Here is a 213,914-nt window from a genome sequence, read left to right on the forward strand (position 1 = left end):
GCCCAGCGCCGGGCCGAGCCGCCCGCACCGCAGCACCGCGAGCCCCCGCAGCGCCGTGAGGAGCCGCCGCGCGAGCCGGCCCGGCGCGAGCCCGCGCCCGCCCGCGAGCCGCGCCGGCGCAGCCGCAACCGGATGTACATCCCGGGCCTCGGCTGCCTCAAGGGCTGCCTGATGGTGCTGCTGGTGCTGGCGGTGGCCGCCGTGGCGCTGTGGAACTTCACGCCGCTGCCGCAGTACTGGGACAACGTCCAGGACTGGTTCGCCAGCGTGAGCGACTGGGTGAGCAGCATCGTCGGCAGCTCGAAGAACTGAGCCGGCGGCCGGTGCGCCGCACCGGCCGCCTCCGGGGCCACCACGCGGCGCCGGCGGCAACATTGACGCTTTGTCGACAATCCATAATATTTCTCGCCCGCCAGAGCCCGCCGAGCGCCCTCAGGCGGCCCGCGAAGGGTGTCCGGGCGCGTAGGTTGGTCGCTGTTGTCCCGCCCCACCGAGCGCACCGGACCCCCAGTGCGCTCCCGCCGCCCACGGAGCAGCATTGGCACGCAAGATCGGCAGCCGGTACACCGTCCACCAGGTCATCGGCCGGGGTTCGGCCGGGACGGTCTGGCTCGGCGAGGGCCCGGACGGCCCGGTCGCGGTCAAGCTGCTGCGCGAGGACCTGGCCTCCGACCAGGTACTGGTCGGCCGCTTCGTCCAGGAACGCGCCGCGCTGACCAGCCTCGACCACCCCCGGGTGGTCGGCGTCCGCGACATGGTCGTGGACGGCAGCGACCTCGCCCTGGTGATGGAGCTGGTCCAGGGCACCGACCTGCGCTCCCGGCTGGAGCGCGACGGCGCGCTCGCCCCGCAGGCCGCCGTCTCGCTGATCGCCGACGTCGCCGACGGCCTGGCCGCCGCGCACGCCGCCGGGATCGTGCACCGCGACGTCAAGCCCGAGAACGTCCTGCTCGACCTGGCCGCCGCCCCCGGCCCCGGCGGCGCGCCGCGCGCCAAGCTCACCGACTTCGGCGTGGCCCGCCTGGTCGACGCCCCGCGCCGTACCCGCGCCACCCGGATCATCGGCACCCCCGACTACCTCGCCCCCGAGATCATCGAGGGCCTGGAGCCGCGCGCCGCCGTCGACATCTACGCGCTGGCCACCGTGCTCTACGAGGTGCTGGCCGGTGCCACCCCGTTCGGCGGCGGACACACCGGCGCCGTGCTGCGCCGCCACGTCACCGAGCAGGTCCCGCCGGTGCCGGGCCTGCCGGACGGCCTGTGGCGGATCATCGCCGAGTGCCTGGCCAAGGCCCCCGCCTCCCGGCTGCGCGCCGCCGAGCTGGCCGAGCGGTTGCGCGAGCAGCTGCCCGCGCTGGCCGGGCTGCCCGTGCTGGCCGTCCCCGCCCAGGGCCGCGCCCCGGCCGAGGAGCTGCTGACCCCCGGCGAGGCCGTCTACGCCGAGGTGGACGCCGGGCCCGGCGTCCACAAGCGCCGCCGCGGTCCGGCCGTCCCGCTGGTGCCCGGCACCGCGCCCGACTCCACCCGGGACACCCACACCAGCCTGCGCCGCCCCTCCGCCCAGGAGCTCGCCTCCTACGCGGCCGAGTCCCGGGCCCAGCGCACCGGCACCGGCCAGAGCGGCCACCGCCGCAACCGCCAGGCCCTGCTGCGCCGCCGCCGGGTGCTGGCCGTCCTGCTGGCCACCGTCCTGCTGCTGGCCGGCGCGGCCGCCGCCTGGACGGCCTTCGCGGCCGTCACCGACCACGGCGACCGGGCGCCCCGCCCGACCGTCCACAGCACCGCCCCGCGCGCGCCGTAGCGGCCCCGGCCGGGGGCGTGAGCACTCGGTGTCGCCAGGTGCCCCCCCGGGGGCATTACCCTGGGTGCGTGGCAGCCGTCGATCCTTCCGAAGAGCTCAAGAACCTCGAAACGACCATGGGGTCGATCGAGGCCGTCCTCGACCTGGACAAGATCCGGGCCGACATCGCGCGTCTGGAGGAGGAGGCAGCCGCCCCCGACCTGTGGGACGACCTCGCGAACGCGCAGAAGGTGACCAGCCGGCTCTCCTTCCTCCAGGGCGAACTGCGCCGCGTCGAGACCCTGCGCAGCCGTATCGGCGACGTCGGCGTCCTGTTCGAGCTCGCCGAGGCCGAGGACGACGCGGACACCCGCGTCGAGGCCGAGGGCGAGCTGGGGTCGGTCAAGAAGGCGGTCGAGGAGCTGGAGGTCCGCACCCTCCTGTCCGGCGAGTACGACGCCCGCGAGGCGCTGATCAACATCCGCGCCGAGGCCGGCGGCGTCGACGCCGCGGACTTCGCCGAGCAGCTGATGCGCATGTACCTGCGCTGGGCCGAGCGGCACGGGTACCCGACCGAGGTGTACGACACCTCGTACGCGGAGGAGGCCGGCATCAAGTCCGCGACCTTCAGCGTCAAGGCGCCCTACGCCTACGGCACCCTCTCGGTCGAGCAGGGCACCCACCGCCTGGTCCGCATCTCGCCGTTCGACAACCAGGGCCGCCGGCAGACCTCCTTCGCCGGTGTCGAGGTGCTCCCGGTCGTCGAGCAGTCCGACCACGTCGACATCGACGAGTCCGAGCTGCGCATCGACGTGTACCGCGCCTCCGGCCCCGGCGGCCAGGGCGTCAACACCACCGACTCGGCGGTGCGCATCACGCACCTCCCGACCGGTGTCGTGGTCTCCTGCCAGAACGAGCGCTCGCAGATCCAGAACAAGGCCTCCGCGATGAACGTCCTCCAGGCCAAGCTGCTGGAGCGGCGCCGCCAGGAGGAGCGGGCGGCGATGGACGCCCTCAAGGACAGCGGCAGCTCCTGGGGCAACCAGATGCGCTCCTACGTGCTGCACCCGTACCAGATGGTGAAGGACGTCCGCACCGAGTACGAGGTCGGCAACCCGCAGGGCGTGCTGGACGGCGACATCGACGGCTTCATCGAGGCCGGTATCCGCTGGCGCAAGCAGCGCGAGACCGCCGCGCAGTAGGCACCGACGCGAGGAGGGCCCCGACGGATCACCGTCGGGGCCCTCCTCGTACGTCGGAACGGAATCAGGCCAGCGCCTGCCGGGCGATCAGCGCCACCGCGAAGAGTCCGGCCAGCAGGGCCAGCAGCATCGCGGGGGAGAGCGCGGCGAACGGACCCTGCTGCTCCTGCAGCCGGGCCCGGTTGGCGCGGCACACCGGGCAGCGGCCCTCGCTCACGCGGCCGTTGCAGTTGGCGCACACCAGATGGTCGCAGGTCATGCGATCTCCTCCTCGCTGCTACAGCCAACGCACCGGACGGGGCTTTGGTTCCTCTTCTTGCCCTGTGCGGGGGAGCGGCCGACCCCGACCGCCCCCTCCACTCTGCCAGGTTCTGACCGTTCCGGCCCCCGGGCTGTGAGATGCCTCGCAATATTCAGGGCATAACCGGACATTGTCCCCCAGCTTTCGACCGTTGTCACGGGCCGACCCTGCGGGCCGGGCGCGGACTCGCGTATGGTCCCAAGCCGGGAGCGGCCCTTTCCGCTCCCTCCGCCCGCTCCCGGGCCGGGCGCCCGGGGTGGATCGACCGAGGACTGGCGCCGCCTAGGATGGCCTCCGTGATGCAGCCGTGATCAGATTCGACAACGTCTCCAAGACCTATCCCAAGCAGAACCGTCCCGCCCTGGACAACGTCTCGCTGGAGATCGAGAAGGGTGAGTTCGTCTTCCTGGTCGGCTCGTCCGGCTCGGGCAAGTCCACCTTCCTCCGCCTGTGCCTGCGCGAGGAGCGCCCCAGCGTCGGCGAGGTGCACGTGCTGGGCAAGGACCTGGGCAAGCTGTCCAACTGGAAGGTGCCGCACATGCGCCGCCAGCTGGGCACGGTCTTCCAGGACTTCCGCCTGCTGCCGAACAAGACGGTCGCGCAGAACGTCGCCTTCGCGCTGGAGGTGATCGGCAAGCCCAAGAGCGCCATCAACAAGGTGGTGCCCGAGGTGCTGGACCTGGTCGGTCTCGGGGGCAAGGAGGACCGCATGCCCGGCGAGCTCTCCGGTGGTGAGCAGCAGCGCGTGGCGATCGCCCGCGCCTTCGTGAACCGCCCGATGCTGCTGATCGCGGACGAGCCCACCGGCAACCTCGACCCGCAGAACTCGGTCGGCATCATGAAGCTGCTCGACCGGATCAACCGCACCGGGACCACGGTGCTGATGGCCACGCACGACCAGGCCATCGTCGACCAGATGCGCAAGCGCGTCATCGAGCTCGACAAGGGGCTGCTGGTCCGAGACCAGGCCCGCGGCGTCTACGGATACCAGCACTGATCCACCAGCACTGATGCCGTAGGCCGCCGGCCCACTGTTGCCGGACCGGTCCCGACCCTGGAGTTGTTACACGCATGCGCGCCCAGTTCGTCCTGTCGGAGATCGGTGTGGGTCTCCGCCGCAACCTGACGATGACCATCGCGGTCGTCGTCAGCGTCGCGCTCTCCCTCGCCCTCGCCGGTGCCTCGCTCCTGGTCCGTGACCAGGTCAACTCGATGAAGGGGTACTGGTACGACAAGGTCGAGGTGAGCATCTACTTCTGCACCAAGTCGGATGCCCGCAACTCGCCGCAGTGCCAGGCCGGTGCGGCCACCGACCCGCAGATCGAGGAGATCAAGTCCCAGCTGGACAAGATGGACTCGGTGGTCCAGTCGGCGACCTTCGAGAACTCCGCCGAGGCGTACAAGCACTGGAAGGAGATGAACCCGGACAACCCGCTCATCTCCGTCCTCGGCCCGGAGGCCATCCCGCAGTCCTGGCGGGTGAAGCTCAAGGACCCGACCAAGTACGACGTCATCCAGAGCGCCTTCGCGGGCAAGCCGGGCGTCAAGTCGGTGGAGGACCAGCGCAAGATCCTGGAGAACCTCTTCGGCCTGCTGAACGGCCTGCAGACCGCGGCATTCGTGATCATGGTGCTGATGCTGTTCGTCGCCCTGCTGCTGATCGTCAACACCGTCCGGGTGTCGGCGTTCAGCCGACGGCGTGAGACCGGCATCATGCGCCTGGTCGGTGCTTCGAACTTCTACGTCCAGATGCCGTTCATCGCCGAGGCCGCCTTCGCCGCGCTGCTCGGTGCGGTGATGGCGTCCGGACTGCTGCTCGGCGGGCACTTCTTCGTCCACAGCTGGCTGGCCGATCGGGTGCAGTTCATCCACTTCATCGGGCTCGGCTCGGTGCTGGCGGTGATACCGCTGCTGGTGGTGGTCGGTATGGGCATGGCCGGTATCGCGGCGTTCTTCACGCTGCGCAAGTACCTGAAGGTCTAGCACCACCCCTTCTCACGGCCCCGGCGGCCCCGGACGGCACTGCGCCGTCCGGGGCCGCCGCCGCTCCGGCGTCGCCCGTTCCGGCCCGGCGTGCTCCGTGCTGTGTCTAGACTCCGTTTCCATGCCAGAGACTCCGCGCAGGGCACGTCAGGCGGTCACCCTCGGCCTGGTGTTCGGCGCCGTGCTGCTGGCCGGTGCCGCCACCGGCGCGTGGGGCGACCCGGGCACCCCGGCGCGCCACTCCTCCGCCGACGCGGCCCCGGCGGCGGCCGCCGCCACCGCCGCTCCCGTCGCGGCCGGGCAGGACCCGGCCGGCGCCGCGCTCTCCCAGCAGCAGGCCGAGCACCTGCTCGGTGCCAACGGCGACCGCTGGGGGGCCTACTACAGCGCCCAGGAGTACGCCGAGTTCAGCCAGGGCCTGGACGGCCGCTACCTCGGGGTGGGCCTCTCGGTGGGCCGCGGCGAGGACGGCGTCACCGCCGTCTCCCGGGTGCAGCCCGCGGGCCCGGCCGCCGAGGCCGGCATCGCCCCCGGCGACCGGCTGCTGCGGATCGGCGCCGACCAGGCCGACCACCTGCCGGTCACCGAGGTGGTCGCCCGGCTGCGCGGGCGGGAGGGCGAGCGCCGGGTCGGCTCCGAGGTGACCCTCGACGTGCAGCGCGGCGACGGCGAGGTCCGCGAGGTCCGGCTGCACCGGACCCTGCTGGACAGCCAGCAGGTCGCGGTGGAGCACCTGGACAAGGGGGTCGTCCGGATCACCGTGCGGGCCTTCACCAGCGGTGTGGCCGAACAGGTGCGCGCCGCCGTGCGCGGCGCCCGCGCCGGCGTGGTGCTCGACCTGCGCGGGAACTCCGGCGGGCTCGTCGAGGAGGCCGCCGACACCGCCGCGGTCTTCCTGGACGGCGGCCCGGTCGGCTCCTACCAGGAGCGCGGCGGGACCCGCGAGCTGACCGCCCCGCCCGGCGGCGACCAGCACGTCCCGCTGGTGGTGCTGGTGGACGGCGGCACGATGAGCGCCGCCGAACTGCTCACCGGCGCCCTCCAGGACCGCAGCCGGGCCGTGGTGGTGGGCGGCCGCACCTTCGGCAAGGGCACCGTGCAGCAGCCCAGCCGACTCGCCGACGGCGCGGTGCTGGAACTCACGGTCGGCCGCTACTTCACCCCCGCCGGGCGGTCCCCGGAAGGCACCGGCCTGGCCCCCGACGTACCGGCGGCCGGGGACGAGGACGCCGACGCGCTCGCCCTGCGGGTGCTCGCCGGTCTGGGGACCCGCGCGTAAAGGGGCTGACCGGCACCGGGCCGGGATGCGAGAATGATCGGCGCTATGGCAAAGGAAACCGGACAGAAGCTGATCGCGCAGAACAAGAAGGCGCGACACGAGTACACCATCCTCGACACCTACGAGTGCGGCCTCGTGCTCACCGGCACCGAGGTCAAGTCACTGCGCGAGGGTCGGGCCAACCTGGTCGACGGCTACGCCTACATCCAGAACCACGAGGCGTGGATCGACAACGTCTTCATCCCGGAGTACACCCAGGGGACGTGGACCAACCACGCCGCGCGGCGCAAGCGCAAGCTGCTGCTGCACCGGATGGAGATCCACAAGATCGAGGCCAAGGTCCGCGACGCCGGGCACACCCTCATCCCGCTCTCGCTGTACTTCAAGGACGGCCGGGTGAAGCTCGAACTCGCACTCGCCGTCGGCAAGAAGTTGTACGACAAGCGGCAGACGCTGCGCGAGAAGCAGGACACCCGCGAGACGGCACGCGCCGTGGCGGCGGCGCGGCGGCGCCAGGGTTAATCCGCTGGACCCTCACCCGTCGCCTCGCGTACTATGGCGCAAGCAACACGGTCGGGTCGGTTCGCCGCCCACCGAGCTGTTTCTCAACAAAACATGGGGATGATCGGTTTCGACAGGGGAAGTCGAAACAGGAGAAGCGAGCCGAGGAACGCGGCAATGATCTCGTTAACCATCTGTCGCAAAAAAATAATCGCCAATTCTAAGCGCGATTCCCAGCAGTTCGCTCTCGCTGCCTAATAAGCACCGATAGCGCTTGGGTGTCAGACCGGGGAGTTCCCGACCCGGACCCTGGCATAATCTAGGGAACTCAACCGTCCGCCCGGGCTGCGGGGGCGGAGGGGAAATCAAACAGCAGCTGGGCCTGTTGGCGGCTTGTCCGCGTGACTGCCAGGGCCGAGAAACTCACAGCGGACTGCGCTCGGAGAAGTCCTGAATCCACTCCACTGGACCCGGGTTCGATTCCCGGCATCTCCACAACCCCATGTTTCGACAGTCGAAGGCCGCCCACCGCTCAGCGGGGGGCGGCCTTCGTCGTCCCTCCCGGCGGGCCGGCCGGACCGCCACCACCGCCCAGGGGGCGGGCGGTGCGGCGCGGACCGGGGTCGGGGGCGTAGGATTTTCCGTCCGCTCATTTCCCCGAGCCGGACCCACCCACCGCAAGATGTACGTCAGGGGGCTTCTTGGGCGCGCACGGCTCAACCCAGTACACCGCCGCTACCACCGAGGCCATGCAGAGCAACACGGACACCGCCATCACCGCCGCCGCCGACTCCGCCGCGGACGGGGACACCATCCGCGCGCGCGAGGTCGCCGAGGAGCAGCACCACCTCGACACCGTCTACCACCGCCTGGAGGAGAAGCTCGCCGAGGCCGAGTACATCCTGGAGGACGCCGTCAAGCGGGTCCAGGTCGGCACCCCCGGCGCGCTCGCCGAGCGCGACGCCCAGGTCTACCGGGCCGGCGCGCACCTCCAGCGGCTCAACAACGAGTTCGAGGACTTCCTCTTCGGCCGGATCGACCTCCAGCAGGCCGATGCCCCGGAGGAGCACGGAATCCCCTCGAACACCCCGCTCGACCCGGCCGACCCGGCCGTCGCCGAGACCCTCCACATCGGCCGCCTGGGCGTCCTGGACGCCGAGTACGGCCCGCTGGTGATCGACTGGCGGGCGCCGGCCGCCGCGCCGTTCTACCGGTCCACCCCGCTGGAGCCCGGCCGGGTCATCCGCCGCCGGGTGATCCGCTCCAAGGGCCGCAAGGTGGTCGGCGTCGAGGACGACCTGCTGCGTCCCGACCTCGCCCCGACCCTGGACGGCCGCGAGCTGGCGGTGGTCGGCGACGGCGCCCTGATGGCCTCGCTCGGCCGGGCCCGCAGCCACTCGATGCGCGACATCGTGTCGTCCATCCAGAAGGAGCAGGACGAGGTCATCCGCGCCGCCGCGGCCGGGGCCACCCTGGTCACCGGCGGCCCGGGCACCGGCAAGACCGCCGTCGCCCTGCACCGCGCGGCCTTCCTGCTCTACCAGGACCGCCGCCGCTACGCCGGGGGCATCCTGGTGGTCTCCCCGACCCCGCTGCTGGTCTCCTACACCGAGGGCGTGCTGCCCTCGCTCGGCGAGGAGGGCCAGGTCGCCATCCGTGCGGTCGGCTCGCTGGTGGACGGCATCGAGGCGGGCACCTACGACACCCCGGAGGCGGCCCGGATCAAGGGCTCGGCCCGGATGACGCAGCTGCTGCGCCGGGCCGCCAGGGGCGCGCTGGAGACGGGCGCCCCGCAGGAGCTCAAGGTGGTTGCCCGCGGCGAGGTGCTGCGGCTGGACGCCGGGCGCCTGAAGGCCGTGCGCGGCAATGTCATCGGCTCCGGCGGCACCCCGCTGAACCTGCTGCGCCCGCGGGCCCGCAGGCTGCTGCTGGACGCCCTCTGGCAGGAGGTCGTCCGGCACCTGCCCAGGCCGACCGACCACTACGGCCGCGAGCAGCGCCAGGAGGAGAAGGAGTCCTTCGACGACTACGTCTCGGACGAGGCGGCGTTCCTGGACTTCCTGGACGCCTGGTGGCCCGCGCTGACCCCGCGCCGGGTGCTCGGCATGCTCAAGCACACCCGGCACACCAACCGGGTGGCCCGACGCGCCGTCACCCCGGAGGAGGCGCGGGTCCTGGCGGCCTCCTGGCGGCACCTGTCGGAGCGCGGCGAGGGCGCGCTGTCCGCGCACGACGTGGCGCTGGTCGACGAGCTCCAGGTGCTGCTCGGCGAGGCGGCCCGCCCGAAGGTCCGCGAGGTGGACGCGGTGGACCTGCTGACCGGTCTGGAGGAGGTCACCACCTTCGCCGACCGCAGCTCCAGACAGCGCGAGCGCCTGCCGGTCGAGCGCACCGAGTACGCGCACATCATCGTGGACGAGGCGCAGGACCTCACCCCGATGCAGTGGCGGATGATCGGCCGCCGGGCCCGGATGGCCACCTGGACGATCGTCGGGGACCCGGCGCAGTCCTCCTGGCCGTTCCCCGAGGAGGCCCGGGCGGCGATGGACGAGGTGCTGTCCGGCAAGCCGCGCCGCCGCCACACGCTGACCGTGAACTACCGCAACCCGGCCGAGATCGCCGAGGTGGCCGCCAAGGTGCTGGCACTGGCCGCGCCCGGGACGCCCTCGCCGAGCGCCGTGCGCCACGTCGGGGTGGAGCCGCGCTTCGCGGCCGTCACCGACCCGGCGCCGGAGGCGTTCGCGGCGGCGGCCCGGTCCGAGCTCGAGCGGCTGCTGGGGGAGGTGGACGGCACCGTGGCGGTCGTCGTGCCGATGGAGCGCCGGGCCGAGGCGGCCGGCTGGATCGCGGGTCTGGGCCAACGGGCGGTGGCGCTCGGCAGCCTGGAGGCCAAGGGCCTGGAGTACGACGCGACGGTGGTGGCCGACCCGACCGGGATCGCCGGCGAGTCCGAGGCCGGCCTGCGGGTGCTGTACGTGGCGCTGACCCGGGCGACCCAGCGGCTGACCGTGCTCTCGGGCCCGGACGACCTGCCGGACGCGGCGGGGGTGCCCGCGCTGCTGCACGGCTGACGGGTGGGGCGGCCGCCGTGCGCGGCCGCCCCGCGGCCCGGCTGACGCCCGGTCAACGACGAGGGCCCCCACCGCCTGGTGGGGGCCCTCGCTGTGACGATTGGTGACACCGACCCGCCATGCTCGCCTCGCGGCAAGTGGTCGCTCGAAGCGACTAAGGTTGGGCCCGGGGGCTTGGATCGAGCCGGTGTCCCGTCCAATGTAACGCATCGGCCCGTGGGGGCAAGCAGGGTCGCGCGCTCTTGTCGGATCCGCACACTCAATGAACATTATTTCTGGCTTCCCCCTGGTAGGTGCGACGATCGAGGTCTAGCATGCGCTGGGCGCTGCATTCAACAAACTGTTGAATCCCTGCCCGGCCCGCAGAGACCCTCAGTGGACGGAAGAAGGACGTCGATGGCGACGGTGCCCAGTGTCTCCAACTCGATCACGGTGCGGCTGGAGGTCCCGGCCCGGGGGAACGCCGTCAGTGCGATCACCACGGCCGTGGAGTCCTCGGGGGGATCGGTCACCGGTCTCGACGTCACCGCCTCCGGCCTGGAGGCGCTGCGGATCGACGTGACCGTCGCGGCCTCCTCGGTCGCGCACGGCGAGGAGATCGTCGAGAAGCTGCGGGCGATCGACGGCGTGGCGATCGGCAAGGTCTCCGACCGCACCTTCCTGATGCACCTCGGCGGCAAGATCGAGATGTCGTCCAAGCTGCCGATCCGCAACCGTGACGACCTGAGCATGATCTACACCCCGGGTGTCGCCCGGGTCTGCCTGGCGATCGCGGAGAACCCCGAGGACGCCCGCCGCCTGACCATCAAGCGCAACAGCGTCGCGGTGGTCACCGACGGCTCCGCGGTGCTCGGCCTGGGCAACATCGGCCCGGCGGCCGCGCTGCCGGTGATGGAGGGCAAGGCGGCCCTGTTCAAGCGCTTCGCCGGCATCGACGCCTGGCCGATCTGCCTGGACACCCAGGACACCGACGAGATCGTCGCCATCGTCAAGGCGATCGCCCCCGGCTTCGCGGGCATCAACCTGGAGGACATCTCCGCGCCGCGCTGCTTCGAGATCGAGGCCCGGCTGCGCGAGGCCCTGGACATCCCGGTCTTCCACGACGACCAGCACGGCACCGCGATCGTGGTGCTGGCCGCGCTCACCAACGCGCTCAAGGTGGTCGGCAAGGAGATCGGCGACATCCGGGTGGTGATGTCGGGCGCCGGCGCCGCCGGGACCGCGATCCTCAAGCTGCTGCTGGCGGCGGGCGTCGAGCACGCCACCGTGGCGGACGTGCGCGGTGTGGTCCACAGCGGCCGGGAGGACCTCAACGACTCGCTGCGCTGGATCGCCGAGCACACCAACCGCTCGGGCCGCACCGGCACCCTCAAGGAGGCCGTGGCGGACGCCGACGTCTTCATCGGCGTCTCGGCCCCGAACGTCCTGGACGGCGACGACCTGGCCACCATGGCGCAGGACGCGATCGTCTTCGCGCTGGCCAACCCGGACCCGGAGGTCGACCCGGCGATCGCCCGCCAGACCGCCGCCGTGGTGGCCACCGGCCGCAGCGACTTCCCGAACCAGATCAACAACGTGCTGGTGTTCCCGGGCGTCTTCCGCGGCCTGCTGGACGCCCAGAGCCGCACGGTCAACACCGAGATGATGATCGCCGCCGCCCGGGCGCTGGCCACCACCGTCGCGGACGACGAGCTGAACGCGAACTACATCATCCCGAGCGTCTTCCACAAGGACGTCGCCAAGACGGTGGCCGCCGCCGTGCGCGACGCGGCCCTGGCCGGCGCCTCGGACGAGCCGGCCCCGGCCCGCCCGACCCCGGGCATCGTCGGCACCCTCGACACCGCCTCGTTCCCCGTCGTCAAGCTCTGACCCGGGCCGTCCGGGACGTGTCGCGGATCGGTCAAATGACCGAATGTCGCCCTTACCCACCCAAGCCCGCCCCGAACCCTTGCGACACAAGGGCGAGGGGCGTGTTTGGGCTTGTCGTGCCTAGGGCGTACGGTAGCCCTGCACGGGGCAGGCGTGTCCGACAAGTACGGAACGTCCCCCTCATCCTCCGGCGAGTCGTCCCGACCGCCGCCCGCGCCCGGTCCGCCGGAGCCGACGGAGCGTCACACCTCCGGCGGGCGGGCGTTGTTCGGGTGGCGCCGCCGGGGCCCGATTGGCTTTCTCGGGGCCGGACGGGGCAGGATTCGTATCCAGGCAGGCAGGCGGGCCTTCGAAGGCACGGCGGCACGGGGTACGAACCCGGCCCGCGACCACGCATTGCCTGAATGAGCACAGTGTGCGGACCTGCGGCCTATCCGGGTGCCCCCCGGAGGGAGCACCGATGGGCCCCCGCACACCGCAAGCGAACAGACCACAGGAGTACACATGAACCGCAGTGAGCTGGTGGCCGCGCTGTCCGAGCGCGCCGAGGTGACCCGCAAGGACGCCGACGCCGTTCTGGCCGCCTTCGCCGAGATCGTCGGCGAGGTCGTCGCCAAGGGCGACGAGAAGGTCACCATCCCCGGTTTCCTGACCTTCGAGCGCACCCACCGCGCTGCCCGCACCGCCCGCAACCCGCAGACCGGCGAGCCGATCCAGATCGCGGCCGGCTACAGCGCCAAGGTGAGCGCCGGCTCCAAGCTGAAGGAAGCCGCCAAGGGCGCCTGAAGCACCCCTTGAACGCCCGGAGGCCGGGCTCCCCGTGAGGGGGGCCCGGCCTCCGTCGTACCCGGTGGACCGGCCCCCCTCACAGGGAGCGCCGGTCAGGCGTGGACGAGCCGCTCGCTGGGCAGCTCGACGTGGGCGCCGAGGTCGCGCAGCTTCTCCATGAAGTTCTCGTAGCCGCGGTTGATCAGGTCGATGCCGTGCACGGTCGAGGTGCCCTCGGCCGCCAGCGCCGCGATCAGGTACGAGAAGCCGCCGCGCAGGTCCGGGATGACCAGCTCGGCGCCGATCAGCTTGGACGGGCCCGAGACGACCGCGGAGTGCAGGAAGTTGCGGGCGCCGAAGCGGCAGGGGGTGCCGCCCAGGCACTCGCGGTAGAGCTGGATGTGGGCGCCCATCTGGTTCAGCGCCCCGGTGAAGCCGAGCCGCGACTCGTACACCGTCTCGTGGACGATGGACAGGCCGGTGGCCTGGGTCAGCGCGACCACCAGCGGCTGCTGCCAGTCGGTCTGGAAGCCCGGGTGCACGTCGGTCTCCAGGGCGATCGCCTTGAGCTCGCCGCCCGGGTGCCAGAAGCGGATGCCCTCGTCGTCCACCTCGAAGGCGCCCCCGACCTTCCGGAAGGTGTTGAGGAAGGTCATCATCTCCAGCTGGCGGGCGCCGCGGACGTAGATGTCGCCCTTGGTGGCCAGCGCCGCGCAGGCCCAGGAGGCGGACTCCAGGCGGTCCGGCAGCGCGCGGTGGTTGTAGCCGGTCAGCTCGTCCACGCCGGTGATCAGGATGGTGCGGTCGGTGCCCATGGTGATGATCGCGCCCATCTTCTGCAGGATGCAGATCAGGTCGACGATCTCGGGCTCGACGGCGGCGTTGCGCAGCTCGGTGACGCCCTCGCAGAGGACGGCCGTGAGCAGCACCTGCTCGGTCGCGCCGACCGAGGGGTAGGGCAGCTCGATCCGGGTGCCGCGCAGGCGCTGCGGGGCGACCAGGTAGGTGCCCTGCGGGTGCTTCTCGATGGTGGCGCCGAACTGGCGGAGCACCTCGAAGTGGAAGTCGACCGGGCGGCCGCCGATGTCGCAGCCGCCGAGGCCGGGGATGAAGGCGTGGCCGAGGCGGTGCAGCAGCGGGCCGCAGAACAGGATCGGGATGCGCGAGGAGCCGGCGTGCGCGTCGATGTCCGCGACGTTGGCGCTCTCCACGTGCGAGGGGTCGAGGATCAGCTCGCCCTCCTCGTCGCCGGTGCGCACGGTCACGCCGTGCAGCTGGAGCAGACCGCGTACCACCTTGACGTCGCGGATGTCCGGGACGTTGCGCAGTCTGCTGGGGCCCTGGCCGAGCAGGGCGGCGACCATGGCCTTGGGGACCAGGTTCTTCGCACCGCGGACGCGGATCTCGCCTTCGAGCGGGTTTCCGCCGTGGACCAGCAGGACGTCGTCGGTCATCGTTCTCGCAATCCGGGGTGCCAGAGGAGTGGGTGGGGCTCCGGTAGAGAGCCGGCGGTGGACCGGTCGTACGGGCGCGTTCGGGCCCCCGGTGTGACCGAGTCGGCACCGTATAAGGGCGTCCACCATCAGTAGATGGTAGTAGGCGTGCGAGTGGTTCCCGTGAGCCTCTCCCGTGATGGTGCTCTCTTGGGGTGGACTTCCGCCCGCCGGGGCGTCCGTACGGGTGTTCGTCCGGCGCGGCGCGGTTCGGACCGGACGGCCCTGGTGTTGCGCTGTCCGCCGCCGGGCGTTCTGCGGGATCATGTCTGGCATGACAGGGGCCCACTCGCACGGAGGCCGGTCCCACACCGGCCGCTTGCTCGTCGCGACACCCGTGCTCACCGACCCGAACTTCGCGCGGGCGGTGGTGCTCCTCCTCGACCACGACGCCGAGGGGGCGCTCGGCGTCGTCCTCAACCGGCCGACGCCGGTGGAGGTGGGCAGCGTGCTGGACGGCTGGGGCGGCCTGGTCGGGCAGCCCGCCGTGGTGTTCCAGGGCGGCCCGGTGGCGCTCGACTCGGCGCTCGGCCTGGCGGTGGCGCCGGGGGACCCGGGCACCGGCGAGCCGCTCGGCTGGCGGCGGGTGCACGGCGCGATCGGCCTGGTGGACCTGGAAGCGCCGCCCGAGGTGCTGGCCGGGGAGCTGGGGGCGCTGCGGATCTTCGCCGGGTACGCGGGCTGGTCCCCGGGGCAGCTGGAGACCGAGATCGGCAGCGGCGCGTGGTACCTGGTGGACTGCGAGCCGGGTGACATCTCCAGCCCCGAGCCGGACCGGCTCTGGCGCGCGGTGCTGCGCCGCCAGCGCGGCCCGCTCGCCCTGCTGGCGACCTACCCGGACGACCCCACCCTGAACTGACCCGGACGGCCCCGGGCCCCGGCACTGGCCCGCTTTCCCGGGGCGCCCATAGACTTGGCACCCATGAGCACTCTTGAGCCCGAGCGCGGCCTCGGCACCGGCACCCTGGTCGAGCCCGTCCCGCAGGTGTCCCACGGGGACGGCGACCACGAGCGCTTCGCGCACTACGTCCAGAAGGACAAGATCATGGAGAGCGCCCTCTCCGGATCCCCCGTGGTGGCGCTCTGCGGCAAGGTGTGGGTGCCCGGGCGCGACCCGAAGAAGTACCCGGTCTGCCCGATGTGCAAGGAGATCTACGACGGCATCGGCAAGCCGCAGGGCGGGGACGACAACAACAAGTAGTCCGCCCGGTCCGGACTGTTTTGCATAGCGACCATTTCCCCAGGTGGTCTATGCCAATCGGGCAGGTCGTGGGCAGGATGGCGGGATGGATCTCATTCCCGCCCCCTTGAGTTCCGTCCGCCTCCCGGACGAGGACTTCCCCCTCGACCACGCGACCACCCTCACCGCGGCGCCCGCCCTGGCGGACGCCGAGCGGTGGCTGCGCACCTCGCTGACCGCCGCGACCGGGCTGCCCCTGGGCCCCGGGCGGTCCGGCGAGGGCATCGAACTGGTCCACGACGAGTCGCTGGCCGGTGAGGCGTACCGGATCTCGGTGCGCCCCGGCCGCGCCGTGGTCACCGCCGCAGGCCCGGCCGGCGCCCTGTGGGGCGCGCAGACCCTGCGCCAGCTCCTCGGCCCGGACGCCTTCCGCCGCGCGCCGCTGCGCCGCACCGGCTGGGTGCTGCCCGGCACCGACATCGAGGACGCCCCCCGCTTCGGCTGGCGCGGCGTGCTGCTGGACGTCTCCCGGCACTTCCTGCCCAAGGCGGACGTGCTGCGCTTCCTCGACCTGCTGGCCGCGCACAAGCTGAACGTGCTGCACCTGCACCTGACCGACGACCAGGGCTGGCGGGTGGAGATCAAGCGCTACCCGAAGCTCACCGAGCGGGGCGCCTGGCGCGAGCGCTCGATGGTCGGCTACCGGCTGGGCAACCGCCGCGACGACCGCCCGCACGGCGGCTTCTACACCCAGGACGACCTGCGCGAGATCGTCGCGTACGCCGCCGATCGGCAGATCACCGTCGTCCCCGAGATCGACCTGCCCGGCCACACCCAGGCCGCCATCGCCGCCTACCCCGAGCTGGGCAACGCCGACGTCGTGGACACCTCGGCGCTGGGCGTCTGGACGGACTGGGGGGTCAGCCCCCACGTGCTGAACGCCTCCGAGGGCACCCTGCGGTTCTTCGAGGGCGTGCTGGAGGAGGTCCTGGAGATCTTCCCGTCCGAGTTCGTCCACCTCGGCGGCGACGAGTGCCCCAAGGAGCAGTGGAAGGAGAGCGCGGCCGCGCAGCAGCGGATCACCGAGCTCGGGCTGGGCAACGAGGACGAGCTGCAGAGCTGGGTGATCCGGCACTTCGACGGCTGGCTGGCCGCCCGCGGACGCCGGCTGATCGGCTGGGACGAGATCCTGGAGGGCGGCCTGGCGCCCGGCGCGGCCGTCTCCTCCTGGCGCGGCTTCGCCGGCGGGATCGCCGCCGCGCAGGCCGGGCACGACGTGGTGATGTGCCCCGAGCAGCACGTCTACCTGGACCACCGGCAGGGCCCGGCGGACGAGGAGCCCATCCCGGTGGGCTTCCTGCGGACCCTGGAGGACGTCTACCGGTTCGAGCCCGTCCCCCGGCAGCTGGACGAGGAGGCGGCCCGGCGGGTGATCGGCACCCAGGCCAACCTCTGGAGCGAGTTCATGGACTCCGCCCGGGACATCGACTACCGGGCCTTCCCCCGGTTGGCCGCCTTCGCCGAGGTCGCCTGGTCCGCGCTGCCGACCGAGCCGGCCGCGCGCGACTTCGAGGGGTTCGACCGCCGGATGGCCGCCCACCTGGCCCGGCTGGACGCGCTCGGCGTCGAGTACCGCCCGGCCGGCGGGCCGCACCCCTGGCAGCGCCGGCCCGGAGTGGTCGGCCGGCCGATCGAGGGCGCGCCGCCGGTGAAGTGAGCACCCCCGGGCGCCGCACCGCGTGGCGGCGCCCGGGAACTTCTGAGCGGTCATCGGACGTCAAGAACAGATGAACATCCGCTCCGGTTCGCATCGAACCGGAGCAGATACCGCCCGGTATCCGTCCCAATCGGGCAGTCCCGTTCGCCCGCCCCGAAATGATCATCGAGCATTGTGTGCCAGAGTTGCCCAACCCGGCCCGATCGCCCGTACCCTACGGGCCAGGCCGGGCTGCCGACGCGGACATCTCGGCCGAAGGCCGCGGGCGGCAGGCGATCGATGAGCAAGTGGAGCACGGTGGGACCCAGGTGAACCGGACGATCATGCTGCCGGCCTCCCTCGACGAGGCCGTCGACGCGCTGGCCGCCACCCCGGCCGCGGTACCGGTGGCCGGCGCCACCGACCTGATGGAGGCCGTCAACGCCGGACGGCTGCGCCCCGCCGCCCTGATCGGCCTCGGCCGGATCACCGAGCTGCGCGGCTGGCGCTACGAGGACGGCGGCACCGCCGTGCTCGGCGCCGGACTCACCCACGCCCGGATGGACCGCCCCGACTTCGCCGCCCTGATCCCGGCCCTGGCCGACGCGGCGCGCACCGCGGGCCCGCCGCAGGTGCGCAACGTCGGCACCCTCGGCGGCAACATCGCCACCGCCGCCCCGGCCGGCGACACCCTGCCGGTGCTCGCCGCGCTGGAGGCCAGCGTCACCCTCGCCCGGGCCGGCGCCACCCGCGAGGTACCGGTCAGCCACCTGCTCACCGGCCTCGACCCGGTGCGCCCCGGTGAACTGCTCACCTGGGTGCGCGTCCCGCTGCTGCACGCCCCGCAGGTCTTCCTCAAGGCCACCGGCCGCAGCGGCCCGGCCCGCGCCACCGCCTCCGTCGCCCTCGTCCTCGACCCCGCCCGGCGGGCCGTGCGCTGCGCCGTCGGCGCCGTCGCCCCCGTGCCGCTGCGCCCGCTGGAGGCCGAGGCCTGGGTGGCCGGCTGCATCGACTGGGACGGCTCCCGGGAGATCGACCCCGCCGCGACGGCCGCCTTCGGCGAGTACGTGGCCGCCGCCTGCGTACCCGACAGCTACGGCGCCGAGGGCGCCTGGGAGGCCGTGACCGAGGGGCCGAGCGCGGCGGCCGTTCGGCTGCGGCGTACCGTATCGGTGCTGGCCCGCCGGGCACTGGGAAGGGCGCTGAAGTGACCACAGACCCCATCGAAACCCTCGACCCGGGCCCGCTCGACCACGCCCCGCAGGTCAGCCGCGAGCTGCGCCCCTGCGCCTCGTACACGCTGCGGGTCAACGGTTTCGAACGGCCCGTCACCGACGCCTGGATCGGCGAGAGCCTGCTCTACGTGCTGCGCGAGCGGCTCGGGCTGGCCGGCGCCAAGGACGGCTGCGAGCAGGGCGAGTGCGGCGCCTGCTCGGTGCAGGTGGACGGCCAGCTGGTGGCCGGCTGCCTGGTGCCCGCCGCACTCGCCGCCGACAGCGAGATCAACACCGTCGAGGGCCTGTCGGCCGCCGGCGCCGCCAGCGACGTCCAGCAGGCGCTGGCCGAGTCCGGCGCGGTGCAGTGCGGCTACTGCACGCCCGGCATGGCGATGGCCGTGCACGACCTGCTCCAGCGCAACCACCGGCCCACCGAGGTCGAGGCCCGCCAGGCGCTCTGCGGCAACCTCTGCCGCTGCACCGGCTACCGGGGCGTGCTGGCCGCCGTGCAGAGCGTCGCCGACGCGCGCGCCGCGCAGACCGAGGAGGCCGAGGAGGCCCCCGCCGAGGCCGCCGCCGCGCCCGCCGCGGAGCCCGCCGCCGAGGCCGGGCCCGCCGCCGGGCGCTCCGTCGGCGACCTGCCGGTCTACACCGACGCCGACGCCTGGATCGAGCACGTCCCCCAGCCGCCCGCCGAGGAGACCCCGACCACCGCCGGCACGGGCGTCGGCGTCGGCATGCAGTACGGCACGCCGGACGGGCACGGCGGCTACGACACCGGCGTGTACGACACCACCGTCCTGCGGCCCGTCCAGGACCTGCCGGTCCAGGGAGCCCCCGTCCACGGCATCCCCGGGCAGCCCGCCGAGTCCGGCTACTACCCGCAGCCGGGCTACCCCGGGACGGCGTACCAGGGCACCCCGGCGCACGGCACCTACGTCCCCGGCCACCAGGACGGCGGCTACCAGCAGCAGCCCGGCTACGACGGCGCCGCGTCCTACGACGGCCCGGTCTACGAGACCACCCCCGCGCACGGCATCGCCTTCGACGCCGCCGCCTTCGACGGGACGCCCGGCCACGGCGCGCCGTACGTCCCCGCGCCCCCGCACGGCGTCCCGGCCGAGGGCACCGCCCCCGCCGGCGTCCCGTACGGCGCCACCCCCGCCCACGGCATCCGGCTCCCCGAGGACGACCACGCATCATGACCTCGCCGACCGACATCACGGCCGCCGGCCAGCAGCAGGACGGCGGCGAAGGCGGCGCGCCGGAGCCGTTCGGGCTCGGCAGCTCCCCGCTGCGCAGCGACGCGCTCCCCAAGGCCCTCGGCATCTACCCGTACGCCGCGGACCTCTGGGCCGAGGGGCTGCTCTGGGGCGCGGTACTGCGCTCGCCCCACCCGCACGCCCGGATCAAGGGCATCGACACCTCGGCCGCGCTCGCCCTGCCCGGCGTGCACGCCGTGGTCACCGCCGCCGACCTGCCGGCCGGCCCGGACGGGAGCCCCGACGGCGCGCCGGCCGGGCCGATCGTCGCCGACCGGCCGGTGCTGGCCGCCGGCGTGGTCCGCCACCACGGCGAGCCGGTCGCCGCCGTGGCCGCCGACCACCCGGACACCGCCCGCCTCGCGGTCGGCCTGATCACCGTCGAGTACGAGCCGCTGGAGGCCGTCACCGACCCCGAGCAGGCCTTCACCGCCCCCGCGCTGCACCCCGACGGCAACCTGTTCCGGCACCTGCCGCTGCGCACCGGCGACCCGGACGCGGCCGGCGAGGTCATCGTCGAGGGCCTGTACCAGGTCGGCCGGCAGGACCCGGCGCCGCTCGGCGCCGAGGCCGGCCTCGCCGTGCCGCGCCCGGACGGCGGCGTGGAGCTGCACCTGTCCTCCACCGACCCGCACGGCGACCGCGACCGCACCGCCGCCTGCCTCGGCCTGGAGCCCGACCGGGTCCGGCTGGTGGTCACCGGCGTGCCCGGCGCCACCTCGGACCGCGAGGACCTCTCCTTCCAGGTCACCCTGGCCCTGCTGGCGCTGCGCACCGGCCGCCCGGTGAAGATGACCCTCACCCGCGAGGAGTCCTTCCAGACACACACCTCCCGCCACCCGGCCCTGCTGCGCTACCGCCACCACGCGGACGCCGAGGGCCGGCTGGTCAAGGTCGAGGCGCAGATCCTGCTGGACGGCGGGGCCTACGCGGACGTCTCCGCCGAGGCACTGGCCGCCGCGACCGCCTTCTCGGTCGGCCCGTACGTCTGCCCGAACGTCTTCGTCGACGCCTGGGCGGTGCGCACCAACAACCCGCCGGCCGGCCGGATGCGCGGCGAGGGCGCCCTGCAGGCCTGCTTCGCCTACGAGTCGCAGCTGGACCAGCTGGCCGCCCGGGTGGGCGTGGACCCGCTGGAAATCCGCCGCCGCAACGCGCTGGCGACCGGGGACCCGATGCCCACCGGACAGGCCGTCACCTGCCCCGCGCCGGTGGCCGCACTGCTGGACGCGCTGGCCGAGGAGCCGCTGCCCGCGCTGCCGGTGGACGACCCGGACGCCGAGTGGCTGCTGCCGGGCGGGCCCGGCGGCGCCGGGGACCCGGCGGCGGTGCGGCGCGGCATCGGCTACGCGGTGGGCATGGTGCACATGCTGGGCGCCGAGGGCGAGGACGAGGTCTCCACCGCGACGGTGCGGGTCAGCGGCGACCACGCCACGGTGATCTGCGCGGCCGTCGACTCCGGGCAGGGCTTCGCCACGCTGGCCCGGCAGATCGTGCAGTCCGTGCTGGGCGTCAGCGAGGTCTACATCGCGCCGGCCGACAGCGACCAGTCGATCGCCGGGCCCTCGGCCCGGGGCCGGCACACCTGGGTCTCCGGCGGCGCCGTCGAGCGGGCCGCGCTGATGGTCCGCCACCAGCTGCTGCAGCCGATCGCCGCCAACTTCGGGATGTCGGTGGAGCTGCTGCAGATCGCCGACGGCAAGATCACCTCCTACGACGGGGTGCTCGGCATGCCGGTCGCCGAGGCGCTGGAGGGCAAGGAGCTCTGGGCCACCGCGCAGTGCCGTCCGCACCCGACGGAGCCGCTGGACGAGGCCGGGCAGGGCGACGCCTTCGTCTCCATCGCGTTCTGCGCGATGCGGGCGGTGGTGGACGTGGACATCGAGCTCGGCGCCGTCCGGGTGGTCGAGGTGACCGTCGCCCAGGACGTCGGCCGGGCGCTGAACCCGCGCCAGATCGAGGACCGGATCGAGGCGGGCGTGGCGCAGGGCGTGGGCCTGGCGCTGCTGGAGGACCTGCGCACCGAGGGCGGCCTGCTGGTCAACCCCTCGCTGACCGGCTACCGGCTGCCGACCGCGCTGGACACCCCCGAGGTGCGGATCGCGGCGCTGCTGGAGGAGCGGGACGTGGTCGCCACCTTCGGCGCCAAGGCGGTCAGCGCCGCGCCCGCCGTGGTCGCCCCGTCGGCCGTCGCCGCCGCCGTCCGGGCCGCCACCGGGCTGCCGGTCGGCCGGCTGCCGATCCGTGCCGAGGACGCCGTCACGGCGTGAGCCGCGGGGGAGCGGAGGGGGGCCGGCCCCCCTCCGCTCCCCTTTTTCCATTCCGGGTGAATTCCCGGGAAACGGGAACGACGAATTGCCGGTCGGCAGAAAAGATGCCGACCGGCAATTCGTCGCGTGGAGGCCATGACGGGAATCGAACCCGTGTAAACCGCTTTGCAGGCGGTTCCCTAAACCACTCGGGCACACGGCCGTGGGGTGGGGCTGTACTGCGGGGCTGTACTGCGGGGCGCGCTCAGGCGCGGCGGCAGCAGCGACAGGCGCGACAACACCGGGGAGCGGTGGCACAGGTGCGGTGCGCCGCGCGGGCCGCCGTCTTCCTGTCCATGTCCGACTCCTGTCGTCGTTCGCCGTTGGTGAATTCATAGTGGCGGAATGGGCGGCGGCCCGTCAATATCCCTTTGTAAATTCTGCATGGCGGGGTGTGCTACCTTCGAAGACAGGTGGCCGGAGTTGCGGCCGCCCCGGACGAGCGCGTCGTACCCGGTGAGACAAGACGGCGCAGTACAGCGGCAATCCGGCCGCTGCTGACTGCGGAGGTCCATCGTCATGGCCTGGCTCGTTCTGATCATCTCGGGTGTCCTGGAGACCGTCTGGGCCGTCGCCCTGGAGTCCTCCAAGGGCTTCTCCCGACCCGTCGCCAGCCTCGTCTTCGGCGTGGCCCTGCTGCTGAGCATGGGCGGCCTGGCGTACGCGATGCGCACCATCCCGATCGGCACCGGCTACGCGGTCTGGGTCGGCATCGGCGCGGTCGGGACGGCGCTCTACGGCATGGCCGTCCTCGGCGACGCGGTCACCATGGCCCGGATCGGCTGCCTGCTGCTGATCGTCTCCGGCGTGGTGGGCCTCAAGGTCCTGCACTGAGCCGGCGGCGCCCCGCCTCCGGGACCGGACGGACCTAGGTCGTGCGACGGATCCGGTCACCGACCCGAGTCAGGGGTCATGCGGGTCGACGGGTCTTACGATGTTACGTATGACCACAGCCTCCCCCACCTCGGTCGACCCTGCCCCGACAGTCCTCCCGGCCGACCCCGGCGGCGGGGTCCTCAGCGGCCGCTACCGGGCGCTGACCCTGGGGATCGTCTCCGTGGTCCTGCTGCTCGCCTTCGAGGCCACCGCCGTCAACACCGCGATGCCGCAGGCGGCCCGGCAGCTGCACGGTCTCGGGCTCTACGCCTTCGCCTTCTCCGGCTACTTCACCACCACGCTGTTCGCCCTGGTCGTCTCCGGCCAGTGGTGCGACCGGCGGGGCCCGCTGCAACCGCTGTTCACCGGCATCGTGGTGTTCGGCGCGGGCCTGGTGGTGGCCGGATCCGCGCCCGGGATGTGGGTCTTCGTGGCCGGCCGGGCGATCCAGGGCCTGGGCGGCGGGCTGGTGATCGTCGCGCTCTACGTGGTGGTCGGCCGGGCCTACCCGGAGCGGCTGCGGCCGGCCGTGTTCGCGGCCTTCTCCTCGGCCTGGGTGCTGCCCTCGATCATCGGCCCGGTGGTCTCCGGGGCCGTCACCCAGCACCTGGGCTGGCGCTGGGTGTTCCTCGCCGTCCCGGCGCTGATCCTGCTGCCGCTGGCGGTGATGGGCCCGGCGCTGCGCCGCTCCGAACGGAGCCAGCCGGCTCCCAAGGGCGGCGAGCTCGACCGCCGGCGCACCGTGCTGGCCGCGATGGCCGCGCTCGGCGCCGGCCTGCTGCAGTACGCCGGCGAGCGCCGGGACCTGGTCGGGCTGCTCCCGGCGGCCGCGGGGGCGGCCCTGCTGCTGCCCGCGGTGCTGGGGCTGCTGCCGACCGGGACCCTGCGCGCCGCGCGCGGGCTGCCGACGGTGATCCTGCTGCGCGGGGTGGCGGCGGGGGCGTTCTTCGCGGCCGAGGCGTTCATCCCGCTGATGATGGTGACCCAGCGCGGCCTCTCCCCGACGCTGGCCGGGCTGACCCTGACCAGCGGCGGCCTGTCCTGGGCGCTGGGCTCCTGGCTGCAGGGCCGGCCGGGCGCGGAGCGCTACCGAGAGGCGATGATCCGCGTCGGCTTCGTGCTGACCGCGGTGGCGATCGCGGGCGCGGCGCTGGTGCTCGTCCCGGCGGTGCCGACCTGGGCGGCCGCGGTGGCCTGGGGCGTCGGCGGGATCGGGATGGGGATGGCCGTGGCGAGTGTCAGCGTGCTGATGCTGAAGCTGTCCTCGCCCGAGGACGCCGGGGCCAACTCGGCCTCGCTGCAGATGAGCGACGCGCTCGGCAACGTGCTGCTGATAGGCCTGTCCGGGGTGCTGTTCTCGGCGCTGGGCGGCGGCTCGCTGGCCGCCGCCCACGAGGGCGCGGAGGGCGGCGGCGCCTCGACGGGCGCCTTCGCGGCGATCTTCCTGACCATGACCGGGGTGGCGCTGCTGGGCGCGCTGGTCTCCGGGCGGGTGCGCAGGGCCTGACGGTCACTTGCCGCCGGCGACGGGGGAGGCCGCGGCGCCGGCCGGGGCGGGGGAGCCGAGGAAGGTCTCCCAGCCCCCGGTCGGCGCCTGCCCGGCGGGCAGGGTCTGCAGCTTGCGCAGCACCGCCGGGTCCTGCGCGTCCAGCCAGTTCACCAGCTGGCGGAAGGAGACCAGCCGCACCTCGGGCTTCCCCGCGACGGCCTTGAGCACGTCCTCGACGGCGTTCATGTAGATGCCGCCGTTCCACTGCTCGAAGTGGTTGCCGATGATGTACGGCGCCCGGTTGGTGGTGTACGCCCGCTCGAAGCCCATCAGGTAGGAGTCCCGGGCCTGGGTCTGGTAGGCGGGGTGCAGCGCCGGGTCGGCCTTGGTGTTGCTGCCGGACTGGTTGAACATGATGTTGTAGTCCATCGACAGCACCTGGAAGGTGTGCCCGGGGAAGGGGATGGACTGCAGCGGCAGGTCCCACAGCGCGCCGCCCTGGATCTTCTGCGGCCACACCTGGGTCCCGTTGCCGCTGCTGTCGTAGCGCCAGCCGCGCTTGGCGGCGGTCGGCAGCAGGGCGCGCTGGCCCTCCAGGCAGGGGGTGCGGCTGCCGATCAGCTCCTTGCGGTAGTCGAAGGGCAGGGCCGGCAGGTCGGTGTAGCCGGTGTTGCTCCGCCAGTTCATGACGAAGTCCATCGCCTGCTGGATCTCGCTGTCCCACTCCTCCGGGGACCACCGGCCGACGCCCTCGGCGCCGCAGAAGTGCCCGTTGAAGTGGGTGCCGATCTCGTGGCCCTCCAGCCAGGCGGCGTGCAGGTTCTCCAGGGTGTCGCGGATGTGCTGGTCGCTCAGGTAGCCGATGTCGGAGGCGCCGACCTTGTGCTGCGGCGGGCGGTAGAGGTCCTTCTTGGACTCGGGCAGCAGGTAGAGGCCGCTGAGGAAGAAGGTCATCGAGGCGTTGTGCTCCCGCGCGAGCCGGCGGAACCGGCCGAACAGGCCGTTGTCCAGCTCTCCGGCGCCGTCCCAGGAGAACACCACGAACTGCGGCGGGCGCTCGCCGAGCTTCAGCGGCTCGGGCTCGGGCTGGTTGGGCTGCGGTCCGGTGTCCGAGGTGGAGCCGTCGCCGATCAGGGTGGCGGGCGGCTTCGGGGCCGGGCTCGGGGGGCCTGCCTGGTCCGCCGCGGGGTCGGCCGGGACCGGGACGGGGGCGGCCTGTCCGGCGGCCGAGCCGTCGTTTCCGCCGCAGCCGGCCGCGAGGGTGGCGGCGGTGGCGGCACCGGCGGCCAGCAGGGTGCGACGGGAGAGAGCGTCCATGGTCACTCCGTTCATCGGTCGTGCGGCGGCCGGACGGCGCGCGGCAGTCCGGTCGGACAAGTGCGGTGATAGACCTTGAGCGGGGTCAGCATGGCATGTGGACGCGTACGGTCCGTGATCCACCACGTTCGGTCGCAACTGATCGCCCGATTGGTGCAACCGGACTGACGTCCGAGAGAGTCGATATCTCTCGGTCGTCCTGTCGGGCGATCCGGAGGTGGCCGCCACGGCGGTCGGCGCTCTCTCTCGGTGACCGTTCACCCACCCGGAGCAGGACTCGGGCCCACAGCCCTGCCGATCGGGGGGTCTGAATACGACCATCGTATTGATGTGCCTTAAAGTCCGATCCGGTTGGATTGTTCCCAGGAATCTCCCAGGAACGATCAGTCATCAGCAGAGGGGAGGCGCCGGGTGGGCGCCCAGCAGAACAGGAGTCCGTGGCCGGGCACCCTGGCGGTCGGCGCCGCGCTCGTCCTCGGCGCCTGGATGCTGCACGACGGGGGCCAGGGCGGGCTCCCCCCGCTCCCCGGCGGCGGCCAGGCCCTCTCCGGCTTCGCCCCGGTCTCGGTCGTCCCTCCGCTCGGGGCCTCCGCCCCGACCCGGATCCGCATCCCGGCCGTCAAGCTGGACGCGCCCGTCACCGGCCTCGGCCTGGACGGCGACGGCCACCTCCAGGCACCGCCGGAGGCCGACCGCAACCTGGCCGGCTGGTACCGCGGCGGAGCCACCCCCGGCCAGCGCGGAACCGCGATCATCGCCGGGCACGTCGACAACCACAACGGTCCCGCGGTCTTCTACCACCTGGGCGCGCTGCACCGCGGCGACCGGATCGAGATCGCCCGTGAGGACGGTGCCACCGCCGTGTACCAGCTGTACGCCATCGAGGTCCACGACCGGAAGGACTTCCCCGACGACCGGGTCTACCGGCAGGCTGCCGACGCGCAGCTGCGGGTCATCACCTGCGGCGGCGGGTACAGCGAGGACCGCGGCTACGAGGGCAACGTCGTCGCGTACGGCTTCCTGGCCGACACCACCCGGCCGGGGAAGGGCGCATGAACACCGTCTCGCTTGCTGTCACCTGGAACCCGATCGACTGGTCGCTGATCCACGGCCCGATCCCGCGCGCCGTCCTGCTGGCCGGCTGGGGCTCGCTGCTGGCGCTCGCCGTCTCCCGCGGCCGGCCCTGGTGGAACCGGCGGCTGCCGGCCGCGCTCGTGCTCGCCGCCGTCCTGACCAAGCTCGTCGACATGGCCGTCGACGACTGGTGGCACCCCTTCCCCGAGGGGCTGCCCCGGTACGTCATCTGGTGGATAGCCTGGGCGGTCACCGGGTTCTGCCTGCTCGGCTTCCGGGTGCCGCGACTGGCCCGCCGGGGCCGGGTGCTGGCCGCCGTCGGCGCCGCGCTGGTGCTGCTCATGGGCGCCTCGCAGGTCAACCGGGGCTTCGAGCAGTACCCGAGCGGCCGGGTCATGCTGGCGCCGTGGCTCTCCCACACCCAGGAGCTCACCACCAGCAAGGAGGCCCGAACGGTGTCCGCGCCGCCGGGGAAGGTCCTCTCCGAGGTCTGGCACGCGCCGCCCGGGCTCCCCGACAAGGGAACCGTCTCCAAGACGCCCATCCCCGGGGTCAAGTCCGGCTTCAAGGCCCGGGACGCCTACGTCTACCTGCCGCCCGCCTACCAGGCCAGCCCCCGGCCGCTGCTGCCCGTCATCGTGATGCTCGGCGGCCAGCCCGGCGTCCCCGAGGACTGGGTGCACACCGCCCAGCTGAACGAGACGCTGGACGCCTTCGCCGCCGAGCACGACGGCCTGGCCCCGATCGTGGTGATGCCCGACCAGCTCGGCTCGACCTGGGCCAACCCGCTCTGCCTCGACTCGAAGATCGGCAAGACGCAGACCTACCTGGCCGAGGACGTCCCCAACTGGGTCCGGCACAACCTCCAGGCCTCCGAGGACCGGCGCTCCTGGGTGATCGGCGGCGCCTCGATGGGCGGCACCTGCGCCCTCCAGCTGGCCGTCAACGCCCCCCAGGTCTACGGGGTCTTCCTCGACATGGCCGGGCAGGAGGAGCCCACCCTCGGCAGCCGCGCCGAGACCGTGAAGGCCGCCTTCGACGGGGACGAGGACGCCTTCACGGCGGTCAACCCACTGGACGTGATGTCGCGCAAGCGCTTCCCCGACACCGTCGGCGCGATCGTGGTCGGCGAGAAGGACGACGACTTCGTCGTGATGCAGCGCAGGGTCTACGAAGCCGCGCTGGCCGCCGGGATGACGGCCAAGTTCGACCTGATGCCGGGCGGGCACGGCTGGGTCGTGTTCCGGCCGAGCATGGTCGCCCAGGTGCCCTGGCTCGCCCAGCAGACCGGGCTCACCCGGTGATCCGGCTCGGTCCGGACCCCCGGCCGGTACTCGACCAGGCCCCGGTCGCCCGGGGGCCGGAACCCCGCCCCCAGCGGGCCCGGCGGGCCGCCCGCGCGCTCGCCGCCCGGCTGCGCGCGGCGCCGCTCACGCTCACCCTGCTGGCCGGCCTGTGGGCGGTCGGCGCCGCCACCGGAAGCCTGGTCGGCGGCCCGTCCGACCGGCTGCTGGCCCAGGTCGGCGTCGGCGTGCCCACCCTGACGGCGGGGCACTGGTGGGCTCCGTTCACCTCGCTGTTCTGGTGCTCCGGCACCGGTTCGTACGTCTTCACCAGCCTGCTGCTGCTCCTGGTCGGCCCGGCCGCCGAGCGCCGGATCGGCCGGGTCAGGACCGTCGGCGTGCTGGTCGGCGGCCAGCTGCTCGGGACCCTGCTGGGCACCGCGCTGGTCGAGGCCGGCTCCCGGGTCGGCGAGCAGTGGACCGACTCGGTCGCCGACCAGACCTCGACCGGCCCCGGCGTCGGCCTGTTCGCCCTGGCCGGGGTGCTGGGCTACCGGCTCACCGTGCTCTGGCGCCGCCGGCTGCACCTGCTGGTGGTGCTCGTGCCGCTGGTGATGACGCTGTACGTCGGGCACCTGCAGAGCGTCCAGCGGTTCACCGGCGCGGTGATCGGGCTCGGCGCGGGCGCGCTGTTCCTGCGCGTGCGGCCGTACTCCCGCCAGCGCCGGACCTCGCACACCGAGGTCCGGGTGCTGGTCGCCCTCTGCCTGGTCGCCGCCGCGCTCGGGCCGCTGCTCGCCTCGCTGTACGACAACGCCAGCGGGCCGTTCAACACCTTCTCCGAGATCTACCTCTCGCACCGGCTCACCCCCGACGAGGTCGCGGACTTCTGCGCGGGCTCGCCCCACGACTGCGCCCGGGCGCACGCCGTCGAGCGGATCTTCGACACCCCCGCCCGGCTGATGGCCGCGCTCTTCCCGGCGCTGCTGCTGGTCCTCGCCGAGGGCCTGCGCCGCGGCCTGCGCTCGGCCTGGCGGATCACCGTCGCCACCGAGCTGCTCTGGACCGCGCTGCTGGCCTGGCTGTTCGTCGGGACCCGCGCCGGCACGGGCGACACCGTCCAGTACTTCGTCGAGGCGCTGCTGCTGCCGCTGCTCACCCTCGGCCTGCTGGTCACCACCCGGCACCGGTTCGGCCTGCGGCTGCAGGGCGTGGTGGTCGGCCGGCTCGCCGCCGTCCTCGGCGGCGCCCTGCTGGTGGCCGGCGCCGCGTACGCCGGCCTCGGCATCCTGGTGGCCGAGCAGTTCGAGCCGGGTGCCACCTTCCGCGGGATGGTCTCCGGGCTGCCGGCCGAGTTCCTGCCGCCGGCCTACAACGACCTGATGCCGGACTACCCGATCGCGGTCGGCCCGGTGGCCCGTTTCCTGGAGACGTACTGCGGGCTGGCCTTCTGGGCGGTCGCGCTGTTCGCGCTGCTGCTGGCCTTCCGCCGGCCGGTGCTGCACGCCGACGCCGAGGACGCCGCCCGCGCCCGGGCGCTGCTCGCCGAGCACGGCGGCGGCACGCTGTCCTTCATCACCACCTGGGACGGCAACCACTACTGGTTCGACGAGGACGGCCGGGCCGCCGTGGCCTACCGGGTGCTGTCCACCGTGGCGCTGACCACCGGCGACCCGTTCGGCGAGCCGGAGGCCCGCCGGCGCGCGGTCGCCGGGTTCGCCCGGTTCTGCGACGCCCGCGGCTGGACGCCGTGCTTCTACAGCGTCACCCCGGCCACCCGGGACGCCGCCGAGCAGCTCGGCTGGCGCTCGCTGCAGGTCGCCGAGGACACCGTGGTGGCGCTGCCGGAGCTGGCCTTCACCGGCCGCAAGTGGCAGGACATCCGGACCGCGCTGAACAAGGCCGGCAAGCAGGGCATCAGCGCCGAGTGGTGGTCGTACCACGAGGCACCGATCGCCCTGAAGGACCAGATCCGCTCGATCTCCGAGGAGTGGGTCTCCGAGAAGGGCCTGCCCGAGATGGGCTTCACCCTCGGCGGCCTCGAGGAGCTGGACGATCCGGCGGTGCGGGTGCTGATAGCCGTCGACCAGGACCGCAGGGTGCACGGGGTGACCAGCTGGATGCCGGTGTACGAGGCGGGGGAGCCGGTCGGCTGGACCCTGGACTTCATGCGCCGGCGCTCGGACGGCTTCCGCGGGGTGACGGAGTTCCTGATCGCCTCGGCCGCGCTCGGCTTCAAGGAGGAGGGCGCGCGCTTCCTCTCGCTGTCCGGCGCGCCGCTGGCCCGCTCCGGGCAGGGCGGGGACCCGGGCGGGCTGCAGCGGATGCTGGACTGGATGGGCCGGGTGCTGGAGCCGGTGTACGGGTTCCGCTCGCTGCTGGCGTTCAAGGCCAAGTTCCAGCCCGAGTACCGGCCGATGTACATGTCCTACCCGGACCCGGCGGCGCTCGCCAGCATCACCCGGGCGATCGGCAAGGCCTACCTGCCGCACCTCACCGCCGCGCAGGGGGTCCGGCTGATGCGTCGGCTGTCGCTCTGAGCCGACGGGGCCGGCGGCCGGGAGCCGCGGGGGCGCTCCCGGACGACGGACCCCAGGACGGTTCGGCACGCGCCAGGTCCTGTCCGGTCGATCTTGGCGGATCAGCGCGCGGCGTTGGGCGCCCGGTTGGGCGTGCGCCCGGATCGCCCTCGTACTGGACGTACTTGGGTGATTCGGGCGTGCGTTCAGGCGGGATGCCCGGCGTCGCGCGCCCGGCAAGATCGGCCGGACAGGACCTAGCCGAGCAGCTCGGCGAGCGCGCGGTCGGCGTCCAGGTGCAGGTGCTCCTCGCCCTCGGGGACGAGCAGGCGGCTGCGCCACAGGAACCGCCGCAGGTCGGTGGTGTCGAACTGGAGCAGCGCGGTGCCCTCGGGCGCGCGCAGCTCGACCATGGTGCGTCGGCCCAGGGCGGGCCGGATGTGGACGTCGCCGACACCGGCGGGCAGCTCCAGGCCGGCCGTCAGCAGCTGGCGGGCGAAGACCCACTCGATGTCCTGGCCGCCGCCCTCGCCGTCCCCGCCGCACGCGGGGGCGGGGCCGGCGGCCGGCTCGTCCAGCGAGAACTCGGCCGGAAAGGCCATCCGCACGGCGAGCGGGTCCTCCGGGCGGTACCGCAGGGTCACCCGCAGCCGGATGGAGCGGTGGGTGGTGATGATCAGACTGGCGTGGACGGTCTGCTCGACGGCGGCGGTGTGCACGGCGGTTCCCTTCGGCGCGGTGAGGCCGGGTGGCGGCTGTGGAGGGTGGGGCGGCCTCACTCGGGTGAGAGTGGGCAGGGCGCGTGGGATTACCCGGTTTTCCCAACCCGTGGTGGTGACCTGCGTCACATCGGTTTCCGGCCGCGCGGGCCGTCCGAGGGCCGAGCCTGGCGGCCCCAAACGCGCCCAACCGGTACGCTGGACCGGTTGTCCGATTGCCGCCCGACCGCGGGGCTGGGCCGCTATTACTGCCCTGACCTGCGACGATCCCCCCTCGGAGACCGTGAGTACTGCCGCCGCCTCCTCGATGCCGCTCTTCTCCGACGCAGCCGAACCGCACGCGCCCGTCCGGGCCGCCGGCCATGGCGCGTCGGCCGCTTCGCACCACCTGTCGCCCGCCTTCCCCGGCCGCGCGCCCTGGGGTACCGCCGGCAAGCTCCGCGCCTGGCAGCAGGGGGCGCTGGACACGTACCTGGAGAAGCAGCCGCGCGACTTCCTCGCGGTCGCGACCCCGGGCGCCGGTAAGACCACCTTCGCGCTCACCCTGGCCTCGTACCTGCTGCACAACCACCTGGTGCAGCAGATCACCGTGGTCGCGCCGACCGAGCACCTGAAGAAGCAGTGGGCCGAGGCCGCCGCCCGGATAGGCATCCGGCTGGACCCGGCGTACTCCTCGGGGCCGCTCTCCCGCGACTACCACGGCATCGTGGTCACCTACGCGGGCGTCGGCGTGAACCCGATGCTGCACCGCAACCGCACCGAGGCCCGCAAGACGCTCGTCATCATGGACGAGATCCACCACGCCGGTGACTCCAAGTCCTGGGGCGAGGCCTGCTTCGAGGCCTTCGAGCCGGCCACCCGCCGACTGGCGCTGACCGGTACGCCGTTCCGCTCGGACACCAACCCGATCCCCTTCGTCCAGTACGAGGCGGGCGGCGACGGCATCCGCAAGTCGGTCGCCGACTACACCTACGGCTACGGGCACGCGCTCGCCGACCACGTCGTCCGCCCGGTGATCTTCCTGTCCTACAGCGGCAACATGCGCTGGCGCACCAAGTCCGGCGACGAGCTGGAGGCCCGGCTCGGCGAGCCGATGACCAAGGACCTGATCGCCCAGGCCTGGCGCACCGCGCTGGCCCCGCAGGGCGAGTGGATCCCCAGCGTGCTGCAGGCCGCCGACCGCCGGCTGAGCGAGGTCCGCAAGGCCATCCCGGACGCCGGCGGCCTGGTGATCGCCACCGACCAGAACACCGCCCGCGCCTACGCCAAGATCCTCCGCGAGATCAGCGGCGAGAAGGCCACCGTGGTGCTCTCCGACGAGGTCGAGGCGTCCAAGCGGATCTCCGACTACGCCGCGGGCGACTCCCGCTGGATGGTCGCGGTCCGGATGGTGTCCGAGGGCGTCGACGTGCCGCGCCTGGCCGTCGGGGTCTACGCCACCTCGATCTCCACCCCGCTGTTCTTCGCGCAGGCCGTCGGGCGCTTCGTGCGCGCCCGCAAGCGCGGCGAGACGGCCTCCGTCTTCCTGCCGACCATCCCGACGCTGCTGGGCTTCGCCAACGAGATGGAGCTCCAGCGCGACCACGTGCTGGACCGGCCGAAGAAGGAGGGCGAGGGCCTCTTCGACGAGGAGGACCGGCTGCTCGCCGAGGCCGAGCGGGCCAACGACGGCCCGGACGGGGCCGGCGGCGACGAGTTCTCCTACGAGGCGATCGGCTCCGACGCGGTCTTCGACCGGGTGCTGTACAACGCCATGGAGTTCGGCATGCAGGCGCACCCGGGCAGCGAGGAGGAGGAGGACTACCTCGGCATCCCGGGCCTGCTGGAGCCGGACCAGGTCCAGATGCTGCTGCAGAAACGCCAGCACCGGCAGATCCAGCGCAGCAAGGCCAAGCCCGCCGAGGAGGCCGACCTGCTGGAGCTGCCCGCCGAGCAGCGGCCAGTCGTGACCCACCAGGAACTGCGCGAGCTCCGCAAGGAGTTGAACGCACTGGTGGCGGCGTGGCACCACCGCACCAGCCAGCCGCACGGCACCATCCACAACGAGCTGCGCCGCCAGTGCGGCGGCCCGCTCACCGCCCAGGCCACCGCCAACCAGCTCACGGCGCGGATCGCCCGAATCCGGGAATGGGCGAAGTAATCGGACGTCAGACGGTTATCGGGTACCTGAGCCAAGGTCATATGACATTCAGGTATACGTGAAGGAATTGAAGAGACATCCGGTGTGATGATCGGCTAGTGTTCCGCGTGCCGCGCCGCTTCCGGGCCGTCGCAGCTGCGCGTCCCCCGTATCGGGCGGACGCCGCAGCCCCCGGGGAGCCGGGCCGGCGACCTCACCGACCCGAGGGGGCGACAACCATGTCGCCGCCCCCGGACATGCCATCACAAGGAGCACACCGAACGTGTCGTACCCCCCCTACGCCCAGCAGCAGCCCGAGCTCTCCGACAAGTCGAAGGTCGTCGCGGGGATCCTGCAGATCCTGCTCGGCAGCCTGGGCGTCGGCCGCTTCTACACCGGCCACATCGGCATGGGCATCGCCCAGCTGCTGACCTGCGGCGGCCTCGGCGTCTGGGCCCTGATCGACGGCATCCTGTTCCTCACCAGCAACGACCGCACCGACGCCCAGGGCCGTCTGCTGCGCAGCAACTGACCTTGCGCCCGACGCGTGCGGCACGCCGCCCCGGCCACGACGGCCGGGGCGGTTCTGTCGTACCCGCCCGGCTGCGCACGGCCGGTCCGCCGCTGGCGGTGCTCGCCGGGGGCCTGGCCGGGGCCGGGTACCTGTGGTCGCGCGATCCGCACCTGCCCGGACAGGTCCTGCCGTTCTGCGTGTTCCGCAAGGTCACCGGCCTGCAGTGCCCCGGCTGCGGCGGCACCCGGATGACCTACGACCTGCTGCACGGCGACCTCGCGGCGGCCTGGCAGGACAACGCGGCGCTGCTGCTGGCCCTGCCGCTGGTCGCCCTGCTCTACCTGACCTGGCTGCGGCACGGCCTGGCCGGGCGCAGCTGGCGCCCGCCGCTCGGGCGGCGCGGCACGGCCGTACTGCTCGGCACCGCCGCGGGCTGGGCGGTCCTGCGCAATCTGCTCTGACGATCTCGGCTCTCTGTCACCGGGTGATCACCCCCCTCCACCCGAGGTGTCCGAACTTCGGACTGTGCTCGAACTTACGCGCTGCCGAGCCCAGGGAAATAGTGCTATTTGCCCGGATTTGCCATGCCCGATGAAATCGATCATGACCGAATTTTGGACAAGCACTTCCGCCGCGACAATTCCTTCACTACCTTTCCCACACGCTCTCCCGCCGGGTAACCCCCCGCGAGACGGGCGCCGCAGGACCGCCAGGGCGTCAAGGACGACACACCGCGGCCCGAGCGCGGCCACCCGCCTGCGCGCGACACCCTGAGTCCCGGACCGGCGCCGCCGTTCCGCGACAGCCGCGGAAAGGAAATGCGCGTCGTGACTGCAGAGACCTCCCAGACCCTGGACCGTGGAGTCCGGGTCCTCAAACTCCTCGCCGACTCCGAGCGCGGGCTCACCGTCACCGAGCTGGCGGCCCGGCTGGCCGTCAACCGGACGGTCGTCTACCGGCTGCTCGCCACCCTGGAACAGCACGGCCTGGTCCGCCGGGACATCGGCGGCCGGGCCCGGGTGGGCCTCGGCGTGCTGCGCCTGGCGCACCGGGTGCACCCGCTGCTGCGCGAGGCGGCGCTGCCCGCCCTGCGCAGCCTGGCCGAGGACCTCGGCGCCACCGCCCACCTGACCCTGGTGGACGGCAGTGAGGCGCTGGCCGTCGCGGTGGTCGAGCCCAGCTGGACGGACTTCCACGTCGCGTACCGGACCGGCCTGCGCCATCCGCTGAGCGAGAGCGCCGCCGGACGGGCGATCCTGGAGGCGCGGGGCTTCCCCGGGCAGCGCCGGCCGGAGCAGGGCTTCGTCATCACCCGCGCGGAGGAGCAGTCCGGGGCGTGCGGCGCGGCCGCCGCGCTGCTGGGCCTGAGCGGTATCGAGGGCAGCGTCGGCGTGGTGATGCTGAACGGGCTCGTCCCCGAGCGGGTCGGCCCCCGGGTGGTGGAGGCCGCGACCGAGGTCGCCGACGCCCTGCGGTGATGCCCGCCGCGGGGGCCGGGTGTGTTTGGATGCCTCTGTGTCCGACCTCAAGCTGCCCAAGGCCCTGACCGCTCCCCGCACCCGCGCGCTGGCGCTGTGCGGTGCACTGGTCGCCGCGCTGTTCGGTGTGGCGGCCTTCGTCCCGCTGCCCTACACGCTCACCTGGCCGGGTGTGACGGCGGACACCCTCGGCAGCTACCAGGGCCGTCCGGTGCTCACGGTGACCGGAGCGCCGGTCCGCGCCACCGACGGCGAGCTGCGGATGGTGACGATCTCGGCGACCAATCCGGGGGAGCGCACCACCTTCTGGCGCTCCGTGCAGGCCTGGCTCGACCAGGACGAGGCGATCCGGCCGACCGACTCCGTCTATCCCCAGGAGGACCCGGCCAAGGCCGAGGAGGTGACGGCCCAGCAGATGGCCCAGTCGCAGGACAGCGCCACCGCGGCCGCGCTCTCCTACCTCCACCTCTCACCGGACCAGGTGAAGGTGAAGGTCGACCTCGGTGACATCGGCGGCCCGAGCGCCGGCCAGATGCTGGCGCTGGGCATCGTCGACAAGCTCGCCGGGGACGGCAAGGGCGGCGACCTCACCGGCGGGCTGAAGATCGCGGGCACCGGCACCATCGACGACGAGGGCAACGTCGGCGCGGTCGGCGGCGTGCCGCTGAAGACGCAGGCGGCCGCCCGGGACGGCGTCACGGTGTTCCTGCTGCCCAAGGACGAGTGCACGGACGCCAAGGTCAACACGCCCGAGGGCCTGCGGCTGGTGCCGGTCGGCACGCTGAGCGAGGCGGTCTCCGCGCTGGAGGCGCTGAAGAGCGGCGGCAGCGTCCCCGGCTGCTGAGGCGGTCGGGGACGTCGGGCGCCCTCGCGGGCCGCTGGCACATGCCTGAACTGGCGGTGAGTCGCCCCGCGAGTCGCCCCGCGGGGCCCGCCCCGGGCCCGGCCCGCAGGCCCCGCGGTCCGCGGGCCGCCGCTACTCGGCCGCGGCCTGGTCCACCAGCGGCAGGATCCGGTACGGCACCGGGTTCTCCAGCGCGATCGCCGTCGAGGACCGGACGATCCCGTCGAAGCCGACCACCCGGTCGATCACCCGCTGCAGGTCGGCGTTGGAGCGTGCCACGATCCGGACCATCATGTCGCCGCGACCGGTGATGGTGTGCAGCTCCAGCACCTCCGGGACGGCCGCCAGGTGGGCCCGCACGTCCTGGCCCTGGCCCTGGGAGATCTCCAGCGTGGCGAAGGCCGTCACCGGATAGCCGAGCGCCGCCGGGTCCACCTCCGGGCCGAAGCCGCCGATCACCCCCTTGGCCTGGAGCCGGTCCAGCCTCGCCTGGACGGTGCCGCGGGCCACCTGGAGGCGGCGCGAGCACTCCAGCACCCCGATCCGGGGCTCCTCGGCGAGCAGCCGGATCAGCCGGCCGTCCAGGGGGTCGATCGCATCGTTGCCGCTGCCCGCCGATGCGCCGGAAGATCCGTACACGGTAGGGGAGTTGGGCGAGTCGGGGGCGCTCGGGGCGTGGTCGGGGGGCATCGCGGGCTCCGTCCTCCGGTGGGCATTCTGTACAGCGGTGCGGCCGATTCTGCCGCCCCGGCACACAGCTTGACCAGGAGGAAACGGAACAGTTGCGCGGCGGTCGGCCCGGCGCCACCCTCCAGCCACAACCCCGTGCACCGGGCCCCACACCGGGCGCGAGGGCTCCGTGTGGTCCCGTACGCCTACCGGGAGGGCCGTCATGACCGACACCGCCGCCGAACCCGTCCTGCTCACCGCCGTCCGGGACGAGCCCGACCTCGTGCCGATGGGGCACGCCGACGCGGTGGTCTTCGCGGTCGGCGACGCCGAGCGGGCGGCCCGCCGCTACGCCGCCGCGCTCGGTCTGCGCTGTACCGCCTACGCCGGACCGGAGACCGGTGAGCCGGAGACCGTCTCCTACGTCCTGCGGGCGCCCGGGACGCGGATCGTGCTCACCTCGCTGGTCCAGGTCATCGGCCCGCGCGGCCGGGAGCTGGCCGCCCACCTGGCCCGGCACGGCGACGGGGTGGTGGACCTCGCACTCGCGGTGCCGGACGTCTACTACGCCTACGACTACGCCGTCGACCGGGGCGCCGGACCGCTCAGCGAGCCCTACGAGGTGCACGACCGCTACGGGACGGTGGTGCTCGCCGCGATCGGGGTGCCCGGCGGGACCAGGCACACCCTGGTCGACCGCTCCGGCTACACCGGGCCCTACCTGCCCGGATACCTGCCGGTCGAGCACTGGTGAGCCGGGCGGCGGCCGACGGGGAGGTGTCGAGCGGGGCGGTGGGCCGGCGGGCAGCGGGTCCACCTCCGGCAGACGGACGTCCGGCCGGTGGGCGTCCGGCAGGTCAGCGGATGGCGGTGGTGACGTCCGGCGGGTGGCCGTTCCAGGCGACGAACACCGAGTTGGCCTGGTCGCCCTTGGTGAAGTCGATCCGCATCCACTGGTCGCCCTTCCACGTCTCCATCTTCCAGCCCGGATCGGGCGTCGCGGAGACCAGCGAGGCGTTGTCCGGCCGGATGTCCAGCGCCACCTTGCCGCCCGGCACCAGATAGCTGCGGATCGAGGAGGTGGTGGTGGCGGTGGCCGGGACGGGTTTGCGCGTGGACGGCTGGGCGGCGGGCGGGGACGGGGTGCGCTGGCCGCCGGGCGCGGCCGAGGAGGGCGGCGCGGCGGCCGGTCCCGACGGGGGCGCGGCCTGCGCCTGGGCCGACGGCGCCGCCGGGGCCGGGGTGGTGGAGGCCGGCGGCGAGGGGCGCGTCCCGGTGGAGGCCGGGGACGGCAGCGGCAGCGCCGAGGGCTGCTCGAACGCGGCGCCGGTCAGCACCGTGTGCACGCCGAGCCAGGACAGCGCCACCGCTGCCCCGGTGGCCGCCGCCCAGGCGCCGAGCTGTACCAGTCCGTTCCGCATCGTGCGCACATCCTGCCGTACTCCGGGGTTCCGCAGGTGGGCACCCCCGGTATTGAGCAGGGAAGTTGCACAAATCCCCCGGGGCGGAGCGAGCCGGCCGCACCCCGCCCGGTGCTCCGTCCGCGACCCGGTCCGGGACCCACCCCGAGGTACAGACCACTCGGGCCCGATGGCGTACCGTGCAGCCCCATGGCAACAGTGCTCGTGGTCGAGGACGACCCCTTCGTACGATCCGCCCTCATCCGGCACCTGGCCGACACCGGTCACGCGGTCCGCAGTGTGGGCACGGCACTTGAGGCACTGCGCGAGGTCGCCCAGGTCGGCTGCGACCTGGTGATCCTCGACCTGGGCCTGCCCGACCTGGACGGCAGCGAGGCGCTCAAGATGATTCGCGGCCTGACCAATGTGCCGGTGATCATCTCCACCGCCCGCGACGACGAGGCCGAGATCGTCCGCTTGCTCAACGACGGCGCCGACGACTACCTGGTGAAACCTTTCTCCGGGGAACACCTCAGCGCCCGGATGGCCGCCGTGCTGCGCCGCCTCGGCGGCGGGGCGGCCCCGGTCGCCCAGGTGCTCAGAGTCGGCGGCCTGGCCATCGACCTCCAGCGCCGGGAGGCGGCCCTGGACGGACGACAGCTCGACCTCACCCGCCGCGAGTTCGACCTGCTGGCCTTCCTCGCCGCGCGCCCCGGCGTCGTGGTGCCGCGCAAGGAGATCCTGGCCGAGGTCTGGCGCCAGACCTACGGCGGCGACCAGACCATCGACGTCCACCTCTCCTGGCTGCGCCGCAAGCTCGGCGAGACCGCCTCCAACCCGCGCTACCTGCACACCGTGCGCGGTGTCGGGGTCCGGCTGGAGGCCCCCGGCCGCCCCGACGGGCCCGGACCGGCTCCCGCGGAGCACCGGACATGAGGAGGTTCGGACGCTCGCTGCGCTGGGCCCTGATCAAGGCCGCCGCGGCCGGTACCACCATGGTCGCGCTGGCCTTCCTCATCCCGCTCGGCCTGATGGTCCAGCAGACCGCCCGCGACCGCGCGTTCACGGCGGCGGAGCGGCAGGCCGCCGCGCTCGGCCCGGCGCTCGCCATCACCACCGAGCAGGACGCCATCGCCCGCGCGGTGGCCAGCACGGACGCGGGCGCGCAGGGCCGGATGGCCGTCCACCTGCCGACGCCGGCGCCGGACACCGGATCCGCCACCGGGGCGCCCGCCGCCACGGCCGCGCCCCCGACGGCCGCCGCGCCCGCCGCCCCTGCCGTGCCGGGCGGCGGGGTGACCATCGGCGACGCCCGGGCGCTCGGCGCCGACGTGGCCAGCGCGGGCGGCCAGGGCCGCTCCTTCACCGTCGAGGTGCCCGGCGGCTTCGCCCTGCTCCAGCCGGTCGCCGTCGACACCGGCCGGACGGCCGTGGTCGAGGTGTTCGTGGCCGACGAGGACCTCACCCGCGGCGTCTCCACCGCCTGGCTGGTGCTGTCCGCCGTGGCGCTCGCGCTGGTCGCCATCTCGGTGCTGGTCGCCGACCGGATGGGTGCCCGGATCGTCGCCTCCGCCCGGCGGCTGGCCGCCGCCGCCCGGTCCCTCGGCGCCGGCAACCTCGCCGTCCGGGTACCCGTCGAGGGCAAGCAGACCGTCGGCAGCCCCGAGGAACTGCGCGAGGCCGGCCACGCCTTCAACGCGATGGCCGACCGGGTCGTCCAACTGCTCGCCGCCGAACGGGAGCTGGCCGCCGACCTCTCGCACCGGCTGCGCACCCCGCTCACCGTGCTGCGGCTCAACGCCGCCTCGCTCGGCGAGGGCGACGCCGCCGACGCCACCCGGCACGCGGTGTCCCAACTGGAGCGCGAGGTCGACCAGATCATCCGCTCGGCCCGCCGCGCGCCCGAGGACGCGCCCGTCGTCACCGTCGGCTGCGACGCCGCCGAGGTGATCCGCGAGCGGGCCGGCTTCTGGTCCGCGCTCGCCGAGGACGAGGGCCGCCGCTGGCAGCTGGCCGGCGCCGACCGGACCACCCCGGTGCCCGTCCAGCGCGGCGACCTCGCCGCCGCCGTGGACGCCCTGCTGGGCAACGTGTTCCGGCACACCGCCGTCGGCACCGCCTTCTCGGTGGACGTGCTCGCGACCGAGAGCTCGGTCATCGTCCTGGTCGGCGACGCCGGACCGGGGTTCACCGACCCGGAGGCCGCCCTGAAGCGCGGTCAGGGGCACGGCGGCGACGGCTCCACCGGCCTCGGACTGGACATCGCCCGCAAGCTGGCCGAGGCCACCGGCGGGGACCTCGCGCTCGGCCGCTCGGCCGGGCTCGGCGGCGCCGAGATCCGGCTGCGGCTGCAGACCCGCACCGACGGCGCCCCGGCGCGGGCGAGCCGCCGGCGCAGCCGCACCTCGCTGTTCCAGAAGTGACCCACGGTCCGGAAGCGCCCTCCGGACGGGAAGTGACCCGGCACCAGGTGTGGCAGCAGGTGCGACGGCAGGCGTGACGGGCCCGTGCGGCGGTGTCCACGGCGGCGGGTGTGAGCCCCGGACGGACGGGCGGCCCGTTACCGGGCGACCTCTTCCTTAACCAGGTCCTAAGGGAGCTGTTCCCCTCGCTCAGCCGGCCGGATCCGGCCTCCGGGCGCCGCTAGCGTCGTGCGCGCCGGTCGCCCGAGCGGCGGCCGACACCCTCGACACCTGCCTCCCCGCCCCTTGGACGGGAGGGGCCCCCAACGGAGGTACGCCCATGACGACCCAGCCCAACCGCCGCTCAGGGCGCCGCCGGCGCAGCCGCAAGGGCGCCGTCATCGGGGCCTCGGCCGTCGCCGCCGCGCTCGTCGCGGGCGGTGTCGTCGTCCTCGCGTCCTCGGCCAGCGCCGCCTCCCTCGGCGCCGTCTACAGCCGCACCAGCAGCTGGGAGGCCGGCTACACCGGCCAGTACCTGGTCACCAACCCGGACGGCAGCGCGATCGAGGACTGGACGCTCTCCTTCGACCTGCCGGCCGGCGCGAAGATCGACTCGCTCTGGAACGCCACCTTCAGTGCCGCGGGCCAGCACGTCACCGTCAAGCCCGAGAGCTGGAACAAGCGGCTGGAGCCCGGCAAGAGCGTGGTGGTCGGCTTCGTCGCCCAGGGCTCCGGCGCCGCCCAGGGCGAGCCCGGCAACTGCCTGATCAACAACGCCTCCTGCAAGGCGGGCGACGGCACCGCGCCGACCCCCTCGGGCCGCCCGACCAGCACACCCACCGCCTCACCCACCGCCTCGCCGACCGCCACCGGCAAGCCCAGCGCCTCGCCGACCGCGACCGCCACGGCGACGGCCACCGCGACCGCCACGGCCACGGCCACGGCGAAGCCCACCACGGCCTCCCCGAGCCCCACCGCGACGGCCACCGCCAAGCCCACCACGCCCGCCCCGACCCCGACCGCCACCGCGACCGGCACCCCCGCCCCGGTCGGCGGCGCGGGCTTCGCCCCGTACGTGGACACCTCGCTCTACCCGCCCTACGACCTGGTCGCCACCGCCAAGGCCACCGGGGTCAGGAACTTCAACCTCGCCTTCGTCGTCTCCGGCGGCGGCTGCACCCCCAAGTGGGGCGGTGTCAGCGACCTGTCCGCCGACGCCGTGGCGGCGCAGATCGGCGCCCTGCGGGCGATCGGCGGCGACGTCCGGGTGTCGTTCGGCGGAGCCAACGGCAGCGAGCTGGCCCTCGCCTGCTCCTCGGCGGCCGAGCTGACCGCCGTCTACCAGCAGACCGTCGACACCTTCGGCCTGACCAAGGTCGACTTCGACGTCGAGGGCGGTGCGATCAGCAACACCGCCGCCAACACCCGCCGCGCCCAGGCCATCGCCCAGCTGCAGAAGAACGCCACCGCCAAGGGCAAGGCCCTGGACGTCTCCTTCACCCTGCCCGCGCTGCCCTCCGGCCTCACCCAGGAGGGCGTCAACCTGGTCGCCGACGCCAGGAACAACGGCGTGGCGATCGGTGCGGTCAACATCATGGCGATGGACTTCGGCGACGGCGTCGCCCCGAACCCGCAGGGCCAGATGGGCAAGTACGCCATCGCCGCCGCCACCGCCACCCAGGCCCAGGTGAAGAGCGTGCTCGGGCTGGACGACGCGGGCGCCTGGCGCAAGGTCGCCGTCACCCCGATGATCGGCGTCAACGACGTGGCCAGCGAGATCTTCACCGTCGCCGACGCCAAGCAGCTCGCCGACTTCGCCGCGACCAAGCACCTGGCCTGGCTGGCCATGTGGTCCGGCACCCGCGACAAGGCCTGCGAGGGCGGCGCCAAGGCCTACGCCGACGCCAGCTGCAGCAGCATCGTCCAGCAGCCGCTGGACTTCACCCGGACCCTGGGCGCCTACACCGGCTGACCCCTTCGAGCCCTCCCCGGGACCCCGGCCGTCCGTGCTCCGCCCGCAACGGAGTACGGCCGGCCGGGGTGTTCTCCGTCCACCTGATCACTCTCGGTGACCAACTCTGCCCAGGCCGGTGCAGCGGGCATCCGGTATCGTCGCAGTTTGGTCGAGCGGTGGACGGAGCGAACAGTGACAGCGGTGCACGACGAGCGCAGCGAGGTGCGAACAGCACCGGACAAGGCGCCCGCCCCCCTGTCGGACCGCCTGAAGGACGCCCTCGGCGCGCCCGTCCGGGCCCTGCGCGAGGCGCCGCGCGGCCCGCTGCTGGCCGTTTCCGCCGTGGCACTGCTGTCCCTGGTCGTGTACGCGGTCGTCCGGCACTTCGTCAACACCTCGATGGTCGACATGATCGTCTACCGGGCCGAGGGCGGCGCCGTCGCCGACGGCACCGACCTCTACGGGCTGCGGGTCACCGAGTGGAACCTGCCCGCCACCTACCCGCCCTTCGCGGCGATGCTGTTCGTGCCGACCACCTGGTTCCCGATCCCGTTCCTCCGGGTGGCGATCACGCTCGGCAACCTCGGGCTGCTCGCACTGCTGGCCCACCTGTCGTTCAAACTCGTCGGGTGGCCGCGCCGTGAACTGCGCCCGCTCGGCGTGATCCTGGTCACCGGCTGCGGGGTCTGGCTCGAACCCGTCTTCACCACGCTGCGCTACGGCCAGATCAACCTCGCGCTGGCCTGCCTGATCCTCTGGGACCTCACCCGCCCGGACGGCCGCCGCAGCAAGGGCCTGGCGATCGGCATCGCGGCCGGCATCAAGCTCACCCCCGGCCTGTTCGCCGTCTACCTGCTGATCACCGGCCGGATCCGGGCCGCCTTCGTGGCCGGCTTCACCTTCCTCGGTACCTTCCTGATCGGCGCGCTCGTCCTGCCGGACGCCACCTGGGGCTTCTGGACCAAGTACCTCTACGACTCCTCGCGGGTCGGCAAGACCGAGATCGTCGACAACCAGTCGGTGCGCGGCGCCTTCGCGCGGCTGCTGCACACCGCCGATCCCGGCACGCTCGCCACCCTCGGCTCGGCGACCGTCGCGGTGGCCGGCCTCGCCATCGCGGTCTGGGCCTCGGCCAGTGCCCGCTGGCTGCCCCGCGCGGAGGCGTGGGGGGTCTGCTGCGCGGCCGTCACCGCCGTGCTGATCTCGCCGATCAGCTGGACCCACCACTGGGTCTGGTGCGTCCCCGTGCTCACCCTGCTCGCCTGCGAGGCCGCGGTCGAGCAGGGCCGCCCGCAGGCCGTGCGCCGGGTGCGCTGGCGGGCCGCCTTCGGCGCCACCCTGGTCGGCTTCCTCTCCTTCGGGATGTGGGTCGTGCCGCACCACGGCGACCTCGACCTGCACCTCCCGGCGGTCAGCCAGGTCCCGGCCTCGGTGTACCCGCTGGTCGGGGTCTGCTTCCTGCTGGCCGCAGCGCTACGCATAAGGGCCAGGCGGCGGGCCGCCGGCGCCCCGCTCGTCCGGCTGCCCGGCCAGCGTGCCGGCGGACGCCCGGGCCCCGCGCACGACCGTCAGCAGGCCCCCGCGGCCCGCTGATCCGGTCGTCGGCCGGCCGGCCTGCGGGCCGCCCGGGACGGTGCGGTGCGGGCGGCCGGAGCTGGGACGTTCGGTGCTGGGACGTCCGGTGCGCGGGCGGTCGCGGCCCGGACCCGTCACGCCAGCAGCTCGGCGAGCGAGCCGTCCAGGTCCAGGGCGGCCAGCTCGCTGCCCGGCGGCACCAGCCGGTGCGCCCGCTCCAGCCACGCGGCCACGGCCGGCAGCGGCGCCTCCAGCAGCGCGTCCCCGGCCGGTGAGCTCAGCGCCATGCAGAGCACGCTGCGCCGGCCCGAGCGGGTCGGCCAGATCCGCACGTCGCCCTGCCCGCACGGCCGGAAGGTGCCCTCCACCAGCAGCTCGCGGGCGAACACCCAGGTGACCGGCGAGCCGGTGTCCAGGTGGAAGGTGATGTGCACGGCGAACGGGTCGTGGCTGCCGTACGACAGCCGGGCCGGGACGGGGACGCTGTGCTCGGGGGAGAGCACCAGGTTGAGCTCCAACTCGTGCTCGACCACGCTCGTCGGGCGCTCCATGATCGGCTTCCTCTCTGCCTTGGGTTCGTGCCCGGTTTCGGGCCCGGTGCCCTGTGAGAGCGCGGTGCGGGCGCGCCCTTACACACGTTTCCGAGATTTCTTCGCCGGGTTCCGCCGCCCCCGCCGGAGGAGTGCCGGACGCGGGGCCGCCGGCGTGCCCCCACCTCCGCGCCCCCACCCGCCGCACGCCGGGGGCGGGGACGAGCCGGGGAGCCGCTTCCTACCCCGGTTGGGCCCGCACTGTCCGGTGAATAGCCAACTTCCCGTTTTCGGGGCGCCGAGGTACTACCCTTTGTGACTGCCTGGCGACTGTCCGCCCATCGGCGGCGCCCCGCGCCCGCGCGCCATCGGCGAACCGGACGCACTGGGCTCACTGGGCTAGCCGCATCGGCCTGCCAGGAAAGAAGACCCCCATGACGGACCGGCCCTTCGCCGGCGGCGCGGACACGGCTGTCGGCCCCACACCGGGCTACTACCCCGACCCCTCGATCCCCGGCTTCGTCCGCTACTGGGGCGGCACCGCCTGGGTGCCCGGTACCAGCCGGCCCGCTCCGGCGGAGGGCGAGGTGCTGGAGCCGCCCCGGTTCGTGGCGCGCCGGGCGGCGGCGGGCGCCGGTCCGGGCCAGGGGGCGGGTGCGCGGTACGTGCCGCCGCCGGTGGTCGTGGAGGCCGCGCCCGAGGCGTCCGGCGAGACCGGGCCGGTGTACCTGGACCAGACGGCGGGCGGGGCCTCGTTCAGCCTGGCGCCGCAGGTCGGACTGGAACTGCGCGGACACGGCCGGGGTGAGCCGCTGCCTGCGGGCGGCCCGGTCTTCCGCGGCCCGGGGGGCGCCGGGGGTCCGGTGGCGTCGGAGTCCGGGACGGGGGCGGAGTCCGGGCCCGGGCCGGAGGCGGGCCGCGGCGGGGCGGAGCAGGCCGCCTGGCAGGTCGACCCGAAGGCGCAGCGCGGTCTGCTGGACACGGGCGATGCGCCGCGCTGGGTCTCCTGGGGCATGCTGCCCGGACAGTCCCCGGTCGGCGGATCTCCGTCCGGCGGCTCCCTGGCCGACGGTTCTCCGGCCGGCGGCTCCCCGGCCGGGGCGACCTCCTTCGGGGAGGCGCCGTCGGAGGGCGTTGCCGAGGTGCGGGTCGACGGGAGCGTCGAGGCGCATGTCGACAGGCGGGCCGAGGGCGGGCGGGCCGAGGCCGAGGCCGAGCCCGCCGGGCCGGTGCCGGCTGCGCCGGTCGCCGTGGTCGCGGCCGCTCCGGTGCCGGTCGTCGTTCCCGGTCCTGCTGTCGCTGCTGCCGCTGCCGCTGCTTCTGCTTCCGCTGCCGTTCCCGCTGCCGCCCGGCCCGTCGTCCCCGGACCGGCCAAGGCGCCCGCCCAGCGGCGCCCGTCCGCCCGGCGCCGCCCGGCCCCGCGCCCGCCCGCCGGACTCGGGCGCCGACTGGTCGCCCGGCTGGTGGACACCGCCGTCCTGGCCGTGGTCGCCACCGCGGCCGGCATCCCGCTCGGCAACTCGGTGGCGGCCCACCTCCAGCAGAAGCTCGACCAGGCCCGGATGGCCAGCGCCCTCACCCGGCGCCAGGTGCAGGTCTGGATGCTCGACGGCGTGGTGGTCGGCAAGCTCGCCGTCCTGCTCGGCATCCTGGCCTTCGTCGGCCTGCTCTACGAGGTGCTGCCGACCGCCCGCACCGGGCAGACCTTCGGCAAGCGCCTGGCCCGGATCCGGGTGGTGGACGCGTCCCCGACCGCCGCCCGGGGCCGACTCTCCCTCGGGCGTTCGCTGCGCCGATGGCTCGTCAGGCAGCTCTCGGCCGTGCTGCTGATCGGCCTGATCTGGCCGGTGCTCGACCGCCCCGCCCGGCGCGGCTGGCAGGACCGGGCGGCCCGCACCCGGGTCGTCCGGGACTGAGCCGTCGCACTCCGGCCGCCCGAGCCGGAGCAACCGGGGCAAAACAGACGGAATATCCCGAATTCATAGAATGTGTGATGTTCTACTCGGGGCATGAGTACCTACGACCCCTCAGGCCCCGAGCCGGAGGGGGGCGGCAAGCCCCCCTTCGACAAGCAGCCCCCGCAGTCGGGTGGCGGCGTGCCGGAAGGTACGCCGTCGGACCCGTACGGAAAGCCGCCGCCCGCGGGCGGTCCCCAGGACAGCCCCGGCGCGTACGGCGGCACCTACGGAGGAGCCCCCGGCGGCTCCCCGTACGGCGGGTCGCCGTACGACCAGCCGCCGCCCGGGTACGGCCCCACCGGGCACGGCACGCCCGGAGCCGGCCCCGTTCCCGGGATGCCGCCCATCGGCAGCTGGCCGAACCGGATCCTCGCCCGGCTGATCGACTACCTGCTGGTGCAGGTCGTGGCGATCCTCCTGATCCTGCCGTTCGCCAGCCTCAGCGACCGGGCCGGCTCGGCCGGCTCGTTCTGGCTCGCCTGCGCCCTGTACCTGGTCTACGACGCCCTGATGCTGAGCCACGACGGCCAGACCCTCGGCAAGAAGGCCATGAAGGTCCGGGTCGCCATGCTGATCGACGGCAACAAGCCGACGCAGTCCGCCGCCTGGACCAGGGCCGCCGTCTTCGTCGTCCCCGCGGTGCTCTGCTGCGCCGCCCTGTGGTGGCTGATCGACGGGATGTTCGGCGTCTTCGACAAGCCGTACCGCCAGTGCATCCACGACAAGGCCGCGAAGACCGTGGTGGTCACCACGGCCTGAGCGGTCCTCCCCGGCCGGTACCGCCCGGTGGCGCTTCAGCGCTGCCGGGCGTACTCGTGCCCGGCGGGTGCGGGTGCGGGTGCGGGTGCCGGTGTGGGCGCGGGCGTCCGGGTGGGCTCGGGGGTGGCGGCGGGGCGCCGGAGCTCGGCGGTGGAGATCGACAGCAGCGTCACCAGTGTGCCGAGCGCGAGCGCGAAGCCCACCAGCACGGCGACCTCCCGGACGCCGGTGGCGCCCGAGACGGCCAGCAGCGCCACGGTGGCGGCGACGACGGTGAAGGTGCCGAGGAGGGTCTGGGCGGGGGTCGGGCGCGGCATGGCGGGTCCTTCGCACGTCGGGGGGAACGGGCGGGGTTGGTGCCGGTGCTGGTCGGCACGGCCTCGGGCAGCGTGCTGCCGGTCGGCCCTGCCCGGTGCTACGAGTCCTACCCGGTACGGGAGTTCGGTAAGTACAGCCTAACCCTGCCACTCCGGGGCACGGGGGGCGCACGGGCTCACCCCGGGGTCGTCCGACCCGCTCGGTACGGTGATCACGACCGGACCGCCGACACCCACTGGGGGACCCCCGTGCCCATCCCCGCCGACTGGCCCGCCACCGAGGCCGAGGCGCTCGCCGAACAGGAACGGCTGCGTCCGCTCGTCCAGCCCCACGGCGACGCCCCCGACGACGGCCTGATCGCCGGCGTCGACGTCGCGTACGACGACGAAAGGGACCTGGTGGTGGCCGCCGCCGTCCTGCTGGACGGCGCCACCCTCGACGTCGTCGAGGAGGCCACGGCCGTCGGCCGGATCGCCTTCCCCTACGTCCCCGGTCTGCTCGCCTTCCGTGAACTCCCCGCCGTGCTGGACGCCCTGGCCGCGCTCGACCGGACCCCCGCCGCCGTGGTCTGCGACGGCTACGGCCTCGCCCACCCGCGCCGCCTCGGCCTGGCCAGCCACCTCGGCGTCCTCACCGGTCTGCGCACGCTCGGAGTCGCCAAGACCCCGTTCACCTTCGACCACAGCGAACCGGGCACCACCCGCGGCTCCTGGACCCCGCTGACCGACCCCGCCACCGGCGAGGAGGTCGGCCGCGCCGTCCGCACCAGTCCGGGCGTCAAGCCCGTCTTCGTCTCGGTCGGCCACCGCATCGGCCTGGCCGAGGCCGTGGACACCACCCTCGCCCTCGCCCGCCGGTACCGCCTGCCCGAGACCACCCGCCGCGCCGACTCGCTCTGCCGCCGCACCCTCGCCGCCCTGCAGGCGCAGACGTCCGCGAACTGACTGTGCGGCGGTTCGGTTGTGATGCCATCCTGGTTGCCGGGGCCATGTGTTAGACATGTCCCTCGGGGAGCGGACAGGACGTACGGGGGAGGCGCCGGCAGTGGGTACGGGGACTGGTTCGAGCGGTGGGGCCGGCAGCGGCTACCGCGTGGAGGTCGAACAGCTGAGGGCTTTCGCGGCCCAGGTGCGGGTCCTGCTGGCGGAGTTCCAGCAGCACGCGGACGGCACCAGGACGCATGGCCAGAGCGGCATCGGCAAGAGCGCCTTCGGCACCTTCGCCGAGGCGGCCGACCTGCACAGCCGGTACGGCGCCATGCGGGACGGCCTGCGGGACGTCCTCAACCTGCTCCAGGAAGCCGTGGACGACGCCCAGAAGAAGGCCGAACTCACCGCCACCAACTACGAGGAGCAGGAACAGCACACGGCGAAGAAGCTGAAGCTCGGCGACGACGGCTGGTCCGTGGCGGCCCCGTCCGCCACCAGCACCGCCGCGTACACGCACACGGTGGCCCCGCCCCGGAACCACGGCGGGAAGTCCGAGCAGTGAGCGGGCGGCCGACGACGAACACCACGCACGGGGGCGACCGCGGATGAGCTACACCGACTTCACCAAGTTCAGCCACGGCGAACTCCGGAGGATGGCCCAGGCCTTGAACTCCGGTGAGGTGATGGCCGCCAGCGACCCCTGGCGCCGCGCCGCAGACACCCTCAAGGCCATCCGGGCCACCCTCACCACGGCCAGCACCGAGGCGGCCGTCACCTGGGAGGGCACCACCAGCGACGCGTTCCACACCCGGATGCTCCACCTCGCCACCACCATCAACAACGCCGCCTCCTACGCCAACGACGCCGCCATCACGCTCAAGGCGATGTCCGAGGCCATCGACCAGGCGAAGCGCAACATGCCGGAGGAGCCGAGCAACTGGGAGCAGGTCAAGGACGGCGTCGGCGACACCGTCTCCTCCATCTTCGGCGGGGACGACGAGGACACCAAGACCCCGGTCGCGGACCAGAAGAAGGCCGAGGCCGCGGCGGTCATGCAGACCCTCGCGATGCGGTACCGCGTTGCGGCGCCGATGCTGAAGCCGCCGCTTCCGCCTGGTCCGCCGCCGCCGGTTCGCCGTGACAACACCACCGAGGTGACGTCGCCTGACGACCCATCGGGTTCGGCGGCGCTCAGCGCCGTGATGTCCAGTGCCGGCTACACCGGTACCCGATCGGCTCCGGTGTCCACCACCGGCCCGGCGCCGCGGTCACCGAAGACTGTCGACCAGCCTGCGTCGAAGCATTCGACGACGTCGACACCGACCGACCCCGGCACCAAGGGCGGTACCCCGCCGGCTGACTCGGGCATCAAGGGCGGTACCGCACAGGCGGCGCCGAAGCCGCCGTCCGCCACCCACTACGGTCCCGGCACCGGGATCGACGGCACGACGATCACTACTCCCACCACGCCCGTGACCAGCACACCGTCCGCCAACTCGGGGACCTCCGGTACCAACTTCGGGACGCCGGGCGGTCAACCAGGCGGCCAGCCGGGGGGTCTCCCGGCCACCTTGAAGAGTGGTGGACCCGGGAGCGGGCCCCGTGCCAACGGCGGCGGGCCGGTAGTGGGGCGGTCCGAGGGGCCGACCGCAGGCCAGGGCAAGTCCGGTGTGCAGGGCAAGGACGGGTCGAACCGCGCGGGCACTCCCGGCCAGGCCGCGGCCCGCGGCGGCAAGACGTTCGGTACGGGCGAGGCACACATGGGCGGCTTCGGCTCCGGCGGCCGGTCTGCTGCAGGAGCCCGCCCCGGAGGCGGTCTGCCCGGGCGGACCGGAGGCGTTGTCGGTGAGGGTGGACGAACGGGTGCCGGCGCCGGTGCCAAGCAGGCGTTCACCGAGGGCGGCTCCGGGCTCGGAGTCCGAGGCCGGGGCAAGGGAGAGCTGGGCACGAACGGCCCGAGCGGTACCGGGCCGGGTGTGCCGCTGGCGGACGGCCAGCGACGCAAGAAGGACAAGGAGAAGGACGGTAGGCGTCCTGACTACCTGGTCGAGGACGAGGAGACCTGGGCGTCGGACCAGCCGGTGAATCCGAACGTGGTGGAATGAGTCCTGCCCTCAGGAAGACGGGCCGATGACCAGTCGTCCCGCAGGTCGGTGATCTGCGGGACGCTTCGCTGAGTGGGGTGACCGGGCTTGACGAGCAGCAGACTGACGCGAGGCGGAGCCGTGCTGGCCGCCGGATTCGTACTCTGGGTCTCCAGTGCTTCGCCGGCGGTGGCGGACGAGATCCGCGACAAACAATGGCCCTTGAAGACGTACGCGGCTGAGACGAAGATCTGGCCGGTGAGTCAAGGGGAAGGCGTCGTGGTCGCCGTCGTGGACAGCGGCGTCAATCAGGACCACCAGGATCTGACTGGTCAGGTCTTGCCAGGTGCGGACTTCTCCGGGGCGAAGACGGACGGCCGTGTCGACAAGGACGGCCACGGTACCGGAATGGCGAGTCTGATCGCCGGGCACGGACACGGTTCGCAGGCAGGTGTCATGGGGCTGGCGCCGAGAGCGAAGATTCTCCCCGTCAAGATGAGGTCGGGTGGCGAATCACCGGACCTTCAGCAGAACGATCTCGCGCTGGCGATCCGGTACGCGGTGGATCACGGGGCGAAGGTCATCAACATGTCCGTGGGCGGTACCTCGAGACTCGACTCCGAGGTACGTGCCGCGGTCAACTACGCGGTGTCCAAGGATGCCGTGCTCGTCGCTTCCGCCGGGAACAGTGGGGGGCAGTCCGCACCTGTGGACTATCCGGCCGCGTTCCCGGGTGTGGTGGCCGTTGCTGCCATAGACGCTCAGGGGAGTGTGTGGCAGCAGTCGACCCCCGGTCCCGAGACCACGGTCGCCGCCCCGGGCGTAGGGATCTACCGCGCTACCGGCAAGTCGACGTCGGCCTATGGCGTCGGTGACGGCACCTCGGACTCGACGGCCTATGTCTCTGCCATCGCCGCCCTCATCCGCTCGAAGTACCCTGACCTCTCCGCCGGCCAGGTCATCAACCGGATGATCAAGAGCGCCACTGCCCCGTCCGACGGCTCGGCGGTCCCCAACGCCCACTACGGCTACGGGATCGTCTCTCCCGCGAAGGCCCTGGAACCCAACCCCGCGGTCGATGGCGGGCCTCGGGGGAACCCGCTGCTGGGCCGGGCGGAATCGCAGGGAACCCCGGCGGGAGCGACCACGGCGGTGCCGACGGACGACCCCTCGGACGACCCCGTGGCGCCCCCCGTGCCCTCGGCGGCTGCCGGGGGCGGGGGGAACCGGGGGATCACGTACACGCTGATCGGGGCCGGCGCCCTGGTGCTCGTCCTGGTGGGCGGGGTCGGCGGAGGGCTGGCGCTGCGGGCGCGGCGGCGGCGGGCCGCTGCTGCGGCGGCCGCGGCGGTGTACCCGTATCCGCCGGGGTACGGGTACCCGCCGCCGTCGCAGCCTCCGCAGCAGCCGCCGTACCACTGACGGGGTGTGGCCGGCGGCTCAGAGCTTCCGGTACATCACGTGCAGGCCGACGTAGCCCTTGTCGGGGTGGTGGAACGCCTCGGGGACGGTGGTGAGGACCTCGAAGCCGAAGGTCTGCCAGAGCGCCACGGCGCGGTGGTTGGTCTCCACGACGGCGTTGAACTGCATCGCGCGGTAGCCGTCGGCGCGGGCCTGGTCGAGGACGTGTGCGCACAGGGCGCGGGCGACGCCCCGGCCGGAGTGGCGGGGGTCGACCATGAAGCCCGCGTTGGCGACGTGCGAGCCGCCGCCGGACTGGTTGGGGTGGCTCTCGGCGGTGCCCAGGACGGTGCCGTCCGGGTCGACGGCGACGAAGACGCGGCCGGGGGCGGGCTTGAACCAGAGGGCGTGGGCCCGCTCCTCGGTGGTGTCACGGTCCCAGCTGTAGGTCTCGCCGGCGGCGACGATCTCGTGCAGGAAGGGCCAGATGGCGGGCCAGTCGTCGGCGGTGGCTTCGCGAATGAGCATGCGGGCCAGTATCTGCCGGAGTGCCGCGATTCGACCAGCGGTTTCTCTGCGACAGAAGGGACGGAAGGGGCAGGAGGGCGAGAGGGGTGGAAGCGGCAGGTGGGGCAGGGCGGGCCTAGGCGGCGACGGCGATCTGCTCCCGGTGGTGCGCGGGTGCGGTGATCTCGTCGAGGACGGCCACCGCGAGGTCGGCCTGGGCGATCCGCTCGCCGAGTACCTGCGGACCGCCGACCCGGTAGCGGCCGGTGCCGGGGGCGGTGTCGCCCGCCGTCGAGGTGTGACGGTAGACCGGGGGGTGCCGGTAACTTCAACGGTAGTGGACCTGGAAGATCATGCGCTGCCTGGAGGACGGACCGCGCCGCTTCTCCGAGTTGCGGGTGCCGCTGGCCGGCATCACGCCGAAGGTGCTCGCGGAGTCGCTGCGCGCGATGGAGCACGACGGCGCGGTCGTCCGGACCGAGTACGCCGAGAACCCGCCGAGGGTCGAGTACGGGCTGACGCCGATCGGCCGCTCGCTGTTGGGGCCGATGGACGCGGTCTGCGCGTGGAGCCGGGAGAACCTGCGCTCCCTGCTGGAGGCCAGGGAGGCGTACGAGCGGGAGCACTGAGCGTCGGGTACCGGGCACCGGGCACCGGCACCGAGAGCGGGGCGCGGGGCGTCGCAGGCGTCCCGGGGCCGGCCGCGCTGGCAGTATTTCGGCGGGCACTGGCGGTCACGGCGGTGGTGAGGGCGAAGCCCCGGCCGAGATCATGGAGGCATGACCTCACCTCGGAACGCTGCCGTCCCCGCCCCCGCCGAAGCCGTCGCCGCCCCGGACGCCATCGTCCCCGACACCAAGGACTGGACCTGGGTGCTGGAGCGCCCGTGTACGGACTGCGGACTGGACACTCCTGCGGTGGCCCGCGAGGACGTCGCCGGGATGGTCCGGGCGAATGCCGAGGCCTGGCAGGCCGTGCTGGCCGGGGACGAGGAGGGGCTGCGCCACCGCCCCGCCCCGGGGACCTGGTCGGACCTGGAGTACGCCTGCCACGTCCGGGACGTCTTCCGGCTGTTCCACGTCCGGCTGGGCCTGATGCTCGACCAGGAGGGCCCGCTCTTCCCGAACTGGAACCAGGACGCGACGGCCGTCGCCGAGCGCTACCAGGAGCAGCGGCCGAAGGACGTCGCCGTGGACCTGGCCGCCGCCGCGCAGGTCCTCGCGGACGCCTTCGAGCAGGTCGAGGGCGAGCAGTGGCAGCGCACCGGCCGCCGCAGCGACGGCGCGCGCTTCACGGTGGAGTCCTTCGCCCGCTACCTGATCCACGACCCGGTCCACCACCTGTACGACGTGACGGGGGCGGGGGCCTGACCGGCGAACGCGGCCGCGGGGGAGTCCGGTTCGGTGGCCGGTCCCCGGGGAAGGGCGCAAGGCCCCCGCTGGGATCACCAGCCGGAGGCCTCGCGCAGCATGGTCCGGCGGAGTCGGCCGGCCACGCTGGCGGTGTCGGTGCCGACGACGTCGGCGATCTCGGGGGCGGCGAGGCCGATGACGTAGTGCAGGATCGCCAGGTCGTCGTCGGCGGGGTGGTAGGGCCGGGCGTCCGGTTCGCACTGCCGGGTGTACTCGGTGACGGTGCCGCACAGGATCTGCCAGGCGTCCGCGGTCGGGTTGGATCCTCCCAGCAACTCGCGCCACTGGACGGCGATTTCGGCGAAGGCCTGCTGGACGGCGCCGGCCGCCTCGGCCTGGTCGGGCAGCCAGACCCGGGCGTAGCTGAGGTAGCGCGGCCGGTGCAGCTCGCAGAACGCCGCGAACTCCAGTGGCATGGAGGGCGGTTCGTCGAACCCCGGGGGAGGTTCGGCGGTGCTGTCATGACGGTTGGTCATCTCTGCTTCTCGGCAAGGGAGATGGGCTTCTGGCGGTCGATCATCTGTGCTCACTCTACGGTAGGCGCTCGGCGCACTGGGTGACCAATCGGATTGAATGCCCGGAACGTGCCGCCGCTCGGCCGGTTCCGGTGGAGGGGGTCGGCGCGAGGGTCGGCGGGAGAGCGGTGCGCGGTGGCATCGGCGGTGCGGTGGTGGATGCGTCGTCGCTGGTCAGGGAGGGTGGGCGGCGGTGGTCGCACGAAGCCTGATGTGCCACCGTAGGCCCTGCGCAGGCCCGCGTCCACGTCCACGGCGTGCGGCCGCGTCCGCGCAACCGTCCGCGCGACCATGACCACCGTCACGGTCGGGGTGGGCGCGCGCGCGGGGCCGACGCGCGCTGCGGGCGCGTCGGATCGGGCGCGTCGGGTCGGGTGGGCACGGCGAAGGGAGTGCGGTCGCGGTCCTGTGTGTGGTGGCGGCGCTCCGGGGGTCCCGCCGGCTGTCGGCCGCCACCCTGTGGGATCGACCCGGACGCGGCCGGTCGGAGCCGGTCGGGGTTGATTCTCGAACGGTGCGGGAAAGTGAGGCGGGGTCAGTGTCGGTGGCGGGCCTCCGCGGTGGAGATCCGGCCGTCCGCCGCGGTACTCCGCTCGATCTGTGCCGGGAAGGCCTCGACGGCCCGCCGCCGGGCCAGCTGGGCCGCGGCTGCTGCTGCCGCCGCGGCCGCAGCAGCCGCCGCAGTGGTGGACTCGGCGATGGCGGCCGGCCGGTCCGCGCCGGAAGCGGTGCAGTCGGCGTCACCGTCCCGCCGGTCCCGGACGGCGGCCCGGGCGGCATGCTCCTCGGCGGCCTGTCTCGCCGCCAGGTAGGCCTGGACGGCGGCCATCCCGTAGACGGGCTGGATCAGCTGATGGCCCTTGAAGAACGGTCTCGCCGGGGCGAATCCGGCGGCGACCACCAGGTCGCGGATCTCGGCTATCTCGGCCTCGCTCCGCGCGGTGAAGCGGACCTCCCAGCCCTTCTTGTACGTATGGCCCTGTTCGCCGCTGCGGCGGGCCGGGTCCGGCCGGCGGACGTATCCGGGCAGGCGGCCGAGGCGGAGCTGGGCCGCGCGGAGGCCGGCGGTCTCGTCACGTGACATGAACTAAGGGTAGGCAATCCGGAGCGTGGTGGTGACGCCCGATGGCGCTTCGGCGTATGCGATTGGTCACCCTCGGTCAGACGACCTGGTCGGCGATCGACATTGATCAATGATGACAACCATATGACTGTCTATTACGCCGAATGGGTGAGGGTATGGGGACTTTAGTGCAGGCTGGTCCCGGTTTCGCGACGGTTGGGTAACAGTGCGTCAGGCGGCCGATGGCCGGTCCGGGGTGTTGGGGATGGTGTCGGCATGAGCTACCAGATTCCGTCGCCGCCGCCGTCCCTGGAGGAGCTGGCGAAGCGTCAGCAGAACGTCATCACCGCCAGCCAGCTCCGGGCCCGGGGCGTGCCGGCCCGGGTGGTCAGCGAGCACTGCCGCCGGGGCGGGCCCTGGCAGCGGCTGCTGCCCCGGGTCTACCTGCTGCAGCTCGGCGAGCCGACCCCGGAGCAGCGGATGTGGGCCGCCCTGCTGTACGCGGCGCAGAACGGCCGGGAGGAGGGCCGCGGGGAGGGCGCGGTGATCACCGGCACGGCCGCGCTGGCACTGTACGGCTTCGCCGCCGTGCCCCGGCTGCCCGCGGTCACCGGGGTGGACGTCCTGGTGCCGCGCCAGCGCCGGCTGAAGGACGCCGGCGAGGTGCGGATCCGGCGCACCGAGCGGGAGTTGGTGGCCCGTTCGGTGCACGGACTGGCCTGTGCGCCGGTCGCCCGGGCGGTCGCCGACGCGCTGCGCGAGTGGACCGACCAGGGCGCCCTGCTGGCCGGCGGGCCCGGCGGCGCCGGCCCCCGGCTGGTCCGCGCGGTGCTGCGCGAGGCGGTGGCCCGGCCGGACGCCCGCTGCACGGTGCGGGAGCTGACCGCCGAGCTGACCGACTCCGGACTGGTCGCCGACCCGCGGGTGCGGGCCGCGCTGGACGAGCTGCTGGCCGCCGAGCGGGACGCGGTGCTGGAGCGGCTCGGCGAGCTGGTCGACGAGTGGCTGCTGCCCGTCCCGCTGACCGGCCCCGAGCTGCGGATGCGCGGCGGCACCTACATCGCCGTCCCCGACCTGTACTGGCCGCAGGCGGGCGTGGCGGTCGAGGTCGACTCGGAGCTGCGCTGCGTCAGCGAGGGCGAGGCCGCCTGGGTGCGCGGCGGCCAGCACCGGATGGAGTACCTGGGGGTGCGGGTTGTCTACGTCTCCGGTGCGCGGCTGGCCGCCGAGCCGGACGCGGTCGGCGCGGAGCTGCGCGAGGCCTTCCTGGCGGGCGGCACCGACGTGGTGGAGCTGCTGGTCACCGAGCGGTGACGGGCGCCCCGCGGGGTTACCGGCGCACCAGCGGCGTGCCGACCAGTTCGACCCCGGCCGCCCGCAGTTCGGCCAGCGCGCTGTCGGTGGTCGCCTGCGCCACGGCCGCGGTCAGGTCCAGCAGGATGCGGGTGGTGAAGCCGGCCCGGGCGGCGTCCAGGGCGGTCGCCTTGACGCAGTGGTCGGTGGCGAGACCGACCACGTCCACCTGGGTCACCTGCCGCTCGCGCAGCCAGTCGGCGGGCCCGCGGTTGTTCTCGTCCCGCCCCTCGAACCCGCTGTAGGCCGCCGCGTAGGCGCCCTTGTCGAAGACCGCCTCGACCGCGCCCGAGATGACCGAGGGCGCGAAGTTGGGGTGGAACCCCACGCCCTCGGTGCCCGCGACGCAGTGCACCGGCCAGCTGTCGACGTAGTTCGGCTCGGTGGAGAAGTGGTCCCCCGGGTCGACGTGGCAGTCCCGGGTCGCGACGATGTGGTGGTAGCCGGGGGAGGACTCGGCGATCAGGTCGGTGATCGCGGCGGCCACCTCGGCACCCCCGGTGACGGCCAGGCTGCCGCCCTCGCAGAAGTCGTTCTGCACATCGACGACGATCAGTGCCCGGTGCATGGCTCGCATCCTCGGTTGTGGGGGGTCTGTGCCCCGGCAGTGGCGTTCGTGGAACTCTACGGCTGACTCTAGGGAGTGACGCACGGGGGCGGAAGGCCCGCGGCCGCCGCCGGTTCCGTGCGACACCGGTCAGACGATCAGCTCGGTCGGCAGCACCGGCTCGCCCTTGGAGAGCTGAGTGGCCGACAGGGGGAGCATCGCACGCGCCCGGATGTGCCGCTCGCGGGCGGCGCTCAGCGGCTCCCGGCCGACCACCTCGCCCGCCCGGACCAGCGGCACCTGCACCAGGTACGGCTCCAGCTCCGCCGGGATCGGGCCGGTGCCGACCACCTCGGCCTCGGCCACGCCGTCCGCGTCGGGCCGGCGGGCCGCCCACTTGCGGCCGCCGACGCTGCTCTTGGCGCCCGCCGAACGCTTGGCGACCGGCAGCAGCGGTCCGCCGTCGGTCTGCGCGCGGGCGACCAGCTTGTAGACCATCGAGCAGGTCGGGTGGCCGCTGCCGGTGACCAGGCTGGTGCCGACGCCGTAGCCGTCCACCGGGGCGGCGGCGAGCGCGGCGATGGCGTACTCGTCCAGGTCCGAGGTGACGATGATCCTGGTCCGGTCGGCGCCCAGCTCGTCCAGCTGGCGGCGGACCCGGTGGGCCAGCAGGGTGAGGTCGCCGGAGTCGATGCGCACCGCACCGAGCTCGGGTCCGGCCACCTCGACGGCGGTGCGGACGGCCTCGCCCAGGTCGAAGGTGTCGACCAGCAGGGTGGTGCCCTTGCCCATCGAGGCGATCTGGGCCCGGAAGGCGTCCCGCTCGCTGTCGTGCACCAGGGTGAAGGCGTGCGCGGCGGTGCCGGTGGTCGGGATGCCGTAGGTGAAGCCGGCCTCCAGGTCGGAGGTGGCGCCGAAACCGGCCACGTACGCGGCGCGGGCGGCGCTCACCGCGGCCTGCTCGTGGGCGCGCCGGGCGCCCATCTCGATGCACGGGCGGCCGCCGGCGGCGGCGGTCATCCGGGAGGCGGCGGCGGCGATCGCCGAGTCGTGGTTGAGGATCGACAGGATGACCGTCTCCAGGATCACCGCCTCGGCGAAGGTGCCCTCCACGGTGAGCACCGGCGAGCCGGGGAAGTAGGCCTCGCCCTCCGGGTAGCCGTGGATGTCGCCGGTGAAGCGGTAGTCGGCCAGCCAGCGCAGCGTGTCGTCCTCGACCACGCCCTGGTCGGCCAGCCAGTCGAGCTGCGCGGCGGTGAAGCGGAAGTTCTCGACGGCGTCCAGCACCCGGCCGGTGCCGGCCAGCACGCCGTAGCGGCGGCCGTTCGGCAGCCGGCGGGTGAAGACCTCGAAGACGGAGCGGCGGTGCGCGGCTCCGCTGCGCAGGGCGGCCTGCAGCATGGTGAGCTCGTAGCGGTCGGTGAGCAGCGCGGTCGAGCCGGCTGCGCGCACGGAAGTGGCGTCCATGAGGATGATGCTACTACCACTTAGCGTCAGAGTGACGATTTCTCGCGGGAGGGGCGCCGCGCGCCGCCCCGGGGCGGAATCGCCCCCGGGTCCCCCGGATGGCAGCATGGGGCTGTCAGGGCATGTGGGAGCAGCGGAGAGCAAGGAGGACCCGGCGGTGAGTGTCGCGCCCGTGGAGATCGAGCGCCCGGAGGTCGAAGGCCTGCCGGTGGCGGAGCCGGACACCCCGTGGGTGACCATCGTCCACAACGACCCGGTCAACCTGATGAGCTACGTCCAGTACGTCTTCCAGGCCTACTTCGGATACCCGAAGGACAAGGCCAGGAAGCTGATGATGGACGTGCACAGCAAGGGCCGGGCGGTGGTCTCCAGCGGCTCCCGCGAGGAGATGGAGCGCGACGTGCAGGCGATGCACGGCTACGGCCTGTGGGCCACGCTGCAGCACGACTGACCGGCGCGGGCCGCGCACACCACCGATTCGACGAGACGGGCTGACCGATACAGATGGCTGGGTTGTTCGAGAGTGCCGGCGGCGGGAGCGCGGCGATCGCGCTGGACGAGGTGGAGGTCTCCATCCTGCGCTCCCTGGAGGTGCAGATGCTGGAGCTGATCGGCCCCGGCCCGGGCGGCGACGGCGGAGGCGACCCGCTGGCCGCGCTGTTCGCCGAGGGGCCCAGCGAGGCGCCCGCCGATCCGGCGCTGGCGCGGCTCTTCCCGGACGCCTACGGCGATCCGGAGCGGCCGGCGGACGCCGAGAGCGAGGCCATGGCGGGCGAGTTCCGCCGCTACACCGAGCTGGACCTGCGCGCCCGCAAGCGCGAGGACGCGCTGTACGTCGTGCGCGCCCTGGACGGCCTCGGCGGCGAGGGCGGGGTGCTGAAGACGGCCTCCGCCGACTGCCTGCGCTGGCTGGGGGCGCTCAACGACCTGCGCCTGACCCTGGGCGTGCGACTGGAGGTCACCGAGGAGGACGAGCAGGGTCTGTACGACCTGCCGGACGCCGACGAGCGCAAGCCGCTGGTGATGGCGTACCTGTGGCTCGGCGCCCTCCAGGAGTCGCTGCTGGAGGCGATCGCGGACTGATTCCGCAGCTCACGGGCCCCGCCCCGACCCCCTGTCCGCATGCTGGACAGGGGGCCGGGGCATTCTCGTTCAAATCGGGCGAAACCCTAGCGGGACATGCTCAAATGTCGCTCAGATGAACACCGGTATCCGGGCACTGCGTGGTACGACTGCTCCACCCCACGAGTCCATCCCCCCAGACCACCCCCAGGACGGTGCACCATGGCCGAACGGCTCTACGACGAAGTCGTCGACTCCAAGCCGGACGAGGAGGGCTACGAGCGGGGCCTGGGCAGCCGCCAGATCCAGATGATCGCCATCGGCGGCGCCATCGGCACCGGCCTCTTCCTCGGCGCCGGCACCGCGATCTCCAAGTCCGGCCCGAGCCTGATCCTGTCCTACGCCGTCGCCGGCGTGGTGATCTTCGTGATCATGCGGGCGCTGGGCGAGCTGCTCACCTACCGCCCGGTCGCCGGCAGCTTCGCCGAGTACGCGCGGGAGTTCCTCGGCCCCTTCGCCGGCTTCGTGACCGGGTGGACGTACTGGCTGTTCTGGGTGGTCACGGGCATGGCGGAGACCACCGCCGCCGCCGTCTACGTGAAGTTCTGGGAACCCGGCATCCCGCAGTGGCTCAGCGCGCTCACCTTCCTGGTGATCCTCTACGGGGCCAACCTGATCTCGGTGAAGCTGTTCGGCGAGATCGAGTTCTGGTTCTCCATGGTCAAGGTGACGGCCATCATCGGCATGATCCTGATCGGCATCGGGGTGCTCACCCTCGGCTTCAGCGACGCCGGTGACACCGCGTCGATCACCAACCTCTGGGACGACGGCGGCTTCTTCCCCAAGGGGATCGGCGCCACCGTGATGACGCTGCAGATCGTCATGTTCGCCTACCTCGGCGTCGAACTGGTCGGCGTCACCGCCGGCGAGAGCGAGAACCCGCAGAAGACCCTGCCGCGCGCCATCAACACCCTGCCCTGGCGCATCGCGCTGTTCTACATCGGCGCCCTGGTGGTCATCCTGTCGCTGGTGCCGTGGACCGAGTTCCAGCCGGGCGTCAGCCCGTTCGTGGCCGCCTTCGGCAAGATCGGCATCCCCGCCGCGGCCGGCATCATCAACTTCGTGGTGCTCACCGCCGCCCTCTCCTCCTGCAACTCGGGGATGTACTCCACCGGCCGGATGCTGCGCGACCTCGCCCTGCGCGGCCAGGCCCCCGGGCGGCTCACCAGGCTCAACTCCCACCGCAGCCCCGCCGTCGCGATCACCTTCTCCTGCCTGCTGATGGGCGCCGGCGTGGTGCTCAACTACCTCGTCCCCGCCAAGGCGTTCGAGTACATCACCTCGGTGGCGACCGTCTGCGGCCTCTGGACCTGGGCGATGATCCTGATCTGCCAGATCCGCTACCGCAAGGCCTGGCAGGGCGGCCACCTGCCGCCGCCCGGCTTCAAGGCCCCCACCGGCCTGTGGAGCAGCTGGGCCGCGCTGGCCTTCCTCGTCCTGGTCGTCGTGCTGATCGCCCTCGACCGCGACAACCGGATCTCGCTGTACGTCTTCCCGGCCTGGGCCCTGCTGCTGGTCGTCGGCTACCAGACGCTCAAGCGCGTCCGCCCGCAGGCCGTGCACGGCGTCGCCCACGACCACCTGCACGCCCGCGAGGGCAACTGACCGGCCCGGTCCGGGCCGTGGACGCCCCGGCGGACACCCGCCGGGGCGTGGCTATCCTGACCGCATGCTGACCATCACCCGAGAACTGCGCGACGCGATCGTCGCCCACGCCCGCGCCGACCACCCGGACGAGGCCTGCGGCGTGGTCGCCGGACCGGCCGGAACCGGGCGGCCCGAACGGTTCGTCCCGATGCTCAACGCCGCCCGCTCGCCCACCTTCTACGAGTTCGACTCGGGTGACCTGCTCAAGCTCTACCGCGAGATGGACGACCGGGACGAGGAGCCCGTGATCGTCTACCACTCGCACACCGCCACCGAGGCCTACCCCTCCCGCACCGATGTGACCTACGCCTCCGAGCCGTTCGCGCACTACGTGCTGGTCTCCACCGCCGAGGGCAACGGCGCGGACGACCCGTACGAGTTCCGCTCGTTCCGCATCGTGGACGGCGAGATCACAGAAGAAGACGTCCAGGTCGTCGAGGCCCACCAGCCCTGACCGGCACCCCCCTGGGCACGGCCCGCCGACCGCCCGCGAGCAGTCGGCGGGCCCCTCTCATCTCAGCAGCAGATACGGAAACATCCGGATTGCGAGACAGGCATGTCGGAGCCGGGCCGGGAATCTATACGATGAGCCCATGCGTTCCGTCGATGTGAGCAACCAGGCCCCGGGCACCCGCCTCGTGGCGCGCCTGCACATCGACCTGTGCCGGCTCGCCAGCGCGATCTGTCCCGGCACGCAGGCGCGCTCGCACTGAGCCGCCTGCCCAGGCCCGCCGCCGACCCGGCCCCGGGCCCGCCCAGCCCCGCCGCGTCCGTTGCGGCCCACCCACCTCACGACTCGCACAGGAGCGCAGCCATGGCCATCGAGGTCCGCATCCCGACCATCCTCCGCACCTACACCGACGGCGCCAAGGCCGTCGAGGGCACCGGCAGCAACCTCGGGGAGCTCTTCCACGACCTCGACGCCCGCCACCCGGGCATCGCCGCCCGCCTGCTGGAGGGCGGCGAGCTGCGCCGCTTCGTCAACGTCTACCTGAACGACGAGGACGTCCGCTTCCTGGAGGGCATCTCCACGGCCCTCGCCGACGGCGACAGCGTCACCATCCTGCCCGCCGTGGCCGGCGGCGCGCGCTGACCTCCCGCTCTCCCGCCCGCGTCCGCACGGGCGGGAGAGCCGCCGCTCCCGACCCCCACCCCCGTTGCCGGAGGCCCCCCTTGCGTTACGACAGCCCGCTCGACGCCGTCGGCAACACCCCGCTCGTCCGCCTGCCCCGGATCTCCTCCGCCGTCCCCGGCAACACCGACGGCCTGGTCACCCTCTGGGCCAAGCTGGAGGACCGCAACCCCACCGGCTCCATCAAGGACCGCCCGGCGCTGCACATGATCGAGCGCGCCGAGGCCGCCGGACTGCTCACCCCCGGCTGCACCATCCTGGAGCCCACCAGCGGCAACACCGGCATCTCGCTCGCCATGGCCGCCAAGCTCAAGGGCTACCGGATGGTCTGCGTGATGCCGGAGAACACCAGCGAGGAGCGCCGCGAGCTGCTGCGCATGTGGGGCGCGGAGATCATCCCGTCCCCGGCCGCCGGCGGCTCCAACACCGCCGTGCGGATCGCCAAGGAGATCGCCGCCGAGCACCCCGACTGGGTGATGCTCTACCAGTACGGCAACCCCGACAACGCCGGCGCCCACTACGCCACCACCGGCCCCGAGATCCTCGCCGACCTGCCCGCCGTCACCCACTTCGTGGCGGGCCTCGGCACCACCGGCACCCTGATGGGCGTCGGCCGCTTCCTGCGCGAGAAGGTCCCCGGCGTGCAGATCGTCGCCGCCGAGCCGCGCTACGACGACCTGGTCTACGGCCTGCGCAACCTCGACGAGGGCTTCGTCCCCGAGCTGTACGACGCCGAGGTGCTCACCACCCGCTTCTCGGTCGGCTCGGCCGACGCCGTCCGCCGCACCCGCGAACTCCTCCAGCAGGAGGGCGTCTTCGCGGGCGTCTCCACCGGCGCCATCCTGCACGCCGCCATCGGCGTCGGCCGCAAGGCCGCCGCGGCCGGGCAGCGCGCCGACATCGTCTTCGTCGTCGCCGACGGAGGCTGGAAGTACCTGTCCACCGGCATCTACACCGCCGAGACCACCGAACAGGCCGTCGAGGCGCTGCAGGGCCAGCTCTGGGCCTGACCCGGTCGTCCGGGCGCTGACGGGCCCGCTGCGAGAGGGCCCGACAGCCTCACTGTGAGAAGGCTCGACAGCCTCACTGCGAGGAGGCCGCGCGCCGGGCGCGGGCCCAGATCTGCTGGTCCACCGCGCCCGCGCGGCGGCGGAACGCCGACAGCGGCACCTCGCGCAGCTCGTCCGTCTCCAGCCAGCTGGTCCGGCCGGTCCGGTCGCCGACCGAGCCGGGCGGCAGCGGCAGGACACCGGGCCGGTCCGCGTGGTGCTTGCTGGTGATCTTGGCGACGGTCGCGGTGCGCGCGTTCACCCGCAGCACCAGGCACGGGCGGTCCTTCGACCCCGGGCCGTCCTCGAACGGCACCTCGGCCCACCAGATCTCCTGCGGCGCCGGGCCCCGGCCCCGCCGCGCCGGACGGGTCGGCGCCGGGGCGGGGGCGGTCGTCCGCCGCGCGCGCCGGACCAGCGCGGACACCACGGCGGCCAGGACCGCGACAGCCGCCAGCGCCAGGACCACCCAGATGCCAGTCATGGCCCGACCGTACCGGGACCGCACCCCGCGCCACCAGCACGGCCGCCGTGACAGTCGGGTATTTGTCCGTTCCCTGCTCCCGGTTCGTCACGGAATGACCACAGAGTCCGTTCTGCGGTAAAGACACCCTCAAGGTCCGGAAAGGCTGATCACGCACGTCCCCCCATGCAGCCGGAGGTGACCCCGTGAGCCGCAGCACCGACCTGTGGTCGTACGCCGAGATCGCCCGCCACATCAACGTCCAGCCGGAAACCGTCCGCAACTACCGCAGACACGGTCTGCTCCCCGACCCGGACGTCATCGACGGCAGCGGCCACCCCCGCTGGCACCCCGACACGATCAAGGCCTGGGCCCGCAAACGACCGGGCCGCCGCTGACCCGCCCCGCCGCCGCCCCCGCCCCCGGCGTTCTGGTGATTCCAGCCACAGCGCGGCACGGAGACGGGGGCAAAGTGCCCCTCCGCCCTTACTCTCGACACGCGAACGCAGTGCTACCGGCCGGTTCACCGGCCCGCGCTGCCATGGACCAGCAGCCAAGACGTGTCGGGGCGGAGGGGCTCGGATGAAACTGACCGTGGTGGGGTGTTCGGGGAGCTTCCCGTCCACCGACTCGCCCTGCTCCAGCTACCTCGTGGAGGCCGACGGCTACCGCGTCGTACTCGACCTCGGCAACGGCGCACTCGGCGCACTGCAGAAGTACGTCAGCCTCTACGAGGTCGACGCCGTCCTGCTCAGCCACCTGCACGCCGACCACTGCATCGACCTCTGCGCCTACTGGGTCGCCCGCAACTACCGCGCCGAGGGCTGTCCCGACCCGATGCCCGTCTACGGGCCCGCCGGGACGGCCGAACGGATGGCCCGGGCCTACGACATGCCGGAGAACCCCGGGATGAAGGAGGTCTTCGACTTCCGCACCCTCACCCCCGGCACCTTCGACCTGGGCCCGTTCAGGATCGGCGTCGCCCAGGTCAACCACCCCGTCGACGCCTTCGCGTTCCGCCTCGAACACGACGGCCGGACCTTCGTCTACTCCGGCGACACCGGCGAGAGCGCCGAACTCGTCGAGCTCGCCCGCGACAGCGACCTCTTCCTCTGCGAGGCCGCCTACATCGACGGCCGCGACACCTACCGGTCCGTCCACCTCAACGGCCGCGAGGCCGGCGAACACGCCACCGCCGCCCGCGCCCGCCGCCTGGTCCTCACCCACATCCCGCCGTGGACCGACGCCGAGCACAACCGCCGGGACGCCGCCGCCGCCTTCGCCGGGCCGGTGGAGATCGCCCGGGCCGGCGCCGTCTACGAGATCTGAGCAGTCCGGCGGGCACCCCGCGGACCAGCGTCCGGACAGGACCTGGCCGAAGGTTTTCCGAAACCACCTGCAACCTCCCGGGCCCCCGTGCGTCCTGGTTAGTGAGCGGCGCGGAAGCGGCGCGCAGCGGCCGGGCCCGTCGGGCCGGCCGAGACCACACTCGCCAGCACGTCGCTTCGTGCTGCCCGCGCGGCGTCACCGCCGTCCGGGCACGGGTTCCGGGGGGAACAGCATGCGCAAGAACCACCTCGACCTCGCCGTCCGCCGGGTCCGCGGCGCCGTCCCGGCCGCCGTCCTCACCGCCGGACTGGTCGCCGGGCTGGTCGCCGGCGGCGTGACGGCCGCCGCACCGGCGTCCGCCACCGCGGGGCCGCTCGGCCTCACCGTCCACGCCCCGGCCTCGGTCGGGTTCGCGGGCCAGCCGGTGGAGTTCACCGAGACCATCGGCAACAAGGGGGACGAGGGCTTCGGCGTCGCGCTGGAGCTGTCGCTGCGGACCGACGGCGGAGCGCCGGAGAAGGCCGTCAGCCTGGACTTCGTGAACAGCCTCGGCGACTGGGAGAGCATCCCGCTGACCTCCCGGACCGACGGGGACGGGATCGTCTTCTCGGGCGTCGCCGGCAAGATCATCGTGCCGCCGGGCGGCACCGACGTCCGGTTGCGCGTCGGCGTGCCGATGGGCACCGCGCACAACGGCATGAGCAACGGCGGCGTCGGCCCGGTCCTCACCCTGCGCACGGAGGTGAAGGGCTGGTGGCTGGACCACCCGGTCGAGCCGGCGCTCTCCGACAGCCACACGATCAAGGTGGCCGCGATCTCCGGCCGCATCACCGGCGTGCCGGGCACGGCCGTCGCGGGCGGTGCGCCGATCGAGTTCGACGCGGTGCTCGGCAACCCGAGCCCGTCGGCCTACACCAACCTCGGACAGGTGCTCTTCACCGACGAGCGCGCCAAGCTGGAGGTGCGCGGCGCCGACGGCCGCTGGACGGCGCTGCCCGCGGTGCCCCGGGGAGAGGACGAGCAGGGGACGGTGGGCTACTACCTCGACGGCCGGAACTCCTCGGCCGCACCCGGGAGCGCCACCACCAAGCGGGTGCGGGTCAGCTACCCCGCCGGCATGCCCGTCGGGGTCACCGCGCTGCAGCCCTGCGTCTTCGTCAACGAGGGCCTCGACCGGCCCTTCCACGGCACCACCAACTGCTCGGGCACCGTCAACGTCCAGGTCACCGAGGCCGGGCCGAAGACGCCCGCCGACCCGACCGGCGCTCCGGCCGCCACCCCTGGCACCGGCGGGGCCGGGCCGAAGCCGAAGACCACCGCGCCCGCCCCCGCACCGAAGCCCGCCGCCGAGATCACCACCCCGGCCCCGGCGGCCACCCCGACCGCGGCCGCCTCCGCTCCGGCCGCCCCGGCTGCCGCAGCTGGCCAGGCCGTCGCCGCCGCCCCCGCCGCGGCTGCCCCCGCACCGGCCGAGCGCCTGGCCACCACCGGCGCCGACGCCGACCACACCGGCCGGATCGCCGGCGCCGCCGCCCTGCTGCTCGGTGCCGGAGCCGCCGCGCTGGCCGGGCTCCGCCGCCGGCGCCGCTCGCTCTGAACCGCCACCCTCCGAACCGCCACCCTCCGAACCGCTCGCTCCGAGCGTTCGCGCTGAACCGTTCGCCCTGACCGGTGGCGACCCGCCGCCCCCGCCGCCCCGACCCGGGCAGCGGGGGCGGCGGCGTTCAGTCCACCGGCGTCAGCCAGTGCCGGTACCGCGGATCGGCACCCGACACCGCCGCCCCGTACGCCGCCCGCAGCCGGGCGGTGACCGGGCCCGGCGCGGCCGGCAGCTCCCGGTCGTCCAACGAGCGGACCGGAACGACCCCGGCCGCCGTCCCGCAGACGAACACCTCGTCCGCCGCGTACAGGTCGGAGCGCAGCAGCCCCTCCACCCGGACCGGCAGACCGAGTTCACGGGCCACCGTCAGCACGGTGTCCTGGGTGATCCCCTCCAGGGCGCCCGCACTGGTCGGCGGTGTGCGCAGCACCCCGTCGCGGACGGCGAACACGTTCTCGGCGGTGCACTCGCTCACCGAGCCGTCCGGGCCCAGCAGCAGGGCCTCGTCGTACCCCGCGTCGGTCGCCTCCCGGCGCGCCAGCACCGCGTTCAGATACGGCCCGGTCGCCTTCGCCGCCGGCGGCACCGCGTTCGGGTCGTTCCGCCGCCAACTGCTCGTCTTCACCCTGATCCCCGCCTCACCGGAAGGGAGTTGGGACTGCCACTCCCAACTCGCGATCGACGTCGTGGTGGGGGAGTCACGCATGTCCAGCCCCATCGAGCCGTAGCCCAGGAACGCGAAGTGCCGCAGGTAGCAGGAGCGGTGGCCGTTGGCGCGCACCAGGTCCACAGTCGCCTTCGCCAGCTCATCCACACCGTACGGCAGTTCCATCCGCAGCATCCGCGCACTGCGTTCCAGCCGCCGCAGGTGCTCCAACAGCCGGAACACCGCCGGACCGTCCGCCGTCGCGAACACCCGCGTCCCCTCCAACACCCCCGTCCCGTAGTGCAGACCGTGCGTCAGGACATGCGTCCGCGCATCCCGCCACGGCACCAGGGCGCCGTCCAACCAGATCATCGAAGCCTCGGGAAGAACCATGGGCCCATCCTCACCACCGCCGCGCCGCAGGTCAGCCGCCCGGAGCTGCCGGAACCGGCCATGGCCGAGAGCGGAAGCGACCCCGGCCATGGCCCGTCTCGCACTGCGGAAACCCCGGCCCGCCCCCGCCCGGTCTCACTACGCTGCGCCGATGGAGAGCCCCACCGGCAGCGATGCCACCCAGCTCTACGCCCGCCTGCTCGCCGACCCCGGCCCACCGGCCGCCCACCCCGGCTGGGACGAGACCCGCACCGCCGCCGCCACCGCCGAACTCCGTACCCTCGGCCTGCTCCAGCCCACCGCCACCGGTACCCCCGGCCACGGCGCCGTCTCCGTCGACACCGCCCTGCGCCAACTCCTGCTCGACACCGACACCAAGGTCACCGCCCTCGTCGACGCCCTCCACCACGCCCGCGACACCGTCGAACGCCTGCACACCGGCTACCTGCCGATCCAGCACCGCCACCACGCCGGCACCGCCCTCGAACTCGTCCGCGGCGCCGACCGCATCGCCGCCCTCCTGGAGGACGCCGCCCGCGGCGCCCGCACCGAGGCCCTTTCCCTGCGCCCCGGCCAGGACCTCTCCGGCCCGGCCCTGGCCGGCAAGCTCGCCCGCGAACGACTCGCCCTCGCCCACGGCGCCACCCTGCGCACCATCTACCCGGCCGCCGCGCTGCGCCGGCCCGCGGTGCTGGCGCACGTCCGCGAACTGACCGGCGCCGGCGCCCGGATCAGGGCCGCCCACAGCCTGCCGCTCTGGCTGATCGTGGTGGACGCCCGGCTGGCGATCCTGCCCGCTCCGGGGGCCGGCCCGGGCGGCGCCCCGGGGGCCGAGGCGGCGGTGGTGGTCCGCGAGCCGGCCCTGGTGGCGCTGGTGGCGGAACTGTTCGAGTACTTCTGGGCGGGCGCCTGGACCCCTCCCGAACTTCTCTCCGGCGCAGTCGAAATGACTGATCGTCACATCGAGGTGCTGCGACTGCTCGCCGCCGGGCTCACGGACACGGCGATCGCCCGCAAGCTGGAGGTGTCCGAGCGGACGGTCCGCCGACTGGTCGCCGAGCTGATCGCCGACCTGGGGGCGGAGAGCCGCTTCCAGGCCGGTGTGCACGCGGCCCGCCTCGGCCGGATCTGAGCAGATCTGAGCAGGGCCGAGGCGGGTGCGGACCGGGCGTCCGGGTGCTAGCGCCGCCCGGGGACGGGCAGTCCGAGGTGGTCGCGCAGCGTCGTCCCGGTGTAGTCGGTGCGGAACACCCCGCGCTCCTGGAGCAGCGGCACCACCCGGTCGACGAAGTCGTCCAGGCCGCCGGGGGTGAGGTGCGGGACGAGGATGAAGCCGTCCGCCGCGTCCTGCTGGACGTACCGGTCGACCTGCGCGGCGACCGTCTCCGGCGAGCCGATGAAGGACTGCCGGCCGGTCAGCTCGATCACCAGCTCGCGGCTGCTGAGCCGCTTCTCGGCCGCCACCGCCCGCCACTTGGCGGCGATCTCCAGCGGGTCGCCGATCCTGGTCCGGCCCTGGACGAGGGCGCTGTCCGGGTCGGGGTCGACGGTGGGCAGCGGCCCGTCCGGGTCGTGGTCGGACAGGTCGATGCCCCAGACCTGCTCCAGGAAGGCGATCGCGGTCCGCGGTCCGACCTGGGCCCGGCGGATCTCGGTGGCGCGCTCGGCGGCCTCGGCGTCGGTGTCGCCCAGGACGTAGGTCACCCCGGGCATGATCTTCAGCTCGTCCGGCTTGCGGCCGTACGCGGCCAGCCGCCGCTTCACGTCGGCGTGGAAGGCCTGGCCGTCGGCCAGGGTGGAGTGCCGGCTGAAGACGACGTCGGCCGCGGCGGCGGCGAACTCCCGGCCCTCGTCGGAGTCCCCGGCCTGGATGACCACCGGGTGGCCCTGCGGCGGGCGGGGCAGTGACAACCGTCCCTCGACCTCGAAGTGCGGCCCGACGTGGTGCACGGTCTCCTCGTCGCCGTCCCAGAACTTCCGGGCCAGCTCGACGAATTCGGCCGCCCGGGTGTAGCGGTCGGCGCGGTCGAGGTAGCCGCCCCGGCGGAAGTTCTCACCGGTGAAGGCGTCCGAGGAGGTGACGACGTTCCAGGCGGCGCGCCCGCCGGAGAGGTGGTCCAGCGAGGCGAACCGCCGGGCCAGTTCGTACGGTTCGTTGAAGGTGGCGTTGACGGTGGCGGCCAGCCCGAGGTGGGTGGTGACGGCGGCCAGCGCGTTCAGCACGGTGATCGACTCGGGTCGGCCCACCACGTCGAGGTCGTGGATGCGGCCCTTGACCTCGCGCAGCCGCAGGCCCTCGGCGAGGAAGAGGAAGTCGAACCTGCCGCGCTCGGCCGTCTCGGCGAGATGGCGGAAGGAGGAGAAGTCGATCTGGCTCCGGGACTGCGGGTCCGTCCACACCGTGGTGTTGTTGACGCCGGGGAAGTGCGCGGCGAGGTGGATCTGCTTGAGCGGTCGGTCCGTCATCGGGTCACCTCGGTGGGAGCGGCGGCGGCGAGCGCGTAGCGGCTGGCGGGGCGGGTCAGGCCGAGGCTGTCGCGCAGCGTGCGGCCGGGGTAGGCGGTGCGGAACAGTCCGCGCTCGCGCAGCGCGGGGACGACCCGGTCGGCGACGGCCGCCAGGTCGCGGGCCGGGTCGGCGGGCACCAGGTGGAAGCCGTCGACGCCGCCGCCGACCTCGGTGAGGTGCTCGACCAGCCGGGAGGCCGCGGCCGGATCGGGGAGGTCGGCGTCGATTCGGGCGAGGATCCGCAGGCGTTCGCCCGCGTGCAGCCGCAGCCGGGTGGCGGCGGTCAGCCGGGCGGCTCGGTCGGGGGCGTCGAGCAGGATGACGTCGGCGTGCCGGACGGCCGTCTCGACCCGGGCCCGGCCGCCGGCCGAGGCGTCCGGGGCGAGGTCAGCCGCGGCGACCGGTACCGCGACGACCGGGCGGCCCTGCGGCGGGCGCGGGGTGATGGAGGGGCCGCGTACGGAGAAGTGCGGGCCCTCGAAGTCGATGTGGTGCAGCCGGTCGCGGTCGATGAACCGGCCGGTCGCGACGTCGCGGATCTCCGCGTCGTCCTCCCAGCTGTCCCAGAGCCGGGCGGCGACCTCGGCGGCGTCGGCGGCCTCGGCCCAGAGCGCGTCGGCGGGCGCGACGGGCCGCCGCCCGAAGGCGCGGGCCTCCGCCTCGGTGTCCGAGACGCCGACCAGCCAGCCGGCCCGGCCCTCGCTCACCCAGTCCAGGGTGTTGACGGAGATCGAGGTGTGGAAGGGCTCGGTGTGGGTGGTGGTGACGGTCGGGACGAGGCCGAGTCCGCCGGTCAGCGGGGCAAGCCGGGAGAAGGTGGCGAGGGCGTCGAGCCGGCGCGGCTCGGGGGTGTACGAGTCGTCCAGGGTGACGAAGTCCAGGGTGGCCCGTTCGGCGAGGCGGGCGAGGGCGGTGAAGTGTCCGGCGTCGAACCGGCCGGGGCTGTCGAGGGCAGCGGAAAGGTGCAGCTGGCGGGGCATGGCGGGGCCTTGACTTTCCTCGTGCGACTGCGTGCGGCGTGCACGCGGGTGCGTGGCGGTGGCCCGCGTGGGGCGGGCGGACACGAGTGGCTGGAAGCGGGGCGGCGGCGCGGCGGGAGGTCAGCCGGGCGGCAGCGGGGGAACGGCGAGGATCAGGCGCAACACGCCGCGGACCACACGCGACCGAAGTCGATGTGGCTGCGGGTGACCAGGATGCGCGGGGCGTTCACCGCTTCAGTTGACCAGCGATCTTGCTGGTTCGTCAACCACCGTCTCGCCGTGCGGCCCGAGAGGTGGGACGGCTCCGAGAGGCAGGACGACCCCGGGAGGCAGGACGGCCCCGGGTACGGGACGACCCCGCCCCGCCACTCGGGGGAGCGAGTGGCGGGGCGGGGTCGTGAGCGGCGTGCGGGGGGTGACCGGCGTCAGGCCTTGGTCACGTCCTCGACCTCTTCGTCGTCCTCGCGACCGGGGGTCTTGAGGTCGAACTTCGCGATCGCGAAGCGGAAGAGGAAGTAGTACAGGGCGGCGAAGACCAGGCCGATCGGGATGATCAGCCACGGGTCGGTGGCCTTGTTCCAGGCCAGCGCGTAGTCGATCAGGCCGGCCGAGAAGGTGAAGCCGTCGTGCACGCCGAGCGCCCAGGTGACGGCCATCGAGATGGCGGTCAGCACCGCGTGGATGACGTACAGGGCCGGGGCGATGAAGACGAAGGCGAACTCGATCGGCTCGGTGACACCGGTGACGAAGGAGGTGAGCGCCAGCGACAGCATCATGCCGAGGACGGCCTTGCGGCGGTGCGGCTTGGCGGCGTGGGCGATGGCCAGCGCGGCGGCGGGCAGCGCGAACATCATGATCGGGTAGAAGCCCGACATGAACTGTCCGGCGGTCGGGTCGCCGGCGAAGAAGCGGGTCAGGTCGCCGTGCACGACGGTGCCGTCGGCCTTGGTGAAGTCACCGGTCTGGAACCAGGCGTAGGAGTTCACGAACTGGTGCATGCCGACCGGCAGCAGACCGCGGTTGACCAGGCCGAAGGCACCCGCGCCGAGCGCGCCGGCACTGATCAGGGAGTCGTTCAGGCTCTTGATGGCGTCGCCGATCGGGCCCCAGGCCAGGGCGAAGACGACACCGACGGCGGTGCCGACGAAGGCCATGATGATCGGGACGAGACGGCGGCCGTTGAAGAAGCCGAGCCAGTCGACCAGCTTGGTGCGGTGGTACTTCTGCCACAGCACGGCGCTGAGCAGACCGATCACGATGCCGCCGAGCACGCCGGGGTTCTGGTAGGTGGCGGCGGTGTACTTGCCGTCCGCGACCACCGCGTCGGTGATCGGGAACGCGGTCAGCACGTTCTTGTAGACCAGGAAGCCGACCAGCGCGGCGAGCGCGGTGGAGCCGTCGGCCTTCTTGGCGAAGCCGATCGCGATGCCCACCGCGAAGAGCAGCGGAAGGTTGGCGAAGACGGCGTCACCGGCGGTGGCGAACACCGCGGCGACCTTGTCCCAGCCCAGGCCGTCCTTGCCGAAGACGTCGTCCTGGCCGAGGCGCAGCAGCAGGCCGGCGGCCGGCAGAACGGCGATGGGCAGCTGGAGGCTGCGGCCGATCTTCTGCAGACCCTGGAGCAGGTTCTGGCCGAACTTCTTGGTGGGGCTTGGCGTGGCCGGAGCCGCGGCGGGCGCCGGTGCCTGCGCAGACTGACTCATGGGGGTGGGTTCCTAACGACAGGGGCGGTCGGTCGGGGGAGGTGCACAGGGGGCCGAACCGCGAACTGGTCTACACCACACGTGGTGTAGACCAGTTTTGTAGCACGGGTGGAGAAGGGGGGGAACCCCCGAAAGCGGTGCTGGTGAGAAGCGCTATGAAATCGAAACCTACTTGCGGATCGACGATCATGATTACCCGCCGTGATTGGGATTTTGGCTATTTGCGCAACAAAAGACGCGACCGCTCGGCGGGTGCCGCCCGGAGGGCTTCGGCGGGGCCGGGCAGTGGACGAATGGTCGGCCCGGCGGGGCCGTGTCCGGGGTGCCCGCGGGCCGGTGCGGCGGGGGCGGCCCGACGGGTCGGGGGCCGGTCGAGGGCGGCCGTGGCCGGGGTGCCCGGAAGGTCCGGACCGAGGTGCCCGGCAGGTCCGGGCCGGGGTGTCCGCCCGGGCCGGACCGCGGTGCGCGGTGGCCGCCCCGCCGCGGGCCGGCCGCGGCGGTCGATCCCGCGGCCGGTTCGGCGGCCGGTCCGGAGGTCGGAAGCACTCGCCGGGGCTGGTCCGAGCACTCCGGTATTCCCGGGCGCATTGCGACCGGCCCTGGCGGTCCGCCCGCCGCCCCGGCCTTCTCCGCCTTCTCGGCGAAACGGATGGCGACGCCCGCGGGGAACGGCGGTGGCGCATTGCCGAACGGTCGATCACCGGCGCCGGGGGCCCTTCCCCCACCCGGTCCCGTCCCGGCCGAGCCGCCCCCGCCCCCTCCGCAGGCCGGGCCCCGCCGGTCGGACGGCCCACCGCCCCGGGTGCCCGGCGGGTCGCGGAATTTCCCCGGGCGAATATTCGGACCCTGTGTGGGATCCAGTGCCATCGGCCCTTCGGGCCCGGTTCCTTGGTCCTTTCCCGATATGCCGAAGGCCCTCGGACGGAGTGTCCGAGGGCCTTCGTTGAAATGGGCGCGGTGACGCTGGGTTTATGCCTTGGTCACGTCCTCGACCTCGTCGTCGTCCTCGCGCCCCGGGGTTTTCATGTCGAATTTCACAATGATGAACCGGAACAGCGCGTAGTACACGACGGCGAAGGCGAGCCCGATCGGGATGATCATCCAAGGCTTGGTGGCGAGGCTCCAGTTGATGGCGTAGTCGATCAGACCCGCCGAGAAGCTGAAGCCGTCGTGCACCCCCAGCGCCCAGGTGATCGCCATCGACGCGCCGGTCAGCAGTGCGTGCACCGCGTACAGCGCGGGGGCGACATAGGCGAACGAGTACTCGATCGGCTCGGTGACGCCGGTCACGAAGGACGTCAGGCCGACCGAGAGCATCAGGCCGTAGATCTCCTTGCGGCGGTGGAGCTTGGCCGAGTGCGCCATCGCCAGTGCGGCGGCCGGCAGCGCGAACATCATGATCGGAAAGAATCCGGAGGTGAACTGGCCCGCGGTCGGGTCGCCGGCCAGGAAGCGCGGGATGTCGCCGTGGACGACGACGCCGTCCGCCTTGGTGTAGTCGCCGAACTGGAACCAGACGAAGGTGTTCAGCAGCTGGTGCATGCCGATCAGCAGCAGCGCGCGGTTGGCGACACCGAAGATGCCCGCGCCGCCCGCGCCCAGGTCGGCCAGGGCCTGGCTCATGTCGTTGAAGGCCCGGCCGATCGGCGGCCAGGCCCAGACCGCCAGGACCGCCAGCACCATGCCCACCAGGGCGGTGATCATCGGCACCAGGCGGCGGCCGTTGAAGAAGCCCAGCCAGTCGACCAGCCTGGTGCGGTGGAAGCGCACCCAGAGCCAGGCCGACAGCAGGCCGATCAGGATGCCGCCCAGTACGCCCGGGTTCTGGTAGGTCGCGGCGGCCGACTTGGCCGAGGTGAAGTCCACGCACTGGGAGCCGACCAGCACCGTCGGCAGTTTGCAGTCCTCGGGGAAGGCGTGCAGGACGGCGTAGAAGACCAGGAAGCCCACCACGGCCGCCAGCGCGGTGGAGCCGTCCGCCTTCTTCGCCATGCCGATCGCGACGCCGATGCAGAACAGCATCGGCAGGCCGAGTGAGGAGTCCAGCAGTGCGCCGCCGGCCGCGGCGAACACCTTGGCGACGTCGTCCCAGCCCAGGCCGTCCTTGCCGAACACGTCGGGCTGCCCGAGGCGGTTGAGGATGCCCGCGGCCGGCAGCACGGCCACCGGCAGCTGGAGGGAGCGGCCCATCTTCTGGAGTCCGCCGTAGAAGGTGTGCCACCACAGGGACTGCGGTGCCGTGGCGCCTGCCGAACTCATCATCGCCCTCCGAGAGCAGTTGCCGGCCGGTGGTCCGTGCGGGACCCTCGGACGGAGCTCAGGAACACCCGGGGCGCTTCCTGCGTTCATCGGAGTACACATATATTGGTGTAGACCACTTTGGGTGCAGGCCACGCGCCGGGGCCACAGGCCCCGCTGATCGACATCCTCGGACGAAGATCCAGAGCATGCGCGCCGGAATGGGCCAAAAGTGGACTAACGTGGCAGATCGGTCCCGCCCGGGTGATGCTGGTCGCGCTGCCGAGCAGCAGCACGGCAGCTGAGCCCGCATCAGCACCGGCAGCGACCCCTTCCCCAGCCTCCGGCCGGGGGCACCCCCAGCACAGCGCAGGACGGCACCCGGCAGAGCAGCCGGCGTGCCGAGACAGAGGGAGAGAAACAGATGGCCAGCAAGGCTGAGAAGATCGTCGCCGGTCTCGGCGGCATCGACAACATCGAAGAGGTCGAAGGCTGCATCACCCGCCTGCGCACCGAGGTCAAGGACGCCTCCCTCGTCGACGAGGCAGCCCTGAAGGCCGCCGGCGCCCACGGCGTCGTCAAGATGGGCACCGCGATCCAGGTCGTCATCGGCACCGACGCCGACCCGATCGCCGCCGACATCGAGGACATGATGTGAGCTGAGCCCCCGGCTCACACCCCGGCCCGCCGACCTCCGGGTCGGCGGGCCGAAACGTTCACCGCCCCGCACCGAGGCGCTCGACCGGCCACCCCCGCACAACGACTACGCTCGGTGCCTATGTCACGCATCGACGGCCGCACCCCCGACCAGCTCCGCCCCGTCACCATCGAACGGGGCTGGAGCAAGCACGCCGAAGGCTCCGTCCTCATCTCCTACGGCGACACCAAGGTGCTGTGCACCGCCAGCGTCACCGAAGGCGTCCCCCGCTGGCGCAAGGGCAGCGGCGAAGGCTGGGTCACCGCCGAGTACTCCATGCTCCCCCGCGCCACCAACACCCGCGGCGACCGCGAGGCCGTCAAGGGCCGCATCGGCGGACGCACCCACGAGATCAGCCGCCTCATCGGCCGCTCGCTGCGCGCCGTCATCGACCACCGCGCCCTCGCCGAGAACACCATCGTCCTCGACTGCGACGTCCTCCAGGCCGACGGCGGCACCCGCACCGCCGCCATCACCGGCGCCTACGTCGCACTCGTCGACGCCGTCTCCTGGGCCCGCGACAAGAAGATCCTCCGCGCCAAGGGCCAGCCCATCACCGGCGGCGTCAGCGCCGTCAGCGTCGGCATCATCGGCGGCGTCCCCATGCTCGACCTCCAGTACGAGGAGGACGTCCGCGCCGAGACCGACATGAACATCGTCTGCACCTCCGACGGCCGCTTCGTCGAGGTCCAGGGCACCGCCGAGGGCGCCCCCTTCGACCGCGCCCTGCTCGACCAGCTCCTCGACCTCGGCACCCTCGGCTGCGCCGAGCTGGACGAGATCCAGCGCAAGGCCCTGGAGGGCTGAGTCCCCACGGGCTCCCGAACGGGCTCCGGGGCGCGGCCTGTTGTCGACACCGGCGCTGTACAGGCCGGGCCCGCAGCCCTTACGGTTCCCGCAGCACCTCGTTGCGGGAACCGTGCACTCCTCGGCGCGCGTCCTTCCCCCTCGGAACCCGCGCACCCAGGAGGACCGGATGCCCCAGAGCATCGCTCGCCCCGCCACCCTCGCCGTGGCCGGCCTGATCGCCATCCTCCCGCTCAGCGCGGTCAGCTGCTCGGCCGCCCAGAAGGCGCTGGACTGCGGCAACACCGCGATCAAGATCACCAGTGACATCAGCGACGTCACCAGCGCGTTCAACAACGCCAACAACGACGCGGCGGCCGCCGGGCAGTCCCTGCAGAAGCTGAAGAACGACCTCGACCAGCTCGGCAAGAACTCCAAGAACACCGACGTCGCCAAGGCCATCACCGACCTCCAGACCCAGGTCGACAAGGTCCAGCACGCCGTCAACAACAAGCAGGTCCCGGACCTCAAGCCGCTCGGCGACGCCGCCGGCAACCTCACCCAGGTCTGCACCGGCTGACGTCCGGTTAGGGTGGATTCATGACCACCCGACTCATCCTCGCCACCCGTAACCAGCACAAGGTCGCCGAACTCCGCGCCATCCTCGGCAGCGCCGGCCTGGACGTCGAGCTGGTCGGCGCCGACGCCTACCCGGAGATCCCGGACGTCCCCGAGACCGGTGTCACCTTCGCCGAAAACGCCCTCCTCAAGGCCCACGCCCTCGCCCGGGCCACCGGCCTGCCCGCCGTCGCCGACGACTCGGGCCTGTGCGTGGACGTCCTGAGCGGCGCCCCCGGCATCTTCTCCGCCCGCTGGGCCGGCAAGCACGGCGACGACCGCGCCAACCTGGAGCTCCTGCTCGCCCAGCTCGGCGACATCGCCCCCGAGCACCGCGGCGCCCACTTCTTCTGCGCCGCCGCCCTCGCCCTGCCCGACGGCACCGAGCGCGTCGTCGAGGGCCGTCTCCTCGGCACCCTGCGCACCGCCCCGGCCGGCGACGGCGGCTTCGGCTACGACCCGATCCTCCAGCCCCTCGGCGAGACCCGGACCTGCGCCGAGCTCACGGCCGACGAGAAGAACGCCATCAGCCACCGCGGCCAGGCCTTCCGCGCCCTGGCCCCGGTGGTGAGGGACCTGCTGGGCTGACGGGCCGTAGGAATGACGATGGCCGCCTGACCTTCGAATTGAAGGTCAGGCGGCCATTCGGCTCAGTACGCCCGGTGGGACTCGAACCCACGACACTGCGATCCTAAGTCGCAACCCTCTAGCCAGCTGGGGTACGGGCGCGCGCCGGATCTAGCCTACCGGCTCTCCGTCCAGCAGGCCGCACGTTTTCCGGCTGGTGGGTGCCCTACGCGGCGACCGCCTCCGTGCGCGTGGCCCGGTTCATGTTCCGGCCGCAGTAGGTGGGCGTGATGGAGTGACAGTTGGGGCAGAGCAGGCGCAGGTTCTCCCGCCGGTTGTCGAGCCAGTCGCCGTTGATGTGGTCGACCTCCAGGGTCATGGGGTGTCCGAGCCAGGTCGGAGGGGTGCCGCACATCTCACAGGCATCGGGGTGCCCGATGTGCACGAGCATGGTGCGGAGCCGGTCGCCCGGGACCCGCTGGCTTCCCGGTGGGCGCCGCACGAGGAGCTCCTCGGCCTTGCGCCGCGGCCCGGTCTTCCGGCCCTTGTTGTGCGCCTGGCCGGTGAAGTGCGAGGTGTCGAGCCGGTGGAAGGCGATGCTCTCCCGCACCAGCGTTCGCGAGCCTCCGCCGTCGACCATCCCGAGGGCGAGGATCACGCCGCGGATGCTGCGGTGCGTTGCCACGGCCTCGGCCAGGGTGTCCTCGGGGACGGCCGCGGCCCTGCTGCGGCCGTCGCCCCTGAAGGTGAAGTGGGAGGTGTCGATGCCGAACTCGGCCAGGCGCTTCTTCAGGTGCGAGTAGAGGCTGTCGTAGGGCGTGACGCCCAGGTACCCCATCATCGCGTTGATGCTGTCGCTGTGGGCGGCCGCCTCGGTCAGTTGCTCGCGCGAGTAGCGGCGGCGGCCGTGGTCGGGTCGGCCCGCGTTGAAGTGCGAGGTGTCGATCCCGTAGTGCCGGAGGCGCCTGCTCAGGTAGCTGTGGGTGCCGCCCGCCATCGGCACACCGAGCTTTCGCATGATGTCGTTGACGCTGTTCGACTCCGCCGCGAGTGCGGTGAGCAGCTCACGGGTGTACTTGACCGGCATGGTCGTCCCCCTTCGGGCCTGGTGGTGCGCCCGTCCCCCGTGTGTGCGAACGATCGGTGCGGGGATCGGTTACGGGCTCACCACCAGTAGGTGGGGTACTGGCGGGCCGTCAGGCGGGATCCGACCAGGCCGGTGAGGACGAGGGCGGTGGCGGCCAGGGCGAGGAGGGGGAGGAAGCGGGTCGGGTCGGGGGCGGTGAGGGCGACGATGACGGCGGTGGCGGCCGCGGGGGAGTGGGGGGTGCGGGCGAGGGTCATGACGCCGAGGGCGAGGCCGCCGGCGACGGCGGCGGACCACGGGCCGGGGGCCGCGACGGCGAGCACCGCGTAGCCGGTGAGGGCGGAGAGGAGCTGGCCGCCGACGACGCTGCGGGGCTGGGCGAGCGGGAGGGCGGGGGCGCCGGCGATGAGGGCCATGGAGGCGGCGAGGGGTGGGATGAGGAGGGGTTGGCGGGTGAGGGTGCCGAGGGCGACGAGGAGCAGCAGGGCGGTGACGGCGGTGGCGGTGGAGGCGAGGACGGCGGTGGGGGCGGGTCGGGCCGGGGCGCGGCTGGGCATGACACTCCTAACGGCTGCAGCTGGAAGAAAACGTTAGCGACTCGATTCTGGCGGTTGTGGCTAACTGAAAGCAAGCCGCGTTACCGTTAGGGCATGGTGGAGCGCGGCGCAGTGGACGAGATGCCGGTCGGTGGCGAGCACCTGGCCCTGGACCTGGTGAACAGCACCTTCATTCGGGGCGGCCTGCGCGGTCACCTGGTGGACGTGCTGGTGGAGCCGTCCGACCTGGCGGTGTGGGTGGAGCGGCACGCCGTCGGGCTGGACCTTCCGAGCGTGCCGCCGGGGGAGTTGGGGGCGGCGGAGCTGGCGGCGTTCCTGGAGCTGCGGCGGGCGCTGCGCGCGGTGCTGACGGCGGTGGTGGCGGGCGGGTCGGCGGAGCCGGCCGAGGTGGCGGTGGTGAACGCGGCGGTGCGGGCGGTTCCCGGGTGGGTGGAGCTGCCGGAGGGGGCCGTGGGGGAGCCGGTGCGGCGGAGCCTGTCGGGGGAGCGCGGGCCGGTGTTGTTGGCGCGGGTGGCGCGGGCGGCCGTGGAGCTGCTGACGGGGGGTGGGCGGGAGCTGGTGCGGGCCTGTCCGGCGCCCGGTTGCATCCTGTTCTTCCTGCAGCAACACGCACGTCGGGCGTGGTGTTCGACCTCGTGCGGGACGCGGGTGCGGGTGGCTCGTCACAGTCGTCGCCAGACGGAGGTTTGACCGGCGGAGTTGGGGATTTGATTACCAATTGGTACAGACCTATTGACCTATGTGGTTCAGACCACATAGCTTCAGCGCCAACCTCCAATCCCCCACGTGCGTGCTCCCCACAGGTACGCGCCGACACTCTCTCCCGGAGGACCGAGTGTTGATCCGAAGCACGGTCGAGCAGCGTCCCACCGCTGCCCGCCACAAGAACCGGGCGAACAGCCCGGCGGCCCGGGCGGGCCTGGCCTCGATGGCCGTGGCCGGCCTCGCCGGCCTGTTGATGGCGACGCTTGGCGCGGCGCCGTCGCAGGCGTCCGCCAGCGCCACCGTCGACAACGCGGCCTGTCGCCCCGACGGCCTGTACCAGACGCCCGGCGTCGACGTCCCCTACTGCAGCGTCTACGACACCGCGGGCCGCGAGAAGATGGGCGCGGACCACCAGCGCCGCATCATCGGCTACTTCACCGGCTGGCGCACCGGCAAGGACGGCACGCCGCCCTACCTGGTGAGCGACATCCCCTGGGACAAGGTCACCCACCTCAACTACGCCTTCGGGCACATCGGCAGCGACAACAAGCTGTCGGTCGGCGAGGACAACGACAAGAACGAGGCCACCGGGATCTCCTTCCCGGGCGTGCCCGGCGCCGAGCTCGACCCGACGCTGCCCTACAAGGGCCACTTCAACCTGCTGACGAAGTACAAGAAGCAGTACCCGAACGTCAAGACCATGATCTCGGTGGGCGGTTGGACCGAGACCGGCGGCTACTTCGACTCGGCCGGCGACCGGGTCAACTCCGGCGGCTTCTACTCGGTGACCACCAACGCCGACGGCAGCGTCAACCAGGCGGGCATCGACACCTTCTCCGCCTCGGCGGTCGACTTCATCAAGAAGTACGGCTTCAACGGCGTCGACATCGACTACGAGTACGCGACCTCGATGAAGGACGCGGGCAACCCGCAGGACTGGACCCTCGCCAACGCCCGGCGCGGCTCGCTGGCCAAGGGCTACGCGGCGCTGATGAAGACGCTGCGCGAGAAGCTGGACCGGGCCGGCGCCGCCGACGGCAAGCACTACCTGCTCTCGGTCGCGGCCCCGTCCTCCGGGTACCTGCTGCGCGGCATGGAGACCTACCAGCCGGCGCAGTACCTCGACTACGTCAACATCATGTCGTACGACCTGCACGGCGCCTGGAACAAGTACGTCGGCCCGAACGCCTCGCTGTTCGACGACGGCAAGGACGGCGAGCTGGCGGCGGCCAACGTGTACGGCACCAGCCAGTACGGCGGCATCGGCTACCTGAACACCGACTGGTCGTACCACTACTTCCGCGGCGCGATGCCGGCCGGCCGGATCAACGTCGGCCTGCCGTACTACACCCGCGGCTTCAAGAACGTCACCGGTGGCACCAACGGCCTCTGGGGCACCGCGGCCGCGACCAGCTGCCCGGCCGGCTCCGGCCTGACCGCGTGCGGTGACGGCGCCGTCGGCATCGACAACATCTGGAACGACAAGGACACCGCGGGCAAGGAGTCCCCGGCCGGGTCGAACCCGATGTGGCACGCCAAGAACCTGGAGAAGGGCGTCGTGCCCGACTACCTCTCCAAGTACGGCCTGAGCGACACCGCGCTGCAGGGCACCTACGCCCGCAACTACAGCTCCAGCCTGGTGGCTCCGTGGCTGTGGAACGACACCAAGAAGGTCTTCCTCTCGACCGAGGACGAGCAGTCGGTGGGCGCGAAGGCGGACTACATCGTCAACCAGGGCGCCGGTGGCGCGATGATCTGGGAGCTCGCGGGCGACTACAAGTGGGACGCGGCCGCCAACGGCGGCAAGGGCCAGTACGTTCCCGGCTCGACGCTGACCTCGCTGATGTACGACAAGTTCAAGGCCTCCACGCCGTACGGTGCGACCCGTTCGACGATCGCGCTGCCGCAGCAGACCCTGCCGATCGACGTATCGTTCACCAACTTCGCGCTGGGTGACTCGAACTACCCGATCAACCCGAAGATCCACATCGTCAACAACTCGACGCTCACCCTGCCGGGCGGCACCGAGTTCCAGTTCGACTACAGCAACTCGGCCCCGGGCAACGCCAAGGACCAGTCCGGCTTCGGCCTCCAGGTGATCCGCCAGGACCACACCGGCAGCAACGCGGGCGGCCTCAAGGGCACCTACAACCGCGTCTCGGTGAAGCTGCCGGGCTGGCAGTCGCTGGCGCCGGGTGCGTCGATCGACATGGACTTCACCTACTACCTGCCGGTCTCGACCCCGTCGAACTGGACGGTCAACGTCGCCGGCACGCTGTACGGCCTGAAGGGCGACCTGACCCGCGGCGCGACCGGCGGCACCTCGTCGCCGAGCCCGACGCAGTCGCCCACCGCGACCGCCACGGCCTCGCCGACCGCGACCGCCACCGCCTCGCCGACCGCCACGGCCACGGCGACCTCGTCCCCGACGGCGACCGCCTCGCCGACCTCGGGTGCCTGCACGGGCGCGCCGAGCTGGGACACCGGCACCACCTACGCGGCCACCACCAAGGTGTCGTGGAAGGGCCACTACTACCAGAACAAGTGGTGGACCAAGGGCGACGACCCCAGCGCCAGCGGCGCCTGGGGGGTCTGGAGCGACCTCGGGACCTGCTGATGACAGCGGTCCGCTGAGGTGAGAAACGGCGGTGGCGGTGCACCCGGTCGGGGGGTGCGCCGCCACCGCTCCGTTCTGCGGCCGCCCGGCGGGGGCGGCCGCCGCGGCTCAGGCCGCGTCGACCTTGAGGTCGCGCAGCAGCTTGGCGACGTGCCCGGTGGCCTTGACGTTGTAGAGGGCGCGCTCGACCTTGCCCTGCTCGTCGACGATCACGGTGGAGCGGATCACGCCGACGTAGGTGCGGCCGTAGTTCTGCTTCTCGCCGTACGCGCCGTACGCCTCCAGGACGGCGTGGTCCGGGTCGGAGAGCAGGGTGACCTTGAGGTCCTCGGTCTCGCGGAACTTGCCGAGCTTCTCCGGCTTGTCCGGGGAGATGCCGAGCACGTCGTACCCGGCGCCGGAGAAGGCCTCCAGGTTGTCGGTGAAGTCGCAGGCCTGCTTGGTGCAGCCGGGGGTGAGCGCGGCCGGGTAGAAGTAGACGATCACCTTGCGGCCGAGGTGGTCGGCGAGCGACACCTGGTTGCCGTCGGCGTCGGACAGGCTGAAGGCAGGCGCGGTGTCACCGGTCTGGAGGCGCTCGCTCACGGTGGGACTCTCCTGGTGCGTGGACGGGTGGTCGTACCACGGCCAACTTACCTCCGATGGTGGGTGGGGCCGCGCGTGCCCGCGTGCCAGCTGACAAACTGGGTTGGTCGCACAGGACAACATCAGTGAATTGGGGTGGCCCGAGTGGGCGAGGCGAGTACGAAGGACCAGTCGGCGCGGACGACCGCCCAGATCGAGGCGGACATCGCGCGTACCCGCACCCAGCTGGCCGCGACCCTGGACGAGCTGGCCGTGCGGGTCCACCCGAGCACCATCACCGCCCAGGTCAAGGCGAAGGCCGTGGCCGCGGTGGAGGAGAAGGCCGGTCGGGCGTACGTGGCGGCCAGCGGGGCCGTGGAGAAGGCCAAGGCGCAGTTCGTGGACGAGAAGGGCCGGCCGCGCAAGGAGCGGATCGTGCCGGCCGCGCTGGTGGGCGTGGGCCTGGTGCTGCTGGTCGCCGCGTCCCGCAGGCGCCGCAAGGACTGAGCCGCCGGGTCGTACGGGGCCGGGCGCCGGTGTGCCCGGCCTCCGGCATGTCCGGCTCCGGATCCGGCGCTGTATCCGGTACTGCACCCGGTGCTGGGCCCGGCGCTGCGGCCGGTGCCGGGTCCGGTGCCGGGTCCGCTGCCGGGTCCGCTTCTGGATCCGGGGCGCCTGCCGGATGCCGGGCCAGCGTCACACCGGGCGCCGGGGAGCGGTACCTTCGGGGCGTGAGTACGAACGACGAACCGACCCGGCAGTCCGAGCGGTCCCAGCAGCCCGAGCAGGCCGAACCGCCGCGGCACGACCGGCTGGGCGAGAAGCTGCCGATCAAGATGCTGCACGACCGGGTCCTGGTGAAGACCGAGGGCGCCGAGGGCGAGCGCCGCTCGACCGGCGGCATCCTCATCCCCGCGACCGCCGAGCTCAGCAAGCGGTGCACCTGGGCGGAGGCCGTGGCGGTCGGCCAGAGCGTGCGGTCCGTCGAGCCGGGCGACCGGGTGCTCTACGACCCGGAGGACAAACTGGAGGTCGAGGTGCGCGGCGCCACCTACGTGCTGCTGCGCGAGCGCGACCTGCACGCGGTGGCCGCGATGCGCTTCGGCGACGCGGAGGGCTCGACCGGGCTCTACCTCTGAGACAGGACGATCCGAGCGGTCCAGGCGCCCAGGGCGACGACCGTCCAGGGCGCGCGGCGGGCCGCCACGGTGGGATGCGTGGCGGCCCGCCGCTGTCGGTGGCGGGCGCTATGGTCCCGGCATGAGCAGCCGAGTGCCCTCGATCAGCGATGAGCAGCGCCGCGCCAGGATCGGGCGGCGGCACCTCCTGGCGCCCGCCGCCCGGGCGGCCACCGTGGAGGAGGTGGCGGACGCGCTGGTCGGGCTGCACGCCACCGATGCCGCCACGGTCTACCTGTCGGCCTGCGCCCGGCTGGCCGAGCCCTCGGCGGCGGAGGTGGAGCGGGCGCTGTACGAGGACGTCACGCTGGTGAAGCTGCTGTCCATGCGGCGGACGATGTTCGCGGTGACGGAGGGCTTCGCGCCGTACGTGAGCTCCTCGACGGCGCGGGCGATCGCGGCGAAGGAACGGGCGACGCTGCTGAAGCACCTGGCGGAGTTCGCCGAGGGCTGGAGCGAGCAGCGGCTCGCCGAGACGGAGCGGGACGTCCTGGCCGCGCTGGGCCGGCGCGGTGAGGCGACGACGAGTGAACTCGCCGCGGACATCCCGGCGTTGCGCGAGACGATGCTGATGGCGGCGGGCAAGCCGTACGAGGCGAAGCAGAGTGTCGGCAGCCGGTTGCTGCGGCTGCTGGCCTCGGACGGGCACGTGCGCCGGTGCCGTCCGCGCGGTTCGTGGCTGAGCAGCAGCTACCCGTGGGCGCCGGTGGCGCAGTGGCCGGAGGTGCCGGTGCGGGCGGCGAAGGCCGAGGTGGTGCGGCGTTGGCTGGCCGGGTTCGGGCCGGCCACGGTGGAGGACGTGAAGTGGTGGACGGGCTGGACGCTCGGGGACACCCGTAAGGCGCTGGCCGATGTTGGTGCCGAGGAGGTGGCGCTGGCGGGCGGTGCGGCGGGGCTGGTGCTGCCGGGGGACGCCGGGGCGGCGCCGGAGCCGGGGCCCTGGGCGGCGCTGCTGCCGGGGCTGGATCCGAGCGTGATGGGCTGGCGCGGGCGGGAGTGGTACCTGCGGCCGGAGGACGTGCCGGCGCTGTTCGACCGGGCGGGCAACGCGGGGCCGACGGTGTGGTGGTGCGGCCGGGTGGTGGGCGGCTGGGCGCAGCGTCCCGACGGCGAGGTGGTGTGGCGGCTGTTGTCGGACGTGGGGGCCGAGGCGCGGGCGGCGATCGGGGCGGAGGCGGCGCGGTTGTCGGGGTGGCTGGGCGGGGTGCGGGTGACGCCGCGGTTCCGGACGCCGCTGGAGCGGGAGCTGGTGGCGTAGGTCCAAGCAGGCGGGAGTTCGAAGACGGGCCCTACGGGGTGGGGGGCGTCGCCGCGGTGGTGGCGGGGGCGGGCGGGCTCGGCGGGTTGGTGGGCCTGGTCGGGGTCGGCCGGGGCGTGGGGGAGGGGGCGGGCTCCCGGGTCGGGGTCGGGGTCGGCTTCGGGGGCTCGGCGGGTGCCGGGGTGAAGGTGAAGCCGGGGGCCGTCGGCGGCTCGGGGTCCGGGGTGTGCTCGGTGGGGGCGGCCGGGGGTTCGGTGGTGGGGGCGGGCGTGTTGGCGGGGGCGCTGGGCCGGGTGGCGGCGGTGGCGGTGGCGCTGGGCGACGGTGTGGGGGAGGGGCTCGGGCTCGCGCCGGCGGTCGGGGTGGCGCTCTGGCCGGTGCCCCGGCTCGGCTGGAGGTCGAACTGCCGGACTTCGGTGCCGTCGAGGGCGTCGGCCATGTAGGCGGTCCAGATCTCGGTGGGGAACGCGCCGCCGTTGATGCGGGTGAGTCCGGCGGTGCCGGTCAGCGGTTCCTTGGCGTGGGTCTTCGGGTGTTCGCGGAACATGCCGACGGTGGTGGCGAGTTCGGGGGTGAAGCCGGCGAACCAGGCGGACAGGTTGGAGTCGGTGGTGCCGGTCTTGCCGGCGGCCGGGCGGTCGAGGTCGAGGGCGGCGGCGCCGGTGCCGCGCGGGCTGATGACGTCGCGCAGGACGTCGGTGACGGCGTCGGCGGTGCCCCGGTCGAGCGCGGTGGTGGCGACGTGGGCGGGCATCTTGGGGACGTCGACGGAGCCGCCCGAGGTGGTGCGTTCGAGCGTGAGGACGGACCAGGGGGTGTACGCCTCGCCGTGGTTGGCGAAGGCGGCGTAGGCGCCGGCCAGGTTGAGGGCGCTGGGGGTGGCGGTGCCGAGGGTCATGGAGCTGTTGGCCGGGTCCATGCCGGGGACGTTGTCGGGGATGCCGAGCCGGATGGCGGTCTCGCGGACGTGGGCGAGCCCGGCGTCGACGCCCTCCTGCGCGTAGACGGAGTTGACGGACTTCACCATGGCGTGGCGCAGGGTGATGTCGCCGTAGTCGATGTCGTCCTCGTTGGGCGGCGCGTACGGGGTGGGGCCGCCGGTGACGGGTCGTTCGCTGGTGCCGTCGTAGCGGGTCTCGGTGGTGATCGGGCGGCCGTCGCCGCTGCTGCGGCCGGAGTTGAGGCCGGCGGCGAGGTCGATGGGCTTGAAGGTGGAGCCGATCTGGTTGTCCTGGCGCAGCGCGTCGTTGTAGGGCTGCTTGGCGTAGTCCGGTCCGCCGTAGACGGCGACGACGCGGCCGGTGGAGGGTTCGACGGAGGCGCCGGCGACGCGGACGTCGGTGTCGGTGGTGGGCCGGGCCTTCGGGTCGAGTTCGTCGGTGAGTTCCTGCTGGACGGCGTGCGCGAAGGCGTCCTGGCGGTCCTTGTCGAAGGTGGTGGTGATCCGCCAGCCGCCGGCCTTGAGGGTGGCGGTGTCGATGGTGCCGGAGGAGACGAGGTAGTCGTCGGCGACGCCCACGAGGTAGCCGGCCTGGCCGCCGAGGCCGGTGGCGGGCTGCGGGTCGATCGGGTCGGGGAAGGTCTGGGCGGCGCGGTCGGCCGGTTGCAGGAAGCCGAGTTGGACCATGCCGTCGAGGGTGTAGTTCCAGCGGGCGACGGCCTTCTCGCGGTTGGCGGGGGTGGCGGTCTTGACGTCGTAGGCGCTGGGGGCCTGGAGCAGGGCGGCGAGGTAGGCGCCCTGGGCGAGGGTGAGTTCGGAGGTGTCGACGCCGTAGTAGGCGTGGGCGGCGCTCTGGATGCCGTAGGCGTTGCGGCCGAAGTAGCTGCTGTTGAGGTAGCCGGCGAGGATCTGGTTCTTGTCGCGCTGCTGGTCGACCTTGAGGGCGATGAAGAGTTCGCGGCCCTTGCGTTCGATGGTCTGGCTCTGGGTGAGGTAGTAGTTCTTGACGTACTGCTGGGTGATGGTGGAGCCGCCCTGCATGCCCTTGCCGGTGAGGGTGTTCCAGCCGGCCCGGACCATGCCCTTCAGGTCGATGCCGCGGTTGCGGTAGAAGGTGCGGTCCTCGGCGGAGACGACGGCGTGCTGGGTGTCCAGGGGGATCTGGGCGATGGTGACGTCGGTGCGGTTGACGGCGCCGGTGCGGGCGATCTCGGTGGTGCCGTCGGAGTAGAGGTAGATGTTGTTCTGGGCGACGGCGTGGGCGTTGGCGTCGGGTACCGGGACGATCAGGTAGAGGACGGCGAAGGAGCCGACGGCGAGGAGCAGGACGGCGGTGAGGGCGCCGAGGGTGACCCGCCAGGTCGGCAGGAGCCGGCGCCACAGCGGCAGGGCGCGGCGGGCCTGGCGGCGGGCGGCCCGCTTGGCCCGGCGGCGGGTGCTGTGGTCTGCCCTCATGGTCATGCCGCGATTATGTGCTATTTGATCCGCGATCAGGCGTTGGGAAATACGGGTGCGTGGCGTGATCGTCGACGGTACGGTGAAAGGTGCAAACCATATAGCGCACCCGGTTTCGTGCGTCCGTCGTGTCCAGCTCCGCCCGCGTGGCCCGGTACCCCCGGGTCCGGCCGGTCGGGGCCGTTCCGGTGTGCGCCGAAGCCCGGGAGGGTGGGCGCCGGTGCCTGGGCGGCTGTGCCTGCTCGGGGCGCTTCCGCCTGCCCGTATTTGTCGACAAGGAGACAATATGCCGAATGCTGTGCCGGCTGCGACGCAGCTCAGGCCCCCTCCGGATACCGGCGGCACCGCCCGCCTCTACCTCGCCGTCGCGCACGGGGCCTTCCGCCGCTACTCCACCTACCGTGCCGCCACCCTCGCCGGCGCGTTCACCAACACCGTCTTCGGCTTCATCCTCGCCTACACCTTCGTGGCCCTCTGGCAGGTCCGCCCCGGTCTCGGCGGCTACGACCAGAGCGAGGCCGTCACCTACATCTGGGTCAGCCAGGCCCTGCTGGTCACCGTCGCGGTCTGGGGCGGCGGGTTCCAGGACGACGTCCAGGACCGCTTCCGCACCGGCGACATCGCCGTCGACCTCTACCGCCCGGTGGACTTCCAGGGCTGGTGGCTGGCCACCGACCTCGGCCGGGCCGCCTTCCACCTGCTCGGGCGCGGCGTGCTGCCGATGCTCGCGGGCGCGCTGGTCTTCTCGACCCGGATGCCCGAACGGCCGCTGACCTGGGCGGTGTTCCTGCTCTCCGTGCTGCTGGCGGTGGTCGTCAGCTTCGGGCTGCGCTTCCTGGTGTCGCTCACCGGCTTCTGGCTGCACGACTCCGAGGGGGTGCGCTCGGTGATGCTGGTGGTGTCGATGTTCTTCTCCGGGATGCTGCTGCCGCTCGCACTGTTCCCCGGCTGGCTCGGCTGGATCGCCCCCGTGCTGCCGTGGGCCGCGCTGGTGCAGGTGCCGACGGACGTCTTCCTGGAGCGGCGCGCGGGCGCGGAGCTGCTCGGCGAGCTCGGCTTCCAACTGGCCTGGGCGCTGGTGCTGCTGGCCGCGGGCCGCGCGGTGCAGCTGCTCGCCACCCGCAAGGTGGTGGTCCAGGGTGGCTGAGACGACCCTCGGCCGCACCCGGTGGGCGCTGCGCGCGTGGTGGCTCACGGCCGGGATGTGGACCCGCTCGATGATGTCCTACCGGGCGTCCTTCGTGCTGATGCTGGTCGCGAACGTCTGCGTGACCTTCCTGGACTTCGTCGTCGTGGTGCTGATGTTCCAGCACACCGACACGCTCGGCGGCTGGACCCTGCCCGAACTCGGCTTCCTCTACGGCACCTCCGGCTTCGCGCTCGGCATGGCCAACCTGTTCGTCGGCAGCGTCGACGGCCTCGGCCAGCGGATCAACGCCGGGACGCTGGACACCATGCTGATCCGCCCGGCCCCGGCGCTCGCCCAGGTCTGCGCCGAGCGCTTCTCGCTGCGCCGGCTCGGCCGGCCGCTGCAGGCGCTGGCGGTGCTGGCCTGGTCGCTGCCCGCGCTGGACGTGGCCTGGACCTGGGACCGGGTGCTCCTCGTGCCGGTGCTGCTGCTCTGCGGGACGGCCATCTTCGGGGCGGTCTTCGTGGGCTTCGCGACCCTCCAGTTCTGGTGGGGCGAGGCGAAGGAGATCCAGAACGCCTTCACCTACGGCGGCGCGACGCTACTGCACTACCCGCCGACCGTCTTCGCCAAGGAGCTGGTGGCGGGGGCGGTGTTCGGGGTGCCGCTGGCCTTCGTCAACTGGCTGCCCGCCCTGCACATCCTCGGCCGCCCCGACCCGCTCGGCCTGCCCGTCGCCTTCCGGTTCGCCTCGCCGCTGGCCGCCGTGGCCTGCTGCGCCGCGGCCGGCCTGGCCTGGCGGGCGGGCCTGCGCGCCTACCGCGGTACCGGAAACTAAGGAGTCCCCATGGCACTGATCGAACTCGAAGACGTCCGCCGGACCTTCACCGTCCGGGCCAGGACCGGTCGGCTGCGGCGCGAGAAGCGCGAGGTGCGGGCCGTGGACGGGCTGAGCTTCACCGTCGAGGCGGGGGAGTGCGTCGGCTACATCGGCCCCAACGGCGCGGGGAAGTCGACCACCATCAAGATGCTCACCGGCATCCTCGTGCCGTCGAGCGGGCGGCTGAGGGTGGCGGGCGTCGACCCGGCCCGCGAACGGGTGGACCTCGCCCGGCGGATCGGCGTCGTGTTCGGGCAGCGGACCACCCTCTGGTGGGACCTCCCGCTGCGCGACTCCTTCGAACTGGCCCGCCGGATCTACCGGATCCCCGACCCGCGCTACCGGGCCAACCTCGACCGCTGCGTCGAACTGCTCGACCTGGGAGCCCTGCTGGACACCCCGGTCCGCCAGCTCTCGCTCGGCCAGCGGATGCGCGGGGACCTGGCGGCGGCGCTGCTGCACGACCCGCGGGTGCTGTACCTGGACGAGCCGACGATCGGCCTGGACGTGGTCAGCAAGGGGCGGGTGCGGGAGTTCCTGCGCGAGGTGAACCGCGAGCAGGGCACCACGGTGCTGCTCACCACGCACGACCTGACGGACATCGAGCAGCTCTGCGACCGGGTGATGGTCATCGACCACGGCCGGGTGGTCTACGACGGCGGCCTGGAGGGGCTGCACGCGGCCGGTGAGAGCGAGCGGACGCTGGTGGTGGACCTCGCCGAGGCCCGCCCGGCGATCGAGGTCGCCGGGGCCAGGGTGGTGAAGGTCGAGGGGCCCCGCCAGTGGCTGGCCTTCCCCGCGCAGGCGAGCGCCGCGCCCATCGTCGCGGCGGTCGCCGACCGGTACCCGATGGTCGACCTGTCGGTCCGCGAGCCCGCCATCGAGGACGTCATCGCGCGGATGTACGCCGAGGTGGCGATCGGCTGAGGCCCTCAGGCCCTGACGCCGGAGGCCACGGGCCGCCCCGGGCCGGCTCGGCCGGAGCCGGCCCGGGGCGGCCGCGCCGCGCGCCTCAGCGCAGGGTGGCCGCCACGGCCTGTCGGGCGGCGGCGCCGAGCGCGTCGTCCGCCTTCTCCTCGCCGGCCCAGGCGAGGTGGCCGTCCGGGCGGACCAGGGCCGCGCGGACGGTGGACCACTCGGGCCGCGAGCCGGCCAGGGCGGCGGCGTGGCAGGGGATCCCGAGCGGCTCGCCCGGCTCCTCGCGCAGGTCGAGCAGGACGTGCCGGCCGTCGCGGAGCAGCTCGAAGAGGGTCCGGTCGCTTCCGGCGAAGGCCAGGTCGGGCACCCGGCGGCCGGTCAGCGGGTGGGCCTCGGGGTCGGCCGAGGGGTAGGCGACCGCGAGGGCGGAGAGCCGGCCGGCCAGGTTGTCCGAGAACTCCGGGACGTCGGCGATGAGTTCGCTGAGCAGGGTGCGCAGCGCCTGCCCCTCCGGGGTGTACGCGCTGACCAGCGCCGTCTGCGCGCGGGTGATCAGCAGGAGGTCGGCACCGACGGGGTGGCGCTCGGCGTGGTAGCTGTTGAGCAGGCCCTCGGGCGCGGTGCCGGCCACCTCGGCGGCGAGCTTCCAGCCGAGGTTGGTGGCGTCCTGGATGCCGACGTTCAACCCGGCGCCCCCGGCCGGGAAGTGCATGTGCGCGGCGTCGCCGGCCAGCAGGACGCGGCCCGAACGGTACCGGGCGGCCTGGTGGGTGGCGTTGCCGAACACCGAGATCCAGCGCGGGTCGCGCATCCCGAAGTCGGTGCCGGCGATCCGGGCGACCTTGGCGCGCAGGGCCTCGATGGTGAGGTCCTCGGGCCGCTCGGCGCGGACGTAGTCCGGGTCGCCGCCGAGCAGGCGGTGGACGCCGCCGGGCAGCGGGAGGACCATCACCCCGCCGTTCGGGCCGGAGACGTTGAGCGGCCGGGCGGGCGGCTCGTCCAGGACGGCGTCGCAGAGCCAGCCCCAGGTGGTGGTGCCGGTACCGGGGAAGTCGATCCCGGCGGCGGCGCGCACGGTGCTGCGGGTGCCGTCGCAGCCGACCACGTAGGCGGCCCGCAGCCGCTCCTCGCCGTCCGGGCCGGCCACCTGTACGTCTACCCCGTCGGCGTCCTGGGCGATCCCGGTGACGCGGTGGCCGCGCAGCACGCGGGCGCCGGCGGCGACGGCGTGCTCCTCCAGCAGCTCCTCGGTGCGGGCCTGGGCGAGCGCCAGGGTGAACGGGAACGGCGTGTCGAGGGAGCGGAAGTCCACCCGGTCGTCCAGCAGGGCGAAGTGGCCGTCGGGCAGGGGCCGGCCGTCGGCGACGAAGCGGTCCACTATGCCGCGGAAGGCCAGCACCTCCAGGGTGCGCGGGTGGACGGTGAGCGCCTTGGAGTGCGGGTCCCGTTCGGTGCGGGCCTCCAGTACCGTGACCGGGACGCCGCCCAGTCGTAGCTCCGCCGCGAGCCAGAGGCCCACCGGCCCGGCACCCACCACGATGACCTGCTCCATGTCTTTCCCTTCGTCGATGAGAGCGCGCGCCCCGCGACACCCCGCCGGCCCCGGTCGCCCTGGTCGGCTCCCCGGGCGCGGCCCCCCGCCGTCCCCTGTGGGGTGGCCCCCGGCGTGGATTCGACCGCCTGCCCGTGCGGCCGTACGGCAGTTCACCTTCCTCACCCGTGCGGGTGGCGGACGTGACCCCTTGGCACATGGCCGAGTTGACGTTGCACCGCTCGGCGAAATGTAGTTGAAGGGGCAGCGCCCGATGACCGTACCCGACGTGACCGTGGTGATCGCGGTCTACAACACCCTGCCGTACCTGACCGCCTGTCTGGACTCGCTGGTCGGGCAGACCATCGGGTCGCCGCGGATGGAGGTGGTCGCGGTCGACGACGGCTCGACGGACGGCAGCGGGGCCCTCCTGGACGACTACGCGGCCCGCCACCCGGGCCTGTTCACGGTGCTGCACCAGCCGAACTCCGGTGGCCCGGCCGCGCCGACCAACCGGGGTCTGGCGCTGGCCCGCGGCCGGTACGTGCTCTTCCTCGGCGCCGACGACTGGCTCGGCGCCGAGGCCCTGGAGCGGATGGTGGCGGCCGCCGACACCTGGGGGTCGGACGTGCTCATCCCCAAGCAGGTCGGCGTGAACGGGCGGTTGGTCCCGCAGGGCATCTTCGGCACCACGGCCGCCTCGGTCGGTTTCGAGGACTCCGCGCTGGCCTGGGCGCTCGCCGACACCAAGCTGTTCCGGCTGGAGCCGATCAGGCGCCACAACCTGGCCCGCAACGAGGACTTGAAGGTCTACTCGGACCAGCCGTTCACCCTGGCGGCCTGTCTGCGGGCCGGCCGGATCTCCGTCCTCGCCGACTACGACTACTACTTCCTGGTGCTGCGCGAGGACCGCGGCAACGTCACCCAGCGGGCCGGCTCCCTGGACCGGCTGCGCGGGGTCGCCGCCGTCCAGTGGGTGGCCGCCGAACACGCCGCCCCGGGTCCGCAGTTGGACGCCATCCGGGCCAGGCACTTCGGCTGGGAGGTGCCGCAGCTGCTCCAGGCCGACCTCCTGCTCCAGCCCGAGGAGCTCCAGCTCCGGATCTGCGACGAGGTCGCCGACCTGGTGCGGCAGTTCGGCGCCCGCGAGGTGTACGGCCGGCTCCCGGTGGCCGACCGGCTGCGGCTCGAACTCGCCGCCACCGGAAGGGTCGAGGCCCTGCGCGAGCTCATCCGGTACGAGGCCGAGCACGGCGACCCGCCGGTGGTGGTCGACGGGCGCCGCCACTACGCGGGCTACCCGGCCTTCCGGGACGCCGCCCTCGCCCTGCCCGACGAGCTGTTCCTGCTCGCCGAGGCGCCACCCGGCCCGCCGCCGCCCACCCTGGTCCAGCAGGTCTGGCGCGGCGCGGTGCCCGCCGTCCTGCGCCGCAGGCTGCGCGGCTACCCGGCCTGGCGGCGGCTGGCCGCGAGCGTGAACGGAGGCCGGCGGTGAGCCCGTTGGACATCTGCGTGGTCGGCCTCGGCAAGCTCGGACTGCCGCTCGCCGTCCAGTTCGCCGCCAAGGGGCACCGGGTGACCGGCGCGGACATCTCGCCCGAGGTGGTGGCCTGCGTCAACCTGGGCCTGCCGCCGTTCCCCCGGGAGGCGGGCCTGGACGAGGCGCTGAAGCAGGTGGTGGCCGAGGGGCGGCTGCGGGCCACCACCGACACCACGGCAGCGGTGGCGGGTGCGCAGGCCGTCGTGCTGGTCGTCCCGCTGGTCACCACCGCCGAGGGCGCCCCCGACTTCGCGCTGCTGGACTCGGCCACCGACGCGGTGGCGGCCGGGCTGCGCCGGGGCGCCCTGGTCAGCTACGAGACCACCCTGCCGGTCGGGGTGACCAGGAGCCGCTGGGCGCCGCGGCTGGCGGCGGGCTCCGGACTCGTCCCCGGCCGGGACTTCGCCCTGGTCTTCAGCCCCGAGCGGGTCCGCACCGGCCGGGTCTTCGCCGATCTGCGGCGCTACCCCAAGCTGGTCGGCGGCATCGACCCGGCGGCCACCCGGCGCGGCGCCGAGTTCTACCGCGAGGTGCTCGACTTCGACCCGCGCCCCGACCTGGAGCGGCCGAACGGCGTCTGGGAGCTGGAGTCGGCGGAGGCCGCCGAGTTCGCCAAGCTCGCCGAGACCACCTACCGGGACGTCAACATCGCCCTCGCCAACCAGTTCGCCCGCTACGCGGACCGGGTCGGGGTGGACTTCGCGGCCGTCGCCGACGCCTGCAACTCGCAGCCGTTCAGCCATCTGCACCGGCCGGGCATCGCCGTCGGCGGCCACTGCATCCCGGTCTACCCGCGGCTGTACCTGTGGAACGACCCCTCGGCGACGGTGGTGCGGGCGGCCCGCGAGGCGAACCTGGAGATGCCGGCCTACGCGGTCGGGGTGCTGGAGGGGGCGCTGGACGGCGGTGTGGAGGGGCAGGGCGTGCTGGTGCTCGGTGCCTCGTACCGGGGCGGGGTGAAGGAGACGGTGTACTCGGGGGTGTTCCCGCTCGTCGAGGCGTTGCGCGCGGCCGGCGCGCGCCCGTACGTCGCCGATCCGCTCTACCGCGCGGACGAGCTGGCGGCCCTCGGCCTGCCCGCGTACGGCGGTGAGCCGCTGGCGGCGGCGGTGCTCCAGGCCGACCACCCGGAGTACCGCGACCTGGCGCCCGCCGACCTGCCGGGCGTCCGGGTGCTGCTGGACGGCCGCCGCTGCACCGATCCGGCCCGCTGGGCGGAGCCGGGGGTGCGCCGGATCGTGCTGGGCGGCGCCTGACGGCGGGCCGGGCGGGCCGGGCCGGGGTGGTCCGGGTGGGGCCGCGTCCGGTGGGGTGGGGCCGGCCGGTCCGGTCCGGTCCGGTCCGGCCGGCCCGGGCGGGCGGCGCGGGAGGGGGCGTGTGAGCCGCCGTCACGGCGCGCGGGAGCGTCAAACGAGGTGAGGCCCTCCGCTCGCGCCGGGCAGCGGGCAGACTGGCGGGGTGAGTGACGAATCCTTCAGCGGGACCGGCCCCGGGGTCCGGTTCACCGCGGCCGACGAGGAGAAGCGACACGGCGTCCGCCGGATGAAGACCATCGCGACCGGCCTGCTGGCCTTCGCGACCCTGGTCTTCGTCCTGGCCACCTGGGCGAAGGCGGCCGGCGCCGGGTCCTGGGCGGGCTACCTGGCGGCGGCCGCCGAGGCCGGCATGGTCGGCGCGCTCGCCGACTGGTTCGCCGTGACCGCGCTGTTCCGCCGCCCGTTCGGCCTGCCGATCCCGCACACCGCGATCATCCCGACCAAGAAGGACGCCTTCGGCAAGTCGCTCGGCGACTTCGTCGGCGACAACTTCCTCGCCGGGCACGTGGTGCGCGGCCGCCTCGCCGCCCTGGGCATCGCCCGCCGGCTGGGGGAGTGGCTCGCCGCCCCCGGCAGCGCCGAGCGGGTCACCAAGGAGGCCTCGGCGGCGCTGCGCGGCGTGCTGGCCGTGCTGCGCGACGAGGACGTGCAGGCGGTCGTCGGCGAGGCGGTCACCCGGCGGGCCGCCGCCACCTCGGTGGCCGAGCCGATGGGCCGGATGCTCGGCAAGGTGGTCGCCGACGGCGGGCACCACGGCATGGTCGACCTGATCGCGGTCCGGGCGCACGACTGGCTGACCGAGAACCACGAGGAGGTCGTCCAGCGGGTCACCGAGAAGACCCCGGGCTGGACGCCGAAGTTCCTCGACCACCAGGTCGGCGAGCGGGTCTACAAGGAGCTGATGCGGTTCGTCACCGACATCCGGGACGATCCGGACCACGCCGCGCGCGGCGCGGTCGACAACTTCCTCGCCGACTTCGCGACCGAGCTGCAGACCGACCCGGAGACCATCGCCCGGGTCGAGCGGGCCAAGGCCGACCTGCTGGCCCGCTCCGAGGTGCAGGACCTGATCGCCTCCACCTGGGCCGCCGTCCGCACCCTGGTGCTGAACGCGGCCGAGGACGAGGACAGCGAACTGCGCCGGCGCATCCGCGAGGGCGTGCGCAGGTTCGGCGAGCGCCTGGCGACGGACGCGAAGCTCCAGGCCAAGGTGGACGGCTGGCTCCAGGACGCCGCCCAGTACCTGGTGGACACCTACCGGGCCGAGATCACCTCGCTGATCTCCGACACCGTGGCGGGCTGGGACGCCGACGACGCCTCCCGCAAGATCGAGGCCAACGTGGGCCGCGACCTGCAGTTCATCCGGATCAACGGCACCGTGGTCGGCGCCCTGGCCGGACTGCTGATCCACACCGTGGCGGTCGCGCTCGGCGGGTGAGCCCCCGGGTGTGCCTATCCTTGCGAACACCACCGATACGCGCGTAGAGGAAGAAGGGCACCACCGTGGTCCAGCCGGACGGAAGTCGGATCGGAAACCCCGTAGGGAACCGTGGCATCGAGGCGTTCATCGCCGGCATGCCCAAAGCAGAGCTGCACGTCCACCACGTCGGATCGGCCTCGCCCCGGGTGGTGGCCGAACTGGCCGCCCGCCACCGCGGCCAGTCCAAGGTGCCGGTCGACCCGGAGGCGCTCGCCGAGTACTTCACCTTCACCGACTTCGCCCACTTCATCGAGGTCTACCTCAGCGTCGTCGACCTGGTCCGCGACGCCGAGGACGTCCGGTCGCTGACCTACGGCGTCGCCGAGGACATGGCGCGCCAGAACATCCGGTACGCCGAGCTGACCATCACCCCGTACTCCTCGGTCCGCCGGGGCATCCCCGACGTCGCCTTCATGGAGGCGATCGAGGACGCCCGGATCCGCGCCGAGAAGGAGCTCGGCGTCGTGCTGCGCTGGTGCTTCGACATCCCCGGCGAGGCCGGCCTGGCCTCCGCCGAGGAGACCGCGCGCCTGGCGGTCGACCTCGCCCCCGAGGGCCTGGTCAGCTTCGGCCTCGGCGGGCCGGAGATCGGTGTGCCGCGCCCGCAGTTCAAGCCGTACTTCGACCGGGCCCGGGCCGCCGGCCTGCACAGCGTCCCGCACGCGGGCGAGACCACCGGCCCGGAGACGGTCTGGGACGCGCTGCGGCTGCTCGGCGCCGAGCGCATCGGCCACGGCACCCAGGCGGTCAAGGACCCGGCGCTGATGGACTACCTCGGCGAGCACCGGATCCCGCTGGAGGTCTGCCCGACCTCCAACATCGCCACCCGGGCGGTGGAGCGGATGGAGGAGCACCCGATCCGGCAGATGGTGGACGCCGGGCTGCTGGTCACCGTCAACAGCGACGACCCGCCGATGTTCGGCACCGACCTGAACACCGAGTACGCGGTGGCGGCGCGGCTGCTGGACCTGGACGAGTCGGGCGTCGCGGCGCTCGCCCGCAACGCCGTCGAGGCGTCCTTCCTGGACGCGGGCGGCAAGGCCCGGCTGGTCGGCGAGATCGACTCCTACCTGGCCGGGTGGGACCGGGGCTGAGGCCTCCGCCGGCGGCTCGTGAGTCGCTTGTCCGTGTTGTTCGTGAACCGCCCCGCCGGGCTCCCCGGCGGGGCGGTTCGGCGTTCCGGGCCGCCGGGCCGCCGGGCTGCGCCGGGCTCCGCCGCCGTGGCGCCACTCTTCCGAGTGATGGCGCCATAATGGCTTCCCATGGCGCCATGGGTGTGCCATGCTGGTCGGCATGGACCTCACGCCGTACGTCGACAACCTCCGGCACGAGCTCGCGGTGGCCGCGGGTGCGGGCGGAGACGAAGCCCGCGCCCTGGCCGAGCGGCTCACCAGCCCGCTGGAGTCGGCCGTCCGGCTCACCCTGCTCAACGCCCTGTCCGCCGCGATGGGGGAGGTCACTCGGGATCTCGCGCCCGGGTCGGTCGATGTGCGGCTGCGCGGGCTCGATCCCGAGTTCGTGGTGACGCCGCCGCCGGCCTCGGAGCTGTACGAGGAGTCGGCGGAGCGGTCGGTGTCGCCCATGGCGCCATCCTTCGCGCCATCGGTGGTGTCGCCGATGGCGCCATCGATGGCGGCGGCCGTGGCGGCCGAGGCCGATGACAGCAGTACCGCGCGGATCAACTTCCGCCTTCCCGCCCATCTGAAGACCAGGGTCGAGGAGGCCGCCGGACAGGAGGGCCTGTCGGTCAACGCCTGGCTGGTCCGGGCCGTCGCCACCGCCCTGGATCCCGGCGAGGCCGCCCGGGCCGGCGGTCGGTCCCGGCGCGGGCCCGGCCAGGGCTACACGGGCTGGGTCCGCTAGTGCCGCGTCAGGCAACTTTTGCCCGTCAAGGAGCGGCGTCCGGTGCGTGCTATCGGCGTGCCGGCCGGAAGCCCTCGTACTGGACGTACTTGGGCTTTCGGCCGGTGCGGCGAGAGTGCGTGCCGGGCGTCGCGACGGGGCGAAGGTTGCCTGACGCGGCACTAGGTCCGGGGGCGAGGCCCTCGGTCCGGGCCCGCCGGAGTACGTCACCTTCACCCCGCTGACCAGCGGGTACGCAGACCAAGCGCACACCGAACAGACGCCGAGCATCCACGCGCCGAGCCAGGAGGACGGGACAACCATGCCTACTTTCGACACCCCCGAGCCGATCACCGCGACCCTTGAGTTCGACATGGGGTCCGCCCGGATCATCGCGGGCAAGCGCCTCGACACCGTGGTGGAGGTGATCCCGACCGTCGGGACCGAGGAGGACGACGTGCGGACCGCGCAGCAGACCACGGTGACGTTCGCGGGCGGCCGGCTGCTGGTCAAGGGCCCCAGGAAGCGCTCGCTGTTCGGTCGGCCGGGGTCCATCGACGTCACCGTCGAGCTCCCGGTCGGCTCGGAGGTCCTGGGCACCTCGCAGCTGGCGGGCTTCATCTGCGAGGGCCCGCTCGGCGAGGTCCGGCTGAAGACCTCGCTCGGGGACATCCGGGTCGCCGAGGCGGCGTCCGCCAACCTCAGGACCGATCACGGGGACATCCAGCTGGACGCGGTGGCGGGTGACGCCGAGGTCGTCGGGTCGGGCCATGTCGAGGTCGCCCGGGTCGGCGGCGCGGCGATCGTCAAGAACACGAACGGCGAGACGGCGGTCGGTGAGGTCCGGGGCACGTTGAAGGCCACCGCCTCCAACGGCCGGATCACCGTCGGTGTCGCGCACACCGGGGTCGAGGCGAAGACGGCCCACGGCGCCATCCGGGTCGGCGAGGTGGTGCGCGGCAAGGTCACGCTCCAGACCTCCGCCGGGGACATCGAGGTCGGCATCCGGGAATCGACCGCCGCCTGGCTCGACGTGCACACCCGGGTCGGCAGTCTGCGCAACTCGCTCGGCCCCGGCGATGCTCCGGGGGCGGCGGAGGAATCGGTCGAGGTGCGGGCCCGGACCCAGGTCGGTGACATCACCATCCGGCGTTCCTGAGCGGCTGTTGCCGGGCGGTCAGGAAGCGGGAAGGGGGAGCGGTCGTGACCACATTCGGGGTGTTCGGTTCGATGCGGCCTGCCGCCGTGCTTGATGTTGAGGAGAGGCCGACGCAGGAAGGAGGCGCGCGATGAGCGGGGCGATAGCACGGTTGGCGCGCTTGGCTCGTGCATGGCGCTGATGTTGGCCCGCAGTAGGGCAACACACGAGGGCCCTCCGCCGAAGAGGCGGAGGGCCCTCGCGTGTTGCTGTGGTCAGATGTCGAACTCCCCGTTGCGCACACCTGAGAGGAGGTCACGCCACTCGTCCCGGGTCAGCTGGGCGACGGAGTTCGGCTGGAGGCTGCTGCGGAGGTAGACGGTATCGGCCGTGATGGCGACCTCGGGGCAGCTCGCCCCATCCGGGCAGGCCTCTGGTCGTTGCCAGTCGAGATCATCCATGAGGGTGCCTCCAGTCATGACTCTTCGTTGGTGTGATGGGCGGTTGGTACCCCAGTGTGACTTCGCGACTCGTCTCGCACCGCGAAACGCTGCTCGACACCTGTGACGTGGGGCGGCGCAGCCCAGCGGGCTTGCACCTCACGCGACGTCAGGGGGCATCGTTGGTGCATGGGCATTGATCAGACATGGAAGGTCGGAACGCTCGCCGAGACGAGTGGGCTGACTGTTCGCACCTTGCACCACTGGGACCAGATCGGGCTTCTCAGCCCGTCCAGGCGTACGGCCGCCGGACACCGCGAGTACACCGAGCAGGATGTGATCCGCCTGTATCAGGTGCTCGCGCTGCGTCGTCTCGGGCTGGGGCTGGGGAGTATCGCCACGTGCCTGGATGTCGGAGTCGACCCGGTCCGGCTGGTGGGTGAGCACCTGGCCGGCGTCGAATCCTCGATCGCGTCCCTGGAAGCCCTGAGGCAACGGCTTGCCCACATCCACGGCGAGTTGGCATCCGACCGGGCACCGGAGATCTCCGCGCTGATCGGCGCCCTCCAGACGATGGGCAGCGCGGGACCGGAGAGCAGGCACGCTCTGCGACGCCACCTCGACAGCGACCAGATGCAGACGCTGCACGACCGGGCGTCGGCGCTCGGCCCGGCCGCCTACTACCTGGTGGAGGTCGAGTGGCCGGAGCTGTACCGCAGGGCCGAGGCGTTGCGGACCGCCGGGGTGGAGCCGACGGCGCCCCAGGTGAGGAAGCTGGTGGAACGCATGGATGAGCTGAGCTCGCTGTTCACCGGGGGTGACAGCGGCGTCTCGGCCGGGGTGCGGTCCGCCTGGCACCACGAGCCGGCCGCGATGTCCGGCGACCCGACGGCTCCGGCCGATGCCTGGCATGACCTGGCCTCCTACCTCGACTGCGCCCGCTCCGCCGCATGACCGTTCATTCCAGTAGTCCTTGCCCCGTTCGGCCCGTTCCCAGAGGAGTGCTCGTGACCCGCCACCTTCGACTCGGTATCTCCGTGTCCGCCGCCCTGCCCACCCTCGTCACAGCTCTGGTCGTCCTCACGGCTCTGGCGATCGGCGGGGTGGTGTCGTGGACCGTTCTCCCCGCCGTCCTGCTGGCGCTGGCCGTCCAGGCGGGCGTCACGTTCATTCGGCTCGGACGCATCACGGATGGGGCGGTGCGGCAGGACGACGGGGCGAACACTGTCTGATGCGGCGGGGCTGCTCCAGGGCGACTTCGCGATCACGCGCGGGCCGCGGCATCGGTGTCACGAAGTCGCGCTGGAGTATCAGACGTCGAATTCGCTGTTGCGCACACCTGAGAGGAGGGAACGCCATTCGTCCCGGGTCAGCTGGGCGATGGCGTCCGGCTGGAGGCTGCTGCGGAGGTAGACGGTATCGGCCGTGATGGCCACCTCGGGGCAGTTGTTCGCGTTTGCGCACGCAGTCGGGCGTATCCAGGACAGCTGCTCCATGCGCCCTACATCTCCTTCTTGACCCTCGCGATCAGATCGCGTGAGCCCTCGACCGGTAGTGCCCGTTCAGTCATGCACTCCACGAGCCTGCGGTATTTCTCCAGGTGCTCCGCACTGTGGAGGAAGATCGGGCCGTCTACAGAGTCGTACTGGACCGTATCAAGGCGTGGCACTTGGCCGTTCATGTAGATGATGGCCTGGCCGGATCCCATGAAGCCGTCAGCCCCGAAGCTGACCACTCGCAGTTCCACATGTGCAAGTTGGGATAGCTCAAGCAGCCACTCCAGCTGGCGCCGTGCGGCTTGGCGACCACCGAAGCGCATGTGGAGGGCGGCTTCATGGATGATTGCCGTGTAAGGCTGAGCGCCGTCTGCCATCAGAGTTGCCGAACGCCGCATGCGGTGCTCGACTCGTGTCTCCACCACCCGTGGCGTGAGCGGCACCTGGGCGTCCTGGAAGATCGCCCGGCTGTATTCCTCGGTTTGCATGGGACCGGGAGGATGGCAGATCTGATACGACTGCATGCCTCGGGCGTGAAACTCTACCTCGCAGATGTCGAGGAATCCGACCGGGACTACGCCTCGGTACTCCTCCCACCACCCCTTGGTCTTGTCACCCGCCGTTGTCGCGAGAGCGCCGACGTACTCGGCGTCGTCCTCTCCGTACTTGCGCGCAAGGGCGATCACGCGCTCGGGTGTCACCGAATAGAGCGCTTGCTCGATGAGCGTGATCTTGTTTCTGTCCACGCCGAGGACGGTGGCGGCCTCCGCAGTGGTCGTGCCGGCGGCATCGCGCATCTTTCGTAGCTCGATGCCGACCCGCTGCCGTCGTGCGCTTGGAGTAGGTGGCATGTGCCCAAGCATCTACCGCCACGGTCTCGCGAGTCCAGCCACTCTTAAGCAGTACATGTACCCCGGAAGCTAGTACATGTACTGCCGCATGCCCTACAGTCTGTGATGCACCGCTCACCGGACGGATCGTCAGTAACGTCTGTGATTAAGGCAGTTGGTACCGGCTGCCCGGGCACCGAAGAGCACTCGTAGGCGGCACCTCCATCTCCGCTACGGGCTTGCTCACGGCGACAGACCCTCCAGGTGTGCCCCCTCTACACCGCAGGGAGATTCCCCGTGTGTAACTTCAACACCCCTTCCCTCGCCCTCGCCCGGCAGGCCCTGCGCGACGCCATGGCGCGCGCCGGGTGGAACCAGGACGCCATCTTCGGCGCCGAACTCGCCCTCGCCGAGCTGATCGTCAACGCCTGGCGGCACGGCCGGACCGCCTCCCCGGTCGTCCTCGTCGTCATCCTCGGCGGCACGCTCCGGGTCTCCGTCTCCGACGAGAGCTCCGAGCTCCCCGAGCGGCGGCCGCCCACCGACCTCGCCGAGTCCGGACGCGGCCTCCAGCTGGTCGAGGGCCTCACCCACCGCTGGGGCGCCGAACCCCGCAAGCGCGGCAAGGACATCTGGTTCGAGCTGGACTGCGCCGCGTGAGCGCCCTCCAGCCGTTCGAGCCGGCCGACCCCGGGATCCGGCTGCTCACCGAGCGCCAGGTGGCCGAAATGATCGAGGAACTGCGGACCGAAGGGCGGGAGTTCGGCATCCTGCTGCCCTCCGTCACCACCCACAGCGTCGTCGACGGCCGGGTGCTGGTCTCCTTCGGCAACGGACCGACCAGCACCGTCATCAACCTCCTCGCTCTCCTGCGGCACTACAAGCAGGCGAAGGGTTCCTCGTGAGCAACGTGATCCACCTGGTGACGGTCGCCGTTCACGCGGGCACCACCACCGTCCCCTACCTGAGTGTCGAGCCCTCCCCGGACTCGGCCGTCCAGGTCCGCCTCGCCGTGGACGAGCCGGTCGGCGCCGACCCGGACGAGCAGCTCGTCTTCCGCCTCACCCGCGAGCAGGGCGAGGACCTCATGCACGGACTCGCCTGGCAGCTCGGCTGGCGTTGCGGCAAGCCGCTCTTCACCCCGCCGAGGCCGCCGTGCTCGGACTGCTGATCCTCAACATCCTGGCCGCCCTCCTCGGCGCCTTCTGCCAGGACCGGACCGAGGCCCTCCGGCGCCGCGCTGCCACCGCCGCCACCGGCACCGCCACCATCGCCGACCCGGCCGGCATACCCACCTGATTACTCCAGGCCCCGGGCCGCGCCCTGACCGGGCGCGGCCCGCCGTGCTTCGCTCGCCGCTTGGAGGCTGCACAGGAAGTCGGCCAAGCCGACCTCCTACGCAGCCTCAGTGCTCCCGCACCGCCTGGGGCGAGCCACCCGATCGCTGGTCCACGAAACCGCGCCGGAGTGCGTTCCAGGCCGTGCCATTTTTGTGAGCAATCGTTCAACTACGGAGGTCGGGATGGGGCGCAGACAGCTCTAGGACCAGGACGAGGTGCTGGCCTCGGCCATGCGGCTCTTCCGCCACCGGGGGTACCTCGGCGCCTCGTTGCGGGACATCGAGGAGGCCACCGGGCTGCACCCGGGAAGCCTGTACCGGACCTTCCAGAGCAAGGACGGCCTGTTCCACGCCGCCCTGGGCGCCTACAACGAGCGGGTGGTGCAGGGCCGGGTCCAGGTCCACCTGCTGGAACCGGCGGACCCCCTGGCCAGCATCCGCTCCTTCTTCACCTCGGCGATCGAGACCGGTGCCGAGCCCGACCCGGGCTGCCTGCTCACCAACACCGCCGTCGAGTCCTTCACCCTCCCCCAGACCGCCGCCGACGTGCACCACGGCCTGGCGGCGATCGAAGGCGGCTTCGCCGACGCGCTGACCCGCGCCCGGCACTGCGGCGACGCACCGCCGGACCTCGACGTCGGGACCACGGCCACCCACCTGCTCGCGCTCTACCAGGGCCTGCTGGTGCTCGTCCGGGCCGGCCTGCCCCGCACCACACTGCACAGCGTCACCGACGGCGCGATGGCGTCGATCGGCTCCCTGAGGACCCCACGAAGGCAGGACGACCATGAGTGACACCCAGCAGCTCTGGAACGACTACGCCGCCTGCTGGCCGGCCGACCCCGCCGACCGGCTCGCCGCCCTCGGCGCGGTCGCGGTGGACGAGGTCGCCTACCGCGACCCCGAGACCGAGGCCGGCAGCCTGACCGAACTCGCCGCCTACATGGCCGGCTTCGCCGGAGCCCTCCCCGGCCACCGGTTCCGCATCGACGAGGTGCTGGAGCACCACGGCCGCTCCCTCGCCCGCTGGACCCACCTCGGCGAGCACGGCGAGACCGTGTCGACCGGCATCAGCGCCGCCCGCCACCACGAGGACGGGCGCCTCGCCGACATCACCGGCTTCTTCCTCCCGGCCTAGCGGGTGGACCCGGAGGCCGGGTTCCTCCCCAGCGCCGAGCTGCTCGCCCTGCACCTCTGGCCCGGGCGGCCGCGCGCGGCAGGTAGCGCGGGCCCGGATTGACCCATGAATCCTGCCCGGTAATGCACCATGGGCTGGGCCATACCCGCTCGTAGGGTCGTCAGCATGACAACGGTTCGCATCCCTGAGCGCATGAACTTCTCCGCCGTCGCCCCCAAGGTCTTCAAGGCCGTCCTGGCCCTGGACGCCGCCGCCCGCCAGGGCCTGGACCCGGTCCTCCTCGAACTCGTGCAGATCCGCGCCTCCCAGATCAACAAGTGCGCGTACTGCATCGATTACCACACCGGTGACGCCCGGAAGGCGGGCGAGAGCGAGGACCGGATCTACCAGCTCGGCGCCTGGGAGGAGTCCAGCCTCTTCACCGCCAAGGAGCGCGCCGCGCTCGCCCTGACCGAGTCCGTGACCCTGCTCCCGCAGGGCGTCCCGGACACCGTGTACGCCGAGGCGGCCGAGCACTTCGACGACGAGGAGCTCGCCCACCTCATCGCGCTGATCTTCACGGTCAACACCTGGAACCGGATGAACGTGACCACCCGCAAGACCCCCGGCACCGTGTAGTCGGACCGGGGAGCATGGTGGCTGCGCAGGAAGTCGGCCCGTCCGACTTCCTGCGCAGCCGCCAGCGGAGTCCGCAGCACGGCGGGCTCGCTCTCGCCCGCCTTCCAGGTGTCGCCGGTGTGCGGACGGCCCAGCCCGTGTCCGGGGTCAGATCAGGGCCACCTGCGGCACCGGCGTGGTGCCGCGGTGGAGCCAGGCGCGCTCGGCCGCCGACCAGGTGGTGGTGGTCACCAGGTAGATCCCGGCGGCCAGCGGCACCAGCGCGGCGAACAGCACCGTGCCGAAGGACAGGTACGGCAGCAGTCCCAGGCCCGGCTGCGGAGCGGCCTGCTTCCCGGCCGGCTGCGCGGCCTGCGTCGCGGCCTGGGCGGCGGCCGCCCTGCGGGCCCGCCGGAAGCCGACGTAGCCGACTGCGGCCAGGGCCGCGTACAGCAGGCCGAACACCACCAGCTGCCCGGCGCCCTGCGCGCTGCCGACGTGCAGACCGAGCGGCACCCCGAAGACGGTGTGGCCGAGCAGGTCGTTCGGGGTGGTGAACAGGCGGTACATCACCGAGAAGAACGGGATCTGCACCAGCATCGGCAGGCAGCCCGCGAACGGCGAGGCCTTCTCCTTCTTGTACAGCTCGGCGAGCGCCGCCTGGAGCTTCTCCGGCTTGCCCTTGTGCTTGCGGTTCAGCTCCGCGATGTGCGGCGCCAGCCGGGCGCGGGCCTTCTCGCCGCGCGCGGCCGCCCGGGCCAGCGGGTGCAGGGCGAGTCGGACGCAGACGGTGAACATGACGATCGCGAGCGCCGTCGGCAGGACCTGCGCGAGGGCGGCGACGACATCGTGGGCCAGGCCGACGGCCGGGTCGAGCAGCGAGAAGACGGACATGGTGAAGCGAGCCCTCCGGGGTCTCAGGAAACGGGTACGAGACGGAGGACGGCCGCGAACGGTGGATCTCGGGGGTTACGCGGCCGCCGGGGCCGCACCGGGTGCCCTGGGGCGTCGCTTGCCCCGGGCGTCCGGATCACGCTGTGGAAGGAAGGCCGTACGCAGGGCCCGGCGCCGCAACACGCCGGCCCGCACCGAGGCAGGTGCCCGCGCGCCCAACAGCCGCGCACCGGCCAGCGTTCCGGCCACCGCCCCGGCCAGCAGCACCACGGCCGCCGTGGCCGCGACCGAGGTGAGCGTCCCACCCTCGGTCAGCAGCTCCCCGCTCAGCACCCGGAGCAGTCCGAGCAGCATCGCGATCACACTCACGGTCCCGCCCTCCTCGCTTCTCCGGTCACCGGCTTCGGACACTGAGGACGATGGTACGTCCTGAGAGGTTTGCGGACACTAGTACGAGTCGACGGCCTCCACCCAGATCTGGTCGGTGCCGCCGGGTTCGGATGCGATCCAGATGACCACCCCGGTGGCGTCATGGCCGGGCGACTCGGGAACGAGGCTGCCTCGCCGGATCATCGGCAGGGCCGTCGGATCGGCGGCGCCGATGTGCTGGAACGCCTTCAACGCGGTCCCGTCGGGTGGCCAGGCAGTGTCCCATCTGACGACCCCGGTGGCCTGGACGAAACCGGCGGTGTCGCCCTCCGGCAGGCGGAAGGAGAGAACGGCGTAGTCACCCTGGAAGCCGATCTGGTAGCCCCAGTGGAGTTCGACCGCCGACGCCGGGATCCGCAGGTGCGCGAAGTCGGCGACCCGAGCCGATGTGGCGCCGGTCACCCACGACCCCGGCCGCCCGCTGTCCGGTGCGGGGTGCCGGTCCTGCTCGTCCAGCCAGTAGACGCCGCCCACCAGCGCCACTGCGCCCGCCAGCGCGATCGCGGCCAGCCAGGCCACCAGGCGCCTACGGGTGCGCGCCGACTTCATCTGGTCTCCCTGTCCGGGTCGGTGCCGTCGCCCTCGCGGTCGCTGTTCCGCTCACCCGTACCGGACGGATGCACGGGGGCGCCGTCGCCCAGGTTGCGAGTCATCGTGGTGCTCGCGCCCCTGATGTCGAACTCCTGCGCCAGTCCGGTCTCGTGCAGCTTCGCCAGGTCGCTGTCCTTGACGTTGGCCCCGGCGATCGGGGTCGCCTTCGTCGGATCCCAGTTGTAGCGATCCCAGACGTTGACCTGGTACTGCATGGAGATCTGGACCTTTCCGTCAGGCCCAGGTTTCGCGGTCACAACGCCGGACGAGACGTAGGCGTGGCTTCCCACGGCCAGGTACCAGTTCCGATGCGCCTCACGGTCGAATGTGCGGTGCGAGTTCGGCGTTTCCACCGGGATGGCGACCGCTGCCCCGCCGGACTTCTCGTACGCAGCCAGAGCGGCCTGGCGCCACCGGGCATCGTTGGCGGCCAGTTCCAGCTCCACCTGGCCGCGAAACTTGTCGTCGTCGCGGAGCATCCGGTCCACGTCGACATTGAGGGGTTCGCCGCTACCGTCCAGGTAGTGCAGCAGGTGCCGCCCGGCATCCGGGTAGCCCGAGATGGGCCCGAGACTGACCAGCCCGTAGGCGGACAGCTGGCTCAGCCGGTCGTCCGCTCCGGGTTCACGCGTCCCGAAGGGGCCTGTGCCGTTGTCCGGCGCGGCCCACTGGTACTCGGTCGGTCCCATGACCCCCGCGGCGGCGAGCTCTCCGGGACTGGTGGTGAGGAGCCCGGCGCGAACCACCGGATCCAGCGACGCCCACCAGCCCGGGACGTCCGCCCGGTTCTTGGGAATGCCCACCGCACTGGTCAGATCAGCCTTGGCGTTCTGGACGGCGTCGCCGTGGGTCGCCGGGTCGACCTCGTCCGGGTTGATCGCACGCAATGCGGACGCTGCCGTGATGTCTGCTTCGGTGGCCGCAGCCACAGCTTTGCGGATGTCCTCCACATGGTGTTGGAGCTCGTCCCATTTCCGCCGCTGGTGTGCGATCGAGTCCGTGTCGTTGCGTTCCTCCGGAGGGAGGGGCGGAAGCGTGACGGTGCCGTCCTCGGACACCGTCGCGCCGAGCGCCTCGGCGTCCCCGATCGCCCGGAGGAGCTTCCGCTGGGCTTCGGCGAAGGCGGATCTGGCCCTCCGGAGTGCTGCGGTGATGGCGAGGGCCTCGTAGTGGAAGGCACTGAGTTCATCGGCGAGGAGGCCGATCTCCCGGCCCGCCTCGTTGGCGGCCGCTCCCGTCCAGGCACGCGATTCGGGCGCAGCGAGGGAGGCGCCGCCGCTTCCGGTCAGCGGACGCAGGATGGCGAAGCGGACTTCTGTCGCGATCTGCTCGGCGTGGCCGGAGATCCCGTTCCAGGTGTCTGCGGCCCGGTCGAGAGGCTCGAGTGCGGCGTGCCGGAGTCGGGCGAAGGTCACCATCGGCTCACGGTGCCTTGAACTGGGCGGCGGCGGACTGGTCGGTGACCCGGTAGTTCGACGCTGTGGACTCGAGACGGTCTGCCGTCATACCGAGCCGGTGCTCGATGCTCGTCCATCGGGCCTTCCAGGCCGTGAGCACCTCGGTGAGCGCCGCCCCGGAGTTCCAGTCGTCGCCGAGAGCGTGGGCCGCCGCCGCCGTGTCCGGCTCGGCGTGGCTCACCGTGGTGTGGAGCTCGCCCTGCAGACGGCGGGCGACTCCTGCGGCATAGGCCAGTACGGCAGGTTCGACGTGGACCGGTCCCGCGCCGCCCCCGCCGCCGGCCCATGGAGCAGATGCGTCGGGTCGGGCCAGTGGTGAGGCCGGCGGCGGGCCGTTCTGTCCGTAGAGCCAGGGGTTTTGTCGTGCCTCGCCGGGGTCGGCCATCCAGAGCCCCCTCCGTGTGACGGGTCGATGGTCGGACGTTAACGCACGGCCCTTCCGGGCGTAGGGCGATTGCCGATACCCGTGCCGTAGCCAGCGGGGCTACACGGGGCTACCTTGGAGGGATGAAGACGATTACCCAGCGGGAGTTCCGGAACAACTCCGCCGCGGTGATGGACGCGGTGGAGGCGGGGGAGACCTTCCACATCACCAGGAACGGGGTCGAGGTCGCGGAGCTGCGGCCGGTTGCCGGTCGGCGGCGGTTGAGTGCGGAGGAGCTGGTGGCGCGGCACGTGAAGCTGCCGCGGGTGGACTACCAGCAGATGCGCAAGGAGTCCGAGGAGTACTTCGGCCCCGACGAGCTGGTGGGGGACGACGGCGACGACCCGTTCGAGCGGCCGCGTGGCTGAGCGCCGGCGGGCGCCCCGGCGGCGGCCGGCCGGGGTGCTGGACACCTGCGTCTACATCGACCTGGCGCTGCTCAGCCCGGCCGACCTGCCGGCCGTGCCCGAGCTGACCGCGATCACCTTCGCCGAACTGCAGCAGGGCGTCTCGATGGCGCGGGACCCGGCCAGCCGGGCGGCGCGGCTGGAGGTGCTCGGGGCGGCGATGGCCGACTTCGACCCGCTGCCGTTCGACGCGGCCGCCGCGGCCCGGTACGGCACGCTGGTCACCCTGACCATCGCCGCCGGGCGCCAGCCGCGCCCGCGCCGGATCGACCTGATGATCGCGGCCGTCGCCTCCGCCCACGGGCTGCCGCTGTACACGCGCAACGTCGCGGACTTCCGCGGGCTGGGCGCGGCCGTCGAGGTCATCGGGATCTGACGGCCGGGCCCCTGTGGGCGTCGGCCCGCCGTCAGCCCGCCCGCCGCCGGGGTTCAGCGCGGGCGCATCCCGTCGAAGACCACCTCGAAGATCCGCTCCCGGGCCACCGGGTCGGCTCCGAGGTGCTCCATCGCCGTGGTGGTGCCGACCATGAGGGCGATCAGCTCCGGCAGGCCCAGGTCCGGGCGGACCGCCCCGGCCTGCTGAGCCCCGGTCAGCAGCTCGGCGAGCTGGGCCCGGATCGCCGTGCTGGACTCCTGCAGGGCCGCGTGCGCGTCCACCCCGGCCGCGGCGAGTGCCTGGGCGAACTCGTTCCTGCCCGCTGACCGGTCGATCACCAGGCGGAAGCAGGCGAGGAAGGCCTCGGCGGGCTCGGACCCGGCGGCCAGTCGCGCGGTCCGGGCGGCGATCGCCTCCAGTCTGCGCACCATCACCGCCTCCAGCAGCGCCTCCTTGGTCGGGAAGTGCCGGAAGAGCGTGCCGACCCCGACCCCGGCGGCCCGGGCGATCTCCTCGGTCGGCACGCCGACGCCGCGGGTGGTGAACACCTCCGTGGCGACGTCCAGCAGCCTGGCCCGGTTGCGGGCCGCGTCGGCCCGCAGCGGGCGTTCCTGAGCGCCGCTCATCCCTCCCACTCTTCCCTCCACCCTTCTCCGCCGACGGCGGAGCAGCACTGGACAACCGGAGTCGCCAGTCCGTATCGTTTGAAACCTGAGTCGCTAGTCCGATTCTAGCGACGGGTTCGGCTGGGGGTTGATCATGTCCGAGACGCTGTCACCGCGCGAGGTCTTCCGGAAACTGCTCGACGGCATCACCACGGAGCGGTTCTCGGAGCTGGCCGGGCTCTACGCCGAGGACGCCGTGGTGGAGACGGTCTTCGCGCCGGTTGGGCCGCGCCGGTTCGAGGGGCGGGCCGTGCTCGGCGAGCGGTTCGCGGAGATCTCCGGGCAGATGCCCATGAAGCTGACCGCGACGGACGTGGTGATCCGGGAGACCGACGACCCGGAGGTGATCGTCGCCGAGTGGAACTACCAGGTGCACCACCGGGTGACCGGGCGGGACTTCGAGGCCGCCAACATCCAGGTGCTGCGGGTCCGTGACGGCCTGATCGTCAGCAGCCGGGACTACCACGACCACCTGGCCCTCGCCGTGGCCGGCGGCGGCCTGCCGCAGCTGGTGGCGGCGCTGGACGGCGAGTAGCACGAGTACGGGCCGCGGGCCGGGACCTCCACGGGTCCCGGCCCGCGGCCCGTTCGCCGAGTGTGCGGCCGGTCGGCGAACGTGCCACGGCCTGGCCGGGCGGCCGTCAGTCGAGCCGGACGGCCGTGCCGGTGGCCGCCGAGGCGCGGGCCGCCTCCAGGACGGTGAGGGTGGCGGCGGCCTCACGCGGGTCGACCGGGGGCGGGGTGCCGGGAGCGGCCAGGGCGGCGGCGATGCCCGCGTAGTAGGCGGGGTAGTCGCCCGGGTCGGTGGGGACGGGGCTGGCGGACTCGTCGGTGCCGAGGGTGCCGTAGTTCGCGGGCTGGTCGGCGCCCCACGGGTGGGCGCCGCCGGGGCGGTGGCCGGCCCGGAGGTCGCCCTCCTGCGGGTCCATGCCGGACTTGACGTACCCGGCGGCGTCGCCGAGCACCCGCAGCCGGGGGCCGACGAGCGGGGTGATGGCGCTGGTCCACAGGTGGGAGCGGACGCCGGAGGCGTGGGTGAGCGCGAGGAAGGCGTCGTCGTCGACCACCGCGCCGTCCCGGCGGACGTCGATCTCGGCGTACACCGTGTCGACCGGCCCGAACAGGGTCAGCGCCTGGTCCACCAGGTGGCTGCCCAGGTCGTAGAGGGTGCCGCCGACCTCGGCCGGGTCGGCCAGCTCCCGCCAGCCCGCCTTGGGCTTGGGGCGGAACCGCTCGAAACGGGACTCGAAGCGGTGCACCCGGCCGAGCGCGCCCTCCCGGACCAGGCGCTGGACGGTCAGGAAGTCGCCGTCCCAGCGGCGGTTCTGGAAGACGGAGAGCAGCGTGCCCTGCGACTCGGCGAGCCGGCACAGGTCGAGTGCCTCGGCGGCGGTGGCGGCGAGCGGCTTGTCGACGACGGTGGCCAGCCCGGCGGCCAGCGCGGCCCGGGCGAGCGGGACGTGGGTGCGGTTGGGGGAGGCGATGACGACCAGGTCGAGGGTGTCCGCCTCGGCGAGCAGCTGCTCGGGGGTGTCGACGGCGCGGGCGCCGGGGTGCTCCCGCCGGAGCTGGGCGCGGCGGTCGGGGTTGGCGGTGACGACCGCGTCCAGCCGGAGCCCGGGGGTGGTGGCGATCAGCGGGGCGTGGAAGGCGGAGCCTGCCAGGCCGTAGCCGATCAGCCCGACGCGGAACGGGCCGGCCGGGCCGGAGGGGCCGGAGAGGCCGGAGGCGCTGGACGGGCTGGAGGCGCTGGACGGGCGGAGCGGGGGGCGCGTCGAGGGGCTCATGCGCCCTACTCAATCATGCTGTGCCCGATTGGCCCTGGTATCGATGCGTTCCGGGCCGGGGGCGGGGCCGGGGCCGCTGCCGCGGGTCCGCCTGGTCCGCCTGGTCCGCCGGGTCCGCGTCCCCGGTGCGCGAGGGCGGTGCGCGAGGCCGGTGGTTCCGGTGGGCGGGACGTACTGCCGTCGGCCTGGTGTGCGGATTAGGCTGTGCCCCGTTGGGGCAGCCAGTGGTACCCCCGGCGGTCCGGTGTCCCGAGGAGGGGCCGGCCGGTGGGAGGCGCAGCGGTGACGGCGGTGCGCCGCAGTTTCGTACGACGATCGCAAGACATCGCAATACTTCGGGAGACACGCACGTGGCAGACCGCAAGCCCATCGAGTCCTGGCTGACCGACATGGACGGCGTCCTCATCCACGAGGGCACGCCGATCCCCGGCGCGGAGGAGTTCCTGCGCCGGCTGCGGGAGTCCGGCAAGCCGTTCCTGGTGCTGACCAACAACTCGATCTACACCCCCCGCGACCTCAGCGCCCGGCTGGCCGGCATGGGCCTGGAGGTGCCGGAGGAGTGCATCTGGACCTCCGCCCTCGCCACCGCGAAGTTCCTCAAGGGCCAGCGCCCCGGCGGCACCGCGTACGTGATCGGCGAGGCCGGTCTGACGACCGCGCTGTACCAGGCCGGGTACGTGCTGACGGACAACAACCCGGACTACGTGGTCCTCGGCGAGACCCGTACCTACAGCTTCGAGGCGCTCACCAAGGCGATCCGCCTGATCAACCAGGGCGCCAGGTTCATCTGCACCAACCCCGACGAGACCGGCCCCTCCACCGAGGGCGTGCTGCCGGCCACCGGTTCGGTCGCGGCGCTGATCACCAAGGCCACGGGCGTCGAGCCGTACTTCGTCGGCAAGCCCAACCCGCTGATGATGCGTGAGGCGCTGAACACCGCCGGCGCCCACTCGGAGACCGCCGTGATGATCGGCGACCGGATGGACACCGACATCGTGGCGGGCATGGAGGCCGGTATGGAGACCATCCTGGTCCTCACCGGTCTCACCGCGGCCGCCGACGTGGAGCGCTTCCCGTACCGGCCGACCCGGGTGGTCAACTCGATCGCGGACCTGGTCGACCTGGTCTAGCCTTCGCACAGCTGTTCCGGGCCCTGCCCCTGGCCGACGGCCGGGGCGGGGCCCGTGTGCTGCGCGCCGTGTTGCTGCGCGCTGCGTGTTGTCTGCTGTGTGTGCTGTTTGTCGCGTGTTGTGCGTCGCGTGCTGTGTGCGCGACGGTCGGCCGCGCCCGTCGGGGCGGGCCGCACTCATCGCAAAGGGGGCGGATGAGATGAGTACTCCGACGGTGGAGAGCCCGGGGGAGAGCCGGGGGGAGACGCTCGGGGCGGGTGCGGGGGAGACCGCGCCGGAGGAGAAGCGGGTCACCTGGGCCGAGCTCTACTTCGACCTGGTCTTCGTCTTCGCGATCACGCAGGTCTCCGGGCTGCTGCACCACCACCACGACTGGGCGGGCGTCGCCCGGGCCCTGGTGGTGTTCGTGCCGGTGTACTGGTGCTGGGTCGGCACCACGGTGCAGGCCAACATCCGGGACGTGGACACCGTGCGGGACCGGATCGGCATCCTCGCCGTCGGCCTGGCCGGGCTGTTCATGGCGCTGGCCGTGCCCGGCGCGTACGGCAGCCGGGGGGTGCTGCTCGGCGCCGGGTACTGGGCGGCCCGGATCGTGCTGCTGGGCCTGCTGATCCGCATCCCCGGGGTCTGGCGCGGCCCGTACGGGATGGGCGTGCTGGTCAGCGGGCCGCTGGTGTTCGCGGGCGGGCTGCTGCCGGAGGGGCCCAGGACGGTGCTCTGGGCGCTCGCGGCGCTCTGCGACCTGTCGGCGCCGGTGCTGTTCCGCAACCGGCTGGCCAAGGTCGCCTACCACCCGGCGCACATGCCGGAGCGGTTCGCGCTCTTCCTGCTGGTGGCGCTCGGCGAGTCGATCGTCGGGATCGGCGCCACCGCCGCGGCGGCCCGCTTGGACGCGGTCGAACTCCTCGCCGTGGCGGCCGCGTTCACCATCTCCGCCGGCCTCTGGTGGCAGTACTTCGTCTTCGCGGTGGACGCCATGCGCCACGCCGTCGCCGTCGCGGACTCCCGCCGGGACCTGATCCGCCGGGTGTTCCAGTACGGGCACCTGGCGCTGGTGGCCGGGGTGATCGCGGTCGCGGTGGGCTTCGGGGAGACGGTGGACGACCCCCGGGAGGCGCTCGGCGCAGGCCCGGTGGGGCTGCTGTACGGGGGCTGCGGGCTGTACCTGCTGACCTTCGGCTACACCCGGTGGATGATGTTCCGCGCCGTGTCGACCACCCGGATCGTCGCCGCGGGGGCCGTGTTGGCGCTGGTGCCGGTGATGGTGCACCTGCCGGCGATCGTCGCGCTGGTGACCCTGGCGGTCCTGTTGGTGGCACTGAACACGGTCGAGCACGTGAGGGTGCGGCGGGCGTCCCGGGCGGCCGGTGCCGCCGAGGCGGCTTCTGTCAGTGGGGCTGTGTAGCGTTCGGGGTGAAAAGAGGGCGTACGGGGCATGGGCCGCGGTGCGCCGGAGGTCGGGGCGGTGCGTGGTGAGCCGCCGCCCGGTGGGAGGTTGATGTCGTGACGGACACGGTCGAGGCGGGCGTGGGCGAGCCGGGCGTGGGCGGGGCTGGAGCGGGCGCGGGCACCGGGCTGGAGCTGCCCGAGTCCTGGCGTGCGGTGCTGGGCGCCGAGACGGAGAAGCCCTACTTCGCCGAGCTGGCGGCCTTCGTGGCGGGCGAGCGCGCGCAGCACCAGGTCTTCCCGCCGAGCGGGCAGGAGTTCTCCGCGCTGGAGGCCACCCCGTACGAGAAGGTCCGGGTGCTCGTCCTCGGCCAGGACCCGTACCACGACGACGGCCAGGCCCACGGCATGAGCTTCTCCGTGCTGCCGGGCACCAGGACCCCGCCGTCGCTGCGCAACATCTTCAAGGAGCTGGACGCCGACCTCGGCATCCCCGCCCCCGACAACGGCTACCTGATGCACTGGGCCGAGCAGGGCGTGCTGCTGCTCAACGCGGTGCTCACGGTGCGTGCGCACGAGGCCAACTCGCACAAGGCCAAGGGCTGGGAGAAGTTCACCGACGCCGTGATCAAGGCGGTGAGCGAGCGCGAGGAGCCGGTGGTCTTCGTGCTGTGGGGCAACTACGCCAAGAAGAAGCTGCCGCTGATCGACACCTCCCGGCACGTGGTGGTGCAGGGGGCGCACCCGTCGCCGCTGTCGGCCAAGCTGTTCTTCGGCAGCCGCCCGTTCTCGCAGATCAACGAGGCCCTGGACGGCTTCGGCGTCGAGCCGATGGACTGGCGGGTGCCGGACCTCAAGCAGGGCTGACGGCGCGGGGCGCTCCGGCGGGGGCGGGCGGCGGGGCGGGGAGGCGAATCGCCTTCGCGCCCGCCGGTCGTCCCCGCGGTCTGTTGCCCCCGCGGTCTGTTGTCCCTGCCGTCTGTTGTCCCTGCCGTCTGCTGCCCCTGCCGTCTGGTGTCCCTGCTGCTCCCGGTCGTCCCTCCTTCATGGCCCGACGCCCGTGTCGCGATGCCGGTGTGCTGTGCGTGCACTGCGCGTGCACCGCTCGTGTGCTGCTCGTGAGCGTTGTCCGGCGGCCGGTGCCCGTCACGGGCGGCCTGCGCCCGGTGTGCGAAGCTGGTGCCCGATCAGGTCACCGGACCGGGTCTGGGAGGGGCGGTACGTGCGCCGGGTGAGGCGAGGAATGGGGTTCCGGCTGGCTGCGGGAGCGGCTCTGCTGGGGCTGACGGCAGGCATCACTGGGTGCGGCGGCGGATCGACCGACGGCAACGGGACGGGCCGGGGCGGCGATTCGGCGGGGGCGCCCGCGTCCCCGGGGCCGGGTGTGACGGCCGGCGGTGCCACGGGCGGTGGCGCCACGGCAGGTCCGGGCCTGGCCCAGCTCCCCGGCCAGACCTTCTACGTCTCCGACCAGACCTCCGCCGCCCAGCAGTTGGTCACCCTGCGCAACCAGGGCCGGTCCGCGGACGCCGATGCCCTGCTCGGGATCGCCGCCCAGCCCTCCTCGCAGTGGCTCGGGGACCAGGCGGCCAAGGGCATTGTCGAGCAGGTGAGCCGCCGGGCCGCCGCCTTGGGCCGGACGCCGGTCTTCGTCGCCTACAGCATCCCCCACCGTGACTGCGGCCTGTACTCGGCTGGCGGTGCGGCCGACGCCGCCGCCTACCGGGCCTGGATCACCGGCCTGGTGCAGGCACTGGGCGACCGCAAGGCCTGGGTGGTGCTGGAGCCCGACGCCATCGCGCACACCCTGGACACCTGCGGGGTCAAGGGCACGGCCGCCGCCGAGCGGTACGGGCTGCTGGCCTTCGCCGTCCAGGAGTTCAAGAAGAACCCCCAGGTGCGGGTGTACCTGGACGCGGGCAACCCCGGCTGGGCACAGGACCCTTCGGAGATGGCCGACGCGCTGCGCAAGTCCGGGATCGCCGTGGCGGACGGGTTCGCGGTCAACGTCGCCAACTTCTACAGCACCGAGCGCAACGCGGCGTACGGCGCCGAACTGTCCGCGGCCCTGGGCGGAAAGCCCTTCGTCATCGATACCAGCCGCAACGGCAACGGCCCGTTGAGTGGTGACGCCTGGTGCAACCCGCCCGGGCGCAAGCTCGGCGCGGCGCCCACCGCGAACACCGGCCGGCCCGGCGTCGACGCCTACCTCTGGATCAAGAACCCGGGGGAGTCCGACGGCGAGTGCGGTCGCGGTGAGCCGCGGGCGGGCGAGTTCTGGCTGCCGTACGCGCTGGGGCTGGTGCGCGCCTGAGCCCGGCCGGTTCTGTCTGGACCGGTTCCGTCCGGGCCGGTTCCGTCCGGACCGGGGCTCAGGCTGTCACCTTGATCCATCGGGCCTGCGACGGTGTGCCGGCGCCGTCCGTCACGAACAGCATGTACCAGCCGGGCGGCAACAGGTTCGGGTTGGCGGGCAGGGTGAGCGAGACGACGCCGCCCGAGCGCCCGGTGACGTCCAGGGCCACCGAGCGCTGCTCGACGTCGGTCGCGTGGGTGACCGAACTCGGCCGGATCAGCTTGGCGGTGGCGATGCCCTCGGGGTTCGGCGTGCTCACGGTAATGGTGCCGCCGAGCTTCGCGCCCCCCGGGGATCCGGTCAGCTGCGGGCGCTCGCCGTGGAAGAGGTACGGCGGGGTGTAGATCTCGATGCGCTGCTCGAACACGGCCGGCTCGGAGTCGGCCTTGTCCGCGAACAGCGGGTCGGAGCCGAGGACGACCACCCGGCCGTCCGGCAGCAGCAGGGCCTCGGAGTGGTAGTTCCGTCCGACGGCGGGCTCGGCGGCGGTGCTGAACCGGTTGGTGTCGGGGTGGTAGAACTGCGCCTTCAGCAGGTCGCTGCGGTGCTTGCCCCGGTAGTCGGCGGAGCCGCCGGTGGTGAACACGCTGTCGTCCGGCATGATCACGCTGTTGAGGTAGCGGGTGCCGCCGGCCGGCAGGTCCGGGCCCGGGGTGAAGGCGGGCTTCGCGGCCGAGAGATCGGCGATGTCCGTGCGGGCGGTGGACAGCGGGGACTCCCCGACGCCCCCGCCGCCGAGGACCATCACCTTCTGCGCCTGCGCCGGCGGCAGCAGTACCGAGGACGAGGTCTCGGTGAGCGAGGGGTCGCGCAGGCCGGGGACCGGGTGGAAGCTGTTGTCCCCCAGATCCCACAGCCCCGGTTCGCGGCCCTTGTCCGCCGGGCCGTAGCCCGCGTTGGAGCCGGAGTAGAAGAGCCGGCCGGAGGCGGTCAGGAAGATCGACGGGTAGGTCGGGAAGTAGCGGTCGGGCGCCTTGGACCAGGTCTTGCTCGCGGGGTCGTAGATCTCGTTGTCGTTGCCGCTGAGGATCTGCCCGGTGTCGTCCAGGCCCGAGACGGTGACCACCCGGCCGTCGCCGAGCCCGGTGAGCGTCGGGTACCAGCGGGCGTACGCCATGTCGGTGACCTGCTCGTACATCTCGGTGTCCGGGTTGAACTCGAAGGCGGAGCGGATGCCCTGGAAGTCCTGCTTCTCGAGGGTCATGCGCTCGCTCATGCCGTAGAGGTTGCGGGCGTCGGCACCGGTCAGGCCCTTGATCGTGTACTGGGCGGGCGAGTTGTACACGTGGTCGGCGCCGGGGGCCACGGCCTCCACGAAGACGTGCTGCTCGCCGGCGGTGACGACGGTCCGGTCGCCGCCGCCGGTCTTCACCGCCGCGGGGACGGTCACCTCGGCGGTGGACGCGTACGCCCGCCCGTTCGGGGCGGTGAACACCGTGCCCCTGGGGAAGGTCCGGGCGGCCTCCGGGTTCTCGTTGCGCACCCGCATGGTGCCGGCCGCCTTTTTCACGGAGCCGTCGAGCGCCTCGTAGCGCAGGGTGCCGCCGGCCACCAGGACCCGGCCGTCGGGCAGGGAGCTGTGGCCGCCGCAGAACATGTCGGCCGGGGTCGGGACCAGCTTGTAGGTGTTCGCGGCCGGATCCCAGAGCAGGCTCTTGAAGGTGCCCGCGTCGAAGTTCTTCTGGTCGTTGCCGGAGCCGGCGATGATCAGGACCTTCCCGGTGCGCAGCAGGGTGGCGTGCACGGCGTTGATCCGGAACTCGGCGGGGAGGGTGACGGTCTGCCAGTGCCCGTACTCCGCCTTGTAGTCGGGGCGGTTGATCGCGTACTGGTGGTACTGCTCGCCGGCGAAGCCGAGGACGGCCGGTGCGTTCATCCCGGCCACGGTCAGCGCGACGGTGCTGCCGAGCGCGAAGCGCCTGGCGCGGCCGGCGTTGCGGATCTTCACGGTGGTCCGTCCCCCTCGGGGTGTGGGTTCAGCGTGCGGTGGTCGGTGCGGGCTGCGTGCGTGCGTGCGGTCGGAGCGGGTGCGGGCTGGGCGGGTGCGGGCTGGGCGGGTATGGGCTGGGCGGGTATGGGCTGGGTCGGAACGGGCTGGGCGGGGGCCGCTCGGCGGGTTCGGCGGCGGACCGCGTCGGTGGCCAGCACGAGCATCGGCAGCAGGCTGAAGAGCAGCGCCACGAAGGCCCAGGTGCGCATGGCGACGTGGTCGTTGCCGGTGAGGAAGGAGGCGGCCAGCGCGCCGCCGAAGACCAGCACCCAGAACAGGTGGATACGGAAGGTGCCCAACCGGTCGGGGCTGGCCGACTCCCCCTTCGGGGTCACCACGAAGCGGCTGCGCAGCCGAAGGGCCGCTTGCAGAAACGATGCTGCATAGATCGGTCCGGAGAGCGCCGACATCACCATGCCCGCCACCCCCGACGAGCCGGCCGGCTCGTGCGGGCTCACGTTGTGCTTGCGGTTCCAGGTGTAGAGCAGCACCTGGAGGGCGGCCGCGTCGCTGTACAGCATCATCCAGATCTCGGACGACACGTGGACGCCCGAGGCCCCGAAGCCCAGGTAGAGCACGCTGGACACCCCGCCGAGCAGCCAGGTCAGCGCCGCCATCGGGTAGAAGCAGATCATCAGCGTGTAGTTGAGCAGCCGGCCGGGCGTCAGCCGCCAGGCCGCCCGCCAGTACTGGGTGAGGATGGTCTCGTAGGTGCCCCGGCTCCAGCGCAGCTGCTGCGAGAAGAAGTCCGTCCAGGACGACGGCCCCTCGCCGACCGCCAGGACGTCCGGGGTGTAGACGGACTTCCAGCGCTCGCCGGTCTCCGGATTGCGGCGCCGGTGGAACTCCAGCCCGGTCGCCATGTCCTCGGTGATCGAGTCGTACAGTCCGCCGATCGACCGCAGCGCGCTGAGCCGCACGGCGTTGTTGGTGCCGACGAACATCGGTGCGCCGTAGCGGTTGCCCGCCCGCTGGATCAGCGCGTGGAAGAGGAACTGCTGGCTCTCCGAGAACTTGGTGACCGCCGAACCCGAACTGCTGTAGTTGCCGTACACCTGCGGGCCGACCACGAACGCCACGTCCGGGTCGCGGAAGTAGCCGAGCATCCGCTCGCAGAACTCGGGCAGCGGGACGTGGTCGGTGTCGACCGAGACCCAGAAGTCGTAGGCCGTGCCGTACGCCTGGAGCCAGCTGTTGTAGTTGCCGTGCTTGGTCTTGGCGCGAAACCGACCCCTGGGCTGGTTCCACGGCCTCACCCCGAGTCGGCTGAAATGCCGTACGCCCAGCTCCGCGCAGAGAGCGCGCATCGCGGGATCGTCCCCCTCGTCGAGGAGCCAGACGTCGTACGGGCCGTCGTGCCGGACGGCGAGTGCGGCGGTGAGGGTGGCGCGCACCATCTCGGGCGGCTCCTTGCCGGGCACGCAGCTGGTGAGGAACGCGACCCGGGTGCCCGCCTCGGGCACGACGGGGACCGGGTCCCGGGCGACCAGCGTGGCGTGGGTGTTGGAGACGACGTTCACCAGCCGGAACGCCTCGACCACGGCGATGATCCCGATCATCACCTTGTCGGAGATCAGCAGCCACTCATGGGTCTCGCCCGGACGGACCGGCCAGTGGTCGGGGAGCAGCAGCCAGACGAGGAGGACCGTCTCGACCGCCGGAGCGGCCAGCAGGAGCAGCGCCGCCCGGATCCGGTGCGGTTCGCGGCGCAGCAGGCTGCGGTACTGGACGCGGTAGGGGTGCGGGGCGGCTTCGGGGGTGGGGGCGCCGGGGGTGCCGGGTTCGCTGGTGCCGGGTTCGCCGGTGCGCGTGGGATCCGGCGTGGTCGGCGGTCCGGCGAGGCGGCTGAAGTGGGCGTAGTCGTACGGGGGTTCCGGGGCGGACAGGGGGCCGAGTCCCGCGTCGGCCGGTTCACCGGGCGCGGGTGTGCCGGGGACGGGTCCGTCGGGCGTGGGTCCGTCGGGTGTGGGTCCGCCGGGGACGGGCTCGCCGTAGACCGGGTCGTCGTCGACGGGTTCGGCAGCGAAGGATTCGGCGGCGAAGGATTCGCGCCGGACCGCGGCTGCGGAGGCCGTCGGTCGAGAGAACAGCTTGATCACGTGTGGCTCCCCCCGTGGCCGACCGCGCGGGCCGACCCGTCCGTGCGTGTTCCGATCGGGGGTGTGGCGGTCCACCGGCGCGGCGCTGAGCCTGACCGCTCCCCCCGGAGCCGTGCATGTGAAACAGGACGCCGCCCGTGAACTGCGTGCCTTCCGGGCAGTTCCGGGTCGCCAATCGTTAAAACGTGTACGACCGATTGTGTCGCGGAGGTCGTACCGGCGGGGCAATCGCGGAATCCCCGAGCGCTCCTCGAACTCCCCTTCAGGCGTTCGGGATTCCCGATCTCCCCAACTGTCCCGGAGCCCCTGTGTGATCGCAACCGATCTGGAAAATGATCATTGCGCCGACATGAAGAAATGACGGATCCCGGCCAATCAAGCCCCTGTTGATGCTAGGGCCCGTCTTCGAACAGGGCGATGGTGTGCCGGCCTGCCCGTCCAAGGGTGTTCGAATGAATGGGCGAAGGCCGGACTGCCGCGCGGGCGATCCGGCCTTCGTTCGTCTGCTGCGCCGCCCCCGCCGGGCGGCCCGCCTCAGCCCGCGGGCAGAAGGGCCGGTCCGGTTGCTGCCCGAACGTCCTCCAGTCCCACGCCCGGGGCGGTCTCCACCAGGCGGAGCCCGTGCGGTGTGACGTCGATGACCGCCAGGTCGGTGACGATCCGGTCGACGACTCCGCGCCCGGTCGCGGGAAGTGAGAGCTCCTCGACGATCTTCGGGGACCCGTCCTTCGCGGTGTGCTCCATGACGACGATCAGCCGCCGCGCGCCGTGGACGAGGTCCATGGCGCCGCCCATGCCCTTGACCATCTTCCCCGGGATCATCCAGTTGGCGAGGTCCCCGGCGGCCGAGACCTGCATCGCGCCGAGCACCGAGACGTCGATCCGGCCCGACCGGACCATGCCGAAGGAGAACGCCGAGTCGAAGTACGAGGCCCCGGCGGCAACCGTCACCGTCTCCTTCCCGGCGTTGATCAGGTCGGGGTGCTCGGACCCCTCCACCGGGTACGGGCCCACCCCGAGGATGCCGTTCTCCGAGTGCAGCACCACCTGGACGCCCGGCGGGAGGTGATTGGGGATCAGCGTGGGCAGCCCGATGCCCAGGTTGACGTACTGGCCGTCGCGCAGTTCGCGGGCGGCCCGGGCGGCGAGCGCGTTCCGGGGGTCGAGCGCGTTCCGGGGGTCGAGCCGGGCCGGGGTGGCCGGGGTCGTCGGTGCGGTCGGGGTGGCCGGTGCGGCCGGTGCGGGGGTGGTCGGGGTGGTCGCGGGGGACATCGGCTCAGGCCTCCTGGGTCGCGGAGCGGACGGTCCGGCGCTCGATGCGACGGTCCTCGGGATCGGCGGCGACCACGCGGTCGACGTACACGCCGGGGAGGTGGACGGCGTCGGGGCCCAGCTCGCCCGGCTCGACGATCCGGTCCGCCTCCACGACGGTGACCCGGCCGGCCGCCGCGCAGAGCGGGTTGAAGTTGCGCGCCGCGGCGTGGAACACGCAGTTGCCGTGCCGGTCCGCCACCTCCGCGCGGACCAGCGCGAAGTCGGCGGTGATGGCCCCCTCCAGCAGGTACCGGCGACCGTCGAACTCCCGGACCTCCTTCGGCGGCGAGGCCAGCGCCACCGAGCCGTCCGGCGCGTACCGCCAGGGCAACCCGCCCTCCTCGACCTGCGTTCCGACCCCGGCCGGGGTGAAGAACGCGGGGATGCCGGCCCCGCCGGCCCGCAGCCGTTCGGCCAGCGTGCCCTGCGGGGTCAGCTCCACCTCCAGTTCGCCGGAGAGGTACTGCCGGGCGAACTCCTTGTTCTCGCCGACGTAGGAGGAGGTCATCCGCGCGATCCGGCCGGCCCGCAGCAGCAGGCCCAGCCCCCAGTCGTCCACCCCGCAGTTGTTGGAGACCACGCGCAGGCCGGTCGCGCGCGTCGCCGCCAGCGCGCCGATCAGGGTGCTGGGGATGCCGCAGAGGCCGAAGCCCCCGACGGCCAGCACCGCACCGTCGGGGATGTCCCCGACCGCGTCGGCGGGGGATTCCAGGACCTTGTCCAAAGGGTCACCTCATGGGGGGAGGAGTGGTGGGAGTGAGCGGAGAGGCGGGCCGGCGGACTCGGACCCGCCGCCCCGCGCGCCCCACCACCGTCACCGCAGACGGGGAACTCCTGCCATGGCGCCCGCAGCCACGCACGTGTACGGACACATGGCGACCGTCCACATCCGGCGGCCGACACCGTGGCACCGACCCGTGGACATGGCGGTCGAGCCCACATCGGGCCGGGCTGATGCGTCGTCCGGGCACATGTCGCAGCCCCCTCCCCCCACCTACGGTTCCGGCATCCACCCCCGCAGCCCCCTCAGGAGTCGGTCACCATGCGCAGCTCGACAGCCCGTTCCAGGACCGCCTCCGGGACTTCGGCACCCGCCCCGGCACTTCTCTCGGCCCCTGTCTCTGCCCCTGTCTCGGCAGCCGGGACTCCGGCGGACGCGGGTACGGACGCGGGTACGGATGCGGGCACGGGCCGGTCCGGGGCGCGCCGCCGTCCGGGGCGCCGGTTCGCGGCCGTCGCGGCCTGCGTCCTGCTGGCTGCCGGCTGCGCCGAGGCCGGCACCGCCGGCACCTCCTCGGCGGGCGGTGGCAGCGGCTCGAAGAGCCCGGTCAAGGTCGGCCTGGTGTACTCCAGGACCGGGCCGCTCGCCGCGTACGGCAAGCAGTACCTGGAGGGCTTCAAGGCCGGGCTCAGCTATGCGACCAAGGGCACCGGCGCGGTCGACGGGCACACGATCGAGTTTGAGGAGCAGGACGACGCCGGCGACCCGGCCAAGGCGGTGTCGGCCGCCAAGGACCTGATCGGCAAGGGCCACAAGATCCTGGCCGGCTCCACCGCCTCGGGCGTCGCCCTCCAGGTCGGCCCGATCGCCGCCCAGAACAAGGTGCTCTTCATCAGCGGCCCGGCCGCCGCCGACAAGGTCACCGGACTCAACAAGTACACCTTCCGCTCCGGCCGCCAGTCCTACCAGGACATCAGGGCCGCGGCCTCGTTCGTCGGCGACGCCAAGGGCAGGAAGGTCACCGTGCTGGCTCAGGACAGCGCCTTCGGGCAGGCCAATGTCGCCGCGGTCAAGGCCGTGCTCGGCACCCAGGGCGCCACGGTCGACGCGGTGCTCGCCCCGCCCAGCGCCACCGACCTGACCCCGTTCGCGACCCAGGCCAAGACGGCCAGGCCCGACCTGCTGTTCGTCGCCTGGGCCGGCGACAGCTCCTCGGCCCTGTGGACGGCCCTGAACCAGCAGGACGTCTTCGCCGAGACCAAGGTCGTCACCGGCCTCGACCTCGCCGCGTCCTACCCGCTGTTCGGCGCGGCCGGGGAGAAGATCTCCTTCCTGAACCACTACTTCGGCGGAGCCGCCGGTACCCCGGTGGAGAAGGCCATGGAGGAGGCCGTCACCGCGGGCGGCGGCAAGGCGGACATCTTCACCCCGGACGGGTTCACCGCCGCCCAGATGATCGTGCACGCCATCGAGGCCAACCACGGCTCCGCCGAGGACACTTCGGCGCTGGTCAAGGCGCTGGAGGGCTGGAGCTTCGACGGGGTGAAGGGGAAGACCACGGTCCGCGCCGAGGACCACGCCCTGCTCCAGCCGATGTTCCAGGTCCGACTGACGGGCACCGGCGCGGCCGCCAAGCCCTCGGTCGAGAAGACACTGGCCGCGGACGACGTGGCGCCCCCGGTCACCCCGATGGCGGGCTGATCCGGATGACCGGTCCCGTCTCCCCGTCCACCGCTGCCGCTGCTGCATCGGTGGGCGCTGCCACCGCCGCAGCCGCTACCGCAGCGCCCAGCGAGGGCACGCCGGTGCTGCGACTGAGCGGCCTCGGTTGGTCCGTCGGAGGGGTGCCGATCGTCGAGGACGTCTCGCTCTCGGTGCGCGAGGGCGAGTTCATCGCCTTCATCGGCCCCAATGGTGCGGGCAAGACCTCCCTCTTCAACCTGATCTCCGGGATCTACCCGGCGAGCCGCGGCAGCCTGGAGCTCGACGGTACCGACATCACCGCCGAAGCGGTGCACGCCAGAGCGCGTCGCGGGCTTGGCCGCACCTTTCAGACCTCCTCCCTCTGGCCCGGCATGACCGTGGCCGACCATGTGCGCCTGGCGGCCCAGGCCGCCGCCGGGCCGCGCGCCTCGTACCGGCTCTGGCGTCGCGCCGACCGCTACGAGGGCCAGGTGGCGGACACCCTGGAGCGCACCGAACTCGCCCATCGCGCAGATGCTTTGGCGAGCGCTCTCTCCCATGGTGAGAAGCGCAAGCTCGAACTCGCCGTCCTCCTGGTATCCGACCCGCGGCTCATCCTGCTGGACGAGCCGATGGCCGGTGTCAGCGCGGAGGAGGTGCCGGCCCTCACCGCGCTGATCCGCTCCGTACACCGCGACCTCGGCCGCACCGTACTGATGGTGGAGCACCACATGGACGTCCTGCTCGACCTGGCCGACCGCCTTGCCGTGATGCACCACGGCACCCTGCTCGCGCTGGACACGCCGGAGGCCGTCATGGCCGATGCCACCGTCCAACAGGCCTACCTGGGGGAGGCGTTGTGAGCGACTCCCCTCTTCTCCCTCCTGGCATCGAACCCGAACCCGAACCCGAACCCGGATCCGAAGCCGCAGTCTCGGTCTCGGTCCTGCCCTCCGTGCCTCCCGCCCCTCCCGGCGGGCCCCTCCTTTCCGTCCGTGATCTCCGGGTGGTCGTCGACGGGCTGCACATCCTTCACGGGGTCGACCTCGACGTGGCGCCGGCCGGGGTCACCGCCCTGCTCGGCCGCAACGGCGCCGGCAAGACCACCACCGTCAAGGCCGTCATGGGCCTCGTCCCGCGCACCGGCAGCGTCCTCTTCTCCGGTGTGGAACTCTCCTCTCTGCCGACTCATCTGGTGGTCCGTCAGGGCATCGGATACGCCCCGGAGGACCGCGGGATCTTCGCCGGCCTGACCGTGGCCGAGAACCTCCGTCTCGCCGAGCGGGACCGCGCCGGCGAACCCGCCTACCACCTCGTCCACGAGCTGTTCCCCGAACTCAAGCAACGTGCGGGCCAGTTGGCCGGGACGCTCTCCGGAGGCCAGCAGCAGATGGTGGCGATCGGCCGGACCCTGCTGAACCGCAACCGGTTGATCATCGCCGACGAACCCACCAAGGGCCTGGCTCCGAAGATCGTCGCCGAGGTGGCCGACGTGCTGGCGCGAGCGGCCGAGGCCGTGCCCGTTCTCCTGGTCGAGCAGAACCTCGCCCTCGTCCGCCGCCTGGCGGGCAGCTGTGCCGTTCTGGCCGACGGCCGCACCGCCCACCAGGGCGGCACCGCCGACCTGCTGGCCGACGAGGAGGCCGCCCGCCGCCTGTTGGGTGTCGGCGGCCACCGCCCGGCCGGCCGGGCCCCGGCCGCCCCTGCTGTCACCGCGGAGGTGAACCCCTGATGGACACCGTTGTCCTCCTCGCTTGTACCGGACTTGGGCTGGGTGCCCTGTACTTCCTCGTCGCCTCCGGTCTCTCGCTGATCTTCGGTCTGATGGACGTGCTCAACTTCGCGCACGGCGCCCTGCTCTCCATCGGCGCCTATGCCACCTGGTGGGCCGGTACGGAGGCCGGCCTCGCCTTCTGGCTCGCCCTGCCGTTCGGCACGCTGGTCGGGACGGCCGCCGCCGTCCTGCTGGAGCTCTTCCTGATCCGGCCGCTCTACAGCCGGCCTCGCGACCAGATCCTTGCCACCGTCGGCGTCGGACTGGCCGTGCCCGCTCTCCTGATGGGCATCTGGGGCGCGGACGCCAGGCCCTTCCCCCAGCCGGCCCTGCTCTCCGGCACCTGGCACCTGCTCGGTGCGACCGTCCCGGTCAACCGCTTCGTCCTCGTGGCAGCGGCCGCGCTGCTCCTGCTCGCTCTTCGGTTGTTCCTCGCCCGTACCCGCTACGGGCTGATCGTCCGGGCCGGCGTCGAGGACCGGGCCATGGTTACCGCGCTCGGCATCGATGTGCGCAAGGCGTTCACGCTCGTCTTCGCCATCGGTGGGGCGGCCGCCGCGCTCGGCGGAGCCCTCGGTGGCCTCTACTTCGGTTCGGTCAACCCCGGCCAGGGGACCGGGCTGCTCATCTTCGCCTTCGTCGTCGTCGTGATGGGTGGAATGGGCTCCGTCACCGGGGCCGCGGTGGCCTCGGCGTGCGTGGGCCTCGTCCAGCAGTTCGCCAACTACTACACCGCTGCGGGGCTCGGCGACCTCTCGGTCGTCGTCCTGGTGGCCGTACTGCTCCTCGTACGACCCCGCGGCCTCACCGGGAGGCTCGCGTGAGCACCAACACCTCGATCACGGGCACCGGTGGCACCGCGGCCGACCGCACCGCTGCCACTTCGGCAGGGGGGACTGTCACCAGCCCTGCCGAGGACCATTCTGGACGAGCGGACAAGGGCGGCACCATCCCTCGAACAGGTGAATCATTCACCGAGCGCTCGACACCGATGCACCGAGCGCTACGCTGGTGGCCGATCGCTCTGCTGATCGTGCTCCTTGTCGCCCCATACAGTGCGCTTCCCGTCCCGGGACTGCTCGACGGCCCGCTCGGCAGCCCCGGAAGTCTCCAACTCATCGCCCTGTTCCTGCTCTACGGGGCCCTTGCCACCGGCTACGACCTCCTGCTCGGCCGGACCGGACTGCTCTCCTTCGGCCACGCGCTCTACTTCGCGACCGGCCTCTACGCCACCAACCTCGCCATGCTGGAGCTCCGGCTCCCCTTCGCCGCGGCGGCCCTCTTCGGCGTCGCCTGTGCCGTCGTGCTGGCCCTGCTGCTGGGCGCGGTCAGCCTCCGGGTCACCGGTATCGGGTTCTCCATGGTCACGCTGGCCTTCGCGCAGGCGGGTTCGATCCTCGTCCAGCGCAACCCCGGCGGCATCACCGGCGGCGAGGAGGGCCGGTCCGCGCCCGCCGAGCGCCTGCCCGCCGCCTTCCTCGGCATCGAGAACACCGCCAACCTCTACTGGATCGCCGTCGCGTACCTGGTGCTCACCGTGGCCGCCGTCCACTGGGCCGTCGGCTCGCCGACCGGGCGGGTCTGGGAGGGGATCAAGGAGAACGAGCGCCGGGTCGAGGTGCTCGGACTGCGGCCCTACGGCTACAAGTTGGTCGCCTTCGTCCTCGCCGGGGCGCTCGCCGCCGTGGGCGGGGTGGTCTACCTGCTGCTGACCGGCGGCGCGACTCCGCAGGCCGCCACCTCCGATGCCACGCTCTCGCTGCTGGTCATGGTCGTCCTCGGCGGATCGGGCACCCGATGGGGGCCGTTGCTCGGCGGTGTCCTCTACACCTGGGCGGGCCACCGGCTCGGTGACCTCGCCAACTCCGCGGCCATCGCCGACCTGCCCGCCGTGCTGCGGGTCCCGCTCTCGCAGCCGCTCTTCCTGCTGGGCGGCCTCTTCGTCGCCGTGGTCTACCTTCTGCCCGGGGGCCTGGCCAGGCTGCCCGCCCGCGTCCGCGCCGCCCGTTCCGACCGCTCGGCCCGGCTCGGCGGCGGGGCCGGATCCCACCCCGCCCGTCCCACCGGAGGTAGCCCCGCGTGAGCAAGTCCCTGCTGCAGCCCGAGGTGCTGACCGTCCCCGTTCCCGGTGGGGACCTGGCCGTACTCCGCTGGCCCGCCACCGTGCCGGAGGCCCCGACCGTCGTGGCGGTGCACGGCATCACCGCCAACGGCCTCGCCTGGTTCGAGGTCGCCCGCAGGCTGGCCGGCCGCGCCACCCTCCTCGCCCCCGACCTGCGCGGACGCGGAGCCAGCCGCGCCGTGGAGGGACCGTACGGACTGGCCCGGCACGCGGACGACGTCGCCGCGCTGATCACCGCACTCGACCTGGGCCCGACCGTCGTCGCCGGCCACTCCATGGGGGCCTGGGTCACGGCGCTTGCGGCGGTTCGCCACCCGGAGCTCGTCAGCCGGGTGGTACTGGTCGACGGCGGGGTCAGCTTCCCCCTGCCGGAGGGTGTCCACGAGGGGGACGCCCTGGCCGCCGTGCTCGGACCGGCGCTCGCGCGACTCTCGATGACCTTCCCGGACCGGGACGCCTATCGCGCGTTCTGGCAGCAGCACCCGGCCTTCGACGCCGACTGGTCGGAGGAGATCGACGCCTACACCCAGCGCGACCTCGTCGGCACCGAGCCCGAACTGCGCTCGTCCTGCGTGCTGGAGGCCGTCCAGACCGACGGGGCCCAGGTCCTGCTGGACGAGGAGGCGGGTGCCGCGGTGCACCGGCTGCCGTGCCCCGGTGAGCTGCTGTGGGCGGAACGCGGCCTGCTCGACGAACCGCAGGCCCTCTACGACAGCAAGCGGATCGCGGCCGCAGGGCTGGACCCGGCCCGCGTGGTGACGGCGTCACTCGTGCCGGACACCAACCACTACTCGATCCTCTGGGGCCGGGCCGGGGCCGAGGCGGTGGTGCGAGGCCTGCTCGGCGAAGGGCCCGTCGCCGGCTGACAGGCCCGCCCGGACCCCGGACCCCGGACCCCGGACCCCGGACCGGCGCGGGAGTGCTGTCCCAGCCGGTCCCGGGTCCGGGCGGGGCGCCCGGCCGGTCAGCCGGCTGCCCCCAGGAACCCCTCCCACCCGCCGGTCGGCGCCTGGCCGACGTTCAGCGAGCGAAGCTTGCGCAGCGCGGACTGGTCCTGCGCCTCCAGCCAGTCGACCAGCTGCCGGAAGGACACCAGGCGGACGTCCGGCTTGTCCGCGATGGCCTTGAGCGTCTCCTCGACGGCGTCCATGTATATCCCGCCGTTCCACTGCTCGAAGTGGTTGCCGATGAAGAACGGCGCGCGGTTGCTCTCGTAGGCGCGGTTGAACCCGGCCAGGTAGGCGTCCCGGGCCTGGGTGCGCCAGTCGTTGTACTTGGCCGGGTCGCCCTTGGTGCTGCCAGCCGACTGGTTGGCCAGGATGTTGTAGTCCATCGAGAGCACCTGGAAGGCGTGCCCGGGGAAGGGGATGCTCTGCAGCGGGAAGTCCCAGATCTTGCCGTCCTGCACCTTCTGCGGCCATATCTGCAGACCGCCGGCGGAGCTCGCGTCGTACCGCCACCCCAGCTTGGCGGCGGTCGGCAGGAGGGCCTTCTGGCCTTCGAGGCACGGGGTGCGGCCGCCGATCAGCTCCTTCTTGTAGTCGAAGGGCAGCGGGTCGACGTCGGTGAACCCGGTGTTGGTCCGCCACTGGGTCACGAAGGAGACGGCCTGCTCTATCTCGCTCTGCCAGTCCTCGGGGGACCACTTGTTGACGCCGTTGCCGTCCGAGCGGGTCGAGCAGAAGTGGCCGTTGAAGTGGGTGCCTATCTCGTGGCCGGACAGCCAGGCCTGGCTGATGAGCTTGAGCGTGCTCTTGACCGCGCCGTCCGAGAGGTACGGGATGTCGGAGGCGCCGACCGAGTGCTTCGGCGGGTGGTACAGGTCGGACTTGCCCTTGGGGAGGGTGTATATCCCCGAGAGGAAGAAGGTCATCGAGGCCTTGTGCTCCTGGGCCAGCTTCAGGAAGCGGGGGAACTGGCCGTCGTCCGTGCCGCCGGCGCCGTCCCAGGAGAACACCACGAACTGCGGCGGCCGCTCGCCGGGCTTGAGCTTCTCGGCCTTCGGCTGGTTCGGCTGCGGCCCGGTGTCGGAGGTGGAGCCGTCTCCGATGGGCGTCCCCTTGACCCCGCTCTTCGTCGGGTCGGGCGTCCCGGTCTGCCCGGTGCCGCCGGCGCTGGTACTGCCGCCGGGCGACGGGGAGGAACTCGACCCTGAACTCGATCCGCCGCTGGAACAGGCCGCGACCGCACCGAGAGCCGCAGTGGCGGCGGTGGCGCTGAGCATGGTCCTGCGCGAGATGCTGGTCATGGTCTCCCCTGATGCCGCTGGCCGGGTACTCCTTGGGGCCATTGGGCCGTACCGGTCAAATCGGGCAAATTGATGAATACTCCGGCGTTAGCTTGCCACGCGGACACAGGGGCACCAAGGTGCCGAAGGTCCACTGCTACTCATCACGCCCGCCACGCCCGGCCGGGCTGCGACGGGCGGCCATCTGTTGCCGTCCTGTGACGATGTGGGCTCCCGCTGGGCATTGCGCCGCGTCCGTCCTTCCGTTCGCTCGCGGGGGCGCGGAAAGACGGACGCCCCGAACCCGTGCGGGCCCGAGGCGGTGCGTGGTGTGCGGTGCGCGGTGACGCGCTAGGAGAGGACGAGCCGGCGGTTGCGGCGAACGATGCGGGCGATGGCCGTACTGACCACGGTGGCGGCGGCGCAGGAGACCGCCATGCTCAGCCAGGCGGTGTCGAACCAGTGGCTGTTGAGCCAGCCCAGCGTCACGATGTAGGCCGCCCAGACCAGGCCGGCCAGCGCCGACCAGCGCAGGAAGCGGCGCGGGTGGTGGGCGGGGGAGTGGCCGATGGCCAGGTCGAGAATGGTCCGCCCGGCCGGTACGAACCGCGCGATCACCACCATCGCGGCGGCCGCCCCGGTGGTCCGCCCGTCCAGGGCCTGCTGGACCCGGGCCACGCTGGCCGCCAGCTTCGGACGGTGGTCGAGCCGTCGCTGCAGGGAGGGAGCGCCCCGTTGGGCCAGCTGGAGCAGCAGGAGGTCGCCGAGGAAGGAGGCCACCGCCACGCCGAGCCCCAGCAGTACCGGGGCGCCGTCTATCTGTGCCGTCTTGAGCACGGCCAGGATCACCAGCGTTCCGCTGGGAATGAAGGGGAGGAAGGCGTCGCCCAGAACGGCGCAGAGTGCCAGGGCGCAGATCCATGAGGATCCGATCACCGTCGCGATGTCCAAGGTCCAAACTCCCTCCAGGCTGCCCAGGGGGAGCAGGTGGCTGCAGGGGACAACGCTAGCGCCTCGACTTTTCATGCCATGAAGGACCCCGGGTATCCACGGGTGTGCGATCCGTCACAAGACGCGAGCCCCCGGGGCGGGGTGCCGCTCCGGGGGCTCGCGGGGATCGATCGGCGCTGGTCCAGCCCGACGACCTTGCTGGTGGGCGCGGACCCGTTCAGGTGATCCGCTCCTGATCACTAGCGTGCCGGAGGTCGGTGGCCGACCGCGAGTCCTGCGGCTGGCGACTTCCCGCGCTGGCGTGAAGTCGCCACGCGTGCACGCCTGCTGGCGGAGCGTCAGCCGAACGGTCGGTAGGTGTGCGGTGCGCGGTCCCGCATCCGGTGCCGCGGGCCGGGAACAGTGGAGCCGGGGCGATGGTTGGTCCACGTCGGCAGAAGCGACCGCCGGCCATGGGCGCGGTCGTTCGGAGACGGCCAGGAGGACGGACGGCATGAGCACCGAGGACCAGCAGCAGGGCGGGCCGGGCCCGCAGGCCCACGCGGCGATCCGGGGCGTCGTCCGAGGTTCGGCCCCCGCGCCGCTCTCGATTCTCGACCTGGCCACCGTCGGGGTGGGCTACACCCCGGCCGAGGCGCTGACCGCCACCACGACCCTGGCCCGCAGCGCGGAGGAGTGGGGCTACCACCGCTTCTGGGTGGCCGAGCACCACGGCATGCCGGGTGTCGCCAGCTCCACCCCCGCCGTGCTGCTGGCCCACCTCGGCGCCCACACGAAGACGCTGCGGCTCGGTTCGGGCGGCGTGATGCTGCCCAACCACGCCCCGCTGGCGATCGCCGAGCAGTTCGGACTGCTGGAGGCCCTGCACCCCGGCCGCATCGACCTGGGGCTCGGTCGCGCCCCCGGTACCGACCCCGCCACCGCCCGGGCCCTGCGGCGCGGCCTGGCCGAAGGGGCCGACGACTTCCCCCAGCAGCTCGCCGAGCTGACCCACTTCCTGGACGGCGACTTCCCCGACGGCCATCCGTACGCCCGGTTGACGGCCGTCCCCAAGGGCGAGGGGCGGCCGCCCGTCTGGCTGCTGGGCTCGTCGGGCTTCAGCGCCCAGCTGGCCGGTCGACTGGGCCTGCCGTTCGCGTTCGCGCACCACTTCAGCAGCGTCAACACCATCCCGGCCCTGGACCTCTACCGCTCGGCCTTCCGCCCCTCGGCCGTGCTCAGCGAGCCGTACGCGCTGATCGGGGTGAGCGCGGTCGCCGCCGAGGACGAGGCCACCGCCCGTCGGTTGGCGCGCTCGGCGGCGCTCGGGATGCTCCGGCTGCGCAGGGGCAGCCCCGGCCCGATCCCCACCCCGGAGGAGGCCGAGTCCTACCCGTACAGCCCGGTCGAGGCGGACTTCATCGACGACTGGCTGGGCAACGTGGTCCTGGGCTCGCCGGGCGAGGTCGCGGACGGGCTGGAGTCCCTGCGCAAGCGGACCGGCGTGGACGAGCTGATGGTCACCTCGCACATCCACGGCCACGAGGCCCGGTACCGCTCGTACCGGCTCATCGCCCAGGCGTACGGACTGACCGGGGACGGCGGCCCCGCCTGATCCCCGCCCCGGCCGGCCTCCCCGGAAGGCGCCTCCCGGTAGACGCCCCGGGAGGCGCCTACCGGGAGGGCACACCTACCGGGGGCCCGACCCGGGCCGGCCCTGACGGAGTATGGCCGCGACGAGCTCGGCCTCGCCGGGCCGGGCGAAGTACCAGCCCTGCGCGGTGTCGCAACCGGTCAGCCGCAGCCGCTCCGCCTGCGCCGCGCTCTCGATGCCCTCGGCGGTGACGGTCAGGCCGAGGGTGTGGGCCAGCTGCACCATCGCGCCGACGATCTGCTCGTCGGCGTCGCTCCGACGGGAGTGCAGCGCCGGGAGGTCGGGCCGGTCGGCGCGGCCGGCGGGCGCCGGATCGCGGAAGCCCTCGATGAACGTGCCGTCCAGCTTGAGCACGTGCACCGGCAGCCGGGACAGGTAGGCCAGGTTGGAGTAGCCGGTACCGAAGTCGTCGATCGCGATCCGGATGCCCATGTCGGCGAGCGCCTGCAGGGCCTGCAGGGGCCGCCCGCCGGGGCCGAGCAGGGCGCTCTCGGTGATCTCCAGCTGCAGCAGCCGGGCGGGCAGACCGGTGAGTTCGAGGACCTGCGCCACATCGGCGACCACGTCGGAGTCCCAGATCTGGCGGGCGGCCAGGTTGACGCTCACGAAGGTCTCGGTGTCGGGGAACTCGGTGAGCCAGCGCTGCGCCTGGCGGCAGGACTCCTCCAGGACCCACTTGCCGAGCGGCACGATCGCGCCGGACTCCTCGGCCAGCGGGATGAAGCGGTCCGGTGAGAGCGTCCCGTAGCGGGGGTGGCGCCACCGGACGAGGGCCTCGGCGCCGTGCACCGCACCGTCGGCGAGACCGACCAGGGGCTGGTACTCGATGGTGAACTCGCCGCGTTCCAGCGCGGGCCGCAGTGCGGTGGAGAGCAGTTGACGGGTCAGCTGGTGGGCGCCCCGGTCCGGGTCATGGAGGGTCCAGCGGGCCCGGCCGTCCGCCTTGGACCAGTACAGGGTGGCGTCGGCGTCCTTGACCAGGTCGGTGGCCGTGGTCTCGTGGACGGGCCGCTCGACGACGCCCACGCTGGCGGTCACCACCAGCCGGTGCCCGGCCACGTCGAAGGGGGGCTCCAGCGATTCCAGGATCCGGGCGGCCAGTTCGGTCAGCTGGTCGCTGCCGGTGCTGTCGGTCACCAGGACGGCGAACTCGTCCCCGCCCATCCGGGCCACCAGCCGGGCACCGTGCTCGGAGAAGCCGCGCCGCAGCCGGGTGGCGACGGCGACGAGCAGCTGGTCGCCGATGTGGTGGCCGAGGGTCTCGTTGATGGCGGCGAAGCCGTCGAGGTCCAGGTAGCACAGGCCCACCCGCCGCGGGTCGGATGCTGCGAGCGCTGCGAGCGGCACCTGGACAGCGCCCGCACCGCGTCCCGTACCCCCGCCGGGCTCCCCGGGCCCGGCACCGTCCTCGGGCCCGGCGCCGTCCCCGGGCCCTCCACCGTCCCCGAGCGCGGGACCGCCCAGGGCCTCGCCCGCCTCCGGGTCGCCGGCCGCCAGGCAGGCGGCGTCGAGCCGCTCGAAGAAGAAGGTCCGGTTGGGCAGCCGGGTCAGCGGGTCGTGCAGGGCCTGGTACTCCAGGCGGTCGCCCAGCCGGCGCTGCTCGGTGATGTCCTCGACCAGGGCCAGCGTGTAGAGCGGGCTGCCCGCGCCGTCCCGGATCAGGGAGATGGTCACCTTGCTCCACACCGTGCGGCCCTCGCGGTGCCTGAGCTGCTTCTCCACCCGGAGCCGGTCGCGCTCGCTGCGGACGAGTTCGGGGAAGAGGTGCTGCGGCATGCCCTCCGGATCGATGATGTCGTGGAGGTGGGTGCCGACCAGCTCGCCGACGCCCCGGCCGAGCAGGGCGGCGAACGCCGGGTTGACCTCGATGATCCGGTCCTCGGGGTCGATCAGGGCCATCCCGATCCCGGCGTCGCAGAAGGCGGCCCGGAACCGCGACTCGCTGGCCTGCAGCGCGGCCAGCAACCCGTCCGTGCCGTCGGGCGGCCGGGCGGCGGCGCCGTCGACCGCCCGCTGCGGCTCGTCCGCCAGCGGGGTCGCGCAGGTGGGGCAGAGGTCGAGGGCGGTACCGATCCCGGTGCCGGCGGAGGGGCCGCGGACGTCGTCCAGAGCGGTGCCCAGAACACCGTTGGCCGGTTGGAGGCTCGGTGACAGCAGGCGGTGACGGTGTCGCGGTTCCTCGTGCCGCACGCCTGGGCGGTGTGCGTCGGCCCCCTCGTTCTGGCCCGGCACGGCATGCTCCCGTCCGCTGCTGACGCCTGATGCTTGACGCTGGATCGGCTGGTCGCCCGGGACTGCGGCGGCCGGCTCCCGCGCTCTGTGGAGGTCCTCGGAGTCCGGTGCGCAACGCTCGTCGTGGAGCGGTGGCGGGGGAGTCCCGTGAAGAACAGGGCGCTGCGGCCGATCATAGGACGCGGTGGCAACGCGCGGTGACCGCCGCCAGGGTGATTCGCCCGCTTTCGGGTCAACTGTGGCGGTACATACGGACGCCCCTGGTACACATCACATGATGTGCACCAGGGGCGTGTGCGCCCAGCGCGCGCTCTCGGGCGCCGGTTGAGCGCCGCGTGTGCCGTGCCGGGGCCGGGTCTCGCGGGCCCGGGCGGAGCGTCAGGCCAGCTTGGCCGTCAGGGTGATGGTCGTGCCGGTCAGGGCCTGGCTGACCGGGCAGTTCGCCTTGGCGTCCTCGGCGGCCTTCACGAAGCCCGCCTCGTCGAGGCCGGGCACCTCGCCGGTGACGGTCAGGTGGATGCCGGTGATGCCGGTGCCGGGCTGGAAGGTGACGTCGGCCTGGGTGTCCAGCTTGGTCGGCGGGTTGCCGGCGCCGGCCAGGCCGTGCGAGAGGGCCATCGAGAAGCACGCGGAGTGAGCGGCTGCGATGAGCTCCTCCGGGCTGGTCTTGCCATTGGGCTCTTCGGCCCGGGCCGGCCAGGACACCGGGTACTCACCGATGCCGGAGGAGGCGAAGGTCACCTGGCCCTTTCCTTCGAGCAGGTTGCCTTCCCACGCGGTGCGTGCGGTGCGGGTGGTTGCCACGATCGGTACCTCCAGTACTGAGGACTGCTGAGTCGTCACTTCCGGTCATGCCGCGCACCAGACTACGGGCAGGCCGGGGGCCGGTCACAAGCGGCGCCGGGAGCCCCGTCGCCCGTCGGCCGCCGGGCGGGGCCTCGGATCCACCGCCCCGGCACCGGTCTCGGCCGTCCATCGGTCCGTATGCCGTCCGGATCGTGGACAGGTACGCCAAATGGTGCGGAACCGTGCCGGGTGCCCTGTTAGATTTGCCCGGGCCCGAGCCCGGCCGCCAGGACGGTCGGGTGCCCACCACCAGACAGCCGCGGAGCCGCCCCGATGACGGATCACCCCACGACCCCCGATGCCGGCCTGCCCGAGGGGATCGCCGATTCCGTCCGGGCCGAGCTGACCAGCCTGCGCGAGAGCATCGACAACATCGACGCCGCGGTGGTCCACATGCTGGCCGAGCGCTTCAAGGCGACCCAGCGGGTCGGCCGGCTCAAGGCCGAGCACAAGCTGCCGCCGGCCGATCCCGCTCGGGAGCGGGACCAGATCCGGCGTCTGCGGGAGCTGGCCGCCGGGGCGCACCTGGATCCGGTGTTCGCGGAGAAGTTCCTCAACTTCATCATCGCCGAGGTCATCCGACACCACGAGGCCATCGCCCGCGCCTGAGAGCGGACCCGAGTGCGGCCCCGGGTAGGGCCCAGGGTAGGGCCCGGAGTGCCGACCGGAGGACGGGCCCACGTCCGGGCGGGCCGCCCCGGCGGACCCGGCCCCCGCGTCGGACTGAGCTAAATGCCCGATTTCGCGTGGCTTCACGGTTGGCGTAGCGTGCAGGTTCCCCAGCCGGAGAGGTGGAGCAGCGACGATGGTGGTGAACCTGCCCGAAACGCACACCGATGCCGGGGCCGGTCCGGACCCCGCTGCCGGCGGCGGTCGGAGCGGCGGCGGCGGGCACCGCGCCCCTGGCGGCCGAGCCGAGGCCCGTCGGGCGCGCGGCCGCCGGGCGTCGAAGTCCAGGCGGGAGGGGCGCCGACACCGGCCGTGGTGGATCGAGATCCCCGCGATGGCGGCGGTCGGCCTGCTGGTCGCCCTGCTGATCAAGACCTGCCTGTTCCAGGTGTTCACCATCCCGTCCGGGTCGATGGAGAACACGCTGCGGATCGGCGACCGCGTCGGGGTCAACAAGCTCGCGCCGCTCACCGGCTGGGAGCCGAAGCCCGGCGAGCCGGTGGTCTTCAAGGACCCGGGCGACTGGCTGCCGCCGCAGCCCACCGGTGGGAACCCGGTCTCCAACGCGGTGGGCTCGGTGCTCGGCTTCGTCGGCCTGGTGCCGCCGAAGGACGACAACTACCTGGTCAAGCGGGTCATCGCGACGGGTGGCCAGACCGTGCAGTGCTCAGGCAGCACGCTGACCGTCGACGGGGCGAAGGTGGTCGAGCCCTACCTCCACCCCGGCGACGACTCCTGCGCCGGGCTGGACTTCGGCCCGGTGACGGTCCCCGCGGGCCACGTCTGGGTGGAGGGCGACCACCGCAGCGACTCCGCGGACTCCCGGTACCACCAGCGCGGTCCGGGTGGCGGCGCGGTGCCGGTGGAGAACGTGGTGGGACCGGTGTCGGCCGTGGTGTGGCCGCTCAGTCACCTCGACTGGTTCGGCTGGGTCGGCCACTGACCGCGTGCTCGACGGCCCGGTCGGACCCCGCGGTCGGCCGCTGATCCCCGCCCCCGCCCGACCCGGCGGACGTGCTTGAACCGTCCGACCCGGCAGAAGCACCCACTCCCGCGGAGCCGCTCACCACAACCGGTTCGCCCACCGCGGCCGGCTTGCTGGACTGGGCCGCGAAGGCGCCGGCCAGCACGAGCAGACCGCCGGTCATCTGCGGCAGGCCCAGGTGCTCGCCGAGCAGCACCCAGGCGGTCACGGTGGCGACGATCGCCTCCAGGTTGGCCACCACCCCCGCGACCGGGGGAGAGAGGTGCCGGACGGCGATCACGCCGGTCAGGTAGGCGAGCACGGTCGCGACCAGGATCATCCAGGCGGCCGGGATCAGGGCCGGCAGCGTGTGCCCGTTCATCACGACGTCCCCGCCGAGCAGGCTCCAGTCGGCCTGCCAGGGGCGGGTGGCGACGGTGAGGACGACCGAGCCGATCAGCAGGCCGTAGGCGCTGACGGCGAGCGGGTCGACCGGGCGGTCGCCCTGGCCGGCGGCGTCCGCCATGACGAAGTAGCCGACCTGGCAGCAGGCCGCGCCGAGGGCGAACAGGACGCCCAGCGCGTCGAAGCTCAGGCCGTTCCAGACCTCCACCACACAGGCCAGTCCGGTCACCGCGACGCCGGCGCCGATGGCCGCACCCCGGCTGATCGGCTTGCGCTGGACGAACTTGACGTACCCGATGAGCAGCGGCGGACCGAGGTACTCGATGAGCAGGGCGACGCCGACCGGGATCCGTGAGATCGAGGCGAAGTAGCAGGCCTGGACACCGGCCACGGCGAGCAGGCCGAAGCCGAGGAGCAGCCCGGGCCGCCGCAGCACGGCGGCGCGGTGGCGGTAGGCGAGGGGGAGGAGGAACACGGCGGCGCCGGTGACCCGGAGCCAGACCACGTGGAGCGGCGAGAGGCCGGCCTCGATCAGCGGTTTGGCCGCGGTGCCGGAGCCGCCGAAGGCGAAGGCGGAGACCAGCGCGAGGGAGAGGCCGAGGGTTCTGCCCGATGAGCTGCCGAGCGAGGGGTTTGAGCTGTGCACTGACGAATTGTGACAGTCATACCGGCGATTCTGTAAGGCGCCATTTCGGCATTCGGTCCTGCCTGCAACTGTGCGCGATGGCAGATTCACGGAGGATCGCGCCGGCCCGCCCGGCGGTGTCCGACGGACACCGCCGGGCCGGGTGGTCCGGTGTGCGGCGTGCGGCTACTGACCCGCGCCCGCGTCTGCCAGGGCGGCCGAACCCGAGCCCGAAGCCCCGTCCGTACCCGATCCCGTGCCGCTGCCCGTGCCTCCCGACGGCTGGGGTGCGGTGGTCGGGCCCGTGGTCGGAGCGGTGGTGGGCCCCGTGGTGGGCGAGGGCGTCCGGGTCGGGCGACCGGTCGGCGGCGTGGTCGGCTGCCGGGTCGGTTCCGGGGTGGGGGCGGTGGTCGCTCCACCGCCGGAACCCGAACCGCCCTGCCCGCCGGACGCCCCCGAACCTCCCGAACCTCCCGAGGACCCCGAACCCCCCGAGGACCCGGACGAGCCCGATGACCCGCCGGAGCCTGCCGATCCGCCGGAGCCGCCGTCCGCCCCCGGCGAGGCGCCGGAACCCGCACCGCCCGGGGCGCCGCCGGTCGGACCGCCGCCCGGGGCCGCCGGGGTCGAGGCCGGTGCGGACGGGGTCGCGGAGCCGCCCGGGATACCGCTGCCACCCGACCAGGAGTCGTCCGCGTCCGAGGGCGAGGTGAAGTCGGTGACCGGCTGCCCCTTCAGCGCCGCCTTCATGTAGGCGGTCCAGATCTGCGCGGGGTACTGGCCGCCCGCCGCGCCGTCGATCCCGCCGGTGCCGCTGAGGCTGACCTGGGAGCCGCTGGCCGGGTCCTGGCCGAACAGCGCCACGGAGGTCACCAGCTCCGGGGTGTACCCGACGAACCAGACCGACTTCTGGTCGTCCGTGGTGCCGGTCTTGCCCGCCACCGGACGGCCCAGCGCCTTCGCTCGCCAGCCGGTACCGCCCGGGTCGCTCACCACGCCCTGCAGCATCGCGGTCACCTGCTGGGCGGTCTCCTCGCTGATCGCCTGCGTGGTCTTGTGGGCCGGCAGCGACAGCTGCTCGCCCTCGCGGTCCACCGACTGCACCAGCCACGGGGTGATCTGCCTGCCGCCGTTGTCCAGCGTGGCGTACACGCCGGCCATGTCGAGCACGCTCGGGTTGGCGGTGCCCAGCGGGATGGAGGAGACCAGGTCCAGGCCGGGGGTGTTGCTGGGCAGGCCCAGCGCGATGGCGGTGTCCCGGACCCGCTGCAGCCCGGTGTCCTGGGCGAGCTGGGCGAACACCGAGTTCACCGACCAGTCGGTGGCCTGCTGGAGGGTGACCTGTCCGTAGTTCTTGTCGCCCTCGTTCGGCGGCGCGTACGGGATGCCCTTGCCGCCGCGGACCTTGCGGCCGCTGGTCCCGTCGTACACCGTGCGCGGTGTGACGAGCTGGCCGGACTGGGTCCTGGCGTCGTTCTCCAGGGCCGCGGCCAGCGCGATCGCCTTGAAGGTGGAGCCGGCCTGGTAGTCGCGCCGGGTGGCGTTGTCGATGTAGTGCTTGGTGTAGTCGACGCCGCCGTACAGGGCGACCACGGCGCCGGTCTTCGGATCGACGGAGACGGCGCCGGCCTGGGCGGCCGCGTCCTTCTTCCGCTTGTCCGGGTTCAGGGTGTCGTGCAGCTGCACCTGGACCGAGTCCTGGAGGGCCTGCTGGCGGGCCGGGTCGACGGTCAGCCTGACGGTGTAGCCGCCCTTGGCCAGCTCGGCCTCGGTGATGATCCGGTTCGTGGTGAGGTAGTCGGTCGCCGCGTTGACCAGGTAGCCGGCCTGGCCGGAGAGGCCGAGCTGGGTCTGCGGGTCCCTGACCTCGGGGAAGGCGGTGGCGGCGCGCTCCTCGGCGGAGAGCCAGCCCTCCTTCACCATGCCGTCCAGGACGTAGTTCCAGCGGTTGACGGCGTTCTGCTTGCCCGCGGCGGTCGCGGTGGCCACGTCGTAGGCGCTCGGCGCGTTCAGCAGGGTGGCCAGGTAGGCGCCCTGGGCGGGGTCGAGCGCGGCCGCGTCGACCCCGAAGTACTGCTGGGCGGCGGCCTGGATGCCGTAGGCGCCGCGCCCGTAGTAGGAGGTGTTGAGGTAGCCCGAGAGGATGTCGTCCTTGGTCTCGGTGGCGTCCACCTTCATCGCTATGAAGAGCTCCTTCACCTTGCGGGTGACGGACTGCTTCTGGCTCAGGTAGGTGTTCTTCACGTACTGCTGGGTGATCGTCGAGCCGCCCTGGGTGCCCTCGCCCTTGGCGGTGTTGACGGCGGCGCGGACCAGGCCGGACACGTTGACGGCGCCCTCGTGGTAGAAGTTGCGGTCCTCGGCGGCCAGCGCGGCGTGCTGGGCGGCGGGGGAGACCTTGTCCAGGCCCACGTTCTGCCGGTTGGTCTGGCCGGTCCGGGCGATCACCGAGCCGTCCTGGTAGAGCCAGGTGTTGCTCTGGGCGGTCGCGGCGGCGTGGGCGTCCGGCACCTTCACCAGGGCGATCCCGAGCGCGAACAGGCCCACGCCGAGCAGCAGTGCGGCCACGAGGCCGAGCAGGGACATCCGCCAGGTCGGGATCAGCCGGCGCCAGCCGGTGCGCTTCGGGCGGCGAGACTTCCGGCCACCGCCCGAGGCACGACCGCCCGACGACCGGCCGCCGGAGGACAGGCCGCCGGAGGAGAGGCCGCCCGCGGGCCCGGCGCCGGCGAGCCCGCCGTCCGGGCCGGGGGCGGAGCGCTTCAGGCGCTTCACCGGGCGGAGCCGGGCGGCGAAGGGGGACGGCGTGGGCTGGCCGCTCGGGATGTTTCTGGACAAAGCGGCGGCCTTTCCTGCGGGTGGACCGTGCCGACCTGCACAGCCGGGATCGTCGACGGCGAGGGACCTATGTCCCGCTTTCCGGTGTACAGCGCAATACGCGTGGAACGTGCCGGTTGGCTCCACCGAAGCGGCGATCGAGACCGACATCACACGCAAAACGGGCGCTGATGGGCAAAAAAATCGGAGAGCCCCTCGCTGATGCGAGAGGCTCCCCAATGTCTGTGCGCCGCCAGGGACTCGAACCCCGGACCCGCTGATTAAGAGTCAGCTGCTCTAACCAACTGAGCTAGCGGCGCCTGCTGACCTGGAGAACAATACACGGTCCCGGAGGGTGCCTCCCACCGCCGGGACGGGATGCCGGACGGAGTGACCGTTTCCGCCCGGTTGGGGCGGAGTTTGCCGACGGTTAGGGTGGACTCGTGCCCAGCCCCCGCCCCGGCCGCCGGAGCGCCCGGTCCGCCGTCGCCGCCCTGCTGCTGCTCAGCGCGGTGGCGTACACCGCGTGGGTGCTGGAGGTGGTGCTGAGCACGGGCCTCGACCCGGTCCAGGCGTACATCAGCGAGCTCGCCGCCGAGGACCAGCCGCTGGGCGGCCTGTTCCGGGCCACCGACCTGGTGGCCGGCCTCGCCGTGCTCGCCGCGGCCACCACGGCGCTGCTCTCCTTCGACTTCCACGGGCCCGGACCCCTGCACGACCCCGGCTCCCCGCGAGCGGACCCCGTGCGAGCGGGCGGGCACGGCGCACGGCTCTGGGCGATGGCCGGCTGGGCGGCACTCGCGCTCTTCGGCGCGGCCACCGCCGCCGACTCCCGGCTCCCGCTCAGCTGCGCGCCCACCAGCGACGAGGAGTGCGCCGCCCGCGAGACGGCCGGCCTCGTCCCCGCCACGCACACCGCGCACGCCGTGACCAGCAGCCTCGCCATGCTCGGCGCGCTCGCCGGGCTGACCGCGCTCACCGTCGCCGCCCGCCGCTACGGCTGGTGGCCGCCGGTGCGCCGGTTCGGGCCGTGGCTGGTGCTGGCGGAGCTGCTGGCCACCGGCTGGAGCCTCGCCGCGATCGCCGCGTTCGAGGCGGGCCACGGCACCTGGTCGCTGGGCGCGGGCCAGCGCCTGCAGGTCCTCCTGGTCGCGCTCTGGCTGGCGCTGCTGGCGTTCGCCCTCGCGCGGCCGGACGGTGCGGCCGCCGCCCCGACCGGGGCGCGGGCCGGGGGCGAGCGGCGGGAGCCGGTATGACCGCGGCGTTCCTGCGCATCGACGGCACCCCGCTGCACGTGCGGGCCGAGGGCCGCGGACCGGTCTGCGTGCTCAGTGGCGGGCTCGGCAGCAGCTGGTTCGACTGGGACCTCGTCGTCCCCTTCCTCACGCCCTACCGCACGGTGGTCCGCTTCGACCGGCCCGGGTACGGGCTGAGCGCGCCCGAATCCGCGGCCCGGCCACCGGCGACGGCGGCCGGCGAGGCGGGGCGCATCCGGGGCGTGCTGGACGCCATCGGGCTGCGCGAACCCTGCACGGTGGCGGGCCACTCGCTCGCGGGGTTCCACGCCGAGGCCTTCGCCCGGCTCCATCCGGAACGGGCGGCCGGGCTGGTCCTGGTGGACGGCAGCACCGAACCCGGTGCCCGGGCGCGCCCCGTCCCCGGACTGCGCGACCTCGTGGCCCGGGCCGCCGCGGGCGCGGCCACCGCCGTCGCGGTGCCGTACCTGTTCGGGCCCGCCGTGCGCCGGCTGACGGTCCGGGCGACGACCGTCCGGGGCGAGGAGCTCGCCCCGGCGCCGCTGGTCCGGCACTGCTACCGCACCGGGCGGGCGCTGCGCGCGCTGCTCCGGGAGAACACCCGCTACCTCGACATGGCCGCCGAGCTGGACGGGCTGCGCCGCACCGCGCCGCTCGCCGACGGGCTGGCGGTCACCGTGCTGGCCGCGGACGACGGCTGCGACACCCGCCGGACCAGGGAGTGGCTGGACGCCCAGCGCGCACTCGCCGGGCTGCTCGGCGCCGACTTCCGGACCACCGCCCCGGCCGGGCACCTGCTGATGTTCGACCGCCCGGACGCGGTGGCCTCGGCGATCCTGGACACCCGCTGACCGCTCCGGCCCCGGGCCGGCCCCGACCTCCGAGCCGGGGCCGCTACCCGGAGTCCGCGTCGACGGCCCGCCGCACCGCCTGGGCGACCGGCAGCTCCTTGCCGAGCTGCCGGGCGGCCCGCCGGGTCGGGGCGCCCGCAGCGCCCGGGTAGAACCGGCGGTCCAGTCGTGCCGCGGCCACCAGACCGGCCAGCTGCCGGTCGCGCTCGGCCGCCGGGGATCCGTCGGCCGGGCGCTGGAGGGTGGCGGCGACCCGCGCGGCGGTCTCCGTTCCGATGTCCGGCCGGGCCGCCAGGTAGCTCCGGTGCGGCAGCCCGAGGAACCGCCGGGTCTCGACGGTGACCAGCCCGGCGGCGACCAGCCGGTCGAGGTACGGCTGGTACCCGGGCCTGCGCGGTATCCGGCGCAGGGCGAGGTCCAGCCCGTGCCGGCTCTGGCGCTTCCCGGTGTCCTCCAGCCGGGCGAGCACGCCGGCCGCGACCTCGTCGGCGGGGCCCAGCGGGCGGTACCCGGTGATCCGCCGCCCGTCGACGCTGATCGCGCCGGTCACCAGCAGCTCGGCCAGGACGGCGCCCGCGATCACCCGGTGGATGGTGGCGCGGGGGATCCGCAGGCGGCCGTACTCCGGATCGACGCAGAGCAGCAGCAGTTCCTCGGGGATCGAACGGGTGTCGAACGGGGCCACGGGCGGGCACCTCCGGCAGTCGGTCGGCGAGTGGCGGCAAGTGGCGGCCATGGCGGTGGACGGCCGCGCCCCTGCAACCTACCCGCCCCGGAAACGCCTCAGGCCGCCCACCTGAGGTGGACGGCCTGAGACCTGCATGTGCGCCGCCAGGGACTCGAACCCCGGACCCGCTGATTAAGAGTCAGCTGCTCTAACCAACTGAGCTAGCGGCGCCTGCTGACCTGGAGAACATTACACGGGGCGGGGCCGATCCGCCGAATCGCCACCGACCCGCCACGTTCCGTCACGATTGGCGGAACGGGACGGCTGAGCGGGACGGGCCGGCGGAACGGGACGGCGGCGCGGGACGGCGGCGCGGCCGGTGGCCTACTGCGACCCCGCGAGCTCAGGGAAGTGGCAGGCCGCCTCGTGGTCCACGCCCGGCGCGGGGCCGGTCAGTGGCGGGGCCTGCTGCTCGCAGCGGGTCCGCGCGTCGGCGGGCAGTCCGGCGTAGACGGGGCAGCGGGTGCGGAACGGGCAGCCGGTGCGGCGGGTGGTCGGGGAGGGAGGGTCCCCGGCGAGCAGGATCCGGGTGCGGGCGCGTTCGGCGGCCGGGTCGGGCAGCGGGACGGCCGAGAGCAGGGCCCGGGTGTACGGGTGGCGGGGGCGGTCGAAGACCGCGGAGACCTCGCCCTGCTCGACCGTCCGCCCGAGGTACATCACGCTGACCCGGTCGGCGAGGTGCCGGATCACCGACAGGTCGTGCGAGACGAAGAGATAGGAGAGGCCCAGCTCCGCCTTGAGCGACTGGAGCAGGTTGAGCACACCGGCCTGGATGGAGACGTCCAGCGCGGAGACCGGTTCGTCCAGCACCAGCAGCTTCGGTCGGACGGCCAGCGCGCGGGCGATCGAGATCCGCTGGCGCTGCCCGCCGGAGAACTGGTGCGGGTAGCGGACGGCGTGGGCCGGGTCGAGGCCGACCTGGCGCAGCAGTTCGGGCACCCGCCGGGCGATCTCCGGGCGGGCGGCGTGCTGGGCGCGCAGCGGCTCGGCGACGATGTCGCCGATCGGCATCCGGGGGTCGAGGCTGGCCATAGGGTCCTGGAAGACGATCTGCAGTTCGGCCCGGAGCCGGTGGGCCTGTGCCCGGGTGAGCCGGGAGGTGTCGTGTCCGAGCAGCTCGATCCGGCCGGACTCGGGTGCGGCGAGTCGCAGCAGTTCGAACAGCGTCGTGGACTTGCCGGAGCCGGACTCGCCGACCAGGCCGAGCGTCTCGCCCTGGCGGATGTCCAGCTCGACGCCGTCCACCGCGTACACCTCGCCGATCCGGCGTTTGAACACGGCGCCCTTGAGCAGCGGAAAGGTTTTTCCGAGCCCGCTCACGGAGAGCACGGCGGGTCGCTCCTCCCGAGGCGGCACCGGAGACCCGGGCAGCCCGGCCGCAGCCGCCCCCGCCGCCCCCGCCGCCGCCGGCACCGCAGGCACCGGGTAGACCTCGGCCGGCGCCGGCCGCCGCTCGGCCAGCTCCTCGCTCCGGACGCAGGCCGCGGTGTGCGGCCCGGAGCCCGTGAGTCCGGGCTCGGCTGTCCGGCACCGCTCCTCGACCAGCGGGCAGCGGGCGGCGAACGGGCAGCCGGCCGGCAGGTCCGCCATCGGAGCGGGCGTGCCGGGGATCGGCACCAGCGGTCCGCCCCGGGCGTCCAGCCGCGGCACCGCGCCGATCAGGCCGAGCGTGTACGGGTGGCGCGGAGCGGCGAACAGCTCGTCCACACCGGCCGTCTCGACCACCCGGCCCGCGTACATCACGGCGACCCGGTCGGCCATCCCGGCGATGACGCCGAGGTCGTGGCTGACCAGGACGAGCGCGGCGCCGGTCTCCCGCTGCGCGGTGCGCAGCACGTCGAGCACCTGGGCCTGGATGGTGACGTCCAGGGCGGTGGTCGGCTCGTCGGCGAGCAGGATGTCGGGGTCGTTGGCGATGGCCATGGCGATCATGGCGCGCTGGCGCATGCCGCCGGAGAACTCGTGCGGGAAGCTGTCCAGGGCGCGCTCGGGGGCCGGGATGCCGACCAGGTCGAGCAGTTCGGCGGCCCGTCGGCGTGCGGCGGGCCTGTCCAGGCGCTGGTGGATGCGCAGCGCCTCGACGATCTGCTCGCCGATCCGGTAGACGGGCGTGAAGGCGGAGAGCGGGTCCTGGAAGACCATGGCGATCCGGCTGCCGCGGATGGCGGCGAGTTCGCGGCCGGGCAGGCCGACCAGCTCGCGCCCCTCCAGTTCGACCGAACCGCGGACGCCGGCCGTCGCGGGCAGCAGCCCGAGGACGGCCAGCGCCGTGACGGACTTGCCGGAGCCGGACTCGCCGACGATGCCGAGGGTCTCGCCGCGCCGCAGGGTGAGGTCCACGCCCCGGACGGCGGGGACGGTGGCGCCGCGCGGTCCGGCGAAGTCGACCCGCAGGTCTCGGACGGCCAGCAGCGGGGTTTCGACGGTGGTGGTCACTTTCCTTCGCGCTTCCTACGAGTCCTGCGAGGGGGGCGGCCCGCCTCGGCGGTGGGGTCGAGCGCGTCGCGCAGCCCGTCGCCGATCAGGTTGACGGCCAGGACGAACAGCACCAGCAGCCCGGCGGCGAAGTAGAACAGCCAGGGGAAGACGGGCGCGTCGGAGGTGCCGGCGGCGAGCAGGGTGCCGAGCGAGACGTCGGGTGCCTTGACGCCGAAGCCGAAGTAGGAGAGCGCGGTCTCGCTCATCACGGCGCCGCCGACGGCGATGGTGGCGTCGATGATCAGGAAGGAGGCGACGTTCGGCAGGATGTGCCGGGTGATGATCCGCAGCGGGTGGACGCCCATGAACCGGGCGGCGCGGACGAACTCCCGGTCGCGCAGCGAGAGGGTCATCGAGCGGACCACCCGGGCGGTGATCATCCAGTTGAAGAGGGCGAGCAGCAGGACGAAGGCCAGCCAGCCGGTGCCCTTCAGCCGGGGCGAGATGATGGTGATGATCAGGAAGCTGGGGAACACCAGCATCAGGTCCACCACGAACATCAGCACCCGGTCCGTCCAGCCGCCGAAGTAGCCGGCGCAGGCCCCGAACAGGGAGGCCAGCACGGTCGAGAACAGCGCCACCAGCAGGCCGATCACCAGGGACTTCTGCAGTCCGCGGACGGTCTGCGCGAAGACGTCCTGGCCGATCCCGTTGGTGCCGAACCAGTGGGTCCCGGAGGGGGGTTGGCGCAGTGCGGTGTAGTCGGGGGCGGCGTAGTCCCAGGGCGTGAGGTACTGGCCGCCGAAGGCGAGGGCGAACAGCAGCAGGACGACGACGGTGCCGGCCACCGCCCAGCGGGCGGCCAGCAGTCGGGCGAGGACGAGCCGGCCCCGGCCGGTCGCCTCGGGGGGCCGGCCGGAGCCGGAGGCCTCGGCGGGCTGTGCGACGACGGTGGTCACGGTGCCTCTCCTCCGGTCACGGCGGCTCTCCTCGGGGGCATGACGGTCATGACGACTCCTCCTCCGGTCAGGACCGCACGCGCGGGTCGAGGGCGGCGTGCAGGGTGTCGGCGAGGAAGCCGGAGGCGAGCACCACCACGGCGGCGAACAGGTTCACGGCGACCACCGAGTTGACGTCCTGTTCGTTGATGGACTGGATGAACCACTCGCCCATGCCGTGCCAGCCGAAGATGGTCTCGGTGAAGGCGGCGCCGGTGAAGATGCCCAGGAAGCTGTAGGCGAACATCGTCGACATCGGGATCACCGCGGTGCGCAGACCGTGCTTGACCAGGGCGCGACCGCGGGTGAGGCCCTTGGCCTCGGCGGTGCGCAGGTAGTCGGAGCCGAGCACGTCGAGCATGGTGCCGCGCTGGTAGCGGCTGTAGGTGGCGAGGCCGCCGAGCGCGAGCGACAGGGTGGGCAGCAGCAGGTGCAGCGCCCAGTCGCCCAGGTGGGCCCCGAACCCGCCGCTCAGGCCGGGGGTCTCGTACCCGGTGAAGGGGACGACCTCGTGGCCGGCCACGTCCTTGGCGGCGATGGCGCCGTTCTTCAGGAAGAGCGCCACCAGGAAGACGGGGGTGGAGAGCATGACGAAGGAGAAGACGGTGAGCAGCCGGTCGGACATCCGGTACTGGCGGACCGCGCTCCACGCCCCGGCGGCGACGCCGAGGCCCATGCCGAGCAGGCTGCCGATCAGCAGCAGGCGCAGCGAGACCCAGACCCGGCGGCGGAAGTCGTCGAGCACCGGGGTGTCGTGGATGGTGCGGCCGAGGTCGCCGTGGAGCAGCAGGCCGCCGGCCCAGTGGCCGAAGCGTTCGACGACCGGGGTGTGGTCGTTGATGTTGAGGTCGGTGAGCTGCCGCTCGACGGAGGCGGCGGCCGGGCGGGGCACCTTGGACTCGAAGTAGGTGCGCGGCTGGAGGGCGGCGGCGGAGAGCGCGTACGCCAGGAACACGGCGGCTATCAGCAGCACCGCGTAGTAGCTGAGCCGCTTCGCCAGGTAGCGGAGCATCAGCGGCCGCCCGGGGTGGGGGCGGGGCCGACGCGTCTGGTGGGCATCGGGTGGTGGCCTTCGGTCGGGGGCCCTGGTCGGGCGGTGTGGGGAAACAGCAGGTCAGAGTGTTGCACCGGCGCGCGGCCGGGGTATTGCGGCAGTGTTGCGGCCTGTTTCGTTTGGATCAGGTGTGAACTCCACCCCCTGGTACTGGAACTGATCGGCTGTTACGTTCGGCTCGCTCGGCACCGACTTGGCTGCCCACGCTCAAGCCTCGCCACACCTCGCGATGCCCAAGCGTCACCTCTCGTCCCACACCCGCCTCACCACCTGTCGGATTTCACGGGGAGAACCCTCATGGACGCTTCCACCAGTACGCCCCGCCGCCTCGGCCGGGCCGTCGTGCTCACCCTCGCCGTCGCGCTGGCGGCGACCGCCTGCAGTTCGGGCGGCGGTGGTTCGGCCGACAAGGTGGCCAAGAGCGAGCCGCCGCGGCAGGGGGCGATCGACATCAACGCCAAGCCGGTGGACCAGCTGCGCGACGGCGGCGAGGTGCGGCTCCCGCTCTACCAGTGGATCACCCAGTGGAACCCGCTCCAGGTGGACGGCCGCTACGGCGACGCGGTCGAGATCATGCGGGCCCTGGAGCCCGAGCTCTTCACGACCGACGAGAGCGGCACCTTCAAGCCGGTCACCGACTACCTGCTGGAGGCGAAGGTCACCTCGACCTCCCCGCAGGTGGTCACCTACAAGCTCAACCCGAAGGCCAAGTGGTCGGACGGCAAGGCGCTCGGCTACCTGGACTTCAAGGCGGACTGGGAGGCGACCAACGGCAAGAAGGACGGCTACAACATCGCCGACTCCTCCGGCTACGAGCTGATCTCCGGCGTCGAGCAGGGCGCCGACCCGAGCGAGGTCAAGGTGACCTTCTCGGAGCCGTACGCGGACTGGCAGAACCTGTTCCGCCCGCTGATCCCGGCGGCCGCGATCGGCTCCGCGGACGACTTCAACAAGGGCTGGGTGGAGAAGATCCCGATCACCGCCGGCGCCCTGAAGATCGGAACGGCGGACAAGACCGCGCAGACCATCACGCTGGTGCCCGACCCCGCCTGGTGGGGCGAGAAGCCCAAGGCGGAGAAGGTCACCTTCCGGGTGATGTCCCAGTCGGCGACCACCCAGGCCTTCCTCAACAACGAGATCGACTACGCCACGGCGGGGACGGCGACCGCGTACGGGCAGCTCAAGGACGCCAAGGACACGGTGATCCGGACCGCCAGCCCGTGGGACGAGGTGCACATCTCCTTCGGCGGCGGCGGCGCGCTGGCCGACCAGAAGGTGCGCCAGGCGCTCGGCAAGGCGCTGGACCGCGCCTCGCTGATCAAGATCGCCAACAACGGTGTGCCGGTGGAGTTCAAGCCGCTCGGCAACCACATCTTCATGCCCAACCAGACCGGCTACCAGGACAACTCCGGCGAGTGGGCCAAGTTCGACCTGGCCGCGGCCAAGAAGACGCTGGACGAGGCAGGTTGGAAGGAGGCCGGCAGCGGTCAGCCGCGCACGAAGGACGGCCAGTCGCTGACCCTGCACTGGGTGGTCAACGACGCCACCCCGCAGGCCCAGCTGGACCTCGCGACCGCCGCCCAGTCGATGTGGCTGGGGGCCGGGGTCAAGGTCGAGATCGACAAGGTCCCGAGCAACGACTTCTTCACCAAGTACGTGAACCCGGGCAAGTTCGAGATCGCCAGCTGGCGCAACACCGACTCGTTCCCGCTCTCCAGCAGCCTCGGGAACTTCCGGCTGCCGCAGGGCGACAACGTGTTCGGCAACTACTCCAAGCTCGGCACGCCCGAGATCGACGCCCTGCTGAAGCAGGCCGCGGGGACGGTCGACCCGGTGGCGGCCGCGAAGCTGTACAACCAGGCGGACGCCAGGATCTGGGAGCTGGGCCACACCGTCGAGCTCTACCAGCGGCCGACGGTGGTGGCGACCCGCAAGGGCCTGGCCAACTACGGCGCGTTCGGCCTGGCGGGCGTGGACTACGCCAAGGTGGGCTGGGAGAAGTAGCCCGCGCGGCAGCACGCCGTGCGGCGGCGCACGGGGGCACGGCGGCACGGCGGGCTCTGGCGAGCAGCGCGGTGATCACGGGGCCGGTGGTGCGGACACGGTCGGGACGGCTCCGCCGCCCCCTGTGTCCCGCCACCGGCCTTGACCTTCCGCGTTGCCCGCAGGCCGCCCTTGTCGCCCGGTCCCTCCGGATCCCTCCGGACCAGCCCGGATCCGCTCGCTCCGACCGCTTCCGAGCGCTTCCAACCGGGGACGAATCTAGCGGTGCGATCCACCCGGGCGCGGCCCGCGGCGCGGGGCGCGCCCGGAAACCCGCCGAGCTGTCACCCGGTTCGCGCACCACGGCGTCAACTGGCGCTGACGGCACGGCAGAACGGACGAAACCGACGCGTCGGGCGTGCCGCGCCAGACCGCCCGGGGTGCGTGCGCGGGGGCCGGGCCGCTGCCAGGATTCGCGGGGACAGTGCAGCTGCCCCCAAGTCCCGGAGCCCCGCCCATGACCAGCGATTCCGCCGCGGCACCCCGCCCGCACCACGTCGATCCGCGCCCGGTGCGGCGGATGACCCCGCGCAGCCGGGACGAGCCGCACCGGGTGGCCACCCCGCTGGAGCTCTTCTTCGACCTCTGCTTCGTGGTCGCGGTCGGGCAGGCCAGCCGGGAGCTCGCGCACGACCTCGCCGCCGGCCACCACGCGGACGGCCTGACCGGGTACGTCTTCGCGTTCTTCGCCATCTGGTGGGCCTGGATGAACTTCACCTGGTTCGCCTCCGCGTACGACTGTGACGACGTCCCGTACCGGGTCACCACCCTGGTCCAGATCGCCGGCGTGCTGATCCTCGCCGCCGGGGTGCCCCGGATGTTCGCCGACCAGGACCTGGTGCTCTCGGTGGTCGGGTACGTGGTGATGCGCCTGGCCATGGTCACCCAGTGGCTGCGGGCGGCGGCCAGCGAGGAGGGCCCGGCGCGCACGGTCGCGCTGCGGTACGCGGCCGGCATCACGCTCTGCCAGATCGCCTGGGTGGTGATGCTGGCCCTGCCGCACGGCGTCCGGCCGTACCTCATCCCGCTCGGCATCCTGGCCGAGCTGTCCGTGCCGGTGATCGCCGAGCTGCGCACCCGGACCAGCTGGCACCCGCACCACATCGCCGAGCGGTACGGCCTGTTCACGCTGATCGTGCTCGGCGAGACGGTGGCGGCGGCGACCGTGGCCGTGCAGTCGGCGGCGGACGAGCACGAGGGGCTGGCCCGACTGCTCCCGGTGGCCGGCGGCGGCCTGCTGATCTGCTTCTCGGCCTGGTGGATCTACTTCGCCCGGTCCGTCCACGAGCACCTGCGCTCCAACCGGCAGGCGTTCCTGTGGGGTTACGGCCACTACGTGGTGTTCGGCTCGGCGGCCGCGATCGGCTCGGGCCTGGAGGTGGCGGTGGAGTCGGCGGTGCACAAGGCGCACATCTCGCCGACGGCGGCCACCGCGACGGTGACCGTGCCGACCGCGGTCTACCTGTTCACGGTGTGGCTGCTGCACGCCCGGCACGTCAAGAGCGGCGCCTCGCAGGCACTGCTGCCGATCGCCTCGGTGGCGGTGCTGGCCTGCACCGCGGCCGGCGGCTCCGGTGTCCTGGTGGCGGGCCTGGTGTGCGCGGGGACGGTGGCGCTCGGCGTGGCGCTGCACGCCCGCGAGGGCGGCTGAGCCTCGCGGACGGACGGGACCCCGCGCACCGGCTGGGCCCCGCGCGCCGGTTGAGACCCGTGGACCGGCTGGACCTCGCGCACCTGCTGGGCCCCGCGGACCGGCTGGGCCTCGCGGGGGTGCGGGCCCAGCAGGTGGTGCAGCACGCCCTCGTGCTGTCCCAGCCAGGCCAGGTAGGTCGGGTTGACCCGGGCGAGGTCCAGGTAGGCGGCGCGCAGCTCGCCGTACAGCGCGTCGAGCGCGGGCGGGCTGAGCGCGCGCGGCCGCCAGGCGAGCAGCAGCCGAACGGCCAGCGGGTCGCCGTGCACCGGCCGGACGACGGTGCCGGGTCCGGGGACGGAGGTCGGCTGGCAGGGGCGGACGGCCTCGCCGGAGGCGACCAGCTCGGCGGCGGTCGCGTTGTCGCGCACCTGGACCACCCGCGGGTTGAGCCCGGCCTCGGTGAAGACCCGGCGCATCGCCGCGTACTCGTGGTCGGCGGTCGGGTCCACCATCCAGGTGTCCTCGGCCAGGTCGGCCAGGTGGACGACGGGTGAGCCGGCCGCCGGGTGGTCGTGGGCGAGCGCGACGAACTGCGGCTCACGGGCCATCAGGACGCGGTGCTCGGCGTCCGGCGGCACCTTCAGCGGGAAGCCCTCGCTCTCGTGCACGAAGGCGACGTCCAACTGGTCGGCGGCGACCATCCGCAGCAGGGCGTTGGCGGAGATGTCCACGTGGATGGTGGTGTCCGTCTCCGGCAGCCGCTCGTGCACCCGGCGCAGCCAGGCCGCCACCGCGCGGCTGCCGACGCTGCCGATCCGCAGCCGGCGCTTGCGCTCGCTGCTCCCGGCCTCCCGGGCCTCCTGGCGCGCGGCGGCGACCAGCGCGGCCATCTCGGCGATCACCGGCCGGGCCCGGGACAGTACCGAGTGGCCGAGCGCGGTGGGCCGGCTGCCGGTCTGCTCGCGGGTGAACAGGGTGCCGCCGATGGCCCGTTCGATCCGGTGCAGCTGGGTGGTGAGCGAGGGCTGGGTCATGCCGAGGTGCAGCGCGGCCTTGCGGAGGCTGCCGGTGTCGGCGATCGCGCACAGCACCCGGAGGTGTCTCACGTCGAGCTCCACCTTGGGATCATAACGGCGCATCCCGGTCTCGCCAAGGACATGACACGCGCCAGGATCTGACGGCCCGACCGGACCGACCCTATTGGCTGGTGCTATCACCGGTTGACATCATCCGCCGGGCCCGCGCACTGACCGAAGCTCTGGGGCAGCAGGATTCATCCGGCGCCCCGCGACCGGCCCCCACCGGCCGCGGCATTCGCATACACGGAGCCCCCACATGAACCGCATCACGCGTACGCTCTCCGCTGCCCTCGGCCTGGCCCTCGCCGCCGGTGTGGCAGCCCTGCCCACGACGGCCGCCGCCGCGCCCGTCCAGGGCTACACCGCCACCAACACCTACGCCGGCTCGGCCGCCGAGGACGCCGACAACCAGGCGTTCTACGAGGCCGTGATGAAGTCGGCGCGCGCCAAGCAGGCGGCGACCCCGTACCTCAAGGTCGTCACCGTGACCTACGACGCCAGCAGCGCCCCGACCTTCCGCACCCAGATATCCCAGAGCGCGCAGATCTGGAACAGCTCGGTCGCCAACGTCCAGCTGCGCTCCGGCTCCGCCGCCGACTTCCGCTACTACGAGGGCAACGACTCGCGCGGCTCCTACGCGAGCACCAACGGGCACGGCGGGGGCTACATCTTCCTCGACTACGCCCAGAACCGCCAGTACAACTCCACCCGGGTCACCGCGCACGAGACCGGTCACGTGCTCGGCCTGCCGGACCACTACTCCGGCCCCTGCAGCGAGCTGATGTCCGGTGGCGGCCCCGGCACCTCCTGCACCAACCCCTACCCGAACTCCGCCGAGCGCAGCCGGGTGAACTCCCTCTGGGCCCGCGGCTGATCCGCTGAAGGCCGGTCCGGCCCGGTCGCTCCCCGGAGCGGCCGGGCCGGACCTGTCGGTGCCGCGTGCGAGCATGCGGGCGAAGCCCGCTCCGCCGACCCCGAGGTGCCGCCACCATGCCGCTGTCCGTCCCCGACCGCCTGGCCGACCTGCCCTACGCCCACCTGCTGCGGACCCACACCGGCCCGCTGCGCGCCGACGAGCGCTACGACACCGTCCACTTCGAGGGCGGGGAGTACCTCGACCAGTCGGCGGGCGGGGCGACCTTCCTGGAGTGCGCCTTCACCGGTGTCTCGCTGAGCGGGGTCAAGCTCCGCCGGGCCCGCTTCAACGAGGTCTGGGCACGGGCCGGCCGCTGGGTGGCCTGCGAGCTGGTGGAGAGCGAGTGGCAGGACAGCGCGCTCGTCGGCGGGGTGCTGGCGGGCGTGGCGGCGCACGGCTCGGCGCTGCGCCGGGTGGTGTTCCGCGGCTGCAAGCTGGAGGCGGTCAACCTGCGCTCCGCCGTCCTGCGGGACGTGGTCTTCGAGGACTGCCTGCTGCGCGACGTGGACTTCGGCGACGCGAAGCTCACCGATGTCTCCTTCCCCGGCTCCGGCCTGGAGGAGGTCCGGCTGCGCGGGGCGAAGCACACCCGCACGGACCTGCGGGGCGCGGCCACCCTCGGCCTCACCGACGGCCCCGAGGGGCTGCGCGGCGCGCTGATCAGCTCCCCCCAACTCCTCGAACTGGCGCCGCAGTTCGCCCAGGCCCTGGGCATCACCGTGCAGGACCGGTGAACGGTTCGTCCGGGTGTCCGCACCGACTTCCCGTTCAGCCCCCGGTCGCCCGGTGACGGCAGGGCGAACAGTCCGCCAACCCTGACCCGGCCCCCTGGTGGGCCCGCTCCGGTGGGGTGGAGGATGCTGCGCGATCGATGAGCCCCAACTTGTGTGCACAACATCGCCAGCGAAGGGACGGGCCGCACTGATGGCCGAGCTGAGTCGTAGGAAGTTCGTGACGTTGTCGGGCGCCGCCGCGGCGGGGGTGGCGGTGGCCGGCACCCTCGGCAACGGCCAGGCGCAGAGCGCGCCCACCGCGGTGGCGCCGTCGGCGGCGCTGTCGCAGACCGGCACCATCGCGGACGCGCAGCACATCGTCATCCTGATGCAGGAGAACCGCAGCTTCGACCACTACTTCGGGATGCTGCGCGGCGTCCGCGGCTTCGCCGACCGCAGCGCGATCCAGATCGCGGGCGGCAACAGCGTCTTCAACCAGCCCAACGGGCTCGGGCGGCAGTACCCGTGGCAGTTCAGCGCCACCAAGCCGGCCGGCGGCGCCGACCCCGAGCGCCTGGCGCAGTGCAACGGCGACCTCGCCCACGGCTGGTCCGACCAGCACCGGGCCTGGAACGGCGGCAAGATGGACTCCTGGGTCGCAGCCAAGGGCAACGTCCGCACGCTCGGCTACCTCACCCGCCAGGACATCCCGTTCCACTACGCGCTCGCCGAGAACTGGACCATCTGCGACGCGTACTTCTGTTCCGTGATCAGCGCCACCGGCCCCAACCGCACCTACCACTGGTCCGGTCAGATCGACCCGGACGGCAAGGCGGGCGGCCCGGCGTACGACGGCGGCGACGAGAAGGGCCTGCGCTGGCAGACCTACGCCGAGGCGCTGGAGAACGCCGGTGTGAGCTGGAAGCTCTACCAGAACGCGGCCGACAACTACGGCGACAACGCGTTGGCCTACTTCACCCAGTTCTCCGGCGCGCCCGCGGGCAGCCCGCTCGCCGTCAAGGGCATGGGCTCCGTCCCCAAGGTGACCGGCCGGACGCCGGACGACATCGTCGCCGCGATCCGGGCCGACGTCGTGAACGGCACGCTCCCGCAGGTCTCCTGGATCGTCCCCGACCAGGGCTCCTCCGAGCACCCGTACTCCACGCCCGCCGACGGCGCGCACTTCGTCCACAACGTGATCGACGCGCTGAACGCCAACCCGGACGTCTTCAACTCCACCGTCCTCTTCCTCAACTACGACGAGAACGACGGCTTCTTCGACCACGTCCCGCCGCCCGCCGCCCCGGCCGGCACGCCCGGCGAGTTCTACAACGGCACCAACATCGGCCTCGGCTTCCGCGTCCCGATGATCGCCATCTCGCCCTGGACCCGCGGCGGCTGGGTGAACTCCGAGGTCTTCGACCACACCTCGGTGCTGCGCTTCCTGGAGCAGTGGACCGCCGCCATCGGCAAGCCCGCCACCTGCCCCAACATCAGCGACTGGCGCCGCCGGGTGTGCGGTGACCTCACCGGCGCCTTCGACTTCGCCCACCCGGTCTACGGCCTGCCCGCCCTGCCCAACACCGACGCGGTGATCGGCATGTCCAGCTGCGGCCCGCTGCCCAACCCGGCGCCGGTCGACAACCGGCTGCCCGTGCAGGAGTCCGGCACCCGCCAGGCCCGCGCCCTGCCGTACCAGCCGAACGCCAACCTGGACCACCTGGAGACCGGCTCCGGCGGCATGATCAAGGTCTGGCTGAAGATGGCCAACGAGGGCACCGCGGCCCGCAAGTCGGCCCACTTCGCGGCGTACGCCAACGCCTACCGCAGTGGCGGCCCCTGGCAGTACACCGTCGACCCCGGCGGCAACCAGAGCGACTTCTTCAACTGCGGCACCGGCTACGGCAGCGGCCAGTACGACCTCTCGGTGGTCGGCCCCAACCGCTTCCTGCGCCGCTTCAAGGGCGACGCCACCAAGGCGGGCCGCAACGCGGCCGTCACCGCCTCGTACGCGGTCGAGCCGGGCACCGGGAAGCAGGCGCTCTACTTCCGGCTGGCCAACACCGGAAGCACTCCGCTGACCTTCACCATCGCCTCGAACAACTACCGGACGGACGGCCCCTGGACGTACCAGGTCCCGGCCGGCGGCAGCGTCAGCGACTTCTTCAACGCGGTCGCCTACAACAACGGCTGGTACGACTTCACCGTCACGGTGGACGCGGAGGCCACCTGGTCGCAGCGGTTCACCGGCCACCTGGAGAGCGGTACGGCCAGCGTCAGCGGCTGACACCGGGGCCGGACGGCCCGGCGGGGCCCCGGGGAGCCACGGACCGTGGACCTCCCGGGGCCCTGCGACCTCGGCCTCAGCCTCGGCCCCGCGCGTGCGCCCGGGGCTGCGGCACGGTGCCGAACCGCGCAGCGGATGCGCTCCGCCGCCCCCGGTGTGAGAGTGGGGGCAGCCCGGAAGTCGTCCGGAGGAGGAGTCATGGGCATCTTCGACAGGTTCCGCCACAAGGCGCACGACGACGCCGAGGAGGCCAGGTCCTCGCTCGGCGGGGGCCCGGAGCAGGACACCACCGCGATGACGGACGCCGCGCAGCGCGCCGCCCTCGCCCACGACGAGGCAGCCGACGCGTTCAGCGTCGACACGGAGAAGGCCCGCGAGGCGGCCCAGGCCGCCGACCTGGCCGAACACGCCGCGGAGGAGCGGGCCCGCGAGGAGATGACCGCCGAGGGCGACCCCTGGGACTGACCTCATCCGGGGCCGGTCCCATCCGGGACCGACCGCAGCCGGGACCGACCGCATCGTGACGCCGTAGGGCGCGCCCGCACGACGGGCGCGCCCCTCGTCGCGCCCGACCCGCCCGCGGCTGCCCCCGCGTGCCTCACGCCCGCGGCGGCAGCGGCGGGCGCCGCAGGTCCGGGCGCGGGGTGTCGTCCGGCGGCGGGACGGCGTCCGGGGCGTCCTCCAGGAGCTCCAGCGCCAGCCGCACCGCCGTGACCAGCTCGATGTGCCGCCCCCGGGCCCAGTCCCGCGGGGTGCGCAGCACGTGCACGTCCGGCTCCACCCCGTGGTTCTCCACCGACCAGCCGAGTCCGCCGGTGAACCAGGAGGCGTTCTTCGGCACCGAGATCTGCGTCCCGTCGCCGAGGGTGTGCCGCCCGGTCATGCCGACCACCCCGCCCCAGGTGCGGTTGCCCACCACCGGGCCCAGCCCCAGCAGCCTGATCGCCGCGATGACCACGTCGCCGTCCGAGCTGGTGGCCTCGTCGGCGAGCGCCACCACCGGCCCGCGCGGCGCGTCCCGCGGCCACCGCACCGGCTGCCGCCCCCGGCTGAAGTCCCAGGCGAGCACCCGCCGGGTGAGCTTCTCCAGGACCAGCTCCGAGACGTTGCCCCCGGCGTTGCCGCGCACGTCCAGCACCAGCGCGGGCTTGTCCAGCTCCCGCCGCAGGTCCCGGTTGAACTGCGCCCAGCCGGAGCCGCCGAGATCCGGGATGTGCAGGTAGCCGCACCGCCCGTCACTGAACTCCCGGACCAGGGAACGGCGTTTGGCCACCCAGTCCTGGTAGCGGATGGGCCGCTCGTCGGTCAGCGGGGTGACGGCGATCCGGCGGATCGGGCCGTCCGGACCGCTGCGCAGGGTGAGTTCGACGGTGGTGCCGCCGGTGCCGACCAGCAGCGGCTCCGGGCCGCGCAGCGGGTCCACCGGGCGCCCGGCCACGGCCAGTAGCTCGTCGCCGTCCCGCACGCCGTGGGTGGCGAGCGGGGCGCGGGCGCGCGGGTCGGAGGACTCGCCGGCCAGCACCCGGTCGACCAGCCAGCGCCCGTCGGGGGAGCGGTGGGCGTTGGCGCCGAGCAGCCCGAGCGGCTGCTGGGTGAGCGCGGGTCCCTCGCCGCGCCGGGACGGGGTGACGTACGCGTGCGAGGTGCCGAGTTCGCCGAGGAGCTCGCGCAGCAGGTCGGCGAAGTCGTCCGGCCCGGCGACCCGCTCCAGCAGCGGCTCGTACTGCTCGACCAGCGCGGGCCAGTCCAGCCCGGACATGCCGGCGTCCCAGAACTGGTCGCGGACGATCCGGGCCGCCTCCCCGTACGCCTGGCGCCATTCGGCGGCCGGGTGCACGGTGTGGGTGATCCGGCGCAGGTCGACGGTGGTCGCGGCGGAGGGCGCGGAGACCGGGACGATCCGCAGCGAGCCGCCCGAGTAGACCGCGACGGAGCCGCCGTCGCCGGAGACCGCGTAGCCGTCCAGCTTGTCGACCAGGGTGCTGCGGGTGCCCCGGGCCAGGTCGAAGTACTCCAGCGAGGGGCGCCCGGAGGTGTCGTCCGGACTGGCGAAGGTCTGTCCGAGGGTGCCGGAGATGGGCCAGCGCAGCCAGACCAGGCCGCCGCGCACCGCGTCGGTGGCCGAGTACTTGGAGGCGATCACCGGGAACTGCTCCAGCCGCCCGGCGATGCCCTGCGGGTCCACCTCGACGGTGCCGTCGCCGCCGCCGTCGCCGCGCGGGGCGCCGTCCTCGGCGGGGGCGGCGAACGGCGAGGGGGTGTCGGCGGTCAGCGGGACGAGGTAGGGGCGGCAGCCGAGCGGGAAGGAGAGGTCGCCGGTGTGCACGTCGTGGACGGGGTCGAAGCCCCGCCAGGAGAGGAAGGCCAGGTAGCGGCCGTCCCGGGTGAACACCGGCTGCTCGTCCTCGAACCGGCCGTCGGTGACCTCGGTGATCGCCGCGGGCCCGTCGGTGCGGGTGAGCCGGATCCGGCGCAGCGAGCGCCCGGCCACCGGCTGCGACCAGGCGATCCACCGCGAGTCGGGGGAGAAGCGGGCGGCGGAGACCGGGCCGTGGCCGGAGGCGGCCAGTTCGCGGACCGCGCCGTCGGCGGCGCCGACCAGCAGCAGCCGTCCGTCGGAGGCGGCGACGGCCAGCCGGGCGCCGTCGGGCGCGGCGGTGAGCTCCAGGACGCGGCCGAGCCGCCCGCCGGCGAGCAGCCGGTGCCCGTGCTGCGCGGGGGCGCCCTCGTGGCCGGGCAGCGGGACGATCTCGACCGCGTCCGCGCCCTGTGCGTCGGTGATCCAGGCGGCCTCGCCGGTGCGGCCGAGCACGACCGGCAGCCGGGTGCGCACGCCCGGGGTGTCGGCGAGCGCCCGGGCCGGGCCGTCCCGGTGGGTCAGCCAGTACTGGCTGCCGCGGACGGTGATCACCCCGGCGCGGCCGGTCTGGTCGCAGGCGAGGTCCTTGACGTGGGAGGCGGCGCCCACCTGGTAGGGCCGCCGCCCGGCCCGGGCGCCGCCGAGCGGCACGGGCAGCCGGCGGGGCGCGGGGGCGTCCAGGCCGTCCAGCAGCCAGAGGTCGCCGGCGTGCTGGTAGACGATCCGGGTGCCGTCGGTGGCGGCCTCGCGGGCGTAGTAGGAGGCGTGGTCGGTATGCCGGCGCAGGTCGGTGCCGTCGGGGCGGCAGGAGTAGAGGTTGCCGATGCCCTCGTGGTCCGACAGGAAGGCGATCCTGGGCCCGCCGGGTCCGTCGACGGGCATCGGGGAGGCGAGGTGGCCGCGGTGGTCGGGGAGGATCCGCTCGCCGTCCACCCAGAGCCGCCCGGTGGCGCCGCCCCGGTAGCGCTTCCAGGCGGCGGGTTCGTGCGGCGCCGAGCCGGTGAGCAGCACGGTGTGCGCCCGGCTCATCTGGGCGTCGCCGACCGGTCCCCAGGGCATCCGGCGCCCGGGTGAGCCGTCCGGCGGCAGCGCGTGCGCCCAGGTGTAGTGGCCGAAGGGCTCGTGGTGCGAGGTGACGGCGAGGACCTCGCCGTCCGGCAGCCAGCCGCGGACCCGGGTGTCCTGGCTGCCCCAGTGGCTGAGCCGGGCGGCCTCGCCGCCCCCGACGGGGGCCGTCCACACCTCGGGGGTCAGGCTCTGCCAGCTGGTCCAGGCGAGGGTCCGCCCGTCGGGGGAGAAGCGGGGGTGGCTGACCCGGGTGCGGTCGCAGCCGACCCGCCAGGCCCGCCCGGCGGCGCCGTCGGGGGCGAGCGGTGCGATCCAGACGTCGTCCTCGGCCGTGAACGCCAGCAGGTCCCCGCACAGGTGGGGGTAGCGGAGGTAGCCGGGCGACGTCACCCCTCCATGGTTCGACGGGGTGTCACTCCCGGCAACCGGACGCGGTCCTGGCCGGCCCGTCGCGGGCATGTCCCGAACACGCCCCAGCGGTCTGGACCATTGACACCGCCCGGCCGAATCCACTTCAGTGGTCTAGTCCAACTAGGGTGCGCGGTCGGGCCGAACCCCCCACTGGCACGTACCTTCGCCGTGCCCTCGGACGTCCCCCACGATCCGCGCCCCCGCAGGAGTCCCCCGCATGCGCAGAACAGCACCCGTACCCGCCGCCGCCCCGGCCCGCCGCCCCCGTACGCTGCTCGCGGCCGGAACCGCCTCGGCCGTCGCCGCCGCCACCATGGTCGGCCTCACCCTGGGCCTCGCGCCCGCCGCCTCGGCCGGGGAGTTCCTGGTCAACGGCGGCTTCGAGAGCGGCGCCCTGAACCCCTGGAGCTGCACCGCCGGCACCGGCAGCATCGTCACCGGCCAGTCGCACAGCGGCAGTTACGCACTGGCGGCGGCCGCCTCGGCGAGCGACAGCGCCCAGTGCACCCAGACCGTCGCGGTCGCCCCCAACACCACCTACACGCTCAGCGCGTACCTCAAGGGCTCGTACGTCTACCTCGGCGTGAACGGCGGCACCAGCACCTGGACGCCCGGCACCGGCGGCGCGTACCAGAAGCTCAGCGTCTCCTTCACCACCGGCGCCACCCAGACCAGCGCCACCGTGTACACGCACGGCTGGTACGGACAGGGCACGTACTACGCGGACGACGTCTCGCTGGACGGCCCGGGCGGGCCCTCGCCGACCGCCACCCCCACGGTGACCCAGTCGCCCACCGCGACGGCCTCCCCGACGGCGACGGCCACCGCCTCGCCGACCGCCACCGCGACCTCCTCCCCGACGGCCACCGTCTCCCCGACCACGCCGCCCCCCGGCGGCCACTCCCTGGTCGGCTACCTGCACGCCAGCTTCGCCAACGGCGCCGGCTACACCCGGATGGCCGACGTCCCGGCCTCGTGGGACTTCATCAACCTCTCCTTCGGCGAGCCGACCTCCGTCACCTCCGGTGACATCCGGTTCAACCGCTGCCCGGCCACCGAGTGCCCGACCGTCGAGTCCGACGCCGACTTCAAGGCCGCCATCGCGGCCAAGCGCGCCCAGGGCAAGAAGGTCCTGATCTCGATCGGCGGCCAGAACGGCCAGGTCCAGCTCACCACCGCCGCCGCCCGCGACACCTTCGTCAGCTCGGTCTCGGCGATCATCGACAAGTGGGGCCTGGACGGCCTCGACATCGACTTCGAGGGCCACTCGCTCTCCCTCAACACCGGCGACACCGACTTCAAGAACCCGACCAGCCCGGTCGTCGTCAACCTGATCTCCGCGCTGAAGACCCTGAAGGCCAAGTACGGCGCGGGCTTCGTCCTCACCATGGCCCCGGAGACCTTCTTCGTCCAACTCGGCTACCAGTACTACGGATCCGGCCCCTGGGGCGGCCAGGACCCGCGGGCGGGCGCCTACCTGCCGGTGATCTACGCCCTGCGGGACGACCTCACCCTGCTGCACGTCCAGGACTACAACTCCGGCTCCATCATGGGCCTGGACAACCAGTACCACTCGATGGGCGGCGCCGACTTCCACGTCGCGATGACCGACATGCTGCTCAAGGGCTTCCCGGTCGCGGGCAACACCAACAACGTGTTCCCCGCCATCCCCGCGTCCAAGCTCGCCATCGGCATGCCCGCCACCACCAACGCCGGCAACGGCTACGTGGCCCCCGCCGAGGTCAACAAGACCCTGGACTGCCTCACCAGGCTCGCCAACTGCGGTGCCTACGTGCCCAGGTCGGGCGCCCAGCCCGACCTGCGCGGCCTGATGACCTGGTCGATCAACTGGGACCAGTTCGGCGGCCGGGAGTTCTCGAAGAACTTCGACGGCTACTTCCACCGCTGACCCGCCGCGCCGGGCGCCGGAGGGGATCACTCCCCTCCGGTGCCCGGTGCTCCGCCGGATCCGGTCAGCTGTCCACCCGGACCGCCTCCAGGTACTCGGCGATCGCGTCCCGGTTGCGGGTGAGGAACCGGATCCGCTCGCTCATCCCCGCCAGTTCGTGCTCCAGGGTGGCGATCATCTCCGGGGTGGCGTCCGGGAAGTGGATGACCCGGGGCTTGTCCAGACAGGGCAGGATCTGTTTGATGATGCGGGTCGGCAGTCCGGAGTCGAGGAGCCCGCGGATCTGCAGCACCCGGTCGACCGAGGGCCCGTCGTACTCGCGGTAGCCGTTGGGGGAGCGGTCGGCCAAGATCAGGCCCTGCTCCTCGTAGTAGCGCAGCAGTCGCCGGGACGTCCCGGTCCGCTCGGACAGCTCCCCGATCCGCATGTGACCCACCCCACAGCCGAGCGCGTTGACCCTCACATCAATGTGAGGGTTCGAGCATAGTCGCCATGCGGACCACAGAGCTACCAACAGCCGCCGACCAGCGGCGACTTCCCGTACCGGCCCTGCTGGCACTGGCCACCGCCGTCTTCATCACGGCCCTCACCGAAACCCTGCCCGCCGGCGTCCTGCCCGCGATGAGCGCCGACCTCGGGGTGAGCGAGTCGGCCGCGGGCCAGTCGGTCACCATCTACGCCATCGGCACGGCGGCCACCGCCATCCCGCTCACCGCGGCCACCGCGGGGTGGCCCCGCAAGCGGCTGCTGCTCAGCGCGATGGCCGGGTTCGCCGCGGCCAACACCGTCACCGCCGTCTCCACCAGCTACCCGCTGACCATGGCCGCCCGGTTCGTCGCCGGGGTCGCGGCCGGCCTCGCCTGGGCGCTGCTCGCGGGGTACGCCCGCCGACTGGCACCGGTGCCGCTCCAGGGCAAGGCGATCGCCATCGCGATGACCGGCGCGCCCCTCGCCCTGTCCCTGGGCGTCCCGGCCGGGACCTTCCTCGGCAAGCTGCTCGGCTGGTGGGTGGCGTTCCTGATCATGACCGTCCTGGCCGTCGGCGTGATCGCCTGGATCGCGGCGGCCGTACCCGACCACCCCGGCCAGGGGCGGGCCGAGCGGACCCCGGTCCTGCGCGCCCTCGCCGTCCCGGGGGTGGTGCCGGTGCTGTTCACGACCTTCGTCTTCGTGCTGGCCCACACCGTGCTCTACACCTACATCGCCCCGTTCCTGGACCGGCTCGGGATGGGCGGTTCCACCGACGCCGTCCTGCTGGCCTTCGGCATCGCCTCCCTGGTGGGCATCTGGTTCACCGGTGCCCACATCCACCGCCGGCTGCGCACGCTCACCGTCGCGAGCACCCTGCTCGTCGCGGCGGCGGCCGGAGTGCTGGCGGTCACGGCCGGCAGCCCGCTGCTGGTCCACGTCGCGGCGGTGCTCTGGGGCCTCGGCTGGGGCGGGATCCCGACCCTGCTGCAGACCGCCGTCGGCGACGCGGGCGCCGAGCACGCCGACGCCGCCCAGGCGATGCTGGTCACGCTCTGGAACGCGGCGATGGCGAGCGGCGGGGTGGTCGGCGGCCTGCTCCTCGACCGCTTCGGCTCGGACACCTTCCCCTGGACCGTGCTGGCCCTGATGGTCCCGGTCCTCGCGGTGGTCACCGCCGCCCGCCGGCACGGCTTCCCGGCCGAGCGCGCCACCCGGTGAGCACCACCCGGTGAACGCGGCCCGGTGAACGCCGCCCGACCGCCGGTCCCCCGGGGTGCCCGCCGCGCCCCCCGGGGGACCGGCGTGTCCAGCAAGCCCGAAGCAATCCGCCGCGAAATGACGACCTATCATCCATCCATGGCCTCAGCTCAGTTGATCCGCATCGTCTCCCGTTCCTCGCCGATGGCGCTCGCGCAGGTCGAGCGCGTCCGGGCCGAGCTCGCCGCCCTGCACCCGGGACTGCGCACGGAGGTGGTCCCGGTGACCACCTCCGGGGACCGCTGGATGGGCGACCTGGCGCGACTCGGGGGGAAGGGCGCGTTCACCAAGGAGGTGGACGAGGCGCTGCTCGCCGGCGAGGCGGACCTCGCGGTGCACTGCCTCAAGGACGTGCCCGCCGACCGGCCGCTGCCCGCCGGGACGGTCTTCGCGGCCTACCTCCGGCGCGACGACATCCGCGACGCGCTGGTCCACCCGGGCGGACTCACCCTCGACGAGCTCCCGGGCGGCACCCGGATCGGCACCTCCTCCGTCCGCCGCCAGGCCCAGCTCGCCGCCTCGCACCCGCACCTGGACTGCGTGCCGATCCGCGGCAACGCCAACAGCCGGCTGGCCAAGCTGGCGGCCGGGGAGGCCGACGCGCTGCTGCTGGCGGCCTCCGGCCTGGAGCGGATCGGGGAGCAGGCGCGGATCACCGAGATCCTCCCGGTGGAGACGATGTGCCCGCCGATCGGGGCGGGCGTCCTCGCACTCCAGTGCCGGGAGGAGGACACCGACACCATCGAGGCCGTGACCGGCCTGGGCCACCGCGACACCTGGCGCGAGGCGACCGCCGAGCGGATGTTCCTGCACGTCCTGCAGGGCCACTGCAACTCGCCGATCGCCGGTTACGCCAAGGCCGAACCGGACGGCCGGCTCTCGCTGCGCGGCCGGGTGTTCTCCCCGGACGGCAAGCGGATCCTGGACGCCCACGAGTGGGCCGGCTCGCTCACCCCCGAGGACCTCGGCACCGCGACGGCCCTCGCCCTGAAGCGCCAGGGGGCGTCCGAGCTGATCGCCGCCATCCCGCACTGACCGGGCGCCGCTTCCGCTCCCCCACGGGGGGAGCGGAAGCGCCGGAAACGCCGGAAGGCCCCTTGCTCTCGCAAGGGGCCTTCCGGCTGTCTGTGCGCCGCCAGGGACTCGAACCCCGGACCCGCTGATTAAGAGTCAGCTGCTCTAACCAACTGAGCTAGCGGCGCCGGCTGACGGGGAAGACATTACCTGGTCAGCGGCGGAAACTCGAAATCGGGCCGGGCGGGGCCGGTCTTCAGGGCACCAGGACGACCTTGCCCCGGACGTGCCCGGTGCCGACCATGCGGTGCGCGTCGGCGGCCCGCCCCAGCGGGAAGGTGTCGGCGACCTCCAGCCGCAGCCCGCCGTCCTCCCAGAGCCGGACCAGCTCGGCCAGCCGGGCGGCCGTCCGCTCGGCGCGCAGGGCGCGCAGCCCGAGCCGCCCGGCGGTGGCGAAGTCGGTGATGGTGGCGATCCGGTCGCGATCGGCGACCAGCTCGACGGAGGCCTCCAGCGCGCCGTGCCCGGCCGCGTCGAAGGCCGCGTCCACGCCCTGCGGCGCCGCCGCGCGCACCCGCTCGACCAGGCCCTCGCCGTAGAGCACCGGGATCGCGCCCAGCTCGCGCAGGTAGTCGTGGTTGCGCTCGCTCGCCGTCCCGATCACCGTGGCGCCCCAGGCCCGGGCGAGCTGGACGGCGACCGTGCCGACGCCTCCGGCGGCGCCGTGGACCAGCACGGTGTCGCCCTTGCCGACCCCCAGCGCGGTGAGCCCGGTGTGCGCGGTCTGGCCCGAGGCGGAGAGCGAGCCGGCCTGCTCCCAGGGCATGCCGGCCGGCTTGGCGACCAGCTGCGAGCCGTCCACCGTGACGAACTCGGCGTGGCTGCGGAGCAGCCGGAAGCCCAGCACCTCGTCGCCGACCTTCCAGCCGGAGCTGTCGGGGCCGACCTGGTCGACCACCCCGGCGAACTCGTTGCCCGGGACCACCGGCGGCTCGACCACGACGCCGGGCGGGGTCCAGCCCTCCCGGACGGCCAGGTCGGCGGGCTGCACCCCGGCCGCGTAGACCCGTACCCGCACCTCGCCCGGCCCGGCCGAGGGGGTGGGCAGCTCGGCGACGCGCAGTACCTCCGGGCCGCCGAACTCGGGAACGGTGACTGCCTTCATGGGGGGTTCCTGCCTCTCAGTCGATACGTGATCCGCTCCTGTGATGATCGGATTTGAAGTGGGCTTGAGGTCAACCCCTAGGTCCTGTCCCGGTCGGCGTGTTGCGACAGCCGGGTGCATTGTCAGATTTATCCTTGGCGGCGGCCCGGACCCCGTCCGGCCGCGCACGTCTGATCGCCACCGAGAGGAACCTCCCCGTGGGCCAGCTGCCCCTGCTCTTCCTGGTGCTGCTCGCCTCCGTGGTGACCATGCCGCTCGCCAGCCGGACCGGCGTACCGCAACCCGTGCTGATGACCCTGCTCGGCATCGTCATGGCGGTGATCCCGCAGATCCCCGACATCTCCATCGACCCCGACCTGATCCTGCCGCTGGTCCTGCCGCCGCTGATCTTCGCCGTCGCCCGGCGCTCCTCGGTCCGCTACTTCCGGGCGAACGTCCGCTCCATCCTGCTGCTCGCCGTCGCCCTCGTCGTGGTCACCACGATCGCGGTGGCCGGCGTCGTCCACTGGCTGCTGCCCGCGCTGCCCGTCGCGGCCGCCGTCGCCCTCGGCGCCCTGGTCTCGCCGCCCGACCCGGTCGCCGCCGTCGCGGTGGCCGGCAGCGTCGGGCTGCCCCGCCGACTGGTGTCCATCCTGGAGAGCGAGGGCCTGTTCAACGACGTCACCGCGATCGTGATCTACTCGCTGGCCATCGACGCGGTGGTCTCCGACGACTTCTCCACCGAGCACGCCGTCCTGCGCTTCGTGCTCTCGGCGGTGGTCGCCGTCGCGGTCGGTGTCACCCTCGGCTGGCTCAACGCCAAGCTCGCCTCCTTCCTGGAGGACCCGACCCAGCAGGTCGCGCTCAACCTGCTGGTGCCCTTTGCCGCCTACAGCCTGGCCGAGGAGATCCACGGCTCCGGCGTGCTCGCCGTCGTGGTCTGCGCGCTCTACCTCGCCGAACGGGCCGCCGAGGCCGACGCGGTCTCCTACCGGCTGGTCGGCAACGCCTTCTGGGAGATCGTCGAGATCCTGATCACCGGCGTCGCCTTCGGCCTGATCGGCCTGGAACTGGCCACCGTCCTCAAGGAGGCCGGCACCGGCTGGACCGGCATGCTCGGTGACGCGGCCACCGTCATCGCCGCCGTGGTCGTGGTCCGGCTGCTCTGGCTGCTGCCGGCCGGCTGGCTCTCCAAGCGGCTGCGCGCCGGATCCGAGGAGGACACCCCGATCAGCTGGCAGGAGAGCGTGGTGCTCTGGTGGTCCGGGATGCGCGGGGTGGCCACCGTCGCCCTCGCGCTCGCCATCCCGCTGACCGTCCACTCCGGCGAGGGCTTCCCCGAGCGCGGCCGACTGGTCTTCATCGCCTTCAGCGTCGTCCTGTTCACCCTGTTGGTCCAGGGCCTCACGCTGCCCTGGCTGGCCAAGCGGCTGCACCTGGACATCGACCACGACAAGCACGAGCAGGCGGTCCGCCAGCTCTGGTGGCGGGCCGCCAAGGCCGGACTGACCCGGCTCGGCGAACTGGAGGAGCAGGACAATCTGCCCGCCGAGGTGGCCGACCGCCTTCGGGACCGTCAGCACGACCGGCTGGCCCGGCTCTGCCCGGAGAAGTACGCCGAGGAGGAGGCCTCCGAGGCGAAGCTGCGGCTCGGCCAGTGGCGCGCCGCGTACACCGTCGAGCAGGAGATGATCGCCGCCTCCCGGCGCGAGATACTGGCCGCCCGCAGCGAGCTCGGGGCCGATCCGGAGCTGGTCGACCAGGTGCTCCGCGGACTCGACCTGCGCTCCGAACGGAAGTGACGGCCCGTCCGGATCCGCGGCGCGAGCCGCGACCGGACGTGACCGAACGGAATGTGCGCTCCCGGTCCCGACGTTGCATAGGCTGACCCCGGGCAGGCCGTCAACGGAGTCGGCGCACCAGCCAGTACCCGCACGACCTCGCGAAACCCTCCCGCCTGGCCCTGCCGGTATCTGCACCCAGATGAATCGAGGAGCCACCGATGTCGGAGACCCGTGCCGACTCCCGTACCCCGCTGGACCGCACCCCGCAGTGGGCCGCCCTCGGCAAGCACCGGGCGGAGCTCGGCGAGACGCACCTGCGCGAGCTGTTCGCCGCCGACCCGGAGCGCGGCCGCCGCTACACCCTCCAGGTCGGCGACCTGCACGTGGACTACGCCAAGCACCTGGTGACGGACGAGACCCTCGCGCTGCTGCGCGAGCTCGCCGAGGCCACCGGCGTGGCCCGGCTGCGGGACGCGATGTTCCGCGGCGAGAAGATCAACACCACCGAGCGGCGCGCCGTGCTGCACACCGCGCTGCGCGCGCCCCGGGGCGCCGTCGTCGAGGTCGACGGCGAGAACGTGGTGCCCGCCGTGCACGCCGTCCTCGACCGGATGGCGGCCTTCGCCGAGCAGGTCCGCGGCGGTGAGTGGCGCGGCCACACCGGCAAGCGGATCACGGCGGTCGTCAACATCGGCATCGGCGGCTCGGACCTCGGCCCCGCGATGGCCTACGAGGTGCTGCGCTCCTACACCGCGCGCGACCTCGACGTCCGCTTCGTCTCCAACGTGGACGGCGCCGACCTGCACGAGGCGGTCCGCGACCTGGACCCGGCCGAGACGCTGTTCATCGTCGCCTCCAAGACCTTCACCACGATCGAGACCATCACCAACGCGGTCTCGGCCCGGGACTGGCTGCTCACCGGCCTCGGCGCCGGCACCGAGGCGGTGGCGAAGCACTTCGTCGCCCTGTCCACCAACGCCGAGGGCGTCTCGGACTTCGGCATCGACACCGCCAACATGTTCGAGTTCTGGGACTGGGTGGGCGGCCGCTACTCCTACGACTCGGCGATCGGCCTCTCGCTGATGATCGCCATCGGCCCGGTGGCCTTCCGCGAGATGCTCGACGGCTTCCACCTGGTGGACGAGCACTTCCGCACCGCGCCCGCCGAGGAGAACGTCCCGCTGCTGCTCGGCCTGCTCGGGGTCTGGTACGGCGCGTTCTTCGACGCCCAGGCGCACGCCGTGCTGCCGTACTCGCACTACCTGTCGAAGTTCACCGCCTACCTGCAGCAGCTGGACATGGAGTCCAACGGCAAGTCGGTGGACCGCGAGGGCAACCCGGTGACCTGGCAGACCGGCCCGGTGGTCTGGGGCACCCCCGGCACCAACGGCCAGCACGCCTACTACCAGCTGCTGCACCAGGGCACCAAGACCATCCCGGCGGACTTCATCGGCTTCGCCGAGCCGGTCGCCGACCTGCCGGCCGGCCTGGTCGCCCAGCACGACCTGCTGCTGGCGAACTTCTTCGCCCAGACCCAGGCGCTGGCCTTCGGCAAGACGCCGCAGGAGGTCGAGGCCGAGGGCGTGCCGGCCGAGCTGGTGCCGCACAAGACCTTCAAGGGCAACCACCCGACGACCACCCTGCTGGCCGCCAGGCTGACCCCGTCGGTGCTCGGCCAGCTGGTCGCGCTGTACGAGCACAAGGTGTTCGTCCAGGGCGCGATCTGGAACATCGACTCCTTCGACCAGTGGGGCGTCGAGCTCGGCAAGGTGCTCGCCAAGCGGATCGAGCCGGTGCTGCTGACCGGTGAGGGCGCCGAGGCGCTGGACAGCTCCACCGCCGAGCTGGTCGCCCGCTACCGCTCGCTGCGCGGCCGCTGACGCCGGCGGGGCCGTCGGCCGGGGAGCGTCCCGGCCGACGGCCCTTCGCGGGCCGGTCGCCGGGGGTCGGTCGCCTGTCGGGTGTCGGTCGGCCGCCGTTTGGTGCCGGTGAAAACGCCGGAAGGCCCCTTGCTCTCGCAAGGGGCCTTCCGGCTGTCTGTGCGCCGCCAGGGACTCGAACCCCGGACCCGCTGATTAAGAGTCAGCTGCTCTAACCAACTGAGCTAGCGGCGCCTGCTGACAGAGAAGACTTTAGCAGTGGCCCGCGGCCCCGCCAAAATCGAATACCGGGCGCCCGGCCCGGGCCCGGCCCGCCCTGGGCGGCCCGCCGGTCGGCCCGCGGGTCAGCCTGCCGGGAGCGGCTCCGGTGCGGCCTGCGGCAGCGGCTCGCGGGTCGCCCGGACGCAGGCCCAGAGCACCACCGAGGCGCCCGGCAGCCACGGCTCCCGACTGTCCGGGGCGACGATCCAGCGCCCCGAGCCGAGCCCGGGGGAGTCCGGGCTGTTCACCATCCGCTGCACCGGCGGGACGGTCACCGCGTCGCCCCGGCCGTGGCAGAGCAGCGGCGGCACGTCCCGGGCCCACTCCTCCCAGGCCAGCAGCCGGCGCAGCCGGGCCGCCGCACCGGGCTGGACGAACAGCAGCATGCGGCCGCGGTAGGTGGCGACCGGTCCGCAGCCGGGCCCGGACGTCCACAGCTCGTCCAGCACCCGGCGGCCGAACAGCGACGGCATGCTGATCACGTCGAAGGCGCGCCCGCAGGGCAGCACCGAGGGCGCCCACGGGCGTGACTCCCACAGGGCGCGCATACTGCGCGGGTACTCACTGGCGGAGGCGAGCCAGGCCTCCCCGGCCACGGTGACGTACTCCACGGATTGATACGTCCAGATGTCCACGCACAGCAGAGTGCGGTGTACCCGGGGTGGCCGGGAGGGAAAGTCCGGTTTGCCGGACAGCACGCCCGGCGGCGGAGTACCCTCCCCGGGCGCATATGCCAGCGGCGAGTTCCGCGCCCCCGTTTCCGCCCCTGGCCCCCTGAACCGCCGGCCCCTGTCCCCGGCTCCCGACCGCGGATCTCCACCCCGGTTCCCGCCGGTTCCCGCCCCCCGGCCCCGGTCGGGGCCGTCAGCCGTCGTCGTGGCGGCGGGGCTGGAGCAGGCCGCGCCCGTACTCGATCATCCTGGCCGCGTAGTCCGGGGTCCAGTCCGCCCGGTCGGCGATCTCGGTGTCGGAGAGCGCGTCGAACCGGCGGGTGTCCGCGAGCTGCGCGGCGGCCACCGCCTGGAAGTCGGTGGCCCGCTCGGCGGCCGCCCGGAACGCCAGGGCCAGCTCGGTGGAGCGGCGCAGCAGCTCGGACGGGTCGTCGATCGACTCCAGGTCGAAGAAGCGCTCCGGCTCCGGCTCGGCGGCCTGCGGCTCGAACAGCAGCTGCGCCGGGCGCAGGCGCCGGGCGGGCGCTTCGTCGGGGCCCCGGCCCGGGCCGGCCTGCGCGGTCGAACCGCTCTGGTCGGACGCCTTCGCGTGGGAGTCGGGCATGGACGGACACCTCCGGGTGATCGATGAGGGCGGACGACGGCTCCTGGGGAGGGCGCCGCCCGGTCGTGACCGTCGTCCATTGTCTCGCGGCGGTAGCCGGTAACGGAACGGTGCGATCGAGGCCGCTATTCCCGCCCGGCGCCCGCCCCGGCCGGCGCGCCGGGGGCGCGCCCCCGTGCGGTGGCCCCGCGGGCGCCCGCGGGGCCCCGGGGCCTCACAGCCGGACGCGGTGCCCGGCGAGGTGGTGCAGCACCTGGTGGTTGGCCTCCCAGCCGTCGGGGAACTTGACCGTGACGCCCAACTGAACCGGCTCGGTGGACGGGTGCTCGTCCAGCAGCTCGGCGATGCCGGCCCGGGCCACCACGATGCAGGCGTGCCGGTGGCGGGAGGCGAGCACGCAGAGCCGGCCGGTCTCCAGGTGGAAGGCGGTGGCGTCCGGCCGCCCGGAGAGCGGGTGCAGCACCACCGTCACGTCGTACTCGCGGCCCTGCAGCCGGTTCGCGGTGTCGACGGTGACCGCCGGCCCGGCCGTCGGATCGACCGGGACACCCGCGGCGACCAGCGCCGCCCGGACGGCCGCCGCCTGGTCCCGGTGGGCGGTGCCGACCGCGATCCGGCCCGGGGCCAGCGGGGTCGAGCCCTGCTCGGAGTGGGCGGTGATCCCGCGCTCCAGCAGCCGTCGGACGGTGGCCGCGACGGCGGCGACGGCCTGCGGATCGGTCCGGACGGTGTGCCGGGCGGGCAGCTCCAGCAGCGACCAGCCGTGCTCGGCGGCCCGGTCGATCGCCGCGTCCAGGGCGGAGCCGTCCGGGCGCACCGCGGCGGTGAGCCGGCGGTCCTCCGGGCCGGTCCCGGAGCGGAACGGCGTGTACGGGTAGAACGCGGCGGAGATCAGCGGCGCCGCGCTGGCCGGCAGCCGCCAGGAGACCGGCAGCCGGTGCGGTTCGATCTGCGGGTTGTGCGCGAGCAGGGTGACCACGGCGCTGCTCGACGGGTCGTAGGACAGGCCCGCCCACTGCTCGGTGCCGACCACGGTGAACGGGTCCAGCTGGCCCGGATCCCCCACGAACAGCGCCCGCTCGAACAGCCGGGCCACGGCCAGCAGCGCGTCCGAACGCATCTGGTACGCCTCGTCGACGATCGCGTGCCGCCAGGGCGCCTCGGCCTTGACCCACTGCCACTTGGCGGAGGTCGACACGACCACGTCCAGCTCGGCGAGGTCCGCCACCTTGTCGGAGGGGACGACGTTGGCGTGCCGCAGCACCTCGGGCCCGGGGCGGGAGTCCGCCGCGTGCAGCCGGCCGATGGTCAGATCCGGTGCCTTCTCGGCCAGTCGGCCGACCAGGTCGTCCACCTGGCCGTTGGTCTGGGCGACGATCATCAGCCGCTCGCCCGCCCCGACCAGCTCCCGGGCGGCGCGCACCACCAGGGTGGACTTGCCGGCGCCGGGCGGCGAGTCCACCACCACGCCGCGCGGGGCGCCCGGGGCCGGGCTGACGGTGGCCTCCAGGATCCGGGCCACGGCGGCGTCGGCGGCCGCGCCGGGGGAGTGCTCGGTGCTCATCTGCCGGGTCACTCCCACTCCTCGGTGGCCGCGGCCACGGGTTCGGCGGCGCCGGGCGGGCCGCCGTGCGTCCACGGGGTGTCGTCGGGATCGGGCAGCGGCGCGGACTGCCGGGCCGTCAACTCGAACAGGGTGAAGGTGACCCGCTCACCCGGCTCGGGCAGGCTCCCCGGCTCGGGCTCCTTCTTGCGGCCCATGCCGGACAGCACCCGCAGGGTGATGGTGCCCCCGGCCGGGTCGACCGCGGCGATCCGCGCCTTCTGCGCCGACGGGCCGTGCACCCGGTGCGCCTCGCGCCCGAGGTCGGCGTGCGGGTGGTCCTCGGTGCGGACCGTCACCAGCGGGCGCGGTTTGGGCGAGCGGCCCGAGGTGTCGTAGTCCGGCACCACCTCCGTCACCACCCCCGCGAACGCCTCGCCGGCCAGCCGGTGCTCGGCCATCGCCAGCGGATCGTCCAGCGCCTCCTGGACGTCCAGGCGGACCTGCTCGCGCTCGCGCTGCGCCAGCTTCCGGGCGGCCGTCACGGCGTCGTCCTGCCGGGGCTGCGGCGGCTCGCCGGCCGCCAGCCGGTCCCGGTGGCCGGTGTACGACCAGCGGTCGCCCGTCCAGCGCTCCTCCAGGTGCCCGGCCGGCGGCAGGGCGCGCAGCAGGTCCAGGCCCTGCCAGACGTCGTGCCAGGTGGGCAGCAGCACCTGCTCCAGCGCGGCCCGCAGCTGCTCGACGGCGCCCCGGACCGCGCCGCGGGCCCGCTCGGCGTCCTGCGGACCGTCGGCCCCGGCGGCGTGCGACAGGGCGGAGGCGGCGGCGTCGTAGCGGGCGATCGCCGGGCCGAGGACCAGCTCGTCGAAACGCGGGTCGGTGGCCGGCCCGGCCGGCGGGTGGAGCAGCTGGCCGTACGCGTCGCGGGCGGCCTCGGCCCGCTCGGCCGCCTCGGCACCGGTCAGCCCGGCCGGCGGTGCGTGCCAGGCGAGCTGGGCGGCCAGGTGCTGGTCCTCCAGATGGCTCTGGCCGGTCGCCCAGTGCCGGGCGAGCAGGCCGGTCATCGGCAGCAGCAGGCTGGTGCCCGGGACCTGCGCCCGGTCGGTGAGGTGGGTCAGCCAGCGGCCGAGCAGCGGCACCCGGGCCGGCGCCGGGTACGGGCCCGGATCGTCGTCCTCGATGGTGCGGCGGAACCGGGTGGAGCGGCCGAGCAGGGCCAGGTGGTGCACCCCGGCGCTGTTCGGGACGACCAGCTGCGGCGCGTCGGCGCACAGCTCGCGCAGGACCTGGGTCTTCTCGCCCGTCTCCGGGTCCTTCTCGGAGCCCTCGATCTGCTCGACCTCGGTGGCGAAGGACTCCAGGTACGGCAGCAGGTCGGCGGCCAGCTCGGCCAGGAAGTCGAAGCGCAGCGTGCGGTTGAGCGGCTGCGGGACGAGGTGCAGCCGGGGTGCGGACCGGTCGGTGCCGAGCAGCACGGCCAGCGGCGCACCCGCCTCGCCGGCCGCCGTCAGCGGGACGAGGACCATCGGACGGTCGGACAGGTGGCGGTGGCGGACGGTGGCCAGCGGCTCGGCCCGTCCGCTGCGGACGGCCTCCAGCCGGGCGAGGGTGCCGAGCAGGCTCATCGGACGGCCCCGGCGGCGCTCGCCCCCACGGGGCGCCCCAGCGCCTCGGCGCGCAGCGCGGCCGCGTACGCCAGTCGGGCGGCCGCCTCCTCGGTGCCGTCGCCGGTGCTGGCGGCGAGCGCCGCGGTGACCGTCCGGATGCTGCCGAGCTCGCCGCGCACGCCCCGGCCCAGCTGCTCGACCCGGTCGTCGCAGCGGGCCCGGGACCGGCAGTGGAAGCCCAGCTCACAGGTGGAGAGGCAGTCCGGGCTGTAGGCGGCGGGCACCGCCTCGACCGCCTCGGCCAGCGCCTCGGCGGGGCGGGTCGGCGCGCCGTCCCGGCCGGGTGCGAGGTCGAAGGTGGCGCCCGGCGGCAGGGCGTCCAGCAGCCGGTCGATGCCGGTCATCCGGCTCAGCTGGCGGCGGGTGGTGGCCAGCTCGCGGCGGACGTCGACGGCGACGGCGGTGGGCCGGTTGCCGAAGTCCTTCGGGCAGACCAGCAGCACGCTCAGCCGGGGGCTGCCCGGCAGCCGCTGCTCGCTGTACGGGTCCGGGTCGACCGGGCGGCCGGCCAGGGCGGCGGCGGTCTCCTGGAGCGCCAGCACGTACACGGCGGCCTGCCGGGCGGCGGCGCCGACCTTGGCCGGGTCCGCGCTGCCGTCCAGCACCGGGAAGGACTTGATCTCGACCACGGTGCACCGCCCGCCGTGCACCACCACGGCGTCCGGCTCCAGGTAGGCGGAGCTGCCGGCCACGGTCAGGCGCAGCAGCGGGTGGTCCAGCAGCGTCCAGGTGTCCGGATCGGCGGCCGCCTCGGCCAGCGCGGCGGCCGTGCGCTCGGCCCGGACCGCTGGTCCCGAGCGGCGCAGCAGGTCGGGCACGGCGAGCGGGGCGCCGCCGTCCGCCGGGAGGCCGAGGTGGCGGCGGAGCGGCTCCAGCAGGGACGCGTACCCGTCCGCCTTCAGCCGGGACTCGAAGATCACGCCGCGCGCGATGGCGAACGGCGACTGCCCGAACGGTGCGGGGCGGCCGAGCCGGGCGGCCAGCGCCGACTTGTCGACCCCCGCGGCGTCGAGCACGGCGCGGCGGTGGCAGCCCGGATTGGCTGCGAGCGCGGCGAGGGAACGGGCGTTCAGGCTGCGCTGCGGTGCCGGACCGCGCAGCTCGGCGAGCCGCTGGGCGAGCGGCTCAAGGTGTCCGCCGGGCTGGACATTCGTCGAGGCGTTCATGGTGCGGCCCAGTGTCGCACCCGGGTCCGACAATCCCGTCCGGACCGGCCGGATCGGGCGATCTCCGGCCCCGGAGGGCGGGGTGGTGCGGTGCCCCGGGGCGTGGTGGTGCCGTGTGGGTGCGCGGTGGTGCGGCCCGGGCGGGTGCCCGGATCCGGTGCGGGATCGTGGGGCGCCCCGGGGTGAGGGATCATGGAGCCCGGTGCTCAAGGGTGAGACCGACCGTTGCCACCGCCCCGTTGCGAGGAGCCTTCCCATGCCCGCCCGAATCGTGCTGGTCCGCCACGGCGAGACCGAATGGTCGGCCACCGGCCGCCACACCGGCCGCACCGACATCCCGCTCACCGAGGAGGGCCGGGCGATGGCCCGGGCGCTCGGCGCCCGGCTGGCCGAGGCCCCCTGGAACGGACTGCCGGACGCGCTGGTCTACACCAGCCCGCTCGACCGCGCCAAGGAGACCTGTGCACTGGCCGGCTTCGGCGACCGCGCGGTGGACCGCCCCGAGCTGCTGGAGTGGGACTACGGCAGCTACGAGGGCCGCACCGGCTCCGACATCCGTGCCACCGACCAGCCCGGCTGGCTGATCTGGCGCGACGGCGTGCCCGGCGGCGAGAAGCTCGGCGAGGTGGCCGCGCGGGTCGACGCCTTCCTGGCCGGCCTCAACGACGAGCACGGGGTGCCCGAACCGGACACCACCGTGATGCACGGCGCCGACCGCGACGTGCTGCTCTTCGCCCACGGCCACCTGCTGCGCATCCTCACCGCGCGCTGGCTCGGGCTGCCCCCCGAGTACGCCCAGCGCTTCAAGCTCGGGACGGCGGCGCTCTGCGTGCTCTCCTGGGAGTACGGCGCCCCGGCGGTCGAGGTCTGGAACGACCTCGGCCACCTGGAGGGCCTGAAGCACTGACGGCCGGTCGGCCCCGGCACCCGTGCCGGGGCCGACCGTCGTCCGGGTGGCTGTCCGGGGCGGCTGTTCAGGCGGCCGCCGCCAGGTCGTACTCGGTCAGGAACCGGCCGACCTCCGGCACGGCGGCGTGGCTGCGCAGCCGCTCGGCGGTGTCCGCGAGCATGCTCCGGATCCGGGCCGAGCGGACCTCGCCGAACAGGGCGACGGCGGCCGTGCCGTGGCCCGCGGCGCCGGCCAAGTCCCCCCGGCCGAGCCGGTCGTGGGCCAGCTCGGCGGTGTAGAGCACCCGGTTGCGGACGAAGTGCGGCTCCTGGAGCGCTATGGCCAGCCCGGCCCGTTCGCTGGCGCGGTCCCAGTCCCCGAGGGCGGACCAGCACTGCGACTCCAGCCCGGCGATCTCCGCCTCGCCGAAGAAGGACATCCACTCCGGGTCCGCCTCGGACGGGCCGAGGTCGAACAGCCGGTACGCCCGGGCGAGCGCCCGCTCGCAGGCGGTGCGGTCCTGGAGCAGCGCCCAGCCGCCGGCCTCGCGCATGGCGAGCAGCGAGAGCAGCCGCTCGGAGTCGAGCTGCCGGGCGGCGGCCTGCCCCGCCTGGGCGGCGCGCAGGGCCTCGCGGGGGCGGCCGGCGTCCCGGGCGAGGAAGGCGCTGTTGCAGAAGACGTGCGCCTCCAGTGCGGCGTCGCCCGCCATCCGGGCGGTGGCGAGCGCCTCGGCGTAGAGCGAGCGGGCCTCCGCCAGCCGGTTCGAGTCGTGCGCCAACCAGCCCACCGAGATGGCCAGTTCGCCGGCTCCGGCCTGGAGTCTGCGCTCGGTCTCGGTGCTGTACTCGCCCTCGTCGAGCAGCACGTAGGCGGTGCGCAGCGACTGCCCGGCCAGCTCGAACAGCGCGTCGGCGCCGCGCGCGTCGTCGGCCAGCCGGATGTCCCGGACGGCCTGCTCCACGCCCAGTACCTCGGCGGTGCCGATGCGGCGGGGCGGCGGCACCGGCCCGGGCCGGCCGGGCACGAAGGCCGTCCCCGGGTCGAACAGGGGGGTGCCGGGGCCGAACCGGGTTGCCACGGCGCCGGATTGGGCCGGGATGAGCCCGCTCGGGGCGGGCCGCCCGGGGGCGGCTGCGGCCGACCGGTCGATGCCGATCACGGTGGCCAGCGCGGCCGAGCCGCCGGCCAGGAACGTACGGCGACGCACGTCGTCGTTCTCCTCGTCGAAATGGTGCGATCCGTCGGGCCCCCGGGGCGCCACGGGCCTCGGCGGGAGTGGCCCGCCGGGTGGGGGCGGTTCCGCGTACGGCGAGGCAGCGTACGGGAGTTGTGTGGAGAACGGTGAGCGCGGGGCGGGCAGGGACGGGAACTGCGGGTGGAGCAGGGGTGCCGGGGCGTCCGCGCCGACCTCCGCCGGGCGGCGGCGGACGGCGGTGCGGGGGGCGAAGCCCAGGTCGGCGAGCGAGCGATCCGGCCACATGTGCCGGAAGACGCGCTCGTAGGCGTAGTTGGGACAGCGGATCTCGCCGGCCTCGACCCGTCCGACGTAGCGGGCGTCGCAGGACACGTGTTCGCCGATCTCGCGGGCGGCCCGGCGGACGGCCAGGGCGAACTCGCCCGGCGAGCGGTCGCCGCGCAGGGCGCGCATCACGGTGTTGGGTGACGGGCGGTTCGGCTCGGCCGGTGGGGTGGCTGCCATGGTGCGCTCCGTGGTCGTGCGGGGGGTGCTGCGGGGGTACTGCGGGGGTGCTGCGGGGTGGGTGCCTCAGGGTGGGTGCTTCAGGGTGGGGCGGGGTGGTGCGAGTGGTCGTGCGGGGTGGTGGTGCGGGTGGGGCCGACGTGATCCGGGGTGGGGGTGCGAACCGGGCCACGGGTGTGCCCGGTGAGGCCGGATGGGGCTCCGGGTGCGCCACCGACAGTACCCGCAGTCACCATCCGGGCACAGCGAGTTCCTGGTGGATGTGCTGTCAATCCGGTGCAAAACGGGCGCTGTTGCCGAGATCTGCCATGAAATGCCATGCCTTGCTGTAAGGCGCCCCGTGGCCTGTGGAGTGGTCGCCGCGTTGTCCTGATACGTGGAAGCCCCCGCCGTCGCCCAGGCCCGCCGCCCGTCGCGGCGCCCCCACCGCCCGGGCGGTCCCGCTTCCGATCCGACGAGGTGACAGGAGTGCCTGTGATGGCCACCGGAGTGCCGCAGTACCACCGCCTGGTCGCCGGAGGGGTGCTCGCCGCCGCCGTTCCGGCCCTCCTGCCCGAGTCCGCCGACGACCGCTCCCCGTGCGGCGGCGGCGCGGTCCGCCGCCCCGGCGGGGCCGGCCTGCCGGCGCCCGGTGACGCCGCCGCGGTCGTGGCCGCCTACGACACGGTCACGGTCGCACTGCGGCACGGCCTGGAGGCGGTCGACATCCTGCGGCTGCGCCGGGCCTGCGGGGCGGTGCTGCAGAGCAGGAACGGCAGCACCGTCTCCTTCCTCGTCCCGGCCGGCACCTCCGAGACCTGGCACCTGCCCGGCAGCTCCTGTACCGCGGGCGCCCTGATGCCGCCTGCCACCGACCCGCGCTGGGTGATGCCCCCGACCGGCGCCGACCTCGCGGTCCGCCCCACCGACTCCTGGGTCCTCCGCTCGGCCCTCTGCGAGGCCGCCTGCACCCTGACCGCGGGCGGCCTCGGCCCGTTCTGAGACCCCGCCCGGCCCCATCCGGCCCCCGCTGCACCCCGGCCGAGCTGCGAGGACCTTCAGGGCCTGCGGCGATAATGGTCGGCATGGGACGGAAGAGCAGGGCCGATCGCGGCGCGGACCGAACACGTACGGCCGCGGAGCCACAGCCCGCGCTCACCGGTCCCGGCGGCCGCACGCACGCGCAGGGCCCGCTCACCCGTCCCGTCGACTCCGGGCTGGCGGAGCTGCGCCCCGACCGCGACCGCCCCGGCGCCTGGTCGCTGCTGATCGACGGCGCCCCGCAGTCGATGGTCGACCTCGCCGACCCGACCCACCTGGGCTTCGAGTACCAGCGCCGCCTCGGCCACCTGATCGACCTGGTCGCCCCGGCCGGCCGGCCGCTGACCGTGCTGCACCTCGGCGGCGGCGCCCTCACGCTGGCCCGCTACGTCGCGGCCACCCGGCCCCGCTCCCGCCAGCAGGTCGCCGAGATCGACACCGCGCTCACCGAACTCGTCCGCACCGAACTCCCGTTGGAGCGCGGATGGCAGATCAAGGTGCGCGGCTCCGACGCCCGCAGCGTCCTGGAGCGGACTCCCGAGGGCAGCGTCGACCTGGTGATCACCGACGTCTTCTCCGGCGCCCGGGTGCCGGCCCACTGCACGACCGTCGAGTTCACGGCGCTGGCCGACCGGGCCCTGGCCCCCGGCGGCTGGTACGCGGTGAACATCGCCGACGGCGCGGCCCTGCCGTTCGCCCGTTCGCAGATCGCCACCCTCGGTGCGGTCTTCCCCGAGCTGTGCCTGGTCGCGGACCCGGCCGTACTGCGCGGCAAGCGCTTCGGCAACCTCGTCCTGGCCGCCGCCCACGTCCCGTTCCCGTTGGCCGACCTGGGTCGCAAGGTGGCCACCGACGCCGCCCTCGGCCGGGTCGAACACGGCCGCGCCCTGGCCGACTTCGCCGCCGGCGCCACCCCGGCCACGGACGCCGGCGCGGCCCCCTCCCCGACCCCGCCCCCGGGCACCTTCCGATAGGGCCGGTCCGACGGCTCCCGCCGCGTGGCGTCCGTGCCGGGCCGCTCAGTGTCCGCGGGGCAGCCCCCGGTGCTTGCACATCGCGGCGCCGGTGAGCAGCAGCCCGGCCGCGATGGGGGCGAGGACGGCGGCGCCGGTGCCCGAAGTGCCGTGTACGGCCGTCGCGGTGGCGGCGCCGGTGAGTGCGAGGTCCTCCGGGGCCGCCGGGCGGTTCGGCGCCGCCGCCGGGCCTGCCCCGGAGCCGCTCGGGGCCGGACGGCCGTGGGTGGCGCGACCCGTTCGGTCGGCGGCCTCCTGGACGGGCGGCGGAGCGGCCGGGCCGCGCTGTTCGCCGGGGGGAGGGGCGGGTCGTGCCGCGCCGGGGCCGGTCCGCCCCGGGGGCTCGGGCGGTCCGGTCGGGCCGTTGTCCCGGGAGGCGCGCGACTCCGCGGTGCGGGCCTGGTCCGGAGCCGTGTCCAGCAGTCCGGAGGCGATCGCGAACGCGTCCGGGACGGCGGCCCGTTGGCCGGGCAGGGGCAGGCCGCCCGCCCTGATCCGGTCCTGCAGCAGATCGTCCACCGGCGCCGTCGCGTCCTCCAGGCCGGGTACCGGGAGGGCGGCGGGGGAGGCCCCGGCCGTGGAGCCGGTCAGCTGTCCGAGCAGTCCGGGGGAGCCGGCCTGGCCGGGAGAGGGCGAGGGTGGTTGTCCGGTGGGGAGTGCGGCGGGGCGCGCGGGCGCCGAGGGGCCGGGTCCGCCCGCTTCGGCGGCGCGTTCGGCCGGTTCGCCGTCGAAGGTCCGCCCACTGCCCAGGGTCCGGCCGACGGCGCGGCTCACCGGATCCGGGAGCGGGTCGGCCGCCGCCGCGTACGCCCCGGCCACCCCCAGCCCCCAGAGCTGTGCGAGCAGCGCCCCGCCGGCTGCGACGGCGCGTGGGCGGGGCAGCCACCGGCCGGCCGCGCGCCCCGCCCCGCTCGCGCCGCTCGTACCGCCGACACCGCGTCGGGCGGCTTCCAGGGCCTTGGTCGCGTGATTGGCTCGCACGTGAGTTGAGAACGAGCGGACGGCACCCGAGGTCACGGCCGCCGCCCCGGACTGCCGCTGCGCCGGGGACCGGGCCGGGGCGGCGTCGGTCCGCCGCCGCCCCGACCCGGCCGGTGCTGCGGGCCCCGGGTGATCAGGAGTTGGGGCGCAGCGTCCAGATGACGGTCATGACGCCGGTCACGGCCCCGTCGGCGCGGGTGATCTCGACCGTGACGGGGAACTCCGGGCGCTCGCCCTTGTCCAGCTCCGCGACGATGTCGGCGGCCGGGCGGCCCAGCACGGCGGTCGCGGTGACCACGCCCATCGCCAGCTTCTTGTACGCGATCTCGGCGCTCACCGCGAGCGGCACGGCACGCGAGAGCTGGTCGCCGAAGGCGCTCAGGACGATGCAGCCACTGGCCGACTCGGCGAGCGTGAACATCGCGCCGGCGTGCGGTCCGCCGACGTGGTTGTGGTACTCGGGCTGGTCGGGCAGCTGCAGGACGGCCCGCTCCGGGGTGGTCTCCAGGTACTGCAGCTTGAGCGTGCGCGCCATCGGCACGGTCGAGTCGAGCAGCTGTCCGATCGAAGGTGTGGTCATGGCAACGATGTTACTAGTGGGTAGCTTCCGAGGGAACCTCCCGAGGCGCTCGGCCCCGCCTTCGGGCCCGGCGTTCCCTCGCGCCTCCCGGGATCTGAGGGAACGCCGAAACGCCTGAGGGGCCGATCTCTTCAAGAGATCGGCCCCTCAGGCTCTGGGGTGAGTGACGGGACTTGAACCCGCGGCCACCTGGACCACAACCAGGTGCTCTACCAACTGAGCTACACCCACCATGCGTCCGGTCCGTTCCCGCTCTTCGCGTTCCCGTTCCGACAGGAAGAACTCTACAGGATCCGAGAGGGTGCTCGCGCCAGGGTTCCGACCAGGGTTCCGATCGGGCGGGAGGGAGTGCTCGGCCGCCCCGTCCGACACCGTCCGGAGGGCTCCGGACGAGGGCGGGCGGGGCGGCGGCGGAGGGTCAGCCCGTCGGCGCCTGGTACTTCTCGGCGATCGCCCGCGCGGTGTCGGTGTCCGGGCCCGGCTGGGCGACGAACACCGCCTCGCGGTAGTACCGCAGTTCGTCGATGCTCTCGCGGATGTCCGCGAGCGCCCGGTGGTTGCCGCCCTTCTGCGGGCTGTTGTAGTACGCCCTCGGGTACCAGCGGCGGGCCAGCTCCTTGATCGAGGAGACGTCCACGATCCGGTAGTGCAGGTGGCCCTCCAGGGCCGGCATGTCCCGGGCGAGGAAACCGCGGTCGGTGGCCACCGAGTTCCCGCACAGCGGCGTCTTGCCGGCCTCCGGCACCTGCTCGCGGATGTAGGCGAGCACCAGCGCCTCGGCCTCGGCGAGCGTCACACCGTGCTCCAGCTCGTCGAGCAGACCGGAGGAGGTGTGCATCGCGCGCACCACCTCGGGCATGTTCGCCAGCGCCTCGGCGGGCGGTCGGATGATGACGTCGACACCCTCGCCGAGGATGTTCAGCTCGGAGTCCGTCACCAGTGCCGCGACCTCGACCAGGGCGTCCCGGTCGAGGTCGAGGCCTGTCATTTCACAGTCGATCCATACCAAACGGTCATTCACGCCACTCACCCTACGGCGCGATCACGCGCCGCGGGCACCGGTGGAGCCGAGCGAGGTGTCGCCGTCCGGCCCTCCGGGGCGTGCTCGTCCTGGTCGTGGCCCTCCGCCTCGTGGCCCTCGTGGACCTCGTGCGGTGCGCGGACCGGGTGCCCGTCCCGCGCGGAACGGCTGTCCCGGGCCTCCCGGGCGGCCTCCGGAGCCCCGGCGCGGCCGCCCTGCGGACGGACCTGGGCACCGCGGCCCTGACGGGCCCGGCCCTCCGGGGTCGCGGGGGCCGACGGCGCCGGCAACCGGCCGGCGGGCGCGCCGTGCCCTCGGCCGCCGCCGTTGGCCGAACCGCCGGAACCGGACTCGTCCACCGGGCGCTCGGGCGTGCTGCGGTGCCCCTGGCCCTGGCCGCGCGCACCCGGTTGGGGGTGGCCGTCCTCGGCCGCGGCGTGCTCCGCCGTGCGCGGCGGACGCCCCGCCCCGGGACCGGCCTGCGCCGGGACCAGCGGCGGACGGGCCGGACCGCGGCCCGATCCCCCCGGCTGGCCGGGGTGCTGCTGGTGCGCCGCCGGCTGGTGCGGGTACGGCTGCGCCGCGCGGGCGTGGAACGCCTGCGAGGGCTGCTGAGCGGCGTGCCCGGGGTTGCCGGACGCCGGCTGGAGCGGATGCTGGCCGTGCTGCCCGCCCGGCCCCGGGTACCCCGGGTGCCCGGACTGCCCGGGCACTGCTCCACCCGCCGCGGCGGCCGCCGCGTGCGAACCGGCCGACTGCGGCGCCGCGCCCGCCAACCGGAGGTCACCGGGGTACGCCGCCGGGGCCGCGGTCTGCGGCCCGGGGCGACGTGCCCGGTAGCTGGTCCGGTACGCGGCAGGCGAGACCCCGAGCTGGCGCCGGAAGTGCCCGCGCAGCGCCACCGGGGACCGGAAGCCGCAGCGGCGGGCGACATCGTCCACCGACAGTTCCGACGTCTCCAGCAGCCGCTGCGCCTGGAGCACCCGCTGGGTGATCAGCCACTGCAGCGGGGCACTGCCGGTGAGCGTGCGGAACCGCCGGTCGAAGGTGCGCCGGCTCATGTACGCGCGAGCCGCCAGCACCTCGACGTCGAACTGCTGGTTGAGGTTCTCCAGCGCCCAGGTGACCACCTCGGCCAGCGGGTCGTTGCCGATCTCCTCCGGTAAAGACTGATCGATGTACTGGGCCTGTCCTCCGCCGCTGCGGCGGCTGGGCACCACGAGCCGGCGGGCGAGCGCGTTGGCGGCCTCGGCGCCGTGGTCGCTGCGCACCACGTGCAGGCACAGGTCGATCCCGGCGGCGGTGCCGGCCGAGGTCAGGACGTCGCCGTCGTCGACGAACAGCTCCCGGGGGTCGACGTGGACCCGGGGGTAGCGCTTGGCGAGGGTCGGCGCGTACATCCAGTGCGTGGTCGCCGGGCGCCCGTCCAGCAGGCCGGCGGCGGCGAGCACGAACGCGCCGGTGCAGAGCCCGATGATCCGCGCGCCCTCGTGGTGGGCCTTGCGCAGGGCCGTGATGGCCTCCACCGGCGGCGGCTGCGAGATCGAGCGCCAGGCCGGGACGACGATCGTGCCGGCCCGGGCGAGGGCCTCCAGCCCGTACGGGGCGGAGAGGGTGAGGCCGCCGGTGGTGGCCAGCGGGCCCTCCTCCCCGGCGCAGACCAGCAGGCGGTAGCGCGGCACCCCGGCGTCCTGACGGTCGACGCCGAAGACGGAGAGCGGGATCGAGCTCTCGAAGATCGGGGCACCGCCGAAGATCAGCACCGCGACGGTCTCCCGCCGGCGCCGGCCCGAGAGCTTCCGGGGCGCGGCCGCCATCACGGGGACCGAGGGCCCGTTCGAGCCGGACCCGGCCGTCGTACCGTGGCCCGCTCCGCCGTGGCCGGCCGGGTTGTGGCCGGGGGCGCCGGCTCCGGGGGCGCCGAGTCCGAGCGGACCCGACGGGACGCCGCCGACCGTCATGCCGACGGACGGGGTGCCGAGCGCCGAGGCGCCGACCGGGCCGCCGGAGAAGGCCGGGTAGCCCGCGCTCGGCGCGGCGTGCGCCACAGGTTGGCCGGTAACCGACGGGCCGCCGCCCGCCCCCGCGCCGACTCCCTGGCCGGATCCGGGATTGACGAACGGTCGGTTGACGGACCGTCCGCCGTGCTCCGGGGAGCCGGAGAAGGGGGATGCCCCGAAGCTGCCGGAGGCCCCTGTGGCGGATGTGACGGATGGGACGGAAGATGCCGCAGAGGTGTACGAGGCGGCGCTGGAGGTGCCGGAGGTGCGGGGGGTGGCAGCGATGGCTGGGGCGCCGGTGCTTCTCGCGGGACGACCCGTGATGCCGGTCGCGGCCTGGCCGCTGTCAGGACCCGCGTCGCTCCTGCTCACCCTGCTCAAGGCGCTCAAGCCCCCTCGGTGGTGTGGTGTGGTGGTGCGGCACTGCTGGCCAAGATCGAATCTATCGGGTGGACCGTTGCCGTTGTGACAAGTTCACCATCCGACGCTATGTCGACATGGCAATTTGGCGTGATGCATTCGATCACGAAGCGTGGCACCCGTCGACCCTTCTGGGAAGGGGGCCGGTGCAACGGTGGCTGGTTGTCGCGGGACTGGTCCTGGGGCGCCCGGCTTCGGCGGACCCGGCCGGCGGGTCTGGGCTGCGGGTTTGCCCAAGGGCGAGGGAGCCGCGCGAGATTGACCGAAAATCGGCGGTGCACGGGAGGGCGCACGCAGACGAAGTGTGCGCCGCCCTGGCTTCATCCGGCCAGTGCCGGGGCCCGTGACCGGCTGTCGGCCCGGCGCGCTACCGTCCTGCTGTGAACACTCGCAGCCGGCTCGAACTGGCCAACGACAACGCCGCCGCGTTCTGGCTCGCCCAGGCCCGGGCGCACGGCTGGCAGCAGCTCGCCCGCCCCGGGTTCACCGCCGTTCGCTGCGCCCGCACCCCGACCGATGCCCATCGCATCGTGGTCACCCGACCGTACGGCGAACCGGCCGGGCTGGAAGAGGAATTGGCGGTCCTGTTCAAGGAGTGGTCCACCGTCGGGCTCACTGTGGAGGACCCGTACGGCGGGCTCGACCTGGAGCGTTTCGGCTGCTCGCACGGCCCGGCGATGGCGGTCATGGTCCGCGAGCCCGGCCCGCTCGACGCCCGCGCGGCGGGGGAGGGTGCGCGTGGTGGCCGGTCCCTGACGGTCGATGAGGTGCTGGACGGGGACGGGTTCGCCGAGGTGGAGCGGGCGGTGGTCGAGGGCTTCCCGATCCCGGCCCGCCGGCCCTGGACCAGGGGCGTGATGCTGCCGGAGCCGCTGCTGCACCAACCGGGACTCCGTGCCTGGCGCGGCCGCGTCGACGGCGTGACGGCCGGAGCCTGCCTGACCTACGACGACGGCCGCGCCACCGGGGTGTACTGGGTCGCGACGCTTCCCGACCACCGCTCCCGGGGCGTGGCGCGCGCCGTGCTGGAGGCGGCGCTCGCCGCGGCGCACCCCGACCGCCCGGCGACCCTGGTGGCCACCGCGCTCGGTGAGCCGCTCTACCGCAAGCTCGGCTTCACCGAGCAGGGCCGTACCACCTGGTGGACCCGCTGACCCGCTGACCGGGTGCCCGGGCGGTCCGGGCGGTCCGGGCGGGCCAACCGCGCGGCCCGGTAGCCGGGCTTGACCGGCCGTGGCGGAGCCCGGCTACCGGGCGACCGCCGCGGCGACGGTCTGTGCAGACACGGCCGGGCGCAGGCCCGGGCCCGGCCGCATCAGCGAGACCGACGAGACCGGTGGCGCGGGAGGCGACGAGGGCTGCGTGGGCGGCGCGGCGAACCTGGTGCGCGCGGGGCGCTCAGGGCGCTCGTGGCGTTCCAGGTGGTCGTGGCGTTCGGGGCGTTCCGGGTGGTCGAGTTTGGGCGGGGCGGCGGACCGGGCGCCCCCGGCAGGTGACCTGTCGCCCGGCTCGGCAACTTCGCCGGACCGGTTTCGGACAGCGGATCTTGTCGAGGAGCCGGGTGCACCGCCCCCCGCCGACTGCGCGGCGGAAGGCGCACGCGGGCCGTCCGGGGCGGACAGTGCGATACGCGCGCTGGGCCGTGCGCTGCTGGGCGCTGCCGCCGTACCGCTCCTGTCCCAGGTACCGACCGGTGCGGCGCCGGCCGCCCTGCGCTGGAGCGGGCCGCCGGTCCGGATCCCCGGGCGGGCGCCGGGGGCATTGCGGGCGGAGAGCACCTGCCCGACGGCCTCCGGAAGCCCGGCCGCCTTCAGGGTCGGCCGATAGCCGGGCTCGGCCCAGGGCCGCCCGTGGTGCAGCCAGACGCTGCGCAGGCCGGCCAGCTCCGCGCCCGCGATGTCGGCGGGGGCGTGGTCCCCGACCATCCAGGTGTGCGAGGTCCAGTCGCCGGTGGGCGCGACGCCGCAGCGCTGGGCCGCGATCTCGAAGATCAAGGGGTCGGGCTTGAGGCACTCGGCCTCCTCCGAGATCACCCAGCCGTCGACCAGCGGGCCGAGTCCGGTGCGTCGGATCTTCTCCAACTGCGGTCGGGTGCTGCCGTTGCTGACGATGCCGAGTGTCCAGCCGGCGGCCCGTGCCGCCCGCAGCGCGTCGATGTGTCGGGACGGGCAGTGGATGTGGGAGTTGATGCCGCGTCGGTAGTGCGCGAGCAGGAACTCCATGGACTCGTCCAACCCGTAGCGGCGCTGGGCGGCGGACAGTACGGTGCTGCGCGGCACGTAGCCGCCGCCGTCGATGGTGACGAGCCAGTCGAGGTCGGCGGGCGGCAGCCTCCGTTCGGCCAGAAAATCCTGAGCCCAGGCCCGGAAAGCGGCATCCCTGGGGAGCAGCGTGTTGTCGAGGTCCAGCAGGAGCAGGGGCATGCCGAGCATGGTGTCAGCGGCTGCGCCTATGCATCTGGCAAATGCCAGAGACGGTCGTCAACCCGTACGAATTGGCCGAAACGGCTACCAGGGCGGAGGACGGCGCCCAGGAGCGGGGTGACGGGTGGGGCGTAGGAGAGCCGGTGGGGCAGGCGGAGGCTCTCCAGGCGGCCCGCCCGGTGTGAGCCTCGGCCACATCGTGCGGCGGCGGTCGGCAACGGATCGTTGCCGATCAATGACAGTCCGGTCACGGTGTCCCGGTGGCCTGTTGCCATGTCCCGGCCTGCTCAGTCAAGCTCCAGAGAACCTCCTTCAGCCAGAGGGGGCGTGACCGCCTGCCGATAGGGGCGCATTGCTGTCCGCGGGCGCATCCCCCATTCGCGGGAACACAGTCGTTCCGGGGCTCCGCCGCTGGGCTGAGCCCCGCGCCCGTCGTACTCTGAAAGGAATAGGTCACATACGGTGGTGCTCGGCGCAGACCGACGTCGTCCCGTGGGCGGGCCTGCTGCCCGGGCAGCGTTGTCCTCTCCTGTCGGCCCATCTCCCTCGAAGAGCCGTGAGCCATGGCTGGTTTTGAGTCCTTCCGACCGGTTGAACCGGACACGGTCCGCAGTGCGGGCGCAGTGGCCGGGGCAGACGCCGTCGACCGTGACGACCTCGGTGGAGACCTTGATGGAGACCTCGGTGGAGCCACGCGTTCCCGGGGCCGTTCCCGTTCCCTGCGCAACATCGCCCGCCGTGGCCGCCCCGGTTCGCGCCAGCGGCGGGACGAGCAGCGGGCCGGCTCCGCGGAGGCCGAGATGACCGGCCGCCTCGGCCCCGGTGCGGACCGCTCGGGAGGCTCCGGGCTGCCGGGCGCGCCTGGCGAGCCGGCGGTCCAGGAGGCGCCCGTACGCCCCTGCGATCCGGCTTTCCAGCACGGTGTGGTGGTGGGCTTCGACGGCTCGCTGTCGAGCGAGCGGGCGCTCGCCTACGCGGTGGGCATGGCCCGGCGCTCACAGTGCGGGCTGGTGATCGTGCACGTCGCCAACCGCCTGCCTGCCACGGTCTGGGCGGGCTGTGAACCTCCCGTCTTCGTCGACCTCCCGGATCACCGGACCGAGGTCCTCGGCCTGGAGCTCGCCTGTGCCGACTTCCTTGCCGGCGTGCCCTGGATCCTGGTCGAGCGCGGCGGCGACATCTGTCACGAGATCGAGGAGGTCGGCCGCGAGTACGCCGCCGACGCCATCGTGGTCGGCAGTACGCACGGCCTGCTCGGCAAGATCTTCGGTTCGGTCTCGGGTCGACTGGCCCGTCGCGCCAACCGGCCGGTCATCGTCATCCCCTGACGTCCCTTCCGGCCGCGGGGTGCCGGCGGATGGGCGCGGGGGTGAGGAATGAGGGGCGCGGTCGGATCGTGCCCGCAGCGGTGGTGAGGCCCGGCCCCGGGGTCGGCCGGTGTGGGCCGTCGGTGCGGGCCGTCGGTGCGGGCCGTCGGTGCGGGCCGTCGGCGCTGCTGGCATGAGTACTCGTACGTGCTCGTGAGTGCTGGGGGTTGGTAACTCCCTTCCGTGTCAGGGTTGGTGACCGGCCGTCGGTCGGGGGCCCGGAGTGGCGGGCCCCCGACCGGGCCGGAGCGGAGCTCAGGACTGGATGCCGAGCTCCCGGGCGATGAGCATCCGCTGGACCTCCGAGGTGCCCTCGCCGATTTCGAGGATCTTGCTGTCGCGCCAGAACCGGGCGACCGGGAATTCGTTCATGAAGCCGTACCCGCCGTGGATCTGGGTCGCCTCGCGGGCGTTGTCGACGGCGGCCTCGGACGAGTACAGCTTGGCGATCGCGGCCTCCTTCTTGAACGGTTCGCCGTGCAGCAGCCGGGAGGCGGCGTCCCGCCAGGCCAGGCGGGAGGTGTGTGCGCGCATCTCCATGTCGGCGAGCTTGAACTGGATGGCCTGGTTGGCGCCGATCGGCCGGCCGAAGGCCCGGCGGGTGCCGGCGTAGAGGACGGACTGGTCGACGCACCCCTGGGCCAGGCCGGTGGCCAGGGCTGCGATCGCGATGCGGCCCTCGTCGAGGATCCGCAGGAACTGGGCGTAGCCTCGGCCACGCTCGCCCAGCAGGTTGGCCGCAGGAACGCGGCAGTCGGTAAAGGACAGTTCGCGGGTGTCGGATGCGTTCCACCCGACCTTCGAGTACTTCTTGGAGACCTGGAACCCCGGGGTTCCCGTGGGCACGATGATGGAAGAGATTTCGCGCTGTGGCGAGGAGAATTCGCCCTCTTCACTCGAACGAGCGATCGGTTCGGTGAGCGCGGTGACCGTGACCAGCCCGGTGATCTCGGTGCCGGAGTTGGTGATGAAGCACTTGGTGCCGTTGATGACCCACTCGTCGGTGGCCTCGTCGTAGCGGGCCGTGGTGCGGGTCGCGCCGGCGTCGGAGCCGCCCTCGGGCTCGGTCAGGCCGAACGCGCCGAGGAGTTCGCCGGAGGTCAGCCGGGGCAGCCACTCGCGCTTCTGCTCCTCCGTCCCGAAGCGGTAGATCGGCATCGCGCCGAGCGACACCGCCGCCTCCAGGGTGATCGCGACCGAGGAGTCGACCCGGGCGAGTTCCTCCAGGGTGAGGCAGAGCGCGAAGTAGTCGCCGCCCATGCCCCCGTACTCCTCCGAGAAGGGCAGGCCGAACAGGCCCATCCGCCCCATCTCCCGAACGATCTCGTAGGGGAACTCGCCCTGCTCGTAGAACTCGCCGATCTTCGGCGCGACCACGTCCTGGGCGAACTCGGCGACGGTGCGCCGCAGTTCCTCGTACTCGCTGTTCAACCGGTGATCGAGCATGGTGATCCTCCTGGAGCCCGGCCGGGGGTGGCCGCGGGGCGTGATCGGGATGACCGGCGTCCGTCCGATGGTGTGACGGACCACGGTGTGGTCGGAAGGGAGGCGGGGGTGCCGCGTGGACGGGGTGCCGTGCGGACGGGGTGCACCGGCCGGGCTCCGGGGCCCGGGGACCGGCCGGCGGCAGGGTCGGGGAGGTCAGCCCCGGTCGGCGCCGAGCAGCGCCTGGACGGTGCGGGACGGGCTCGGACGGCCGAGTCGGCGGGCCATCCAGCCGCTGGTGGCGACCAGGGCGCGCAGGTCGACGCCGGTCCGGATGCCGAGGCCGTGCAGCATCCAGACCAGGTCCTCGGTGGCCAGGTTTCCGGTGGCGCTCTTGGCGTAGGGGCAGCCGCCCAGGCCGCCCGCCGAGGCGTCGACCGTGGCGATGCCGCAGCGCAGCGCCGCCAACGTGTTGCTGAGCGCCTGGCCGTAGGTGTCGTGGAAGTGCACGGCGAGCCGCTCGGTCGGCACGCCCGCCGCCGCGAAGCCCTCCAGCAGGGCGGTGACCTGGCCCGGGGTCGCCACGCCGATGGTGTCGCCGAGGCTCAGCTCGGTGCAGCCCATCTCCAGCAGGCGCACGCCGAACCCGATCACCTGGGCGGCCGGGACCGGGCCCTCCCACGGGTCGCCGAAGCACATCGAGAGGTAGCCGCGGACCCGTACGCCGGCGGCGGTGGCCCGTTCCACGACCGGTTCGAACATGGCCATCGCCTCGTCGGCCGACCGGTTCAGGTTGCGGCGGGCGAAGGTCTCGGTCGCGCTGGCGAACACGGCGATGTCGGTGGCGTGGTGGGCGAGCGCGCGGTCCAGGCCGCGCTCGTTGGGCACCAGCACCGGCAGCCGCAGCCCGGGGTGACGGGCGGGCAGGTCGGCGAGGCGCGGCACGAGCTCCTCGGCGTCGGCGAGCTGCGGCACCCACTTCGGGTGGACGAAGCTGGTGGCCTCGACCGTGCGCAACCCGGCGTCGGCGAGCCGGGCGATGAACTCGGCCTTGACCTCGACGGGCACCAGCGAGCCCTCGTTCTGCAGCCCGTCACGCGGCCCGACCTCGTGGATCCGGACCTCCTCGGGCAGCCCCGGGGCGCCGACCGCGTCCGGCAGGCCGAGGTCGAGCGCGTCGGGCTCGGAGGCGGGGGAGGCGGCGGTCATGACCGCACCTCGGCCGCCACGGTGGTGCCGGCCAGGGGCGACGCGTCGGCGGACCCGGCGTCCGGGGCCCGGCCGGTCGGCTCCTCCGCTGCGGGGGCGACCACGACCAGCACCTCGTCCATGGCCACGGTGGCTCCTGCGGCGACGCGCAGCTCGGCCACGGTGCCGTCGTGCGGCGCGGCGATCACGTGTTCCATCTTCATGGCCTCCAGGACGAGCAGGGCCTGGCCCTGACGGACCTGTTCGCCGGCCGAGGTCTTCACGACGGTCACCGTCCCGGGCATCGGGGCGGTGAGCGCGCCGTGGTGGGCGGCCCCGGCCGAGGTGCTCTCGCCGACGGCGTCGTAGGAGTGCACGGGCCAGGCGTCGCCGTCGATCCCGAGCCAGGTCACCGGGCCGGTGGCGACCGGGCCGGCGGCGTTGTCGGTGGTCTGCGCGAACGTCGTCTGCAGACCGTCGACGGTCAGGTGCAGACGGCCGCCGACGCGTACGGCCCGGGCGCGGTGGACCGGACCGGAGCCGAGCCGGAGTTCCACCTCGGGAGTGACACCCGGGGGAATGTCAGTGGCCTCGGCTACGTTGCTCGCAGTGATCGGACGGACGCGCACCGACACCGGTTCCTGGCCGGGGGCCCGGAGTCGGTGAGTGGTCCAGGCCGGATCGCCGCCCATGCGCCAGCCGGAGGGAAGGGAGAACGGATCGGTCCAGCCGACGGTGTCGGTGACGGGAGCGAGGTCCAGGTGCCGTGCGAGCGCGGCCGCGTAGTAGAGGAGGTGGACGGGCGTCGGCGCCTCGGGCGACAGCGGACCGGAGCCCTCGCCAGAGCCCTCGACGGAGGCTTCGGCGCGGGATTCGACGGAGATCTCGGGAGCGGATTCCGGAGCGGATCCGGAAGCGGCCAGGGCGGCCGGGGAGTAGGGCGAGGCCAGCATCGCGGGGTGCTGCTGCGCCGTCTGCTCGACCAGACCGGTGTCCAGGCGGCCGGCGGCGACCTCGGGGTGTGCGAGCAGTCGTCGCAGGAAGCCGGTGTTGGTGGTCACGCCCAGGATCCGGGTGTCCGCCAGCGCGGCACGCAGCCGGCGCAGCGCGGTCGGGCGGTCGGGCCCGTACGCGATGACCTTGGCGAGCATGGGGTCGTAGGAGCTGGTGATCACGGTGCCCGGGGCGACACCGGAGTCCACCCGGATGCCTTCGCCCTGCGGCTCGTCCAGGACGAGGATGCGGCCGCCGGTGGGGAGGAAGTCCCTCTCCGGGTCCTCGGCACAGATACGGGCCTCGATGGCGTGGCCCAGGAAGGAGACGTCCGGCTGGGTGAAGGAGAGGTGCTCGCCTGCGGCGATCCGCAGCTGCCACTCGACCAGGTCCAGCCGTCGGGGCCGGGCCGTGGCGGTCCCGTCGGCGTCGCCTCCGGCGGCACTGCCACCGATGGCGATCGCGAGTTCGGTGACGGGGTGCTCCACCTGGAGACGGGTGTTCATCTCCATGAAGAAGAAGTCCCGTACCCCCTCGGCGGGGGTGGGGGAGTCCGGGTCGAGGCCGGGGACGATGAACTCCACGGTGCCGGCCCCGGTGTAACCGCAGGACTCGGCCGCCCGGACGGCCGCTGCGCCCATCGCGGCGCGGGTCTCGGCATTGAGGAGAACGGAGGGTGCCTCTTCGATCAGCTTCTGGTGGCGGCGCTGCAGGCTGCACTCGCGCTCGCCGAGGTGGACGGTGGTGCCGTGGGCGTCGGCGAGCACCTGCACCTCGATGTGGCGGGGCCGGTCGATCCAGCGCTCCAGCAGCAGGGTGTCGTCACCGAAGGCGGTGCGGGCGACGCGCCGTGCGGCGGCGATCTCGGTCGGCAGCTCGGCCGGGTCCCGGACGAGGCGCATGCCCTTGCCGCCGCCACCGGCGGAGGGCTTGAGCAGGACGGGGTAGCCGATCTCCTCGGCGGCCGCGACGAGTTCCTGGTCGGTGGGCGCGGTGGCCTGGCTGCCCGGGACCACCGGCACGCCGGCGGTCCGTACGGCCTCCTTGGCGTTGATCTTGTCGCCCATCAGCTCGACCGCGGAGGGCGGCGGCCCGATGAACGCCAGGCCGGCGTCGGCGCAGGCACGGGCGAAGGCGGCGTTCTCGGCGAGGAAGCCGTAGCCGGGGTGGACGGCCTGGGCCCCGGTGCGGCGGGCGGCGGCGAGGATCTGGTCGGTCCGCAGGTAGGTCTCGGCCGCGGAGCTGTCGCTGCGGTCGGCCGGTCCGAGCCGTACCGCGACGTCGGCCTCGCGGACGTGGGGTGCGTCGGCGTCCGCGTCGCTGAACACGGCGACCGAACGCACACCGAGCCGCCGAAGGGTGCGGATCACCCGGACGGCGATCTCGCCACGGTTGGCGACCAGAACTGTGTCGAACATGGGAGGCGTTCCTCCGGGTCGAGGGGAGCCGTACGAAGGAGGTGGTGGAAGGGCCGGCCGCGCGTCGGGCGCGGCCGGCGGTCGCATCCGGAAACCGGAGGTCACATCCGGAAGACGCCGTACGGGCCGGGCGGCGGGAGCGGCGCGTTGGAGCAGGCGGTGAGGGCGAGGCCGAGGACGGTGCGGGTGTCCATCGGGTCGATCACCCCGTCGTCCCAGAGCCGGGCGGTGGCGTAGTAGGCGTTGCCCTGGCGCTCGTACTGCTCGCGGACGGGGCGCTTGAACTCCTCCTCCGCCTCGGTCGGCCACTGTTCGCCGTGGCCCTCCAACTGGTCGCGGCGGACGGTGGCCAGCACGGAGGCGGCCTGTTCGCCGCCCATCACGGAGATCTTGGCGCCCGGCCACATCCACAGGAAGCGAGGCGAGTAGGCCCGGCCGCACATCGAGTAGTTGCCGGCTCCGTACGAGCCGCCGATCACCACGGTCAGCTTCGGGACGCGGGTGCAGGCGACGGCGTTCACCATCTTGGCGCCGTTCTTGGCGATGCCGCCCGCCTCGTACTGCCGGCCGACCATGAACCCGGTGATGTTCTGCAGGAAGAGGAGGGGGATGCCCCGCTGGTCGCACAACTCGATGAAGTGGGCGCCCTTGAGGGCGGACTCCGAGAACAGCACGCCGTTGTTGGCGACGATGCCGACGGGGTGGCCGTGGATCCGGGCGAAACCGGTCACCAGGGTCGCGCCGTACTCGGCCTTGAACTCGGCGAACCGGCTTCCGTCGACCAGTCGCGCGATCACCTCGCGGACGTCGTAGGGCGTGCGCGGGTCCACCGGGACGGCGCCGTAGAGGCCGGCCGGGTCGACGGCGGGCGGCTCGGCCGAGGTGAGCGGCCAGGGCCTGGCCGGGCGAGGGCCGAGCCCGGCGACGATGGTGCGCACGATCGAGAGCGCGTGGGCGTCGTCCTCGGCCAGGTGGTCCGTCACTCCGGAGGTGCGGGAGTGGAGGTCGCCGCCGCCGAGTTCCTCGGCCGTGACGACCTCGCCGGTGGCGGCCTTCACCAGGGGCGGCCCGCCGAGGAAGATCGTGCCCTGGTTGCGGACGATGACGGCCTGGTCGCTCATCGCCGGTACGTACGCGCCGCCCGCGGTGCAGGAGCCGAGCACGGCGGCGATCTGCGGGATGCCGGCGGCCGAGAGGCGGGCCTGGTTGTAGAAGATCCGGCCGAAGTGGTCGCGGTCCGGGAAGACCTCGTCCTGCATCGGCAGGAAGGCGCCTCCGGAGTCCACCAGGTAGATGCAGGGGAGGCGGTTCTCCAGCGCCACCTCCTGGGCGCGCAGGTGCTTCTTGACCGTCATCGGGTAGTACGTGCCGCCCTTGACGGTGGCGTCGTTGGCGACGACCACCACCTCGCGTCCGGCGACCCGGCCGATGCCGGCGATCACGCCGGCCGCCGGTGCGGCGCCGTCGTACATCCCGTCGGCCGCCAGCGGGGCCAGTTCCAGGAAGGGGGAGGCCGGGTCGAGCAGGGTGTCCACCCGGTCGCGGGGGAGCAGCTTTCCGCGCGAGGTGTGCCGGGCCCGGGCCTTGGCGCCACCGCCGAGGGCGGCCGCGCCGAGCTTCTCGCGCAGCTCCCCGACGAGGGCCCGGTGGGCCTCGGTGTTCGAGCGGTAGGCCTCGGAGCCCGGGTCGACCGCGGTGCCGAGGCGGGGCGCGGGAGCGGTGGCTCCCGGTGGAACGGCTCCGGACCCGGCAGCCCCGGATGCCGCGCTGCCGTTGACGCCGGCGGATGTACCGGCGGTTGAGATGACCATCCCAAGAGCTCCCTTGCCCTCGGCACCGAATGGGCGGTAGGGCCAGGTGGGCCCTCGACCGTCACGTTAATGAGCGTTAACTCGTGCCGCCCAGGTTAACGGCCGATAACCCGACTGTCTACGATGGGCAGCATGCCGAACGTGCCAGCCGCCTCCGCGCTCCCACGCCGTGACCAGATCCGCAAGGAGGCCGCCCGGCTGTTCGCCGCCCGGGGCTTCCTGGGGGTGGGGGTCGACGAGATCGGGAAGGCCGTCGGGATCAGCGGCCCGGGGCTCTACCGGCACTTCGCGGGCAAGGACGCGATGCTCGCCGACCTCCTCATCGGCATCAGTGAGCGCCTGCTGGAGGAGGGGCGCCGCCGGGCGGGCGGCGGCGACGGCGCGGTCGCCGCGCTGGACGCGCTGATCAGCGGGCACGTCGACTTCGCACTCGACGACCGCGACCTGATCACCCTGCACGACCGGGAGCTGCTGAACCTCAAGGAGGAGGACCGGCGCAAGGTCCGCCGGCTCCAGCGCGGCTATGTCGAGCTGTGGGTGGACGTCGTCCGGGAGGCCCACCCGGCGCTTGCCGAGCCCTCCGCCGAACCCGTCGCGCGGGCCGCCGTGCACGCCGTCTTCGGGTTGATCAACTCGACCCCGCACAGCCTCGGCCCGAACCCCGTCCAGGGCGAGCGCGTCGGACTGCAGCGCGACGGCATGGCCGCCCTGCTGCACAGCCTGGCGCACGGCGCCTTCTCGGCGGCCGCCGAATCCGCAGGCCGGAGCTGAGGCGGGGCCGGAATCGGGGCGGGCCCCGCCCGGATCCGGCCTAGGTCCAAAGAAGGGCGACCTGCCGCCCCGCGGGCGGTGGGCGTTCGGCGCGTGGTCGGCCACGCTGGTACCAGGCGGCCCGGGCGGGCCCGCCCGGGAATCACCGCAGGCCGCGGGCTGTTGGCTCCTCAGCCGGGGTGGATTCCCCCGGTCCGGTCTGACCTGAAACCGATGGCGGCCACCCGACGGAATGGTTAGCATCCCTAAATATGCCTGAGACTCACGGATCTACGGTGGAGCTGTCCCCGAGCGGCGCGCGAACCGGCACCCGGGCCGGCGCGCGGGGTGGTGCGAACACGTCGACCGCGGCCCCCGGTCCCGGTGGCCCCGGCAGCCCCGGTGCTGCCGATGGCGCCGGCGGTTCGGGCTGGCTCCGGCGGCTGATCGGCTACTGCTGGCGGTCCCGGCGGAGCGTGCTGCTGGCGTTCGGCGCCTCGCTCGTCGGCATGGCCGTGACCTCGCTGGTGCCGCTGGTCACCAAGTTGATCATCGACGACGTCATCACCGCGCACACCCGCTCGCTCGCGCCCTGGGCCGTGGCCCTGCTGGTGGCGGCCGCGCTGGTGTTCGCCTGTACCCAGGTGCGCCGCTACTACGGCGGGCGGCTCGCCCTCGACGTCCAGCACGACATGCGCAGCGACCTGTTCCGCTCGCTCGGCCGACTGGACGGCCACCGGCAGGACCGGCTGGACACCGGCCAGGTGATCGGCCGCGCCACCTCCGACCTGCAGCTGATCAACGGGCTGCTCTCGATGCTGCCGATGATGACCGGCTACCTGCTGATGTTCGTCATGTCGCTGGCCGTGATGGTCTGGCTGTCGCCGCCGCTCACGCTGGTCGCCCTGGTGATGGGCCCGGCGCTCTGGTGGCTCTCCACGCTCAGCCGCAAGCGGCTGTTCCCGTCGACCTGGGCCGCCCAGCAGGAGGCGGCCGCCGTCGCCGGCGCCGTCGACGAGGCGATCGGCGGCGTGCGGGTGGTCAAGGGCTTCGGCCAGGAGGCCCAGGAACAGGACAAGCTGGCGGCCGCCTCGCAGAACCTGTTCGCCGCCCGACTGCGCTCGATCCGGCTCAACAGCCGCTACAACCCGGCGATGCAGGCGATCCCGGCGCTCGCCCAGGTCGCGGTGCTCGCGTTCGGCGGCTGGCTGGCGGTCGACGGCCGGGTCTCGCTCGGCACGTTCGTCGCCTTCTCCACCTACGTGGCCCAGATGACCGGCCCGGTCCGGATGCTGACCATGGTCATCACCGTCGGCCAGCAGGCCAGGGCGGGCGTCGAGCGGGTGCTCCAACTGATCGACGAGCGTCCGCTGGTCCAGGACCGTCCGGACGCGGTCACCCTCGACCTCACCGCCGGGCCCCCGGCGGACGGGGCCGCAGACCCGGGCCGCACCGTCGGCCCCCGCACGCCCGACCTGGCGCTGGAGTTCGACCAGGTCGAGTTCCGCTACGACCCCGAGCACCCCGCGCCCGTCCTGCACGGGCTCAGCCTGAAGCTGGCCCCGGGCGAGACCCTGGCGCTGGTCGGCGCGTCCGGCTCCGGCAAGTCGACCGTGGCGCAGCTGGTGCCCCGGTTCTACGACCCGGCGGCCGGCGCCGTCCGGCTGTACGGGCACGACCTGCGCGACCTCACCCTCGACTCGGTCCGGGCGGCCGTCGGCATCGTCCCCGAGGAGAGCTTCCTGTTCTCCGAGACGGTCCGCACCAACATCGCGTACGGGCGGCCGGACGCCACCGACGAGCAGATCGTGGCAGCCGCCCGGGCCGCCCAGGCGGACGAGTTCGTCCGCGAGCTGCCGAACGGCTACGAGACCAAGGTCGGCGAGCAGGGCCTCACCCTCTCCGGCGGCCAGCGCCAGCGCATCGCCCTGGCCCGGGCGATCCTCACCGACCCGCGCCTCCTGCTGCTGGACGACGCCACCTCGGCGGTCGACCCGCAGATCGAGGCGGAGATCCACGACGCCCTGCGCTCGGTCATGGCCGGCCGGACCACGCTGCTGATCGCCCACCGCCGCTCCACCCTGCAGCTCGCCGACCGGATCGCCGTGCTGGACCACGGCCGACTGGTGGACATCGGCACGCACGAGGAACTCGACGCCCGATGTCCGCAGTACCGGGCCCTGATCTCCGATCCCGAGGCCGGTCGCACCGGTCCGTCGGGCGCGGCCGCACCGGCCGCCCCCGAAACGATCCCCGCAGCCCCCACCCCCGCCGGACCCCCCACCCTCGCCGGACCCCCCGCCCCCGCCGGACCAGCCGAAGCCGGATCCCCCAGACCCCTGGCCTCCGAGCGCCACGCCACCCCGGCCGGCGCCACCCCGGCCAGCGCCACCGCGGACGAAGCCACCCCGGTCGGCGCAACCCCTGACGAGACCGCCCCGGACGGGACCGCCCCGGACCAGGCCGCGCACAGCGCCCCCGCCATGCCCACCCGGGCGCTGGCCAAGGCGGCCCGCACCGCCGCCCCCGACCTCCTGGCCCAGGTCGCCGCGCTCCCGCCGGCCACCGACACCCCCGAGATCCCCCGGGACCGTGCCGAGGCGGGAGACCCGGACTTCAGCCTCCGCCGCCTGCTGCGCCCCTTCCGCCGCCCGCTCGTCCTCGCCCTGCTGCTGGTCGCCCTGGACGCGGGCGCCGCACTCGTCCTGCCGATCCTGATCCGGCACGGCATCGACCAGGGCGTCAGCAAGTCCCTGATGGCGGGCGTCACCACCGCGGCGCTCGCCGCCCTGGTGGTCGTCCTGCTGGACTGGCTGGTCCAGAGCGCCGAGAACCGGGTCAGCGGCCGCACCGGCGAGCGGGTGCTCTACACCCTCCGCCTCAAGATCTTCGCTCACCTCAACCGGCTCGGCCTGGACTACTACGAGCGCGAGCTGTCCGGCCGGATCATGACCCGGATGACCACCGACCTGGACTCGCTGACCTCCTTCCTGCAGACCGGCGTGGTCACGGCCGTGGTCAGCCTGCTCACCTTCTTCGGCATCTTCGCGGCGCTGCTGATCATCGACCCGGGCCTGGCCCTGGTGGTCTTCGCCGTGCTGCCGCTGCTGGTCGCGGCCACGCTGGTCTTCCGCAAGAAGTCCAAGGCCCAGTACGAGATCTCCCGGGACCTGATCAGCACGGTCAACGCCGACCTCCAGGAGAACGTCGCGGGCATGCGGATCGTCCAGGCGTTCCGCCGCCTGGACACCAACACCGACCGCTTCGTCGCCCGGGGCGTCGCCTACCGCGACGCCAGGGTCCGGGCGCAGCTGTACATCTCGCTGTACTTCCCGTTCGTGCAGTTCCTGTCCAGCGTCGCGGCGGCGCTGGTGCTGATCGCCGGCGCCGCGCGGGTCGAGGCGGGCACGCTCACGGTCGGCGCGCTGGTCGCGTACCTGCTGTACATCGACCTGTTCTTCGCCCCGGTGAACCAGCTGTCGCAGGTCTTCGACGGCTACCAGCAGGCGGCGGTGGGCCTGGGCCGGATCCGCGAGCTGCTGCGCACGCCGACCACCACCGCCCAGGCGCAGGCCCCGGTGCCGGTGCCGGGCGGGCTGCGCGGGGAGATCGACTTCGAGGACGTCGGCTTCGCCTACAACGGCGGCGCGGACGGCGCCCCGGAGGTGCTCGCCGGCGTCAACCTGCACGTACCCGCCGGTCAGACGGTGGCGCTGGTCGGCGAGACGGGGGCGGGCAAGTCGACCCTGGTCAAGCTGGTCGCCCGGTTCTACGACGCGACGTCCGGGTCGGTGCGGGTCGACGGGGTCGACCTCACCCGCTACGACCTGGCGCAGTACCGCCACCGGCTCGGCGTCGTGCCGCAGGAGGCGTACCTGTTCGCGGGCACCGTGCGCGAGGCGATCGCGTACGGCCGGCCGTCGGCCACCCCGGCCGAGGTGGAGGCGGCGGCCCGGGTGGTCGGTGCGCACGAGATGATCGTCCGCTTGTCGGGAGGATACGAGCACGAGGTCACCGGGCGCGGGCGGAACCTCTCGGCGGGCCAGCGCCAGCTGATCGCGCTGGCCCGGGCCGAGCTGGTCGACCCGGACATCCTGCTCCTGGACGAGGCCACCGCGGCGCTCGACCTGGCCACCGAGGCGGCGGTCAACCACGCCGCGGACCGGCTCAGCGGCGGCCGCACCACCCTGGTCATCGCGCACCGCCTCACCACTGCCCAACGTGCCGACCGGATCGTCGTCCTGGACCACGGCAAGCTGGTCGAGGACGGCACGCACACCGAGCTGCTCGCCCAGGGCGGGGTCTACGCGCGGCTCTGGCAGGCGTTCATCGCCGACGGCCACCCGGCACCCGAGCCCGAGCGCATCGCGGGGTAGACCGGACAGCGGGCCGTCAGGGCAGCCGGACAGCCCGGACAGCGGGCAGTCAGGCAGCCCGGGTCGACGGTCAGGGGAGTTCAGGTGGCGATCAGCGAGGACAGCAGCCCGGACGCGTCGACCCCGCGCGGCAGATCGCTCACCTGTCCGTCCCCGACCTCGACCACCCGCCAGCCCGAGCCGTCGGCCCGTTCCGCGAGGTCGGTGGTGACGAAGCGGCAGCCGAGCGTCCGGACCAGCGGGCGGACTTCGGTGAGGTCCGGCTCGGCCGGGTGGTCGGGCGTGTCCGGGTGCGGACCGACCAGCACGGGCTCACCGTCCAGCCACCAGACCCGGGCCTCCACCGTCCGCCGGTCCCGGGCCGCCGGGCCGCCACTGGTGGAACCTCCGGCCGCGGACCGTCCGGCCGTGGATCCCCCGACCACGGTCTGCGCGAACTCCTCGTACCGGCGCAGCACCACACCGCCCGCCAGGAACTCGCCCTGCAGCTCGACGAACCGATCCACCACCCGGCCGACGGCCGCCAGGTCCGCCAACTCGGGCACGTAGCAGGCCTCGTGCCAGGCGTCCTTGCGGGACTTCACGTAGTCCTTGACGACGGCCGGGCCGCGGCCGCCGAGCCGGGCGACGGCTGCTGCCAGCTCCCCGTGGCCGGGCGCCGCCGCCCCGCCAGCCGCCGCGCCCGCCTCCGAGGCTGCCCCGCCCGCGGCAGCCGGTACCGGAATCCAGACGCTCGACGGCGTGGCACCCTCGAACACTCCGTACCACCCGGGCAGTTCGTGTGCCGACGCATAACCGGCCGGGCTGGTCAGCAGGGTGGCGCCGCGTCCGGCCAGGGCCCGGGCGAACGCCGCGTAGCCGGCGGAGGGGAGCATCCAGCCCCGGTACCAGAGCGGGCCGCAGTCCGACGGCACCCGCCGCACCGCCTCCTCGGCGCTCCCCGCCAGCAGCGCGTCATGGTCGACGAGGTGGTACTCGCCGCCCAACTCCCTGAGCAGCCGGGCCTCCCAGGTGTAGTGCGGATCGGGGCGGCGCGGGTTGAGCGGGTCGGCCGGGAAGAGGATCGCGGGTACGGGCATGGGCGTCAGGGTACGGCCAACGCCGGTTCCCGGTCCGGCCAACGCGGCCCGGCACCGGGCCAATTCGGTCGACGGTCCGGTGCGGTGCTGCCAGAGTGTCCCGATGCGAAACCCACTGCGCGGTGCGAAGCGGACCCTGAGCCGGAAGCGAACCCCGAGACAGGCGGCCAGGACGGTGGTGCTGGACGGGAACGGCTCGGTCTTCCTGCTCCGGTCGGACAACATCGAGGTCGGCGTGCACTGGACGATGCCGGGCGGCGGCCTGGAGGCCGGTGAGACGCCGTGGGACGGCGCGCGCCGCGAGCTCTGGGAGGAGACCGGCTGGACCGACCTCGAACCCGGACCGCTCCTCTGCACCTGGGAGCACGACTTCACCTGGCACGGCATCCCCGTCCGCCAGCACGAGCACATCTACCTGGCCGACGGTCCGCACCGGGGCCCGGTCGGCGACGTCAGCGAGATGCACGCCACCGACGGCATCCTCGACTGGCGCTGGTGGACCCCCGCCGACCTGGCGGACCCACGGGCCGATCCGCTCTGGCCGCCCCGGCTCCCGGAGCTCCTGGCCGGGGTGCGGGCGGGCCGGCTCGCCGGCGAGCGCGAGGTGGTGCCCGTCGACCTCGGCTACGTCCCGAACGCCCCGCGACCGTAACCGCCCCGCCGCCGGGCCCCCGGCCTCGCTGCCGCCGGGTGGCGCGGCCGGGTCAGGCGGGTCGCCCGCCGCGTCGGCCCGGCCGCCCCGCCGGGCCGACGCGCCAGCCGTGCAGCTCCAGCTCCCGGTCGTGCAGGGCGCCGGGGTTGATCAGGACCGACAGCTGCGTCTCGGCGAGCTGGTCGAAACGGAGGCCGGTGGCGTCCAGCAGCAGCTCGGTGGGCACCGAGACGGCGATGGCGGCCCGCCAGGCGGGCAGTACCACCAGGCTGGTGCCGCGGCCGATCCGGACCGGCTCGGCCGACACCCGGACGGGGCGGCGCTCCTCCGGTCGACCGGTGGCCTCGGGGAGGTTCGGGGTGCCGCCGATCAGGATGCCCAGCGGTGTCTCGACCGGCGGCCCGACCGCGGTGGGTGAGGCCGGCCTGGCTTCGGCCGTTGCGGGCGGCCCGCTCGGCGGAGCACCTGCACCGGCCCCCGTCCGACCCGACTCGGCTGCGGTGGCCGATGTCAGGGCGGCCGCGGTCTCCGGGTGCATCCGGCGCAGCCGCCGTGACGGCGAGGGGCGCTTGGACAGACCGGTGCGCAGCTCCTCCGAGGCGGCCCGCAGGACGGGGACGGCCTCCTCTTCGGTGGACTCCGCGGCCGGTCGGAGCCGGGTGAACCCCTCCGCACCGCCGACCGGGGCGCGGCCTTCGGCCAGCAGGGCGTTGACCTCGGCCACCGGTCGGCGGCAGGCGGCGGCGAGCTCGTCGACCGAGCGACCCTGGGCGTGCGCGGTCCGCAGCCGTCCGGCCAGTCCGGCCCGCAGCCTGGCGGCCGTCCGCCCGCCGTCGCCCGGACCGTCGCTGTCGCCCGGACCGTCGTCGACACCGCCGCCGGCACCGCGACCGTCGCCGACGCCGCCCTCGGTGCCGGTCGCCGCCCGAGGGCGCGGCACGGAGTCATCGCGTCCTGAGCCCGCGGAACGCCCCGGGCCTTCAGCCCGCCCCGCGCCCGCAGCGGGACCCGAACCGGCAGCACGCTCCGAGCCCGCCGCGCGCACCGCGCCGGACGGTCCCGGCTCGGCGGCCGCCGCCGCGATCGAGCAGAGCGGGGCAGCGGCACCGGCCGAGGACCGGCCCCCACCGGGATGCGCGGAGAAGCCGGTCGCGGTGGAAGTCGCGGTGGCACCGGACCCGGAAGGGCCGGGTGAGGACGAATCGGGTGCGGTCTGGTCGAGCGTGGTCATCGGCACGAGCCCTTCGGGGTACGGTCCCGATGATCCTCCCGCACCCCGCGACGAGCTCCAAGCGCCCGCCGCACGGTTGTGGGCGACGCCACCGGGCCACCACCACACGCCAGGCCCCCGACCAGGCCCCCCGACCTGGCCCCGCCCCTGCCTCGCCCCGTCCCGGACCGGTCGGTTCAGGCGCCGGGCGCGACGAAGCCCTTCAGGTCGGCCAGCACCGCGTTCGCCGCCATGACACCGAGTCCGAGGAACCACGTCTCGTCCGAAACCGGCCGCGCCTGACCGGACTTGACCCCGCCGAGGGTCTTCCACAGCGCCCCGCCGAGCACCGCGTCCTGGTTGGTGGAGCTCGGAGAGCCGTACACGCCGTAGAAGATCCAGTCGGCGTCGGCCTTGTCGATCTGCTCGGCGCTGATCTCGACGGCGAGCTCCTTGACCTGCTCGATCTTCGGCTGCGGCAGCGGCACATCGGTGAGGATGGTGCCGATGAAGGACAGCTCCGCGTAGAGCCGGGTCTTGCCCGGCATGAAGCGCAGCGGGGTGATGGTGGGCCGCTTGTCGCCGAGGCCGGCGCCGATCGCGGCGGCCGCGCCCTGGTACGCGTCGAGCTGCGCCCGGGCCTCCGCCTCCAGGCCGAACGGGCTCGCGTTGAGCTGGAAGTTCTGCTTCCAGGGGTAGCCGGGGCGCATCGCGAAGACGGTCGGCGCGATCTTGGAGAGCTGGGCGTACTGGTCCTGCGCGCGCAGCTGGCTGCCGAGGATCAGATCGGGCTTGAGCGCGGCGATGGCCTCCAGGTTGAGGCTGTTGATGGTGCCGACGTTGGCCGGGCTGCCGGCCTTGTCCCTGAGGTAGGACGGCATGCTCTTGGAGCCGTCGGTGTAGACGACGCCGACCGGCTGGATGCCGAGCGAGACGACGTTGTCGAGCTCGCCGGTGTCCAGCACCACGACCCGGACGGGCTTGGCCGGGATGACCGTCTCGCCCATGGCGTGCCGGACGGTGCGCGGGTAGACGCCCGGGGCGGCGTCCGTGCCGAAGCCCTTCATCTTCTCGATCACGGCGGCGTAGTCGTCGCCGCCCTGCTTGACCGACTTCTGGTTCGGCGAGGAGCCGGACGAGGCCTGCGCGGTGCCGCCCGCCGACCCGCCCGGGCTGTCCGATCCGGCCGACCCGCCCGAGCTGCCGCAGGCGGTGAGCAGCCCGCCGAGGCCGAGGACGACGCCGCCGCCCAGGCCCGCGGTGAGGAGGCTGCGCCGGGAGGTGCGGTGGACGGTCTGGCTGCCGGGGGTGGGGGACACGCGGCACTCCTTCGGGGTCGAAGTTAGGTGAGGCAAACCTATCTGAACGTCCCGCGGGGTTGATCCCACCCCCTTCCCGGCCACGATGAAAACGTCTCAAAACATGACATAGGGAGCAAATCAATTAGGTAACGACCCTTTGAAATAAAGGTACACGCCCTGGAGGTCCATGCATCCACCACCCTTGAGTGGGCTGTGGGGCTTGAATCGAAGAGAGTGGTTCAGATCACCAAGAGTTGGCCTACTCAACCTTCGGTACCCCCGCCTAGGGTGCGCTGGTGTTTGATCAGCAGCTCTCAGAGCACGGAAGCAGCGGACGGGCAATGGCGCCCGGCGCTCCGGCGGGTGCCCCGGACAGTGGCATCAGTGGTGGCGTCCCCGATCCGGGGACCACGGGGGCAGCGGGGGACACGGCGGGGGACAAGGGCCTACGGGGCAACTCGGTCGGCCTTCTGGGCAGCGTGGTCCTGGGCGTCTCCACGGTCGCCCCGGTCTACTGCCTGACGGCCACACTCGGGCCGACGGTCACCGCCGTCGGCGTGCAGATGCCGGCGGTCTTCCTGGCCGGCTTCCTGCCGATGCTGCTGGTCGCCTTCGCGTACAAGGAGCTCAACAAGGACTTCCCGGACTGCGGCACGTCCTTCACCTGGACGGTCAAGGCCTTCGGCCCCCGGCTCGGCTGGATGGCGGGCTGGGGCCTCACGGTCGCCACCATCATCGTGCTCTCCAACCTGGCCGGGGTGGCGACGGACTTCCTCTACCTGATGCTCGGGGAGATGACCGGCAGCAGTTGGGTGGCGGAGCTGGACCAGAACAAGGCCGTCCACCTGCTCACCGTGGTCCTGCTGATCGCCGGCGCCACCGCGATGAGCTACCGGGGAATGACCGCGACCAAGTGGTTCCAGTACAGCCTGGTCGGCCTCCAGCTGGCCGTGCTGCTGCTGTTCTCGGCCATCGCCATCGGCAAGGCCGCCTCCGGGGACCTGCCGGACTCGATCGGCTTCTCGGCCTCCTGGCTCGACCCGCTCCAGGTCAGCTCGTTCAGCGCCTTCACGGCCGGCCTCTCCCTGTCGATCTTCATGTACTGGGGCTGGGACACCTGCCTCACCATGAACGAGGAGACCCAGGGCAGCGCCAAGACCCCGGGCCGGGCCGCGATGATCTCGATGGTCACCCTGGTCGGGTCGTACCTGCTGGTCGCGATCGCCTCCCAGATGTTCGCGGGCGTCGGCAGCACCGGCAACGGTCTCGGCAACCCGGAGACCGCCGACAACGTCTTCGCCACGCTGGCCCGGCCGGTGCTCGGCTCGCCGTGGAGCATCCTGCTGTTCCTGGCCGTCGTCGCCAGCGCCGCCGCGAGCCTGCAGACCACCTTCATCCCGGTGGCCCGCACCCTGCTCGCGATGAGCGCCTACCGCGCCGTCCCGCCGCGCTTCGGCAGCGTCCACCCGCGCTTCCGCACCCCCGGCTACGCGACCGTCGCGGCCGGCGTCGCCACCGCCGCGTTCTACGTCGGCATGAGCCTGATCAGCGAGGACGTCGTCCAGGACACCATCCTGGCCCTCGGACTGATGATCTGCTTCTACTACGCGCTGACCGCCTTCGCCTGCGTCTGGTACTTCCGCCGCTCTCTCCGCGGCAGCCTGCGGGACCTGGTGCTCAGGGGGGTCGCCCCGCTCCTCGGCGGCCTGCTGCTCAGCGCCGTCTTCCTGCAGACCCTCACCGACGCCTGGGACCCGGAGTACGGCAGCGGCGCCGTCCTCGGCATCGGCTCGGTGTTCGTGATCGGGGTCGGCATCCTGCTCCTCGGGGCCGTCCTGATGACCTGGTACGGCATCCAGCGCCCGGAGTTCTTCCGCGGCGAGACGCTGCGCAAGGACACCCCCGCGCTGGTGGTGGAGGACTGACACCGTCGGGGGATCGGCGCTATCCTCCATGGCATGAAGCGCTTCGCAGGTCTCAACTGGTGGCCGTCCTAGGACGGCCACCAGTCACGCCTGACCAGGGCCGTCCGGATGGACGGCCCTGTTGCGTTCTCCGCGGGACGGGCCCCACCCGGACGGTCGACCATGATCGCCGCACCGAGGAGAGCCCGATGACCGCCACCGCCACCGCCACCCAGGCCCACGGCGCCCCTGCCCCCGCCGCCCCGACCGGCACCGCCCCAGCCTCCACCGCCCCTGCCGCCGCTCCCGGCACCGCGGCCCTCGACGAGGCCGTCCGACGCGACCCGGCCGGCCACCGCGTCCTCACCGGGGACCGCCCCACCGGCCCGCTCCACCTGGGCCACTACTTCGGCACCCTGCAGAACCGGGTCCGCCTCCAGGGCCTCGGCGCCGAGATGTTCGTCGTGATCGCCGACTACCAGGTGATCACCGACCGCGACATCGCCCACCGCCTCGCCGAGCACACCGAGAACCTCGCTCTCGACTACCTCGCCACCGGCCTCGACCCCGAGCGCGCCACGATCTTCCCGCACAGCGCGGTCCCCGCCCTCAACCAGTTGCTGCTGCCCTTCCTCAGCCTGGTCAGCGTCGCCGAACTCGGCCGCAACCCCACCGTCAAGGACGAGATCGCCCACTCCGACCAGGCCGCCGTGAACGGGCTGATGTTCACCTACCCCGTCCACCAGGCCGCCGACATCCTCTTCTGCAAGGCCAACCTCGTCCCCGTCGGCCAGGACCAGCTGCCGCACCTCGAAGTCGCCCGCACCGTCGCCCGCCGCTTCAACGAGCGCTACCCGCGCCCCGACGGCGCCCGCGTCTTCCCCCAGCCCGAGGCCCTGCTCTCCGCCGCCCCGCTGCTGCTCGGCACCGACGGCACGAAGATGAGCAAGAGCCGCGGCAACGCCGTCCCGCTCTCCGCCGACGAGGACACCACCGCCCGACTGATCCGCGGCGCCAGGACCGACACCGATCGGCGGATCAGCTACGACCCGGCCGGACGGCCGGAGGTCTCCAGCCTCGTCCTGCTCGCCGCGCTCTGCCAGGGCCGCCCGCCCGAGCGGATCGCCGAGGAGATCGGTGACGGCGGCGCCGCCGCACTGAAGCGCACCGTGACCGAGTCCGTCAACGAGCACCTCCGCCCGATCCGCGCCCGTCGCGCCGAACTCGCCGCCGACCGCGGCTACATCCGACAGGTGCTGCGCGCGGGCGCCGAGCGGGCCAACGCCGTCGCAGACGCCACGCTCACCGAGGTCCGGGACGTGATGGGATCACTCTGAAGGCCGCGGGGCATACCTCCTACGGGAGGCACCACCGGCCCTGAGCGAACCTCACCCCACCCTGGAAGGAACCCGGTCATGGACCAGCACCCGCCCGCACCCGGCCGAGGGCTGACCCGCCCGCCGCACCTCCGCCCCGGGGACCACGTCGCCGTGGTCGCCCCCAGCAGCCCGATCGATCCCGAGCGGCTCACCGCCGGGTCCGCGATCCTGCGCTCCTGGGGGCTGAGGGTGACCGTCGCCCCGCACGTCCTCGACACGCATCCCGTCCTCGGCCACCTGGCCGGCACCGACGCCGACCGGGCCGCCGACATCCAGGCCGCCTGGCTCGACCCGGACGTCGACGCCGTCATCTGCGCCCGGGGCGGCTACGGCGTGCACCGCCTCGTCGACCTGCTCGACTGGGACGCCATGCGCGCCGTCCCGCCCAAGGTGCTGATCGGCTTCAGCGACGTCTCCTCCCTGCACGAGGCCTTCGCCCAGCGGCTCGGCGTCGTCACCCTCTACGGGCCGATGAGTGCGGGCGCCTCCTTCATCACCGACGGCCCGACCGCCGAACACCTGCGCCGCACCCTGTTCGACCCCTCGGCCACGACCGTGCTCACCTCACCCACCGCCACCGCCCTCGTCCCCGGACGGGCCCGCGGCATCACGGCCGGAGGCTGCAGCCATGTCCTCGCGGCCGAGCGCGGCACGCCCGCCGCCCGCCCCTCCTTCGCCGGCAGCATCCTGGTCCTGGAGGACGTCAACGAGCACCCCTACCAACTCGACCGGATCCTCACCCAGCTGCTGCGCTCCGGCGCCCTCGACGGCGTCGCCGGTATCGCCCTCGGCTCCTGGGAGGGCTGCGGCCGCGCGGACCGGGTCCGGGACGTCATGCTCGACCGCCTCGGCCCGCTCGGCATACCCGTCGTCTGGGAGCTGGGCTTCGGCCACTGCCCGTCCACCCTCACCGTCCCGCTCGGTGTTCCCGCCCTGCTCGACGCCGACGCCGGCACCCTCACGCTGGAGGTCCCCGCCCTCAGTGCCCGCTGAGGCCTGGCAAGGCCTGGCAAGGCCCGCCGTGCGGCGAGGGCCGATGAGTAGGGTGCGGCCATGAACGAGGACACCCTCACCTCCCTCGCCCTCGGCCTGCTCCGCGGCCCGGGAAGCAACTCCCGCACGATCCTCGGACTTGCCGGCCCGCCCGGCGCCGGCAAGTCCACCCTCGCCCGGCACCTGGTCGCCGAGGTCCAGCGCGTCGAGGGCCCCGGCAGCGCCGCCTACCTCCCGCTCGACGGCTTCCACCTCTCCGCCGCCCAGCTCGACCGCCTCGGCCTGGTCCACCGCAAGGGCGCCCCCGAGACCTTCGACGCCCACGGCTATGTCGCCCTGCTGCGCCGGGTCACCGCCGACCGCTTCCGGGACATCTACGTCCCCGACTTTGACCGCGACCTCGACGAACCGGTTGCCGCCCGCCACGTGATTCCACCGCAGGCCCGTCTCGTCATCACCGAGGGCAACTACCTCGCCTCCGCCGAATCCCCCTGGTCCGAGGCCCGCCGACTGCTCCGCGAACTCTGGTACGTCGATGCCGAGGACGCCGTCCGGGAGGAGCGGCTGCTCAGCCGCCACCGGGCGGGAGGCCGGGACGAGGCCACCGCCTGGCACTGGGTGACGACCAACGACCACCCCAACGGCGAGTACGTGAAGGAGAGCCGCTCGCTCTGCACCCGGATCGTCCGGGCGGAGGGTTTGCCTGTGGCCCGGGATGGGCGTAGTGTTCTCTAGTCGCTCGGCTGGGAGCACCGGACACGCATTGGCGCGGACGGTCCCGGGGCGGCCAATCCACTGAAACACCACTTCCCGGTTCGGGCTGGGTCGCGTCCTGTCCTTTTGGCTTCGCGGCTCGGGTTGAATTCGACGTGCGCGTTTATATGGATTGTGGCCGGATTCGCTTTTCGAAGCGGGGCTCGGCTAAAGTGGGAAACGTCGGACAGGCCGTCAGGTCGGTTCGGTGAAAGCCTCCCGAGGCCGGGGAGCGCGGAAAGGCACTGCAGAGCGATCTGGTAGAGTCGGAAGCGCCGAAAGGCCGAAGGACAGCGAGTCAGGGAAGCGAAACTCCGGAAAACGGAGCGGAAAACATCTGGTAAGCTGGAAACACGAAAGAACGAAGCGCCCGGAGGGCCTGCTGGAAGGCAGACCGAAGGAAGTGTCCGTTCCTTGAGAACTCAACAGCGTGCCAAAAGTCAACGCCAGATATGTTGACATCCCCGGCCTCAGATCATCTGGGGTTGGAGATTCCTTTTGAAGTAAAACACTAGCGAGGACGCAGTGCGCGGGATCACCCTATTCCGGTGGTTGCCGTGCCGCTCGACGCGGGTGCGGCTCGATTACGAGCAGACATTCACGGAGAGTTTGATCCTGGCTCAGGACGAACGCTGGCGGCGTGCTTAACACATGCAAGTCGAACGGTGAAGC

The 213,914-nt window shown here is 73.2% G+C and carries 186 protein-coding genes, 7 tRNA genes, 1 rRNA gene, 1 other RNA gene, 3 pseudogenes and 1 riboswitch; of the genes and pseudogenes, 121 read left to right on the plus strand and 77 right to left on the minus strand.

The features are described 5' to 3' along the window. The 3 genes and pseudogenes from ACFVVX_RS17165 to prfB all read left to right on the plus strand — a co-directional run. Positions 1-312: pseudogene (locus ACFVVX_RS17165) on the plus strand (serine/threonine protein kinase); the annotation flags it as partial. A 226-nt stretch (positions 313-538) separates the two neighbouring features. Next, complete coding sequence (locus ACFVVX_RS17170; RefSeq protein WP_387946227.1) at positions 539-1,801, plus strand: serine/threonine-protein kinase; 1,263 nt, start codon at positions 539-541, stop codon at positions 1,799-1,801. 68 nt (positions 1,802-1,869) lie between these two features. Then, positions 1,870-2,982 (plus strand): peptide chain release factor 2, encoded by a 1,113-nt coding sequence (prfB, locus tag ACFVVX_RS17175; protein ID WP_387946229.1) that lies wholly within the window; start codon positions 1,870-1,872, stop codon positions 2,980-2,982. Positions 2,983-3,046: 64 nt separating this feature from the next. Here the strand turns inward: prfB and ACFVVX_RS17180 are convergent, their stop codons facing one another. Next, a complete protein-coding gene (locus ACFVVX_RS17180) occupies positions 3,047-3,241 on the minus strand; it encodes a hypothetical protein (protein ID WP_387946231.1) in 195 nt (64 codons plus the stop codon). Positions 3,242-3,590: 349 nt separating this feature from the next. Between ACFVVX_RS17180 and ftsE the strand changes: the two genes are divergently transcribed. From ftsE to ACFVVX_RS17220, 8 genes are all read left to right on the plus strand, one after another. Then, positions 3,591-4,280, plus strand: a complete 690-nt coding sequence (ftsE, locus tag ACFVVX_RS17185) for a cell division ATP-binding protein FtsE (protein WP_184919059.1) — start codon at positions 3,591-3,593, stop codon at positions 4,278-4,280. 74 nt (positions 4,281-4,354) lie between these two features. Then, the gene (gene ftsX, locus ACFVVX_RS17190; protein WP_387946233.1) at positions 4,355-5,266 is read left to right on the plus strand and encodes a permease-like cell division protein FtsX; all 912 of its coding nucleotides are present in this window, start codon (positions 4,355-4,357) and stop codon (positions 5,264-5,266) included. 121 nt (positions 5,267-5,387) lie between these two features. Beyond that, positions 5,388-6,545, plus strand: coding sequence for a S41 family peptidase (locus ACFVVX_RS17195; RefSeq protein ID WP_387946235.1), 1,158 nt, complete (start codon positions 5,388-5,390; stop codon positions 6,543-6,545). A gap of 45 nt (positions 6,546-6,590) precedes the next feature. Then, on the plus strand, positions 6,591-7,067 hold the full coding sequence (gene smpB, locus ACFVVX_RS17200) for an SsrA-binding protein SmpB (RefSeq protein ID WP_387946237.1): 477 nt from the start codon (positions 6,591-6,593) through the stop codon (positions 7,065-7,067). Between the two features lie 95 nt (positions 7,068-7,162). Further along, positions 7,163-7,544: a transfer-messenger RNA gene (gene ssrA / locus ACFVVX_RS17205) on the plus strand. Positions 7,545-7,795: 251 nt separating this feature from the next. Beyond that, positions 7,796-10,117 (plus strand): HelD family protein, encoded by a 2,322-nt coding sequence (locus ACFVVX_RS17210; RefSeq protein ID WP_387946239.1) that lies wholly within the window; start codon positions 7,796-7,798, stop codon positions 10,115-10,117. A 396-nt stretch (positions 10,118-10,513) separates the two neighbouring features. After that, entirely contained in the window at positions 10,514-11,986 is a 1,473-nt protein-coding gene (locus ACFVVX_RS17215) for an NAD-dependent malic enzyme (RefSeq protein ID WP_387946241.1), read from the plus strand. 504 nt (positions 11,987-12,490) lie between these two features. After that, on the plus strand, positions 12,491-12,772 hold the full coding sequence (locus ACFVVX_RS17220) for an HU family DNA-binding protein (RefSeq protein WP_030059737.1): 282 nt from the start codon (positions 12,491-12,493) through the stop codon (positions 12,770-12,772). A 95-nt stretch (positions 12,773-12,867) separates the two neighbouring features. On the opposite strand, the gene murA is transcribed toward ACFVVX_RS17220, so the two are convergent. Then, positions 12,868-14,208, minus strand: coding sequence for a UDP-N-acetylglucosamine 1-carboxyvinyltransferase (gene murA / locus ACFVVX_RS17225; protein ID WP_387946243.1), 1,341 nt, complete (start codon positions 14,206-14,208; stop codon positions 12,868-12,870). A 304-nt stretch (positions 14,209-14,512) separates the two neighbouring features. Between murA and ACFVVX_RS17230 the strand changes: the two genes are divergently transcribed. The 6 genes from ACFVVX_RS17230 (at position 14,513) to ACFVVX_RS17255 (ending at position 21,872) form a co-directional block, all read left to right on the plus strand. Then, positions 14,513-15,106 (plus strand): YqgE/AlgH family protein, encoded by a 594-nt coding sequence (locus ACFVVX_RS17230; protein ID WP_387946245.1) that lies wholly within the window; start codon positions 14,513-14,515, stop codon positions 15,104-15,106. Between the two features lie 63 nt (positions 15,107-15,169). Then, the gene (locus ACFVVX_RS17235) at positions 15,170-15,448 is read left to right on the plus strand and encodes a DUF3039 domain-containing protein (protein ID WP_350581611.1); all 279 of its coding nucleotides are present in this window, start codon (positions 15,170-15,172) and stop codon (positions 15,446-15,448) included. An 85-nt stretch (positions 15,449-15,533) separates the two neighbouring features. After that, the gene (locus tag ACFVVX_RS17240) at positions 15,534-17,144 is read left to right on the plus strand and encodes a beta-N-acetylhexosaminidase (protein ID WP_387946248.1); all 1,611 of its coding nucleotides are present in this window, start codon (positions 15,534-15,536) and stop codon (positions 17,142-17,144) included. A gap of 323 nt (positions 17,145-17,467) precedes the next feature. Next, the gene (locus ACFVVX_RS17245) at positions 17,468-18,334 is read left to right on the plus strand and encodes an FAD binding domain-containing protein (protein ID WP_387946558.1); all 867 of its coding nucleotides are present in this window, start codon (positions 17,468-17,470) and stop codon (positions 18,332-18,334) included. Further along, a complete protein-coding gene (locus ACFVVX_RS17250; RefSeq protein WP_387946250.1) occupies positions 18,331-19,545 on the plus strand; it encodes a 2Fe-2S iron-sulfur cluster-binding protein in 1,215 nt (404 codons plus the stop codon). The genes ACFVVX_RS17245 and ACFVVX_RS17250 overlap by 4 nt, the downstream gene beginning before the upstream one ends. Further along, a complete protein-coding gene (locus tag ACFVVX_RS17255) occupies positions 19,542-21,872 on the plus strand; it encodes a xanthine dehydrogenase family protein molybdopterin-binding subunit (RefSeq protein ID WP_387946252.1) in 2,331 nt (776 codons plus the stop codon). The genes ACFVVX_RS17250 and ACFVVX_RS17255 overlap by 4 nt, the downstream gene beginning before the upstream one ends. Before the next feature lie 127 nt (positions 21,873-21,999). On the opposite strand, the gene ACFVVX_RS17260 is transcribed toward ACFVVX_RS17255, so the two are convergent. Beyond that, positions 22,000-22,074, minus strand: a tRNA-Cys gene (locus tag ACFVVX_RS17260). A gap of 247 nt (positions 22,075-22,321) precedes the next feature. Then, positions 22,322-22,387, plus strand: a riboswitch (guanidine-III (ykkC-III) riboswitch). Between the two features lie 43 nt (positions 22,388-22,430). On the opposite strand from ACFVVX_RS17260, the gene ACFVVX_RS17265 reads away from it, so the two are divergent. Together ACFVVX_RS17265 and ACFVVX_RS17270 are read left to right on the plus strand one after the other, a co-directional pair. Beyond that, the gene (locus ACFVVX_RS17265; protein WP_387946254.1) at positions 22,431-22,745 is read left to right on the plus strand and encodes a DMT family transporter; all 315 of its coding nucleotides are present in this window, start codon (positions 22,431-22,433) and stop codon (positions 22,743-22,745) included. 109 nt (positions 22,746-22,854) lie between these two features. Beyond that, a complete protein-coding gene (locus ACFVVX_RS17270; protein WP_387946256.1) occupies positions 22,855-24,294 on the plus strand; it encodes an MFS transporter in 1,440 nt (479 codons plus the stop codon). A 3-nt stretch (positions 24,295-24,297) separates the two neighbouring features. Here the strand turns inward: ACFVVX_RS17270 and ACFVVX_RS17275 are convergent, their stop codons facing one another. Continuing rightward, positions 24,298-25,593, minus strand: coding sequence for a hypothetical protein (locus tag ACFVVX_RS17275; RefSeq protein WP_387946258.1), 1,296 nt, complete (start codon positions 25,591-25,593; stop codon positions 24,298-24,300). Positions 25,594-26,079: 486 nt separating this feature from the next. Here ACFVVX_RS17275 and ACFVVX_RS17280 point away from each other — a divergent pair, with 486 nt between their 5' ends. The 3 genes from ACFVVX_RS17280 to ACFVVX_RS17290 are packed head-to-tail and all read left to right on the plus strand — an operon-like array spanning position 26,080 to position 30,490. Then, positions 26,080-26,649: a class F sortase gene (locus tag ACFVVX_RS17280; protein ID WP_387946560.1), complete on the plus strand. Its 570-nt coding sequence runs from the start codon at positions 26,080-26,082 to the stop codon at positions 26,647-26,649. Further along, positions 26,646-27,971, plus strand: a complete 1,326-nt coding sequence (locus ACFVVX_RS17285; RefSeq protein WP_387946260.1) for an alpha/beta hydrolase-fold protein — start codon at positions 26,646-26,648, stop codon at positions 27,969-27,971. Before ACFVVX_RS17280 ends, ACFVVX_RS17285 begins: the two co-directional genes overlap by 4 nt. Then, positions 27,968-30,490: a bifunctional lysylphosphatidylglycerol flippase/synthetase MprF gene (locus tag ACFVVX_RS17290; RefSeq protein WP_387946262.1), complete on the plus strand. Its 2,523-nt coding sequence runs from the start codon at positions 27,968-27,970 to the stop codon at positions 30,488-30,490. The genes ACFVVX_RS17285 and ACFVVX_RS17290 overlap by 4 nt, the downstream gene beginning before the upstream one ends. 236 nt (positions 30,491-30,726) lie before the next feature. Here the strand turns inward: ACFVVX_RS17290 and ACFVVX_RS17295 are convergent, their stop codons facing one another. After that, on the minus strand, positions 30,727-31,188 hold the full coding sequence (locus tag ACFVVX_RS17295) for an SsgA family sporulation/cell division regulator (RefSeq protein WP_387946264.1): 462 nt from the start codon (positions 31,186-31,188) through the stop codon (positions 30,727-30,729). Between the two features lie 307 nt (positions 31,189-31,495). On the opposite strand from ACFVVX_RS17295, the gene ACFVVX_RS17300 reads away from it, so the two are divergent. The 5 genes from ACFVVX_RS17300 (at position 31,496) to ACFVVX_RS17320 (ending at position 36,143) form a co-directional block, all read left to right on the plus strand. Beyond that, complete coding sequence (locus ACFVVX_RS17300; protein WP_387946562.1) at positions 31,496-33,328, plus strand: DEAD/DEAH box helicase; 1,833 nt, start codon at positions 31,496-31,498, stop codon at positions 33,326-33,328. A gap of 262 nt (positions 33,329-33,590) precedes the next feature. Then, positions 33,591-33,839, plus strand: a complete 249-nt coding sequence (locus ACFVVX_RS17305; protein ID WP_387946266.1) for a TM2 domain-containing protein — start codon at positions 33,591-33,593, stop codon at positions 33,837-33,839. Positions 33,840-33,841: 2 nt separating this feature from the next. Next, positions 33,842-34,282, plus strand: a complete 441-nt coding sequence (locus ACFVVX_RS17310) for a DUF2752 domain-containing protein (RefSeq protein ID WP_387946268.1) — start codon at positions 33,842-33,844, stop codon at positions 34,280-34,282. Positions 34,283-34,648: 366 nt separating this feature from the next. Next, the gene (locus tag ACFVVX_RS17315; protein ID WP_387946270.1) at positions 34,649-35,299 is read left to right on the plus strand and encodes an IclR family transcriptional regulator; all 651 of its coding nucleotides are present in this window, start codon (positions 34,649-34,651) and stop codon (positions 35,297-35,299) included. Positions 35,300-35,336: 37 nt separating this feature from the next. Further along, a complete protein-coding gene (locus ACFVVX_RS17320) occupies positions 35,337-36,143 on the plus strand; it encodes a S16 family serine protease (protein ID WP_387946272.1) in 807 nt (268 codons plus the stop codon). A 132-nt stretch (positions 36,144-36,275) separates the two neighbouring features. Here ACFVVX_RS17320 and ACFVVX_RS17325 read toward each other — a convergent pair whose 3' ends face one another. Further along, positions 36,276-36,833, minus strand: coding sequence for an Lrp/AsnC family transcriptional regulator (locus tag ACFVVX_RS17325; protein WP_387946274.1), 558 nt, complete (start codon positions 36,831-36,833; stop codon positions 36,276-36,278). A gap of 202 nt (positions 36,834-37,035) precedes the next feature. Here ACFVVX_RS17325 and ACFVVX_RS17330 point away from each other — a divergent pair, with 202 nt between their 5' ends. Next, positions 37,036-37,566 (plus strand): VOC family protein, encoded by a 531-nt coding sequence (locus ACFVVX_RS17330; RefSeq protein WP_387946276.1) that lies wholly within the window; start codon positions 37,036-37,038, stop codon positions 37,564-37,566. Positions 37,567-37,669: 103 nt separating this feature from the next. Here the strand turns inward: ACFVVX_RS17330 and ACFVVX_RS17335 are convergent, their stop codons facing one another. After that, positions 37,670-38,233, minus strand: a complete 564-nt coding sequence (locus ACFVVX_RS17335) for a hypothetical protein (protein ID WP_387946278.1) — start codon at positions 38,231-38,233, stop codon at positions 37,670-37,672. Positions 38,234-38,422: 189 nt separating this feature from the next. Here ACFVVX_RS17335 and ACFVVX_RS17340 point away from each other — a divergent pair, with 189 nt between their 5' ends. The 4 genes from ACFVVX_RS17340 (at position 38,423) to ACFVVX_RS17355 (ending at position 44,161) form a co-directional block, all read left to right on the plus strand. Beyond that, positions 38,423-39,148: a response regulator transcription factor gene (locus tag ACFVVX_RS17340; protein ID WP_387946280.1), complete on the plus strand. Its 726-nt coding sequence runs from the start codon at positions 38,423-38,425 to the stop codon at positions 39,146-39,148. Beyond that, entirely contained in the window at positions 39,145-40,635 is a 1,491-nt protein-coding gene (locus ACFVVX_RS17345) for an ATP-binding protein (protein ID WP_387946282.1), read from the plus strand. Before ACFVVX_RS17340 ends, ACFVVX_RS17345 begins: the two co-directional genes overlap by 4 nt. 319 nt (positions 40,636-40,954) lie before the next feature. Continuing rightward, complete coding sequence (locus ACFVVX_RS17350; RefSeq protein ID WP_387946284.1) at positions 40,955-42,586, plus strand: cellulose binding domain-containing protein; 1,632 nt, start codon at positions 40,955-40,957, stop codon at positions 42,584-42,586. A gap of 174 nt (positions 42,587-42,760) precedes the next feature. After that, the gene (locus ACFVVX_RS17355) at positions 42,761-44,161 is read left to right on the plus strand and encodes a glycosyltransferase 87 family protein (RefSeq protein ID WP_387946286.1); all 1,401 of its coding nucleotides are present in this window, start codon (positions 42,761-42,763) and stop codon (positions 44,159-44,161) included. A 116-nt stretch (positions 44,162-44,277) separates the two neighbouring features. On the opposite strand, the gene ACFVVX_RS17360 is transcribed toward ACFVVX_RS17355, so the two are convergent. Continuing rightward, positions 44,278-44,694 carry an SsgA family sporulation/cell division regulator gene (locus tag ACFVVX_RS17360; RefSeq protein WP_387946288.1) on the minus strand — a complete coding sequence of 139 codons (417 nt, stop codon included), beginning with the start codon at positions 44,692-44,694 and terminating at the stop codon, positions 44,278-44,280. A gap of 413 nt (positions 44,695-45,107) precedes the next feature. On the opposite strand from ACFVVX_RS17360, the gene ACFVVX_RS17365 reads away from it, so the two are divergent. Continuing rightward, on the plus strand, positions 45,108-46,589 hold the full coding sequence (locus tag ACFVVX_RS17365) for an RDD family protein (protein ID WP_387946290.1): 1,482 nt from the start codon (positions 45,108-45,110) through the stop codon (positions 46,587-46,589). A gap of 93 nt (positions 46,590-46,682) precedes the next feature. After that, the gene (locus ACFVVX_RS17370; protein WP_387946292.1) at positions 46,683-47,390 is read left to right on the plus strand and encodes an RDD family protein; all 708 of its coding nucleotides are present in this window, start codon (positions 46,683-46,685) and stop codon (positions 47,388-47,390) included. Positions 47,391-47,425: 35 nt separating this feature from the next. On the opposite strand, the gene ACFVVX_RS17375 is transcribed toward ACFVVX_RS17370, so the two are convergent. Continuing rightward, positions 47,426-47,707, minus strand: a complete 282-nt coding sequence (locus ACFVVX_RS17375; RefSeq protein ID WP_387946294.1) for a hypothetical protein — start codon at positions 47,705-47,707, stop codon at positions 47,426-47,428. 249 nt (positions 47,708-47,956) lie between these two features. Here ACFVVX_RS17375 and ACFVVX_RS17380 point away from each other — a divergent pair, with 249 nt between their 5' ends. The 4 genes from ACFVVX_RS17380 to mycP all read left to right on the plus strand — a co-directional run bounded on the left by ACFVVX_RS17380 (position 47,957) and on the right by mycP (position 52,143). Next, the gene (locus ACFVVX_RS17380) at positions 47,957-48,652 is read left to right on the plus strand and encodes an endonuclease V (protein WP_387946296.1); all 696 of its coding nucleotides are present in this window, start codon (positions 47,957-47,959) and stop codon (positions 48,650-48,652) included. 100 nt (positions 48,653-48,752) lie between these two features. Next, positions 48,753-49,199 carry a hypothetical protein gene (locus tag ACFVVX_RS17385; protein ID WP_387946298.1) on the plus strand — a complete coding sequence of 149 codons (447 nt, stop codon included), beginning with the start codon at positions 48,753-48,755 and terminating at the stop codon, positions 49,197-49,199. Positions 49,200-49,242: 43 nt separating this feature from the next. Next, positions 49,243-50,742 carry a WXG100 family type VII secretion target gene (locus tag ACFVVX_RS17390; protein ID WP_387946300.1) on the plus strand — a complete coding sequence of 500 codons (1,500 nt, stop codon included), beginning with the start codon at positions 49,243-49,245 and terminating at the stop codon, positions 50,740-50,742. Between the two features lie 120 nt (positions 50,743-50,862). Next, a complete protein-coding gene (gene mycP, locus ACFVVX_RS17395) occupies positions 50,863-52,143 on the plus strand; it encodes a type VII secretion-associated serine protease mycosin (RefSeq protein ID WP_387946302.1) in 1,281 nt (426 codons plus the stop codon). Positions 52,144-52,161: 18 nt separating this feature from the next. On the opposite strand, the gene ACFVVX_RS17400 is transcribed toward mycP, so the two are convergent. Next, positions 52,162-52,650, minus strand: a complete 489-nt coding sequence (locus tag ACFVVX_RS17400) for a GNAT family N-acetyltransferase (RefSeq protein WP_387946304.1) — start codon at positions 52,648-52,650, stop codon at positions 52,162-52,164. A gap of 329 nt (positions 52,651-52,979) precedes the next feature. On the opposite strand from ACFVVX_RS17400, the gene ACFVVX_RS17405 reads away from it, so the two are divergent. Then, on the plus strand, positions 52,980-53,258 hold the full coding sequence (locus ACFVVX_RS17405; protein WP_387946564.1) for a winged helix-turn-helix transcriptional regulator: 279 nt from the start codon (positions 52,980-52,982) through the stop codon (positions 53,256-53,258). Between the two features lie 150 nt (positions 53,259-53,408). Continuing rightward, complete coding sequence (locus ACFVVX_RS17410) at positions 53,409-53,999, plus strand: DinB family protein (RefSeq protein WP_387946306.1); 591 nt, start codon at positions 53,409-53,411, stop codon at positions 53,997-53,999. A gap of 74 nt (positions 54,000-54,073) precedes the next feature. On the opposite strand, the gene ACFVVX_RS17415 is transcribed toward ACFVVX_RS17410, so the two are convergent. Together ACFVVX_RS17415 and ACFVVX_RS17420 are read right to left on the minus strand one after the other, a co-directional pair. Beyond that, entirely contained in the window at positions 54,074-54,517 is a 444-nt protein-coding gene (locus tag ACFVVX_RS17415; RefSeq protein WP_387946308.1) for a hypothetical protein, read from the minus strand. Positions 54,518-55,091: 574 nt separating this feature from the next. Then, on the minus strand, positions 55,092-55,640 hold the full coding sequence (locus ACFVVX_RS17420) for a hypothetical protein (RefSeq protein ID WP_387946310.1): 549 nt from the start codon (positions 55,638-55,640) through the stop codon (positions 55,092-55,094). A 255-nt stretch (positions 55,641-55,895) separates the two neighbouring features. Here ACFVVX_RS17420 and ACFVVX_RS17425 point away from each other — a divergent pair, with 255 nt between their 5' ends. Then, positions 55,896-56,933, plus strand: a complete 1,038-nt coding sequence (locus ACFVVX_RS17425) for a hypothetical protein (RefSeq protein WP_387946312.1) — start codon at positions 55,896-55,898, stop codon at positions 56,931-56,933. Positions 56,934-56,949: 16 nt separating this feature from the next. Here ACFVVX_RS17425 and ACFVVX_RS17430 read toward each other — a convergent pair whose 3' ends face one another. Together ACFVVX_RS17430 and ACFVVX_RS17435 are read right to left on the minus strand one after the other, a co-directional pair. After that, complete coding sequence (locus ACFVVX_RS17430) at positions 56,950-57,540, minus strand: isochorismatase family protein (RefSeq protein WP_387946314.1); 591 nt, start codon at positions 57,538-57,540, stop codon at positions 56,950-56,952. A 129-nt stretch (positions 57,541-57,669) separates the two neighbouring features. After that, complete coding sequence (locus tag ACFVVX_RS17435) at positions 57,670-58,986, minus strand: nicotinate phosphoribosyltransferase (RefSeq protein WP_387946316.1); 1,317 nt, start codon at positions 58,984-58,986, stop codon at positions 57,670-57,672. Between the two features lie 157 nt (positions 58,987-59,143). On the opposite strand from ACFVVX_RS17435, the gene clpS reads away from it, so the two are divergent. From clpS to ACFVVX_RS17470, 7 genes are all read left to right on the plus strand, one after another. After that, positions 59,144-59,437: an ATP-dependent Clp protease adapter ClpS gene (gene clpS / locus ACFVVX_RS17440; RefSeq protein WP_380522531.1), complete on the plus strand. Its 294-nt coding sequence runs from the start codon at positions 59,144-59,146 to the stop codon at positions 59,435-59,437. Positions 59,438-59,490: 53 nt separating this feature from the next. Next, positions 59,491-60,069: a DUF2017 domain-containing protein gene (locus ACFVVX_RS17445; RefSeq protein WP_387946318.1), complete on the plus strand. Its 579-nt coding sequence runs from the start codon at positions 59,491-59,493 to the stop codon at positions 60,067-60,069. A gap of 201 nt (positions 60,070-60,270) precedes the next feature. Further along, positions 60,271-61,713 carry an amino acid permease gene (locus ACFVVX_RS17450; RefSeq protein WP_387946320.1) on the plus strand — a complete coding sequence of 481 codons (1,443 nt, stop codon included), beginning with the start codon at positions 60,271-60,273 and terminating at the stop codon, positions 61,711-61,713. A 64-nt stretch (positions 61,714-61,777) separates the two neighbouring features. Continuing rightward, positions 61,778-62,209: a Mov34/MPN/PAD-1 family protein gene (locus tag ACFVVX_RS17455; RefSeq protein WP_387946322.1), complete on the plus strand. Its 432-nt coding sequence runs from the start codon at positions 61,778-61,780 to the stop codon at positions 62,207-62,209. A 139-nt stretch (positions 62,210-62,348) separates the two neighbouring features. Then, the gene (locus ACFVVX_RS17460; protein ID WP_387946324.1) at positions 62,349-62,468 is read left to right on the plus strand and encodes a putative leader peptide; all 120 of its coding nucleotides are present in this window, start codon (positions 62,349-62,351) and stop codon (positions 62,466-62,468) included. Between the two features lie 101 nt (positions 62,469-62,569). Continuing rightward, positions 62,570-62,848: a MoaD/ThiS family protein gene (locus tag ACFVVX_RS17465; RefSeq protein ID WP_209416124.1), complete on the plus strand. Its 279-nt coding sequence runs from the start codon at positions 62,570-62,572 to the stop codon at positions 62,846-62,848. Between the two features lie 80 nt (positions 62,849-62,928). Further along, positions 62,929-63,897 (plus strand): PLP-dependent cysteine synthase family protein, encoded by a 969-nt coding sequence (locus ACFVVX_RS17470; protein ID WP_387946327.1) that lies wholly within the window; start codon positions 62,929-62,931, stop codon positions 63,895-63,897. Between the two features lie 73 nt (positions 63,898-63,970). On the opposite strand, the gene ACFVVX_RS17475 is transcribed toward ACFVVX_RS17470, so the two are convergent. Next, a complete protein-coding gene (locus ACFVVX_RS17475; RefSeq protein ID WP_387946329.1) occupies positions 63,971-64,420 on the minus strand; it encodes a type II toxin-antitoxin system PemK/MazF family toxin in 450 nt (149 codons plus the stop codon). Positions 64,421-64,605: 185 nt separating this feature from the next. Here ACFVVX_RS17475 and ACFVVX_RS17480 point away from each other — a divergent pair, with 185 nt between their 5' ends. The 3 genes from ACFVVX_RS17480 to ACFVVX_RS17490 all read left to right on the plus strand — a co-directional run bounded on the left by ACFVVX_RS17480 (position 64,606) and on the right by ACFVVX_RS17490 (position 67,325). Continuing rightward, complete coding sequence (locus tag ACFVVX_RS17480; RefSeq protein WP_387946331.1) at positions 64,606-64,797, plus strand: MarR family transcriptional regulator; 192 nt, start codon at positions 64,606-64,608, stop codon at positions 64,795-64,797. A 184-nt stretch (positions 64,798-64,981) separates the two neighbouring features. Further along, positions 64,982-65,728: an MBL fold metallo-hydrolase gene (locus tag ACFVVX_RS17485; RefSeq protein ID WP_387946333.1), complete on the plus strand. Its 747-nt coding sequence runs from the start codon at positions 64,982-64,984 to the stop codon at positions 65,726-65,728. Between the two features lie 232 nt (positions 65,729-65,960). After that, positions 65,961-67,325, plus strand: a complete 1,365-nt coding sequence (locus tag ACFVVX_RS17490) for a hypothetical protein (protein WP_387946335.1) — start codon at positions 65,961-65,963, stop codon at positions 67,323-67,325. Positions 67,326-67,452: 127 nt separating this feature from the next. Here ACFVVX_RS17490 and ACFVVX_RS17495 read toward each other — a convergent pair whose 3' ends face one another. Beyond that, positions 67,453-68,367: a branched-chain amino acid transaminase gene (locus ACFVVX_RS17495; protein WP_387946337.1), complete on the minus strand. Its 915-nt coding sequence runs from the start codon at positions 68,365-68,367 to the stop codon at positions 67,453-67,455. Between the two features lie 151 nt (positions 68,368-68,518). Here ACFVVX_RS17495 and ACFVVX_RS17500 point away from each other — a divergent pair, with 151 nt between their 5' ends. Then, entirely contained in the window at positions 68,519-69,499 is a 981-nt protein-coding gene (locus tag ACFVVX_RS17500; RefSeq protein WP_387946339.1) for a LuxR C-terminal-related transcriptional regulator, read from the plus strand. Positions 69,500-69,546: 47 nt separating this feature from the next. Here ACFVVX_RS17500 and ACFVVX_RS17505 read toward each other — a convergent pair whose 3' ends face one another. From ACFVVX_RS17505 to ACFVVX_RS17520, 4 genes are all read right to left on the minus strand, one after another. Beyond that, positions 69,547-70,833, minus strand: coding sequence for an NtaA/DmoA family FMN-dependent monooxygenase (locus ACFVVX_RS17505; protein ID WP_387946341.1), 1,287 nt, complete (start codon positions 70,831-70,833; stop codon positions 69,547-69,549). Continuing rightward, positions 70,830-71,855 carry an LLM class flavin-dependent oxidoreductase gene (locus tag ACFVVX_RS17510; protein ID WP_387946343.1) on the minus strand — a complete coding sequence of 342 codons (1,026 nt, stop codon included), beginning with the start codon at positions 71,853-71,855 and terminating at the stop codon, positions 70,830-70,832. Before ACFVVX_RS17510 ends, ACFVVX_RS17505 begins: the two co-directional genes overlap by 4 nt. Positions 71,856-72,280: 425 nt before the next feature. Further along, a complete protein-coding gene (locus ACFVVX_RS17515) occupies positions 72,281-73,558 on the minus strand; it encodes a PTS transporter subunit EIIC (RefSeq protein WP_387946345.1) in 1,278 nt (425 codons plus the stop codon). Between the two features lie 969 nt (positions 73,559-74,527). Continuing rightward, positions 74,528-75,817, minus strand: coding sequence for a PTS transporter subunit EIIC (locus tag ACFVVX_RS17520; protein WP_387946566.1), 1,290 nt, complete (start codon positions 75,815-75,817; stop codon positions 74,528-74,530). 280 nt (positions 75,818-76,097) lie between these two features. On the opposite strand from ACFVVX_RS17520, the gene ACFVVX_RS17525 reads away from it, so the two are divergent. From ACFVVX_RS17525 to rdgB, 4 genes are all read left to right on the plus strand, one after another. Then, positions 76,098-76,454, plus strand: a complete 357-nt coding sequence (locus ACFVVX_RS17525) for a glucose PTS transporter subunit EIIB (protein ID WP_387946568.1) — start codon at positions 76,098-76,100, stop codon at positions 76,452-76,454. A 120-nt stretch (positions 76,455-76,574) separates the two neighbouring features. Beyond that, positions 76,575-77,300, plus strand: coding sequence for a ribonuclease PH (gene rph / locus ACFVVX_RS17530; RefSeq protein ID WP_387946347.1), 726 nt, complete (start codon positions 76,575-76,577; stop codon positions 77,298-77,300). Positions 77,301-77,469: 169 nt separating this feature from the next. Then, positions 77,470-77,859 (plus strand): hypothetical protein, encoded by a 390-nt coding sequence (locus tag ACFVVX_RS17535; RefSeq protein WP_387946349.1) that lies wholly within the window; start codon positions 77,470-77,472, stop codon positions 77,857-77,859. A gap of 20 nt (positions 77,860-77,879) precedes the next feature. Further along, on the plus strand, positions 77,880-78,485 hold the full coding sequence (gene rdgB, locus ACFVVX_RS17540; protein ID WP_387946351.1) for an RdgB/HAM1 family non-canonical purine NTP pyrophosphatase: 606 nt from the start codon (positions 77,880-77,882) through the stop codon (positions 78,483-78,485). A 66-nt stretch (positions 78,486-78,551) separates the two neighbouring features. Here rdgB and ACFVVX_RS17545 read toward each other — a convergent pair. The 3 genes from ACFVVX_RS17545 to ACFVVX_RS17555 all read right to left on the minus strand — a co-directional run bounded on the left by ACFVVX_RS17545 (position 78,552) and on the right by ACFVVX_RS17555 (position 80,108). Then, positions 78,552-78,626 (minus strand) — tRNA-Leu (locus ACFVVX_RS17545). Positions 78,627-78,690: 64 nt separating this feature from the next. Then, positions 78,691-79,551: an HNH endonuclease gene (locus ACFVVX_RS17550; RefSeq protein ID WP_387946353.1), complete on the minus strand. Its 861-nt coding sequence runs from the start codon at positions 79,549-79,551 to the stop codon at positions 78,691-78,693. Positions 79,552-79,628: 77 nt separating this feature from the next. After that, positions 79,629-80,108, minus strand: coding sequence for an HPP family protein (locus ACFVVX_RS17555; RefSeq protein ID WP_387946355.1), 480 nt, complete (start codon positions 80,106-80,108; stop codon positions 79,629-79,631). A 93-nt stretch (positions 80,109-80,201) separates the two neighbouring features. Here ACFVVX_RS17555 and ACFVVX_RS17560 point away from each other — a divergent pair, with 93 nt between their 5' ends. Both ACFVVX_RS17560 and ACFVVX_RS17565 read left to right on the plus strand, forming a co-directional pair. After that, positions 80,202-80,798: a CGNR zinc finger domain-containing protein gene (locus ACFVVX_RS17560; RefSeq protein WP_387946357.1), complete on the plus strand. Its 597-nt coding sequence runs from the start codon at positions 80,202-80,204 to the stop codon at positions 80,796-80,798. Between the two features lie 238 nt (positions 80,799-81,036). Further along, entirely contained in the window at positions 81,037-83,430 is a 2,394-nt protein-coding gene (locus ACFVVX_RS17565) for a chitinase C-terminal domain-containing protein (protein ID WP_387946570.1), read from the plus strand. Positions 83,431-83,538: 108 nt separating this feature from the next. On the opposite strand, the gene bcp is transcribed toward ACFVVX_RS17565, so the two are convergent. After that, a complete protein-coding gene (gene bcp / locus ACFVVX_RS17570) occupies positions 83,539-84,015 on the minus strand; it encodes a thioredoxin-dependent thiol peroxidase (RefSeq protein WP_387946359.1) in 477 nt (158 codons plus the stop codon). A 144-nt stretch (positions 84,016-84,159) separates the two neighbouring features. On the opposite strand from bcp, the gene ACFVVX_RS17575 reads away from it, so the two are divergent. The 3 genes from ACFVVX_RS17575 to ACFVVX_RS17585 all read left to right on the plus strand — a co-directional run bounded on the left by ACFVVX_RS17575 (position 84,160) and on the right by ACFVVX_RS17585 (position 86,430). Beyond that, a complete protein-coding gene (locus tag ACFVVX_RS17575; RefSeq protein ID WP_387946361.1) occupies positions 84,160-84,501 on the plus strand; it encodes a DUF3618 domain-containing protein in 342 nt (113 codons plus the stop codon). Positions 84,502-84,830: 329 nt separating this feature from the next. Further along, positions 84,831-85,133 carry a GroES family chaperonin gene (locus ACFVVX_RS17580; RefSeq protein ID WP_380264418.1) on the plus strand — a complete coding sequence of 101 codons (303 nt, stop codon included), beginning with the start codon at positions 84,831-84,833 and terminating at the stop codon, positions 85,131-85,133. A gap of 121 nt (positions 85,134-85,254) precedes the next feature. Then, on the plus strand, positions 85,255-86,430 hold the full coding sequence (locus tag ACFVVX_RS17585) for a winged helix DNA-binding domain-containing protein (protein ID WP_387946363.1): 1,176 nt from the start codon (positions 85,255-85,257) through the stop codon (positions 86,428-86,430). A gap of 31 nt (positions 86,431-86,461) precedes the next feature. On the opposite strand, the gene ACFVVX_RS17590 is transcribed toward ACFVVX_RS17585, so the two are convergent. After that, positions 86,462-88,831, minus strand: a complete 2,370-nt coding sequence (locus tag ACFVVX_RS17590) for a transglycosylase domain-containing protein (RefSeq protein ID WP_387946365.1) — start codon at positions 88,829-88,831, stop codon at positions 86,462-86,464. Between the two features lie 280 nt (positions 88,832-89,111). Here ACFVVX_RS17590 and ACFVVX_RS17595 point away from each other — a divergent pair, with 280 nt between their 5' ends. From ACFVVX_RS17595 to ACFVVX_RS17605, 3 genes are read left to right on the plus strand one after another with little or no spacing between them, the layout of a single operon-like run. Continuing rightward, on the plus strand, positions 89,112-89,972 hold the full coding sequence (locus ACFVVX_RS17595; protein WP_387946367.1) for an ABC transporter permease: 861 nt from the start codon (positions 89,112-89,114) through the stop codon (positions 89,970-89,972). Then, positions 89,965-90,792, plus strand: a complete 828-nt coding sequence (locus tag ACFVVX_RS17600) for an ABC transporter permease (RefSeq protein WP_387946369.1) — start codon at positions 89,965-89,967, stop codon at positions 90,790-90,792. Before ACFVVX_RS17595 ends, ACFVVX_RS17600 begins: the two co-directional genes overlap by 8 nt. Positions 90,793-90,801: 9 nt before the next feature. After that, positions 90,802-91,761: an ATP-binding cassette domain-containing protein gene (locus ACFVVX_RS17605; protein WP_387946371.1), complete on the plus strand. Its 960-nt coding sequence runs from the start codon at positions 90,802-90,804 to the stop codon at positions 91,759-91,761. Positions 91,762-91,846: 85 nt separating this feature from the next. Here ACFVVX_RS17605 and ACFVVX_RS17610 read toward each other — a convergent pair whose 3' ends face one another. Further along, positions 91,847-93,304 carry an FAD-dependent monooxygenase gene (locus tag ACFVVX_RS17610; RefSeq protein ID WP_387946373.1) on the minus strand — a complete coding sequence of 486 codons (1,458 nt, stop codon included), beginning with the start codon at positions 93,302-93,304 and terminating at the stop codon, positions 91,847-91,849. A 253-nt stretch (positions 93,305-93,557) separates the two neighbouring features. Here ACFVVX_RS17610 and ACFVVX_RS17615 point away from each other — a divergent pair, with 253 nt between their 5' ends. The 6 genes from ACFVVX_RS17615 to ACFVVX_RS17640 all read left to right on the plus strand — a co-directional run bounded on the left by ACFVVX_RS17615 (position 93,558) and on the right by ACFVVX_RS17640 (position 100,620). Beyond that, positions 93,558-94,778, plus strand: a complete 1,221-nt coding sequence (locus tag ACFVVX_RS17615) for a glycosyltransferase family 2 protein (RefSeq protein ID WP_387946374.1) — start codon at positions 93,558-93,560, stop codon at positions 94,776-94,778. A gap of 5 nt (positions 94,779-94,783) precedes the next feature. Continuing rightward, positions 94,784-96,079, plus strand: coding sequence for a nucleotide sugar dehydrogenase (locus ACFVVX_RS17620; RefSeq protein ID WP_387946572.1), 1,296 nt, complete (start codon positions 94,784-94,786; stop codon positions 96,077-96,079). A 202-nt stretch (positions 96,080-96,281) separates the two neighbouring features. Next, positions 96,282-97,577, plus strand: a complete 1,296-nt coding sequence (locus ACFVVX_RS17625) for a DUF445 domain-containing protein (protein WP_387946376.1) — start codon at positions 96,282-96,284, stop codon at positions 97,575-97,577. Between the two features lie 89 nt (positions 97,578-97,666). Then, positions 97,667-98,713 (plus strand): adenosine deaminase, encoded by a 1,047-nt coding sequence (locus ACFVVX_RS17630; RefSeq protein WP_387946574.1) that lies wholly within the window; start codon positions 97,667-97,669, stop codon positions 98,711-98,713. A gap of 199 nt (positions 98,714-98,912) precedes the next feature. Continuing rightward, positions 98,913-99,482 (plus strand): hypothetical protein, encoded by a 570-nt coding sequence (locus tag ACFVVX_RS17635; protein WP_387946378.1) that lies wholly within the window; start codon positions 98,913-98,915, stop codon positions 99,480-99,482. Positions 99,483-99,783: 301 nt separating this feature from the next. Further along, a complete protein-coding gene (locus tag ACFVVX_RS17640; protein WP_387946380.1) occupies positions 99,784-100,620 on the plus strand; it encodes a DUF4097 domain-containing protein in 837 nt (278 codons plus the stop codon). A gap of 254 nt (positions 100,621-100,874) precedes the next feature. On the opposite strand, the gene ACFVVX_RS17645 is transcribed toward ACFVVX_RS17640, so the two are convergent. After that, positions 100,875-101,060 (minus strand): DUF397 domain-containing protein, encoded by a 186-nt coding sequence (locus ACFVVX_RS17645; RefSeq protein WP_387946382.1) that lies wholly within the window; start codon positions 101,058-101,060, stop codon positions 100,875-100,877. A 168-nt stretch (positions 101,061-101,228) separates the two neighbouring features. Here ACFVVX_RS17645 and ACFVVX_RS17650 point away from each other — a divergent pair, with 168 nt between their 5' ends. Together ACFVVX_RS17650 and ACFVVX_RS17655 are read left to right on the plus strand one after the other, a co-directional pair. Then, entirely contained in the window at positions 101,229-101,993 is a 765-nt protein-coding gene (locus tag ACFVVX_RS17650) for a MerR family transcriptional regulator (protein ID WP_387946384.1), read from the plus strand. 53 nt (positions 101,994-102,046) lie between these two features. Then, a complete protein-coding gene (locus ACFVVX_RS17655) occupies positions 102,047-102,271 on the plus strand; it encodes a hypothetical protein (protein ID WP_387946386.1) in 225 nt (74 codons plus the stop codon). 78 nt (positions 102,272-102,349) lie between these two features. Here the strand turns inward: ACFVVX_RS17655 and ACFVVX_RS17660 are convergent, their stop codons facing one another. Together ACFVVX_RS17660 and ACFVVX_RS17665 are read right to left on the minus strand one after the other, a co-directional pair. Beyond that, positions 102,350-102,535, minus strand: a complete 186-nt coding sequence (locus ACFVVX_RS17660) for a DUF397 domain-containing protein (RefSeq protein ID WP_387946388.1) — start codon at positions 102,533-102,535, stop codon at positions 102,350-102,352. A gap of 5 nt (positions 102,536-102,540) precedes the next feature. Beyond that, entirely contained in the window at positions 102,541-103,398 is an 858-nt protein-coding gene (locus ACFVVX_RS17665; protein ID WP_387946390.1) for a DUF5753 domain-containing protein, read from the minus strand. Positions 103,399-103,662: 264 nt separating this feature from the next. On the opposite strand from ACFVVX_RS17665, the gene ACFVVX_RS17670 reads away from it, so the two are divergent. The 7 genes from ACFVVX_RS17670 (at position 103,663) to ACFVVX_RS17700 (ending at position 106,460) form a co-directional block, all read left to right on the plus strand. Further along, on the plus strand, positions 103,663-104,025 hold the full coding sequence (locus tag ACFVVX_RS17670; RefSeq protein ID WP_387946392.1) for an ATP-binding protein: 363 nt from the start codon (positions 103,663-103,665) through the stop codon (positions 104,023-104,025). Beyond that, positions 104,022-104,270 (plus strand): hypothetical protein, encoded by a 249-nt coding sequence (locus tag ACFVVX_RS17675; RefSeq protein ID WP_387946394.1) that lies wholly within the window; start codon positions 104,022-104,024, stop codon positions 104,268-104,270. The genes ACFVVX_RS17670 and ACFVVX_RS17675 overlap by 4 nt, the downstream gene beginning before the upstream one ends. Continuing rightward, a complete protein-coding gene (locus tag ACFVVX_RS17680; RefSeq protein ID WP_387946396.1) occupies positions 104,267-104,536 on the plus strand; it encodes a hypothetical protein in 270 nt (89 codons plus the stop codon). Before ACFVVX_RS17675 ends, ACFVVX_RS17680 begins: the two co-directional genes overlap by 4 nt. After that, positions 104,521-104,664 (plus strand): hypothetical protein, encoded by a 144-nt coding sequence (locus tag ACFVVX_RS17685; protein ID WP_387946398.1) that lies wholly within the window; start codon positions 104,521-104,523, stop codon positions 104,662-104,664. The genes ACFVVX_RS17680 and ACFVVX_RS17685 overlap by 16 nt, the downstream gene beginning before the upstream one ends. A 256-nt stretch (positions 104,665-104,920) precedes the next feature. After that, positions 104,921-105,499 (plus strand): TetR/AcrR family transcriptional regulator, encoded by a 579-nt coding sequence (locus ACFVVX_RS17690; RefSeq protein WP_387946400.1) that lies wholly within the window; start codon positions 104,921-104,923, stop codon positions 105,497-105,499. Beyond that, positions 105,492-105,842 (plus strand): nuclear transport factor 2 family protein, encoded by a 351-nt coding sequence (locus ACFVVX_RS17695; RefSeq protein WP_387946402.1) that lies wholly within the window; start codon positions 105,492-105,494, stop codon positions 105,840-105,842. The genes ACFVVX_RS17690 and ACFVVX_RS17695 overlap by 8 nt, the downstream gene beginning before the upstream one ends. Positions 105,843-106,007: 165 nt before the next feature. After that, a complete protein-coding gene (locus ACFVVX_RS17700) occupies positions 106,008-106,460 on the plus strand; it encodes a carboxymuconolactone decarboxylase family protein (RefSeq protein WP_387946404.1) in 453 nt (150 codons plus the stop codon). Positions 106,461-106,607: 147 nt separating this feature from the next. Here ACFVVX_RS17700 and ACFVVX_RS17705 read toward each other — a convergent pair whose 3' ends face one another. The 5 genes from ACFVVX_RS17705 to ACFVVX_RS17725 form a co-directional block, all read right to left on the minus strand. Continuing rightward, the gene (locus tag ACFVVX_RS17705) at positions 106,608-107,333 is read right to left on the minus strand and encodes a YidC/Oxa1 family membrane protein insertase (RefSeq protein WP_387946406.1); all 726 of its coding nucleotides are present in this window, start codon (positions 107,331-107,333) and stop codon (positions 106,608-106,610) included. A 75-nt stretch (positions 107,334-107,408) separates the two neighbouring features. After that, positions 107,409-107,702, minus strand: coding sequence for a DUF6412 domain-containing protein (locus ACFVVX_RS17710; protein WP_387946408.1), 294 nt, complete (start codon positions 107,700-107,702; stop codon positions 107,409-107,411). A gap of 78 nt (positions 107,703-107,780) precedes the next feature. Continuing rightward, the gene (locus ACFVVX_RS17715; RefSeq protein ID WP_387946409.1) at positions 107,781-108,311 is read right to left on the minus strand and encodes a hypothetical protein; all 531 of its coding nucleotides are present in this window, start codon (positions 108,309-108,311) and stop codon (positions 107,781-107,783) included. Further along, entirely contained in the window at positions 108,308-109,771 is a 1,464-nt protein-coding gene (locus tag ACFVVX_RS17720; protein ID WP_387946411.1) for a hypothetical protein, read from the minus strand. Before ACFVVX_RS17720 ends, ACFVVX_RS17715 begins: the two co-directional genes overlap by 4 nt. A gap of 4 nt (positions 109,772-109,775) precedes the next feature. Continuing rightward, positions 109,776-110,195, minus strand: a complete 420-nt coding sequence (locus tag ACFVVX_RS17725) for a WXG100 family type VII secretion target (RefSeq protein WP_387946413.1) — start codon at positions 110,193-110,195, stop codon at positions 109,776-109,778. A gap of 122 nt (positions 110,196-110,317) precedes the next feature. On the opposite strand from ACFVVX_RS17725, the gene ACFVVX_RS17730 reads away from it, so the two are divergent. Both ACFVVX_RS17730 and ACFVVX_RS17735 read left to right on the plus strand, forming a co-directional pair. After that, positions 110,318-110,602, plus strand: a complete 285-nt coding sequence (locus ACFVVX_RS17730; RefSeq protein WP_387946415.1) for a type II toxin-antitoxin system Phd/YefM family antitoxin — start codon at positions 110,318-110,320, stop codon at positions 110,600-110,602. Beyond that, complete coding sequence (locus tag ACFVVX_RS17735) at positions 110,595-111,017, plus strand: type II toxin-antitoxin system VapC family toxin (RefSeq protein WP_387946417.1); 423 nt, start codon at positions 110,595-110,597, stop codon at positions 111,015-111,017. The genes ACFVVX_RS17730 and ACFVVX_RS17735 overlap by 8 nt, the downstream gene beginning before the upstream one ends. A gap of 53 nt (positions 111,018-111,070) precedes the next feature. Here the strand turns inward: ACFVVX_RS17735 and ACFVVX_RS17740 are convergent, their stop codons facing one another. Further along, positions 111,071-111,643, minus strand: coding sequence for a TetR/AcrR family transcriptional regulator (locus ACFVVX_RS17740; protein ID WP_387946419.1), 573 nt, complete (start codon positions 111,641-111,643; stop codon positions 111,071-111,073). A 133-nt stretch (positions 111,644-111,776) separates the two neighbouring features. On the opposite strand from ACFVVX_RS17740, the gene ACFVVX_RS17745 reads away from it, so the two are divergent. Further along, positions 111,777-112,217 carry a nuclear transport factor 2 family protein gene (locus tag ACFVVX_RS17745; RefSeq protein ID WP_387946421.1) on the plus strand — a complete coding sequence of 147 codons (441 nt, stop codon included), beginning with the start codon at positions 111,777-111,779 and terminating at the stop codon, positions 112,215-112,217. 106 nt (positions 112,218-112,323) lie between these two features. On the opposite strand, the gene ACFVVX_RS17750 is transcribed toward ACFVVX_RS17745, so the two are convergent. Then, positions 112,324-113,469, minus strand: a complete 1,146-nt coding sequence (locus ACFVVX_RS17750) for a Gfo/Idh/MocA family oxidoreductase (protein ID WP_387946423.1) — start codon at positions 113,467-113,469, stop codon at positions 112,324-112,326. Between the two features lie 350 nt (positions 113,470-113,819). On the opposite strand from ACFVVX_RS17750, the gene ACFVVX_RS17755 reads away from it, so the two are divergent. The 4 genes from ACFVVX_RS17755 (at position 113,820) to ACFVVX_RS17770 (ending at position 118,299) form a co-directional block, all read left to right on the plus strand. Continuing rightward, positions 113,820-114,599, plus strand: coding sequence for an HAD-IIA family hydrolase (locus tag ACFVVX_RS17755; RefSeq protein ID WP_387946425.1), 780 nt, complete (start codon positions 113,820-113,822; stop codon positions 114,597-114,599). Positions 114,600-114,798: 199 nt separating this feature from the next. Further along, the gene (locus ACFVVX_RS17760; RefSeq protein ID WP_387946426.1) at positions 114,799-116,004 is read left to right on the plus strand and encodes a low temperature requirement protein A; all 1,206 of its coding nucleotides are present in this window, start codon (positions 114,799-114,801) and stop codon (positions 116,002-116,004) included. Between the two features lie 170 nt (positions 116,005-116,174). Next, positions 116,175-116,852 (plus strand): uracil-DNA glycosylase, encoded by a 678-nt coding sequence (locus tag ACFVVX_RS17765; RefSeq protein WP_387946576.1) that lies wholly within the window; start codon positions 116,175-116,177, stop codon positions 116,850-116,852. A gap of 517 nt (positions 116,853-117,369) precedes the next feature. Next, positions 117,370-118,299 (plus strand): glycoside hydrolase family 6 protein, encoded by a 930-nt coding sequence (locus tag ACFVVX_RS17770; RefSeq protein ID WP_387946428.1) that lies wholly within the window; start codon positions 117,370-117,372, stop codon positions 118,297-118,299. 58 nt (positions 118,300-118,357) lie between these two features. On the opposite strand, the gene ACFVVX_RS17775 is transcribed toward ACFVVX_RS17770, so the two are convergent. From ACFVVX_RS17775 to ACFVVX_RS17790, 4 genes are all read right to left on the minus strand, one after another. Continuing rightward, positions 118,358-120,289: a galactose oxidase-like domain-containing protein gene (locus ACFVVX_RS17775; RefSeq protein WP_387946430.1), complete on the minus strand. Its 1,932-nt coding sequence runs from the start codon at positions 120,287-120,289 to the stop codon at positions 118,358-118,360. Beyond that, positions 120,286-122,217, minus strand: a complete 1,932-nt coding sequence (locus tag ACFVVX_RS17780; protein ID WP_387946578.1) for a glycosyltransferase family 2 protein — start codon at positions 122,215-122,217, stop codon at positions 120,286-120,288. The genes ACFVVX_RS17775 and ACFVVX_RS17780 overlap by 4 nt, the downstream gene beginning before the upstream one ends. Before the next feature lie 747 nt (positions 122,218-122,964). Continuing rightward, complete coding sequence (locus ACFVVX_RS17785; protein ID WP_387946432.1) at positions 122,965-123,702, minus strand: 3-oxoacid CoA-transferase subunit B; 738 nt, start codon at positions 123,700-123,702, stop codon at positions 122,965-122,967. A 4-nt stretch (positions 123,703-123,706) separates the two neighbouring features. Further along, on the minus strand, positions 123,707-124,468 hold the full coding sequence (locus tag ACFVVX_RS17790; RefSeq protein WP_387946434.1) for a CoA transferase subunit A: 762 nt from the start codon (positions 124,466-124,468) through the stop codon (positions 123,707-123,709). Positions 124,469-124,993: 525 nt separating this feature from the next. Here ACFVVX_RS17790 and ACFVVX_RS17795 point away from each other — a divergent pair. From ACFVVX_RS17795 to ACFVVX_RS17820, 6 genes are all read left to right on the plus strand, one after another. After that, a complete protein-coding gene (locus ACFVVX_RS17795) occupies positions 124,994-126,166 on the plus strand; it encodes a substrate-binding domain-containing protein (protein ID WP_387946580.1) in 1,173 nt (390 codons plus the stop codon). Positions 126,167-126,270: 104 nt separating this feature from the next. After that, positions 126,271-127,011 (plus strand): ABC transporter ATP-binding protein, encoded by a 741-nt coding sequence (locus tag ACFVVX_RS17800; RefSeq protein WP_387946436.1) that lies wholly within the window; start codon positions 126,271-126,273, stop codon positions 127,009-127,011. A gap of 143 nt (positions 127,012-127,154) precedes the next feature. Further along, positions 127,155-127,880: an ABC transporter ATP-binding protein gene (locus ACFVVX_RS17805; RefSeq protein ID WP_387946438.1), complete on the plus strand. Its 726-nt coding sequence runs from the start codon at positions 127,155-127,157 to the stop codon at positions 127,878-127,880. Further along, entirely contained in the window at positions 127,880-128,746 is an 867-nt protein-coding gene (locus tag ACFVVX_RS17810; RefSeq protein WP_387946440.1) for a branched-chain amino acid ABC transporter permease, read from the plus strand. The genes ACFVVX_RS17805 and ACFVVX_RS17810 overlap by 1 nt, the downstream gene beginning before the upstream one ends. Before the next feature lie 167 nt (positions 128,747-128,913). After that, positions 128,914-130,005: a branched-chain amino acid ABC transporter permease gene (locus ACFVVX_RS17815; RefSeq protein WP_387946442.1), complete on the plus strand. Its 1,092-nt coding sequence runs from the start codon at positions 128,914-128,916 to the stop codon at positions 130,003-130,005. Beyond that, the gene (locus tag ACFVVX_RS17820; protein WP_387946444.1) at positions 130,002-130,910 is read left to right on the plus strand and encodes an alpha/beta fold hydrolase; all 909 of its coding nucleotides are present in this window, start codon (positions 130,002-130,004) and stop codon (positions 130,908-130,910) included. Before ACFVVX_RS17815 ends, ACFVVX_RS17820 begins: the two co-directional genes overlap by 4 nt. Before the next feature lie 98 nt (positions 130,911-131,008). Here the strand turns inward: ACFVVX_RS17820 and ACFVVX_RS17825 are convergent, their stop codons facing one another. Next, the gene (locus ACFVVX_RS17825; protein ID WP_387946446.1) at positions 131,009-132,292 is read right to left on the minus strand and encodes a hypothetical protein; all 1,284 of its coding nucleotides are present in this window, start codon (positions 132,290-132,292) and stop codon (positions 131,009-131,011) included. Between the two features lie 330 nt (positions 132,293-132,622). Continuing rightward, positions 132,623-133,222, minus strand: a complete 600-nt coding sequence (locus ACFVVX_RS17830) for a DedA family protein (protein ID WP_387946448.1) — start codon at positions 133,220-133,222, stop codon at positions 132,623-132,625. Positions 133,223-133,715: 493 nt separating this feature from the next. Between ACFVVX_RS17830 and ACFVVX_RS17835 the strand changes: the two genes are divergently transcribed. Continuing rightward, positions 133,716-134,816: an LLM class flavin-dependent oxidoreductase gene (locus ACFVVX_RS17835; RefSeq protein WP_387946450.1), complete on the plus strand. Its 1,101-nt coding sequence runs from the start codon at positions 133,716-133,718 to the stop codon at positions 134,814-134,816. A gap of 75 nt (positions 134,817-134,891) precedes the next feature. Here the strand turns inward: ACFVVX_RS17835 and ACFVVX_RS17840 are convergent, their stop codons facing one another. Further along, positions 134,892-137,045 carry a putative bifunctional diguanylate cyclase/phosphodiesterase gene (locus tag ACFVVX_RS17840; protein ID WP_387946452.1) on the minus strand — a complete coding sequence of 718 codons (2,154 nt, stop codon included), beginning with the start codon at positions 137,043-137,045 and terminating at the stop codon, positions 134,892-134,894. Between the two features lie 420 nt (positions 137,046-137,465). After that, positions 137,466-137,891, minus strand: a complete 426-nt coding sequence (locus ACFVVX_RS17845; RefSeq protein WP_387946454.1) for an OsmC family protein — start codon at positions 137,889-137,891, stop codon at positions 137,466-137,468. A 315-nt stretch (positions 137,892-138,206) separates the two neighbouring features. On the opposite strand from ACFVVX_RS17845, the gene ACFVVX_RS17850 reads away from it, so the two are divergent. After that, complete coding sequence (locus tag ACFVVX_RS17850; RefSeq protein WP_387946456.1) at positions 138,207-138,542, plus strand: chorismate mutase; 336 nt, start codon at positions 138,207-138,209, stop codon at positions 138,540-138,542. Positions 138,543-138,738: 196 nt separating this feature from the next. Then, positions 138,739-139,545 carry a signal peptidase I gene (gene lepB / locus ACFVVX_RS17855; RefSeq protein ID WP_387946458.1) on the plus strand — a complete coding sequence of 269 codons (807 nt, stop codon included), beginning with the start codon at positions 138,739-138,741 and terminating at the stop codon, positions 139,543-139,545. Here the strand turns inward: lepB and ACFVVX_RS17860 are convergent. The 3 genes from ACFVVX_RS17860 to ACFVVX_RS17870 form a co-directional block, all read right to left on the minus strand. Further along, a complete protein-coding gene (locus ACFVVX_RS17860) occupies positions 139,508-140,617 on the minus strand; it encodes a DMT family transporter (RefSeq protein ID WP_387946460.1) in 1,110 nt (369 codons plus the stop codon). The two genes, lepB and ACFVVX_RS17860, sit on opposite strands and share 38 nt — an antisense overlap. A 165-nt stretch (positions 140,618-140,782) precedes the next feature. Then, positions 140,783-143,434: a transglycosylase domain-containing protein gene (locus ACFVVX_RS17865; protein WP_387946462.1), complete on the minus strand. Its 2,652-nt coding sequence runs from the start codon at positions 143,432-143,434 to the stop codon at positions 140,783-140,785. A gap of 225 nt (positions 143,435-143,659) precedes the next feature. After that, positions 143,660-143,733: transfer RNA gene (locus ACFVVX_RS17870), tRNA-Lys, on the minus strand. A 123-nt stretch (positions 143,734-143,856) separates the two neighbouring features. Here ACFVVX_RS17870 and ACFVVX_RS17875 point away from each other — a divergent pair. Together ACFVVX_RS17875 and ACFVVX_RS17880 are read left to right on the plus strand one after the other, a co-directional pair. Continuing rightward, positions 143,857-144,669 carry a DUF998 domain-containing protein gene (locus ACFVVX_RS17875; RefSeq protein ID WP_387946464.1) on the plus strand — a complete coding sequence of 271 codons (813 nt, stop codon included), beginning with the start codon at positions 143,857-143,859 and terminating at the stop codon, positions 144,667-144,669. Further along, a complete protein-coding gene (locus tag ACFVVX_RS17880) occupies positions 144,666-145,520 on the plus strand; it encodes an alpha/beta fold hydrolase (protein WP_387946466.1) in 855 nt (284 codons plus the stop codon). The genes ACFVVX_RS17875 and ACFVVX_RS17880 overlap by 4 nt, the downstream gene beginning before the upstream one ends. 43 nt (positions 145,521-145,563) lie before the next feature. Here ACFVVX_RS17880 and ACFVVX_RS17885 read toward each other — a convergent pair whose 3' ends face one another. The 5 genes from ACFVVX_RS17885 to ACFVVX_RS17905 form a co-directional block, all read right to left on the minus strand. Further along, complete coding sequence (locus tag ACFVVX_RS17885) at positions 145,564-146,205, minus strand: GPP34 family phosphoprotein (RefSeq protein WP_387946468.1); 642 nt, start codon at positions 146,203-146,205, stop codon at positions 145,564-145,566. Positions 146,206-146,344: 139 nt separating this feature from the next. Continuing rightward, positions 146,345-146,418 (minus strand) — tRNA-Lys (locus ACFVVX_RS17890). Between the two features lie 153 nt (positions 146,419-146,571). Further along, positions 146,572-148,683 (minus strand): dipeptide ABC transporter ATP-binding protein, encoded by a 2,112-nt coding sequence (locus tag ACFVVX_RS17895; protein ID WP_387946470.1) that lies wholly within the window; start codon positions 148,681-148,683, stop codon positions 146,572-146,574. Next, positions 148,680-149,624: an ABC transporter permease gene (locus ACFVVX_RS17900; protein WP_387946472.1), complete on the minus strand. Its 945-nt coding sequence runs from the start codon at positions 149,622-149,624 to the stop codon at positions 148,680-148,682. The genes ACFVVX_RS17895 and ACFVVX_RS17900 overlap by 4 nt, the downstream gene beginning before the upstream one ends. Positions 149,625-149,691: 67 nt before the next feature. After that, positions 149,692-150,675: an ABC transporter permease gene (locus ACFVVX_RS17905; protein ID WP_387946474.1), complete on the minus strand. Its 984-nt coding sequence runs from the start codon at positions 150,673-150,675 to the stop codon at positions 149,692-149,694. 339 nt (positions 150,676-151,014) lie between these two features. Between ACFVVX_RS17905 and ACFVVX_RS17910 the strand changes: the two genes are divergently transcribed. Next, positions 151,015-152,721: an ABC transporter family substrate-binding protein gene (locus ACFVVX_RS17910; protein WP_387946476.1), complete on the plus strand. Its 1,707-nt coding sequence runs from the start codon at positions 151,015-151,017 to the stop codon at positions 152,719-152,721. A 496-nt stretch (positions 152,722-153,217) separates the two neighbouring features. After that, a complete protein-coding gene (locus tag ACFVVX_RS17915; protein WP_387946478.1) occupies positions 153,218-154,411 on the plus strand; it encodes a low temperature requirement protein A in 1,194 nt (397 codons plus the stop codon). A 269-nt stretch (positions 154,412-154,680) separates the two neighbouring features. Here the strand turns inward: ACFVVX_RS17915 and ACFVVX_RS17920 are convergent. Continuing rightward, a pseudogene (locus tag ACFVVX_RS17920) lies at positions 154,681-155,532 on the minus strand (LysR family transcriptional regulator); the annotation flags it as partial. A gap of 196 nt (positions 155,533-155,728) precedes the next feature. Between ACFVVX_RS17920 and snpA the strand changes: the two are divergent. From snpA to ACFVVX_RS17940, 4 genes are all read left to right on the plus strand, one after another. Then, positions 155,729-156,346: a snapalysin gene (gene snpA, locus ACFVVX_RS17925; RefSeq protein ID WP_387946480.1), complete on the plus strand. Its 618-nt coding sequence runs from the start codon at positions 155,729-155,731 to the stop codon at positions 156,344-156,346. A 116-nt stretch (positions 156,347-156,462) separates the two neighbouring features. Further along, positions 156,463-157,122 (plus strand): pentapeptide repeat-containing protein, encoded by a 660-nt coding sequence (locus tag ACFVVX_RS17930; RefSeq protein ID WP_387946482.1) that lies wholly within the window; start codon positions 156,463-156,465, stop codon positions 157,120-157,122. Positions 157,123-157,312: 190 nt separating this feature from the next. Then, a complete protein-coding gene (locus tag ACFVVX_RS17935; RefSeq protein ID WP_387946484.1) occupies positions 157,313-159,388 on the plus strand; it encodes a phosphocholine-specific phospholipase C in 2,076 nt (691 codons plus the stop codon). A gap of 198 nt (positions 159,389-159,586) precedes the next feature. Next, entirely contained in the window at positions 159,587-159,853 is a 267-nt protein-coding gene (locus ACFVVX_RS17940; protein ID WP_387946486.1) for a hypothetical protein, read from the plus strand. 133 nt (positions 159,854-159,986) lie between these two features. Here ACFVVX_RS17940 and ACFVVX_RS17945 read toward each other — a convergent pair whose 3' ends face one another. Then, entirely contained in the window at positions 159,987-163,205 is a 3,219-nt protein-coding gene (locus ACFVVX_RS17945) for a S41 family peptidase (protein WP_387946488.1), read from the minus strand. Positions 163,206-163,443: 238 nt separating this feature from the next. Between ACFVVX_RS17945 and ACFVVX_RS17950 the strand changes: the two genes are divergently transcribed. Then, on the plus strand, positions 163,444-165,135 hold the full coding sequence (locus ACFVVX_RS17950; protein WP_387946490.1) for a chitinase: 1,692 nt from the start codon (positions 163,444-163,446) through the stop codon (positions 165,133-165,135). Positions 165,136-165,199: 64 nt separating this feature from the next. Here ACFVVX_RS17950 and ACFVVX_RS17955 read toward each other — a convergent pair whose 3' ends face one another. Further along, the gene (locus tag ACFVVX_RS17955) at positions 165,200-165,562 is read right to left on the minus strand and encodes a MerR family transcriptional regulator (RefSeq protein ID WP_387946492.1); all 363 of its coding nucleotides are present in this window, start codon (positions 165,560-165,562) and stop codon (positions 165,200-165,202) included. A gap of 65 nt (positions 165,563-165,627) precedes the next feature. Between ACFVVX_RS17955 and ACFVVX_RS17960 the strand changes: the two genes are divergently transcribed. Then, a complete protein-coding gene (locus ACFVVX_RS17960; RefSeq protein WP_387946494.1) occupies positions 165,628-166,824 on the plus strand; it encodes an MFS transporter in 1,197 nt (398 codons plus the stop codon). A gap of 138 nt (positions 166,825-166,962) precedes the next feature. Continuing rightward, entirely contained in the window at positions 166,963-167,898 is a 936-nt protein-coding gene (hemC, locus tag ACFVVX_RS17965; RefSeq protein WP_387946496.1) for a hydroxymethylbilane synthase, read from the plus strand. A 93-nt stretch (positions 167,899-167,991) separates the two neighbouring features. Here hemC and ACFVVX_RS17970 read toward each other — a convergent pair. Together ACFVVX_RS17970 and ACFVVX_RS17975 are read right to left on the minus strand one after the other, a co-directional pair. Then, positions 167,992-168,065 (minus strand) — tRNA-Lys (locus ACFVVX_RS17970). 68 nt (positions 168,066-168,133) lie between these two features. Next, on the minus strand, positions 168,134-169,042 hold the full coding sequence (locus ACFVVX_RS17975; RefSeq protein ID WP_387946498.1) for an NADP-dependent oxidoreductase: 909 nt from the start codon (positions 169,040-169,042) through the stop codon (positions 168,134-168,136). Between the two features lie 197 nt (positions 169,043-169,239). Between ACFVVX_RS17975 and ACFVVX_RS17980 the strand changes: the two genes are divergently transcribed. Together ACFVVX_RS17980 and pgi are read left to right on the plus strand one after the other, a co-directional pair. Beyond that, positions 169,240-170,823, plus strand: a complete 1,584-nt coding sequence (locus ACFVVX_RS17980) for a Na+/H+ antiporter (protein WP_387946500.1) — start codon at positions 169,240-169,242, stop codon at positions 170,821-170,823. A gap of 200 nt (positions 170,824-171,023) precedes the next feature. After that, positions 171,024-172,685: a glucose-6-phosphate isomerase gene (gene pgi / locus ACFVVX_RS17985; RefSeq protein WP_387946502.1), complete on the plus strand. Its 1,662-nt coding sequence runs from the start codon at positions 171,024-171,026 to the stop codon at positions 172,683-172,685. Positions 172,686-172,845: 160 nt separating this feature from the next. Here pgi and ACFVVX_RS17990 read toward each other — a convergent pair. The 6 genes from ACFVVX_RS17990 to ACFVVX_RS18015 form a co-directional block, all read right to left on the minus strand. Beyond that, a tRNA-Lys gene (locus tag ACFVVX_RS17990) sits at positions 172,846-172,919 on the minus strand. A 110-nt stretch (positions 172,920-173,029) separates the two neighbouring features. Next, positions 173,030-173,581, minus strand: coding sequence for a bifunctional DNA primase/polymerase (locus ACFVVX_RS17995; protein WP_387946504.1), 552 nt, complete (start codon positions 173,579-173,581; stop codon positions 173,030-173,032). A gap of 229 nt (positions 173,582-173,810) precedes the next feature. Further along, entirely contained in the window at positions 173,811-174,221 is a 411-nt protein-coding gene (locus tag ACFVVX_RS18000) for a hypothetical protein (protein ID WP_387946506.1), read from the minus strand. Positions 174,222-174,435: 214 nt separating this feature from the next. Continuing rightward, positions 174,436-175,785, minus strand: a complete 1,350-nt coding sequence (locus tag ACFVVX_RS18005) for an AAA domain-containing protein (protein ID WP_387946582.1) — start codon at positions 175,783-175,785, stop codon at positions 174,436-174,438. Between the two features lie 8 nt (positions 175,786-175,793). Further along, positions 175,794-177,389, minus strand: a complete 1,596-nt coding sequence (locus ACFVVX_RS18010; protein ID WP_387946508.1) for a hypothetical protein — start codon at positions 177,387-177,389, stop codon at positions 175,794-175,796. After that, positions 177,386-178,597, minus strand: a complete 1,212-nt coding sequence (locus ACFVVX_RS18015; protein WP_387946510.1) for a hypothetical protein — start codon at positions 178,595-178,597, stop codon at positions 177,386-177,388. Before ACFVVX_RS18015 ends, ACFVVX_RS18010 begins: the two co-directional genes overlap by 4 nt. A gap of 256 nt (positions 178,598-178,853) precedes the next feature. Here ACFVVX_RS18015 and ACFVVX_RS18020 point away from each other — a divergent pair, with 256 nt between their 5' ends. Further along, a complete protein-coding gene (locus ACFVVX_RS18020) occupies positions 178,854-179,504 on the plus strand; it encodes a histidine phosphatase family protein (protein ID WP_387946512.1) in 651 nt (216 codons plus the stop codon). Positions 179,505-179,571: 67 nt separating this feature from the next. Here ACFVVX_RS18020 and ACFVVX_RS18025 read toward each other — a convergent pair whose 3' ends face one another. Next, entirely contained in the window at positions 179,572-181,185 is a 1,614-nt protein-coding gene (locus ACFVVX_RS18025; RefSeq protein WP_387946514.1) for a tetratricopeptide repeat protein, read from the minus strand. Positions 181,186-181,662: 477 nt separating this feature from the next. Between ACFVVX_RS18025 and ACFVVX_RS18030 the strand changes: the two genes are divergently transcribed. Both ACFVVX_RS18030 and ACFVVX_RS18035 read left to right on the plus strand, forming a co-directional pair. Then, on the plus strand, positions 181,663-182,166 hold the full coding sequence (locus ACFVVX_RS18030; RefSeq protein ID WP_387946516.1) for a hypothetical protein: 504 nt from the start codon (positions 181,663-181,665) through the stop codon (positions 182,164-182,166). Positions 182,167-182,249: 83 nt separating this feature from the next. Further along, positions 182,250-183,179 carry a spermidine synthase gene (locus tag ACFVVX_RS18035; RefSeq protein WP_387946518.1) on the plus strand — a complete coding sequence of 310 codons (930 nt, stop codon included), beginning with the start codon at positions 182,250-182,252 and terminating at the stop codon, positions 183,177-183,179. Positions 183,180-183,224: 45 nt separating this feature from the next. Here ACFVVX_RS18035 and ACFVVX_RS18040 read toward each other — a convergent pair whose 3' ends face one another. The 5 genes and pseudogenes from ACFVVX_RS18040 to ACFVVX_RS18060 form a co-directional block, all read right to left on the minus strand. Further along, positions 183,225-184,199, minus strand: a complete 975-nt coding sequence (locus tag ACFVVX_RS18040) for a hypothetical protein (RefSeq protein ID WP_387946520.1) — start codon at positions 184,197-184,199, stop codon at positions 183,225-183,227. A 133-nt stretch (positions 184,200-184,332) separates the two neighbouring features. Continuing rightward, a complete protein-coding gene (locus tag ACFVVX_RS18045; RefSeq protein WP_387946522.1) occupies positions 184,333-184,779 on the minus strand; it encodes a DUF4442 domain-containing protein in 447 nt (148 codons plus the stop codon). 155 nt (positions 184,780-184,934) lie between these two features. Continuing rightward, a tRNA-His gene (locus ACFVVX_RS18050) sits at positions 184,935-185,010 on the minus strand. Between the two features lie 187 nt (positions 185,011-185,197). Then, entirely contained in the window at positions 185,198-185,800 is a 603-nt protein-coding gene (orn, locus tag ACFVVX_RS18055; RefSeq protein ID WP_387946524.1) for an oligoribonuclease, read from the minus strand. An 821-nt stretch (positions 185,801-186,621) separates the two neighbouring features. Further along, positions 186,622-187,617 (minus strand): annotated as a pseudogene (locus tag ACFVVX_RS18060) (helix-turn-helix domain-containing protein); the annotation flags it as partial. A 983-nt stretch (positions 187,618-188,600) separates the two neighbouring features. Here ACFVVX_RS18060 and ACFVVX_RS18065 point away from each other — a divergent pair. Beyond that, the gene (locus tag ACFVVX_RS18065) at positions 188,601-189,374 is read left to right on the plus strand and encodes a GNAT family N-acetyltransferase (RefSeq protein ID WP_387946526.1); all 774 of its coding nucleotides are present in this window, start codon (positions 188,601-188,603) and stop codon (positions 189,372-189,374) included. 93 nt (positions 189,375-189,467) lie between these two features. On the opposite strand, the gene ACFVVX_RS18070 is transcribed toward ACFVVX_RS18065, so the two are convergent. Then, positions 189,468-190,643, minus strand: a complete 1,176-nt coding sequence (locus tag ACFVVX_RS18070; RefSeq protein ID WP_387946528.1) for an HAD-IA family hydrolase — start codon at positions 190,641-190,643, stop codon at positions 189,468-189,470. An 800-nt stretch (positions 190,644-191,443) separates the two neighbouring features. On the opposite strand from ACFVVX_RS18070, the gene ACFVVX_RS18075 reads away from it, so the two are divergent. Further along, positions 191,444-191,971 (plus strand): universal stress protein, encoded by a 528-nt coding sequence (locus ACFVVX_RS18075; protein ID WP_387946530.1) that lies wholly within the window; start codon positions 191,444-191,446, stop codon positions 191,969-191,971. Between the two features lie 294 nt (positions 191,972-192,265). On the opposite strand, the gene ACFVVX_RS18080 is transcribed toward ACFVVX_RS18075, so the two are convergent. The 4 genes from ACFVVX_RS18080 to ACFVVX_RS18095 all read right to left on the minus strand — a co-directional run bounded on the left by ACFVVX_RS18080 (position 192,266) and on the right by ACFVVX_RS18095 (position 198,845). Then, positions 192,266-193,456 (minus strand): acyl-CoA dehydrogenase family protein, encoded by a 1,191-nt coding sequence (locus ACFVVX_RS18080; RefSeq protein WP_387946532.1) that lies wholly within the window; start codon positions 193,454-193,456, stop codon positions 192,266-192,268. 195 nt (positions 193,457-193,651) lie between these two features. Then, complete coding sequence (locus tag ACFVVX_RS18085) at positions 193,652-194,644, minus strand: hydroxymethylglutaryl-CoA lyase (protein WP_387946534.1); 993 nt, start codon at positions 194,642-194,644, stop codon at positions 193,652-193,654. After that, positions 194,641-197,034, minus strand: a complete 2,394-nt coding sequence (locus tag ACFVVX_RS18090; RefSeq protein ID WP_387946535.1) for an acetyl/propionyl/methylcrotonyl-CoA carboxylase subunit alpha — start codon at positions 197,032-197,034, stop codon at positions 194,641-194,643. Before ACFVVX_RS18090 ends, ACFVVX_RS18085 begins: the two co-directional genes overlap by 4 nt. A gap of 101 nt (positions 197,035-197,135) precedes the next feature. After that, entirely contained in the window at positions 197,136-198,845 is a 1,710-nt protein-coding gene (locus ACFVVX_RS18095; RefSeq protein ID WP_387946537.1) for a carboxyl transferase domain-containing protein, read from the minus strand. 132 nt (positions 198,846-198,977) lie between these two features. Between ACFVVX_RS18095 and ACFVVX_RS18100 the strand changes: the two genes are divergently transcribed. Further along, complete coding sequence (locus tag ACFVVX_RS18100) at positions 198,978-199,616, plus strand: TetR/AcrR family transcriptional regulator (protein WP_387946539.1); 639 nt, start codon at positions 198,978-198,980, stop codon at positions 199,614-199,616. Positions 199,617-199,867: 251 nt separating this feature from the next. Next, positions 199,868-203,971 carry an ABC transporter ATP-binding protein gene (locus ACFVVX_RS18105; protein WP_387946541.1) on the plus strand — a complete coding sequence of 1,368 codons (4,104 nt, stop codon included), beginning with the start codon at positions 199,868-199,870 and terminating at the stop codon, positions 203,969-203,971. A gap of 80 nt (positions 203,972-204,051) precedes the next feature. On the opposite strand, the gene ACFVVX_RS18110 is transcribed toward ACFVVX_RS18105, so the two are convergent. Then, positions 204,052-205,050: an ATP-grasp domain-containing protein gene (locus ACFVVX_RS18110; RefSeq protein WP_387946543.1), complete on the minus strand. Its 999-nt coding sequence runs from the start codon at positions 205,048-205,050 to the stop codon at positions 204,052-204,054. Between the two features lie 103 nt (positions 205,051-205,153). Here ACFVVX_RS18110 and ACFVVX_RS18115 point away from each other — a divergent pair, with 103 nt between their 5' ends. Continuing rightward, the gene (locus ACFVVX_RS18115; protein ID WP_387946545.1) at positions 205,154-205,702 is read left to right on the plus strand and encodes an NUDIX hydrolase; all 549 of its coding nucleotides are present in this window, start codon (positions 205,154-205,156) and stop codon (positions 205,700-205,702) included. Between the two features lie 52 nt (positions 205,703-205,754). Here ACFVVX_RS18115 and ACFVVX_RS18120 read toward each other — a convergent pair whose 3' ends face one another. Together ACFVVX_RS18120 and ACFVVX_RS18125 are read right to left on the minus strand one after the other, a co-directional pair. Next, entirely contained in the window at positions 205,755-206,642 is an 888-nt protein-coding gene (locus ACFVVX_RS18120) for a hypothetical protein (RefSeq protein ID WP_387946547.1), read from the minus strand. A gap of 467 nt (positions 206,643-207,109) precedes the next feature. Continuing rightward, positions 207,110-208,231, minus strand: coding sequence for an ABC transporter substrate-binding protein (locus ACFVVX_RS18125; RefSeq protein ID WP_387946549.1), 1,122 nt, complete (start codon positions 208,229-208,231; stop codon positions 207,110-207,112). A gap of 323 nt (positions 208,232-208,554) precedes the next feature. Here ACFVVX_RS18125 and ACFVVX_RS18130 point away from each other — a divergent pair, with 323 nt between their 5' ends. From ACFVVX_RS18130 to ACFVVX_RS18150, 5 genes are all read left to right on the plus strand, one after another. Continuing rightward, positions 208,555-210,138 carry an APC family permease gene (locus ACFVVX_RS18130; RefSeq protein WP_387946550.1) on the plus strand — a complete coding sequence of 528 codons (1,584 nt, stop codon included), beginning with the start codon at positions 208,555-208,557 and terminating at the stop codon, positions 210,136-210,138. Positions 210,139-210,326: 188 nt separating this feature from the next. Further along, positions 210,327-211,454, plus strand: a complete 1,128-nt coding sequence (gene trpS / locus ACFVVX_RS18135) for a tryptophan--tRNA ligase (RefSeq protein WP_387946552.1) — start codon at positions 210,327-210,329, stop codon at positions 211,452-211,454. Between the two features lie 78 nt (positions 211,455-211,532). Further along, the gene (locus ACFVVX_RS18140) at positions 211,533-212,489 is read left to right on the plus strand and encodes an LD-carboxypeptidase (RefSeq protein ID WP_387946554.1); all 957 of its coding nucleotides are present in this window, start codon (positions 211,533-211,535) and stop codon (positions 212,487-212,489) included. A 60-nt stretch (positions 212,490-212,549) separates the two neighbouring features. Further along, positions 212,550-213,224, plus strand: coding sequence for a nucleoside/nucleotide kinase family protein (locus ACFVVX_RS18145; RefSeq protein ID WP_387946556.1), 675 nt, complete (start codon positions 212,550-212,552; stop codon positions 213,222-213,224). Positions 213,225-213,839: 615 nt separating this feature from the next. After that, positions 213,840-213,914 (plus strand): 16S ribosomal RNA (locus ACFVVX_RS18150); the annotation flags it as partial.

It is taken from the genome of Kitasatospora sp. NPDC058170, from assembly GCF_042883905.1.
Classification (GTDB): Bacteria; Actinomycetota; Actinomycetes; order Streptomycetales; family Streptomycetaceae; genus Kitasatospora.

What these genes read in the sequence shown, in the direction of transcription:
- ACFVVX_RS17180 (WP_387946231.1), bottom strand. Translation starts at nt 3,241, where the DNA reads ATGACCTGCGACCATCTGGTGTGCGCCAACTGCAACGGCCGCGTGAGC.
- ftsX (WP_387946233.1), top strand. Translation starts at nt 4,355, where the DNA reads ATGCGCGCCCAGTTCGTCCTGTCGGAGATCGGTGTGGGTCTCCGCCGC.
- ACFVVX_RS17195 (WP_387946235.1), top strand. Translation starts at nt 5,388, where the DNA reads ATGCCAGAGACTCCGCGCAGGGCACGTCAGGCGGTCACCCTCGGCCTG.
- smpB (WP_387946237.1), top strand. Translation starts at nt 6,591, where the DNA reads ATGGCAAAGGAAACCGGACAGAAGCTGATCGCGCAGAACAAGAAGGCG.
- ACFVVX_RS17210 (WP_387946239.1), top strand. Translation starts at nt 7,796, where the DNA reads ATGCAGAGCAACACGGACACCGCCATCACCGCCGCCGCCGACTCCGCC.
- ACFVVX_RS17215 (WP_387946241.1), top strand. Translation starts at nt 10,514, where the DNA reads ATGGCGACGGTGCCCAGTGTCTCCAACTCGATCACGGTGCGGCTGGAG.
- ACFVVX_RS17220 (WP_030059737.1), top strand. Translation starts at nt 12,491, where the DNA reads ATGAACCGCAGTGAGCTGGTGGCCGCGCTGTCCGAGCGCGCCGAGGTG.
- murA (WP_387946243.1), bottom strand. Translation starts at nt 14,208, where the DNA reads ATGACCGACGACGTCCTGCTGGTCCACGGCGGAAACCCGCTCGAAGGC.
- ACFVVX_RS17230 (WP_387946245.1), top strand. Translation starts at nt 14,513, where the DNA reads ATGTCTGGCATGACAGGGGCCCACTCGCACGGAGGCCGGTCCCACACC.
- ACFVVX_RS17235 (WP_350581611.1), top strand. Translation starts at nt 15,170, where the DNA reads ATGAGCACTCTTGAGCCCGAGCGCGGCCTCGGCACCGGCACCCTGGTC.
- ACFVVX_RS17240 (WP_387946248.1), top strand. Translation starts at nt 15,534, where the DNA reads ATGGATCTCATTCCCGCCCCCTTGAGTTCCGTCCGCCTCCCGGACGAG.
- ACFVVX_RS17245 (WP_387946558.1), top strand. Translation starts at nt 17,468, where the DNA reads ATGCTGCCGGCCTCCCTCGACGAGGCCGTCGACGCGCTGGCCGCCACC.
- ACFVVX_RS17255 (WP_387946252.1), top strand. Translation starts at nt 19,542, where the DNA reads ATGACCTCGCCGACCGACATCACGGCCGCCGGCCAGCAGCAGGACGGC.
- ACFVVX_RS17265 (WP_387946254.1), top strand. Translation starts at nt 22,431, where the DNA reads ATGGCCTGGCTCGTTCTGATCATCTCGGGTGTCCTGGAGACCGTCTGG.
- ACFVVX_RS17270 (WP_387946256.1), top strand. Translation starts at nt 22,855, where the DNA reads ATGACCACAGCCTCCCCCACCTCGGTCGACCCTGCCCCGACAGTCCTC.
- ACFVVX_RS17275 (WP_387946258.1), bottom strand. Translation starts at nt 25,593, where the DNA reads ATGGACGCTCTCTCCCGTCGCACCCTGCTGGCCGCCGGTGCCGCCACC.
- ACFVVX_RS17280 (WP_387946560.1), top strand. Translation starts at nt 26,080, where the DNA reads ATGCTGCACGACGGGGGCCAGGGCGGGCTCCCCCCGCTCCCCGGCGGC.
- ACFVVX_RS17285 (WP_387946260.1), top strand. Translation starts at nt 26,646, where the DNA reads ATGAACACCGTCTCGCTTGCTGTCACCTGGAACCCGATCGACTGGTCG.
- ACFVVX_RS17300 (WP_387946562.1), top strand. Translation starts at nt 31,496, where the DNA reads ATGCCGCTCTTCTCCGACGCAGCCGAACCGCACGCGCCCGTCCGGGCC.
- ACFVVX_RS17325 (WP_387946274.1), bottom strand. Translation starts at nt 36,833, where the DNA reads ATGCCCCCCGACCACGCCCCGAGCGCCCCCGACTCGCCCAACTCCCCT.
- ACFVVX_RS17330 (WP_387946276.1), top strand. Translation starts at nt 37,036, where the DNA reads ATGACCGACACCGCCGCCGAACCCGTCCTGCTCACCGCCGTCCGGGAC.
- ACFVVX_RS17335 (WP_387946278.1), bottom strand. Translation starts at nt 38,233, where the DNA reads ATGCGGAACGGACTGGTACAGCTCGGCGCCTGGGCGGCGGCCACCGGG.
- ACFVVX_RS17340 (WP_387946280.1), top strand. Translation starts at nt 38,423, where the DNA reads ATGGCAACAGTGCTCGTGGTCGAGGACGACCCCTTCGTACGATCCGCC.
- ACFVVX_RS17345 (WP_387946282.1), top strand. Translation starts at nt 39,145, where the DNA reads ATGAGGAGGTTCGGACGCTCGCTGCGCTGGGCCCTGATCAAGGCCGCC.
- ACFVVX_RS17350 (WP_387946284.1), top strand. Translation starts at nt 40,955, where the DNA reads ATGACGACCCAGCCCAACCGCCGCTCAGGGCGCCGCCGGCGCAGCCGC.
- ACFVVX_RS17360 (WP_387946288.1), bottom strand. Translation starts at nt 44,694, where the DNA reads ATGGAGCGCCCGACGAGCGTGGTCGAGCACGAGTTGGAGCTCAACCTG.
- ACFVVX_RS17365 (WP_387946290.1), top strand. Translation starts at nt 45,108, where the DNA reads ATGACGGACCGGCCCTTCGCCGGCGGCGCGGACACGGCTGTCGGCCCC.
- ACFVVX_RS17370 (WP_387946292.1), top strand. Translation starts at nt 46,683, where the DNA reads ATGAGTACCTACGACCCCTCAGGCCCCGAGCCGGAGGGGGGCGGCAAG.
- ACFVVX_RS17375 (WP_387946294.1), bottom strand. Translation starts at nt 47,707, where the DNA reads ATGCCGCGCCCGACCCCCGCCCAGACCCTCCTCGGCACCTTCACCGTC.
- ACFVVX_RS17390 (WP_387946300.1), top strand. Translation starts at nt 49,243, where the DNA reads ATGAGCTACACCGACTTCACCAAGTTCAGCCACGGCGAACTCCGGAGG.
- ACFVVX_RS17400 (WP_387946304.1), bottom strand. Translation starts at nt 52,650, where the DNA reads ATGCTCATTCGCGAAGCCACCGCCGACGACTGGCCCGCCATCTGGCCC.
- ACFVVX_RS17410 (WP_387946306.1), top strand. Translation starts at nt 53,409, where the DNA reads ATGACCTCACCTCGGAACGCTGCCGTCCCCGCCCCCGCCGAAGCCGTC.
- ACFVVX_RS17415 (WP_387946308.1), bottom strand. Translation starts at nt 54,517, where the DNA reads ATGACCAACCGTCATGACAGCACCGCCGAACCTCCCCCGGGGTTCGAC.
- ACFVVX_RS17420 (WP_387946310.1), bottom strand. Translation starts at nt 55,640, where the DNA reads ATGTCACGTGACGAGACCGCCGGCCTCCGCGCGGCCCAGCTCCGCCTC.
- ACFVVX_RS17425 (WP_387946312.1), top strand. Translation starts at nt 55,896, where the DNA reads ATGAGCTACCAGATTCCGTCGCCGCCGCCGTCCCTGGAGGAGCTGGCG.
- ACFVVX_RS17430 (WP_387946314.1), bottom strand. Translation starts at nt 57,540, where the DNA reads ATGCACCGGGCACTGATCGTCGTCGATGTGCAGAACGACTTCTGCGAG.
- ACFVVX_RS17435 (WP_387946316.1), bottom strand. Translation starts at nt 58,986, where the DNA reads ATGGACGCCACTTCCGTGCGCGCAGCCGGCTCGACCGCGCTGCTCACC.
- ACFVVX_RS17445 (WP_387946318.1), top strand. Translation starts at nt 59,491, where the DNA reads ATGGCTGGGTTGTTCGAGAGTGCCGGCGGCGGGAGCGCGGCGATCGCG.
- ACFVVX_RS17450 (WP_387946320.1), top strand. Translation starts at nt 60,271, where the DNA reads ATGGCCGAACGGCTCTACGACGAAGTCGTCGACTCCAAGCCGGACGAG.
- ACFVVX_RS17455 (WP_387946322.1), top strand. Translation starts at nt 61,778, where the DNA reads ATGCTGACCATCACCCGAGAACTGCGCGACGCGATCGTCGCCCACGCC.
- ACFVVX_RS17460 (WP_387946324.1), top strand. Translation starts at nt 62,349, where the DNA reads ATGCGTTCCGTCGATGTGAGCAACCAGGCCCCGGGCACCCGCCTCGTG.
- ACFVVX_RS17465 (WP_209416124.1), top strand. Translation starts at nt 62,570, where the DNA reads ATGGCCATCGAGGTCCGCATCCCGACCATCCTCCGCACCTACACCGAC.
- ACFVVX_RS17475 (WP_387946329.1), bottom strand. Translation starts at nt 64,420, where the DNA reads ATGACTGGCATCTGGGTGGTCCTGGCGCTGGCGGCTGTCGCGGTCCTG.
- ACFVVX_RS17485 (WP_387946333.1), top strand. Translation starts at nt 64,982, where the DNA reads ATGAAACTGACCGTGGTGGGGTGTTCGGGGAGCTTCCCGTCCACCGAC.
- ACFVVX_RS17490 (WP_387946335.1), top strand. Translation starts at nt 65,961, where the DNA reads ATGCGCAAGAACCACCTCGACCTCGCCGTCCGCCGGGTCCGCGGCGCC.
- ACFVVX_RS17495 (WP_387946337.1), bottom strand. Translation starts at nt 68,367, where the DNA reads ATGGTTCTTCCCGAGGCTTCGATGATCTGGTTGGACGGCGCCCTGGTG.
- ACFVVX_RS17500 (WP_387946339.1), top strand. Translation starts at nt 68,519, where the DNA reads ATGGAGAGCCCCACCGGCAGCGATGCCACCCAGCTCTACGCCCGCCTG.
- ACFVVX_RS17505 (WP_387946341.1), bottom strand. Translation starts at nt 70,833, where the DNA reads ATGACGGACCGACCGCTCAAGCAGATCCACCTCGCCGCGCACTTCCCC.
- ACFVVX_RS17510 (WP_387946343.1), bottom strand. Translation starts at nt 71,855, where the DNA reads ATGCCCCGCCAGCTGCACCTTTCCGCTGCCCTCGACAGCCCCGGCCGG.
- ACFVVX_RS17515 (WP_387946345.1), bottom strand. Translation starts at nt 73,558, where the DNA reads ATGAGTCAGTCTGCGCAGGCACCGGCGCCCGCCGCGGCTCCGGCCACG.
- ACFVVX_RS17520 (WP_387946566.1), bottom strand. Translation starts at nt 75,817, where the DNA reads ATGAGTTCGGCAGGCGCCACGGCACCGCAGTCCCTGTGGTGGCACACC.
- rph (WP_387946347.1), top strand. Translation starts at nt 76,575, where the DNA reads ATGTCACGCATCGACGGCCGCACCCCCGACCAGCTCCGCCCCGTCACC.
- ACFVVX_RS17535 (WP_387946349.1), top strand. Translation starts at nt 77,470, where the DNA reads ATGCCCCAGAGCATCGCTCGCCCCGCCACCCTCGCCGTGGCCGGCCTG.
- rdgB (WP_387946351.1), top strand. Translation starts at nt 77,880, where the DNA reads ATGACCACCCGACTCATCCTCGCCACCCGTAACCAGCACAAGGTCGCC.
- ACFVVX_RS17550 (WP_387946353.1), bottom strand. Translation starts at nt 79,551, where the DNA reads ATGCCGGTCAAGTACACCCGTGAGCTGCTCACCGCACTCGCGGCGGAG.
- ACFVVX_RS17555 (WP_387946355.1), bottom strand. Translation starts at nt 80,108, where the DNA reads ATGCCCAGCCGCGCCCCGGCCCGACCCGCCCCCACCGCCGTCCTCGCC.
- ACFVVX_RS17560 (WP_387946357.1), top strand. Translation starts at nt 80,202, where the DNA reads ATGGTGGAGCGCGGCGCAGTGGACGAGATGCCGGTCGGTGGCGAGCAC.
- ACFVVX_RS17565 (WP_387946570.1), top strand. Translation starts at nt 81,037, where the DNA reads ATGGCCGTGGCCGGCCTCGCCGGCCTGTTGATGGCGACGCTTGGCGCG.
- ACFVVX_RS17580 (WP_380264418.1), top strand. Translation starts at nt 84,831, where the DNA reads ATGCTGCACGACCGGGTCCTGGTGAAGACCGAGGGCGCCGAGGGCGAG.
- ACFVVX_RS17585 (WP_387946363.1), top strand. Translation starts at nt 85,255, where the DNA reads ATGAGCAGCCGAGTGCCCTCGATCAGCGATGAGCAGCGCCGCGCCAGG.
- ACFVVX_RS17590 (WP_387946365.1), bottom strand. Translation starts at nt 88,831, where the DNA reads ATGACCATGAGGGCAGACCACAGCACCCGCCGCCGGGCCAAGCGGGCC.
- ACFVVX_RS17595 (WP_387946367.1), top strand. Translation starts at nt 89,112, where the DNA reads ATGCCGAATGCTGTGCCGGCTGCGACGCAGCTCAGGCCCCCTCCGGAT.
- ACFVVX_RS17605 (WP_387946371.1), top strand. Translation starts at nt 90,802, where the DNA reads ATGGCACTGATCGAACTCGAAGACGTCCGCCGGACCTTCACCGTCCGG.
- ACFVVX_RS17610 (WP_387946373.1), bottom strand. Translation starts at nt 93,304, where the DNA reads ATGGAGCAGGTCATCGTGGTGGGTGCCGGGCCGGTGGGCCTCTGGCTC.
- ACFVVX_RS17615 (WP_387946374.1), top strand. Translation starts at nt 93,558, where the DNA reads ATGACCGTACCCGACGTGACCGTGGTGATCGCGGTCTACAACACCCTG.
- ACFVVX_RS17635 (WP_387946378.1), top strand. Translation starts at nt 98,913, where the DNA reads ATGGACCTCACGCCGTACGTCGACAACCTCCGGCACGAGCTCGCGGTG.
- ACFVVX_RS17640 (WP_387946380.1), top strand. Translation starts at nt 99,784, where the DNA reads ATGCCTACTTTCGACACCCCCGAGCCGATCACCGCGACCCTTGAGTTC.
- ACFVVX_RS17645 (WP_387946382.1), bottom strand. Translation starts at nt 101,060, where the DNA reads ATGGATGATCTCGACTGGCAACGACCAGAGGCCTGCCCGGATGGGGCG.
- ACFVVX_RS17650 (WP_387946384.1), top strand. Translation starts at nt 101,229, where the DNA reads ATGGGCATTGATCAGACATGGAAGGTCGGAACGCTCGCCGAGACGAGT.
- ACFVVX_RS17660 (WP_387946388.1), bottom strand. Translation starts at nt 102,535, where the DNA reads ATGGAGCAGCTGTCCTGGATACGCCCGACTGCGTGCGCAAACGCGAAC.
- ACFVVX_RS17665 (WP_387946390.1), bottom strand. Translation starts at nt 103,398, where the DNA reads ATGCTTGGGCACATGCCACCTACTCCAAGCGCACGACGGCAGCGGGTC.
- ACFVVX_RS17695 (WP_387946402.1), top strand. Translation starts at nt 105,492, where the DNA reads ATGAGTGACACCCAGCAGCTCTGGAACGACTACGCCGCCTGCTGGCCG.
- ACFVVX_RS17700 (WP_387946404.1), top strand. Translation starts at nt 106,008, where the DNA reads ATGACAACGGTTCGCATCCCTGAGCGCATGAACTTCTCCGCCGTCGCC.
- ACFVVX_RS17705 (WP_387946406.1), bottom strand. Translation starts at nt 107,333, where the DNA reads ATGTCCGTCTTCTCGCTGCTCGACCCGGCCGTCGGCCTGGCCCACGAT.
- ACFVVX_RS17715 (WP_387946409.1), bottom strand. Translation starts at nt 108,311, where the DNA reads ATGAAGTCGGCGCGCACCCGTAGGCGCCTGGTGGCCTGGCTGGCCGCG.
- ACFVVX_RS17720 (WP_387946411.1), bottom strand. Translation starts at nt 109,771, where the DNA reads ATGGTGACCTTCGCCCGACTCCGGCACGCCGCACTCGAGCCTCTCGAC.
- ACFVVX_RS17725 (WP_387946413.1), bottom strand. Translation starts at nt 110,195, where the DNA reads ATGGCCGACCCCGGCGAGGCACGACAAAACCCCTGGCTCTACGGACAG.
- ACFVVX_RS17730 (WP_387946415.1), top strand. Translation starts at nt 110,318, where the DNA reads ATGAAGACGATTACCCAGCGGGAGTTCCGGAACAACTCCGCCGCGGTG.
- ACFVVX_RS17740 (WP_387946419.1), bottom strand. Translation starts at nt 111,643, where the DNA reads ATGAGCGGCGCTCAGGAACGCCCGCTGCGGGCCGACGCGGCCCGCAAC.
- ACFVVX_RS17745 (WP_387946421.1), top strand. Translation starts at nt 111,777, where the DNA reads ATGTCCGAGACGCTGTCACCGCGCGAGGTCTTCCGGAAACTGCTCGAC.
- ACFVVX_RS17750 (WP_387946423.1), bottom strand. Translation starts at nt 113,469, where the DNA reads ATGAGCCCCTCGACGCGCCCCCCGCTCCGCCCGTCCAGCGCCTCCAGC.
- ACFVVX_RS17760 (WP_387946426.1), top strand. Translation starts at nt 114,799, where the DNA reads ATGAGTACTCCGACGGTGGAGAGCCCGGGGGAGAGCCGGGGGGAGACG.
- ACFVVX_RS17785 (WP_387946432.1), bottom strand. Translation starts at nt 123,702, where the DNA reads ATGTCCCCCGCGACCACCCCGACCACCCCCGCACCGGCCGCACCGGCC.
- ACFVVX_RS17810 (WP_387946440.1), top strand. Translation starts at nt 127,880, where the DNA reads ATGGACACCGTTGTCCTCCTCGCTTGTACCGGACTTGGGCTGGGTGCC.
- ACFVVX_RS17815 (WP_387946442.1), top strand. Translation starts at nt 128,914, where the DNA reads ATGCACCGAGCGCTACGCTGGTGGCCGATCGCTCTGCTGATCGTGCTC.
- ACFVVX_RS17825 (WP_387946446.1), bottom strand. Translation starts at nt 132,292, where the DNA reads ATGACCAGCATCTCGCGCAGGACCATGCTCAGCGCCACCGCCGCCACT.
- ACFVVX_RS17835 (WP_387946450.1), top strand. Translation starts at nt 133,716, where the DNA reads ATGAGCACCGAGGACCAGCAGCAGGGCGGGCCGGGCCCGCAGGCCCAC.
- ACFVVX_RS17850 (WP_387946456.1), top strand. Translation starts at nt 138,207, where the DNA reads ATGACGGATCACCCCACGACCCCCGATGCCGGCCTGCCCGAGGGGATC.
- lepB (WP_387946458.1), top strand. Translation starts at nt 138,739, where the DNA reads ATGGTGGTGAACCTGCCCGAAACGCACACCGATGCCGGGGCCGGTCCG.
- ACFVVX_RS17880 (WP_387946466.1), top strand. Translation starts at nt 144,666, where the DNA reads ATGACCGCGGCGTTCCTGCGCATCGACGGCACCCCGCTGCACGTGCGG.
- ACFVVX_RS17905 (WP_387946474.1), bottom strand. Translation starts at nt 150,675, where the DNA reads ATGCTCCGCTACCTGGCGAAGCGGCTCAGCTACTACGCGGTGCTGCTG.
- ACFVVX_RS17910 (WP_387946476.1), top strand. Translation starts at nt 151,015, where the DNA reads ATGGACGCTTCCACCAGTACGCCCCGCCGCCTCGGCCGGGCCGTCGTG.
- ACFVVX_RS17915 (WP_387946478.1), top strand. Translation starts at nt 153,218, where the DNA reads ATGACCAGCGATTCCGCCGCGGCACCCCGCCCGCACCACGTCGATCCG.
- snpA (WP_387946480.1), top strand. Translation starts at nt 155,729, where the DNA reads ATGAACCGCATCACGCGTACGCTCTCCGCTGCCCTCGGCCTGGCCCTC.
- ACFVVX_RS17930 (WP_387946482.1), top strand. Translation starts at nt 156,463, where the DNA reads ATGCCGCTGTCCGTCCCCGACCGCCTGGCCGACCTGCCCTACGCCCAC.
- ACFVVX_RS17935 (WP_387946484.1), top strand. Translation starts at nt 157,313, where the DNA reads ATGGCCGAGCTGAGTCGTAGGAAGTTCGTGACGTTGTCGGGCGCCGCC.
- ACFVVX_RS17940 (WP_387946486.1), top strand. Translation starts at nt 159,587, where the DNA reads ATGGGCATCTTCGACAGGTTCCGCCACAAGGCGCACGACGACGCCGAG.
- ACFVVX_RS17950 (WP_387946490.1), top strand. Translation starts at nt 163,444, where the DNA reads ATGCGCAGAACAGCACCCGTACCCGCCGCCGCCCCGGCCCGCCGCCCC.
- ACFVVX_RS17955 (WP_387946492.1), bottom strand. Translation starts at nt 165,562, where the DNA reads ATGCGGATCGGGGAGCTGTCCGAGCGGACCGGGACGTCCCGGCGACTG.
- ACFVVX_RS17960 (WP_387946494.1), top strand. Translation starts at nt 165,628, where the DNA reads ATGCGGACCACAGAGCTACCAACAGCCGCCGACCAGCGGCGACTTCCC.
- hemC (WP_387946496.1), top strand. Translation starts at nt 166,963, where the DNA reads ATGGCCTCAGCTCAGTTGATCCGCATCGTCTCCCGTTCCTCGCCGATG.
- ACFVVX_RS17975 (WP_387946498.1), bottom strand. Translation starts at nt 169,042, where the DNA reads ATGAAGGCAGTCACCGTTCCCGAGTTCGGCGGCCCGGAGGTACTGCGC.
- pgi (WP_387946502.1), top strand. Translation starts at nt 171,024, where the DNA reads ATGTCGGAGACCCGTGCCGACTCCCGTACCCCGCTGGACCGCACCCCG.
- ACFVVX_RS18000 (WP_387946506.1), bottom strand. Translation starts at nt 174,221, where the DNA reads ATGCCCGACTCCCACGCGAAGGCGTCCGACCAGAGCGGTTCGACCGCG.
- ACFVVX_RS18005 (WP_387946582.1), bottom strand. Translation starts at nt 175,785, where the DNA reads ATGAGCACCGAGCACTCCCCCGGCGCGGCCGCCGACGCCGCCGTGGCC.
- ACFVVX_RS18010 (WP_387946508.1), bottom strand. Translation starts at nt 177,389, where the DNA reads ATGAGCCTGCTCGGCACCCTCGCCCGGCTGGAGGCCGTCCGCAGCGGA.
- ACFVVX_RS18015 (WP_387946510.1), bottom strand. Translation starts at nt 178,597, where the DNA reads ATGAACGCCTCGACGAATGTCCAGCCCGGCGGACACCTTGAGCCGCTC.
- ACFVVX_RS18020 (WP_387946512.1), top strand. Translation starts at nt 178,854, where the DNA reads ATGCCCGCCCGAATCGTGCTGGTCCGCCACGGCGAGACCGAATGGTCG.
- ACFVVX_RS18025 (WP_387946514.1), bottom strand. Translation starts at nt 181,185, where the DNA reads ATGGCAGCCACCCCACCGGCCGAGCCGAACCGCCCGTCACCCAACACC.
- ACFVVX_RS18030 (WP_387946516.1), top strand. Translation starts at nt 181,663, where the DNA reads ATGGCCACCGGAGTGCCGCAGTACCACCGCCTGGTCGCCGGAGGGGTG.
- ACFVVX_RS18035 (WP_387946518.1), top strand. Translation starts at nt 182,250, where the DNA reads ATGGGACGGAAGAGCAGGGCCGATCGCGGCGCGGACCGAACACGTACG.
- ACFVVX_RS18045 (WP_387946522.1), bottom strand. Translation starts at nt 184,779, where the DNA reads ATGACCACACCTTCGATCGGACAGCTGCTCGACTCGACCGTGCCGATG.
- ACFVVX_RS18070 (WP_387946528.1), bottom strand. Translation starts at nt 190,643, where the DNA reads ATGCCCCTGCTCCTGCTGGACCTCGACAACACGCTGCTCCCCAGGGAT.
- ACFVVX_RS18075 (WP_387946530.1), top strand. Translation starts at nt 191,444, where the DNA reads ATGACCGGCCGCCTCGGCCCCGGTGCGGACCGCTCGGGAGGCTCCGGG.
- ACFVVX_RS18080 (WP_387946532.1), bottom strand. Translation starts at nt 193,456, where the DNA reads ATGCTCGATCACCGGTTGAACAGCGAGTACGAGGAACTGCGGCGCACC.
- ACFVVX_RS18085 (WP_387946534.1), bottom strand. Translation starts at nt 194,644, where the DNA reads ATGACCGCCGCCTCCCCCGCCTCCGAGCCCGACGCGCTCGACCTCGGC.
- ACFVVX_RS18090 (WP_387946535.1), bottom strand. Translation starts at nt 197,034, where the DNA reads ATGTTCGACACAGTTCTGGTCGCCAACCGTGGCGAGATCGCCGTCCGG.
- ACFVVX_RS18095 (WP_387946537.1), bottom strand. Translation starts at nt 198,845, where the DNA reads ATGGTCATCTCAACCGCCGGTACATCCGCCGGCGTCAACGGCAGCGCG.
- ACFVVX_RS18100 (WP_387946539.1), top strand. Translation starts at nt 198,978, where the DNA reads ATGCCGAACGTGCCAGCCGCCTCCGCGCTCCCACGCCGTGACCAGATC.
- ACFVVX_RS18105 (WP_387946541.1), top strand. Translation starts at nt 199,868, where the DNA reads ATGCCTGAGACTCACGGATCTACGGTGGAGCTGTCCCCGAGCGGCGCG.
- ACFVVX_RS18110 (WP_387946543.1), bottom strand. Translation starts at nt 205,050, where the DNA reads ATGCCCGTACCCGCGATCCTCTTCCCGGCCGACCCGCTCAACCCGCGC.
- ACFVVX_RS18115 (WP_387946545.1), top strand. Translation starts at nt 205,154, where the DNA reads ATGCGAAACCCACTGCGCGGTGCGAAGCGGACCCTGAGCCGGAAGCGA.
- ACFVVX_RS18130 (WP_387946550.1), top strand. Translation starts at nt 208,555, where the DNA reads ATGGCGCCCGGCGCTCCGGCGGGTGCCCCGGACAGTGGCATCAGTGGT.
- trpS (WP_387946552.1), top strand. Translation starts at nt 210,327, where the DNA reads ATGACCGCCACCGCCACCGCCACCCAGGCCCACGGCGCCCCTGCCCCC.
- ACFVVX_RS18140 (WP_387946554.1), top strand. Translation starts at nt 211,533, where the DNA reads ATGGACCAGCACCCGCCCGCACCCGGCCGAGGGCTGACCCGCCCGCCG.
- ACFVVX_RS18145 (WP_387946556.1), top strand. Translation starts at nt 212,550, where the DNA reads ATGAACGAGGACACCCTCACCTCCCTCGCCCTCGGCCTGCTCCGCGGC.